This window comes from Mangrovibacter phragmitis (assembly GCF_040429585.1).
In the GTDB taxonomy this organism is placed as follows: Bacteria; Pseudomonadota; Gammaproteobacteria; order Enterobacterales; family Enterobacteriaceae; genus Mangrovibacter; species Mangrovibacter phragmitis.
Genome location: NZ_CP134782.1, coordinates 4,659,955 through 4,890,640 on the forward strand (window position 1 = coordinate 4,659,955; position 230,686 = coordinate 4,890,640).

Annotated in this window: 193 protein-coding genes, 8 pseudogenes, 1 riboswitch and 1 other annotated feature (1 of these 203 cut by a window edge); of the genes and pseudogenes, 71 read left to right on the plus strand and 130 right to left on the minus strand. The window is 48.6% G+C overall.

Annotated elements, in window-relative coordinates; genetic code table 11:
- Positions 1-71: 71 nt before the first annotated feature.
- The 5 genes from acnB to pdhR all read right to left on the minus strand — a co-directional run bounded on the left by acnB (position 72) and on the right by pdhR (position 10,048).
- Positions 72-2,669, minus strand: a complete 2,598-nt coding sequence (acnB, locus tag MPHASIOC01_RS22530) for a bifunctional aconitate hydratase 2/2-methylisocitrate dehydratase (RefSeq protein ID WP_353613324.1) — start codon at positions 2,667-2,669, stop codon at positions 72-74.
- Between the two features lie 268 nt (positions 2,670-2,937).
- Positions 2,938-4,365 (minus strand): dihydrolipoyl dehydrogenase, encoded by a 1,428-nt coding sequence (gene lpdA / locus MPHASIOC01_RS22535; protein ID WP_353613325.1) that lies wholly within the window; start codon positions 4,363-4,365, stop codon positions 2,938-2,940.
- A gap of 199 nt (positions 4,366-4,564) precedes the next feature.
- Positions 4,565-6,445: a pyruvate dehydrogenase complex dihydrolipoyllysine-residue acetyltransferase gene (gene aceF, locus MPHASIOC01_RS22540; protein ID WP_064598854.1), complete on the minus strand. Its 1,881-nt coding sequence runs from the start codon at positions 6,443-6,445 to the stop codon at positions 4,565-4,567.
- Between the two features lie 14 nt (positions 6,446-6,459).
- Positions 6,460-9,123 carry a pyruvate dehydrogenase (acetyl-transferring), homodimeric type gene (gene aceE, locus MPHASIOC01_RS22545; protein ID WP_353613326.1) on the minus strand — a complete coding sequence of 888 codons (2,664 nt, stop codon included), beginning with the start codon at positions 9,121-9,123 and terminating at the stop codon, positions 6,460-6,462.
- A 160-nt stretch (positions 9,124-9,283) separates the two neighbouring features.
- Positions 9,284-10,048 carry a pyruvate dehydrogenase complex transcriptional repressor PdhR gene (gene pdhR, locus MPHASIOC01_RS22550; RefSeq protein WP_064598850.1) on the minus strand — a complete coding sequence of 255 codons (765 nt, stop codon included), beginning with the start codon at positions 10,046-10,048 and terminating at the stop codon, positions 9,284-9,286.
- A gap of 542 nt (positions 10,049-10,590) precedes the next feature.
- On the opposite strand from pdhR, the gene aroP reads away from it, so the two are divergent.
- The 3 genes from aroP to MPHASIOC01_RS22565 all read left to right on the plus strand — a co-directional run bounded on the left by aroP (position 10,591) and on the right by MPHASIOC01_RS22565 (position 14,556).
- Complete coding sequence (aroP, locus tag MPHASIOC01_RS22555) at positions 10,591-11,961, plus strand: aromatic amino acid transporter AroP (protein WP_064598848.1); 1,371 nt, start codon at positions 10,591-10,593, stop codon at positions 11,959-11,961.
- Between the two features lie 168 nt (positions 11,962-12,129).
- The gene (locus tag MPHASIOC01_RS22560) at positions 12,130-13,578 is read left to right on the plus strand and encodes an MFS transporter (RefSeq protein WP_353613327.1); all 1,449 of its coding nucleotides are present in this window, start codon (positions 12,130-12,132) and stop codon (positions 13,576-13,578) included.
- Between the two features lie 30 nt (positions 13,579-13,608).
- Positions 13,609-14,556 carry a family 43 glycosylhydrolase gene (locus MPHASIOC01_RS22565; protein ID WP_064598844.1) on the plus strand — a complete coding sequence of 316 codons (948 nt, stop codon included), beginning with the start codon at positions 13,609-13,611 and terminating at the stop codon, positions 14,554-14,556.
- Positions 14,557-14,574: 18 nt separating this feature from the next.
- On the opposite strand, the gene ampE is transcribed toward MPHASIOC01_RS22565, so the two are convergent.
- Both ampE and ampD read right to left on the minus strand, forming a co-directional pair.
- Positions 14,575-15,429, minus strand: a complete 855-nt coding sequence (ampE, locus tag MPHASIOC01_RS22570; protein ID WP_064598842.1) for a beta-lactamase regulator AmpE — start codon at positions 15,427-15,429, stop codon at positions 14,575-14,577.
- Positions 15,426-15,986, minus strand: coding sequence for a 1,6-anhydro-N-acetylmuramyl-L-alanine amidase AmpD (gene ampD, locus MPHASIOC01_RS22575; RefSeq protein ID WP_064598840.1), 561 nt, complete (start codon positions 15,984-15,986; stop codon positions 15,426-15,428). Before ampD ends, ampE begins: the two co-directional genes overlap by 4 nt.
- A gap of 81 nt (positions 15,987-16,067) precedes the next feature.
- Here ampD and nadC point away from each other — a divergent pair, with 81 nt between their 5' ends.
- The 4 genes from nadC to hofC all read left to right on the plus strand — a co-directional run bounded on the left by nadC (position 16,068) and on the right by hofC (position 20,193).
- Positions 16,068-16,958 (plus strand): carboxylating nicotinate-nucleotide diphosphorylase, encoded by an 891-nt coding sequence (nadC, locus tag MPHASIOC01_RS22580; protein WP_064598838.1) that lies wholly within the window; start codon positions 16,068-16,070, stop codon positions 16,956-16,958.
- 200 nt (positions 16,959-17,158) lie between these two features.
- On the plus strand, positions 17,159-17,596 hold the full coding sequence (gene ppdD / locus MPHASIOC01_RS22585; RefSeq protein WP_064598836.1) for a prepilin peptidase-dependent pilin: 438 nt from the start codon (positions 17,159-17,161) through the stop codon (positions 17,594-17,596).
- Positions 17,597-17,612: 16 nt separating this feature from the next.
- Positions 17,613-18,998: a type II secretion system protein GspE gene (gspE, locus tag MPHASIOC01_RS22590; RefSeq protein ID WP_353613328.1), complete on the plus strand. Its 1,386-nt coding sequence runs from the start codon at positions 17,613-17,615 to the stop codon at positions 18,996-18,998.
- The gene (gene hofC, locus MPHASIOC01_RS22595) at positions 18,988-20,193 is read left to right on the plus strand and encodes a protein transport protein HofC (RefSeq protein WP_353613329.1); all 1,206 of its coding nucleotides are present in this window, start codon (positions 18,988-18,990) and stop codon (positions 20,191-20,193) included. Before gspE ends, hofC begins: the two co-directional genes overlap by 11 nt.
- 71 nt (positions 20,194-20,264) lie before the next feature.
- Here the strand turns inward: hofC and MPHASIOC01_RS22600 are convergent, their stop codons facing one another.
- A complete protein-coding gene (locus MPHASIOC01_RS22600) occupies positions 20,265-21,308 on the minus strand; it encodes a GMP reductase (protein WP_064598829.1) in 1,044 nt (347 codons plus the stop codon).
- A 388-nt stretch (positions 21,309-21,696) separates the two neighbouring features.
- Here MPHASIOC01_RS22600 and coaE point away from each other — a divergent pair, with 388 nt between their 5' ends.
- Genes coaE through yacG form a run of 3 tightly spaced genes read left to right on the plus strand, consistent with a single transcriptional unit; the run spans position 21,697 to position 23,265 of the window.
- A complete protein-coding gene (coaE, locus tag MPHASIOC01_RS22605; RefSeq protein WP_064598827.1) occupies positions 21,697-22,311 on the plus strand; it encodes a dephospho-CoA kinase in 615 nt (204 codons plus the stop codon).
- A 6-nt stretch (positions 22,312-22,317) separates the two neighbouring features.
- Entirely contained in the window at positions 22,318-23,061 is a 744-nt protein-coding gene (gene zapD / locus MPHASIOC01_RS22610) for a cell division protein ZapD (RefSeq protein WP_064598825.1), read from the plus strand.
- A gap of 9 nt (positions 23,062-23,070) precedes the next feature.
- Complete coding sequence (gene yacG, locus MPHASIOC01_RS22615) at positions 23,071-23,265, plus strand: DNA gyrase inhibitor YacG (protein ID WP_064598823.1); 195 nt, start codon at positions 23,071-23,073, stop codon at positions 23,263-23,265.
- On the opposite strand, the gene mutT is transcribed toward yacG, so the two are convergent.
- The 24 genes and pseudogenes from mutT to MPHASIOC01_RS22735 all read right to left on the minus strand — a co-directional run bounded on the left by mutT (position 23,262) and on the right by MPHASIOC01_RS22735 (position 50,767).
- Positions 23,262-23,654 carry an 8-oxo-dGTP diphosphatase MutT gene (mutT, locus tag MPHASIOC01_RS22620; protein WP_064598822.1) on the minus strand — a complete coding sequence of 131 codons (393 nt, stop codon included), beginning with the start codon at positions 23,652-23,654 and terminating at the stop codon, positions 23,262-23,264. The genes yacG and mutT overlap by 4 nt on opposite strands.
- A 116-nt stretch (positions 23,655-23,770) precedes the next feature.
- Positions 23,771-26,476 carry a preprotein translocase subunit SecA gene (secA, locus tag MPHASIOC01_RS22625; protein WP_353613330.1) on the minus strand — a complete coding sequence of 902 codons (2,706 nt, stop codon included), beginning with the start codon at positions 26,474-26,476 and terminating at the stop codon, positions 23,771-23,773.
- Positions 26,477-26,536: 60 nt separating this feature from the next.
- Entirely contained in the window at positions 26,537-27,046 is a 510-nt protein-coding gene (gene secM / locus MPHASIOC01_RS22630) for a secA translation cis-regulator SecM (protein ID WP_064598818.1), read from the minus strand.
- A 275-nt stretch (positions 27,047-27,321) separates the two neighbouring features.
- Entirely contained in the window at positions 27,322-28,239 is a 918-nt protein-coding gene (gene lpxC, locus MPHASIOC01_RS22635; RefSeq protein WP_036106166.1) for a UDP-3-O-acyl-N-acetylglucosamine deacetylase, read from the minus strand.
- A gap of 100 nt (positions 28,240-28,339) precedes the next feature.
- Positions 28,340-29,485, minus strand: coding sequence for a cell division protein FtsZ (ftsZ, locus tag MPHASIOC01_RS22640; protein ID WP_036106169.1), 1,146 nt, complete (start codon positions 29,483-29,485; stop codon positions 28,340-28,342).
- Between the two features lie 62 nt (positions 29,486-29,547).
- Positions 29,548-30,804: a cell division protein FtsA gene (ftsA, locus tag MPHASIOC01_RS22645; protein ID WP_064598816.1), complete on the minus strand. Its 1,257-nt coding sequence runs from the start codon at positions 30,802-30,804 to the stop codon at positions 29,548-29,550.
- Positions 30,801-31,637, minus strand: a complete 837-nt coding sequence (gene ftsQ, locus MPHASIOC01_RS22650; protein ID WP_353613331.1) for a cell division protein FtsQ — start codon at positions 31,635-31,637, stop codon at positions 30,801-30,803. Before ftsQ ends, ftsA begins: the two co-directional genes overlap by 4 nt.
- Positions 31,638-31,750: 113 nt before the next feature.
- Complete coding sequence (murC, locus tag MPHASIOC01_RS22655; protein ID WP_064598814.1) at positions 31,751-33,226, minus strand: UDP-N-acetylmuramate--L-alanine ligase; 1,476 nt, start codon at positions 33,224-33,226, stop codon at positions 31,751-31,753.
- 66 nt (positions 33,227-33,292) lie between these two features.
- On the minus strand, positions 33,293-34,360 hold the full coding sequence (gene murG / locus MPHASIOC01_RS22660) for an undecaprenyldiphospho-muramoylpentapeptide beta-N-acetylglucosaminyltransferase (RefSeq protein ID WP_064598812.1): 1,068 nt from the start codon (positions 34,358-34,360) through the stop codon (positions 33,293-33,295).
- The gene (gene ftsW, locus MPHASIOC01_RS22665; RefSeq protein ID WP_064598810.1) at positions 34,357-35,601 is read right to left on the minus strand and encodes a cell division protein FtsW; all 1,245 of its coding nucleotides are present in this window, start codon (positions 35,599-35,601) and stop codon (positions 34,357-34,359) included. The genes murG and ftsW overlap by 4 nt, the downstream gene beginning before the upstream one ends.
- 4 nt (positions 35,602-35,605) lie before the next feature.
- Complete coding sequence (locus MPHASIOC01_RS22670; protein WP_353614972.1) at positions 35,606-35,677, minus strand: hypothetical protein; 72 nt, start codon at positions 35,675-35,677, stop codon at positions 35,606-35,608.
- Positions 35,673-36,917: pseudogene (murD, locus tag MPHASIOC01_RS22675) on the minus strand (UDP-N-acetylmuramoyl-L-alanine--D-glutamate ligase); the annotation flags it as partial. The pseudogene murD and the gene MPHASIOC01_RS22670, both read right to left, overlap by 5 nt.
- A gap of 2 nt (positions 36,918-36,919) precedes the next feature.
- Positions 36,920-38,002 carry a phospho-N-acetylmuramoyl-pentapeptide-transferase gene (gene mraY / locus MPHASIOC01_RS22680; protein ID WP_353613332.1) on the minus strand — a complete coding sequence of 361 codons (1,083 nt, stop codon included), beginning with the start codon at positions 38,000-38,002 and terminating at the stop codon, positions 36,920-36,922.
- Entirely contained in the window at positions 37,996-39,354 is a 1,359-nt protein-coding gene (gene murF, locus MPHASIOC01_RS22685; RefSeq protein ID WP_064598804.1) for a UDP-N-acetylmuramoyl-tripeptide--D-alanyl-D-alanine ligase, read from the minus strand. The genes mraY and murF overlap by 7 nt, the downstream gene beginning before the upstream one ends.
- Positions 39,351-40,838: a UDP-N-acetylmuramoyl-L-alanyl-D-glutamate--2,6-diaminopimelate ligase gene (murE, locus tag MPHASIOC01_RS22690; RefSeq protein WP_064598802.1), complete on the minus strand. Its 1,488-nt coding sequence runs from the start codon at positions 40,836-40,838 to the stop codon at positions 39,351-39,353. Before murE ends, murF begins: the two co-directional genes overlap by 4 nt.
- Positions 40,825-42,591, minus strand: a complete 1,767-nt coding sequence (locus MPHASIOC01_RS22695; protein WP_064598801.1) for a peptidoglycan glycosyltransferase FtsI — start codon at positions 42,589-42,591, stop codon at positions 40,825-40,827. Before MPHASIOC01_RS22695 ends, murE begins: the two co-directional genes overlap by 14 nt.
- Positions 42,592-42,604: 13 nt before the next feature.
- Positions 42,605-42,967: a cell division protein FtsL gene (gene ftsL / locus MPHASIOC01_RS22700; RefSeq protein WP_353613333.1), complete on the minus strand. Its 363-nt coding sequence runs from the start codon at positions 42,965-42,967 to the stop codon at positions 42,605-42,607.
- Positions 42,960-43,904: a 16S rRNA (cytosine(1402)-N(4))-methyltransferase RsmH gene (gene rsmH, locus MPHASIOC01_RS22705; protein WP_064598796.1), complete on the minus strand. Its 945-nt coding sequence runs from the start codon at positions 43,902-43,904 to the stop codon at positions 42,960-42,962. Before rsmH ends, ftsL begins: the two co-directional genes overlap by 8 nt.
- On the minus strand, positions 43,905-44,363 hold the full coding sequence (gene mraZ / locus MPHASIOC01_RS22710) for a division/cell wall cluster transcriptional repressor MraZ (protein ID WP_064598794.1): 459 nt from the start codon (positions 44,361-44,363) through the stop codon (positions 43,905-43,907).
- A 541-nt stretch (positions 44,364-44,904) separates the two neighbouring features.
- On the minus strand, positions 44,905-45,909 hold the full coding sequence (cra, locus tag MPHASIOC01_RS22715) for a catabolite repressor/activator (RefSeq protein ID WP_064598792.1): 1,005 nt from the start codon (positions 45,907-45,909) through the stop codon (positions 44,905-44,907).
- A gap of 287 nt (positions 45,910-46,196) precedes the next feature.
- Positions 46,197-46,688 carry an acetolactate synthase small subunit gene (gene ilvN / locus MPHASIOC01_RS22720; RefSeq protein WP_064598790.1) on the minus strand — a complete coding sequence of 164 codons (492 nt, stop codon included), beginning with the start codon at positions 46,686-46,688 and terminating at the stop codon, positions 46,197-46,199.
- A 2-nt stretch (positions 46,689-46,690) separates the two neighbouring features.
- Positions 46,691-48,415 (minus strand): acetolactate synthase 3 large subunit, encoded by a 1,725-nt coding sequence (gene ilvI, locus MPHASIOC01_RS22725; RefSeq protein WP_064598788.1) that lies wholly within the window; start codon positions 48,413-48,415, stop codon positions 46,691-46,693.
- Positions 48,416-48,742: 327 nt separating this feature from the next.
- On the minus strand, positions 48,743-49,582 hold the full coding sequence (gene leuO, locus MPHASIOC01_RS22730) for a transcriptional regulator LeuO (protein ID WP_353613334.1): 840 nt from the start codon (positions 49,580-49,582) through the stop codon (positions 48,743-48,745).
- Positions 49,583-49,786: 204 nt separating this feature from the next.
- Positions 49,787-50,767, minus strand: a complete 981-nt coding sequence (locus MPHASIOC01_RS22735) for an IS5-like element IS5 family transposase (protein WP_026141915.1) — start codon at positions 50,765-50,767, stop codon at positions 49,787-49,789.
- Between the two features lie 670 nt (positions 50,768-51,437).
- On the opposite strand from MPHASIOC01_RS22735, the gene leuA reads away from it, so the two are divergent.
- The 4 genes from leuA to leuD are packed head-to-tail and all read left to right on the plus strand — an operon-like array spanning position 51,438 to position 56,121.
- Complete coding sequence (leuA, locus tag MPHASIOC01_RS22740; RefSeq protein ID WP_353613335.1) at positions 51,438-53,009, plus strand: 2-isopropylmalate synthase; 1,572 nt, start codon at positions 51,438-51,440, stop codon at positions 53,007-53,009.
- A gap of 1 nt (position 53,010) precedes the next feature.
- Entirely contained in the window at positions 53,011-54,102 is a 1,092-nt protein-coding gene (gene leuB, locus MPHASIOC01_RS22745; protein ID WP_064598785.1) for a 3-isopropylmalate dehydrogenase, read from the plus strand.
- A gap of 2 nt (positions 54,103-54,104) precedes the next feature.
- Entirely contained in the window at positions 54,105-55,505 is a 1,401-nt protein-coding gene (leuC, locus tag MPHASIOC01_RS22750) for a 3-isopropylmalate dehydratase large subunit (RefSeq protein WP_353613336.1), read from the plus strand.
- A 10-nt stretch (positions 55,506-55,515) separates the two neighbouring features.
- Positions 55,516-56,121 carry a 3-isopropylmalate dehydratase small subunit gene (gene leuD / locus MPHASIOC01_RS22755; protein WP_064598781.1) on the plus strand — a complete coding sequence of 202 codons (606 nt, stop codon included), beginning with the start codon at positions 55,516-55,518 and terminating at the stop codon, positions 56,119-56,121.
- A gap of 85 nt (positions 56,122-56,206) precedes the next feature.
- Here leuD and MPHASIOC01_RS22760 read toward each other — a convergent pair whose 3' ends face one another.
- Both MPHASIOC01_RS22760 and sgrT read right to left on the minus strand, forming a co-directional pair.
- Entirely contained in the window at positions 56,207-57,385 is a 1,179-nt protein-coding gene (locus MPHASIOC01_RS22760) for an MFS transporter (RefSeq protein ID WP_353613337.1), read from the minus strand.
- Between the two features lie 115 nt (positions 57,386-57,500).
- Entirely contained in the window at positions 57,501-57,683 is a 183-nt protein-coding gene (sgrT, locus tag MPHASIOC01_RS22765; protein WP_064598777.1) for a glucose uptake inhibitor SgrT, read from the minus strand.
- A gap of 86 nt (positions 57,684-57,769) precedes the next feature.
- Here sgrT and sgrR point away from each other — a divergent pair, with 86 nt between their 5' ends.
- The 4 genes from sgrR to thiQ all read left to right on the plus strand — a co-directional run bounded on the left by sgrR (position 57,770) and on the right by thiQ (position 62,857).
- The gene (gene sgrR / locus MPHASIOC01_RS22770; protein ID WP_353613338.1) at positions 57,770-59,428 is read left to right on the plus strand and encodes an HTH-type transcriptional regulator SgrR; all 1,659 of its coding nucleotides are present in this window, start codon (positions 57,770-57,772) and stop codon (positions 59,426-59,428) included.
- Between the two features lie 44 nt (positions 59,429-59,472).
- Positions 59,473-59,571: riboswitch (TPP riboswitch) on the plus strand.
- 31 nt (positions 59,572-59,602) lie between these two features.
- On the plus strand, positions 59,603-60,586 hold the full coding sequence (thiB, locus tag MPHASIOC01_RS22775; RefSeq protein ID WP_353613339.1) for a thiamine ABC transporter substrate binding subunit: 984 nt from the start codon (positions 59,603-59,605) through the stop codon (positions 60,584-60,586).
- On the plus strand, positions 60,562-62,172 hold the full coding sequence (thiP, locus tag MPHASIOC01_RS22780; protein ID WP_353613340.1) for a thiamine/thiamine pyrophosphate ABC transporter permease ThiP: 1,611 nt from the start codon (positions 60,562-60,564) through the stop codon (positions 62,170-62,172). The genes thiB and thiP overlap by 25 nt, the downstream gene beginning before the upstream one ends.
- On the plus strand, positions 62,156-62,857 hold the full coding sequence (gene thiQ, locus MPHASIOC01_RS22785; RefSeq protein WP_064598769.1) for a thiamine ABC transporter ATP-binding protein ThiQ: 702 nt from the start codon (positions 62,156-62,158) through the stop codon (positions 62,855-62,857). Before thiP ends, thiQ begins: the two co-directional genes overlap by 17 nt.
- On the opposite strand, the gene MPHASIOC01_RS22790 is transcribed toward thiQ, so the two are convergent.
- Both MPHASIOC01_RS22790 and araC read right to left on the minus strand, forming a co-directional pair.
- Complete coding sequence (locus MPHASIOC01_RS22790; RefSeq protein WP_064598767.1) at positions 62,854-63,624, minus strand: DedA family protein; 771 nt, start codon at positions 63,622-63,624, stop codon at positions 62,854-62,856. The two genes, thiQ and MPHASIOC01_RS22790, sit on opposite strands and share 4 nt — an antisense overlap.
- Positions 63,625-63,737: 113 nt before the next feature.
- The gene (gene araC, locus MPHASIOC01_RS22795; RefSeq protein WP_036106883.1) at positions 63,738-64,586 is read right to left on the minus strand and encodes an arabinose operon transcriptional regulator AraC; all 849 of its coding nucleotides are present in this window, start codon (positions 64,584-64,586) and stop codon (positions 63,738-63,740) included.
- 343 nt (positions 64,587-64,929) lie between these two features.
- On the opposite strand from araC, the gene araB reads away from it, so the two are divergent.
- The 6 genes from araB to rluA all read left to right on the plus strand — a co-directional run bounded on the left by araB (position 64,930) and on the right by rluA (position 75,094).
- Positions 64,930-66,642 carry a ribulokinase gene (gene araB, locus MPHASIOC01_RS22800; protein ID WP_353613341.1) on the plus strand — a complete coding sequence of 571 codons (1,713 nt, stop codon included), beginning with the start codon at positions 64,930-64,932 and terminating at the stop codon, positions 66,640-66,642.
- 10 nt (positions 66,643-66,652) lie between these two features.
- Entirely contained in the window at positions 66,653-68,155 is a 1,503-nt protein-coding gene (gene araA, locus MPHASIOC01_RS22805) for an L-arabinose isomerase (protein WP_064598763.1), read from the plus strand.
- 58 nt (positions 68,156-68,213) lie between these two features.
- A complete protein-coding gene (gene araD, locus MPHASIOC01_RS22810) occupies positions 68,214-68,909 on the plus strand; it encodes an L-ribulose-5-phosphate 4-epimerase (protein ID WP_353613342.1) in 696 nt (231 codons plus the stop codon).
- A gap of 92 nt (positions 68,910-69,001) precedes the next feature.
- Complete coding sequence (gene polB, locus MPHASIOC01_RS22815; protein WP_353613343.1) at positions 69,002-71,362, plus strand: DNA polymerase II; 2,361 nt, start codon at positions 69,002-69,004, stop codon at positions 71,360-71,362.
- Between the two features lie 155 nt (positions 71,363-71,517).
- Positions 71,518-74,424: an RNA polymerase-associated protein RapA gene (rapA, locus tag MPHASIOC01_RS22820; RefSeq protein WP_353613344.1), complete on the plus strand. Its 2,907-nt coding sequence runs from the start codon at positions 71,518-71,520 to the stop codon at positions 74,422-74,424.
- Between the two features lie 13 nt (positions 74,425-74,437).
- Positions 74,438-75,094: a bifunctional tRNA pseudouridine(32) synthase/23S rRNA pseudouridine(746) synthase RluA gene (rluA, locus tag MPHASIOC01_RS22825; RefSeq protein ID WP_064598754.1), complete on the plus strand. Its 657-nt coding sequence runs from the start codon at positions 74,438-74,440 to the stop codon at positions 75,092-75,094.
- A gap of 222 nt (positions 75,095-75,316) precedes the next feature.
- On the opposite strand, the gene djlA is transcribed toward rluA, so the two are convergent.
- Entirely contained in the window at positions 75,317-76,135 is an 819-nt protein-coding gene (gene djlA, locus MPHASIOC01_RS22830) for a co-chaperone DjlA (protein ID WP_064598752.1), read from the minus strand.
- 183 nt (positions 76,136-76,318) lie between these two features.
- On the opposite strand from djlA, the gene lptD reads away from it, so the two are divergent.
- Genes lptD through apaH form a run of 6 tightly spaced genes read left to right on the plus strand, consistent with a single transcriptional unit; the run spans position 76,319 to position 83,066 of the window.
- Positions 76,319-78,679, plus strand: coding sequence for an LPS assembly protein LptD (gene lptD, locus MPHASIOC01_RS22835; RefSeq protein ID WP_353613345.1), 2,361 nt, complete (start codon positions 76,319-76,321; stop codon positions 78,677-78,679).
- Positions 78,680-78,734: 55 nt separating this feature from the next.
- A complete protein-coding gene (gene surA / locus MPHASIOC01_RS22840; protein WP_353613346.1) occupies positions 78,735-80,027 on the plus strand; it encodes a peptidylprolyl isomerase SurA in 1,293 nt (430 codons plus the stop codon).
- Positions 80,028-80,040: 13 nt separating this feature from the next.
- Entirely contained in the window at positions 80,041-81,027 is a 987-nt protein-coding gene (gene pdxA, locus MPHASIOC01_RS22845; protein ID WP_064598746.1) for a 4-hydroxythreonine-4-phosphate dehydrogenase PdxA, read from the plus strand.
- Complete coding sequence (gene rsmA / locus MPHASIOC01_RS22850) at positions 81,024-81,845, plus strand: 16S rRNA (adenine(1518)-N(6)/adenine(1519)-N(6))-dimethyltransferase RsmA (RefSeq protein WP_064598744.1); 822 nt, start codon at positions 81,024-81,026, stop codon at positions 81,843-81,845. Before pdxA ends, rsmA begins: the two co-directional genes overlap by 4 nt.
- A gap of 3 nt (positions 81,846-81,848) precedes the next feature.
- Positions 81,849-82,226: a Co2+/Mg2+ efflux protein ApaG gene (apaG, locus tag MPHASIOC01_RS22855; RefSeq protein ID WP_036106296.1), complete on the plus strand. Its 378-nt coding sequence runs from the start codon at positions 81,849-81,851 to the stop codon at positions 82,224-82,226.
- A gap of 6 nt (positions 82,227-82,232) precedes the next feature.
- The gene (gene apaH / locus MPHASIOC01_RS22860; RefSeq protein ID WP_064598742.1) at positions 82,233-83,066 is read left to right on the plus strand and encodes a bis(5'-nucleosyl)-tetraphosphatase (symmetrical) ApaH; all 834 of its coding nucleotides are present in this window, start codon (positions 82,233-82,235) and stop codon (positions 83,064-83,066) included.
- A gap of 81 nt (positions 83,067-83,147) precedes the next feature.
- On the opposite strand, the gene folA is transcribed toward apaH, so the two are convergent.
- Positions 83,148-83,627 (minus strand): type 3 dihydrofolate reductase, encoded by a 480-nt coding sequence (gene folA, locus MPHASIOC01_RS22865; protein ID WP_064598740.1) that lies wholly within the window; start codon positions 83,625-83,627, stop codon positions 83,148-83,150.
- Positions 83,628-83,858: 231 nt separating this feature from the next.
- Here folA and MPHASIOC01_RS22870 point away from each other — a divergent pair, with 231 nt between their 5' ends.
- Positions 83,859-84,473: a LysE family transporter gene (locus MPHASIOC01_RS22870; RefSeq protein WP_064598738.1), complete on the plus strand. Its 615-nt coding sequence runs from the start codon at positions 83,859-83,861 to the stop codon at positions 84,471-84,473.
- 44 nt (positions 84,474-84,517) lie between these two features.
- Here the strand turns inward: MPHASIOC01_RS22870 and kefC are convergent, their stop codons facing one another.
- The 11 genes from kefC to ribF all read right to left on the minus strand — a co-directional run bounded on the left by kefC (position 84,518) and on the right by ribF (position 99,713).
- Complete coding sequence (gene kefC, locus MPHASIOC01_RS22875; protein WP_064598736.1) at positions 84,518-86,377, minus strand: glutathione-regulated potassium-efflux system protein KefC; 1,860 nt, start codon at positions 86,375-86,377, stop codon at positions 84,518-84,520.
- A complete protein-coding gene (gene kefF / locus MPHASIOC01_RS22880) occupies positions 86,370-86,900 on the minus strand; it encodes a glutathione-regulated potassium-efflux system oxidoreductase KefF (RefSeq protein ID WP_064598735.1) in 531 nt (176 codons plus the stop codon). The genes kefC and kefF overlap by 8 nt, the downstream gene beginning before the upstream one ends.
- Positions 86,901-87,059: 159 nt before the next feature.
- Positions 87,060-90,284 (minus strand): carbamoyl-phosphate synthase large subunit, encoded by a 3,225-nt coding sequence (gene carB, locus MPHASIOC01_RS22885; RefSeq protein WP_353613347.1) that lies wholly within the window; start codon positions 90,282-90,284, stop codon positions 87,060-87,062.
- Between the two features lie 16 nt (positions 90,285-90,300).
- Positions 90,301-91,449: a glutamine-hydrolyzing carbamoyl-phosphate synthase small subunit gene (gene carA / locus MPHASIOC01_RS22890; RefSeq protein WP_064598733.1), complete on the minus strand. Its 1,149-nt coding sequence runs from the start codon at positions 91,447-91,449 to the stop codon at positions 90,301-90,303.
- A gap of 464 nt (positions 91,450-91,913) precedes the next feature.
- Positions 91,914-92,735 (minus strand): 4-hydroxy-tetrahydrodipicolinate reductase, encoded by an 822-nt coding sequence (dapB, locus tag MPHASIOC01_RS22895; RefSeq protein WP_064599010.1) that lies wholly within the window; start codon positions 92,733-92,735, stop codon positions 91,914-91,916.
- 178 nt (positions 92,736-92,913) lie between these two features.
- Positions 92,914-93,831, minus strand: a complete 918-nt coding sequence (gene rihC / locus MPHASIOC01_RS22900) for a ribonucleoside hydrolase RihC (protein WP_353613348.1) — start codon at positions 93,829-93,831, stop codon at positions 92,914-92,916.
- 81 nt (positions 93,832-93,912) lie between these two features.
- A complete protein-coding gene (gene ispH / locus MPHASIOC01_RS22905) occupies positions 93,913-94,863 on the minus strand; it encodes a 4-hydroxy-3-methylbut-2-enyl diphosphate reductase (protein WP_353613349.1) in 951 nt (316 codons plus the stop codon).
- Positions 94,844-95,314, minus strand: a complete 471-nt coding sequence (gene fkpB, locus MPHASIOC01_RS22910; RefSeq protein ID WP_353613350.1) for an FKBP-type peptidyl-prolyl cis-trans isomerase — start codon at positions 95,312-95,314, stop codon at positions 94,844-94,846. The genes ispH and fkpB overlap by 20 nt, the downstream gene beginning before the upstream one ends.
- Entirely contained in the window at positions 95,311-95,820 is a 510-nt protein-coding gene (gene lspA, locus MPHASIOC01_RS22915) for a signal peptidase II (protein WP_353613351.1), read from the minus strand. Before lspA ends, fkpB begins: the two co-directional genes overlap by 4 nt.
- Positions 95,820-98,669, minus strand: a complete 2,850-nt coding sequence (gene ileS, locus MPHASIOC01_RS22920) for an isoleucine--tRNA ligase (protein WP_064598721.1) — start codon at positions 98,667-98,669, stop codon at positions 95,820-95,822. The genes lspA and ileS overlap by 1 nt, the downstream gene beginning before the upstream one ends.
- Before the next feature lie 108 nt (positions 98,670-98,777).
- On the minus strand, positions 98,778-99,713 hold the full coding sequence (ribF, locus tag MPHASIOC01_RS22925) for a bifunctional riboflavin kinase/FAD synthetase (RefSeq protein WP_353613352.1): 936 nt from the start codon (positions 99,711-99,713) through the stop codon (positions 98,778-98,780).
- A 329-nt stretch (positions 99,714-100,042) separates the two neighbouring features.
- Between ribF and rpsT the strand changes: the two genes are divergently transcribed.
- Positions 100,043-100,306, plus strand: a complete 264-nt coding sequence (gene rpsT, locus MPHASIOC01_RS22930; protein WP_058912180.1) for a 30S ribosomal protein S20 — start codon at positions 100,043-100,045, stop codon at positions 100,304-100,306.
- Positions 100,307-100,374: 68 nt separating this feature from the next.
- On the opposite strand, the gene nhaR is transcribed toward rpsT, so the two are convergent.
- From nhaR to dnaK, 4 genes are all read right to left on the minus strand, one after another.
- Positions 100,375-101,280: a transcriptional activator NhaR gene (gene nhaR, locus MPHASIOC01_RS22935; RefSeq protein WP_064598718.1), complete on the minus strand. Its 906-nt coding sequence runs from the start codon at positions 101,278-101,280 to the stop codon at positions 100,375-100,377.
- A 79-nt stretch (positions 101,281-101,359) separates the two neighbouring features.
- Entirely contained in the window at positions 101,360-102,529 is a 1,170-nt protein-coding gene (nhaA, locus tag MPHASIOC01_RS22940; protein WP_064598716.1) for a Na+/H+ antiporter NhaA, read from the minus strand.
- A gap of 268 nt (positions 102,530-102,797) precedes the next feature.
- Positions 102,798-103,943, minus strand: coding sequence for a molecular chaperone DnaJ (gene dnaJ / locus MPHASIOC01_RS22945; protein WP_064598712.1), 1,146 nt, complete (start codon positions 103,941-103,943; stop codon positions 102,798-102,800).
- Positions 103,944-104,190: 247 nt separating this feature from the next.
- A complete protein-coding gene (dnaK, locus tag MPHASIOC01_RS22950) occupies positions 104,191-106,107 on the minus strand; it encodes a molecular chaperone DnaK (RefSeq protein ID WP_353613353.1) in 1,917 nt (638 codons plus the stop codon).
- A gap of 290 nt (positions 106,108-106,397) precedes the next feature.
- Between dnaK and satP the strand changes: the two genes are divergently transcribed.
- Positions 106,398-106,970 (plus strand): acetate uptake transporter, encoded by a 573-nt coding sequence (gene satP, locus MPHASIOC01_RS22955; RefSeq protein WP_064598708.1) that lies wholly within the window; start codon positions 106,398-106,400, stop codon positions 106,968-106,970.
- Between the two features lie 50 nt (positions 106,971-107,020).
- Here satP and MPHASIOC01_RS22960 read toward each other — a convergent pair whose 3' ends face one another.
- The 3 genes from MPHASIOC01_RS22960 to tal all read right to left on the minus strand — a co-directional run bounded on the left by MPHASIOC01_RS22960 (position 107,021) and on the right by tal (position 110,129).
- Positions 107,021-108,331, minus strand: a complete 1,311-nt coding sequence (locus MPHASIOC01_RS22960) for an MFS transporter (RefSeq protein WP_064598706.1) — start codon at positions 108,329-108,331, stop codon at positions 107,021-107,023.
- Positions 108,332-108,459: 128 nt separating this feature from the next.
- On the minus strand, positions 108,460-109,047 hold the full coding sequence (mog, locus tag MPHASIOC01_RS22965; RefSeq protein WP_064598704.1) for a molybdopterin adenylyltransferase: 588 nt from the start codon (positions 109,045-109,047) through the stop codon (positions 108,460-108,462).
- 128 nt (positions 109,048-109,175) lie between these two features.
- Positions 109,176-110,129, minus strand: a complete 954-nt coding sequence (gene tal / locus MPHASIOC01_RS22970; RefSeq protein WP_064598702.1) for a transaldolase — start codon at positions 110,127-110,129, stop codon at positions 109,176-109,178.
- Positions 110,130-110,330: 201 nt separating this feature from the next.
- Between tal and MPHASIOC01_RS22975 the strand changes: the two genes are divergently transcribed.
- The 3 genes from MPHASIOC01_RS22975 (at position 110,331) to MPHASIOC01_RS22985 (ending at position 114,483) form a co-directional block, all read left to right on the plus strand.
- Positions 110,331-111,758, plus strand: a complete 1,428-nt coding sequence (locus MPHASIOC01_RS22975; RefSeq protein ID WP_064598700.1) for a sodium:alanine symporter family protein — start codon at positions 110,331-110,333, stop codon at positions 111,756-111,758.
- Positions 111,759-111,849: 91 nt separating this feature from the next.
- Complete coding sequence (yaaA, locus tag MPHASIOC01_RS22980; protein ID WP_064599008.1) at positions 111,850-112,623, plus strand: peroxide stress protein YaaA; 774 nt, start codon at positions 111,850-111,852, stop codon at positions 112,621-112,623.
- Positions 112,624-112,932: 309 nt separating this feature from the next.
- On the plus strand, positions 112,933-114,483 hold the full coding sequence (locus MPHASIOC01_RS22985) for an AbgT family transporter (RefSeq protein ID WP_064598698.1): 1,551 nt from the start codon (positions 112,933-112,935) through the stop codon (positions 114,481-114,483).
- Positions 114,484-114,578: 95 nt separating this feature from the next.
- On the opposite strand, the gene thrC is transcribed toward MPHASIOC01_RS22985, so the two are convergent.
- The 6 genes and pseudogenes from thrC to yjjY form a co-directional block, all read right to left on the minus strand.
- Positions 114,579-115,865 (minus strand): threonine synthase, encoded by a 1,287-nt coding sequence (gene thrC / locus MPHASIOC01_RS22990; protein WP_064598696.1) that lies wholly within the window; start codon positions 115,863-115,865, stop codon positions 114,579-114,581.
- Between the two features lie 3 nt (positions 115,866-115,868).
- Positions 115,869-116,798: a homoserine kinase gene (thrB, locus tag MPHASIOC01_RS22995; RefSeq protein WP_064598695.1), complete on the minus strand. Its 930-nt coding sequence runs from the start codon at positions 116,796-116,798 to the stop codon at positions 115,869-115,871.
- Between the two features lie 2 nt (positions 116,799-116,800).
- Entirely contained in the window at positions 116,801-119,263 is a 2,463-nt protein-coding gene (gene thrA / locus MPHASIOC01_RS23000; protein ID WP_353613354.1) for a bifunctional aspartate kinase/homoserine dehydrogenase I, read from the minus strand.
- 25 nt (positions 119,264-119,288) lie between these two features.
- Positions 119,289-119,405: a sequence feature (Thr leader region), on the minus strand.
- Positions 119,344-119,412 (minus strand): thr operon leader peptide, encoded by a 69-nt coding sequence (locus MPHASIOC01_RS23005; protein WP_072006919.1) that lies wholly within the window; start codon positions 119,410-119,412, stop codon positions 119,344-119,346. It overlaps the preceding feature by 62 nt.
- 202 nt (positions 119,413-119,614) lie before the next feature.
- Positions 119,615-120,301 carry a tRNA/rRNA methyltransferase gene (locus MPHASIOC01_RS23010; protein ID WP_353613355.1) on the minus strand — a complete coding sequence of 229 codons (687 nt, stop codon included), beginning with the start codon at positions 120,299-120,301 and terminating at the stop codon, positions 119,615-119,617.
- 396 nt (positions 120,302-120,697) lie between these two features.
- Positions 120,698-120,839, minus strand: a pseudogene (yjjY, locus tag MPHASIOC01_RS23015) (protein YjjY).
- Positions 120,840-120,936: 97 nt separating this feature from the next.
- Here yjjY and arcA point away from each other — a divergent pair.
- Complete coding sequence (gene arcA, locus MPHASIOC01_RS23020) at positions 120,937-121,653, plus strand: two-component system response regulator ArcA (RefSeq protein ID WP_064598689.1); 717 nt, start codon at positions 120,937-120,939, stop codon at positions 121,651-121,653.
- A gap of 64 nt (positions 121,654-121,717) precedes the next feature.
- On the opposite strand, the gene creA is transcribed toward arcA, so the two are convergent.
- A complete protein-coding gene (creA, locus tag MPHASIOC01_RS23025) occupies positions 121,718-122,185 on the minus strand; it encodes a protein CreA (protein WP_064598687.1) in 468 nt (155 codons plus the stop codon).
- Between the two features lie 205 nt (positions 122,186-122,390).
- On the opposite strand from creA, the gene robA reads away from it, so the two are divergent.
- The gene (gene robA / locus MPHASIOC01_RS23030; protein ID WP_064598686.1) at positions 122,391-123,260 is read left to right on the plus strand and encodes an MDR efflux pump AcrAB transcriptional activator RobA; all 870 of its coding nucleotides are present in this window, start codon (positions 122,391-122,393) and stop codon (positions 123,258-123,260) included.
- Between the two features lie 7 nt (positions 123,261-123,267).
- Here robA and gpmB read toward each other — a convergent pair whose 3' ends face one another.
- Positions 123,268-123,915, minus strand: a complete 648-nt coding sequence (gpmB, locus tag MPHASIOC01_RS23035) for a 2,3-diphosphoglycerate-dependent phosphoglycerate mutase GpmB (protein WP_353613356.1) — start codon at positions 123,913-123,915, stop codon at positions 123,268-123,270.
- A 52-nt stretch (positions 123,916-123,967) separates the two neighbouring features.
- On the opposite strand from gpmB, the gene yjjX reads away from it, so the two are divergent.
- Positions 123,968-124,480, plus strand: a complete 513-nt coding sequence (gene yjjX / locus MPHASIOC01_RS23040) for an inosine/xanthosine triphosphatase (protein WP_064598682.1) — start codon at positions 123,968-123,970, stop codon at positions 124,478-124,480.
- Positions 124,481-124,485: 5 nt separating this feature from the next.
- Here yjjX and trpR read toward each other — a convergent pair whose 3' ends face one another.
- Both trpR and sltY read right to left on the minus strand, forming a co-directional pair.
- Positions 124,486-124,812 (minus strand): trp operon repressor, encoded by a 327-nt coding sequence (gene trpR, locus MPHASIOC01_RS23045; RefSeq protein WP_064598680.1) that lies wholly within the window; start codon positions 124,810-124,812, stop codon positions 124,486-124,488.
- A 55-nt stretch (positions 124,813-124,867) separates the two neighbouring features.
- The gene (gene sltY / locus MPHASIOC01_RS23050; RefSeq protein ID WP_064598678.1) at positions 124,868-126,802 is read right to left on the minus strand and encodes a murein transglycosylase; all 1,935 of its coding nucleotides are present in this window, start codon (positions 126,800-126,802) and stop codon (positions 124,868-124,870) included.
- Between the two features lie 234 nt (positions 126,803-127,036).
- On the opposite strand from sltY, the gene ettA reads away from it, so the two are divergent.
- Positions 127,037-128,704 carry an energy-dependent translational throttle protein EttA gene (ettA, locus tag MPHASIOC01_RS23055; RefSeq protein WP_353613357.1) on the plus strand — a complete coding sequence of 556 codons (1,668 nt, stop codon included), beginning with the start codon at positions 127,037-127,039 and terminating at the stop codon, positions 128,702-128,704.
- 131 nt (positions 128,705-128,835) lie between these two features.
- Here ettA and nadR read toward each other — a convergent pair whose 3' ends face one another.
- From nadR to serB, 3 genes are all read right to left on the minus strand, one after another.
- Positions 128,836-130,083, minus strand: a complete 1,248-nt coding sequence (gene nadR, locus MPHASIOC01_RS23060; protein ID WP_064598674.1) for a multifunctional transcriptional regulator/nicotinamide-nucleotide adenylyltransferase/ribosylnicotinamide kinase NadR — start codon at positions 130,081-130,083, stop codon at positions 128,836-128,838.
- A gap of 151 nt (positions 130,084-130,234) precedes the next feature.
- A complete protein-coding gene (gene radA, locus MPHASIOC01_RS23065; RefSeq protein ID WP_353613358.1) occupies positions 130,235-131,626 on the minus strand; it encodes a DNA repair protein RadA in 1,392 nt (463 codons plus the stop codon).
- 29 nt (positions 131,627-131,655) lie between these two features.
- A complete protein-coding gene (gene serB, locus MPHASIOC01_RS23070; RefSeq protein ID WP_353613359.1) occupies positions 131,656-132,627 on the minus strand; it encodes a phosphoserine phosphatase in 972 nt (323 codons plus the stop codon).
- 110 nt (positions 132,628-132,737) lie between these two features.
- Between serB and MPHASIOC01_RS23075 the strand changes: the two genes are divergently transcribed.
- Positions 132,738-133,394 carry a YtjB family periplasmic protein gene (locus tag MPHASIOC01_RS23075; protein WP_064598669.1) on the plus strand — a complete coding sequence of 219 codons (657 nt, stop codon included), beginning with the start codon at positions 132,738-132,740 and terminating at the stop codon, positions 133,392-133,394.
- Between the two features lie 109 nt (positions 133,395-133,503).
- Here the strand turns inward: MPHASIOC01_RS23075 and deoD are convergent, their stop codons facing one another.
- The 11 genes from deoD to MPHASIOC01_RS23130 form a co-directional block, all read right to left on the minus strand.
- Positions 133,504-134,223 (minus strand): purine-nucleoside phosphorylase, encoded by a 720-nt coding sequence (deoD, locus tag MPHASIOC01_RS23080; protein ID WP_036106415.1) that lies wholly within the window; start codon positions 134,221-134,223, stop codon positions 133,504-133,506.
- Positions 134,224-134,354: 131 nt separating this feature from the next.
- Positions 134,355-135,578 (minus strand): phosphopentomutase, encoded by a 1,224-nt coding sequence (gene deoB / locus MPHASIOC01_RS23085; protein ID WP_064598668.1) that lies wholly within the window; start codon positions 135,576-135,578, stop codon positions 134,355-134,357.
- A gap of 73 nt (positions 135,579-135,651) precedes the next feature.
- Positions 135,652-136,974 (minus strand): thymidine phosphorylase, encoded by a 1,323-nt coding sequence (gene deoA / locus MPHASIOC01_RS23090; RefSeq protein WP_064598666.1) that lies wholly within the window; start codon positions 136,972-136,974, stop codon positions 135,652-135,654.
- A gap of 53 nt (positions 136,975-137,027) precedes the next feature.
- Positions 137,028-137,807, minus strand: coding sequence for a deoxyribose-phosphate aldolase (gene deoC, locus MPHASIOC01_RS23095; RefSeq protein WP_353614973.1), 780 nt, complete (start codon positions 137,805-137,807; stop codon positions 137,028-137,030).
- Between the two features lie 274 nt (positions 137,808-138,081).
- Positions 138,082-139,359 carry a NupC/NupG family nucleoside CNT transporter gene (locus MPHASIOC01_RS23100; RefSeq protein ID WP_064598662.1) on the minus strand — a complete coding sequence of 426 codons (1,278 nt, stop codon included), beginning with the start codon at positions 139,357-139,359 and terminating at the stop codon, positions 138,082-138,084.
- Between the two features lie 159 nt (positions 139,360-139,518).
- A complete protein-coding gene (locus tag MPHASIOC01_RS23105) occupies positions 139,519-140,310 on the minus strand; it encodes a TatD family hydrolase (RefSeq protein ID WP_064598660.1) in 792 nt (263 codons plus the stop codon).
- Positions 140,307-141,371: a patatin family protein gene (locus MPHASIOC01_RS23110; protein WP_064598658.1), complete on the minus strand. Its 1,065-nt coding sequence runs from the start codon at positions 141,369-141,371 to the stop codon at positions 140,307-140,309. The genes MPHASIOC01_RS23105 and MPHASIOC01_RS23110 overlap by 4 nt, the downstream gene beginning before the upstream one ends.
- Positions 141,372-141,475: 104 nt before the next feature.
- Positions 141,476-141,637, minus strand: coding sequence for a DUF1328 family protein (locus tag MPHASIOC01_RS23115; protein ID WP_064598656.1), 162 nt, complete (start codon positions 141,635-141,637; stop codon positions 141,476-141,478).
- 112 nt (positions 141,638-141,749) lie between these two features.
- Positions 141,750-142,367, minus strand: coding sequence for a molecular chaperone OsmY (gene osmY, locus MPHASIOC01_RS23120; RefSeq protein ID WP_353613360.1), 618 nt, complete (start codon positions 142,365-142,367; stop codon positions 141,750-141,752).
- 377 nt (positions 142,368-142,744) lie between these two features.
- On the minus strand, positions 142,745-144,334 hold the full coding sequence (prfC, locus tag MPHASIOC01_RS23125) for a peptide chain release factor 3 (RefSeq protein ID WP_353613361.1): 1,590 nt from the start codon (positions 144,332-144,334) through the stop codon (positions 142,745-142,747).
- 256 nt (positions 144,335-144,590) lie between these two features.
- A complete protein-coding gene (locus MPHASIOC01_RS23130) occupies positions 144,591-145,238 on the minus strand; it encodes a LexA family transcriptional regulator (protein WP_353613362.1) in 648 nt (215 codons plus the stop codon).
- Between the two features lie 117 nt (positions 145,239-145,355).
- Between MPHASIOC01_RS23130 and MPHASIOC01_RS23135 the strand changes: the two genes are divergently transcribed.
- The 7 genes from MPHASIOC01_RS23135 to eexR are packed head-to-tail and all read left to right on the plus strand — an operon-like array spanning position 145,356 to position 149,028.
- The gene (locus tag MPHASIOC01_RS23135) at positions 145,356-145,607 is read left to right on the plus strand and encodes a helix-turn-helix domain-containing protein (protein WP_000451746.1); all 252 of its coding nucleotides are present in this window, start codon (positions 145,356-145,358) and stop codon (positions 145,605-145,607) included.
- A gap of 55 nt (positions 145,608-145,662) precedes the next feature.
- A complete protein-coding gene (locus MPHASIOC01_RS23140; RefSeq protein ID WP_353613363.1) occupies positions 145,663-146,532 on the plus strand; it encodes a hypothetical protein in 870 nt (289 codons plus the stop codon).
- Complete coding sequence (locus MPHASIOC01_RS23145) at positions 146,519-147,181, plus strand: DUF6475 domain-containing protein (RefSeq protein WP_032081042.1); 663 nt, start codon at positions 146,519-146,521, stop codon at positions 147,179-147,181. The genes MPHASIOC01_RS23140 and MPHASIOC01_RS23145 overlap by 14 nt, the downstream gene beginning before the upstream one ends.
- The gene (locus MPHASIOC01_RS23150; RefSeq protein WP_353613364.1) at positions 147,168-147,716 is read left to right on the plus strand and encodes a lytic transglycosylase domain-containing protein; all 549 of its coding nucleotides are present in this window, start codon (positions 147,168-147,170) and stop codon (positions 147,714-147,716) included. Before MPHASIOC01_RS23145 ends, MPHASIOC01_RS23150 begins: the two co-directional genes overlap by 14 nt.
- The gene (locus MPHASIOC01_RS23155; RefSeq protein ID WP_353613365.1) at positions 147,713-148,012 is read left to right on the plus strand and encodes a flagellar transcriptional regulator FlhD; all 300 of its coding nucleotides are present in this window, start codon (positions 147,713-147,715) and stop codon (positions 148,010-148,012) included. Before MPHASIOC01_RS23150 ends, MPHASIOC01_RS23155 begins: the two co-directional genes overlap by 4 nt.
- Positions 148,009-148,542 (plus strand): FlhC family transcriptional regulator, encoded by a 534-nt coding sequence (locus MPHASIOC01_RS23160; RefSeq protein ID WP_000566752.1) that lies wholly within the window; start codon positions 148,009-148,011, stop codon positions 148,540-148,542. The genes MPHASIOC01_RS23155 and MPHASIOC01_RS23160 overlap by 4 nt, the downstream gene beginning before the upstream one ends.
- A 54-nt stretch (positions 148,543-148,596) precedes the next feature.
- A complete protein-coding gene (eexR, locus tag MPHASIOC01_RS23165) occupies positions 148,597-149,028 on the plus strand; it encodes an entry exclusion protein EexR (RefSeq protein ID WP_040132805.1) in 432 nt (143 codons plus the stop codon).
- Between the two features lie 105 nt (positions 149,029-149,133).
- Here eexR and merA read toward each other — a convergent pair whose 3' ends face one another.
- The 10 genes and pseudogenes from merA to MPHASIOC01_RS23215 all read right to left on the minus strand — a co-directional run bounded on the left by merA (position 149,134) and on the right by MPHASIOC01_RS23215 (position 156,854).
- Positions 149,134-150,807, minus strand: a complete 1,674-nt coding sequence (merA, locus tag MPHASIOC01_RS23170; RefSeq protein ID WP_028867977.1) for a mercury(II) reductase — start codon at positions 150,805-150,807, stop codon at positions 149,134-149,136.
- 37 nt (positions 150,808-150,844) lie between these two features.
- The gene (gene merC / locus MPHASIOC01_RS23175) at positions 150,845-151,252 is read right to left on the minus strand and encodes an organomercurial transporter MerC (RefSeq protein ID WP_196575170.1); all 408 of its coding nucleotides are present in this window, start codon (positions 151,250-151,252) and stop codon (positions 150,845-150,847) included.
- A 15-nt stretch (positions 151,253-151,267) separates the two neighbouring features.
- On the minus strand, positions 151,268-151,543 hold the full coding sequence (gene merP, locus MPHASIOC01_RS23180) for a mercury resistance system periplasmic binding protein MerP (protein WP_028867975.1): 276 nt from the start codon (positions 151,541-151,543) through the stop codon (positions 151,268-151,270).
- A gap of 59 nt (positions 151,544-151,602) precedes the next feature.
- A complete protein-coding gene (locus MPHASIOC01_RS23185; RefSeq protein ID WP_028867974.1) occupies positions 151,603-151,950 on the minus strand; it encodes a mercuric transporter MerT family protein in 348 nt (115 codons plus the stop codon).
- A gap of 84 nt (positions 151,951-152,034) precedes the next feature.
- Positions 152,035-152,424 (minus strand): Hg(II)-responsive transcriptional regulator, encoded by a 390-nt coding sequence (gene merR, locus MPHASIOC01_RS23190; protein WP_028867973.1) that lies wholly within the window; start codon positions 152,422-152,424, stop codon positions 152,035-152,037.
- Between the two features lie 97 nt (positions 152,425-152,521).
- Positions 152,522-152,980 (minus strand): annotated as a pseudogene (locus tag MPHASIOC01_RS23195) (conjugal transfer protein TraG); the annotation flags it as partial.
- Between the two features lie 48 nt (positions 152,981-153,028).
- Positions 153,029-153,952 carry an IS5-like element ISSpu11 family transposase gene (locus MPHASIOC01_RS23200; RefSeq protein WP_353613135.1) on the minus strand — a complete coding sequence of 308 codons (924 nt, stop codon included), beginning with the start codon at positions 153,950-153,952 and terminating at the stop codon, positions 153,029-153,031.
- Positions 153,953-154,359: 407 nt separating this feature from the next.
- Complete coding sequence (locus MPHASIOC01_RS23205) at positions 154,360-155,322, minus strand: 2-keto-3-deoxygluconate permease (protein WP_353613366.1); 963 nt, start codon at positions 155,320-155,322, stop codon at positions 154,360-154,362.
- Between the two features lie 58 nt (positions 155,323-155,380).
- Entirely contained in the window at positions 155,381-156,538 is a 1,158-nt protein-coding gene (locus MPHASIOC01_RS23210) for a UxaA family hydrolase (RefSeq protein WP_353613367.1), read from the minus strand.
- Positions 156,539-156,560: 22 nt separating this feature from the next.
- The gene (locus MPHASIOC01_RS23215) at positions 156,561-156,854 is read right to left on the minus strand and encodes a UxaA family hydrolase (protein ID WP_353613368.1); all 294 of its coding nucleotides are present in this window, start codon (positions 156,852-156,854) and stop codon (positions 156,561-156,563) included.
- A gap of 179 nt (positions 156,855-157,033) precedes the next feature.
- On the opposite strand from MPHASIOC01_RS23215, the gene MPHASIOC01_RS23220 reads away from it, so the two are divergent.
- Entirely contained in the window at positions 157,034-158,968 is a 1,935-nt protein-coding gene (locus MPHASIOC01_RS23220; RefSeq protein WP_353613369.1) for a sigma 54-interacting transcriptional regulator, read from the plus strand.
- Between the two features lie 97 nt (positions 158,969-159,065).
- On the opposite strand, the gene MPHASIOC01_RS23225 is transcribed toward MPHASIOC01_RS23220, so the two are convergent.
- From MPHASIOC01_RS23225 to MPHASIOC01_RS23245, 6 genes and pseudogenes are all read right to left on the minus strand, one after another.
- Positions 159,066-160,067, minus strand: coding sequence for a Fic family protein (locus MPHASIOC01_RS23225; RefSeq protein WP_353613370.1), 1,002 nt, complete (start codon positions 160,065-160,067; stop codon positions 159,066-159,068).
- Between the two features lie 235 nt (positions 160,068-160,302).
- Positions 160,303-161,571 (minus strand): ISL3-like element ISKpn25 family transposase, encoded by a 1,269-nt coding sequence (locus MPHASIOC01_RS23230; RefSeq protein WP_353613371.1) that lies wholly within the window; start codon positions 161,569-161,571, stop codon positions 160,303-160,305.
- Positions 161,572-161,575: 4 nt separating this feature from the next.
- Positions 161,576-164,833 (minus strand): UvrB domain 3-containing protein, encoded by a 3,258-nt coding sequence (locus MPHASIOC01_RS23235; protein ID WP_353613372.1) that lies wholly within the window; start codon positions 164,831-164,833, stop codon positions 161,576-161,578.
- Positions 164,834-165,460, minus strand: coding sequence for a restriction endonuclease subunit S (locus MPHASIOC01_RS27705; RefSeq protein WP_405027782.1), 627 nt, complete (start codon positions 165,458-165,460; stop codon positions 164,834-164,836).
- Positions 165,443-166,159, minus strand: a pseudogene (locus MPHASIOC01_RS27710) (restriction endonuclease subunit S); the annotation flags it as partial. The pseudogene MPHASIOC01_RS27710 and the gene MPHASIOC01_RS27705, both read right to left, overlap by 18 nt.
- The gene (locus tag MPHASIOC01_RS23245) at positions 166,156-168,183 is read right to left on the minus strand and encodes a class I SAM-dependent DNA methyltransferase (RefSeq protein ID WP_353613374.1); all 2,028 of its coding nucleotides are present in this window, start codon (positions 168,181-168,183) and stop codon (positions 166,156-166,158) included. The gene MPHASIOC01_RS23245 and the pseudogene MPHASIOC01_RS27710, both read right to left, overlap by 4 nt.
- 137 nt (positions 168,184-168,320) lie before the next feature.
- On the opposite strand from MPHASIOC01_RS23245, the pseudogene MPHASIOC01_RS23250 reads away from it, so the two are divergent.
- A pseudogene (locus MPHASIOC01_RS23250) lies at positions 168,321-168,761 on the plus strand (RNA-guided endonuclease TnpB family protein); the annotation flags it as partial.
- Positions 168,762-168,823: 62 nt separating this feature from the next.
- Here the strand turns inward: MPHASIOC01_RS23250 and traC are convergent.
- The gene (gene traC, locus MPHASIOC01_RS23255; RefSeq protein WP_353613375.1) at positions 168,824-171,235 is read right to left on the minus strand and encodes a type IV secretion system protein TraC; all 2,412 of its coding nucleotides are present in this window, start codon (positions 171,233-171,235) and stop codon (positions 168,824-168,826) included.
- A complete protein-coding gene (locus tag MPHASIOC01_RS23260; RefSeq protein WP_001228926.1) occupies positions 171,235-171,927 on the minus strand; it encodes a DsbC family protein in 693 nt (230 codons plus the stop codon). The genes traC and MPHASIOC01_RS23260 overlap by 1 nt, the downstream gene beginning before the upstream one ends.
- 341 nt (positions 171,928-172,268) lie before the next feature.
- Between MPHASIOC01_RS23260 and MPHASIOC01_RS23265 the strand changes: the two genes are divergently transcribed.
- The 4 genes from MPHASIOC01_RS23265 to MPHASIOC01_RS23280 all read left to right on the plus strand — a co-directional run bounded on the left by MPHASIOC01_RS23265 (position 172,269) and on the right by MPHASIOC01_RS23280 (position 175,079).
- The gene (locus MPHASIOC01_RS23265; protein ID WP_353613376.1) at positions 172,269-173,207 is read left to right on the plus strand and encodes an Abi family protein; all 939 of its coding nucleotides are present in this window, start codon (positions 172,269-172,271) and stop codon (positions 173,205-173,207) included.
- Positions 173,208-173,623: 416 nt separating this feature from the next.
- Entirely contained in the window at positions 173,624-174,160 is a 537-nt protein-coding gene (gene abiEi, locus MPHASIOC01_RS23270; RefSeq protein ID WP_353613377.1) for a type IV toxin-antitoxin system AbiEi family antitoxin, read from the plus strand.
- Between the two features lie 155 nt (positions 174,161-174,315).
- Positions 174,316-174,582 (plus strand): DUF1778 domain-containing protein, encoded by a 267-nt coding sequence (locus MPHASIOC01_RS23275; RefSeq protein WP_353613378.1) that lies wholly within the window; start codon positions 174,316-174,318, stop codon positions 174,580-174,582.
- Complete coding sequence (locus tag MPHASIOC01_RS23280) at positions 174,573-175,079, plus strand: GNAT family N-acetyltransferase (RefSeq protein ID WP_353613379.1); 507 nt, start codon at positions 174,573-174,575, stop codon at positions 175,077-175,079. Before MPHASIOC01_RS23275 ends, MPHASIOC01_RS23280 begins: the two co-directional genes overlap by 10 nt.
- Before the next feature lie 40 nt (positions 175,080-175,119).
- Here MPHASIOC01_RS23280 and traA read toward each other — a convergent pair whose 3' ends face one another.
- The 11 genes from traA to mobH form a co-directional block, all read right to left on the minus strand.
- Positions 175,120-175,506: a TraA family conjugative transfer protein gene (traA, locus tag MPHASIOC01_RS23285; protein ID WP_353613380.1), complete on the minus strand. Its 387-nt coding sequence runs from the start codon at positions 175,504-175,506 to the stop codon at positions 175,120-175,122.
- Entirely contained in the window at positions 175,503-176,075 is a 573-nt protein-coding gene (gene traV, locus MPHASIOC01_RS23290; RefSeq protein ID WP_275482484.1) for a type IV conjugative transfer system lipoprotein TraV, read from the minus strand. The genes traA and traV overlap by 4 nt, the downstream gene beginning before the upstream one ends.
- Positions 176,076-176,149: 74 nt before the next feature.
- A complete protein-coding gene (locus MPHASIOC01_RS23295) occupies positions 176,150-177,439 on the minus strand; it encodes a TraB/VirB10 family protein (RefSeq protein WP_353613381.1) in 1,290 nt (429 codons plus the stop codon).
- Positions 177,439-178,341 (minus strand): type-F conjugative transfer system secretin TraK, encoded by a 903-nt coding sequence (locus MPHASIOC01_RS23300; protein ID WP_353613382.1) that lies wholly within the window; start codon positions 178,339-178,341, stop codon positions 177,439-177,441. The genes MPHASIOC01_RS23295 and MPHASIOC01_RS23300 overlap by 1 nt, the downstream gene beginning before the upstream one ends.
- Positions 178,322-178,948 (minus strand): TraE/TraK family type IV conjugative transfer system protein, encoded by a 627-nt coding sequence (locus MPHASIOC01_RS23305; RefSeq protein ID WP_000667170.1) that lies wholly within the window; start codon positions 178,946-178,948, stop codon positions 178,322-178,324. The genes MPHASIOC01_RS23300 and MPHASIOC01_RS23305 overlap by 20 nt, the downstream gene beginning before the upstream one ends.
- Positions 178,945-179,226: a type IV conjugative transfer system protein TraL gene (traL, locus tag MPHASIOC01_RS23310; protein ID WP_000433891.1), complete on the minus strand. Its 282-nt coding sequence runs from the start codon at positions 179,224-179,226 to the stop codon at positions 178,945-178,947. Before traL ends, MPHASIOC01_RS23305 begins: the two co-directional genes overlap by 4 nt.
- A gap of 189 nt (positions 179,227-179,415) precedes the next feature.
- A complete protein-coding gene (locus MPHASIOC01_RS23315; RefSeq protein WP_029627968.1) occupies positions 179,416-180,522 on the minus strand; it encodes a Fic family protein in 1,107 nt (368 codons plus the stop codon).
- 137 nt (positions 180,523-180,659) lie between these two features.
- Positions 180,660-181,295: a DUF4400 domain-containing protein gene (locus tag MPHASIOC01_RS23320; RefSeq protein ID WP_029627967.1), complete on the minus strand. Its 636-nt coding sequence runs from the start codon at positions 181,293-181,295 to the stop codon at positions 180,660-180,662.
- Positions 181,282-181,842 (minus strand): hypothetical protein, encoded by a 561-nt coding sequence (locus MPHASIOC01_RS23325; protein ID WP_029627966.1) that lies wholly within the window; start codon positions 181,840-181,842, stop codon positions 181,282-181,284. Before MPHASIOC01_RS23325 ends, MPHASIOC01_RS23320 begins: the two co-directional genes overlap by 14 nt.
- A 9-nt stretch (positions 181,843-181,851) precedes the next feature.
- The gene (gene traD, locus MPHASIOC01_RS23330) at positions 181,852-183,687 is read right to left on the minus strand and encodes a conjugative transfer system coupling protein TraD (RefSeq protein WP_084998262.1); all 1,836 of its coding nucleotides are present in this window, start codon (positions 183,685-183,687) and stop codon (positions 181,852-181,854) included.
- A 48-nt stretch (positions 183,688-183,735) separates the two neighbouring features.
- Positions 183,736-185,874: a MobH family relaxase gene (gene mobH, locus MPHASIOC01_RS23335; protein WP_353613383.1), complete on the minus strand. Its 2,139-nt coding sequence runs from the start codon at positions 185,872-185,874 to the stop codon at positions 183,736-183,738.
- A 95-nt stretch (positions 185,875-185,969) separates the two neighbouring features.
- Here mobH and MPHASIOC01_RS23340 point away from each other — a divergent pair, with 95 nt between their 5' ends.
- Positions 185,970-186,272, plus strand: coding sequence for a hypothetical protein (locus MPHASIOC01_RS23340; RefSeq protein WP_096070669.1), 303 nt, complete (start codon positions 185,970-185,972; stop codon positions 186,270-186,272).
- Here the strand turns inward: MPHASIOC01_RS23340 and MPHASIOC01_RS23345 are convergent.
- The 9 genes from MPHASIOC01_RS23345 to MPHASIOC01_RS23385 all read right to left on the minus strand — a co-directional run bounded on the left by MPHASIOC01_RS23345 (position 186,260) and on the right by MPHASIOC01_RS23385 (position 200,892).
- Complete coding sequence (locus MPHASIOC01_RS23345; protein ID WP_353613384.1) at positions 186,260-187,171, minus strand: S-4TM family putative pore-forming effector; 912 nt, start codon at positions 187,169-187,171, stop codon at positions 186,260-186,262. The genes MPHASIOC01_RS23340 and MPHASIOC01_RS23345 overlap by 13 nt on opposite strands.
- A 6-nt stretch (positions 187,172-187,177) precedes the next feature.
- On the minus strand, positions 187,178-188,182 hold the full coding sequence (locus MPHASIOC01_RS23350) for a nucleotidyltransferase (protein ID WP_353613385.1): 1,005 nt from the start codon (positions 188,180-188,182) through the stop codon (positions 187,178-187,180).
- Between the two features lie 62 nt (positions 188,183-188,244).
- Complete coding sequence (locus MPHASIOC01_RS23355) at positions 188,245-191,088, minus strand: DUF499 domain-containing protein (protein WP_353613386.1); 2,844 nt, start codon at positions 191,086-191,088, stop codon at positions 188,245-188,247.
- Positions 191,089-191,103: 15 nt separating this feature from the next.
- A complete protein-coding gene (locus MPHASIOC01_RS23360) occupies positions 191,104-194,010 on the minus strand; it encodes a DUF1156 domain-containing protein (RefSeq protein WP_353613387.1) in 2,907 nt (968 codons plus the stop codon).
- Positions 194,011-194,019: 9 nt separating this feature from the next.
- Complete coding sequence (locus tag MPHASIOC01_RS23365; protein ID WP_353613388.1) at positions 194,020-197,574, minus strand: helicase-related protein; 3,555 nt, start codon at positions 197,572-197,574, stop codon at positions 194,020-194,022.
- Entirely contained in the window at positions 197,574-198,524 is a 951-nt protein-coding gene (locus tag MPHASIOC01_RS23370) for a WYL domain-containing protein (protein ID WP_353613389.1), read from the minus strand. The genes MPHASIOC01_RS23365 and MPHASIOC01_RS23370 overlap by 1 nt, the downstream gene beginning before the upstream one ends.
- A gap of 317 nt (positions 198,525-198,841) precedes the next feature.
- On the minus strand, positions 198,842-199,141 hold the full coding sequence (locus MPHASIOC01_RS23375; protein ID WP_109248245.1) for a hypothetical protein: 300 nt from the start codon (positions 199,139-199,141) through the stop codon (positions 198,842-198,844).
- 213 nt (positions 199,142-199,354) lie between these two features.
- Positions 199,355-200,260, minus strand: coding sequence for a 3'-5' exonuclease (locus tag MPHASIOC01_RS23380; RefSeq protein ID WP_109248246.1), 906 nt, complete (start codon positions 200,258-200,260; stop codon positions 199,355-199,357).
- Positions 200,261-200,655: 395 nt separating this feature from the next.
- The gene (locus tag MPHASIOC01_RS23385; RefSeq protein ID WP_353613390.1) at positions 200,656-200,892 is read right to left on the minus strand and encodes a hypothetical protein; all 237 of its coding nucleotides are present in this window, start codon (positions 200,890-200,892) and stop codon (positions 200,656-200,658) included.
- On the opposite strand from MPHASIOC01_RS23385, the gene umuD reads away from it, so the two are divergent.
- The 10 genes and pseudogenes from umuD (at position 200,891) to MPHASIOC01_RS23435 (ending at position 211,115) form a co-directional block, all read left to right on the plus strand.
- Complete coding sequence (gene umuD, locus MPHASIOC01_RS23390; protein WP_353613391.1) at positions 200,891-201,340, plus strand: translesion error-prone DNA polymerase V autoproteolytic subunit; 450 nt, start codon at positions 200,891-200,893, stop codon at positions 201,338-201,340. The genes MPHASIOC01_RS23385 and umuD overlap by 2 nt on opposite strands.
- A 7-nt stretch (positions 201,341-201,347) precedes the next feature.
- Positions 201,348-201,452, plus strand: a pseudogene (locus MPHASIOC01_RS23395) (hypothetical protein); the annotation flags it as partial.
- A 100-nt stretch (positions 201,453-201,552) separates the two neighbouring features.
- Positions 201,553-203,082, plus strand: a complete 1,530-nt coding sequence (locus MPHASIOC01_RS23400; protein WP_099458586.1) for a tyrosine-type recombinase/integrase — start codon at positions 201,553-201,555, stop codon at positions 203,080-203,082.
- Entirely contained in the window at positions 203,082-204,932 is a 1,851-nt protein-coding gene (locus tag MPHASIOC01_RS23405) for a hypothetical protein (RefSeq protein ID WP_099458585.1), read from the plus strand. Before MPHASIOC01_RS23400 ends, MPHASIOC01_RS23405 begins: the two co-directional genes overlap by 1 nt.
- Positions 204,929-205,612 carry a hypothetical protein gene (locus tag MPHASIOC01_RS23410; protein ID WP_353613392.1) on the plus strand — a complete coding sequence of 228 codons (684 nt, stop codon included), beginning with the start codon at positions 204,929-204,931 and terminating at the stop codon, positions 205,610-205,612. The genes MPHASIOC01_RS23405 and MPHASIOC01_RS23410 overlap by 4 nt, the downstream gene beginning before the upstream one ends.
- A gap of 55 nt (positions 205,613-205,667) precedes the next feature.
- Positions 205,668-206,687, plus strand: a complete 1,020-nt coding sequence (istA, locus tag MPHASIOC01_RS23415) for an IS21 family transposase (protein WP_103201373.1) — start codon at positions 205,668-205,670, stop codon at positions 206,685-206,687.
- On the plus strand, positions 206,684-207,478 hold the full coding sequence (gene istB, locus MPHASIOC01_RS23420; protein ID WP_103201374.1) for an IS21-like element helper ATPase IstB: 795 nt from the start codon (positions 206,684-206,686) through the stop codon (positions 207,476-207,478). Before istA ends, istB begins: the two co-directional genes overlap by 4 nt.
- A 339-nt stretch (positions 207,479-207,817) precedes the next feature.
- Positions 207,818-208,903 carry a hypothetical protein gene (locus tag MPHASIOC01_RS23425; RefSeq protein WP_353613393.1) on the plus strand — a complete coding sequence of 362 codons (1,086 nt, stop codon included), beginning with the start codon at positions 207,818-207,820 and terminating at the stop codon, positions 208,901-208,903.
- 1 nt (position 208,904) lies between these two features.
- A complete protein-coding gene (locus tag MPHASIOC01_RS23430) occupies positions 208,905-209,345 on the plus strand; it encodes a hypothetical protein (RefSeq protein WP_011264070.1) in 441 nt (146 codons plus the stop codon).
- Positions 209,346-209,906: 561 nt separating this feature from the next.
- Positions 209,907-211,115, plus strand: coding sequence for an IS256 family transposase (locus MPHASIOC01_RS23435; protein WP_017045459.1), 1,209 nt, complete (start codon positions 209,907-209,909; stop codon positions 211,113-211,115).
- A gap of 181 nt (positions 211,116-211,296) precedes the next feature.
- Here MPHASIOC01_RS23435 and MPHASIOC01_RS23440 read toward each other — a convergent pair whose 3' ends face one another.
- The 4 genes and pseudogenes from MPHASIOC01_RS23440 to MPHASIOC01_RS23455 all read right to left on the minus strand — a co-directional run bounded on the left by MPHASIOC01_RS23440 (position 211,297) and on the right by MPHASIOC01_RS23455 (position 215,564).
- A complete protein-coding gene (locus MPHASIOC01_RS23440) occupies positions 211,297-212,919 on the minus strand; it encodes a glycosyltransferase family 39 protein (protein WP_353613394.1) in 1,623 nt (540 codons plus the stop codon).
- A gap of 174 nt (positions 212,920-213,093) precedes the next feature.
- Positions 213,094-213,762, minus strand: a complete 669-nt coding sequence (locus MPHASIOC01_RS23445; protein ID WP_188740965.1) for a TVP38/TMEM64 family protein — start codon at positions 213,760-213,762, stop codon at positions 213,094-213,096.
- Positions 213,762-214,502, minus strand: coding sequence for a glycosyltransferase family 2 protein (locus MPHASIOC01_RS23450; RefSeq protein ID WP_188740966.1), 741 nt, complete (start codon positions 214,500-214,502; stop codon positions 213,762-213,764). Before MPHASIOC01_RS23450 ends, MPHASIOC01_RS23445 begins: the two co-directional genes overlap by 1 nt.
- Positions 214,503-214,559: 57 nt before the next feature.
- Positions 214,560-215,564, minus strand: a pseudogene (locus tag MPHASIOC01_RS23455) (NAD-dependent epimerase).
- A gap of 286 nt (positions 215,565-215,850) precedes the next feature.
- On the opposite strand from MPHASIOC01_RS23455, the gene tnpA reads away from it, so the two are divergent.
- From tnpA to MPHASIOC01_RS23475, 4 genes are all read left to right on the plus strand, one after another.
- Positions 215,851-216,135 carry an IS66 family insertion sequence element accessory protein TnpA gene (gene tnpA, locus MPHASIOC01_RS23460; RefSeq protein ID WP_088585668.1) on the plus strand — a complete coding sequence of 95 codons (285 nt, stop codon included), beginning with the start codon at positions 215,851-215,853 and terminating at the stop codon, positions 216,133-216,135.
- Between the two features lie 2 nt (positions 216,136-216,137).
- Positions 216,138-216,494, plus strand: a complete 357-nt coding sequence (gene tnpB / locus MPHASIOC01_RS23465; protein ID WP_353613225.1) for an IS66 family insertion sequence element accessory protein TnpB — start codon at positions 216,138-216,140, stop codon at positions 216,492-216,494.
- Positions 216,495-216,586: 92 nt separating this feature from the next.
- Positions 216,587-218,146 (plus strand): IS66 family transposase, encoded by a 1,560-nt coding sequence (gene tnpC, locus MPHASIOC01_RS23470; protein ID WP_165564680.1) that lies wholly within the window; start codon positions 216,587-216,589, stop codon positions 218,144-218,146.
- A 306-nt stretch (positions 218,147-218,452) separates the two neighbouring features.
- Positions 218,453-218,977 (plus strand): cytochrome b/b6 domain-containing protein, encoded by a 525-nt coding sequence (locus MPHASIOC01_RS23475; protein WP_353613395.1) that lies wholly within the window; start codon positions 218,453-218,455, stop codon positions 218,975-218,977.
- 8 nt (positions 218,978-218,985) lie between these two features.
- Here MPHASIOC01_RS23475 and MPHASIOC01_RS23480 read toward each other — a convergent pair whose 3' ends face one another.
- The 5 genes from MPHASIOC01_RS23480 to MPHASIOC01_RS23500 form a co-directional block, all read right to left on the minus strand.
- On the minus strand, positions 218,986-220,245 hold the full coding sequence (locus tag MPHASIOC01_RS23480; RefSeq protein ID WP_353613396.1) for a HAMP domain-containing sensor histidine kinase: 1,260 nt from the start codon (positions 220,243-220,245) through the stop codon (positions 218,986-218,988).
- Positions 220,232-220,918, minus strand: coding sequence for a response regulator transcription factor (locus MPHASIOC01_RS23485; protein WP_353613397.1), 687 nt, complete (start codon positions 220,916-220,918; stop codon positions 220,232-220,234). Before MPHASIOC01_RS23485 ends, MPHASIOC01_RS23480 begins: the two co-directional genes overlap by 14 nt.
- A gap of 268 nt (positions 220,919-221,186) precedes the next feature.
- The gene (locus MPHASIOC01_RS23490; protein WP_353613398.1) at positions 221,187-223,103 is read right to left on the minus strand and encodes an LTA synthase family protein; all 1,917 of its coding nucleotides are present in this window, start codon (positions 223,101-223,103) and stop codon (positions 221,187-221,189) included.
- Positions 223,104-223,138: 35 nt separating this feature from the next.
- Complete coding sequence (locus MPHASIOC01_RS23495) at positions 223,139-223,513, minus strand: diacylglycerol kinase (RefSeq protein WP_353613399.1); 375 nt, start codon at positions 223,511-223,513, stop codon at positions 223,139-223,141.
- Positions 223,514-223,536: 23 nt separating this feature from the next.
- Complete coding sequence (locus MPHASIOC01_RS23500; protein WP_353613400.1) at positions 223,537-225,174, minus strand: phosphoethanolamine--lipid A transferase; 1,638 nt, start codon at positions 225,172-225,174, stop codon at positions 223,537-223,539.
- 791 nt (positions 225,175-225,965) lie between these two features.
- Between MPHASIOC01_RS23500 and umuC the strand changes: the two are divergent.
- Positions 225,966-227,144, plus strand: a pseudogene (gene umuC, locus MPHASIOC01_RS23505) (translesion error-prone DNA polymerase V subunit UmuC); the annotation flags it as partial.
- 8 nt (positions 227,145-227,152) lie between these two features.
- Here umuC and MPHASIOC01_RS23510 read toward each other — a convergent pair.
- The 3 genes from MPHASIOC01_RS23510 to mobI all read right to left on the minus strand — a co-directional run bounded on the left by MPHASIOC01_RS23510 (position 227,153) and on the right by mobI (position 229,836).
- A complete protein-coding gene (locus tag MPHASIOC01_RS23510; protein ID WP_109248248.1) occupies positions 227,153-227,986 on the minus strand; it encodes a mechanosensitive ion channel family protein in 834 nt (277 codons plus the stop codon).
- Between the two features lie 70 nt (positions 227,987-228,056).
- Positions 228,057-229,025: a calcium/sodium antiporter gene (locus MPHASIOC01_RS23515; RefSeq protein WP_109248249.1), complete on the minus strand. Its 969-nt coding sequence runs from the start codon at positions 229,023-229,025 to the stop codon at positions 228,057-228,059.
- Positions 229,026-229,389: 364 nt separating this feature from the next.
- Entirely contained in the window at positions 229,390-229,836 is a 447-nt protein-coding gene (gene mobI / locus MPHASIOC01_RS23520; RefSeq protein ID WP_109248250.1) for a conjugative transfer protein MobI(A/C), read from the minus strand.
- A gap of 464 nt (positions 229,837-230,300) precedes the next feature.
- Between mobI and MPHASIOC01_RS23525 the strand changes: the two genes are divergently transcribed.
- On the plus strand, positions 230,301-230,686 hold the start of the coding sequence (locus tag MPHASIOC01_RS23525) for a ParM/StbA family protein (protein WP_008305551.1). It continues 589 nt past the right edge of the window; the window shows 386 of its 975 coding nt (coding positions 1-386); its start codon is at positions 230,301-230,303; its stop codon lies off the right edge, out of view.

Here is a 230,686-nt window from a genome sequence, read left to right on the forward strand (position 1 = left end):
GGTGACAACTTAAAAAAAAGAATCCCTCCCCCCGAAGGGAAAGGGATTCTACAGTATGGCAGAGCTGAAAGTCAGACTGCAGTCTGGAAAATCACGCCACCTGCTTTTTCCGTATACTGACTGAGACGGTCAAAGTTCAGGTAACGGTAGGTATCTGTCGCGGTCTTATCGACTTGCTCCATAAAGGCCTGGTATTCCTGAGGTGTCGGCAATTTGCCAAGCAGCGATGCAACCGCAGCCAGCTCTGCAGATGCCAGGTACACATTCGCCCCAGTACCTAAACGGTTCGGGAAGTTACGAGTAGAAGTCGATACAACCGTCGCCCCGTCCGCAACTCGCGCCTGGTTACCCATGCACAGTGAACAGCCTGGAATTTCAATACGGGCGCCACTCTTACCGAATACGCTGTAGTACCCTTCTTCTGTCAGCTGTGCGGCATCCATTCGTGTTGGCGGAGCAACCCACAAACGCGTTGGCAACTGGCCTTTATGGCTGTCGAGCAACTTACCGGCTGCACGGAAGTGGCCGATATTGGTCATGCAGGAACCAATAAAGACTTCATCAATTTTGCTGCCAGCCACATCGGACAACAGGCGCGCATCATCCGGGTCATTCGGTGCGCACAGAATCGGCTCTTTGATCTCATCCAGATTAATGTCGATCACAGCGGCATATTCCGCATCGGCATCACCTTCCAGCAACTGCGGGTCGGCCAGCCATTTTTCCATACCCTGAATACGGCGTTCCAGAGTACGGCGGTCACCATAACCTTCCGCGATCATCCATTTCAGCAGAACAATGTTGGAATTGAGGTATTCAGTGATCGGGTCTTTATCCAGCTTGATAGTACAGCCCGCAGCAGAACGTTCTGCAGAGGCATCCGCCAGTTCAAATGCCTGTTCAACTTTGAGTGTGGGCAGACCTTCGATTTCCAGAATACGACCAGAGAAGATGTTTTTCTTACCTTTCTTCTCAACCGTCAACAGCCCCTGACGAATAGCGTACAGCGGAATGGCATGCACCAGATCACGCAAAGTGATACCCGGTTGCATTTTCCCGGAGAAACGCACCAGCACAGATTCCGGCATATCCAGCGGCATAACGCCAGTTGCAGCAGCGAAAGCCACCAACCCAGAGCCAGCCGGGAACGAGATCCCAATCGGGAAACGCGTATGGGAATCTCCGCCGGTACCAACGGTATCCGGCAGCAGCATTCGGTTCAGCCAGGAGTGAATAATACCGTCGCCTGGACGCAGGGACACACCGCCACGGTTCATAATAAAATCTGGCAAGGTATGATGAGTTTGTACGTCAACCGGTTTTGGATAGGCGGCAGTGTGGCAGAATGACTGCATAACCAGGTCAGCGGAGAAACCCAGGCATGCCAGGTCTTTCAGCTCATCACGGGTCATCGGCCCGGTGGTATCTTGTGAACCAACAGATGTCATTTTTGGTTCGCAATACTGGCCTGGACGGATACCGGCAACACCACAAGCACGGCCAACCATTTTTTGCGCCAGGGAGAAACCACGGTTACTGTCAGCGACATCTTTCGCTTTACGGAACACATCGCTGTGTTCAAGGCCCAGGGACTCACGCGCTTTGCTGGTCAGCCCGCGGCCAATAATCAGCGGGATACGCCCACCGGCACGCACTTCATCCAGCAGAACATCCGTCTTAAGTTCAAAGGTGGCCAGTACTTCGTCGGAGTCATGGCGGCAAACCTCACCTTTATACGGGTAGATATCAATGACATCGCCCATATTCAGGTTTGATACATCCACCTCAACAGGCAGCGCACCGGCATCTTCCATGGTGTTGAAGAAGATTGGGGCAATTTTGCCACCCAGGACAACCCCACCACTGCGTTTGTTAGGCACACCCGGGATGTCATCCCCCATGAACCACAAAACGGAGTTGGTTGCAGATTTACGCGATGAACCTGTACCTACAACATCCCCGACGTACGCCAGCGGGAAGCCTTTTTGTTGCAGCGCTTCAATCTGTTTAATCGGGCCGACGCTACCAGGCTGGTCAGGCTCAATACCATCGCGGGCGTTTTTAAGCATAGCCAGAGCATGCAATGGGATATCCGGGCGGGACCAGGCATCAGGTGCCGGCGACAGGTCATCGGTGTTGGTTTCACCCGTCACTTTAAATACAGTAACGGTGATTTTATCAGCCAGTTTCGGGCGGGACAGGAACCATTCGGCATCAGCCCAGGACTGAACAACCTGTTTAGCGAAGACGTTGCCATTTTTCGCTTTTTCTTCAACGTCGTAAAAATTGTCAAACATCAGCAGGGTGTGAGACAGCGCTTTAGCAGCAACCGGGGCCAGCTTCTCATTGTCCAGCGCTTCCACCAACGGATGGATGTTATACCCCCCTTGCATTGTGCCAAGGAGCTCGACAGCTTTTTCAGGAGTAATCAGTGGAGAGGTCGTTTCGCCTTTAGTAATAGCAGCAAGGAAACCTGCTTTGACGTAGGCGGCTTCATCAACACCCGGAGGGACTCGGTTGGTCAGTAAATCTAACAAAAATTCTTCTTCACCCGCAGGCGGGGTCTTCAGCAGCTCTACCAGTGCGGCCATCTGGATTGCATCCAGCGGTTTCGGTACAACACCTTCTGCAGCACGCTCAGCTACGTGCTTACGGTATTCTTCTAGCACGACGGTTCTCCTCGCTCTCATTGTCATATCGGCACCGGACGCTCCTCTTCACTTTCCGATGAGACCTCAGAATGTAGGGTAAAGAGCCCAGTCCCGCACTGGGAGCATATCAGGATTTCAGTAGGCTGTTAATCTGTTTACAAAAAAGCAACATTAAATATTTGCTGAATCGTTAAGCACGGTATATTGCTGTCTTGTTTACGATTTTTGGCGCAAAAAAAACGGCCCATGAGGGCCGCTTTATCTTTACTTCAGGTCTTCACTCGACTTATTTACTTTTCTTCGCTTTTGGGTTCGGCAAGTCGGTGATGCTGCCTTCGAATACTTCAGCCGCAAGGCCAACAGATTCGTGCAGTGTTGGGTGAGCATGAATGGTCAGTGCGATATCTTCAGCATCACAACCCATTTCGATAGCCAGGCCAATTTCACCCAGCAACTCACCGCCGTTAGTACCTACAATGGCACCACCGATAACACGATGTGTTTCTTTATCGAAAATCAGTTTGGTCATACCGTCAGCACAATCAGAAGCGATTGCACGACCAGATGCGGCCCATGGGAAGGTCGCAGTTTCATAGCTGACACCCTTCTCTTTCGCTTCTTTTTCTGTCATCCCGACCCATGCCACTTCAGGTTCAGTGTAAGCAATAGATGGAATCACTTTCGGGTCAAAGTAGTGTTTCATACCGGCGATAACTTCAGCCGCCACATGGCCTTCATGCACGCCTTTGTGAGCCAGCATTGGTTGGCCAACGATGTCACCGATAGCGTAGATGTGCGGCACATTGGTGCGCATTTGTTTATCAACATGGATGAAGCCACGTTCATCAACTTCAACACCCGCCATACCGGCATCAATCAGCTTACCATTTGGTACACGGCCAATTGCGACCAGAACTGCGTCATAACGCTGTGCTTCAGCAGGCGCTTTTTTACCTTCCATAGAAACGTAGATGCCGTCTTCTTTGGCTTCAACTGCAGTCACTTTTGTTTCCAGCATCAGGTTGAATTTCTTGCTGATACGTTTGGTGAAGACTTTAACCACGTCTTTGTCTGCGGCAGGAATAACCTGATCGAACATTTCGACCACGTCAATCTGTGAACCCAGCGCATGGTAAACCGTACCCATTTCCAGACCGATGATACCACCGCCCATCAACAGCATACGTTTCGGTACAGATTTCAGTTCCAGCGCATCAGTGGAATCCCAAATACGCGGGTCTTCATGAGGAATGAACGGCAACTGAACCGGACGAGAACCAGCAGCGATAATCGCGTTATCGAAATTGATAACGGTTTTGCCATTCTCACCGTCAACTTCCAGCGTGTTTGCGCCAGCAAATTTACCCAGGCCAGTCACCACTTTTACTTTACGGCCTTTTGCCATACCCGCCAGGCCACCCGTTAACTGGGTGATCACTTTTTCTTTCCAGGTACGGATTTTATCGATATCAGTCTGCGGCTCGCCGAAAACAATACCGTGTTCAGCCAGTGCTTTTGCTTCTTCGATAACTTTAGCAACGTGCAGAAGAGCTTTTGAAGGGATACAACCGACGTTAAGGCAAACACCACCCAGGGTGCTGTAGCGCTCAACCAGAACGGTTTCCAGACCTAAATCAGCGCAACGAAAGGCCGCAGAGTAACCTGCCGGGCCCGCCCCAAGTACCACGACCTGAGTTTTAATTTCAGTACTCATCATGACCTCTTAATTTATTTCCGGCGGTCCCTGGTCTTTACGCCCATCATCCACCGGGACGTTCTATCCGTCCGCATTCTACAAAATTGTTAACAATTTTGAAACAACAAACGGGTAACGAATCAATTTGGCTCGCACAGCCCCACAACAGGTATGAGGTTACCAGAAAAAAGCCGACCGTCAGGCCGGCTTTCTCTAATTACATCACCAGGCGGCGAATATCGCTCAGCATGTTGTTGATGATGGTGATGAAACGCGCACCATCAGCCCCGTCAATCACACGGTGGTCGAAGGACAGAGAGATTGGCATCATCAGACGCGGCACGAACTCTTTACCATTCCACACCGGCTCCATCGCGGACTTGGACACACCAAGGATAGCCACTTCCGGCGCATTAACGATAGGCGCGAAGTGGGTGGTACCCAGGCCACCGATACTGGAGATAGTGAAGCAGCCACCCTGCATTTCGCCGGCAGTCAGTTTACCATCACGCGCTTTCTTAGAGATGGTAGTCAGTTCACGGGACAACTCAGTAATGCTCTTCTTGTTCACATCTTTGAAGACCGGAACAACCAGACCATTTGGCGTATCAACAGCTACACCAATATTGATGTATTTTTTCAGAGTCAGGCGCTGTGCATCTTCAGACAGAGAACTGTTGAAACGCGGCATTTGCTCAAGCGCTGCAGCAACGGCTTTCATGATGAAGACCACTGGAGTGAATTTCACGTCCAGTTTACGCTTCTCTGCTTCGGCATTCTGCTGTTTACGGAATGCTTCCAGATCGGTGATATCTGTTTTGTCGAAGTGCGTAACATGCGGGATCATTACCCAGTTACGGCTCAGGTTAGCACCAGAAATTTTCTGGATACGGCCCAGTTCCACTTCTTCAACTTCACCAAACTTGCTGAAGTCCACTTTCGGCCATGGCAGCATGCCTGGCAGACCACCACCCGTGGCAGCAGCCGGCGCAGCTTCTGCACGTTTTACGGCATCTTTCACGTAAGCCTGAACGTCTTCGCGCAGGATACGGCCTTTGCGACCAGACCCTTTCACTTTCGCCAGATTCACGCCGAATTCGCGCGCCAGGCGGCGAATCAGCGGAGTCGCGTGGACGTAAGCGTCGTTTTCAGCAAACTCAGATTTGCCTTCCGCTTTTGCAGCAGGTGCTGCAGGTTTAGCCGCCTGAGCCGGTGCAGTTGCCGGTGCCGGAGTGGCTGCGGCAGCTGGAGCGGCGGCAGGTGCAGCGCCTTCCACTTCGAAGACCATGATCAGTGAACCGGTAGACACTTTGTCGCCAGTGCTGATTTTGATCTCTTTAACAGTACCGGCAAACGGCGCAGGTACTTCCATAGAAGCCTTGTCGCCTTCCACGGTGATCAGCGACTGCTCAGCGGCAACTTTATCGCCCACTTTCACCATCACTTCGGTTACTTCAACTTCGTCACCGCCGATGTCCGGTACGTTAACGTCTTTCGCGCCGCCAGCAGCAGCCGGAGCCGGAGCAGCAGCCTGAGCAGGCGCGGAAGCAGGTGCAGCACCCGCCACTTCGAAGACCATGATCAGGGAGCCAGTAGACACTTTGTCACCGGTGTTAACTTTGATCTCTTTAACGGTACCGGCAAAGGGTGCAGGCACTTCCATTGAAGCTTTGTCACCTTCAACAGTAATCAGAGATTGCTCAGCTTCAACGGTATCACCCACTTTAACCAGCAGTTCAGTGACTTCTACTTCGTCACTGCCGATATCAGGTACGTGTACTTCTTTAGCGGCAGCGGCAGCAGGCGCGGCGGCCGGAGCGGCAGCTTTCTTCTCTTCCTGCACAGGTGCAGCAGCAGCTGCACCGTCGGCGGAATCGAAAATCATGATCAGTTTGCCAGTCTCGGTTTTGTCGCCAACAGAGACTTTGATCTCTTTAACGATGCCAGCCTGAGGAGACGGAACTTCCATAGAGGCTTTGTCGCCTTCCACGGTGATCAGCGACTGTTCAGCTTCAACTTTGTCGCCCACTTTGACCAGAATCTCGGTGATTTCAACTTCATCAGCCCCGATGTCCGGTACATTAATTTCGATAGCCATTATTCTTTTACCTCTTACGCCAGACGTGGGTTAACTTTTTCTGCGTCGATGTTGAATTTAGTAATTGCATCAGCAACCACTTTCTTATCGATTTCGCCACGTTTAGCCAGTTCGCCAAGTGCCGCTACAACCACATAGGAAGCATCAACTTCAAAGTGGTGGCGCAGGTTTTCACGGCTGTCAGAGCGACCAAAGCCGTCAGTACCCAGTACACGGTAGTCATCTGCCGGTACATAAGTACGAACCTGTTCAGCAAACAGTTTCATATAGTCAGTAGATGCAACTGCTGGTGCATCGTTCATTACCTGAGCAATGTACGGTACGCGCGGGGTTTCCATCGGGTGCAGCATGTTCCAGCGTTCACAATCCTGGCCATCACGAGCCAGTTCAGTGAAGGAGGTTACGCTGTACACATCAGAGCCCACACCGTAGTCGTTAGCCAGAATTTGAGCAGCTTCACGAACATGACGCAGGATAGAACCAGAGCCCAGCAACTGAACTTTGCCTTTGCTACCCGCTACGGTTTCGAGTTTATAGATACCCTTACGGATACCTTCCTCGGCACCTGCCGGCATAGCTGGCATGTGGTAGTTTTCGTTCAGCGTAGTGATGTAGTAGTAAACGTTCTCTTGTTTCTCACCGTACATGCGTTCCAGGCCATCATGCATGATAACCGCAACTTCATATGCGTAAGACGGGTCGTAAGAGATACAGTTAGGGATAGTCAGAGACTGAATATGGCTGTGGCCATCTTCGTGCTGCAAACCTTCACCGTTAAGGGTGGTACGGCCTGAAGTCCCGCCAATCAGGAAGCCACGAGCCTGCTGATCGCCTGCTGCCCAGCACAGGTCGCCAATACGCTGGAACCCGAACATGGAATAGTAGATGTAGAACGGAATCATCGGCAGATTGTTGGTGCTGTAAGAAGTTGCAGCAGCCAGCCAGGATGCGCCGGCACCCAGTTCGTTGATCCCTTCCTGCAGAATCTGGCCTTTTTCGTCTTCTTTGTAGTATGCAACCTGCTCACGGTCCTGCGGGGTGTACTGCTGGCCGTTCGGGCTGTAAATACCAATCTGACGGAACAAACCTTCCATACCAAAGGTACGCGCTTCATCGGCGATAATCGGCACCAGGCGATCTTTGATAGATTTGTTTTTCAGCATCACGTTCAGTGCACGCACAAACGCGATAGTGGTGGAGATTTCTTTGTTCTGCTCTTCCAGCAGCGGGCCAAAATCTTCCAGCGTCGGCAGTTCCAGTTTTTCAGTGAACTTAGGCTGGCGAGTCGGCAGGTAGCCGTTCAGTTTTTCACGCTGCGCATGCAAGTATTTCGCTTCTTCGGAATCCGGAGCGAAAGTCACATACGGCAGTTTTTCGATGTCTTCATCAGCAACAGGCACATTGAAACGGTCACGCACATAGCGGACGCCGTCCATGTTCATTTTCTTAACCTGATGCGCGATGTTTTTACCTTCAGCAGCGTCACCCATACCATAACCTTTAATGGTGTGAGCAAGGATAACGGTCGGCTGGCCTTTGGTTTCCTGCGCTTTTTTCAGTGCAGCATAGACTTTCTTCGGATCGTGACCACCACGGTTCAGCGCCCAAATCTGCTCATCAGTCCAGTCAGCAACCAGAGCTGCCGTTTCCGGATATTTACCGAAGAAGTGTTCGCGAACGTAAGCACCATCTTTAGATTTAAAGGTCTGGTAGTCACCATCAACGGTTTCATTCATCAGTTGGATCAGCTTACCGCTGGTGTCTTTACGCAGCAGTTCATCCCAACGACCACCCCAAATCACTTTAATTACATTCCAGCCAGCACCACCGAAGATGCCTTCCAGTTCGTTAATGATTTTACCGTTACCGGTTACCGGGCCGTCCAAACGCTGCAGGTTACAGTTGATGACGAAAACCAGGTTATCCAGTTTTTCACGGGTCGCGATAGTGATGGCACCTTTAGATTCCGGTTCATCCATCTCACCGTCACCCAGGAACGCATACACAGTTTGTGCGGAGGTATCTTTCAGACCACGGTGTTCCAGATATTTCAGGAACTTAGCCTGATAAATCGCACCGATTGGGCCCAGCCCCATGGAAACAGTCGGGAACTGCCAGAATTCTGGCATCAGTTTCGGGTGTGGGTAAGAAGACAGACCATTACCATGAACTTCCTGACGGAAATTGTTCATCTGGTCTTCAGTCAGTCGACCTTCAAGGAAAGCACGGGCGTAAACGCCTGGGGAAATGTGGCCCTGGAAGTACACCAGATCACCGCCATCTTTTTCATTGCGCGCACGGAAGAAGTGGTTAAAGCACACTTCATAAAACGTGGCAGAAGACTGGTAAGATGCCATGTGACCGCCCAGCTCCAGGTCTTTTTTAGACGCATGCAGCACAGTCATGATGGCGTTCCAGCGAATAGCAGAACGAATACGACGTTCCAGGTCCAGATTACCCGGGTATTCAGGTTCATCTTCAACGGCAATGGTATTGACGTAACTACCAGCACCAGCGCCAGCGGCAACTTTAACACCACCTTTACGGGCTTCGCTCAGTAACTGATCAACCAGGAACTGCGCGCGTTCAACACCTTCTTCACGGATGACCGATTCGATCGCCTGTAGCCAGTCGCGAGTTTCGATCGGATCCACGTCATTTTGCAAACGTTCTGACATGGGGTATTCCTTATCTTTTAATCGTTGATTGTCTGGAACCTGTCCCATTGCATTCTCAGCCTGAGGTAAAAACACAATAAGACAGGTTCTGCGTTTAGTTGCCGCGCTCTATAATTGGGCGCTTTTGCGTTTTATTCCGGCAAAAAAACCTGAAAAAACGCTAGTCCTTTCGTTGCTGTAAGCGGCGCAATGAACGTTCTCTTCGACTTTGCTCACGGCTGCGATCCAGCAATATTTCCTCAATAAACGCCAGATGCCGGTGCGATGCTTCACGGGCCTGTTCCGGCTTACGTGCCATGATCGCTTCGAAAATACTGGCGCGATGACTACTTACGAGGGGATGCATATCTCTTCGTGAGTAGAGCAATTCAAAATTTTGTCGAACATTCTGGGCAAGCATAGGCTCCATACAGCGAAGCAAGTGGAGCAGCACCACATTATGTGCCGCTTCTGTGACCGCTATCTGATACTGAAGCACGGCTTCCGATTCAGCATCCAGATCACCTGCCTGCCTGGCACTTTCAATACTTTCGTGGCATTCGCGAATACGCGCGAGGTCTTCGTCTGTACCTCGCAGCGCAGCATAATAGGCTGCAATACCTTCCAGTGCATGGCGTGTTTCGAGAAGATCAAACTGAGATTCGGGATGGTCTGACAGCAAAGCAGCAAGAGGGTCACTGAAGCTTTTCCAGAGATTATTCTGGATAAAAGTGCCACCACCCTGACGACGTAATAACAGCCCTTTTGCTTCAAGACGCTGGATAGCTTCGCGTAATGAAGGGCGTGAAACATCAAATTGACGCGCCAGTTCACGCTCCGGCGGCAATTTTTCCCCCGGGCGCAATGTCCCTTCAAGGATGAGGTACTCCAGTTGCTGCTCGATTACATCAGATAGCTTGGGTTGGCGGATTTTGCTGTAGGCCATTCGTTATTTTCTCTGCCTTTCGCCCGGAGTCAATTGGTAAGACCAATTTCATATTCGTGACGCTAAAGTAACAAAGTATTCACCTTATGTCCATATTGGTTTTGACTGAAATCATTAAACACCACACATTTTAACAACATTACAGAAATAGCGTTTCATAAATGTAACTTTGCACAAATCATAACGTTACCTGCCTCGATGCACATTTAACCAATTTGAAACTAATTATTTTTCAAATTGAACCGATTCAACATAGGATTTAATGAATAAAAATACATATTATTTGAATAATAAATCATATTAAAAAATTGAAGTGGAAAAATAGAATCCGCGAGGATGGTGAGATTTTGCTCAATCCGGGAAGAGGAATGCAGAAACCAGGTGCAACTCGCAGCTCTTAACACTATTCTTTTCGCTTCGGTAGTAGACGAATAAAAAAACGCGCTTTGTTACCGTAAAAAAAACACTACAGCATATGGAATGTATCAATTACATACGGTGCTATTTACACCAACAATATCACCACACACGAGGTTTGTAAGATGGAAGGTCAACAACAAGGTGACTCGCTAAAGCGCGGCCTTAAAAACCGCCATATACAGCTAATCGCGCTGGGCGGCGCTATCGGCACCGGTCTGTTTCTGGGTAGTGCATCGGTTATACAGTCTGCCGGCCCGGGGATAATTTTGGGCTATGCTATTGCTGGCTTCATCGCTTTTCTGATCATGCGTCAGTTAGGTGAAATGGTCGTTGAAGAGCCCGTTGCAGGCTCATTCAGCCACTTTGCCTACAAATACTGGGGCAGCTTCGCAGGCTTTGCTTCTGGCTGGAACTACTGGGTGCTGTACGTACTGGTTGCCATGGCTGAACTGACAGCTGTCGGTAAGTATATTCAGTTCTGGTATCCGGAGATCCCCACATGGGTTTCTGCCGCAGCCTTCTTTGTCATTATCAATGCCATTAACCTGACCAACGTAAAAGTGTTCGGCGAAATGGAGTTCTGGTTTGCCATCATCAAAGTATTCGCTGTTGTGGCAATGATAGTTTTTGGCGGCTGGTTGTTGTTCAGTGGTAAAGGTGGGCCTCAGGCCACAATACATAACCTGTGGGATCAAGGTGGTTTCCTGCCCCATGGCATGACCGGTCTGGTCATGATGATGGCTATTATTATGTTCTCCTTTGGTGGGCTGGAATTAGTCGGTATTACCGCAGCAGAAGCGGATAACCCGGAACAGAGCATCCCGAAAGCAACCAACCAGGTTATCTGGCGTATCCTGATTTTCTATATTGGCTCACTGGCAGTTCTGCTCTCTCTGTTGCCGTGGACGCGCGTTACAGCGAATACCAGCCCGTTTGTACTCATCTTCCATGAGCTGGGTGATACTTTCGTAGCCAATGCCTTGAATGTCGTGGTGCTGACCGCTGCTCTGTCTGTATATAACAGCTGTGTATACTGTAACAGCCGCATGTTGTTCGGGCTGGCCCAGCAAGGTAACGCGCCGAAAGCACTCCTTACTGTGGATAAACGTGGTGTACCAGTAAACACCATCATCGTTTCGGCAGTGGTAACGGCACTCTGTGTACTGATTAACTACCTGGCGCCGGAATCGGCTTTCGGTATGCTGATGGCTCTGGTGGTTTCTGCTCTGGTTATCAACTGGGCAATGATTAGCCTGGCGCACATGAAATTCCGCCGGACCAAGCAACAGCAAGGCGTGACTACGCGCTTTCCAGCGCTGCTCTACCCATTGGGCAACTGGGTTTGCCTGCTGTTCATGGCTGCAGTGCTGGTTATCATGTTAATCACTCCTGGTATGGCAATTTCTGTTTACCTGATTCCTGTCTGGATTGCGGTCCTCGGTGTGGGTTATATGTGTAAGCAGAAAAGCCGCGACGCTGTGAAAACCCACTGATTTGTCCTTCCCTCTGCGCCCGTATTTTGCGGGTGCAGAATATTGTTACCCCCTTCACACTTACTACCCGATGACATGATTGTCCATTTCTGCGGTTGATTCTTGCTGCGAAAAATTTCACTTTAGCACCAATAATTCTGTCCATATCTTCTGAATGGAGTGAGGCAGATGCAAAGTAATAAATTAACAGTAAAGGAAAAGATAGGCTACGGGATGGGAGATGCCGGTTGTAATATCATCGGCGGTGCCATCATGCTGTTTTTAAACTTTTTTTACACCGATATATTCGGTCTTGCTCCCGCACTGGTGGGGACTCTACTTCTCTCTGTGCGTGTAGTTGACGCGGTAACCGACCCCATTATGGGAGCCATTGCTGACCGGACAAAAAGCCGTTGGGGTCGTTTTCGTCCATGGCTACTCTGGATTTCACTGCCTTACGTACTCTTCAGCGTACTGATGTTCACCACGCCGGAGTGGAGCTATAACAGCAAGGTTATCTATGCGTTTATCACCTATTTTCTGATGTCGCTGACTTATACTGCTATCAATATCCCCTATTGCTCACTGGGCGGTGTTATCACTAATGATCCTCATGAGCGGGTTTCCTGCCAGTCTTACCGCTTTGTTATGGTAGGAATAGCCACGTTAATTCTGTCCCTGTCACTGCTCCCTCTGGCTGAATGGTATGGTGGTGCAGATAAAGCGAAAGGCTACCAGATGGCGATGGGCACCCTGGCTATCATCGCGCTATTGATGTTCCTGTATTGCTTCTCAACCGTGCGCGAGCGTATTCGTCCTGCCGTCCCCACAAACGACGACCTGAAATCTGACTTGCGTGATGTGTGGAAGAACGACCAGTGGGTGCGTATTTTGCTGCTGACATTGTGCAATGTCTGCCCCGGTTTTATTCGCATGGCAGCCACCATGTATTACGTCACCTGGGTTATGCAACAAAGTACCGGTTTTGCCACGATGTTTATCAGCCTTGGTGTTATCGGCATGATGTTTGGCAGTACACTCGCCAAGGTATTGACTGATAAATGGTGTAAGTTGAAAGTCTTCTTCTGGACCAATATTGTGCTGGCGATCTTCTCCAGCGGGTTCTATTTCCTCGATCCCCATGCCACTGTGCTTATCATCGTCATGTACTTCCTGCTTAATATCCTGCACCAGATTCCATCTCCGCTTCACTGGTCACTGATGGCAGACGTCGACGATTACGGCGAATGGAAAACAGGTAAACGTATTACTGGAATTAGCTTCTCTGGCAATCTGTTTTTCCTGAAGTTAGGCCTGGCAATAGCCGGTTCTATGTGTGGTTTCTTGCTATCCTGGTATGGCTATGACGCATCCCTGAAGCAGCAGCCCGCCAGTGCCATAAATGGCATTATGTTACTGTTCACAGTCATTCCAGGTATGGGTTATTTAATCACAGCCGGAGTTGTCCGCCTGCTAAAAGTTGACCGTGAAACCATGAAGCAAATTCAGATTGACCTGGAAAAACGCCGTAAGAACTACCAGGAACTGGTTGACTACCAGGAAGGTACACAAGAAAACGAAACCGCTGTATCCCCCATTGGCAAAGCCGCCAGCAAGCACCTTGAAAAACCTGTTTGAGAGCCAAACGAAACGATAAGGAAAGACGTTATGTTGCAATGGCCTAATCCACTAATTGAACAACGTGCAGACCCTTTTATTTTGCATGAAGGTTCAGAGTACTATTTTATTGCCTCCGTTCCTGAGTATGACAGGCTGGAGATTCGCCGGGCTTCGTCAATTACAGAACTGGCCCAGGCTGAGAGCGTGGTTGTCTGGCGCAAACCCGATACTGGCCCGATGAGTGAGCTGATCTGGGCTCCGGAACTCCACCGTATAGCTGGCAAGTGGTATATCTATTATGCCGCCGCACATACCAAAGCATTGCGCGATAACATGTTCCAGCACCGTATGTATGTGCTCGAATGTGCTGATGACTGCCCACTAACCGGTACCTGGGTTGAAAAGGGGCAGTTAATCACACAGTTCGATACCTTCTGCCTTGACGCCACAACCTTTTCACATCAGGGTAAGCAGTGGTACCTGTGGGCACAAAAAGCCCCCGATATTCCAGGTAACTCCAATTTGTATTTAAGTGAAATGGCAAATCCGTGGACCCTTAAGGGGGAAGCAGTCATGCTGAGTAAGCCTGAATTTGACTGGGAGTGCCGGGGGTTTCTGGTGAATGAAGGGCCTGCGGTTATTTTTCACGGAGAGCGTATTTTCATTACTTACTCCGCCAGCGCCACTGATGAAAATTACTGTATGGGCTTATTATGGGCCAATAAAGACGCCAACCTTCTTGACCCGAAAAGCTGGCATAAATCCCCTCACCCGGTATTTACCACCTGTGAAACCAACCGCCAGTTTGGCCCCGGCCATAACAGCTTCACCACTACACCGGACGGCCAGGATGTGCTGGTTTACCACGCACGCAACTACACTGAAATAGAGGGCGACCCGCTTTATGACCCTGGCCGCCACACCCGGGTGAAATTGATTGAGTGGAGTCCCGATGGCATGCCAGACTTTGGCATCCCCCCCGCAGACCACCCGTAACGGCAAAAAACGGCGTACTTAAACCAGTGCGCCGTAAATTGTTAATAAAGCTACCACCACAACAACCACCAACGCGGTCTTCTTCGCCATGGATACGGCAGCTTTCGGAGTTCTGACTTTATCTGAATGTGGCTCACGCGCCAGAGAAAATTGAGCCAGTTGCGTCAGCACCTGGTACTGTGATGTACCACGGTCACCCAACGTTGCAAACCAGGCTGGCAGCGCTTTTTCACCATGCCCCAGTAATGCATAAGCCAGCCCAACCAACCTGACCGGCACCCAATCCAGAACGTGCAAAATGGCATCAATACCCGCATGTAACCGCTGATGAGGTGTATGGTGACGAGCAAGCCATGTTTGCCACGCCCTGAGGACTGCATACCCGACTAAAGTAACCGGCCCAAAGCTTCCCCCTACAACAAACCAGAATAGTGGTGCCAGGTAGTAGCGATAATTAATCCATAGCAGGGCATTTTGTAACTCACGTAAAAACTCACGGTCATCACAACCTGGCGGAACACCATGGATCATGGTTAACTCAGCCACCATCTCATCGCAGGCACGGGAATCTCCACGGCTGGCAGCTTTAAGATAGGAATGATAGTGCAGTCGTACCTTTCCGGCTCCAATGCACAAAACGCCAACCAGGATCCAAAACACCAATAGCGGGACATTGAACAAAATCCCTTTTAACAAATACAGACACGCTGCAATAAATACCATCGCGGCAACAGACAGCATCAGCGTGTAACCCATAGAAAAATAGCGCGTTCGGCGGAAGATAACTTCCAGGCGGCTTTCCAATTGCCAGTGTTCCCCAAACTTAAATAAACGTTCTGAAATTAACACTAACAATAAGGTAAATAGTGTCATACCCTCTCCTTACCAGAAACTGAAACCAGTGCACGAAAGCGCGGCCAGTCAAAAACGCCGCCGGGGTCAGTTTTTCTGGAAGGTGCTATATCACAATGCCCTGCCATATTTTTGGCAATAGCCGGCCAGACCACCATCAAAACGCGTGTTATCTCAGCCAGGCGCTGATATTGAGCATCGGTGTATGGCAGGACATCGGTGCCTTCCAGTTCAATCCCGATAGAAAAATCATTACATTTTTCCCGCCCCTGCCAGGAAGAAACACCAGCATGCCAGGCACGCTTATTAAAGGGGACATACTGAACCACTTCACCATCACGGCGAATCAGGCAATGCGCCGACACACGCAAGTGGGCAATCCCTTCAAAATAAGGGTGGGCCCTGGCATCCAGCGTACCGGCAAACAAAGCATCAATCCACGGGCCACCAAATTCACCGGGTGGTAAACTGATATTATGTACAACCAGCAATGAAGGCGATTCACCTTCCGGGCGCTCATCACAATGCGGTGAAGGTGCATGCCTTGCGTCGCTTAACCAGCCATCCTGAAGCTTCATTATGGTTCTCCTTGCTGTGGTACTAAAGGTCGCTTCAGAGTAGCATGTTTCCAATTTATATCAGCCATTTCGGAGTTAATAATGCCACCACGCCGTTATAACCCAGACCACCGACGTGAAGCACTGTTGGAGCGGATTAATACCGATATTCCCGGTACGGTTTCCGTTGCATTAAAAGAAGACCTTGGCGGTGACATTGATGCCAATAACGATATTACCGCGCAATTACTTCCACCGGAAAGTACATCCCATGCTGTTGTTATCACCCGAGAAGACGGTATTTTTTGTGGCAAACGTTGGGTTGAAGAAGTGTTCATCCAGCTTGGCGGCCGCGTACAGGTTAAATGGCATGTCAATGATGGCGATGAAATTACGGCAAACCAACCATTATTCGAGCTGACAGGCACTTCACGTATACTACTGACGGGTGAACGTACCGCACTGAATTTTGTACAGACGCTTTCAGGTGTCGCCAGTGAGGTACACCGTTATGTAACACAACTGGCCGGTACGCATACCCAGTTACTGGATACCCGCAAAACCGTCCCTGGACTGCGCACAGCACTGAAATATGCTGTACTGTGCGGTGGTGGTAGCAACCACAGGCTGGGGCTGTCCGATGCCTTCCTGATCAAGGAAAACCATATTATTGCCGCAGGCTCTGTTCGCCAGGCAATCGAAAAAGCCAGTTGGATCCACCCAGATGTTCCCATTGAAGTCGAAGTTGAAAACCTTGAAGAGTTGCAGGATGCCTTACGGGCAGGTGCAGATATAATCATGCTGGATAACTTTGATACCGATATGATGCGTAAAGCGGTGGGGATAACCCAGGGCAATGCCCAGTTGGAAGTGTCTGGCAACGTGACTCTGGAGACACTGAGAGCCTGTGCTGAAACCGGTGTGGATTTTATTTCAGTAGGAGCCCTGACTAAACACATTCGCGCACTGGATCTGTCTATGCGCTTTCGCTAAACGCTTAGATAACGCTTTCTCCGTTATTCCGTTACGGGCAGCTACTCTGCCCGTATTCTCGGGCATCCTCGCATTTATTTCGCACTCGTTTCAGTATACATATTCACTACGGAACAGAAATTCCAGAATCAAAAACAGCCTGTCGAAGCATATTTCGTAACCTGCCATAGTCGTGCTCCGTTATACCAAAGGAGACAACCATGCACAGGCAACGTGGCTTCACCCTGATTGAATTAATGGTAGTAGTTGGCATCATCGCCATTCTGAGTGCCACCGCTATTCCCGCATATCAAAACTACTTACGTAAAGCGGCATTAACCGACGTCTTACAAAATGTATTACCTTACCGCAGCGCAGTCGAACTTTGTGCTATTGAGCGCGGTGGCATTACATCCTGCCATGCCGATAGCCACGGAATTCCAGCTTCACGGACCTCAAGGTATATCTCCAGCCTTTCCGTTACTGCAGGGAGTATTCAGCTTAGCGGGCAGGACAGCCTCAACGGGCTCTCATTAACACTGCTACCTCAATGGGATGACAACCAGGGTATCACCGGCTGGCGCAAAACCTGTTCAGCGTCTGGTAATACAAGCCTTGAGCAGGCATGTAATGACATTTTCCGCTTTGCTGACGAGTAAGCAGGAGGAAGAAAACATGAGCAATGAAAAACTTTTTGCCTTGTGTGCCCGCCATCACGCCCTGCTTCTGCGGCATGACCCGGAGATTGTCATTGCAGTTGCAAACAACGCCCCTGATGAATTGCTTAGCTCACTGCGCTTTCTTTCCCACAAAAAGGTCGTTGTTGAGCACTGGTCACCCGCACAAATAGAACGGCACCGGGCACAACTCCAGGCAACACAGCCTAACGTACCCACACCAGGATCAGCAAGTAACACCGTTGTCCATCTCGAACAGATATTGCAACAGGCGTTAAACCAGCGGGCCTCAGATATCCATTTTGAGCCAGATACGCCACTGTTCCGTGTGCGTTTTCGCATTGATGGCGTATTACACATTCAGCACCAGGGGAATGCTGATGCTTACCCGGCTCTTGTGGCCCGGTTGAAAGTACTCGGCGATATGGATATTGCAGAAAAACGGCTTCCCCAGGACGGGCAATTTACACTTCCGGATCTTCCCGGGAATATTTCATTTCGCCTGGCGACTCTGCCATGCCGGGCTGGAGAAAAAATCGTCTTACGGGTTTTACATAAGCAGGATGAGCAACTCTCACTTGATGCACTTGGCCTTGCTCCACGGCAACTGGATGAATTTAAAAATGCACTCAATGCGCCACAAGGGTTGATTCTGGTAACAGGCCCTACCGGAAGCGGGAAAACAGTATCCCTGTATAGCGCTCTGAATGCCCTTAATCAGCCGGATATTAATATCAGCAGCGTTGAAGACCCAATAGAAATTCCGCTTAGTGGGTTGAACCAGGCACAGGTGAACCCGAAAGCGGGTTTAACATTCCAGCGAGTATTACGGGCGCTATTACGCCAGGATCCGGACGTCATTATGGTAGGAGAGATCCGTGACAATGAAACAGCCGAAATTGCCATTAAGGCCGCGCAAACAGGGCATTTGGTGTTATCCACACTACATACCAATTCCACAACCGATACACTCATTCGTCTTGAACAAATGGACATTGCCCGCTGGATGATTGCCTCAGCACTCAAACTGGTTATTGCCCAACGTCTGGTCAGAAAGTTGTGTCCACATTGCCGGAAACAACAGCCGAAACCACTGGTTCTGCCACGAACTGTGAGCCGGTTACCTTTACCTGACTGGGAACCTGTTGGTTGCGAGCGGTGCTACAGCGGGTTCTATGGGCGGGTAGCGCTGTTTGAAGTGCTGGCTATCACACCGGAAATTCATGATGCTTTGTTACGTGGAGATACAGCCACACAAATTGCTGAACTCGCCAGGCAACAAGGTTGCATAGCACTTTTCGAACATGGCTGCCAGGCTGTCAGCCGCGGGGAAACCACAGTGAATGAACTGTACCGGGTGTTGGGATTACCTCATGACAACTAAATTATCGCTTTGGCGCTGGTCCGCACTTGATATAAAAGGTAACCCGCAATCCGGCATCAGTTTTGCTGTGGGAAAAATTGATATCATGACCTGGCTTTGTAGCCGGGCGTTATTCCCGGTGCGTATTCAACGGGAACGGGCATATGAAAGTCAGCACCGCCATATGGACCACCGAATCCACTTTTTGCAACAGTTATCGGCATTGCTCAAAGCGGGTGTCAGCCTGCCTGATGCACTGGTGTTACTCGGTCAGCAACATGCTTCTCCGCTTTGGCAGGCTGTCTTGCAACAAATCACACTGCGGCTCAACGAAGGAGAAACTTTTTCGTCCATTGTACAAAGCTGGCCAGCGCTTTTTCCTCCTCTGTTTGTTGCCCTGAGCCGCACAGGTGAGATGACCGGGAAACTTGATTTATGCTTTGCACATCTGTCGGAGCAACAAGAACAACAGCGCGCCCTGCAACGCACTGTATCGAAAGCACTACGCTACCCGCTACTGACACTGAGTATGGCATTGGCCGTTACACTGGGCATGTTACTGTTTGTCCTGCCAACTTTCGCGGATATCTACCAGACATTTAATACCCCCCTACCAGCGGTGACACGTATTTTGATGTCTGTTTCCGCATGGCTTACCCGGCATATATACATACTGGCTTTTACCGTGACCACTGTGATCATTCTGGTGGTTGGACCTGGCCGGAATTTAAGGCGCAAATTTACCCAATATCTGTTACAACGTGCCCCTGTAATGAATCGCCTGTATGGAGCACTGATGCGTAGCCAAATTTTTATGATACTCGCCCTGACGCAACAATCAGGTGTAAATATTCTACAAGGGTTACAGCTTGTTAAAGAAACACTCCCTGCTGCCAGCCACTGGCAACAGGTTATGGCGCAGCTCTCGACGGATGTCACTCAGGGTATAACTCTGGGTGAAGCCATGCGCCAGCATGATTGTTTTACACCTCTCTGCTACCAGCTGGTTACAACCGGGGAACAATCCGGTGCACTGGATACCATGCTGGAGAAGCTTGCTGACTGGCACAGGGAAAATACGCAACTACAGGCCAGCCAGTTAACTCAACTAATGGAGCCTTTGTTAATGGTAATTACCGGGCTGATAACCGGTTTGCTTGTGCTGGCGATGTATTTGCCTATTTTTGGGCTGGGGGAAGCTATGGGAGCGGGTTGATTATCGTTGTTTAATAGAGGGAAGAGAAACAGGGTAAGTCCAACTTACCCTGTAAATAGGATGGGAAACTATTACAGGCTGTTGAACACCCGGTTTTCCTGCTCCTGCACACGAATGAATGTTGTGCGTTTAGTCAATTCTTTCAGGCGGGAAGCCCCGACATAGGTACAGGCTGAACGTAACCCCCCCAGAATATCCCGCGCGGTGTTTTCAACCGGCCCACGCAAAGGAAGCTTCACGGTTTTGCCTTCTGCAGCACGGTATTCTGCCACACCACCGACATGGCGGTTCATAGCAGAAGCAGAACTCATGCCATAGAACAGCATAAATTTCTCACCATTTTCTTCAACTACAGTGCCACCACTCTCTTCATGGCCTGCCAGCATACCGCCAAGCATGACAAAATCAGCGCCGCCGCCAAAAGCTTTGGCCACGTCACCAGGTACTGTACAACCACCATCGCTCACGATTTGCCCACCAAGGCCATGAGCGGCATCAGCACACTCAATGACTGCGGACAACTGTGGGTAACCGACCCCGGTTTTTACACGAGTGGTACAGACAGAACCAGGTCCAATGCCGACTTTCACAATATCCGCACCTGACAGGATCAGCTCTTCACACATTTCACCCGTTACCACATTCCCGGCACAAATAACTTTATCAGGCCATGCTTCACGCGCTTTTGCCACAAACTGAACGAAGTGTTCTGAGTAGCCATTGGCGACATCGATACAGACAAAAACCAGAGACGGGCTCAGTGCCAGAATCTGTTTAGTCTTTTCAAAATCAGCGGCCGATGTCCCTGTAGACACCATAACATGGCGCAGCACAGTAACCGGAGCTTGCTCAACAAACTGGCGCCAGTCTTCAACAGAATAATGTTTATGGACTGCTGTCAAAATATCAAACGCAGCCAGAGCACCCGCCATACTGAAGGTACCCACGGTATCCATATTTGCAGCAATAACAGGAACGCCAGCCCAGTTCACACCAGAATGTTTAAAAGTATACTGGCGTTCAAGTTCTACATCAGAGCGGCTTTTCAGTGTGGAACGTTTTGGGCGGATAAGTACGTCTTTAAAACCTAACTTGATATCTTCTTCAATACGCATTTGCGGTTTTCCTGGTCGTGGCGATGTAATAAAGGGTAAGAGGCGATACAACTGCCAGCTCCAGTGACGTTATCTTACGCACTAATAAAGGCAGCGCAAGACTGCGAAAAGCGACTTTTTTACGCTACAATCCTATAAATTTAGCGTCAGAATGGCGTTAAAGATAACCTATATAAAAAACTTATTTTCGGCTATGTATTGCTCACTTTTTTCGAAAGTATGATTAAATCAGCCACTGGGGACGGTGTGCTGTTGGCGGATATTTTCAGGTACCGTTACCATGTTGTGCAAAAATGGCGGTAATTTTGAGCTCTGACATGGTTTCGCAAGGGAAAAGGCATTTTTCTTTTGTTATAAGCACACTCATTACATCGGGGTTTCGTTGGTTATGGTCTTCACTGTTGCGCTTACCGGAGGGATTGGCAGTGGCAAAAGTACTGTTGCTGCGCTGTTTGCCAACCATGGTGTATCGCTTGTTGATGCAGACATTATCGCCAGAGAAGTTGTGGCGCCGGACCAACCGGCCCTGCAAAAAATTGCTGAGCATTTTGGCGAACAGATAATCAGCCCCGAAGGCTCACTCAACCGCACAGCACTGCGTGAACGTATTTTTACTGATACCAAAGAAAAGCAGTGGCTTAATGCCTTATTACATCCATTAATTCACCAACGGACACAGCAAGCTATTGCTCAGGCATCATCGCCTTATGTCTTGTGGGTCGTACCTTTGCTGGTTGAAAACCAACTTCAGCGACAAGCTGACCGCGTATTGGTTGTTGATGTCAGTACTGAAACACAGATTAAGAGAACCATGGTGCGAGATAATGTCAGCCGAGAACTTGCGCAACACATTATCTCAGCACAGGTAAGCCGGGAGGCGCGTCTTGCTGTCGCGGATGACATTATTAATAATGATGGTTTACCACAAACATTAACTCGCGATGTGGCCCGCCTGCACCAACTATACATGGCGCTGGCTATGCAGTCCGTCAGACAGGAATGAGGAAGAATGAGCTCGCAAATACTTTTTGAACATCCCCTGAGCGAGAAAATGCGCACATGGCTGCGTATAGAGTTTTTGCTACAACAACTTTCTTCTCAGCTCCCTTTAAATGATTACCCTTCCGCACTCTATTTTTTAAGAAATATTAGTGACCTGCTGGATATTTTTGAACGCGGTGATATTCGAACAGAGTTACTTAAAGAACTGGAACGCCAGCAGCGTAAACTTCAGGCATGGGTGGAAGTACCTGGGGTTGACATGCAACGCATCACATCACTAAAAGAACAGCTAAGGAATACAGGTTCCAGCCTGATGGCAGGCTCACGCCTGGGGCAAGTATTGCGCGAAGATAAGCTGATAAGTCTGGTCCGCCAGCGTTTAAGTATTCCCGGTGGCTGCTGTAGTTTTGACCTGCCAACGTTGCATGTCTGGCTAAATGCCAGCGAAAGCGCACGCAACAATCTGGTAAATCACTGGTTAGCCAGCCTTGAATCGCTGCGCGAAACGCTTGCCTTGATCCTTGATCTGATTCGCCACTCCTCACCTTTTCGTAAACAAACCAGCCTCAATGGGTTTTATCAGGACAATGGCGATGATGCCGATTTGTTACGTCTCGAGATGAATCTTGAGGATGCTATCTATCCGCAAGTGTCCGGTCATAAAAGCCGTTTTGCCATTCGTTTCCTGCCTCTGGATAGTGAACATGGGGTAATACCGGAGCGGATTGATTTCAATTTGGCTTGTTGCTAAGGAAGTATGATGTCTGAAACAACAGAAGTGAACTGCCCAACTTGTGGCAAAACCGTTATCTGGAATGAGCAAAGCCCATGGCGGCCATTTTGTTCAAAACGCTGCCAGTTGATTGATTTAGGTGAGTGGGCCGCAGAAGAGAAACGCATCCCCAGCCAAAACACCTTATCTGACAGCGATGAGTGGAGTGAAAAGCAGGACTAAGCAGTTTGCTGCAGTTTTGCGATAACAGGCGCATTAGCTGGCGGAAATTGTTCCGGCTCCAGCGCCTGTTGAGCCACCCAACGAGAAGGTTGGCCTTCTTTTCCCCAGGGTTCACCATCCCACTGCTCGACAAGGAAAAACCAAAGGCTGACATGCCGGTCAGGGAACTGGTGTTCCTGTTTTTCAAATAATGAGAAGCCTGTGGGTGTAATTCCAACTTCCTCCATTAACTCCCGTTCCAGTGCCTGTTCCGGGGTTTCTCCTTGTTCAATTTTCCCACCGGGAAACTCCCACATATTCGCCATATGCGAGCCAGCACTTCGTTGCGCCAGAAAAATCTCTGCATTCTGATTACGAATGATCCCAACCGCTATCTCAAATCGTTTCATGGGGAAGCTCCTGAAAAAGAGGCGCAGTCTTCTGTGCCCCGGATATGACCAGGCCAGAGGTTTCCCCCTGGCCCGATTAATTACCGTTAAAATTTAACCAACAGCATGTACCTGTCTTAGCTCAGGCGACCATGGCATTGCTTATATTTTTTGCCTGAACCACAAGGACAAGGATCATTACGCCCTACTTTACGATCACCTGTTTGTTCAGCCAGAGACTGCGCGGCCTGGAGATCGTCACTTTGATGGCTCAGTTGCTGCATTTGCGCCAAACGTTCAGCTTCTTCACGGCGTTGCTGTTCCATGGCTTCAACTTCCTCAGGTAAACGCACCTGAACTTTGCTCAGCGTACTGATTACTTCGTACTTCAGTGACTCCAGCATAGCCGCGAACATAGAGAAAGATTCACGTTTATACTCTTGTTTAGGATCTTTTTGCGCATAGCCCCGCAAGTGAATCCCCTGACGCAGGTAATCCATGGCAGCAAGGTGCTCTTTCCACAGGCTGTCCAGCGTCTGCAGCATCACACCTTTTTCGAAATTGCGCATCATCTCGGTGCCAACAATTTCTTCTTTACGTTGATAGACTTCAACAGACTTCTGCAGGATACGTTCGCGCAACGTTTCTTCATGCAGTTCAGGTTCTTTATCCAGCCACTCAGAAATTGGCATTTCGAGATCGAAATCATTTTTCAGGCGCTCTTCCAAACCTGGAATATCCCACATCTCTTCCAGAGACTGAGGCGGAATATGAGCATCAATCGTAGTCTTAAACACATCTTCACGAATGCTGTTGATTGTTTCGCTGACATCACTGGCATCCAGCAATTCATTACGCTGAGTATAAATTGCACGGCGCTGATCGTTCGCTACATCATCATATTCCAGCAATTGCTTACGAATATCAAAGTTGCGGCTTTCCACTTTACGCTGCGCATTGGCGATGGCTTTAGTTACCCAGGGGTGCTCAATGGCTTCGCCCGGTTTCATCCCCAGCTTACGCATCATGTTAGAGACACGGTCTGATGCGAAAATACGCATCAGGGCATCTTCCATTGACAAATAGAAACGCGATGAACCAGGATCACCCTGACGGCCTGAACGGCCACGCAACTGGTTATCAATACGTCGCGATTCATGGCGTTCAGTACCAATAATATGCAGACCACCGGATGCCAATACGGCATCGTGGCGTTGCTGCCAGTTGCTTTTGATTTCAGCTATTTGCTCATCAGTTGGTGCTTCAAGCTCCGCCAATTCAGCCTGCCAGCTACCACCCAACATAATATCGGTACCACGCCCAGCCATGTTGGTGGCGATGGTAACAGACCCCGGATAACCGGCCTGAGCAACAATATCTGCTTCGCGTGCATGGAACTTCGCATTCAGTACATTGTGTTTTATGCCTGCTTTCGTCAGTTCTTGCGCAACCAGCTCAGATTTTTCAATGGAGATAGTACCAACCAGAACTGGCTGACCTTTCGCAGTACGTTCACGAATATCTTCGATGATCGCGGCAATTTTCTCTGCTTCGGTCATGTAGACCAGGTCAGCCATGTCTTTACGAACCATTGGCCGGTTGGTTGGCACGACGACAGTATCCAGTTTATAGATTGAGCTGAACTCGAAGGCTTCGGTATCTGCCGTGCCCGTCATACCCGCAAGTTTTTCGTACAAGCGGAAGTAGTTCTGGAAGGTAATGGAAGCCAGAGTCTGGTTTTCATTTTGAATATCAACACCTTCTTTTGCTTCCACAGCCTGGTGAAGACCATCAGACCAGCGGCGGCCCTGCATAGTACGGCCTGTATGTTCATCAACAATGATGACTTCACCGTCTTTCACAATGTAATCAACATCGCGGGTAAACAAAGCATGTGCACGTAGTGCCGCTGTTACGTGGTGCATCAGCATAATATTGCCCGGTGAATACAGCGATTCACCTTCTTCCATAATGCCTTCCTGGACCAGTAACTCTTCTATCAGTACCAGGCCACGTTCAGTCAGGTTAACCTGACGTGCTTTTTCATCTACAGAGAAGTGACCTTCCCCCTGGAACGTATCGGAATCTTCTTTTTCCTGGCGAACCAGATGAGGAATGATAGTGTTCACCCGGCGGTACATTTCCGAGCTGTCTTCTGCCGGACCAGAAATGATTAATGGCGTACGAGCTTCGTCGATAAGAATGGAGTCAACTTCATCCACCAGTGCATAATGCAGTTTACGTTGTACGCGCTCTTCCGGGCTGAATGCCATGTTGTCACGCAGGTAATCGAACCCGTACTCATTGTTGGTGCCGTAAGTAATATCCGCCGCATAAGCTTCACGCTTCGCCGGCGCGGGCATACCTGGCAGGTTAATACCCACACTCAGGCCCAGGAATTCAAACAATGGGCGGTTATTTTCAGCATCACGCTGGGCGAGATAATCGTTCACCGTTACCACATGAACACCTTTACCGCTCAGTGCATTCAGATAGGCCGGTAATGTCGCAGTCAGTGTTTTACCTTCACCAGTACGCATTTCCGCAATGCAGCGCTCATTGAGCACCATACCGCCAAGCAACTGAACATCGAAATGGCGCATACCAAACACGCGTTTACTGGCTTCACGAACTACAGCGAACGCTTCAGGCAGGATACTTTCCAGTGAGTCGCCTTTCTCGAGACGCGCACGGAACTCGCCTGTTTTGCCTTTGAGTTCATCATCTGACAATTTTTCAATTGCCGGCTCCATGGCATTAATTTGCGTAACAAGTTTACGCATACGACGCAACGTACGGTCGTTACGGCTTCCGAATACTTTAGTTAATAGTTTGACTAACATAATAAATTCCCAAACGCTTCGCTGAGCGATAAAACAAAATGATAAGAGTAGTGGTGTTTATCAGCAGCGAGCTTGCGGGCCTGCACGAATCCCCTGAGCAGTGCCCAGCCAGTTCGTAAAGGTAAAGGAGAGTGAGGGTGCCATTGCAGGCCAGGGCTCCTGGCGTACAACCGACGGTGGTTTACTTTCCTGAGTAAGCAGCGCACTAAGCGTATCAAGCAATGCAATGTGCTGTTTTTCCAGTGGCGATTCATTGGGCACCGAAGCGCCTGCCATCACCTGAGGTGCCATAACAAAAGTCAGATGACGGATAACAGTACGAATAGCATGCTGGTGCCAGTAATCGACACTAAATGTTGACTGGCGGCGGTTGCTCTCCTGCAATTGCGCTAACGAGAGTGCGGGATTAAAACGATTATAGTTCGCTGCGGTTTCTGCTGGAGTAGTGGCTCCGGCGTTACTGCTCGCTAAAACAGGTAGCCCAAAACTGGCCGCAACCATCCCTAACAGCAGATGGGGCCAGAAATATCGTCTACCTAATTGTCGCCAACGCGCAAATATACCGGACACTCTATTTCACCAAAGGAATTGAATCATTTTGGCTATACAAACTGACAAGCCACATTTTAGCGACCAAATAGTATCACCAAACGCGCCATTCATCAGCTTAATCCCTGCGATGAACCCCGAAAAAACGCGTAACAAATGAGCGAACAAACCAATTAAATGAAAAAACAGAAGCAGAAAAGAGGAAATAACTGTCGTGTTACAAAAATAAAAAACGACTGGGTCACCAGGCCGGAGAGAGTGCCTGATTAACCAGTCGTTTTAAATGTATCTTGCCCTTATGCCAGGACTGTCGACGGTGCCTTGAAAGCCAGTGGCAGTTCAGCTTCGTCTTCGAAGGTCACGTATTCCCACGCTTCTTGTTTAGCAAGCACAGCCTGCAACAGTTTGTTATTCAGCGCATGGCCAGATTTATACGCGGTAAACGCACCGATAATATTGTGACCACACATAAACAGGTCACCAATGGCATCCAGCATTTTGTGACGCACAAACTCGTCTTCAAAACGCAGACCATCTTCATTCAGCACACGGTAGTCATCCACGACGATAGCACAATCAAAACTACCACCAAGACACAAACCACGCGACTGAAGATATTCGATGTCACGCATAAAACCGAAAGTACGTGCCCGGCTGATTTGGCGCATAAACGCATCTGCCGAGAAGTTCATGCTGTAACGCTGAGTGCTGGCATCAATCGCCGGGTGATTAAAATCAATGGTGAAATCCAGAGTAAAACCATTATGCGGTCTGAACTCTGCCCATTTATCACCATCCTCAACCCGGACGACATCTTTAATGCGCACGAATTTCTTCGCGACATTCAGCTCGTCAACACCTGCGTCCATCAACAGATAAACGAAGGGAGCAGCACTGCCATCCATAATTGGAATTTCTGGCGCATCCACTTCAACAATAATGTTGTCGATGCCTAAACCAGCCAGAGCTGCGTTCAGGTGCTCCACGGTTGATATCCGCACGTCATGCTCATTCACCAGGCACGTACAGAGCATAGTATCACGCACAGATTTGGCATCAGCCGGGAAATCTACCGGTGGATTCAAGTCGGTACGACGATAGATGACCCCGGTGTTAGCCGGCGCAGGGCGTAACGTCAGCGTGACTTTTTTGCCGGTATGCAAACCGACACCCGTCGCCTGAACAATACGTTTTAATGTCCTTTGTTTGATCATCGCATTATCTCGCCTGTTACTGATCCGACCGAAAGTGTACATCACTATCGGCGAGTCATAGTAGCATAAAGAGCTGAGATACCCAAATTCCGGCTAATTCTTAGTCTGCCTGCTTACGCAGGAAGGCTGGAATATCCAGATAATCGGGCTCTTTATTGCTCTGGGAAGCCGTATCGTTCACGACCTTCGCCACATTTTTCTGCTCTGGCTGCAGTTGGGTCATACCACTCTGGTAACCCATAACCGGCTGCTGCTGTTGCTTGTTGGTTACCAGCGTGATTTCTGGACGCTTGTCCATACCAATCCCGGTGGCAACAACCGTTACACGCAGTTCATCGTTCATTTCTGGATCCAGAGAGGTACCGATAACCACTGTAGCATTGTCAGACGCGAAAGCACGGATAGTATTACCCACGGTTTCGAACTCATCCAGACGCAGGTCAAAGCCAGCAGTGATGTTAACCAGTACGCCACGCGCACCAGACAGGTCGATATCTTCCAGCAGCGGGCTGGAAATAGCCATTTCAGCGGCTTCTTCAGCACGGTCTTCACCTGTCGCGACACCCGAGCCCATCATGGCATAACCCATTTCTGACATTACAGTACGCACGTCAGCAAAGTCGACGTTCATCAGACCTGGGCGGGTGATCAGTTCAGCTATCCCCTGTACTGCACCTTTAAGGACATCGTTCGCTGCACCAAAGGCATCCAGCAAAGAGATACCGCGGCCAAGCACTTTCAGCAGTTTGTCGTTCGGAATTGTAATCAATGAATCGACATGCTTGGACAGTTCAGTGATACCCTGCTCCGCAAATGCCATGCGCTTTTTGCCTTCAAAATTAAAAGGCTTGGTCACCACAGCAACAGTCAGAATACCTAAATCTTTTGCAACTTCAGCCACAACGGGTGCTGCACCAGTCCCCGTACCGCCGCCCATACCGGCTGCGATAAAGACCATGTCAGCACCTTCCAGTGCGGAACGTAATGCTTCACGGTCTTCTTCCGCAGCATTACGGCCTACTTCCGGATTTGCGCCAGCCCCCAGACCTTTAGTGATACCACTACCGATCTGAATCGTCTGGCCAACAGCTGTTTTACGCAATGCCTGCGCATCAGTATTGACGGCAAAAAATTCAACGCCTTCAATGCGTTCGCGCACCATGTGTTCTACGGCATTACCGCCGCCGCCACCGACGCCGATGACTTTAATCACCGCGTCATTGGTCAGTTCCATAGGTTCAAACATAGTTTCTCTCCGTTTTGTGCCTGTCGCCTGAGACTACTTATTGTCATAGTCTCTTAATAAAATTAAAACTCTTTTCTCAGCCAGCTATTAATTCGTTTAAACCACGAAGTGACTGATGTGTGCTTTTCCACTTCAGTCTCACCGGTTAAATGCGATTCCTTGCCGTAATGTAATAACCCAACTGCGGTTGAATAATACGGCTCCTGAGCATAATCGGTAAGGCCAGTGATATTTAAAGGCTGACCAATGCGCACCTGAGTATGGAATACTCGTTGGGCACACGCGGCCAAACCTTCCATTTGGGCTGCGCCACCTGTCAGCACAATCCCTGCAGCCAGGTGGTGTTTGACACCTTGCTGACGTAACTGTTCCTGCAACTGCAGGATCTCTTCATTCACCAAATTCAACAATTCGGTGTAGCGAGGTTCGATAACCTCGGCCAAAGTCTGGCGCTGAAGGCTGCGCGGCGGCCTGCCACCCACGCTGGGTACCTCAACACTTTCATCTTTGCCGACCAGTGACCCCAATGCACAACCATGACGCACTTTAATCGCCTCTGCATCGCTGGGTGGTGTACCAAAAGCGTAAGCAATATCACTGGTAACCACATTCCCTGCGTAGGGAATGACTCTGGTATGTCGCAATGCACCACCAGTGTAAACCGCCATGTCCATTGTACCACCGCCGATATCGACGACACAGACGCCCAACTCTCGCTCATCTTCTGTCAGCACCGCGTAGCTGGAAGCAAGCCCGGCGAAAATCAGTTGGTCAACCTTCAGGCCACAGCGCTCTACAGCTTTCACAATATTTTTCGCCATATCGTTGTGGCAGGTAATCAAGTGCACTTTGGCCTGCATACGCACACCGGATAAACCAACCGGGTTTTTAATCCCTTCCTGGTAGTCGATGGCGTACTCTTGTGGAATGACATGCAGCACCCGATGCTCATCTCTTACACGAACAGATTTCGCCGTATGCACTACATTTTCCACATCTTCCTGGGTCACTTCTTCCTCTGAAATTGGCACCATGCCGATTTCGTTCTGGCAGCTAATATGTTTACCTGACAGCGCCAGGTAAACAGAAGATATTTGGCAGTCTGCCATTAACTCAGCCTGATCAATGGCACGCTGTACGCACTTAACCACAGATTCAAGATCGTTAACGCCGCCTTTATCCATACCCCGGGACGGACAACTTCCCACACCGATAATGTTAATCACTCCGTCGGGCAGAACTTCCCCTACTAAAGCGGCAACTTTTGCAGTGCCAATCTCCAGTCCAACCACCAGTTTTCTGTCCGTCGACTTAATCATTGTTGTTTTGCCTGTGCCTGATTCTGTTGTTGATTAGTTCCTTCAGCGGGAGCCGGGGCCGGAGCCCAACCCACCGCAGCACCTGAGTCATAGCGCAGGTCAACATAACTGATAAGCTTGTTGTCCGTCTGCGCCTGCTTTAAAAGAACTGGGTAAAGTTCGATAAAGCGGTTCAGGCGTTTCATCGTATCGCCGCGGCCAAGGTTGAGTTTAATCCCGTTATTCAGGGTTAAAACCCAGGAGCGTCTGGCCGTCATGGCTGCATCCTTCAACGTAAACCTGGATTTCGCCAGCACATCACTCATTGCCCGGTATCCTTCAAGAACTTCAACCTCACTTCCTTCCGGACCAGACAGCCCCGGCAAGACTTGTTTTGCCATTCTGTCCGCAGGTACACTGAATGAATTACCTTGTGCATCAATCATGTGCTGGTCATTCCAGCGTGCAATCGGCACATATTCAACCAGATGAATCTTCAATTCATCCGGCCACTGTTTTCTGACACTGGCCTGTTTTATCCAGGGAAGCCGTTCAATTTGCTGCTGGATAATGTCTACATCCTGCGTCATAAAAGTTCCTGGAGCGCCCAGGGCCAGTATTGCCTGGCGAATATCGTCATTACGTGTGTAATGGCGCTCACCCGTCACAACAAGACGTGACAGAGGCAAGCGCTGAGCATCTTCCATCCAGCGTACAACCATCCAGCCGCCGATAAAGATTGTCAGTAGTACCGCTATCAGGAAGATAATGCCCGCAAGCCGCGTGCCATTACTGCGCCCGGAAAAGGCTTTTTCTTCCTGCTGAGTACGTGTATTCAACGCCGCCTGGGACATATCACTCCGCCAGTTCCAGTATATTTACAACAAACTTACCCAAAATCCGGGTACCAGGCTGGCACTCAACAGGTAACTTATCTGCCTTGCTACCCTGCATGGGTGCCAATTTCTCAGCCATGAGTGTCTTCTTCCTGTAACTGAGGAACCAGACGTGTTTCTGCCAGCGTACGCGCTATCTTGCCAATATTACCCGCCCCCTGGACCAACACTAAATCATTCCCGGACAGAATAGGTGCCAACATTTGGGCAACCTGCGCATGATCGGAAACCAGAATCGGGTCAACCTTGCCACGCCCCCGAATTGTGCGGCACAGAGAACGGCTGTCCGCACCTGGAATCGGCGTTTCTCCCGCCGGGTAGACATCCAGCATAATTAGCGCATCAACCTGCGATAACACATTGGCAAAGTCGTCATACAAATCACGGGTACGCGTATAACGGTGGGGCTGGAACACCATCACCAGATGTTTATCCGGCCACCCTGCACGCGCTGCCTTGATAGTTGCGTCAACTTCAGTCGGGTGGTGACCATAGTCATCAACCAATAACGCCGTGCCTTGCTTGCCATTAATGGCATCAAGAGGAAACTCGCCAAGGAAATCGAAACGACGCCCTGTACCAGCAAAACTTTCAAGTGCGCGTAAAATAGCGCTGTCATCAATGCCTTCTTCAGTTGCTACTGCCACCGCAGCTGCCGCATTCAGGGCGTTATGCCGGCCAGGTGCATTTAACATGACATGCAGTACGGGCTTATCCTGGCGCAGGATGTCAAAGTGCCCTTGTGCGCCCGACTGCAGGTAGTTTTCAATGCGAACATCCGCGTCTTCACTAAAGCCATAAGTGGTCAGTTGACGTCCAACCCGCGGCAATAACTCTTTGATAACCGGGTCATCCACGCACATAACCGCTCTACCATAAAACGGCAGGTTGTGAAGGAAATTAATAAATGTCTGCTTCAGGTTCTCAAAGTCGCCATGGTAAGTATCCATATGGTCGGCTTCTATATTGGTCACCACAGCGACCATTGGCTGCAAATGCAGGAAAGAGGCATCGCTTTCATCTGCTTCTGCAATCAGGTAACGGCTGTGTCCTAAACGGGCATGAGTACCTGCCGCTTTGACCAGGCCACCATTCACGAACGTCGGGTCAAGACCTGCTTCTGCATAAATACTCGCCACCATCGCCGTGGTAGTAGTCTTTCCATGCGTACCGGCAATAGCAATGCCATGACGAAAACGCATCAATTCCGCCAACATTTCAGCACGGCGAATCACCGGAATACGTGCTTCATGCGCTGCAATTATTTCCGGGTTATCCGCCCGAATGGCAGTGGATACCACAACCACACTGGCATCACGGACGTTTTCAGGGCGATGATTAAAATAAATCGTCGCGCCCAGCGCTGACAGTTGCTGCGTAACCGGGTTTGGCGCTAAATCAGAACCACTGATTTGGTAACCTTCATTCGCCAGCACTTCGGCAATCCCTCCCATGCCGGCACCACCAATGCCAACAAAGTGAATGTGCCGCACGCGGCGCATTTCAGGAACGATTGAACGCAGTTTTGCCAGTTCTTGTGTATTCATTCTTTAAACCTGAGGCTCTTTGCCTTCACATCAAAAACATGCGGTTGCCTGTCGCAACCCGACACATCAGGCTCTGGCCTGATGCACAATCTCATTTGCTACACGCTGTGTTGCATCAGGAATCGCTGCTTCCCGGGCTAATTTCGCCATAGAGAGCAGAACCTGACGATCCCAACCACTCAGAATATCGGCCACGGCCTGAGCCGTGAATTGCGGTTGCTCCAAAATGCGTGCAGCCCCGACTTTCTCCAGTGGCGCAGCGTTCCAGTATTGCTGGCGGTCTTTATGCTGAAAAGGCACAAAAATAGCGGGTAACCCCGCAGCAGCGATTTCACTTACCGTCAGCGCCCCGGAGCGGCAGACCACAACATCTGCCCAGGCATACGCCTGAGCCATATCGTCAATAAACTCAGTAACTTTATGCCTGACAGGGGTTGCAGTTGCATAAGCCTGCATCACCTCTTCTCCAGCACCTTTCCCGCACTGGTGCCAAATGGTGATACTTTCCCCTAATTGAGCGGCAACACCGGGCATTGTTTGATTGAGAACCCGGGCTCCCTGAGAACCGCCCACCACTAATACCCGAACTGGCCCAGTACGCCCGGATAGCCTGTCTTGCGGTAATGGCAGTGCCAGCACATCCTCACGGACAGGGTTACCCACGACATCTGCCTTAGGGAAAGCCCCCGGGAATGCCTGCATGACTTTGCTGGCAATGCGCGACAGCCATTTATTGGTTAACCCGGCTATACCGTTTTGCTCATGCAAAACCACCGGAATACCCAGCGACCATGCAGCCAGACCACCGGGGCCGGAAACATAACCGCCCATGCCTAATACCACATCCGGGCGATAATTTTTCATAATGGCCCGGGCCTGACGCCAGGCGTTAAATATCCGCCATGGTGCCAGTAACATGGCTTTAAGCCCTTTACCGCGAATCCCTGAAATACGAATAAAATCAATTTCGATACCACGCGCCGGAACCAAATCTGCTTCCATGCGGTCTGCAGTACCCAGCCAGCGAACCTGCCAGCCCTGAGCCATCAAATAGTGAGCAACAGCAAGCCCGGGGAAAACATGCCCGCCAGTCCCGCCAGCCATCACCATTAATCGCTTAGGTCCACTACTCATCGTGCACCTCGTGTAAACGCCTGCGCTTTTGCCAGACGTGTTTCATAATCAATTCGCAGCAATAATATGATTGCTGTAGACATAATCAGCAGGCTGGAACCACCGTAGCTGATAAGCGGCAGTGTCAGCCCTTTCGTTGGCAGCATACCAGCAGCAGCCCCAACGTTTACCAGCGCCTGGAAGCTAAACCAGATACCAATAGAACAGGCCAGAAACCCCGAGAAACGCTGGTCAATTTCCAGTGCGCGTTTGCCAATCGACATGGCGCGAAAAGCGACGAAGAATACCATCAAAAGTGCCAGTACCACACCGATATATCCCAGCTCTTCACCAATAATTGAGAAGATGAAATCGGTATGTGCTTCGGGCAAATATTCGAGTTTTTGTACTGAATTGCCGAGTCCTTGCCCCCAAAGCTCACCACGCCCGAAAGCCATCAGTGATTGTGTTAACTGGTAGCCGCTGCCAAAGGGATCTTGCCAGGGGTTCCAGAATGAAGTCACACGCCGGATACGATAAGGCTCTGCCAAAATCAGTAACACCACTGCGGAAATGCCCATACCGATGATGGCAATAAATTGCCAAAGCTTGGCACCAGCCAGGAACAGCATCGCAAGCGTCGTAACAAACAGTACCACCACTGTCCCCAGGTCAGGCTGAGCCAGTAATAACACTGCCATCACCAGGATAACGCCCATGGGTTTCAGAAAGCCGCGCAAATTATTACGGACTTCATCCACCTTACGTACCAGGTAGTTGGAGAGGTAACAAAACAGCGATAGCTTCGAAAATTCCGCAGGCTGAATACGTAATGGCCCCAGCGCAATCCAGCGCGATGCCCCGTTTACTGAGCTACCTACCACCAGCACAATCAGCAGCATCACAATTGATGCCAACAGCATAGGCGCGCTGTATTTTTGCCAGAACGTCATAGGCAAACGCAGGGTAACCAGAGCAAGGACAAAAGCCAGTACCAGATACAACCCATCACGTTTAGAGAACAAAAAGGGATCACCGGCCAAACGTTGCCCGACAGGCATTGATGCTGAAGTCACCATGACAAAACCAATTGCCGCCAGCCCCAGAGTCAGCCAGAACAACGTACGGTCATACAACACCATACTGTTGGCGTCTTTCTCCCGGGAACCCATCACCCAGCCTTTCAGCGCGGTAAATAACCACCCCAGGATAAAAAACCCGGGTATCCGCGGCATACGAAGACGAGGGAGAGATAAACGCATCAGCCTAACTCCTTCGCCAGTTGCGCGAAGATCTCGCCACGCTGTTCAAAGTTTTTAAACTGATCCAGGCTGGCACAAGCAGGAGATAACAACACCATATCTCCCGGCTTAACTTGCCCGGCTATCAGCCGCATAGCCTCTTCCATCGTTTCGGTTTGTTCAGCCACATCCGGGCGGAGTTCCGCCAGTTGCGCACCATCCCGGCCAAAACAATAGAGGCGAATACTGTCTCCCTGAAGGAAAGGCCGCAAAGGTGAGAAGTCTGCCGATTTACCATCCCCGCCCAGCAACAGATGCAACGTCCCCTCGCAATGCAAACCATTGAGCGCCGCTTCGGTGCTGCCAACATTGGTAGCCTTGGAGTCATTAATCCAGCGCACACCTTTGCTTTCCAGCACCAACTCAAAACGATGAGCCAGGCCGGTAAACGTGGTTAACGCTTTCAGGCTACTGGCACGCGGTAAGCCCACTGCATCGGCCAGAGCGAGTGCTGCCAGCGCGTTGGTGTAGTTATGCCGCCCAACCAGTTTCATCTCTTTCACGTTGAGCACTTTCTCACCTTTCACACGCAACCAGGTTTCACCCTGCTGGCGGTTAAGGTGGTAATCGCCGACATCCACACCAAAACTGACACACCGTGCATCAGCGCCACGCACAGGCATTGTTAATGCGTCATCGGCATTCACAACACAGACACGGGCATTTTCATAAATACGTAACTTTGCAGCCCGGTATTGCTGAAGACCAAAAGGATACCTGTCCATATGATCTTCAGTAACATTGAGAATAGTGGCCGCGGCAGCATTGAGGCTGTAGGTGGTTTCCAACTGGAAACTGGAAAGCTCAAGCACATACAACTCATGAGGTAAATCCAGCAGCATCAGCGCCGGCAGGCCGATATTACCGCCCACACCAACTGAGACGCCTGCTGCTTTCGCCATTTCGCCAACCAGCGTGGTCACCGTGCTTTTGCCATTAGACCCAGTAACAGCAACAACAGGAGCCTGTACTTCACGGCAGAAGAGCTCTATATCGCCGATGATTTCGACACCAGCGTCCGCAGCTGCGCTCAGGGCAGGTGTAGCCAGGGCGATACCAGGGCTGGCGATTATCAAATCTGCTGCAAGTAGCCAGTCTTCATTCAGGCTCCCCACATAGCGTTCAACATGTTCCGGGAGCTTATCTATCCCCGGAGGTGTTACCCGCGTGTCCATTACACGCGGAGTTACCCCCCGCGCAAGGAAGAAATTAACGCAGGAAAGTCCGGTTAAACCCAGGCCGATAATAACAACGTTTTTGCCCTGGTAATCTGCCATGATTAACGCACCTTAAGCGTAGCCAGCCCAATCAGGACCAGCATCAGCGAGATAATCCAGAAACGCACAATTACGCGCGGTTCTGGCCAGCCTTTTAATTCATAGTGATGGTGGATAGGCGCCATACGAAAAATGCGCTGACCACGCAGTTTAAACGACCCAACCTGTAAGATGACCGACAGGGTCTCCACTACAAACACCCCACCCATGATTACCAGCAAGAACTCCTGGCGCAGCAATACTGCAATCACACCGAGTGATCCACCCAGTGCCAGAGACCCCACGTCTCCCATGAAAACCTGAGCCGGATAGGTGTTAAACCACAAAAAACCCAAACCAGCTCCAACGATTGCAGTACACACAATAACCAGCTCACCAGCATGGCGCAGATAAGGAATATGCAGGTAGTTAGCAAAATTCATGTTACCCGTAGCCCAGGCTACTAACGCAAAACCTGCTGCGACAAACACGGTAGGCATGATTGCCAGACCATCCAGACCATCTGTCAGGTTCACGGCGTTACCCGTACCAACAATCACAAAATACGCCAGTACAACGTAGAACAGGCCAAGCTGTGGCATGATATCTTTAAAGAAAGGCACCACCAGCTGAGTGGCCGGTGTACCATGCCCGGCAGCATATAAACCAAAAGCGACGCCCAAAGAAATCACGGACATCCAAAAATACTTCCAGCGAGCAACCAGCCCTTTGGTATCTTTACGCACCACTTTGCGGTAATCATCGACAAAGCCGACAATGCCAAAACCTACCAGCACGGTTAATACGCACCAGACATACGGGTTTGACGGGTATGCCCACAATAAGACTGAAACCACAATGGACGTCAGAATCATGATTCCGCCCATTGTGGGGGTACCACGTTTGCTGAAATGGCTTTCCGGGCCATCATTACGCACCACTTGCCCAAACGACAGTTGTTGCAGACGGGCAATCATGCGGGGCCCCATCCATAAGGAGATAAACAACGCGGTCAACAGGCTCACGATGGCGCGAAACGTCAAATATGAGAAGACGTTAAAACCGGAATAATATTTGACCAAATGCTCGGCCAGCCAGACTAGCATGTCCTGTTCTCCTGTAATGCATGTACCACCTCTTCCATGGCAGAACTCCGTGACCCTTTCACCAGCATTGTTATTGTTGAATTTTCCGCGACTAATTCACGTAACCGCTCAATTAATAATGTTTTATTACTGAAATGTTCACCCACTCCACTGGCTGAACTGATGGAATAACTCAGGCTTCCCACACTCAGAACTTTATCCAGACCAGCCGCTTTCGCAGCCTCACCGATTTGGTGATGGCACGCTTGTGCTTCATCGCCCAGTTCAGCCATATCCCCCACAACCAGCACACGATAACCCGGCATTTCAGACAATACACTCACCGCAGCAGTCATCGACCCCACATTGGCGTTATAGCTATCGTCCAGTAATAACTGGGTTGCGGATAAAAGAATGGGGAATAAGCGCCCCGGAACAGCCTGTAACTGCGCCAGACCCGCTTTCACCGCGCTCAAGGGTGCACCAACTGCCATAGATAACGCCGTTGCAGCCAGAGCATTAGCAATGTTATGCCGCCCGGGTAAGGGCAGTACTACTTCACATTCGCCCTCGGGCGTACACAATGTAAAAACAGTACCTTGCGAGGTTATCCGCACATCACGCGCGTGAAAATCACTGCCGGGTTGTTCCGGTGAAAAACGCCAAATTTTGCGATCACCAATCACCGCCTTCCAGCCAGGTAAGTCATTGTTATCGGCATTCACAATGGCGACACCAGTGGGTGGTAGCCCACCAAAAATCTCGCCTTTGGCTTTGGCCACTCCCGCCAGAGACCCAAAACCTTCGAGGTGTGCCGCTGCCAGGTTATTAACCAGTGCCGCTTCAGGTTGAGTCAGGCTAACGGTCCAGGCAATTTCGCCCTGGTGATTGGCGCCCAGTTCAATCACAGCATACTGATACTCTGGCGTCAGACGCAGCAGCGTCATAGGGACACCAATATCATTATTAAGATTACCCAGCGTATAGAGGGTGTTTCCACAACGGCCAAGAATGGCCGCCGTCATCTCTTTAACCGAGGTTTTTCCCGAGGAACCAGTCAGCGCAACAACTCTCGCTGGCACCTGCTGGCGTACCCATGCACCCAGTCTCCCAAACGCAATGCGCGTGTCTTCCACTACCAGTTGAGGGATATCCAGAGGTAGCTGGCGACTGACCAGTAACGCACCTGCGCCACCTTCAATGGCTTTTTGCGCAAAATCATGGGCGTCAAAACGTTCACCTTTCAGGGCGACAAACAGACAGCCAGCAGTTAATTTACGTGTGTCCGTGGTGACATCTTTAATTTGGCAGTCGGCACCAATATGTTGCCCGTTAAGGACCGTAGCCAGTTGCTCAAGTGTTACCGGGATCATGCGACCACCCCCAATAAACGAGCTGCCGTTACACGGTCTGAGTAGTCCAGACGACGCGTACCCACGATTTGATAATCCTCATGGCCTTTGCCCGCCAATAACACCACATCACCGGGTTTAGCCTGCATAATGACACTGGTCACAGCCTCAGCACGCCCCGGCATAACACGGGCACGCCCGGCATCCAGCATTCCCGCAAGAATATCGTCAATAATGGCGCCTGGCTCTTCGGTGCGGGGATTGTCGTCAGTCACTACAGCGACATCCGCAAACTCTTCAGCAATAGCGCCCATTAATGGACGCTTGCCTTTATCACGGTCGCCACCACATCCAAACACGCACCACAGCTTGCCCGGGCAGTGCAAACGCGCCGCCATGAGCGCTTTTTCCAGAGCATCAGGTGTATGTGCGTAATCAACCACAACGGTCGGTTTACCCGGCGCGCTGAAAACCTCCATACGGCCACAGACTGGTTGCAACTGAGAGGCCGTCGCCAGAAGTGATTCGAAGGCATAGCCTTGTGACAGCAACGTAGCCAAAGCAAGTAATAAATTACTCACGTTGAAGGCGCCCATCAGCCCGCTTTCTATCTCGCCATCTCCCCAGGAGGAAGCGAACTGAATCGTCGCGCCACGGTCGTGATAAGACACATGTGTCGCTTTCAGCCAGCGGTTATGTTGGTCCGGGTTGAGTGGGGTATCAACAGCCACAGCCACAGCATCGGGGAGTTTCTCCAGCCAGCGCCGACCAACTTCATCGTCCGCATTAACGATGGCAACACCACACTGGTGTTCAGAAAATAGCAGCCATTTAGCCGCTTCGTAATGCGCCATATCGCCATGATAATCAAGGTGATCACGACTAAGATTGGTGAAAACCGAGGCCGCAAATTTAACCGCAGCAACCCGGTGCTGAACCAGACCATGGGAAGAGACTTCCATGGCAGCAAAATTTGCCCCCTGGTCAACAAAGCCGGATAACATATGCTGAACATCAACTGCGGAACCCGTGGTATTTGCCGTTGGAGCCACACTCCCCAGCAAACCGTTACCGACGGTGCCCATCACAGCGCTGACGTTACCCAAAATTTGTGCCCACTGAGCAAGTAACTGTGTGGTGGTGGTTTTACCGTTCGTGCCGGTGACACCTACCAGACATAATGAATGAGAGGGTTCATGGTAAAAACGCCCCGCTAATGCGGATAAACGCTGGTCCAGTTGGCTGAGATAAACCACCGGAACACCATGCATTTCACGGATTTCGCCGTCAGCAGCTTCCCCTTCTGCTTCCGCTATTACAGCAGCAACACCTTGCGCTATCGCCTGCGGGATATACCGACGCCCGTCCGCCTGATGACCGACCACCGCCACAAAAAGATCCCCCGCGGCAGCCCCACGGCTGTCGAGTGTCATCTCTCGCAGTGCTCGCGCCGGTGCCTCTGGCACCCACGGCACGAGAAGGTCGCGCAAATTACGATCTGCCACCTGTACCCTCTTTCTGATTAATTACAAAATCGTTTTTATCTCCCGTAGGGAGCGCATCCGGTTCAACATTCATGGTGCGCAGAACGCCCCCCATGATTGCCCCGAAGACTGGCGCTGACACGGCACCACCATAATACTTACCCGCCTGCGGATCGTTTATCACCACTACCAGCGCAAAACGCGGGTTACTGGCGGGAGCGACACCGGCGGTATAAGCAATGTATTTGTTGATATAACGGCCATCGGGGCCGACTTTTTTTGCCGTTCCCGTTTTAATGGCAATACGATAGCCTTTGATTGCAGCCTTCACACCGCCCCCACCCGGCAGGGCGACACTTTCCATCATGTGTACCACTGTACGCACGGTTGCCTCAGAGAACACGCGTTCCCCTGGTACCGGAGGGTCAACTTTCGTAATGGAAAGCGGCCGATAAATACCGAAACTGCCAATGGTTGCGTAGACTCGCGCTAACTGTAACGGTGTTACCATTAGCCCGTAGCCGAAAGAAAAGGTGGCCCTCTCTATGTCAGACCACCGTTGTTTTGTTGGAAATAAGCCACTGCGTTCTCCGACCAACCCCAAATTGGTCGATTTCCCCAGCCCAAAACGTGAGTAAGTATCTACTAACGCTGAGGACGGCATCGCTAACGCCAGCCGGGATACACCAACGTTACTCGACTTCTGCAGAATCCCCGTTACGGTCAGTTCGCTGTAACGACCAACATCTTTAATTTCATGACCATTGATGTAGTAAGGAACCGTGTTAAGCACACTGTTTTCCTGTACTACGCCTCGTTGTAAGGCTGTCATCACCACCATGGGTTTTACCGTTGACCCAGGCTCAAAAACGTCAGTAATCGTGCGGTTACGCATGACATCTTTGGGTGTACCAGTCAGGTTGTTCGGGTTATAGGATGGACTGTTTGCCATTGCCAAAACTTCACCTGTGTTGACATCCACCAGTACCGCGCTACCTGATTCAGCTTTATTGAACGCGACAGCATTATTCAGTTCACGATAAACCAGTGCCTGCAGGCGCTCATCAATGCTTAAAGCCAGGTTATGAGCGGCCTGGCTGTCAGTAGATGAAATGTCTTCAATCACGCGACCATAGCGGTCTTTGCGCACCACGCGCTCGCCTGGCTGCCCGGTAAGCCATTTATCGAAGCTTTTTTCAATCCCTTCAATACCCTGGCTGTCAATGTTCGTGAAACCTATTAAGTGAGCAGTCACTTCGCCCGAGGGATAATAACGGCGGGATTCTTCCCGCAGATGAATGCCTGGAAGTTTCAACTTTTTGATGTAGTCGGCAATATCGGGGTTGACCTGACGGGCCAGATAAATAAAACGGCCTCGGGGGTTTGCGTTAACCCGCGAAGCCATTTGGTCGAGCGGCATTTTTAATGCATCAGCAAGCGCTTTCCAGCGTGAATCCAGAGTAACACCACCCGCGTCATGTAACTCTTTCGGATCTGCCCAAATCGCTTTTACTGGCACACTGACTGCCAGCGGGCGGCCTTCGCGGTCTGTGATCATGCCACGAGACGTGGAGACTTCCTGTACACGCAGGGAACGCATGTCCCCCTGGCGCACCAACATATCGGGATTGACCACCTGTAACCACGCTACACGACCTAACAGAAAAGCGAGAGCCAGCAGAATGCAGCCACAAAGCAACGCAAAACGCCAACTTACAAAGTTGGCTTGTTCTTCCTGACGTTTCGATTTAAGCGATTTATTCGCTGCCTTCATCGTTGCTGGTCCTTTATTGCTGCACTACGATATTTTCTTGTGAAGGATCAACATGCTGCATTTTAAGCTTATCAGTTGCGATACGCTCAACACGGCTGTGATCAGCGAGTGCGTTCTCTTCCAGGATGAGATTTCGCCATTCTATATCCAGCGCATCACGTTCAACCACCAGTTGCTCGCGTTGCGCAGTCAGTAAACGGGTATAGTGCACAGTAGTAACGACCATCACCGCCGACATCACAATCGCGACAAACAAAATCAGCGGCAGTTTCCCAAAGCGCAGAATATCTCCGCCGATGATTCCCGGCAGAGAGTGACGCTCATTACCGCCAAGCGTCGTCATTTTGCTTAAGGTCTCTGTCACGCGATTAATCATTCGCGCTCCTTTGAGCAATACGCAGTACAGAGCTGCGAGCCCGCGGGTTGTCAGCCACTTCATTCTCTCCTGGCATTAGTTTTCCTAAAGCTTTAAGTTGCCTGCCGCCCAAAGCACGCAGTTGCGCTTCAGTCATTGGCAACCCTGCTGGTACTTGCGGCCCACGGCTTTGCTCACGCATAAACCGTTTAACCAGCCTGTCTTCAAGTGAATGGAAACTAATCACAGATAAGCGCCCAGCTGGCGCTAAAACCGTTACGGCACCTTTCAATGCTTGTTCTATTTCTTCGAGTTCACTATTTACCCAAATGCGCACGGCCTGAAACGTCCGGGTAGCTGGATGTTTAAATTTGTCTTTCACCGGTGTCGCCGCAGCAACGACTTCAGCCAACTCTTTAGTACGTGTCATCGGCGCTTCTTTATTGCGCTCAACAATTGCTCTGGCAATACGCTTTGCAAAGCGCTCTTCGCCATAGGTTTTCAGTACCCAGGCAATATCCTGTTCTTCTGCGCCCAGCAGCCATTCAGCCGCCGACTGGCCTCGCGTTGGATCCATACGCATATCCAGTGGCCCGTCGCGCATAAACGAAAACCCCCTTTCAGGGTCATCAAGTTGTGGAGAAGATACGCCAAGATCAAGCAGGATCCCGTCTATTTTACCGGTAAGCCCCAGTTCTTCGACATAATCAGCAAGGTGAGAAAACGGGCCATGAACAATGGAAAAGCGTTCGTCATTGATCTGGCTGGCGGCTGCGATCGCCTGAGGATCACGGTCGATAGCCAGCAACCGTCCTTCTGCCCCTAACTTAGACAGAATAAGACGAGAGTGCCCTCCGCGGCCGAAGGTACCATCAATGTAGATGCCATCCTGACGAATGTTTAACCCGTTTACCGCTTCGTCAAGCAGCACTGTTGTGTGTTTATAACTTTCCATCATTTAGAGAGACAAATCCTGCAGTCTTTCGGACAATGTGCCTGACGAAGACCGCTCAGCGTCAATGTCCTCCTTAACTTGTTGATACCAGGTTGCTTCATCCCACAGTTCAAACTTATTGAACTGCCCAACCAGCATCACTTCTTTTGTGAGCCCGGCATGCTGGCGCAGTACCGGCGCTAACAGTAATCTTCCTGCACTATCCATCTGGCATTCACTGGCGTGCCCCAACAGTAAGCGTTGCACCCGCCTTTCGTCAGGATTCATACCGGACAAACGCGCCAGTTTCTGCTCAATAACTTCCCATTCAGGCAGGGTATAGAGCAGCAGACATGGGTTATGGATATCAATGGTGCAAACCATCTGCCCTGTAGCCAGTTCGAGCAGTTTTTCGCGATAGCGGGTCGGGACGGATAATCGCCCTTTGCTATCGAGATTAACTACCGTCGCACCACGGAACATATCGAGTTGCCCCTTAAATTACCTTTTTCACCACTTTGTTCCACAAATTCCCACCACAAGGAGTTTACGGAGCAGAGGAAAAGCTTGTCAAGCCAGCACCAGTGCCGACCAGACGAAACATTTCGCCAAAAACAGTGAATAAAGAGGATATGGAGTAAAAGGCTGTAACGGTGACACGAAATAACGTTATGAATATTTGTAAAAAAAGTGATGAATATACATGCAGAACGTTAACACCAAAAAATACAACCAAATTGCAAATAAACTATTCAGTTTGCGACCTGGGCGGCATTTTACGGCAAACAGAGGGAGGTTAACAGCAGGAGTTAAGTGGTACAGGATAAAAAAACACCCACCTGAAACAGCATAAAAATGCTGATGGAATAATCCTATACATTCAGCGAGCAAAACAGCTGTAACAAATTAATACAATATCAATATTCGGATTGTTCCAAATCGGGCTGGAAAAATGAATAACAAAAAGCAGAACTAAGAGTTTTCTTATAATAACAGCAGCCAGGTATGGCTGCTGTTATTTTGATTAGTAGCGGCTAAGGCTGCCGCGGCGATAGAGATTACGGCGAATACGCGTTAAACCCGGCTTCGGCTTACGTGGTTCATCCAGACTCGCCAGCACCAACTCCAACACACGCTCAGCCACATCACGATGGCGCTGTGCAACAGCCAGTACCGGGCATTGCAGAAAATCCAGTAGTTCGTTATCGCCAAATGTGGCAATTGCGAGATCTGAAGGGAGCTTTCCTTCACGGCGCAACGTCACATCCATCACGCCCTGCAGGAGCGCAAATGAAGTCGTGAACAACGCTTCCGGCATGTCATGGGTTTCCAGCCATTTTTCAAATAGTTGTGCGGCATTATCGCGCTCATAGCTATCAGCATACAGGAAATCGACCTGGCGAGAGTCATCCGCCCATGCAATACGAAACCCTTGTTCGCGCAAGAAGCTGACAGAGAGTTCCGGTAGAGCGCCCAGATAAAGCACTTTATTGGCCGGAAACTTACGTAATTCACGCGCCAGCATTTCGGCATCATCCTGATCGGCACCGACAACGCTGGTGAAGTGTTCTCTATCCAGAGCTCTGTCCAGGGCCACAATAGGGAAATCGCTGTTTACCCAACGCTGGTAAAAAGGGTGTTCTGGCGGTAAAGAGGTTGAAACGATAATGGCATCAACTTGCCGTTGCAGTAAGTGCTCAATACAACGCATTTCGTTATCAGGTTGATCTTCTGAGCAAGCGATAAGTAATTGATAACCACGCTGACGCGCCTGGCGTTCAAGATAATTGGCAATGCGCGTATAACTGGTATTTTCCAGGTCAGGAATCACCAGGCCAATAGAACGAGTTCGCCCCGCCCGCAAACCTGCCGCAACCGCATTAGGGTGGTAATTATATTCCCTGACCACTGCCATCACTTTCTCAACGGTTTTTTCGCTCACCCGATACTGACGAGCCTTACCATTGATGACATAGCTTGCAGTGGTACGCGACACACCCGCAAGGCGTGCAATTTCGTCCAGTTTCACTCTTGCCCCTTAACGATTTAGATACTTCAACACCCTGAAACCTGAATAACATGGGTGATACCTCACCACCAGCAATCCGCACAGAACAACCGAACCGGCATCAGTGAGTGTACTTGCCAGACAGCCTGATACGGCAATATCACACCGAATTCAGGGTTATAGATTAATCCTGTTAAGGTTGCGCGCACAATAATAACACCTTTAATTGTTTTTCTGGCTCACATTACTGTGTTAAAAAAAAGAAAAACCCGGCACTTGCGCCGGGTTACAGTGACAATACCAGCCACTTAGCGCATGATTTTATCACCGCGCGATAAGCCCACTACACCGGAGCGCACAACCTCAACGATTTTTGCCACATCACGAATAGTGGCAAGGAATGCGTCCAGCTTATCACTGGTACCGGCAAGCTGGACGGTGTACAACGACGGCGTGACATCAATAATTTGCCCACGAAAGATTTCTGTACTGCGCTTCACCTCTTCGCGCCCGTAGCCTGTCGCCTGCACTTTCACCAGCATAATTTCTCGTTCAACGCATGGCCCCTGGCTCAATTCGTTGACCCGCAAAACATCGATAAGTTTGTGCAATTGCTTTTCAATTTGCTCAAGAACTTTTTCATCACCAACCGTTTGAATGGTCATGCGTGACAATGTCGGGTCTTCTGTTGGCGCGACCGTCAGGCTTTCGATGTTATAGCCACGTTGGGAAAATAACCCAATAACGCGCGACAGTGCGCCGGATTCATTTTCAAGTAATACCGATATGATGCGGCGCATAATCAGGTTCTCTCCGTTTTGCTCAACCACATTTCATCCATGCCACCACCGCGGATCTGCATTGGGTAAACGTGTTCTGTTCCATCGACGGAAACATCGACAAAGACTAACCGGCCTTGTTGTACATGCTCCAGAGCCACCTGAAGTTGACTGGTCAGTTCTTCGGGTTTGGTTATCTGAATACCAATATGTCCATAAGCTTCTGCCAGACGAACAAAGTCAGGCAAAGATGCCATATAAGACTGGGAATGGCGGCCCGAATAAATCATATCCTGCCACTGTTTAACCATACCCAGAAAGCGGTTGTTCAGGTTGACTACCAATACCGGCAAATTGTATTGCAGCGCAGTAGACAGCTCCTGAATATTCATCTGGATGCTGCCATCCCCCGTAATACACACTACGGTTTCATCAGGCAAAGCCATCTTCACCCCCAGGGCAGCGGGTAAACCAAACCCCATAGTTCCCAGCCCACCGGAGTTAATCCAGCGACGTGGTTTATCGAAGGTGTAATACAACGCGGCAAACATCTGGTGCTGACCAACGTCAGAGGTGACATACGCCTCTCCCCGGGTCAGTTGGTAAACAGCTTCAATCACCGCCTGTGGTTTGATGGCATCGCTGGCTTTGTCATATTCCAGGCAGTGTCTCGCCCGCCAGAGTTCAATCTGCTGCCACCAGTCACGGATATCGTCCAGTGGCTGACTTTGCTTTTCCGCCCCGCTCAGTTCAATCATTTGTTGCAGAACAACTTTCGCATCACCAACAATAGGGATATCTGCTGGTACTGTTTTTGAAATAGAGGCCGGGTCAATATCAATATGCAACACGGTGGCATTAGGGCAATACTTTTCCAGGTTGTTGGTGGTTCGGTCATCAAAACGCACCCCAACCGCGAAAATCACATCAGCATTATGCATGGTCATATTAGCTTCATAGGTACCATGCATACCCAACATACCCAACGCCTGGCGATGCGTGCCCGGAAATGCCCCCAGCCCCATCAAAGATGAAACAACCGGCACATTTAAGTTTTCAGCCAGGGTTTTAATTTCGTCAGAGCAACCCGCGGTGATCGCGCCACCGCCGATATAAAAGACCGGTTTTTTCGCCGCTAACAGCGTATGCAGAGCACGCTTGATCTGCCCTTTGTGCCCCTGGGTTGTTGGGTTATAGGAACGCATACTGACGCTGTCCGGCCACACATAAGGCAACTTTTTAGCCGGATTAAGAATATCTTTCGGTAAATCCACTACCACTGGACCGGGGCGACCAGAGGCGGCCAGCCAGAATGCTTTTTTCAGAATCCCAGGAATATCTTCTGTTTGTTTAACCAGGAAGCTGTGTTTAACTACAGGGCGAGAGATCCCCACCATATCGCATTCCTGAAAGGCATCGTAACCTATTAGTGAGCTCGCTACCTGACCAGAAAGCACCACTAAAGGGATAGAATCCATGTATGCGGTGGCAATACCCGTAATTGCATTTGTCGCACCAGGTCCGGAAGTGACCAGAACCACCCCCACCTCGCCTGTCGCTCTCGCCAGACCATCAGCCATGTGTACCGCAGCCTGCTCATGGCGAACCAGTACATGCTCAATTCCACCAACGGTATGCAGTGCATCATAGATATCCAACACTGCTCCACCAGGGTAGCCAAATACTTGCTTCACGCCCTGATCGATAAGCGATCGGACAAGCATCTCGGCTCCAGACAACATCTCCATGGTTTGCCTCCAGGCTGTGGTTAACGCCACGACGCCAGAATTCATTTCTGTTCGTCATTGGGTGCAGCACACTGCACCTATAAAAATTATTATCAGACTTTCTAAAATAACTGGAGAAAATTGAGCAGGCAAATACCCATTCATCATCGAACCCGCAACCCAACATTGATAATTCACCATAAAGTAACGCACCAATGGTTTATTACTCTATCCATAAGCTGGCGTTATGAGTAATTATGTTAACAATAGAATGATAAAAAAAATGTTAACGCAGCGGGTGATTTAGCACGATAAAAGCAAAGCACAGTAATACTCTTCTTTCTTATTTCAGGGTTTTTGGCAAATTCTGGTTAATGTATCCAGCATCCAGCGGAACCCTGGATCATCCAGATTAGTTGTGTAACCTGTTAAATAACAAGCGCGTTTTTTTACCGGTAAAGGAAGTGTTAAGTGAATTACCTCTGGACCGTTATGCCAGCGCCGGGTAATCCAGGTTGGCATAATAGCAACCAGATTCGTTCGGGACACCACCTCAAGCAGGCTAAACAAGCACTGACCCTGGTGGACAATTGCACTGCGTTTGAGCGGCGTGTCATACCAAATAGCACTGAAGGAACCGCTATTTTTTAAAGAGACCACAGCGTGCCTTGCGCGATAAAAAGCGGATTCCGTCATTAACGATAAATTCTGGCCCCATGTCTTCTTTGCCACACAAACCATTTCATCCTCAAATAACAACTGGTTAAAAATGTTTTCCCCTGTGACGGGTTCGTAACTAATCGTGAAATCAACATGGTTGCCGTCCTGGGTATAGCTGCTTTCGCTGGAGCGAACATTCAACCGAATACCGGGAGCATGATGACAAATGTACTGATAAATCTTTGTGAAAAACAAAGTGTCGAGTGGGCTTTGCAGCACCAAAGTAAATGTCCGTGAACTTTTAAAAGGCTCGAAATGCGCTGGGGGAAATACGTTATGAATCAAAAAGAGTGCCTGGCGAAACTCAGCCTCCAGTTGGAAAGCCCTGAGGGTGGGCTCAATCCCCCGCCCCTGGCGCACAAACAATGGGTCACCAAAGGTCTTCTTCAGCTTTGAGATTGCATTACTCACCGCAGGTTGCGACATTCCTAAAACCTGCGCTGCTTTGGTAATATTGCGGCGTTGCATAACAGCCGAAAAAATGGGAATTAAATTCAGATCAAGCTTATCTTTTAACCGAATATTAAGGAAGGTGCGAATAAGCGGGGAAATTCTTCTCGGCTGACTCAGTCATTTCATTTCTTCATGTTTGAGCCGTTTTTTCTCCCGTAAATGCCTTGAATCAGCCTATTTAGACCGTTTCTTCGCCATTTAAGGCGTTATTCCCAGTTTTTAGTGAGATCTCTCCCACTGACGTATCATTTGGTCCGCCCGAAACAGGTTGGCCAGCGTGAATAACATCGCCAGTTGGTTATCGTTTTTCAGCAACCCCTTGTATCTGGCTTTCACGAAGCCGAACTGTCGCTTGATGATGCGAAATGGGTGCTCCACCTTGGCCCGGATGCTGGCTTTCATGTATTCGATGTTGATGGCCGTTTTGTTCTTGCGTGGATGCTGTTTCAAGGTTCTTACCTTGCCGGGGCGCTCGGCGATCAGCCAGTCCACATCCACCTCGGCCAGCTCCTCGCGCTGTGGCGCCCCTTGGTAGCCGGCATCGGCTGAGACAAATTGCTCCTCTCCATGCAGCAGATTACCCAGCTGATTGAGGTCATGCTCGTTGGCCGCGGTGGTGACTAGGCTGTGGGTCAGGCCACTCTTGGCATCGACACCAATGTGGGCCTTCATGCCAAAGTGCCACTGATTGCCTTTCTTGGTCTGATGCATCTGCGGATCGCGTTGCTGCTCTTTGTTCTTGGTCGAGCTGGGTGCCTCAATGATGGTAGCATCGACCAAGGTGCCTTGAGTCATCATGACGCCTGCTTCGGCCAGCCAGCGATTGATGGTCTTGAACAATTGGCGGGCCAGTTGATGCTGCTCCAGCAGGTGGCGGAAATTCATGATGGTGGTGCGGTCCGGCAAGGCGCTATCCAGGGATAACCGGGCAAACAGACGCATGGAGGCGATTTCGTACAGAGCATCTTCCATCGCGCCATCGCTCAGGTTGTACCAATGCTGCATGCAGTGAATGCGTAGCATGGTTTCCAGCGGATAAGGTCGCCGGCCATTACCAGCCTTGGGATAAAACGGCTCGATGACTTCCACCATGTTTTGCCATGGCAGAATCTGCTCCATGCGGGACAAGAAAATCTCTTTTCTGGTCTGACGGCGCTTACTGCTGAATTCACTGTCGGCGAAGGTGAGCTGATGACTCATGATGAACCCTTTTTCATGGCTCCAGATGACAAACATGATCTCATATCAGGGACTTGTTCGCACCTTCCTTAATATCTTCCTCGGACCGTCGCTTAATGATAATTTTTTCTGGCATTGTTCACTCCATGAATTAATGTTTACGCTTTATGACAAAAGCCGGACCATCATCTGTCTCCCTCTGACTGTGCCCCGTTTCCTTCATTCATTAACATTACTCAACAGCACAGGCATGTTGTTCGCCGGGTGACTAATCATTTATCACCGAACAAATTGCACGAAATTCCCGTGCATTAAACCACCAGGGAAAAAATATAAACTATCATGAGAAACGTGACTTTTAGCACAACCATATACAACATCAGGTAAAAAGCAGAATTATCACCCAGGAAATTCCTTAATACCTTTCATCAATCAAGCGTTCTTCTGAGACAAAAAGTTGACATGGCGTTTTATATCGGTTACCACTTAATGCATTCGATTACGGAGGTTTGATCACATGACACGTTTCGCTCGTCTACTAGTTCTACTACTTCTCGCAGATACTGTGCGCGGTAGACTGGTGGGCGCTGCTTAAGGTTAATCAAGCCCCATAAGAAACTAAACCCGCGCCAATGCGCGGGTTTTTTTATATCCGGCGTAATGGCGAAATAAATCAGACAGGATGGAATCAATGAACCAGCAAGTCGTTATTTTCGATACAACTTTACGTGACGGTGAACAGGCGTTACAGGCCAGTCTGAGTGTAAAAGAAAAGCTGCAAATCGCCTTCGCTCTGGAGCGTATGGGCATCGATGTAATGGAAGTTGGTTTTCCCGTTTCTTCACCGGGTGATTTTGAGTCAGTTCAGACCATTGCCCGTAGCATCAAAAACAGCAGAGTATGTGGTTTGGCTCGCTGTGTTGAAAAAGATATTGATGTTGCGGCAGAAGCGCTGAAAGTGGCAGAGGCCTTCCGTATTCACACGTTCATTGCCACTTCGCCAATGCATATCGCTACCAAGCTGCGCAGCACTCTGGATGAAGTGATTGAACGCGCGGTATATATGGTCAAACGGGCGCGTAATTATACCGATGACGTGGAATTTTCTTGTGAAGATGCCGGACGCACCCCAATTGACGACCTGGCGCGCGTTGTAGAAGCGGCTATCAACGCCGGAGCCCGCACGATTAATATTCCTGATACCGTTGGCTACACGCTGCCCCATGAATTCGGCAATATCATCAGTTCACTGTACGAGCGCGTACCAAATATTGATAAAGCGATTATTTCCGTACATACCCATGACGACCTGGGCCTGGCCGTAGGTAATGCAATGGCCGCTGTCCATGCGGGAGCCCGTCAGGTTGAAGGCACCATTAATGGTATTGGTGAACGTGCCGGTAACTGTGCGCTGGAAGAAGTCATTATGGCTATCAAAGTACGCCAAAAAATGCTCGACCTGCACACCAACATTAACCATCAGGAAATCTGGCGTACCAGCCAGACCGTCAGCCAGCTGTGTAACATGCCAGTTCCAGCGAATAAAGCAGTGGTTGGCGCAAATGCTTTCGCGCACTCTTCCGGCATCCACCAGGATGGTGTATTGAAGAACCGCGAAAACTACGAAATCATGACGCCAGAATCCATTGGCCTGAACCAAATCCAGTTAAACCTGACTTCACGCTCAGGGCGTGCGGCAGTAAAACACCGCATGGAAGAAATGGGTTACAAGGAAACAGATTACAACCTGGATAACCTGTACTCCGCCTTCCTGAAACTGGCAGATAAAAAAGGCCAGGTATTTGATTACGACCTGGAGGCGCTGGCATTTATCAATAAACAACAAGAAGAGCCCGAACACTTCCGTCTGGATTACTTTAGTGTCCAGTCTGGCTCCAGTGTGATGGCTACCGCTTCGGTCAAATTATTTTGTGGTGAAGAAGAAAAAGCAGAAGCCGCGACAGGTAACGGTCCGGTCGATGCCGTCTACCAGGCAATCAACCGCATTTCTGAATACGACATTGAACTGGTGAAATATCAGTTAAGTGCCAAAGGTCAGGGTAAAGACGCGCTGGGCCAGGTAGATATTGTCGTTAACCATAATGGCCGTCGTTTCCACGGTGTGGGCCTCGCGACAGATATTGTCGAATCTTCTGCCAAAGCGATGGTTCATGTGCTGAACAGCATCTGGCGCGCCGGTGAAGTCGAAAAAGAATTGCAACGCAAAGCACAAAATAAAGAACACAACCAGGAAACCATGTGACATGTCAAAGAATCATCATATTGCAGTTTTACCCGGAGATGGTATTGGCCCTGAGGTCATGGCTCAGGCAATGAAGGTACTGGAAGCTGTCCGCCATCGTTTTGATTTACAGATTACCACCAGTGAATATGATGTCGGCGGCGCGGCGATTGACCGCCACGGCACCCCGCTCCCTACAGCAACAATTGAAGGTTGCGAACAGGCTGATGCTGTTTTATTTGGTTCAGTTGGTGGGCCGAAATGGGAACATCTGCCCCCTGCGGAACAACCTGAACGTGGCGCATTATTGCCCTTACGTAAACACTTCAAATTATTCAGCAACCTGCGTCCGGCTAAATTATACGCCGGGCTGGAAAGTTTTTGTCCGCTGCGTGAAGACATTGCGCAAAAAGGCTTTGATATCCTGTGTGTGCGTGAACTAACTGGCGGCATCTACTTTGGTCAGCCAAAAGGCCGTGAAGGTAGCGGTGTTCATGAAAAAGCATTTGATACCGAAGTGTATTATCGCTTTGAAATTGAGCGCATTGCCCGTATTGCTTTTGAATCTGCACGCAAACGCCGCGGTATTGTCACCTCTATTGATAAGGCTAACGTGCTGCAAACCTCAGTTATGTGGCGTGAAATCGTGACTGAAATTGCACAGTCTTACCCGGATGTGAAGCTGTCGCATATGTATATCGATAACGCCACCATGCAGTTAATCAAAGACCCGGCACAATTCGATGTATTGCTGTGCTCAAACCTGTTTGGCGACATTCTGTCTGACGAGTGTGCCATGATAACCGGGTCTATGGGTATGCTGCCTTCCGCCAGTCTGAATGAAGAAGGATTTGGTTTATACGAACCCGCAGGGGGTTCTGCGCCTGACATCGCTGGCAAAAATATCGCCAACCCAATTGCTCAGATCCTCTCGTTGTCATTACTGCTCCGCTACAGCCTGGATGCAAATGATGCAGCAACAGCAATTGAAAATGCGGTCAATCGTGTTCTGGAAGAAGGTTTCCGCACAGCAGACCTGGCACGGGATACTATTGCGCTGGGTACCGATGAAATGGGCGATAAAATTGCCCACTATGTAGCCCAGGGGGTGTAATCATGGCAAAAACGTTATATCAAAAGTTATTCGATGCACACATCGTTTACGAAGCCCAGGGTGAAACCCCATTACTGTATATTGACCGTCACCTGGTGCATGAAGTCACGTCACCACAAGCTTTTGATGGTCTGCGCGCCCATGGGCGCCAGGTGCGCCAGCCGGGTAAGACATTTGCCACGATGGATCACAACGTCTCCACTCAAACTAAAGACATCAACGCCAGTGGCGAAATGGCCCGCATTCAGATGCAGGAGTTGATGAAAAACTGTAAAGAGTTTGGCGTGGAACTGTACGACCTGAATCATGCATTCCAGGGGATTGTCCATGTTATGGGCCCAGAGCAAGGGATTACACTGCCCGGGATGACGATTGTTTGCGGCGATTCCCACACAGCTACCCACGGCGCATTTGGTGCACTGGCGTTTGGTATTGGTACCTCAGAAGTTGAGCATGTTCTGGCGACACAAACGCTGAAACAAGGCCGCGCCAAAACCATGAAAATTGAAGTAACCGGCCAGGCGGCTCCAGGTATTACCGCGAAAGATATTGTTCTGGCGATTATTGGCAAAACTGGCAGTGCTGGTGGCACCGGTCACGTTGTTGAATTTTGCGGCGCAGCCATCGAAGCCTTAAGCATGGAAGGCCGTATGACACTGTGTAACATGGCGATTGAAATGGGTGCCAAAGCCGGGCTGGTTGCGCCGGATGACACCACCTTCAATTATGTTAAAGGCCGCCAGTTTGCTCCCACAGAAAAAGACTGGGATGCCGCAGTAGCCTGGTGGCGCACCCTGAAAACCGACGACGGTGCGCAATTTGACACCATAGTGACCCTGGATGCAGCGGAAATCGCACCTCAGGTTACCTGGGGTACCAACCCAGGTCAGGTCATTTCTATTACCGATAACATCCCGGCGCCAGAAAGCTTTTCTGACCCGGTCGAGCGAGCGTCTGCCGAAAAAGCGCTGGCTTATATGGGGCTGAAGTCTGGCATACCTCTGACTGAAGTCGCTATTGATAAAGTCTTTATCGGCTCATGCACTAATTCACGTATCGAAGACCTGCGCGCTGCCGCAGCAGTTGCACAAGGCCATAAAGTGGCTCCGGGTGTGGTTGCCATGGTTGTGCCAGGCTCTGGCCCGGTTAAAGCGCAGGCTGAAGCCGAAGGTCTGGACAAAATCTTCCTTGAAGCCGGTTTTGAATGGCGCTTACCTGGCTGCTCAATGTGCCTGGCAATGAACAATGACCGCCTGAATCCCGGCGAACGTTGTGCATCCACCAGTAACCGTAACTTTGAAGGTCGCCAGGGACGCGGTGGGCGTACTCACCTGGTTAGCCCGGCAATGGCTGCAGCGGCAGCCATTACCGGTCACTTTGCTGATATCCGCACACTGAAATAAGGGGAAAACCATGGCTGAGAAATTTGTTTGTCACACAGGCATTGTGGTCCCGTTAGACGCGGCAAATGTCGATACCGACGCAATTATTCCCAAACAATTTTTGCAGAAGGTAACCCGCACCGGCTTTGGTGCACACCTGTTTAATGACTGGCGTTTTCTGGATGATAAAGGTCAGGAGCCCAACCCGGACTTTGTGCTGAACAAACCGGTTTATAAGGGCGCGTCTATTCTGCTGGCTCGTGAGAACTTTGGTTGCGGTTCGTCCCGTGAACATGCGCCCTGGGCACTGACCGATTACGGCTTCAAAGTTGTTATTGCCCCGAGCTTCGCCGATATCTTTTATGGCAACTCATTCAACAACCAACTGTTGCCCGTTGCCCTGAGTGAGCAGGATGTCGATACCCTGTTCACCATGGTGCAGGAAAACCCGGGCATGACATTCACAGTGGATTTGGAAGCGCAAACTGTTCAGGCGGGTGATAAAACCTGGTCATTCAGCATTGATGGTTTCCGCCGTCATTGCATGCTGAACGGGCTGGACAGCATTGGCCTGACGTTACAGCATGAAGATGCTATCGCGGCTTACGAAACTAACCAGCCTGCGTTTATGCGTTAAGCCTTACAGGTTATAAACAGTAATACAGGCAATGGCTCCTGATGGTTGATGGTGCCATTGCCTGCCTGTAACCCGGCACAACCGCTCACACATCTTTTACCCGGCAGGTCAGTCCCAGGGCCAGAATACTCAACACCAGAATACCCCAGTAGACACTCCCGTGGCCAAACTGCTGCGCCAGTGAACCCTGTAATACCCCTGCGAGGATCACACCGGTAGAAATACTGTTAGTGAACAGGGTAGTGGCGGACCCCGCTTTCCCGGGCATCAGATCCTGAAACCAGAGCATACCGATACCTGCCACAATCCCGATAAAAATCGCGTTAAACAGTTGCAATACAATCAAAGCATTACGTGTAGGGAACAGCAATAACCCGCCATAGAATACCACCCCGGCAGCAACAGCGAGCACCATCATCCGGCGTTTACCAATACGCTTTACAACCATGCCAGCAAGGATCATTGCCGGTATTTCAAGACCCGCCGCCGTCCCCATTAATGCACCAGCCAGTGCTTCGGGCAACCCAAGAACACTGGTTATCCATAACGGCATGTCAATGATATACATCGTGTTGCAGGTCCACATCAGCATAGAAGCTATAAATAACCGCCGCACATTGGGGTTTTTCCAGCCACTGACGGCCGCAACGGCCTGGTTCTCCGGGCCAAATACCCGGGGGACAGAAGGCAGGCAAAATGTCACCAGTAATGCTCCAACAACAAAAATACCCGCGGCAGATAAAAACATGGTGGTAAAACCAAATTTCAACGCCAGCATAAATGACAACGGCGGTCCTATCACCCAGGCCAGTGAAAGCTGGGCACGCATAATAGAACTAAACATCACCACTTCTCTGGCTGAGTTATCCGCGTATTCGCGCGCCAGAGCAAAAATTTGTGGCATGGTGGTATTGGCCAGCGCGGCAAGAAAGACACCAAGGGTTATCAGCGTGAGGTAATGGCGATTGAAGGCGAAAACCAGACTGTTGGCGACGGCCATCAGACAACAGAAAATAATGAGTTTACGGCGATCGCCCGTCCGGTCTGAACGTTTTGCCAGAATCATGCTGACCGCAATACCTGCCACAGCATTGACTGTGTAAAACAGGCCGACCCAGAATGAGGTCACCCCTACTTCTTTGCTCAGAAACAAGCTCAGTGTGGGTGCCTGCAGCGCGCCTGCCACCCCCAGCATGAACGCGACAGCCATAAACGCCAGTAATACCGAGTTTAAATGCCTTCCCTGCGTAATCAGCCAATGCATCTCATAGGTCCTTTTATTATTTCCTGTGAACAAAACGCCCATAGCCGGGTAGATTTTAAACGAAAAAAACCAGCAGCACGATTGCCGCTGGTTGGTTAAAAGCACCAATACTCAGTCACACTTGATGAGAACGATGATGTCTGTGCCAAACACAAGGATACGAACACTGCCACTGCATGAGTTCATCAAGCATCTGCACACGCTGTTGAGGGTCAAGGCAGGCCAGCCATGAACCAGAAACACGCCGTGTTGCAGTAAAAAAAGCCAAATAAAACTGCTCTGCAAAGGAACGCTTCATAAGTCACCTCGCTTTCATCACGAAACAGTATTGGCGTAATATAGGGAAAGATAAATTGATGAGTTTTCGTCCGGAGTTCCTCTTTTATGGCATCAACACGCTTGCAGCAGCAGTTCATCCGGTTATGGCAATGTTGTGACGGCCAGCCTCAGTCCACAACGCTGCATGATCTTTCCACCCTGCTCAATTGCTCGCGGCGCCATATGCGTACTCTGCTCAATGCCATGCAGGCAAAAGGCTGGCTGACATGGGAAGCAGAGGCCGGGCGCGGCAAACGTTCACAGCTGGCATTTATCTATACGGGTTTATCTCTTCAGCAACAGCGGGCGGAAGACTTACTGGAGCAGGACAGGGTTGACCAACTGGTACAAATCGTTGGCGATAAAGATGAAGTCAAAAAGATGTTGCTCTCACACCTGGGGCGCAGCTTCCGCCAGGGGCGCCATATTCTGCGGGTTCTTTATTATCGCCCACTGCTGAATTTATTACCCGGCACACCACTGCGCCGTTCCGAAACTCATATTGTGCGGCAAATATTCAATGGGCTGACGCGAATAAATGAGGAAAATGGGGAACTGGAAGCAGACATTGCTCACCACTGGCAGCAATTATCACCTTGCCACTGGCGCTTTTTTTTACGTCCCGGAGTACATTTTCACCACGGGCGTGAACTCGAAATGGCCGATGTACTGTATTCACTGAACCGGGTTAACCAGCAACCTTTGTATGAGCATATTGCCCGTATATCCTCGCCGACCAACTGGACGCTGGATATCATACTTCACGAGCCTGATAACTGGCTGCCCTGGTTGATGGCGGGGGTTTCCGCGATGATTTTGCCCCGGGAATGGGAGTCATTGCCGCATTTCGCCACCCATCCAACCGGAACAGGGCCTTATTCTGTTACACGCAATAATACCAGCCAGCTCAGTATTCAGGCATTTGATGACTACTTTGGCTTCCGCGCGCTGATTGATGAAGTCAATATTTGGGTGTTGCCCGAAATCGGTGAAGACATGAGCTGTGGTGTATTTCTCGAAGATGGCAGCCAGAGTGAAAAAGCCGAAGAAAGCCGCCTGGAAGAAGGCTGCTATTACCTGTTGTTTGACCAGCGCTCAAAACATGGCGCAAACCCGCATGTAAGAGCATGGCTGAGCCAGGTACTTTCACCCGTAAATATTCTGGCTGACAGCGGCCCTCAATATCATCGCCTGTGGTTTCCAGCCTGGGGTTTACTGCCCCGCTGGCACCACACTCCAGCCAGCACGGAGTGTGGCAAACCAGAAGGCCTGACCAGCCTTACGCTCACATTTTATGCCGACCACATAGAACACCGCACACTGAGCGACATTATCAGTAAACGCCTGGCACAACACGGCATCCACCTGGTGATACAGGAAATCAGCTATAACGACTGGTTTAATGGCGATGTGCACAGCGATATTTGGCTTAACAGCGCCAATTTCACACTGCCGCTGGATTACTCGGTCTTTGCTCATCTGTACGAAATTCCCCTGCTGAGCAAAGGGTTGGGTATCGCCATGAAAGAAGCCCACCAGCAATGGCGCACAGGCGAGCTGAATGCGGCCCGGTGGGCACGCCAGTGTGTCGAACAACAACATATACTGCCACTGATTCACCACTGGCTCACTATTCAGGGGCAGCGCAGCATGCGGGGGTTGCGGATGAATACGCTGGGGTGGTTCGACTTCAAATCCGCCTGGTTTGCGCCACCAGAAAACTAACCCAACATGTTCTTTAATAATGCCAGGCAAATCATTACAATGAGCCGTTCTCAACGGGGTGCCCTGGATACCAGGCGCTGAGATAATACCCGTCGAACCTGATCCGGATAACGCCGGCGAAGGGATTTGAGGCCGTTCTCAAAATCCTTTGCCACCCTTTTTCAGGAGTGCAAAGTGTTAAAAAAATTACTGGCTCTACTGGTACTGGCCGCTGCGCCTGTCCTCGCTAAACCTACTCTCACCGTTTATACCTACGACTCATTTTCTGCTGACTGGGGCCCTGGCCCGGCAATCAAGAAAGCCTTTGAAGCACAATGTGGTTGCGATTTGAAATATGTTGCGCTGGAAGACGGCGTATCACTGCTCAACCGCGTGCGTATGGAAGGGAAAAAAAGCAAAGCAGACATTGTCCTGGGTCTTGATAATAACCTGATAACTGCCGCCCGTCGCACCGGGCTGTTTGCCAAAGCAGATATCACCCTGCCACCGTTGGCCTTACCTGGCGGCTGGTCAGACGATACATTTATCCCTTTTGATTATGGTTATTTTGCATTTGTCTACGACAAGAACAAACTGCACAACCCACCACACAGCCTGAAAGAACTGGTTGAAAGCCCACAGCAGTGGAAAGTGATTTATGAAGACCCACGAACCAGTACACCTGGCCTGGGGCTGTTGCTGTGGATGCAAAAGGTCTACGGCGACAAGGCACCGGAAGCCTGGCAAAAACTGGCTAAAAAGACAGTGACAGTAACCAAAGGCTGGAGTGAAGCTTATGGGCTATTCCTCAAGGGTGAGAGCGACCTGGTTCTGAGTTACACCACATCACCTGCGTATCACATTATTGAAGAGAAAAAAGATAATTATGCGGCCGCAGGTTTCAGCGAAGGGCAGTATATGCAGGTGGAAGTCGCTGCCCGCCTTGCCAACAGTCCGCACCCGGAACTGGCGAAGCAGTTTATGCAGTTTATGGTTTCTGATGCGTTCCAAAAAACAATCCCCACTGGCAACTGGATGTATCCGGTAAGCCATGTAGCGGTTCCGGAAGCCTTTAATCAACTGGTTAAACCCACCACCAGCCTGGTGTTTACGCCTGAACAGGTAGAACAAAACCGGGCAGCATGGATTAGCCAATGGCAGCAAGCCGTCAGCCATTAATTCCGGGCTGGTTATGGCCCGGCCTGATAGCCGCCGGAGCGATTTGCATTGTCGCTCTGGCGGCTTTTGGCGCTTTATGGCTACATGCGCCACAGACAGACTACAGCGCACTGCTACACGACCCATGGTTGTGGCATGTGGTGAGGTTTTCGTTCTTCCAGGCTTCTTTGTCTGCCTTGCTGTCTGTTCTCCCTGCAATATTACTGGCGCGAGCACTCTACCGTCGTCGTTTCCCAGGCCGGCAACTCTTACTGCGTTTATGTGCCATGACACTGGTTTTGCCCGTCCTGGTAGCCGTCTTTGGGATTCTGAGTGTGTATGGCCGCGAAGGCTGGTTAAGCACTGTTTTTGAATTGTCAGGTCTGAAGTGGTCATTCACGCCTTATGGGCTGCAGGGTATTTTGCTGGCCCATGTCTTTTTTAATCTGCCTTTAGCCACGCGTTTGCTGCTCCAGTCTTTGGAAAATATCCCTGTTGAACAGCGACTACTTGCCGCACAACTGAATATGCGCGGCTGGTACTTTTTCCGCCTGGTAGAGTGGCCCTGGATGCAACGCCAGATATTTCCAGCAGGCGCACTCATCTTTATGCTGTGTTTCGCCAGTTTTGCCACGGTACTGGCATTGGGTGGCGGCCCACAAGCTACAACCATTGAGCTGGCTATTTACCAGGCACTGAGTTTTGATTTTGATCCCGCCAAAGCCGCCTGCCTGGCACTGATCCAGATGTTGTGCTGTTTTGGCCTTGTCTTATTGAGCCAAAAAATGACTCAGGCTTTTTCTCCCGGAGAGAGCCAGAATGCAACCTGGCGGGATCCACAGGACAACCTGGCAGCCCGGGTACTGGATAGCGCGGTGATCATTCTGGCATTACTGCTACTGTTGCCACCACTTATGGCCGTTATTGCAGACGGGCTGGTCAACAACCCGATGGTTATTTTTCACCAGCCAGCGTTGTGGTCTGCGCTACTCACCTCGGTTCGCATTGCCTGTGCGGCAGGCATTGTGTGCTTATGCCTGACCACAATGCTGCTGTGGAGCAGCCGGGAGCTCCGTTTGCGTCAGCATCAACGCCCGGCACAAGCCATGGAGCTGAGTGGCTTACTGATTCTCGCCATGCCCGGAATCGTGCTGGCTACAGGTTTTTTCTTACTATTAAACAGCACAACCGGGTTACCTGAACGGGCTGATGGTATTGTGATTTTTACTAATGCATTGATGGCAATCCCCTATGCCATGAAAGTGCTGGAAAGCCCATTTTATGATATTGCCAGCCGATATAACCGGCTCTGCCAGCACCTGGATATCAGGGGTATTAACCGCCTTCGTTGGGTGGAATTACGGGCACTGAAACGCCCCTGTGCTCAGGCCCTGGCTTTTGCCTGCGTATTATCACTGGGGGATTTTGGTGTTGTCGCTTTGTTTGGCAGTGACGATTTTCGCACCCTGCCTTTTTACCTCTACCAACAAATAGGGGCCTACCGGAGTAATGATGGTGCGGTTACCGCTATGCTGATGCTGTTACTCTGCTTCTTGCTGTTCACTTTGATAGAGAATACCGCTAAACACCATGCTAACCCTCACTGACGTCACCTGGATTTACCAGCACCTGCCTATGCGTTTTAACGTAACACTGGCTGCGGGCGAACGCGTTGCCGTGCTGGGCCCCAGCGGGGCCGGGAAAAGTACGTTATTGAGTCTGATTGCTGGTTTTCTCAGACCAGACAGTGGCACTATCACCCTTAACCAGCAAAACCATACCCGGACGCCGCCAGCGCACCGCCCGGTCTCTATGCTGTTTCAGGACAACAACTTATTCAGCCACCTCACCATCCGGCAAAATATTGGCCTGGGGCTGCACCCGGGAATGAAACTCACAACAGCACAAAAAACAGCACTGGAAGAGATTGCCCACAAAATGGCAATTAGTGATCTACTGGACCGACTGCCAGCGCAATTATCTGGCGGGCAACGCCAGCGCGCTGCTCTGGCCCGTTGTTTGTTGCGTGCTCAGCCAGTTCTGCTGCTGGATGAACCTTTCTCTGCTCTGGATCCGGCATTGCGCCAGGAAATGCTGGCGCTGGTGGAATCAGTTTGTGAGAGCCAGAAAATCACGCTGATGATGGTTTCACATAACCTGGATGATGCTGCACGCATTACACCACGCAGCCTGGTAGTGGCTGATGGCCGAATTGTCTGGGATGGGCCAACTCAGTCGCTGAGCGACGGTTCGTCTCCTGCCGCCGGGTTACTGGGGATTTCCCAAAACTAGCCGAAAATAACCTGGTGCAAGATGCGGGCATAAACCGGCATCAGGGGGTGGCGAACCAACAGAAACACCAGCGCCAGGCAGCAAACCGATGCCAGGGGCGCAAGCCACATTAACCGCTCCCGCGGTAACCGGCCTTCAGGGATCTCGCCAGATGGTTTACGCTCACTGCGCCATAAACGCCAGTTCAGCCATAATGCAAGCCAGGTTACAACCGCTGCAACCAGCAATAACCACTGAAAATGCCCAGTATTCTCACCTGTGGGAATATCAATTGCCGCTCCTGCCAGGATACCCGGCAGAAAATAAACTGGCGGCCAGAACAGGCACCCGGGAATATTGGCTCTGGCAAAACGGGAAACAGGCAACCCCAGCATACCAGCAAGCATCGGCACCAGAGGGCGTGTTGGCCCCACAAAACGGCCAATTAAGATAGTTACAGTACTATGCCGGTGTAATGCCATCTCTGTTTTATCCACCAGCGTTTTATATTTTTTCAGAAATGACCAGTTACGCAGGGGCCGTTTAAAGCGCCAGCCAATCCAGAATGAGACCCAGTCCCCGGCCAGGCAACCAATAATCCCCACACCCCACGCCCACCAGAACGGCAAGTTACCACTGCCGATTAGCGCGCCAAGTGCCGCCATAAAGACCGTACCAGGCAGCAACAATCCAACCAGAGCAAGAGATTCAAAAAAAGCGACCATCAGCACAATGACCAGTGCGAAGGTAAGTGAATGGGCTATCAGCTGTTCAACAAAGGCGTACATAAAATGTCCGTCAGACTTACGAACAGCGATTTTGCGGGGCAGGCAGCATTAGGTCAAGATTCCTGCCCCGAGAAACATTAAGAGGTTGTAACAAAGACGGCTTACCCACTCACTTATTGCTCGTAACCGGCACGAAACTCACTGGGGCTGGCGCCTGTGCATTTTTTAAATACACGCGAAAAATAGAGCTGGTCCTCAAACCCGACATTACGCCCGACACTGGCGATAGGCATACGCGTGGTACTGAGCAACAATTTCGCCTGGCTGATACGCTGATCCTCCCGCCAGCTCAGCACACTCACCCCCAATTGCTGGCGGAACAAATGTGACAGCCGGGAGGGAGAAAGGCACACATGCTGCGCCACACCGGCAATATCAAACTGGCTGTCGGACAAGTGGTCGCTGATATACTGACAGGCTTCACGCACCCGGTTATCCAGAGGTGGATTCATTGATTCACTGATAGCCGCCATGCGCTTCAACAATAATTGTTCCAGCAAATTTATCGCCAGTAGTTCGGCATAACGCCCCTGAGACTGACCCGCATCAATCACCTGCTGAATCAGAGAAGAGAACGCTTCAATATGTTGTTCATCTGGCCGGTAAAAACCGGTATGCGCAAAAATTGTCGGCCAGTTCAGCCACTCAAGCCAGTATGCCCGGGGACGGAAGTAGACCCATTGATGGTACCAGGCACTGCAATCAGGGTGGCGACCATAGTGGTGAATTTCTCCCGGCGGAAACAACAACATATCCCCCGGTTTGCAAATAAACTGCTGATGGTTGTTATTGATAACGCCTTCACCTTTGACTGTCAGGTTCAGGATAAACCCCTTCATACCTAATGGACGGTCAATAAAGAAATCCAGCGGCCCCCCAGACTCTATAGGGGTTAACCCGGCAACCAGATGCGCGTTAAATGAATACCCTGGCAGCAGGGGATCATTTTGTGTTTCAGCCATACCGAATTTGACTCCTGCGTAAGAGTTGAGAAACCATTTGTCCATATTCACTGTTCTACTACAGAACAGTAAACCTATGAAACCATAAAGAAAGCACTGAACAGCCAAAAACCGCTTCGGATCAACTATTACCCGAATAAACCTTAATTAACAACTCATTTAGCAGATAACCAAAGTGTCTATAAGCATGGCAGAAATATCCACATCAAATTTTTGCGTGCGGTCACAATTTGAAGACTAATAGCATTTTTATCCATAAGATCAGCGAATACACCCTGACTGTTTTTAGCTACGAAAACTAATGTTCTGGATATGTTTTTTACAGATCCACGGAGTATTAAAAATGGCTATAGCGCTGGGACTCGATTTTGGTAGCGATTCAGTTCGTGCACTGGCAGTCGATACCGTCACAGGCAGCGAGCTGGCAACCAGTGTGGAGTGGTATCCACGTTGGCAGGAAGGGCGCTATTGCAATGCCCCGGAAAACCAGTTCCGCCATCACCCTCTTGATTACATTGAATCAATGGAGAAAGCGTTAAAAACCGTGCTGGCCAATTTATCTTCTGAACAGCGGGACTCCGTTGTCGGAATTGGCGTTGACAGCACGGGCTCAACACCCGCGCCGATTGATAAAGACGGTAACGTTCTGGCGTTGAACCCTGAATTTGCTGAAAACCCCAACGCCATGTTCGTGCTCTGGAAAGACCACACGGCTGTTGAAGAGGCTGAAGCTATCACACGGCTTTGCCATGCACCGGGCCATAAGGATTACTCACGCTACATTGGTGGGATTTATTCCAGTGAATGGTTCTGGGCCAAAATACTGCATGTAACTCGTGCGGATCAGAGCGTCGCCAAAGCAGCCGCCTCATGGATTGAGTTATGCGACTGGATCCCTGCTTTACTTTCCGATACCACCAGGCCTGAGGCTATTCGTCGTGGCCGCTGCAGCGCCGGGCACAAATCCTTGTGGCATGAAAGCTGGGGCGGGTTGCCTCCTGCCAGTTTCTTCGATGAGCTGGATCCCATCATCAATAAACACCTGCCTCACCCACTATTTACTGATACCTGGACTGCCGATATTCCTGTTGGCACGTTATCTGCCCAATGGGCTGAACGCCTGGGGTTACCACAAACCGTAGTGGTTTCCGGTGGCGCGTTTGACTGCCATATGGGGGCGGTAGGAGCAGGGGCACAGGCCAATACACTGGTGAAAGTTATCGGGACCTCTACCTGCGACATTCTGATTGCTGACAAACACACGGTAGGTGACCGGGCAGTCAAAGGCATTTGTGGTCAGGTAGATGGCAGCGTGGTGCCGCACTTTATTGGCCTGGAAGCCGGGCAGTCTGCATTTGGCGATATTTATGCCTGGTTTGGCCGGGTGCTGGGCTGGCCACTGGATCAATTAGCTGCGCAACATCCTGAATTAAAAGACACCTTACAGGCCAGTAAAAAACAATTACTCCCTGCACTGACTGAAGCCTGGGCGAAAGAGCCGGCACTTGATCACCTCCCGGTAGTGCTCGACTGGTTTAATGGCCGCCGAACCCCCAATGCCAACCAGCGACTGAAAGGTGTCATTACTGACCTGAACCTGGGTACTGATGCTCCGGCGCTGTTTGGAGGCCTTATTGCAGCCACGGCATTTGGTGCCCGCGCAATTATGGAGTGCTTTACAGAACAAGGTATTCCGGTTAATGGCGTAATGGCGCTGGGCGGTATTGCCCGTAAAAACCCTGTCATTATGCAAGTTTGCTGCGATGTGCTTAACCGCCCACTGCAAATCGTTGCTTCAGACCAGTGTTGCGCTCTGGGTGCAGCTATCTTCGCGGCCGTTGCCGCAGGCGCACACAGCGATATTCCAGCCGCGCAACAAGCCATGGCCAGCAATGTTGAAAAAACCCTGCAGCCAAAACCAGTCAGCGCAGAGCGCTTTGAACAGTTATATCAACGCTACCTGGCCTGGGCCTCCAGCGCAGAACAGCACTATCTCCCCTCTGTAACGGCGTCATCGTCTGCCAAGAAGACAGATGAAACCGCCCTGACACATTAAGGACAGAATAATGAATATCTTTGAACAATATGAAGTGTGGTTTGTGATTGGTAGCCAGCATTTATATGGCCCGGAAACCTTACGTCAGGTTACCCAGCATGCAGAACATGTTGTCAACTCGCTGAACGCAGAGGCAAAGCTCCCTTGCAAACTGGTACTGAAACCGCTTGGCACCACACCAGATGAAATCACCTCAATTTGCCGTGAAGCAAATCACGACGAAAAATGCGCCGGGATGATGGTTTGGCTGCATACCTTCTCTCCAGCCAAAATGTGGATCAACGGACTGGCAATTCTGACCAAGCCATTACTGCAATTCCACACCCAGTTTAATGCGCAAATTCCGTGGGACACCATGGATATGGACTTCATGAACCTGAACCAGACCGCGCACGGCGGCCGTGAGTTTGGGTTCATCGGCGCGAGAATGCGCCAGCAACACAGTGTGGTAACGGGCCACTGGCAGGATGGTGAAGCCCATAAACGCATTGGCTCCTGGATGCGTCAGGCGGTATCCAAACAGAATACCCGTCATATCAAAGTGGCTCGTTTCGGTGACAACATGCGTGAAGTTGCGGTGACCGACGGCGACAAAGTTGCTGCACAAATCAAATTCGGCTTTTCCGTGAACTACTACGCGGTTGGCGATCTGGTGAGTGTGGTTAATGCAGTCAGCCAGGGAGATATCAATGCACTGGTTGATGAATATGAAAGCAGTTACCGCCTGAGTGCTGCGGCGCAAGTCAATGGCGATAAACGCCAAAACGTTATTGATGCTGCACGTATTGAACTGGGTTTGAAGCGCTTCCTGGAACAAGGTGGATTCCACGCGTTTACCACAACATTTGAAGATCTCTACGGCCTGAAACAACTGCCCGGTCTGGCAGTTCAACGTCTGATGCAGCAAGGCTACGGCTTTGCTGGTGAAGGCGACTGGAAAACCGCCGCCCTGCTTCGCATTATGAAAGTGATGTCAACCGGTCTGCAGGGCGGCACCTCATTTATGGAAGATTACACTTACAACTTTGAGCCCGGTAACGATATGGTGCTTGGCTCACACATGTTGGAAGTCTGCCCTTCCATTGCCACCGAAGAAAAACCACTTCTGGATGTACAGCACCTGGGGATTGGCGGTAAAGAAGATCCGGCCCGCCTGATTTTCTCAACCAAAACAGGCCCGGCCATCAACGCCAGTCTGATAGACATGGGCGACCGTTTCCGCCTGCTGGTTAACTGTGTTGATGCGGTTGAAGCACCTCACGCGCTGCCAAAACTGCCGGTTGCCAATGCACTCTGGAAAGCACAGCCAGACCTGAACACAGCCTCTGAAGCCTGGATTCTGGCTGGCGGCGCTCACCACACCGTTTTCAGTCAGGCACTTAACCTGGACGATATGCGCCAGTTTGCAGAAATGCACGATATTGAACTGGCTGTAATTGATAACGATACACGTCTTCCTGCCTTTAAAGATGCGCTGCGCTGGAACGAAATGTATTACAGCTTTAAACGGTAGTAACAGGGGAACTTTGGCCAGCCTTAGGGTTGGCCCTTCTTTTCTCTGGAGGATAACAATGCTTGAAGAATTAAAACGTCAGGTACTTGAAGCCAACCTGGCTTTGCCTGAACACAATCTGGTTACCCTGACATGGGGTAATGTCAGTGCGGTTGACCGCGAAGCCGGTGTTTTTATTATTAAGCCCTCAGGGGTGGATTACACCGTGATGAAAGCTGAAGATATGGTGGTCGTGAGTCTGGAAACTGGCGAAGTAGTTGAAGGAAATAAGAAACCTTCCTCAGATACCCCAACTCACCGCATCCTGTATCAGCAATTCCCTGATATTGGCGGTATCGTTCATACCCACTCACGCCATGCCACTATTTGGTCACAAGCTGGCCAAAGCATTCCGGCGACAGGCACCACTCATGCGGACTATTTTTACGGTTCAATCCCCTGCACCCGTAAAATGACCGACGACGAAATCAATAGTGACTATGAGTGGCAAACTGGCGAGGTTATTGTGGAAACCTTCCGTCAACACGGTACCGACCCAAACCAGATGCCAGGTGTACTGGTGCACTCCCATGGGCCTTTCGCCTGGGGTAAAAATGCGCTGGATGCCGTACACAACGCCATTGTGATGGAAGAGGTTGCGTATATGGGCATTTTTTGCCGCCAGTTGGCCCCACAATTACCCGATATGCAGCAAACTCTGCTCGATAAACATTACCTGCGCAAGCATGGGGCCAGGGCGTATTACGGCCAGTAATCACGCTGCCTGCCAGAAATACTGTACATAAATGCAGTGACACTACGGTTTTCAGGGTATACTGAAAACCGTTTATTACGAGGGAAACCTGAGTGTCACAGGCAAGAGCCGGTTTTGTTCTGACCCGGCACTGGCGGGATACCCCGCAAGGTACAGAGATTGAATTTTGGCTGGCAACTGATGCCGGGCCGGTCTGTGCCCGGCTCCCCCACCAGCAATCAACTGCCTTCATTCCAGAATCACAGAGGGCGCGCGCTCAGGCACTGCTGGGCAATGAATCACATCTGCGCTGGGCATCACTGCCGTTAAAGGATTTCCACCACCAGCCCGTGTGTGCGCTCTATTGCCAACAATACCGGCAGTTATTACGCATTGAAAAAGTGCTGCGCGAAGCCGGTATTACAGTCTATGAAGCGGATATTCGCCCCCCCGAACGTTACCTGATGGAACGTTTCATTACCGCGCCAGTCTGGGTTGATGGTGAACACCAGCCACAGCGAATTCACCAGGCAAAAATGAAGCCACACCCCGATTACCGCCCAAATTTACGCTGGGTTTCTCTGGATATCGAAACTAACCGGCATGGCGAGCTTTACTGCATTGGTCTTGAAGGCTGTGGGCTACGCCAGGTATTTATGCTGGGCAACCCACCAGAGCCCCTTGCCCCAACTGATTTTCAACTGACCTTTATTCCTGACAGAGCCGGCCTTATTCACAGCCTGAATCAGTGGATTGCTGAGCATGATCCGGATGTCATTATCGGCTGGAATGTGATTCAGTTCGATTTACGTATCTTGCAAAAACAGGCGGATAAATACGGCGTTCGTCTGCTACCAGGCAGGGAACAGCGTGAAATTGAGTGGCGTGAACATGGCTATAACCAGGGGTATTTTTTCGCACAAATTCCCGGCCGCCTGGTGGTTGACGGTATTGAAGCGCTGAAATCCGCTTTCTGGAGTTTTCCCTCTTTTTCACTGGAATCAGTTGCCCAGGAGTTACTGGGTGAAGGTAAAGACATTGACGATCCCTGGGATCGCATGGCAGAAATAGACCGGCGGTTCCAGCAGGATAAAGTGGCGCTGGCACAATACAATTTAAAAGATTGCGAGCTGGTCACCCGTATTTTCAGGCACACCGACATCATGCCGTTTTTACTGGAACGCGCTGCGGTTAATGGTCTGCAGGCAGACAGGCATGGCGCATCTGTTGCTGCGTTTTGCCATCTCTACTTTCCACGTATGCACCGGGCCGGTTATGTTGCGCCTAACCTGGGGGAAATTCCGCCTCAGGCGAGCCCCGGCGGGTATGTTATGGACTCCAGGCCTGGCCTGTATGACTCGGTGCTGGTTCTGGATTTTAAAAGCCTGTACCCGTCAATTATTCGCACATTTCTTATCGACCCGGTTGGGCTGGTGGAAGGCCAGTTGCATTCTGATGAACAGCATGCGATTGAAGGGTTTCTTGGTGCCTGGTTTTCCCGTGAAAAACATTGCCTGCCTGAAATCGTCAGCCAAATATGGCAAGGCAGGGAGCGAGCCAAACAGCAAAAAAATGCCCCATTGTCGCAGGCGTTGAAAATCCTGATGAATGCATTTTATGGTGTACTGGGTACTTCCGCCTGCCGATTTTTTAACCCCCAACTGGCTTCATCGATTACGATGCGTGGCCATGCCATTATGCGTCAGACCAGAGAACTTATTGAATCACAAGGTTTTGATGTGATTTATGGCGATACAGATTCTACCTTCGTCTGGCTGAAACAAGCGCACAGCGAAGAGGCAGCTGATGCTGCTGGCAGGCGCCTGGTCAGTCTGGTCAATCAGTGGTGGCGTGATCACCTGCGTGAAACGCAACAATTGGAGAGTGTGCTGGAACTGGAATACGAAACCCATTACAGCCGTTTTCTGATGCCCACAATTCGCGGTGCCGAGACGGGGAGTAAAAAACGTTATGCAGGCCTGGTTATACGCGAAGGTAAACAGCAACTGGTGTTTAAAGGGCTGGAAACCGTACGCACAGACTGGACTCCCCTTGCACAAACCTTCCAGAAAAATCTCTATCAACGTGTTTTTCTGCACGAGCCTTATGAAGATTATATTCGCGAGACTATTGCCCGCCTGATGGCTGGCGAACTGGATGACCAACTGGTATACCGTAAGCGGCTGCGTCGGCCACTGGATGATTACCAGAGGAATATTCCTCCTCATGCCAGAGCCGCACGGCTTGCTAACGAATTTGACCGCCGCGCCGGGCGGCCTCCGCGCTATAATGGGCGAGGCACAGTGAAATATGTCTGGACATTACAAGGACCAGAGCCCGCCGGGCTTGCGCAATCGCCACTGGACTATGAACACTACCTTACCCGGCAGCTACAACCTATTGCCGAAGGAATTTTACCTTTCCTTGGTAAGGAGTTTGCTACACTGTTAACGGGGCAACTTGGGTTATTTTGACAGGTGACGAATGCGTTGCCATCCATTACCATAGCGCCCTTTCCGGGTCATATCCCACAACTCATAACCGAATTCTTCAACGTGCCGCCGCCCTGTGCCGACGGCTGTAATGCTATTGCCTGCAACTTTTAGATATACAACAGAGCCGAATATTTATGCCTTTTACACTTGGTCAGCGCTGGATCAGCGATACGGAAAGCGAACTGGGACTGGGAACAGTAGTAGCAATTGATGCCCGCATGGTGACATTATTGTTCCCAGCAACCGGAGAAAATCGTCTGTATGCCAGGAATGACTCCCCCATCACCCGCGTGATGTTTAACCCTGGGGATACCATTACCAGCCATGAGGGCTGGCAGTTAAAAGTGGATGAAGTCAAGGAAGAGAATGGATTACTCGCCTACCTGGGTACCCGTGAAGACACTCAGGAAAGTGGCGTCATACTGCGTGAAGTACTGCTGGACAGTAAACTGGTGTTCAGTAAACCACAGGATCGCCTGTTTGCCGGCCAAATTGACCGCATGGACCGTTTTGCACTGCGCTTTCGTGCCAGGAAATACCAGAGCGAGCAATACCGCATGCCCTGGAGTGGCCTGCGTGGTATGCGCACCAGCCTGATACCACATCAGTTACATATTGCCAACGACGTAGGTCGTCGCCATGCCCCCCGCGTGTTACTTGCCGATGAAGTCGGTCTGGGGAAAACCATTGAAGCCGGTATGATAATTCACCAGCAATTGCTGAGTGGCGCTGCTGAACGTGTGTTGATCATTGTCCCGGAAACCCTGCAACATCAGTGGCTGGTGGAAATGCTGCGCCGCTTTAACCTGCGGTTTGCGTTGTTTGACGATGAGCGATACGCAGAAGCGCAACACGACAGCGAGAACCCGTTTTATACCGAACAACTGATTATTTGCTCACTGGACTTTGTGCGCCGCAACAAGCAGCGTCTGGAAAACCTGTGCGAAGCCGAGTGGGATTTAATGGTGGTGGATGAAGCTCACCATTTGGTATGGAGCGAAGAAGCCCCAAGCCGCGAATACCAGGTAATTGAGCAGCTGGCTGAACGCGTACCAGGCGTGCTGTTATTAACTGCAACCCCAGAGCAGCTTGGCATGCAAAGCCATTTTGCCCGCCTGCGCCTGTTAGACCCAAGCCGTTTTCATGATTACGAAGCATTTGTTGCCGAGCAAAATAACTTCCGCCCGGTTGCCGATGCCGTTTCTCTGTTACTTGAAGGTAACCATCTGAGTGATGAAAGCCTCAATACACTGAGCGAACTGATTGGCGAACAGGATATCGAACCGTTACTGAAAGCGGCTAATAGTGGTGGCGAAAGCAGTGAAGCAGCCCGCCAGGAACTGGTTTCCATGCTGACAGACCGCCACGGCACCAGCCGGGTGCTGTTCCGTAACACCCGCAGCAGTGTGAAAGGCTTTCCACAGCGTGAACTCCATACTATTCGTCTGCCATTACCCACTCAGTATCAAACGGCTATAAAAGTCTCTGGCATTATGAGTGCGCGTAAAACGGCGGAAGAACGTGCGCGCGACATGCTCTACCCGGAACAGATTTACCAGGAATTTGAAGGCGACAGCGGCACCTGGTGGAACTTTGACCCGCGGGTTGACTGGCTGATGGGATACCTCACCAGCCATCGCTCACAAAAAGTTCTGGTTATTTGCGCCAAAGCAGCGACAGCACTGCAACTGGAGCAGGTGTTACGTGAACGTGAAGGGATCCGCGCAGCCGTCTTCCATGAAGGTATGTCAATTATTGAACGTGACCGTGCAGCCGCCTGGTTTGCTGAGGAAGATACCGGCGCACAGGTGCTGTTATGCTCGGAAATTGGTTCTGAAGGGCGTAACTTCCAGTTTGCCAGCAACATGGTGATGTTTGACCTGCCATTTAACCCTGATTTACTTGAACAGCGCATCGGGCGTCTGGATCGTATTGGCCAGGCACACGACATCCAGATTCACGTCCCATATCTGGAAAATACCGCGCAATCCATTCTGGTCCGCTGGTATCACGAAGGGCTGGATGCTTTTGAACATACCTGCCCAACTGGCCGCGCCATTTACGATGACGTCTGTGAATCACTGATTGGCTACCTGGCAGCACCCGAAAACGAAGAAGGCTTTGCTGAGCTGATTCACCGCTGCCGCACCCAGCATGACGCACTGAAAACCCAGTTAGAACAGGGCCGTGACCGCCTGCTGGAGATTCACTCCAACGGTGGCGAAAAAGCCCAGGCGCTGGCCAATGAAATCGCCGAACAGGATGATGATACTGCGCTGGTGAATTTTGCCATGAACCTGTTCGACATTATTGGCATCAACCAGGATGACAAAGGCGATAACATGATTATCCTGACGCCATCTGACCATATGCTGGTACCAGATTTCCCGGGCTTGCCTGAAGATGGCTGCACGATTACCTTCAGCCGCGATGTCGCGCTTTCCCGTGAAGATGCGCAATTCATCACCTGGGAGCATCCTTTAATTCGTAATGGACTCGATCTGATTCTGTCTGGCGATACCGGCAGTTGCGCGCTTTCCTTACTGAAAAACAAAGCACTGCCCGTTGGCACCCTGCTGGTCGAAATGGTGTATGTCGTTGAAGCCAAAGCACCCAGACAACTTCAGTTGCAGCGTTTCCTGCCACCGACCCCAGTACGTATGCTGTTGGACAAAAATGGCACCAACCTGGCAGCGCAGGTGGAATTCGAAAGCTTTAACCGCCAGTTAAGCGCAGTGAACCGCCACACCAGCAGCAAGCTTATCAATGCCGTCCAGCAGGATGTACACGGGATTTTGCAGCATGGCGAAGAGCAAGTAGGGAAAGCGGCACAGGCGTTAATCGATGCGGCGAGAAAAGAGGCTGACGATAAACTGTCTGCCGAGTTATCACGCCTTGAGGCGTTGAAAGCCATTAACCCCAATATTCGCGACGACGAACTGAGTGCCATTGAAGATAACCGCCAGCAAGTACTGGAGAGTTTGTCCGAAGCCTCATGGCGGCTCGACGCGCTGCGCCTGATTGTGGTCACACACCAGTAAGGAAATGACAACGATGCTGGAGTTTTACTCTCCGCCGCAAGACCCGTGGCTGGTCATTCTGTATCAGGATGAGCATATTATGGTGGTGAACAAGCCATCCGGGCTGCTTTCCGTACCCGGACGGCTGGAAGAACACAAAGACAGCGTAATGACACGGATTCAGCGCGATTATCCCACTGCCGAATCTGTTCACCGGCTCGATATGGCCACCAGCGGTGTTATCGCTGTGGCGTTAACCAAATCGGCGGAGCGTGAACTCAAGCGTCAGTTTCGGGAACGTGAGCCAAAGAAACAGTATGTGGCCCGAATTTGGGGGCATCCGGAGAAAGCGGAAGGCATCGTTGATTTACCACTGATTTGTGACTGGCCTAACCGCCCCAAACAAAAAGTCTGCTTTGAAACGGGTAAACCCGCACAAACTGAATATGAAGTAGTGGAGTATGCGCCAGATATGACGGCCAGAGTGATTCTGCGCCCCATTACCGGGCGCTCGCACCAGTTGCGTGTTCATATGCAGGCGCTGGGGCACCCGATTCTGGGTGATAAGTTTTATGCCACGCCCGAAGCCCGGGCAATGGCGACGCGCTTATTGTTACACGCAGAATCGCTGACCATTACACACCCGGCTTTTGGCAACAGCATGACATTCCGGGCGCTTGCAGACTTCTGACCCACAGCCCGGTTAACCACCGGGCTGAGTCTGATGACAAACCTCATGTCCGCACAGAACCAGAGGGTGTCACCCGATAAAAAACCAGGAAAATCAATTCATTGATTTTCGCCCGCTAACTAAAAAGAAGGAAAAACCACGCTTTTTCCTTCTTTTTCATCAATCTGAGCCCGGCTGACTACCGGGCTATTTTACTTCTGCCAGGGTTGAAAAACCGCCAGGCTAGCGAAACCCTTTTTCTTTTTTGATCAAATCATAAGCCTGCTGAATTTCCTGGGCTTTCTGTTTAGCCATTTGCATCATCTGCTTCGGCAGCCCTTTCGCCACCAGCTTGTCCGGATGGTGTTCACTCATCAATTTACGGTACGCCCGCTTGATTGTTGTCGCATCATCAGATGATTTCACCCCGAGGACATTGCATGCATCCTGCAAAGTCGGCCCACGTTGCGTTTGCTGGTAGCCGCCCTGCTGCCCGGAAGAAGAGTGCTGATACCCGCCACCAAATTGTGCCCCGCCCTGCATCATGCGCAAAAACTGGTCAAACTGTAGCCGGGAGATCCCCAGTTCTTCAGCAATTACATACAGAACATCGCGCTCTTTCGGGTGCAACGAGCCATCGGCAAAAGCAGCCTGAATCTGAATTTCCAGAAACATCCGAATCAGGTCAAAACGACCAAAACATACGCTGCGCAGTTGTGTCATTTTATCACGCAGCGGGTAAGAGGCACCTTTACCGACGCGAAATGCATGCTGAGCAGCCACCCGCGAGTCACCATGCAATTGCATCCGCTCCATTAATTGTGACGCAACATGGATATCTGCTTCCGTTACACGTCCTTTGGCCTTGGTCAAATGCCCCATCACCTCAAACGTGGTGTTGAAGAACATCGACTGCCGCTGTTGCTGACTGGTAAACCAGGCAGAGCGCATGCGCATGCGGTCAAATAAGTGACCAATCAGCAAACCGCCAATTGCGCCCCAAAACCCGCCGCCGAAGATGATTCCCAGCGCAATGCCAATCACTTTTCCCCAATACTGCATATACTCCCCAAATGGTCATGCTGTCAGACCGAAATTCATTTATCATACCTGTCATTCATAACTGAGCCTAATAACAGGCGTGTAAACAGGCTGGATTAACACTGGCACTATGATAACGACTACGTTAGTCTCTCTCCGTTTGCCTACGCTTAGTCCCTGATGACAGAACAACGAAAAACACGTATGAAAAAACGTATTCCCACCTTGCTGGCAACCCTTATCGGTTCGGCTTTGTACAGCCAACAAGGATTTACCGCCGATCTCGCATCACAGTGCATGCTGGGTGTGCCCAGTTATAATCGCCCGTTGGTTCAGGGCGATACTAATGATCTGCCCGTAACAATCAATGCCGATCATGCAAAAGGTAATTATCCTGACAACGCGACTTTCACCGGAAATGTTGACATTGCACAGGGTAACAGCCGCCTGCAATCTGACGAAGTACAACTTCATCAAAAACAGGTGGAAGGTCAAACTACACCGGTCAGGACTGTCGATGCACTGGGTAATGTGCACTATGATGACAATCAGATCATCCTGAAAGGTCCGAAAGCGTGGTCTAACCTCAACACTAAAGACACAAATGTCTGGGATGGCGATTATCAAATGGTCGGGCGGCAGGGCCGTGGTACAGCCGACCTGATGAAACAGCGTGACAATAATCGCTATACCATTCTGGAAAATGGCACCTTCACCTCTTGTCTGCCAGGCTCCAATACCTGGAGCATTCAAGGCAGTGAAGTCATCCAGGACCGCCAGGAACAGGTTGCTGAAATTTGGAACGCCCGCTTTAAACTGGGCCCGGTGCCGGTATTTTACAGCCCGTATCTGCAACTGCCTATTGGCGATAAACGCCGTTCGGGTTTCCTTATCCCAAATGCGAAATATAGCTCTACCAACGGGTTTGAGTTTTCACTCCCTTATTACTGGAATATCGCGCCTAACTTTGATGCCACCATCACGCCGCATTACATGGAAAAGCGCGGTAATATCCAGTGGCAGAACGAATTTCGTTATTTAACACAAGCCGGGGCTGGTCTGGTCGAATTTGACTACCTGCCATCCGATAGTGTTTACCAGAATGATTACCCCAGTGAAAATAACAAGCACCGCTGGTTATTCTACTGGAACCACTCCGGTGTACTGGACCAGGTGTGGCGCTTTAACGTCGATTACACCAAAGTGAGCGACCCTCATTACTTTAACAATTTCGACTCCCAATACGGTTCCAGTACGGATGGTTACGCCACCCAGATTTTCAGCGTGGGTTACGCAGTACAAAACTTTGATGCCACATTATCAACAAAACAGTTCCAGGTCTTCGACACAGCCAGTAGTAACTCTTACCGTGCGGAGCCGCAGTTGGACCTTAACTTCTACCAAAATGATGTTGGGCCGTTCGATACCCATCTGTATGCCCAGGCGGTGAAGTTCACCAACGTGAACAGCAACTACCCGGAAGCAACTCGCCTGCATATTGAACCGACTATCGACCTGCCGTTGTCCAATGATTGGGGTAGCCTGGATACCGAAGCGAAACTACTGGCGACTCACTACCAGCAGACCAATCTTGATGTATACCGCACTTATGCTGGTAACAGTGCGACATCTCTGGCACTCAAAGACAATGTTAACCGGGTAATGCCGCAGTTTAAGGTTGACGGGAAAATGGTTTTCGAGCGGAATATGGACTGGAGCCAGGGGTATACCCAAACACTGGAACCACGCGCACAGTATCTGTACGTTCCTTATCGCGATCAAAGCCATATCTACAACTACGATTCCGCTTTCCTGCAATCTGACTATACGGGTCTGTTCCGCGACCGGACTTATGGTGGTCTGGACCGCATCGCGTCAGCAAACCAGGTGTCGACTGGTGTCACAACCCGTATTTATGATGAAAATTCAGTGGAACGTTTTAACGCTTCTGTTGGTCAAATCTACTATTTCACCCGTTCCCGTACTGGCGATGACAACATCAACTGGGAAAATAATGACCACCAGACTGGGGCGGTTGTCTGGGCCGGTGACTCCTACTGGCGTATTTCAAACCGTTGGGGATTACGGGGGGGCGTAGAGTATGATACCCGTATGGAAAACGTAGCGACCGGGAGCAGTTCACTGGAATACCGCCAGGATGCTGACCGGATGGTACAGTTTACTTACCGTTATGCCAGCCCGGAATATATTCAGGCAACACTGCCAGCTTACTCAACCAGCGAGCAGTATGAAAACGGGATTTCTCAGGTGGGAATGGCTGCAAGTTGGCCAATCGTTGATCGCTGGTCTGTTGTCGGTGCGTACTACTACGATACCAAAGCAAGCCAACCAGCTGACCAAATGCTGGCTTTGCAATATAACTCCTGCTGCTACGCAATTCGCGTTGGCTATGAAAGGAAAATTAATGGTTGGCAGAACAACCAAAGTAAGTATGACAACGTGATTGGTTTCAACATTGAATTGCGTGGGCTGAGTTCTAACTATGGCCTTGGCACGCATCAAATGTTGCGCTCCAACATTCTGCCGTATCAAAGCTCACTGTAGTCTTGATTGATTTGAAACATAATCCGCATTGCGGTTAATCAGAAATGGAAAACCTATGATGAACTGGAGAACGCTGCTTCCTGGTATCGCGCTGGCCCTGTTGGTGAATACCGGTTTTGCAGCTCCACAAGTTGTTGATAAAGTGGTGGCTGTTGTCAATAACGGCGTAGTACTGGAAAGTGATGTTGACGGACTGATGAAGTCCGTAAAAATGAACGCAGGTGAAGCCGGGCAACAACTTCCTGACGACAACACCCTTCGCCACCAGATCCTCGAAAGACTCATCATGGATCAGATAGTGCTGCAGATGGGCCAGAAAATGGGCATTAAAATCAGCGATGAGCAACTGGATCAGGCCATTGCTAATATTGCCCAGCAAAACCATATGACGATGGACCAACTGCGTAGCCGTCTGGCCTATGACGGCATGAACTACAACACATACCGTGCGCAGATCCGTAAAGAAATGCTTATTTCTGAAGTGCGTAATAACGAAGTACGCCGTCGTATCACTATCCTGCCTCAGGAAGTGGATGCACTGGCAAAACAAATAGGCAACCAGAATGATGCCAGCACTGAACTTAATCTGAGCCAGATCCTGATCCCATTACCTGAAAACCCAACCGCCGAGCAAGTCAGCCAGGCACAAAGCCAGGCTGAAGATATTATCAGTCAGGCGCGTAACGGTGCCGACTTTGCCAAACTGGCAATTACCTATTCCGCCGATCAGCAGGCACTGAAAGGTGGGCAAATGGGCTGGGGGCGTATTCAGGAACTCCCCTCGATTTTTGCTCAGGCACTCAGCACAGCGAAGAAAGGCGATATTATTGGCCCGATTCGTTCCGGTGTGGGTTTCCACATCCTGAAAGTGAACGATATCCGTGGGCAGTCCCAGAATATTTCTGTCACGGAAGTCCATGCGCGCCATATTTTGATTAAAACTTCTCCTATCATGAGCGATGCGCAGGCGCGTGCAAAACTGGAACAAATTGCTGCAGATATCCGTAGCGGGAAAACAACCTTTGCCGCGGCTGCACGGGCGAACTCTGATGATCCTGGTTCAGCAAACCAGGGTGGCGACCTGGGCTGGTCCTCTCCTGACGCTTACGACCCGGCTTTCCGCGATGCTTTGATGCACCTGCAAAAAGGGCAAATTAGCCAGCCAGTCCACTCTTCTTTTGGCTGGCACCTGATTGAACTTCTGGATACCCGTCGTGTGGATAAAACTGATGAAGCACAAAAAGACAGGGCCTATCGTATGCTGTTCAACCGTAAGTTCTCAGAAGAAGCGGCAACCTGGATGCAGGAACAACGCGCCAGCGCGTATGTGAAAATCCTGGATAATTAATCTGGATATTTAAGTGAAAATAGCACGAGTAGTGATCACTCCCGGCGAGCCTGCCGGGATTGGCCCTGATTTAGTTGCCGAACTGGCGCAACGGGCCTGGCCAGTTGAACTGGTTGTTTGCGCAGACCCTGAACTGTTATTGTCCCGGGCTCGGGCACTGAACCTGCCGCTGGTACTACGCAATTATCAGGCTAATGAAGCACCACTGCCCCAACAAGCTGGTTCACTGACTTGTTTGCCTGTTTCCTTGCATACACCGTCTCTTCCCGGACACCTTGCTAAAGACAATGGCCCTTATGTCACTGAAACACTCGCCCGGGCGGCGCAAGGGTGCATTGAGGGTGAGTTTTCAGCACTGGTAACCGGCCCGGTGCATAAAGGCGTTATCAATGACGCGGGCATTCCTTTCACTGGTCATACAGAATTCTTCCAGATGCAGGCAGGCTGTGAAAAAGTGGTCATGATGCTGGCGACAGAATCATTACGTGTCGCACTGGCGACCACCCACTTGCCGCTCAAAGCCGTCAGCGATGCCATTACGGCTGACTCACTCCACCAGGTTATTGCTATTTTGCACCATGACCTGCGTACTAAATTCGGTATCGCTCAGCCACGTATTCTGGTGTGTGGGCTCAATCCTCACGCGGGTGAAGGTGGGCATATGGGCACTGAAGAAATAGAAACCATTGCACCTGTGCTTGATGGCCTGCGTGCACAAGGCATGAAACTGGAAGGCCCACTCCCCGCAGACACACTTTTTCAGCCTAAGTACCTCGATAATGCAGATGCTGTCCTGGCTATGTATCACGATCAGGGTCTGCCCGTGCTAAAATATCAGGGATTTGGCCGTGCGGTGAATATCACCCTGGGCTTACCTTTTATTCGCACATCTGTTGATCACGGCACCGCGCTGGACCTGGCCGGTACCGGGAAAGCAGATGTCGGTAGTTTTATCACGGCGCTTAATCTCGCCATTACCATGATTACAAAGAGTCAATGAATAATCGCGTCCATCAGGGGCATTTAGCCCGTAAACGTTTTGGGCAAAACTTCCTCAATGATCAATTTATTATTGAAAGTATTGTTTCTGCCATCAATCCACAAAAAGGCCAGGCACTGGTCGAAATCGGCCCTGGTTTGGGCGCTCTGACAGAGCCCGTTGGTGAACGGCTGGATGCACTGACTGTTGTTGAGCTGGACAGGGATCTTGCTGCCCGTCTGCAAACACACCCTTTCCTTGCGCCAAAACTAACCATTTACCAGCAAGACGCCATGACGATGGACTTTGCTGAACTGGCTAAAAAACAAGGACAGGCGTTACGTGTATTCGGCAACCTGCCATATAACATTTCTACGCCGCTTATGTTCCACCTGTTTAGCTATACTGATGCCATTGCTGACATGCACTTTATGCTGCAAAAAGAAGTAGTCAACCGCCTGGTTGCAGGCCCTGGCACGAAAGCGTATGGTCGGTTAAGTGTAATGGCGCAATATTACTGCAAGGTTATTCCGGTGCTCGAAGTACCACCAGGCGCATTCACACCACCACCTAAGGTGGATTCCGCCGTGGTCAGGCTGGTTCCGCATGCAACATTGCCCCATCCAGTCAAGGCACTGAATATCCTGAACCGGATTACTACCGCAGCCTTCAACCAAAGAAGGAAAACATTGCGCAACAGCTTAGGCAATTTGTTCTCGCCAGAGACATTGGCTGAACTGGGTGTGGATTCCGCGCTGCGGGCTGAAAATGTCTCCGTTGCCCAATATTGCCAGATGGCTAATTTTTTAGCTGAAAATCCCCCATCGCAGGAGAGTTAAGCTATGACAGCATCGCCCCGTGTTTGTGTGCAGGTACAGAGTGTTTATGTCGAATCGCAATCATCCCCGGAAGATGAGCGCTTTGTTTTTGCATATACCGTTACCATCCGCAATTTGGGGCGAGAGCCTGTGCAATTGCTTGGCCGTTATTGGTTAATCACTAACGGTCATGGGCGCGAAACCGAAGTGCAGGGCGAAGGTGTTGTTGGTGAACAACCGCATATTGACCCAGGCAGTGAATACCAGTACACCAGCGGTGCTGTTATCGAAACCCCTTTAGGCACGATGGAAGGACATTATGAAATGATTGATGCCAATGGTAATGCTTTCCGCCTTGCTATTCCTGTTTTCCGCCTGGCCGTTCCAACTCTGATACATTAAGCGCCTATGTCCACATACATAATTGGTGATGTTCACGGCTGTTATGATGAGCTGATAGCCTTACTCAACCAGGTGAACTTCAGGCCAGAAGCCGATACGTTGTGGTTAACGGGGGATCTGGTTGCCCGTGGTCCGAAGTCTTTAGAGGTTTTGCGCTACGTCCGTAATCTGGGCGACAGTGTGCGCATTGTGCTCGGTAATCACGACTTGCATTTATTGGCAGTCTACGCCGGTATCAGCCGCAATAAGCCCAAAGACCTGGTCACTCCGCTACTGGAAGCGCCTGATGCAGATGCCCTGATTAACTGGCTTCGCCGCCAGCCATTGCTTCAGGTGGATGAAACCAAACAACTGGTTATGGCACATGCAGGCATTACTCCTCAATGGGATTTAGCTACCGCAATCGCCTGTGCCGGCGAGGTATCTGCAGTGCTGTCCAGTGACAGCTACCCTTTGTTCCTTGATGCCATGTATGGCGATATGCCTAATAACTGGTCGCCGCAGCTTACTGGGTTGGCGCGACTGCGCTTTTCAACCAATGCACTGACCAGAATGCGTTATTGTTTTGCCAATGGGCAACTGGATATGTACTGCAAAGATGCGCCAGGCAATGCGCCTTCCCTGCTAAAGCCCTGGTTTTTATTACCCGGGCCGGTACGGGAAGAATACAGTATCGCTTTCGGCCACTGGGCATCACTGGAAGGGCAAGGAACACCAGAAGGCGTGTATGCGCTGGATACTGGCTGTTGCTGGGGTGGGGCATTAACCTGCCTGCGCTGGGAAGATAAAACCTGGTTCCATCAGGCCTCACTACGCCCGGAAATTTCCGACGAGAAATAGACGAGAAATAATAGCAACGCCTGTTTGAGCAAAACGACAGGCGTTGGTTAATTTGCCATAACAACCACTCGGTGAATGGTGTTAATTCCGCTCCAGGATCTCAAAACAGTAACTGTGGCTGTTCTTGTCGTCAGCATCGTGAAACTCACTGAATACCGACTGCCATTCATCCGTTTCATATTCAGGGAAGTGCGTATCGCCCTCCACTTCAGCATCAATATGAGTCAGATACAGGCGATGAGCCATTGGCAGAAACTGCTGGTAAACATGCCCGCCGCCAATCACCATCACTTCAGGATCTTCAGCACACAGCGCAAGCGCTTCTTCTACTGAACTTACCCACAGTACACGGTCATCATTACCCGGAGTACGGCTGAGAACAATGTTCTTGCGCCCGGGCAATGGTCTGCCAATAGACTCCCAGGTTAACCGCCCCATAATAACTGGTTTATTCAATGTATTGCGTTTAAACCACGCCAGATCAGCGGGCAAGTTCCACGGCATGGCATTTTCCATCCCAATAACGCGGTCCACAGCCAGCGCAGCAATCAAACTAATCATGCAGTGCATCCTGAATATTCAAAATTGTCGCCACTATACGGAAAGCCGGGTATTTCGTCACCAGGAGACCCGTGCAAAAAAGCAGAAATATTTTACCCCTGAGCGGTATCCCACAATCCGCTCTGAAGTGTTGCCGGGACTGCATACTGGTGGCAGAAAACCACAAGAGGGCTACCCTTTTTGTTCAGAGGAAGATATAGTGCAGCCGCTATTTTTTACCAGGATACTTCCATGCTTGAAACCACACTGTTTGTGATAACCATTGCCGCTCTTGGTATGCTTTCTCCTGGCCCCGACTTTTTCCTGGTTATCAAAAATGCCGCCCGCTACCCACGTAAAGCAGCACTAATGACCGCACTCGGCGTGATTTGTGGTGTGGTTACACATATGACTTATTGTGTCGCCGGTCTGGCCGTAGTCATCACGACAACACCCTGGCTGTTTGGCTTACTGAAATACGCAGGTGCTGCATACCTTATCTGGGTTGGCCTTCAGGCACTGTTTTCTCGTGGCGGCAGCAAAATGGATTTGAACCAGTTAACACCGCAAAGTACCACACTGCGTAAGGCATTTATTCAGGGGTATCTGTGTAACCTGCTCAACCCCAAAGCGACGTTATTCTTTCTCGCCATGTTTACCCAGGTATTAAATGTACACTCAGGGTTGGGTGAGAAACTGTGGTATGCCGGTATCATTGTGGGATTGACGGTTATCTGGTGGCCACTACTGGTGCTACTAATCCAAAGCGCCCCAGTGCGCAGTGGGCTGGCGAAGGCTCAGAAAGTGGTTGATAAACTGCTCGGCGGCATGCTGCTGGTTCTGGGTATAAAAGTTGCGCTAAGCTGACATCATTCCCCTCTGTGCCACTAAGGGGAATGCCTGTTACCCTGTTATTTCTCGCTGAGCTTATCCGGGGTGCCCTGCAAGTTGCTGCCATGCTTACCCTGATCTGTTCCCTGCCAGCCGTGCCGCTGCATCAAATCCAGTTGATTGCGATCTTGCTCAATACTGTCACTCAACATAGCACTGGCTCGCCGCTGTGCCGCGACCCTTGCCTGCATGTCATCACTCGCTGATACCATTTCTTCCACCATTCGGTTATTAAAACGCCGGAAATGATCTGCTCGTTCCCGGGCTTCATAACGGCCGACTCCCAGCGCTTCAAGCGCATGGCGGCCAACCAGAATGGCACTTTCAAATGTTTCACGTTCGGCCTGTACACCATTCTGACGCAAGTGAATGTAATGCTCCAGGTCACGCGCTCTGGCAATAATATGCAAATCAGGAAAGTGTTCATGGACCATTCCTGTCAATTGCAGGCTGACATCCGGGTCATCAATAGCATTAATCAGTACCGATGCTTTTTCAGCACCCGCAGAGCGTAATAAATCTTCCCGCGTGGCATCACCATAAAATACCTGTGTGCCAAACTTACGCAAAATCTCAATATGGTCGGGGTCATGGTCGAGAACCACTACCGGCACACCACTTGCCAGCAATAAACGTCCGGCGATTTGCCCAAAACGCCCAAACCCGGCAATAATGACACTGGGATGCTGATCATCAATTACATCAGCTTCCTGCTCACTACCGGTTTCAGCACATTCCAGCCGGTTCAGCAAGACCAGCAACAAAGGTGTTGCAGCCATAGATAACGCGACAGCGAGTGTTAATGAACGCGCCCAACTTTCATCAAGCACCCGGGCACTTTGTGCGGCAGAAAATACCACAAATGCAAACTCACTCCCCTGCCCCAGCAACACCGCGAACCAGCGCCATTGCCGACGAGGAACCTGCAGTGGACGGGCAACCAGCCACAATACCAGCGCCTTTATCAGTAAAAAGCCCACCAGCAAAAGTAAGATGCGCAGGGGATAATGTGCCAGAGTACCGAAATCTACCGACATCCCAACGCCAATAAAAAATAGCCCCAGCAATAACCCCTTAAAAGGCTCGATATCACTTTCCAGCGCATGGCGGTATTCCGAACTGGCAAGTAAAACCCCGGCAAGAAATGCGCCCATTGCCATCGAAAGACCGGCTTCTTCAAGTAACACACCAAACCCAAAGACCAGAAATAATGCCATGGCACTGAAGACTTCCCGCAAGCCTGATCGGGCTACAAAACGTAGTAATGGCCGTGTAACGTAACGCCCTAACACAACAACCAGTGCAAGAGCGGCAACCACCTTAGCCGCTGAAATCAAAAATGCGCCCAGTGTGGTGGATGCGCCACTGTTCGCCAGCAATGGAATCATGGCAACCAGTGGGATAGCGGCAATATCCTGAAAAAGCAGCACAGCAAATGCACTCCGCCCCATAGGGGAAAGCGCCAGATTACGTTCATTCATTGCCTGCATGGCAATTGCCGTGGAGGACAATGCCAGTGTCAGACCAGTCAGTACCGCCACCTGCCAGCTTAATCCAAGTACGAAACAAAACGCCGCAAGGCACAACCCACAAGCCAGCATTTGCAATGCCCCGCCACCAAACACCGGGGTTCGTAAGGTCCACAGCCGGCGGGGATCCAACTCCAGACCAATCACAAACAGCATCAGCACCACCCCTATTTCTGCAAAAGCAATAATGGTGTGTGCATCAGTGACCAGGCGTAATCCCCAGGGGCCGATAAGGCAACCGGCAATCAGATAACCCAGCACAGAGCCAAGCCCCAGGCGCACAGCCAGAGGCACGATAAACGCCGCCGCCCCAAGAAAAATCAGGACTTGTATCAGGTTATGACTATCCATTGAATGACTCCTGCCAGGCCAGCAAACGCTGCCGGTATAACTCCGCATGCTGAGACAGCGTTTCATCATCGCAAATAAACGTGCTGTGCATGACATAAGGTTCCAGCCACGACAAACCACAATAGAGTGCAGTTGCCTGAACGGGTTGCGCCAGAACCTCAAACCCCGGATGGTCTCCCAGGCTAAAGTGGTGCTCTCCACCTCCGGTCGTCACCGCCCAGAGCATAGATTTACCATGCAGAGCAGACCCATTCCGCCCATAAGCCCAGCCATGAGACAGTACTTTATCTATCCATAGTTTCATCAGAGGAGGCATGCTGTACCACTGCATAGGGTGCTGCCAGATGATAAGGTCAGCCCTGCTTAATGCCTGTTGCTCCGCTACGACATCAATATTGAAATCCGGGTACAGCTCATAGAGTGAACGCACTTCAACCCCTTTTAAATCAGCTACATGTGCCAGCATTGCTTTATTCGCATGGGAAATATGGGGATAAGGATGTGCATAAATAATCAAAATCATAGGCTTCAGCTTGTGTATTCCTTAACGGCACCAGTAAGCATTGTAGCCTGAATACAGCTGTATAAAGACAGAGAGAGCTTGATGATAAGGTACAAATAAATTGATGGGACAAAAAAGCCCGCAGAAGCGGGCTTTCAGGATTACGCTGGCAAACCAGGGTTATTTATTAATTTGCGCGTGCATTTCCTGCACAGAAATTACTTTCTCTTTAGCATCAGCGTTGAGGGCCATTGCTGTCGCAAAACCGCCATTCAGTGTGGTGTCGTAGTGCACTTTATATTGCAGTGCGCTGCGACGAATGAGTTTGGAGTCTTCAATAGCCTGACGCCCCGCAGTGGTGTTAATGATGTAGGTATATTCGCCATTCTTGATGCGGTCCTGAATATGCGGACGACCTTCATGCACCTTATTCACCAGACGCGGGTTTATTCCCGCCTCACCCAACACAATGGCAGTACCGTGTGTTGCATCCAGTTCAAAGCCCTGTTTCTGCAATTTGGCCGCCAGGTCAACCACACGTTCTTTATCGCCTTCGCGCACAGAAAGCAGTGCCCGCCCAGACTTCTGCATATTGGAGTTACTGCCCAGTTGTGCTTTAGCAAAGGCTTCAGCAAACGTGCGCCCAACCCCCATAACTTCACCGGTAGAACGCATTTCTGGCCCCAACAGCGGGTCAACACCCGGGAATTTGTTGAACGGCAGAACCACTTCTTTAACGGAGTAGTAAGGTGGAATCACTTCTTTGGTATAACCCTGCTCAACCAGTGATTTACCGGTCATCACGCGCGCGGCGACTTTCGCCAGTGAAACACCCGTCGCTTTCGAGACAAACGGTACTGTTCGCGCTGCCCGAGGGTTCACTTCAATCAGGTAAACTTCGTTATCTTTGACTGCGAACTGGACGTTCATCAGGCCGCGAACCTGCAATTCGAAAGCCAGTTTTTGGACCTGCTGGCGCATTACATCCTGAATTTCTTTACTCAGAGTGTAAGCAGGCAGCGAGCAGGCAGAGTCACCAGAATGAACCCCGGCCTGTTCGATATGTTCCATGATACCGCCGATTAATACCGTTTCACCGTCACAGATAGCGTCAACATCCACCTCGACAGCGTCATCCAGGAAGTGGTCAAGCAACACTGGTGCATCATTAGAGACACTCACTGCTGTAGCAAAGTAACGGCGCAAGTCTGTCTCGTCGTAGACGATTTCCATTGCACGGCCACCGAGTACATAAGACGGACGTACAACCAACGGGTAGCCAATCTGTACGGCTTTTTCCACAGCCTGCTCAATGGCGGTTACTGTCGCATTTGCTGGCTGTTTCAGTTTCAGGCGCTCAACGGCATGCTGGAAACGCTCACGGTCTTCTGCACGGTCAATCGCATCCGGGCTGGTACCAATCACAGGTACACCCGCAGCCTCAAGGTCACGAGCCAGTTTCAACGGAGTCTGGCCGCCATACTGAACAATGACACCTTTCGGTTTTTCGATACGCACGATTTCCAGAACATCTTCCAAAGTAACTGGTTCAAAGTAGAGACGGTCTGAGGTGTCATAATCGGTTGATACTGTTTCCGGGTTACAGTTCACCATAATGGTTTCATAACCATCTTCGCGCAGCGCAAGTGATGCATGCACACAGCAGTAGTCGAACTCAATCCCCTGGCCGATACGGTTTGGCCCACCGCCCAGTACCATGATTTTATCGCGATCCTGATGCGGGTTAGACTCACACTCTTCATCGTAGGTTGAGTACATATACGCCGTATCGGTGGCAAACTCTGCCGCACAGGTATCAACACGTTTGTACACCGGATGTAAGCCGTATTGCTCACGCAGCTTACGAATTTCGCCTTCGCGCACACCAGCCAGTTTCGCCAGGCGTGCATCAGCAAAGCCGTTACGTTTTAACTGGTGCAGGAAATCTGCATCCAGGCCATTGATGCCCACATCCGCAACCTGTTCTTCCAGTCGCACCAGCTCTTCAATTTGCACCAGGAACCAGCGGTCAATGTTAGTCAGGTTGAAGACACCATCAACAGACAAACCCGCACGGAAAGCATCCGCGATATACCAAATACGATCTGCCCCGGCATCTTTCAGTTCACGGCGAATTTTAGTCAGTGCTTCGGGGTCGTCGAGGCTAACTTTGGGATCAAAGCCTGTCGCGCCCACTTCCAGTCCACGCAGTGCTTTTTGCAGTGATTCCTGTTGTGTGCGGCCAATTGCCATCACTTCACCCACGGACTTCATTTGTGTGGTCAGGCGGTCATTCGCGCCTGCGAATTTTTCGAAGTTAAAGCGAGGAATTTTAGTGACGACATAGTCGATGGATGGCTCAAAGGAAGCTGGCGTGCGACCTCCAGTGATATCATTCATCAACTCATCCAGGGTGTAACCCACAGCCAGTTTGGCAGCCACTTTGGCAATCGGGAAACCGGTCGCTTTAGAAGCCAGCGCTGAAGAGCGGGAAACACGCGGGTTCATTTCAATAACAATCAGACGCCCGTTTTTTGGGTTTACGGAAAACTGCACGTTGGAACCGCCAGTTTCAACACCAATCTCACGCAGCACCGCCATCGAAGCGTTACGCATGATTTGGTATTCTTTATCCGTCAGCGTTTGAGCCGGAGCAACGGTAATGGAATCCCCGGTATGAATCCCCATGGCATCGAAGTTTTCGATTGAGCAGACAATAATGCAGTTATCATTTTTGTCTCGCACCACTTCCATTTCATACTCTTTCCAGCCAATCAGTGATTCATCAATCAGCAGTTCACGGGTTGGGGAAAGGTCCAGACCACGCTGGCAAATCTCTTCAAACTCTTCGCGGTTATAAGCGATACCGCCACCAGTGCCACCCATGGTAAAAGAAGGTCGAATAATGCAGGGGTAACCCACATCCGCAGCGACAGCCAGTGCTTCTTCCATGGTATGAGCAATACCAGAACGCGCAGTTTCCAGGCCAATTTTCTTCATCGCTTTATCAAAGCGCTGGCGGTCTTCCGCTTTATCAATGGCATCGGCGGTTGCACCAATCATGGTGACACCAAACTCTTCCAGCACGCCCTGGCGTTCCAGTTCCAGAGCACAGTTCAGTGCAGTCTGCCCGCCCATGGTCGGCAATACGGCATCCGGACGCTCTTTTTCAATAATTTTGCGAACCACTTCCCAGTGAATAGGCTCAATGTATGTTGCATCGGCCATATCCGGGTCGGTCATGATAGTCGCCGGGTTTGAGTTAACCAGAACCACCCGGTAGCCTTCTTCGCGCAGCGCTTTACACGCCTGCGCGCCGGAATAATCGAATTCGCAAGCCTGGCCAATCACAATCGGACCAGCGCCAAGAATCAGGATGCTTTTAATATCTGTACGTTTTGGCATGGTTTCAGGCTCCTGATTATTTCGCTTCTGAACGGTATTGCTTAATCAAATCGATAAAGTGGTCAAACAGCGGTGCCGCATCGTGAGGCCCCGGGCTGGCTTCAGGGTGCCCCTGGAAGCTGAAAGCCGGTTTATCTGTGCGGTGAATCCCCTGAAGCGTGCCATCGAATAAAGATTTGTGAGTGACACGTAAATGACCTGGCAGGCTCGCCTCGTCAACAGCGAAGCCATGGTTCTGAGCGGTAATCATCACTCTGTCATGTTCGATATCTTTTACCGGGTGGTTACCGCCATGGTGCCCGAATTTCATTTTTACGGTTTTAGCGCCGCTTGCCAGAGCCAGTAACTGGTGCCCCAGGCAGATACCAAAGACCGGAATATCGGTAGTCAGGAATTGCTCAATGGCGCGAATAGCGTAATCACAAGGTGCCGGGTCACCCGGGCCATTGGACAGGAAAATACCATCCGGATTCAGTTTCAGTACGTCATCTGCCGAAGTTTGAGCCGGTACAACTGTAATGCGGCAACCACGGTCAACTAACATGCGCAGAATATTGCGTTTTACACCGAAATCGTATGCAACAACATGGAAGGGCAATTCACTGTCTTGTGCCGCTTCAGGCAGGCCATTAGCCAAAGACCAGGAGCCTTGCGTCCAGTTCCAGGCTTCTTTAGCTGTGACTTCTTTTGCCAGATCCATACCACTCAGGCCCGGGAACGCTTTCGCTTTCTCGAGCGCCAGTGCCGCATCAGGGTTGTCACCCGTAATGATGCAGCCGTTCTGCGCGCCTTTCTCACGTAACAAACGCGTCAGTTTACGCGTGTCGATATCAGCAATCGCGACAATGTTGTGACGCTTCAGATAAGACGACAGGTCTTCTGTATCCCGGAAGTTGCTGGCAATTAATGGCAGGTCGCGAATCACTAACCCTTGCGCGTGTACTTGTGATGACTCTTCGTCGGCTTCGTTAGTACCAACGTTACCAATATGAGGATAAGTAAGAGTGACAATTTGGCGAGAGTAGGAAGGATCAGTGAGGATTTCTTGATAACCGGTCATTGAAGTATTGAAAACGACTTCCCCAACGGCCTGTCCTGTAGCCCCAATGGCCCGACCGTGGAATTGGGTTCCGTCTTCCAGAACCAACAGCGCTGACTTAATCAAAACGTCCTCCAGGGAATAAAAAATCAGTATATTTGCATATTAATTCATAAATAGCGTATGAATCAACGCAAAAACGCCTGTCTGGCGAATTTTTGGCAAACGGCGGCATTCTAAAGACAACATTGTCAAAAGTCCAGCGAGAGGGGTGTTTTTCTTTTCATTTTAGCCAATCTGAACAATAAGACCCACATTCAGCTCAAAACAAGTAATAAAGCTGACGTAAAAAACCAAAATTTTCAGATTTAACTGTAAAAAATGAAAGCGCACCATGAAAAAGTGGACCACATGGTCAAAATTATCAGCAGGAAGAGAAAAAAGGGATGAAAAGTTAAAGTTTAATCCACTACATCAATAAAAATAAATAAACAACCAAAAAAAACAAAAATAAAAAGGGCAACAAAAATATTGCCCTGCCAATCAAAAAGTTAAGATTGCAATAACCACATCACGATTGGGTAATAAAACTATAAATCATTTAAATTAAGCACATCCCGCATATCATAAAGGCCATTTTTCTTGCCTTTTAGCCATAATGAAGCACGAACAGCGCCATTAGCAAATGTCATGCGGCTGGACGCTTTATGGGTAACTTCAAGGCGTTCACCGATATCAGCAAACATCGCAGTATGTTCCCCAACGATATCCCCTGCCCGCACTGTGGCAAAACCAATAGTTCCTGCAACACGTTCACCGGTATAGCCTTCCCGGCTGTACACTGCACAATCTTTCAGGTCTTTACCCAAAGCACTGGCAATTGACTCACCCATTGCCAGTGCGGTACCGGAAGGGGCATCAACTTTATGACGGTGGTGGGCTTCAACAATCTCAATGTCGGTGTAATCCCCCATTACTGTTGCGGCCTTTTCCAGCAATTTCAGCATCACATTCACACCAATACTGAAATTGGCTGCAAAAACAACAGGAACAGACGCACTGGCGTCTTTAATGGCCTGTTTCCCTGCATCATCAAAGCCTGTGGTGCCTATCACCATGCCTTTGCCGTGATCACGGCAAAATGCCAAATGTGCCAGCGTGCCTTCCGGACGGGTAAAATCGATCAGCACGTCAAAGTCATTTGCAATACTGTCCAGCGAGTCCTGAACAGTGATACCGGAATGCCCGACACCCGCAACTTCCCCCGCATCACTACCCACAAGGGAAGACCCACTGCGCTCCAGAGCCGCGCCCAGCACCACACCGCTTATTTGCTGAACCGCCTGGATTAACTGGCGGCCCATACGGCCACCGGCGCCTACGATTGCGACGCGAATTTGTACTTCTTCCATATTGAGGCTCTTGTTGAAATGCATAAAAACGTTCTCAGGTTAACCAGACTGCCTGCAGGCTGCCAGCCGAAAACACCTATAATTAGAAATTTATGACAAACGCGCCGGAATATCAGTAAAAGCCATTATGTCCACACAGAATAAGTGGCTAAGGATTATCTGTATTCAGGCCTGTTCATTAAGGTGCCAGAGCCAGTGTTTCTTCAACCCAGTGCCGGAACCCATCCACATCAATGTCCATTGCAACCCGTACATTGGCTGGCCGGTTAAAGCGGTTTTCCAAATCAACCACTGTTGCCCCGGCAGTGAGCGTCCCCTGTGTTTCCACACCGACATAACAATCGACCAGTTGAAAAAGCTCAGGATGAACAAGCCAGGCAATAGCACACAAATCATGCATCCTTAACCCGGTAGCAAGGCTGCCGCTGCGGTAATGGCTGAACAGTGAGTGCAGCATTTTCCCAGTCTTACTTTGTGTTTTAAGCCGTGCCATATAGTCCGGCGTGAGCACCGCACGATTAGTGACATCCAGACCACACATCACAATTTCAATACCGCTTTCCATCACCTGAGCAGCAGCTTCCGGGTCGATAGCAATATTGAACTCAGCATTAGGAGTAAAGTTGCCGCGCCCTGCTGAGCCACCCATCATGACAATACGTGAAATATTGGTTTTACAGTCGGGATAATGCGCCAGCAGTAGCGCAACATTGGTCAGTGGCCCAATGGTCACCAGAGTGACTGGCCGCGAGCTTTCCTGAAGGCATTCAGCCATCGCCATAAAAGCCGGACGAATTAAAGGGGACTGTCGGGGAGGCGCAAAGGCATAACCATCCATGCCGCTTTCCCCATGAATATGGGCAGCATCAGCCTGTGGACGGCATAATGGGCGACGGGCTCCCTGGGCAACGGGAATGTCTTCACTCCAGAACTCCAGGAGTTGCAGGGCATTACGAGTGGTTTGCGTCACACCAACATTGCCTGCCACCGTTGTAATAAGTTTGAGGTCAATATGCGGGCTAAAGATAGCAGCAGCCAGTGCGACCGCGTCGTCAATTCCCGGGTCTGTATCCAGAATAACCGGAATAGTTTGCATACCAGCTCCTTTGCAGGGTGTATAAAAAATGCCAGATGGTTAACATCATCTGGCATTCTGCAAATCCTGGCAACCGCAGCGTTATTTCACTTCACGCACATCCAGCCGCAATTCTTTGGGGACTTCAAAAACAATATTTTCTTCGCGGCCTGTTAGTTCAACAGCCGCTTCCCCACCCAACGCTTTCAGACGTTGAAGAACATTTTGTACCAGAATATCTGGCGCTGAAGCACCGGCAGTCACCCCAACACAGGACATCCCTTTCACCCAGGCTTCCTGGATATCTCCGGCGTCATCAATCAGGTAGGCCTGCTTGCCCATACGCCGCGCCAGCTCAGCAAGGCGGTTAGAGTTTGACGAGTTTTTTGACCCGACAACCAGAACGACATCAGCTTCCAGTGCGAGTGAGCGAACAGCCTCCTGCCGGTTGGTCGTGGCGTAACAAATATCGTCTTTGCGCGGACCAACAATTTCCGGGAACCGGATACGCAGTGCGTCAATCACATCCGACGTATCATCGACAGATAACGTCGTTTGCGTCATAAAGGAGAGCCGGCCCGGAGCTTTTACTTCCAGCGCCATAACGTCTTCAGGAGACTCAACCAAATACATACCACCTTGCGGATTACTGTACTGGCCCATTGTCCCTTCAACTTCCGGATGCCCGGCATGGCCGATTAGAATCGCTTCTTCCCCACGACGGCTTGCCCGTGCTACTTCCATATGCACTTTAGTGACTAACGGGCAGGTTGCATCAAATACTGTCAGCTCGCGGTTTTTAGCTTCATTTCTGACCGCCTGAGAAACACCATGAGCGGAAAATATCAAAATTGAACCATCGGGCACTTCACTGATTTGCTCGATAAACACAGCACCGCGCTCACGCAGGCTGTCAACCACATAGCGGTTGTGCACCACTTCGTGGCGCACGTAGATTGGCGCGCCATAGATTTCCAGCGCGTTTTCAACAATGCTGATCGCACGGTCAACCCCGGCACAAAAACCACGAGGATTAGCCAACAGAATCCGCATTCATAGCCTCCTGTTGAGGATTAATCGCTAATACATCAATCGTAAAATTAACGGTTTGACCAGCCAGAGGATGATTGAAATCCACCGTCACGGAGTCTCCATTCACTTCACGAATGATGCCCGGCATTTCATTTCCGTCCATACCAGTAAAGGCGATAATCATCCCAACCTCCGGCTCTCCAGCATCAACAAATTCCCGACGGGAAAAATATTGGATCAAGTCAGGATTAGCCGGGCCAAACCCGGCTTCTGGTGCCAGAGAAAAGGCTTTGTTATCCCCAACAGACAGCCCGAGAAGTTGTTCTTCCAGTGCAGCAGATAAGGATCCGTCACCCAAACGGAATAACGCAGGTTTACCGCCGTCTTTGGTTGACTCAGCCAGGGAGCCATCTTCCAGTGTCAGTGTAAAATGCACCAGAACAGCACTGTCATGTTGAACAACATCAGTCATGAGCTCTCCTTCTGATTCGCGTTTTTCCCTTGTACGAAGAAACCTTCCAGTACTATGAGCGCGGCACCAATGCAAATACCGGCATCCGCAATGTTGAAGGTGGCAAAATGCCAGTCGCCAACATAGAAGTCGATCATGTCCACCACAAACCCGTGCCAGACACGATCGAACAAATTACCCAGCGCCCCGCCAATAATTAATGCATAGGCAATGTTAGTCAGTTTCTGTGAGGCTTTAGCACGATACATAAGTACCGCCAGAACCACACAAATGCCAATAGCAATACCGGCAAAAAACCAACGTTGCCAACCGCCTTTATCCGCCAGGAAGCTGAATGCCGCTCCAGGATTATGTGCATAATGCAGGTTTAAGAAAGGGATCAACGGGCGCGTTTCAAACAACTGGAAGTTATCCATGATCCACTGTTTAAACCCCAGATCCACAACTAAAAGCAGGAACGCCAGCCAAAGCCAGCGCAGACCTGTTGAACATACTGGTTTACTCATCAGGCAAACTTACGTTGCTCGCCGTCGCCGGCGACGTTGCTGACACAGCGGCCGCAGAGTTCTGCGTGTTCCGCCACCTTGCCCACATCCGACGTGTAATGCCAGCAACGCGGGCACTTATCACCATCAGCTTTGTGGAGCGCAACTTTCAGCCCTTTAAGCAGTTCACTCTGCTGAGCATCTTCTGTTGCTGCTGCATAATCGGCAACCTGGGCACCTGAGGTCAACAGGACGAATCGTAATTCATCGCCCAGACTTGTCAGTTTGCCTGCCAGTTCGCTGTCAGAGTACAGCGTGACAGCGGCTTCCAGAGAACCACCAACACGTTTTTCCGCACGCGCCTGCTCAATCACCTTGTTCACTTCACCACGAACTTTCAGCAATGTATCCCAGAAGGCATCATTCATCGGCTCATTTTCAGCAAGCCCAAACAGCCCCTGATACCACTCACCAGTAAACACATATTTCTCGTGTTCACCTGGCAAATAGCCCCAGACCTCATCTGCGGTGAAAGAGAGGATTGGTGCCATCCAGCGCACCAGAGCCTGAGCAATATGGTAAAGCGCAGTCTGGCAGCTACGACGCGCCACGCTGTCGGGCTTAGCCGTGTACTGACGGTCCTTAATAATATCCAGGTAGAAAGACCCCATCTCAATGGAGCAGAAACGCATCAGGCGTTGTACCACTTCATGGAAGTCATAGGATTCATATGCTGCGATGATGTCAGCCTGTGCCGCCTGGGCACAACCTACCGCCCAACGATCCAGCACCACCATATCTTCAGGCTGAACCATATCTTTAGCCGGATCAAACCCGTTCAGGTTTGCCAACAAAAAGCGAGCAGTGTTACGAATACGGCGATATGCGTCCGCGGCACGTTTGAGGATCTCATCAGAAACCGCCATCTCGCCGGTGTAATCTGTAGAAGCCACCCAGAGACGCAGAATGTCTGCACCCAGTTTATTCATGACGTCCTGCGGGCTGACGGTGTTACCGATAGATTTGGACATTTTGCGCCCTTGCCCATCAACGGTGAACCCGTGGGTTAACACCTGGCGATAGGGTGCTTTGCCCTTCATTGCCACACCAATCATCATGGAAGACATAAACCAGCCACGATGCTGGTCAGAGCCTTCCAGGTACATATCAGCACTGTGCCCCCCAAACTCAGGACGGGCATCAACCACGGAATAACTGGTTGATCCAGAATCGAACCACACATCCAGGGTATCCGGCACTTTGACATAGTCATCGGCTTCATCACCCATGATGTCGCGCGGGTCTAAATCCCACCAGGCCTGAATACCACCTTTTTCAACACGCTGCGCAACTGCTTCAATCAGCTCTTCAGTGCGTGGGTGCAGCTCTTCTGTGTGTTTATGTACGAATAAAGCCATCGGTACGCCCCAGGTACGCTGGCGGGAAATACACCAGTCCGGGCGGTTCGCAACCATTGATTCAATACGTGCTTTACCCCATGCCGGAACCCAACCGCTCAGGTGCTCTTTTTCCAGCCCTTCCTGCTCAATACGGTCGATTTCTTTCAGGGATTTAATACGCAGCCCTTGTTTATCCATGCTGATAAACCACTGCGGTGTTGCACGGAAAATAATGGGTGTCTTATGGCGCCAGCAATGCGGGTAACTATGCAGCATCTTCTCAACATGCAGCAATGCGCCTTTATCACGCAGCAGATTAACCACCAGGTCATTGGCCTTGAATACCTGCACGCCATCCAGACCAGGGTAAGTACCCGGCAGATAGCAGCCATCCGGCCCAACCGGGTTGGCGATTTCCAGACCATATTTCTGGCTGATGACATAGTCATCAGGGCCATGCCCGCCCGCGGTGTGAACGGCACCGGTACCCGCATCCAGAGTGACGTGTTCACCCATGATGGCGGGAACATCAAAGCCCATGAAAGGATGCGTAAAACGCAACAGTTCCAGTGCTGCGCCTTTTGCGGTGCCCAACACGCGCCATTCAGTAATGCCAGCACGTTTCATGACACTTTCAACCAGCTCGGTTGCCAGAATCATAGCCCGGTCTTCAGTTTGCACCAGTGCATACTCAAATTCAGGGTGCAGGGAAATTGCCCGGTTAGCAGGTAAAGTCCACGGGGTGGTGGTCCAGATAACCAGAGCGGCAGGGCCTGTCACTTGCGCGACAGAGAAAGCCGCTTTAACGGCATCGGTATCGACGGCGTTAAACGCAACATCAATGGATGGCGAAGTTTTGTCGTAATACTCGACTTCGGCTTCAGCCAGGGCTGAGCGGCAATCCACACACCAGTGAACCGGCTTGGCCCCTTTAAGCAAATGACCGTTGCCAATGATTTTACCCAGGGCCCGAATAATATTGGCTTCAGTGTCATAATTCATCGTCAGGTACGGGTGTTGCCAGTCACCCAGCACCCCCAGACGAATAAAGTCTTCACGCTGGCCGTTAACCTGCTCAGTGGCATACTTGCGGCACTCAGCACGAAACTCGCCAGCAGACACTTTTTCGCCCGGTTTGCCAACCAGTTGTTCAACTTTCAGTTCGATAGGCAAACCGTGGCAGTCCCAGCCCGGTACATAAGGGGAATCATAACCAGATAACCCTTTGGATTTAACAATAATATCTTTGAGAATCTTGTTTACAGCGTGACCAATATGAATGCTACCGTTCGCATATGGAGGGCCATCATGCAAAATGAACGTTTTTTTGCCTTTTTTCGCATTACGGATGAGACCATACAGACCGTCATCAGTCCAACGCGCCAGCATGCCCGGTTCGCGTTTTGCAAGATCACCGCGCATCGGGAACCCTGTTTCCGGCAAATTCAGGGTAGATTTATAGTCACTCATTAGATTTTCTATTCCGTCTTCGGTTTGATTAATAACCCGCTCTGGGATTACGCCGGTGCTCAGAAACTCACCGCCACCGGGGCCTCGCGTCTGTCATACGCGCCCCTGTTATTCAACATTCAGCCCTAACAATACCCGGGCCGTACTTTCATCTTTTGCGATTTGCGTTTTCAGTGCGTCAAGTGATGCAAATCGCTGTTCATTGCGAATTTTATGACGTAACACAACATCAATATGGCGCCCGTACAAATTCATATTGGTATCCAGCAGGTGCACTTCCAACTGCTGGCGCACCCCTGAAACCGTGGGGCGTGTGCCAATGTTCGCCACACCAGGGACAGGAGAGTTTCCTAACCCGTTAACTTCTACAGCAAACACACCTTTAACCGGTGAGACCTGGCGGCGCAATGGTAAATTAGCCGTGGGAAAACCAATCGTTCTGCCCAATTCATCACCATGCACAACACGGCCGGAAATAACAAAGGGATGTCCCAGCAGTTTTTCTGCCTGGGCAAGGTCATCTTCTTTTAAGGCCTGGCGCACAGAAGTGCTGCTGATGCGTAACCCGTCATGGCAATAGGTTTGTGCACTGGTGACATCGAACCCATACTCTTTACCTGCCTGCTGTAATAACAGGAAATCACCCTGGCGACCAGCACCAAAGCGGAAATCATCCCCTACCGCCAGTAATTTGACACCGAGCCGGTCAACCAGCAAATCAGCAATAAATTGCTGCGCTGTCAGTGCGGCAAAACGCCTGTCAAAGCGGACACACAGGACATAATCCACTGCACTGTCAGCCAGATAGCGTAACTTTTCACGCAAACGCGTTAACCGCGCAGGCGCACTTTCACCGGCAAATAACTCAAGCGGCTGCGGTTCAAAGATCATCACGACAACCGGTAGTTGACGTTTTGCCCCTTCCGCACACAACCCTTGCAGTAAAGCCTGGTGACCACGATGAACACCATCGAAATTTCCGATGGTTAACACACATCCGCGAGGTATCTGACTGAGATTATGTATGCCGCGTATCAGCTTCATGACTGGCTCAAAACTGTGGAAATTGGCGGATTATACCTTGTACAGCGGTTAAGGTTAACCCGCGATTGATGCTGGTAAGCGATAAACTGCCCGCCTTCAGGCTAAAGCCCGTTCTTTTTGTGTAAAAAGCACCTTACTGGGTACAATTTTCTCACTGCAGGACTATATTCGCAGCACGCAAACTGATAGAATCTTGCGCCACAATCAGGTAACAGGTGCCGCTTCATTAACGGCGCTTATTTGCACAAATCCATTGACAAAAGAAGGCTAAGAGGGCATATTCCTCGGCCTTTGAATCGTCCACATAGATTATATTTGGGAGTTGGACCTTGGCTAATATCAAATCAGCTAAGAAACGCGCCGTACAATCTGAGAAGCGCCGCAAGCACAATGCAAGCCGTCGCTCTATGATGCGCACCTTTATTAAAAAGGTATACGCGGCGATTGCAGCTGGCGACAAAGAAGCTGCACAGAAAGCATTTAACGAAATGCAACCGATCGTGGATCGTCAGGCCAGCAAAGGTCTGATCCACAAAAACAAAGCAGCGCGTCATAAAGCTAACCTGACTGCGCAGATCAACAAACTGGCTTAATATTGTTTGTTGTTGCTTTATAAAAAAACCGGCGCAAGCCGGTTTTTTTATTGCTCTGACATAAAGTCTCAGGTCACTTTTTCGGGCAGGCGAAACAAGGCGCTGTAATCACGATTGCAGATACGCTGTACTGCCGGATGCTGAATCATACGTTCAGCAAAAATGGCATGATACTCTTCCATTACGTTGTCGATACGCCCTATCTCGGTAATATTTTCGTCCTGATAAAAATCCTGCCCATACAGTGTAGGAGCCACAAAGATCGCGTTGTGCGCCGCACCAAAAGCTTTCATTAGCGCCGCATCGTCGAACTCACCCAGAATTTCCACCTTCAGCCCCTGCGAATTAATCCAGTTAAGGATTTGCCGTCCCAGCATAGAGCGTCGCCCGGGTATTAACAGCTTACGCTCCTCCAGGCAGGCAGGAAAAGCCTGGTGTGGCAACGGATGTTGCCCCCAAAAGCTAACACTGCACTCGCCAATTTTGACTGAGAACAACCCCTCTTGCTGGGTCGAATCTATAGGACAATCAGAAATAATCATATCCAGCTTATGCTGACCAAGTTGTTCCAGCAGCATTTCATGGGTGGACTCAAAGCAACGTAAATGAATTTGCTCATCCTCGACCACAACAGCATCCAGTACTCCACTGACCAGGCGCTTGGACAAGGCATCGGCCACCCCGACATCAAACAATAGATGTGACTCTTTGCGATAATTGATGATATCCAGCATCTCCTGGCTTAACGTGAACATACGGTCCGCATAGCGGAACACCAGTTCACCCAGTTCACTGGGTTCCAGGCCACGCCCCTTTCGTTTGAATAACTTTCCTTGTAAACGTTCCTCCAGCGCTTTGATTTGCCCGGTAATGGTTTGAGGCGTCAAATACAGCGCCTCTGCAGCACCTACAACAGATCCTTCCTTGTAGACATGCCAGAAATAATACAAGTGGTTAAAGTTTACATGAGACATTTTGTCACTCCCTGATAATGATTACACCACTGCCACCTCCTGGTGGCAGTGGGCATTGCTCACTTAAAAAAATGATACATCAGGTACGTGCGGCACTCCTTGCACGTAACAAGGCATATCCGGTGATTGCGGCAATAACAGAGCCAACCAGAATCCCCAACTTAGCAAGATTGATAAGCATCGGATCCAGGTCGCCAAACGCCAGTGACGCGATAAAAATTGACATGGTGAAACCAATACCGCACAGCACACCAATGGCCAAAATATCCTTGCCCGTAGTGCCTTCCGGCAAGGCGGCAAGCTTCAGTTTAATTGCCAGCCAACTAAACAGTGCAATACCTACGGGTTTACCAATAAACAAGCCAGCAATAATGCCCAGAGGCAGAACAGAGAACATACCGTTCACATCGACGCCCGCTAACGACACACCTGCGTTGGCGAAGGCGAACAAGGGCAAAATCAAATAGGCCACCCACGGGTGCAACACATGCTCAAGTTCACGAGCTGGCGAGTGCCCATCTTTTTCTTTCAATGGGATAAGGAAGCCAACAATCACCCCGGCAAGGGTAGCATGAACGCCTGACTTCAGCACTGCTCCCCACAACACAGCCCCTACCAGAATATAAACCCCGGTACGCCGTACATTGAGCAGGTTCAGTACAACTAACACCGCAACTGCGGCTGCGGCCACCAGTAACGACATCACTGAAAGGTCACTGGTATAAAATAGCGCGATAATAATGATGGCACCCAGATCATCAATGATAGCTAACGCCATCAAAAATATTTTTAATGATGCCGGTACACGGTTACCCAGTAACGCCAAAATTCCCAGTGCGAAGGCAATATCTGTCGCGGCAGGAATCGCCCAGCCTTCACGGGTCACCGGGTCTGCACCGTTAAATAACAAATAAACCAGTGCAGGCACTACCATACCTCCCACAGCCGCGATAGCCGGGAAAGAGGACTGGCGCAGGCTTGCCAACGACCCCACCATCATTTCGCGTTTCACTTCCAGCCCTATGACCAGGAAGAAGATAGCCATCAGGAAATCATTCACCCACAACAGCAGGTTCTTATTGATCTCCAGTAAGCCAAACCGGAACTCCACAGGCAGAGACAGGAAGGACTGATAAGCCTGGCTGGTTGCGCCCAAATTAGCCATTAACATAGCCAGAGCCGCCGCAATGATGAGAATCACGCCACCAGACGCATCACTACTAAAAAAACGTTTTATGAATTTCGTCATGAATTACAACCTAACATTCACTGTTATACATTTCGGTTTAATAGAACTGTTAATAAGCATAGCGGGAGAAACTCATCGTAAAAAGCAGGTTATATAAGGTAGTAACTTCGGTTTTTACGATCATTAAGCGGGAGTAAGGTTGTATTTTTCGTATTGTTTACTTCTGTGTCATATTCAGCGTGGTACGAAATACAAAAAAGAAAAACCCGAATCAGTGTAAGCCGACCCGGGTTTTATCAGATGACCTGCATTACATTTATTATGGCAATTAGCGGGTTAAGTCATCGAAGAATTTTTTGACACCATCGAAAAAGCTCTTGGAACGGGGGCTATTTTTTTCGCCAGTCGGTCCACCAAAGCTTTCCTGTAATTCTTGCAGTAGCTGTTTTTGGCGATCATTGAGACCAACCGGAGTTTCCACTACAACCCGGCACAGCAAATCCCCCTGGGCGCCACCACGCACAGATTTCACACCCTTACCACGCATCCGGAACAGCTTACCCGTCTGTGTTTCTCCCGGTACTTTTAGTTTCACCCGTCCATCCAGGGTTGGTACTTCAATTTCGCCCCCCAGTGCTGCCATGGCAAAATTAATTGGGACTTCACAGTACAGGTTGTTGCCTTCACGTTCAAAGATTGGGTGCTGTTTAACCTGAACCTGAACATACAGGTCCCCGGCTGGTGCGCCATGCTCCCCTGCTTCACCTTCACCTGACAGACGGATTCTGTCGCCGGTGTCCACCCCTGCCGGAATTTTAACAGACAAGGTTTTGCTCTTTTCGACACGACCGTGGCCATGGCAACTGTTGCAGGGATCTTTGATAATCGACCCACGCCCCTGGCAATGCGGACAGGTTTGCTGCACAGTGAAAAAGCCCTGGCGCATTTGAACCTGGCCTGAACCATGACAGGTTGGGCAGGTTTGCGGATTCGACCCGGGTTTCGCACCACTACCATGGCAGACATCACACTCTTCCAGCGTTGGAATACGGATTTCTTTTGTCACGCCACGGACAGCTTCTTCCAGCGTTAATTCCATGTTGTAACGCAAATCAGCGCCACGCGCGGCCCGCGTTCTGCGGCCACCGCCAAAGATATCGCCGAATACATCACCAAAGATGTCGCTGAAATCAGCACCGCCACCGCCGAAGCCACCACCCCCATAACCACCACCACCCATACCGCCTTGCTCAAAAGCAGCATGACCATACTGGTCATATGCGGCACGTTTCTGTGCATCAGTGAGAATTTCGTAAGCTTCTTTTATTTCTTTAAATTTTGCTTCGGCGTCTTTATCGCCCTGATTACGGTCAGGGTGATATTTCATTGCCAGGCGCTTGTAAGCCTTTTTGATTTCACGCTCTTCCGCTGTTTTCGGAACGCCCAAAACCTCGTAATAGTCTTTCTTCGCCATTGTGTGTCTGCCCTTAGAGCCTGTTCCACAGGCACTACAGTTATCGCTACATCAGGCAAATGCCTCACTACCCAGTGAGCAGGCAGCCAGAAAACATTGCCGGGAACGGCTCATACCTAATCTGAAGATAAAACCAAACTGCAGAATTAAGTCGCCTGACATACGTACACGGGCGTGGAGTTGCCTCTACGCCCGTGCTGGTTACCGATCATAAACGCTTGTATGACCGCGCCCGCAAGTTGGGCGATTATTTTTTATCTTTAACTTCTTCAAATTCTGCATCGACAACATCGTCGTCTTGTGCAGCATTGCTATCCGCTGAACCCGTATCAGCCTGCTGCTGAGCATGCTGCTGCTGAGCGATTTCCATCAGTTTTGCAGAAACCTGAGCCAGCGCCTGCATTTTTGCTTCGATCTCTGCTTTATCTTCACCTTTCAGTGCTTTATCCAGGTCACTCAAAGCAGCTTCGATTGCAGCTTTGTCATCTGCCGGCAGTTTGTCGCCAGCTTCTTCCACCTGCTTACGGGTGCTGTGCAACAAATGGTCGGCCTGGTTACGGGTCTGAACCAGTTCTTCAAACTTACGGTCAGATTCAGCGTTAGCTTCTGCTTCACGTACCATTTTCTGGATTTCATCTTCATTCAAACCAGAAGAGGCTTTGATAGTAATCTGCTGCTCACGACCAGTGTTTTTGTCTTTTGCAGAAACGTGCAGAATACCGTCAGCATCGATATCGAAGGTAACTTCGATTTGCGGCATACCACGCGGTGCCGGGTTGATACCATCCAGGTTAAACTGCCCCAAAGATTTGTTATCAGCCGCACGTTTACGCTCACCCTGCAGAACATGGATGGTCACTGCTGACTGGTTATCTTCCGCTGTAGAGAACACCTGGCTGTGTTTAGTCGGGATAGTGGTGTTTTTAGTGATAAGCGCAGTCATCACACCACCCATGGTTTCGATACCCAACGACAACGGCGTAACATCCAGCAGCAGAACGTCTTTAACATCACCAGTCAGAACACCACCCTGAACCGCAGCACCAATTGCAACGGCTTCATCCGGGTTAACGTCTTTACGTGGTTCTTTACCAAAGAATTCAGCAACTTTCTTCTGAACCATTGGCATACGAGTCTGACCACCAACCAGGATAACGTCGTTGATATCGGATACAGACAAACCAGCATCCTGCAGTGCAACTTTCAACGGTTCAATTGAGCGTGAAACCAGGTCTTCAACCAAAGATTCCAGTTTGGCACGAGTCACTTTGATGTTCATGTGTTTCGGGCCAGTGGCATCTGCAGTGATATACGGCAGGTTCACATCAGTTTGCTGTGCAGAAGACAGCTCAATTTTTGCTTTTTCTGCCGCTTCTTTCAGACGCTGCATCGCAAGCGGGTCGTTACGCAGATCGATACCCTGATCTTTCTTAAATTCGTCAACCAGATAGTTGATAAGACGGCTGTCGAAGTCTTCACCACCCAGGTGAGTATCACCGTTGGTTGCCAGAACTTCGAAGGTTTTTTCGCCATCAACTTCATCAATTTCAATGATAGAGATGTCGAAAGTACCGCCACCCAGGTCGTACACAGCGATAGTACGGTTACCGGTTTCTTTATCCAGGCCGTAAGCCAGTGCAGCGGCAGTAGGTTCGTTGATAATACGTTTTACTTCCAGCCCTGCGATACGGCCAGCATCTTTAGTTGCCTGACGCTGAGCATCGTTGAAGTAAGCAGGGACAGTGATAACAGCTTCAGTTACGGGTTCACCCAGGTAGTCTTCTGCTGTCTTTTTCATTTTTTTCAAAACTTCAGCAGAAATCTGCGGCGGAGCCATTTTTTGGCCTTTCACGTCCAGCCATGCATCGCCATTATCAGCAGCCAGGATTTTGTACGGCATAATAGTTACATCGCGCTGAACTTCTTCATCCTGGAAGCGGCGACCAATCAGGCGTTTAATCGCAAACAAGGTGTTTTGCGGGTTAGTCACTGCCTGACGTTTAGCCGGCTGACCAACCAGGGTTTCACCATCCTGAGTATAAGCAATGATTGAAGGCGTAGTACGATCACCTTCAGCGTTTTCCAGAACTCGTGCCTGGGTGCCGTCCATAATCGCTACACAAGAGTTGGTTGTACCCAGGTCGATACCAATAATTTTACCCATCTAAACGTCTCCACTAAAAAATCGCTTCATGTGGTTGTGAACCTGTTATGCGGCCAAAAAACAGTGTTTCAACTGCCTTTACCATCTTTTTTTCAGATTCAACAACTTTCGATAACCAGAAGATGGGGGCATACAACTCACCATCAAGGGGGGAGTGAAAAAAATTTTTTAATTCATAGCCGATAGGATCATAGACGTGACGTATAACACTAATTACGATACTGCGCCCTGACAGACCTATAAGGGCAATCTACAGTTTTATTGGTTTTACTCACTTTATTAGAGGCATTATGGGCAACACTACGCTGGCTAACCCCGCTCCACTGGGTTTAATGGGCTTCGGTATGACTACCGTTCTGCTTAATCTACACAATATTGGGTTTTATCCCCTGGATAGTATTATTCTTGCCATGGGCATTTTTTACGGCGGTATTGCACAAATCTTCGCAGGGCTGCTGGAATTTAAGAAAGGCAATACATTTGGGCTAACTGCTTTCACCTCTTACGGCAGTTTCTGGTTGACCCTTGTAGCAATTATTGTATTACCTCACTTCGGCGTTGCTGACGCAGCAAACCCACATTTTCTCGGCCTCTATTTGGGTTTGTGGGGTGTATTCACACTATTTATGTTCTTCGGCACACTGAAAGGCGCACGCGCATTACAATTTGTCTTCCTGAGCCTGACAGTGCTGTTTATGCTGTTATGTCTGGGGCATATGACTGATAACGAAAGCATTGTTCATGTTGCAGGCTGGATTGGGCTGGTATGTGGCGCAAGCGCGATTTACCTGGCTATGGGCGAAGTATTGAACGAGCAATTTGGTCGCACCATTCTGCCAATCGGCGCCGCTTCAAATCACTGAGTCACAGGGTAAAAATGGTTAAAGTGGCACATCACAGTGCCACTTTTTTATCATGCGGTTGTCCCCGCTTTTTCCGTCGCCTGCATGCTTGCTTTATCCAGCATATTAGGTAACACCAGCCCAATACCAATTCCAAGTAATGATAGCGCCACTACATACCATGACGGTGCCATAGGCGATATGCTCATCAGGACAGTGACCAGTACTGGTGTCAGGCCACCGAAAATGGCGTATGCAAAGTTGTAGGAAAAAGAAATACCGGTAAACCGAACTTCTGCCGGAAATGACCGCACCATCACAAAAGGAACCGCGCCTACAACACCAACGCTGAAACCCGCCAGCCCATATAATTCAAACAGGTACTCAGGCATAACAGTGGCAAGGTGGTAGAAGCACCATGACGATACTGCCAGCAGGATCCCCCCCACAGTAAAAGTGCGGCTGGCGCCGAAGCGGTCTGCCGCCAGCCCGGCTACCAGGCACCCCATGCACAACATCACAGTAGCCACACTATTTGCCTGTAGTGTTAATGCGGGAGCCAGACCCGTCTGTTTTTGCAACCACACGGGTGACATCAAGATAACCACGACAATACCGGCAGACAACAACCAGGTGAGCAGCATAGAAACAGCCACTGCTTTCTTGTGATGTATCACAACCGATTTCAGGGGCAATTCTTCAGCCAGCGCTTTTTGGCGCTGCATTTCAATAAATACGGGAGTTTCCTGCAACCAGCGGCGCAAATACATAGCGACCAGACCGAATCCCCCACCAATAAAGAAAGGAATACGCCAGGCCCAGTCATGAATGGCACTTTTGGTAAATGCAGTATTAATGATAGTCGCGACAACCGAGCCCAACAGAATCCCCACTGTCAACCCGGCGGTCAATGTTCCGCAGGCAATACCAATGCGTTTGGAAGGAACATGTTCTGCCACAAAAACCCAGGCACCTGGAACCTCACCACCAATCGCCGCCCCTTGCAATACGCGCATTAGCAACAAAAGCAATGGTGCTGCCACCCCCAACGAGTTGTATGTGGGTAATAAACCAATAGCGAGCGTGGGGAGGGCCATGAGTAAAATACTCAGGGTAAACATCTGCTTACGGCCAGCTTTATCACCAAAGTGCGCCATCACAATACCGCCTAATGGGCGCGCCAGATAACCGGCAGCAAAAATACCGAATGTTTGCACTTGCCGCAGCCAGTCTGGCATATCTGCCGGAAAAAACAGCGCCCCTACCACCGCCGCAAAAAAGACAAAGATGATGAAATCATAAAACTCCAGCGCACCCCCCAGGGCAGCCAGAGTCAACGTTTTATAATCCTGCCGGTTCAGAGCTCTGTTCGTATCAGACATAAAAAACCATTTGTAAATAGATGGAAGAAAGATTTATTTACAAAAAAACTGTAAAGTAAAACTTACTATATCGTCAAAAATACATAACGCCCACTACAAATCGCTTTTATACCAGACAGTCTCTAAAATCAGGATTCACTACTGCGAATAGCACTCTTCGGACGAAAAGCTGCTACAACTGCGGGGTTAGTTTCCACATAAGGCCCCTCCATCAACTGTATACAATAGGGTACACTCGCGAAGATACCTGGTATCAAAACCGTTCCATCCGCTGATTTCACCCCTTCCAGTGTTTCCTGAATGGATTTAGGCTGCCCGGGCAGGTTAAGAATAAGCGCCTGTTTACGGATAACACCGACCTGTCGGGATAAAATCGCCGTAGGTACAAAATGCAGGCTAATCTGGCGCATTTGTTCCCCAAACCCCGGCATTTGGCGATCAGCAACAGCGAGGGTGGCATCTGGTGTAACATCCCTGCGCGCCGGGCCGGTTCCCCCAGTGGTAAAGACCAGGTGGCACCCCATTTCATCAACCAGCTCACACAATGTTTGCTCAATGACCAGCTGTTCATCAGGAATCAGACGGGTTTCGAACATAAATGGTGTAGTCAGTGCGCTGGCAAGCCAGCTTTCCAGTGCCGGGATACCTTTATCCTGGTAAACACCACTGGAAGCGCGGTCAGAAACAGAAACAAGGCCAATACGGAGTGTGCTCATAATCAATTCCGGTCAGTAAACATAATGTTCTGATGATACACCGTGATACAGAGCGCAGACAAAAATGCAGGCAAGAAAGACGAGAAGAGATAATCATACGGCCGGGGCACCGGCCGTATTCAGGGCAATTACAGTAAATCGCCCACCATTTTTTCCAGTTTCCCCTGGTCAACAGCAAACTTACGGATGCCTTCGGCCAGTTTATCAACTGCCATAGGATCCTGGTTGTGCTGCCACAGGAACTGAGATTCCGTCATACGTTCCGGACGCGCTTTCACTTCACCAGAGTAAGACAGCTTACGCTCAACAGCGCCCTGTGCTTCAGAGAGCTCTTTCAACAATGCAGGAGCAATGGTCAGGCGATCACAACCAGCCAGTTCCAATATTTCGCCTACATTACGGAAGCTTGCCCCCATGACAACAGTTTCATAGCCATGTTGTTTGTAATATTCGTAAATTTCAGAAACAGAAACCACACCCGGGTCTTCGCTTGCGGCGTACTCTTTTTTATCGGTATTCGCTTTATACCAGTCAAGAATACGGCCAACAAAAGGAGAAATCAGATACACACCAGCTTCAGCACAAGCGCGAGCCTGAGCAAAAGAAAACAGCAATGTCAGGTTGCAGTTGATGCCTTCTTTTTCCAGTTGTTCTGCTGCACGAATTCCCTGCCAGGTTGATGCCAGTTTGATCAGAATACGATCATTACTAATACCGGCATCGTTATACAGCTTGATCAGGCGTTTCGCCTTAGCAATGCTGGCTTCAGTATCGTAAGACAGACGTGCATCCACTTCGGTGGAAATACGGCCAGGGATTAATTTAAGAATTTCGAGACCAATGTTTACAGCCAGTTTGTCTGTTGCATCAACCAGTTGCTGTTCACGGTCACTGCTTTGATCGCGAGCCCAGGTTACGGCTTCATCGATTAACTTGCGGTATTCCGGGATCTGCGCAGCATTAAGAATCAGAGATGGGTTAGTGGTGGCATCCTGCGGCTGGTAAAGTTTCATTGCCGCGATGTCTCCGGTATCAGCAACAACCGTAGTCAGCTGACGCAAGGAGGTCAATTTATCCGTCATGATTATTCACTCATCAAAACTGCTTGTTAGGGAGATGTAACCGGTCTGACCCGATGATAACACGGTGTGTTTCAGGTGCAACCTGCAGCAAACGCCACGGGCTCATTATGGTAAACTCCACTCACAAACTGTACGCCCCCGGTTGGATTCAGCCGTCATGGCGTGAACTGTTCCAGAAAATTGATGTTTTAAAAGGAAAAAATGCAGGACTTTCTGGCATTTATCAACCAAGTGCTGTGGGGAGCAATTTTACTCTACCTGGTTCCGGCCACCGGAATCTGGTTTACGTTGCGCTGTAGCTTTATTCAGTTTCGTTACTTTTTACCGGCTGTCAAAAGTCTGAAAATCACCTTTCGCACCAAAAATAAAAATATCACGCCTTTTCAGTCAATTTGCACCAGTATGGCGGCGCGTGTTGGCAGCGGAAATTTGGCTGGTGTGGTTATTGCGCTGGCCGGAGGTGGCCCCGGCGCACTCTTCTGGATGTGGTTTGCAGCCCTCACAGGTATGGCGACAACATTTGCGGAATGTACCCTGGCACAATTGTACAAAACACCTAATAAAAACGGTGGATTCCGCGGAGGCCCGGCCTGGTATATGGCTCATGGCCTGGGTATGCGCTGGATGGGCATTGCATTTTCATTATTCTTACTGGTTGCTTTCGGGCTGGTATTTAATACTGTTCAGGCCAACGCCATTGCTGTGGTGATGTCAGGTTCATTCTCTGTTACTCCGATAATCAGCGGCAGTGTGCTGGCCATTATTGCCTGTCTGGTTTTCACCCGTGGGTTACCTGGAATTGCCAGGATCCTACAATGGTTGGTGCCACTCATGGCCATACTGTGGATTAGTGTCAGCCTGTGCGTTATGTTTACCCATATTGAACAAGTCCCTGGCGTGATGCGGCGGGTTATCGAATATGCCTTTGGCTGGCAGCAAGTCACATCGGGCGCTCTGGGTTATACCCTGAGCCAGGCAATTGCAAGCGGTCTGCAACGAGCCATGTTCTCCAATGAATCTGGCATGGGCTCAACCCCAAATGCAGCCGCTGCTGCAGAAGCCATCCCTGCTCACCCGGCTTCTCAGGGTATTGTTCAAATGGCGGGAGTAATGTTTGACACATTTGGTATCTGTACCGCAACTGCCGCTATTGTTCTGCTCTCGGACAGCAATACCGATGTGATTGACCGGGCAAACAGTATCAATATGCTACAAAATGCGCTCAGCACACTTTCCGGAGCATGGGGAGCAGACTTTGTTGCTTTTATTACCGTGTTATTCGCATTCACTTCTGTGCTGGCGAACTACAGCTATGCAGAGAACAACCTGTCATTTTTACACCTGGATTCTCCCCGTATCGTGACATTGCTTCGGGTGATAGTCAGCCTGACATTACTGGCCGGAGCCCTTTCCAGTATCGACCTGGTGTGGTCGCTGGCAGATATTATTATGGCGTTCATGGCAATCACCAACCTGACAGCGATTTTGCTGCTTTCGCCCGTCGTGCGCGACGTCACCCTGGATTACCATCGGCAACGAAAACTGGGCCAGACACCAACGTTTGATCCCGACAGGTTCCCTGATATTAGCGGGCAGTTATTCCCAGGCGTTTGGAAGGTGAAAAAATAAAAACATCTCAACCAATCATAACCATTGATAAGCCGCCACTGAAAATTTGCTACAGTGGGCACAAAGAAAAAGCAATATGGAGCACGCAGTTATGCTGATTTTAATTTCCCCTGCAAAGACACTGGATTACCAAAGCCCACTGGCAACCACTCGCTTCACCCACCCCGAACTGCTGGATTACAGCCAGCAATTAATCACTGAAGCCCGTAAATTAAGTGAGGCACAAATCGCGTCATTAATGGGAATCAGCGATAAACTGGCGTCATTAAACGCGACGCGTTTTCACGACTGGCAGGCCAGTTTCACGCCGGAAAATGCCCGCCAGGCAATCCTTGCCTTCAAGGGCGATGTGTACACAGGTTTACAGGCGGAATCCTTTTCTGAAGCCGATTTCGATTTTGCTCAGTCGCATTTAAGAATGCTGTCAGGATTATATGGCGTACTACGCCCACTGGATCTGATGCAGCCTTACCGGCTGGAAATGGGCATTCGCCTGGCGAACCCTAAAGGCAAAGATCTCTACCAGTTTTGGGGAGATACCATTACAGATAAACTGAACCAGCACATCACTGAACAACAAGAGCAGGCTGTGGTGAACCTTGCGTCAGATGAATACTTCAAATCGGTAAAAATCACAAAACTGAAGGCGCCCATCATCAAACCGGTGTTCCTTGATGAAAAAAATGGCAAATACAAAGTCATCAGCTTCTATGCCAAAAAAGCCCGTGGCTTGATGAGCCGGTTTATCATTCAGCACCGCCTGACCACCCCCGATCAGCTCGCAGGGTTTAACGAGGAAGGCTATACCTTCGACAGCGCAACCTCGACGGACCAGGAGCTGGTCTTCCGCCGCCCGGAACAATAAAGCATCAGGCTGGCCCTCCGCCAGCCACACTACCTTGCTCTCATTCTTGTCATTATATTCCCCTGCTATTTTGCTTAAGTTCAAGATTTATACTTTATAATTCGCTTTTAATCATATTATCCACTATAAAAGCCATGCATTTTAAATGGCTATGAAGACCAACAACGGACTATCCCCAACAGATGCTGGGTGTAATACATGCCAAGACTCTGGCCAAACTCACATCTGGTGCAGCCAATAGCTGAGCAATCTGTTCCCAAGAGCTATTGCCGCAAAATACGAGGGATCCATGCACAACAGAGGAATATCATGCAAAGCACAACAAGGAACAAGGAAGGGCGTTTTTTATCAGGTTTTCTTAATGCTGTAGAAAAAGCCGGGAATAAATTACCCGAACCGGCACTGATCTTTTTTTATATGTTGCTGGGAGTGATGGTGCTGTCTCTCGTTCTCTCCTGGGTTGATTTCGGCATTATTAATCCAGTAACCAGTGAAGCCGTTAAGGTCAACAACCTGCTGGCGCCAGCAGCGCTGGTTAGCTCACTCACCAATATGATAACCACCTTCACAACGTTTGCTCCTCTGGGGATTGTGTTAGTTGCCATGCTGGGTGTGGGGGTTGCTGAACGCTCCGGTTTTATCAACACCGCGCTGAAAAAGATGCTGAATGTCACCCCGCGCCGGTTATTAACCCCCATGCTTATCTTTGTTGCCATGTTCAGCCATGTAGCTGCAGATGCCGGTTACGTATTGGTGATTCCACTGGGCGCGATTATTTTTATGTCTGCCGGGCGACATCCCCTGGTCGGTATTGCCGCAGCGTTTTCCGGTGTCTCGGGTGGTTTCGCCGCGAATATGGTACCAACCGGTAACGATGCATTGTTGCAGGGCTTCACTCAGGCAGCAGCACAACTACTGGACAACACTTACACCGTTAACACGCTGTGTAACCTGTTTTTCGGGATTGCATCATCAATTGTGATTACCCTTGCGGGGTGGTGGGTAACAGAACGTATCGTTGAACCTCGCGTATCCAAAATGCCAATAGATGGCGATTATGTTCATGATGAAGATATGTCGAGCTATTCTGCAAAAGAGAGCAAAGCATTTATTTTGGCAACGCTTGTCATGCTCCTTGGGTTGGGTTTGCTCGCCGCTGTCTCCTGGCCGGCTGACTCCATTATGCGTGGGGAAGATGGTTCACTGACGGGCTACAGCGCGCCAATCATGAAAGCGATTGTGCCGCTTATTTTCCTGGTATTTATCATCCCCGGCACTGTCTACGGCTATGCATCAGGCACATTCAGCAAAGGCAAAGATGTTATTGATGCCATGAATGACACCATGAGCAAAATGGGGTCTTACATGGTAATGGCTTTCTTTTGTGCCATGTTTATCAAAGCGTTTGGCGATTCCAATATTGGTACGCTGTTAGCGCTGGCAGGTGCCGATGCCCTGAAAGCGATGTCGCTACCCGGGGGCGTAACTATTATTGGCATGATTGTGCTGACTGCAGTTGTAAATATTCTGATTGGTTCGGCTTCAGCTAAGTGGGCACTGCTTTCGCCTATCATGGTACCAATGCTGATGGCTGTCGGAATCTCACCGGAATTAACTCAGGCTGCTTTCCGCATTGGGGATTCGACGACCAACATCATTACGCCGTTAATGGTCTTTTTTCCGTTAGTGGTAGTTTACTGCCAGCGCTATGTCAAAAGTGCTGGTGTCGGCACTCTGGTTTCCATGATGTTGCCTTATTCCATGGTTCTGTTCGTTGTCTGGAGCTTGTTCCTGCTCCTGTGGTGGGGACTGGGTATGCCACTGGGCCTGGCCGCACCTTATACGTATCCGGCTCCCTGATCAGGCAATCCTGTCCTGGCTAAAGTTATAAAGTAAAAAAAAAGGCCACTTCACTGAAGTTGGCCTTTCATATATTTCAATGTGCTCAGGCGTGATTATTTGCCGCGCAGCATAAATGTGCGCAACTGTGCATAATCGGCTGGTAAGAAGTGAGACAGCAGTTCAAGATCAGCCCTTGCAGCCAGCTCTTCAGGCAATGGCAGCGTTTTATCCAGGATAACCTCAACACTTTCTTTAAATTTAGCCGGATGCGCTGTACCAAGGAACAGCCCGTATTCTCCGTTATGTAACTGGTCACGTAATGCCCGGTAGGCAATTGCCGCATGAGGTTCTGAAACATAACCGAGTTCGTCCAGAGTACGCATAGTGGCTTTCGTTGTGTCGTCATCAACAGTGGCATAACCCAACTCATTCAGGCGCCAAATCTTACGACGGAATAACTCTTCCACGCGCGGCCAGTTATTGGGCTGGCTGACATCCATGGCATTAGAGAGCGTAGCAACTGTCGCGTTAGGCGCCCATTCACCACCAGCCAAATAGCGCGGAACGGTATCATTCGCGTTCGTTGCTGCAATAAAACGTTTAATCGGTAAACCCAGTGATTTAGCCAGCAGGCCGGCAGTCAAATCGCCAAAATTACCGCTGGGCACAGACACTACCAGTTGGTTCCGGGCTTCTTGTGGCAGTTGCGCTACCGCTTCAAAATAGTAACAAATTTGCGCCAGTAACCGACTGATGTTAATCGAGTTAGCAGAATTCAACCCAAGCGCTACTTTCAGCTCTTCATCATCAAAAGCCTGTTTAACCAAAGCCTGGCACGCATCGAAATCGCCTTTAACAGCAACCGTTTCGATATTACCCCCGAGAGTGCAGAACAATTTTTCCTGCAACGGGCTGATTTTCCCTTCCGGGTAAAGAATCACCACGCGCACATTCGGCAGGCCGAAGAAAGCATGGGCAACAGCGGCACCGGTGTCACCGGAAGTTGCGGTCAGAATAGTGACCGGCTTGTCTCCACTAATATGTGCGAGGACCTGAGCCATAAAGCGGCCGCCAAAGTCTTTGAACGCCAGTGTGGGCCCATGGAACAACTCCAGGCAACCCACATCACTTTCTACTGGCTTGACTGGCGCCGGGAAAGTAAATGCAGCCTTAACCAGAGCCGCCAGTTGTGCCTCAGAAATTTCATCACCAATAAATGCTGACAGAATCTTGCTACTACGCGTGACGAAATCCATCTCCAGCATTTCATCAATGTCGGTGAGGCTGAATTCAGGAAGCTCATGAGGGAAAAACAGGCCCTGATTACGGCCAAGCCCCTGAGTTACGGCCTGTGAAAAGCTGACCTGCTCATTGTGATCTTTCAGATTATAGAGTTTCATTACTTATCCCATTACTCGTGCACCTGCCGTATCGAGACGGCAGATATGTACAAAGCCTTCCTGATTCTGGACGTAATTCTGGCTTAACCAGTCTGCGACCCGTTGGGCGGCACCAGTCTGGTTGCAGACGGCAAACATCGTCGGCCCAGAGCCAGAAATGCCACATGCCAGTGCTCCCAGTTCCGTCGCTGCCTGGCGCGCGGCTTCAAAGCCAGGCAATAACTGAGTTCGATAAGGTTCAGCAATTACATCCTTCATTAACGCTGCAGCAAGATCCGGCTGACCAGTATGACAGGCATGAATAAACCCCCCCAAATAGCGACCATGACGGATACAATCCTGGCGGCGATATTCAGCAGGAAGAATCGCCCGGGCCTGTGCTGTAGACACTTTAATTCCCGGGTAAGCCATCACCCATTGCCAGTCATCAAAACCTGGCACCGACTGGCTGATTATCCCTTGTTCTTCCAGCATAAGTTGCATTCCCCCCAGAAAACAGGGAGCAACGTTGTCGTAATGCACACTGCCGGAAATGCGCCCTTCCATTTCCCCCATCAGGCCAAGCAGTGCCGTGTCATCCAAAGGATTGCCACAAAACTCATTCATTGCCATCAACGCAGCAACCACCGAGCAGGCACTGGACCCAAGCCCGGACCCGATAGGCATATTTTTTTCCAGCGTCATCGCTACCGGAACCTGTTTGCCGATGGCCTGACAAAAACGTTCCCAGCACTGCCAGACAATATTATCCTCAGCCCGGGGTGGCAATTTGCTGACAAAACGCCCAACATTTTTCAGTGAAAAAGTGTTAGCAGGTTCCACTGAAACACAATCACCCAGCAATGCGCCATCCAGAGGAGACACTGCCGCGCCTAATACATCAAACCCTACACTCACATTGCCAATGGAGGCAGGTGCGTACACAGTAACCATTCTTAAACTCCCAACTTCCATGACAAAGTGCGCAGCAGGTCGGCAAATACCCCGGCAGCCGTCACATCATTTCCTGCACCATACCCACGTAACACCAACGGTAACGGGTGGTAGTAATGGCTGTAAAATGCAAGCGCGTTTTCGCCATTTTTTACTTTGAACAAAGGATCGTTGCCATCAACAGCGTCGATTTTCACCACACAACGCCCGTCTTCCTGAATCTGACCGACATAACGCAGAACCTTGCCTTCATCGCGCGCCTTAGCAATGCGGGCAGAAAAGAGATCATCCAGTTCAGGTAAACGTGCCATAAATTGAGTAACATCACCCGAAGAATCGAAGTCAGGCGGCAGCACCGGCTCAACAATAATGTCGTCAAGCTCAAGTTCGTGGCCATTTTCCCTTGCAAGGATCAATAACTTGCGCGCTACATCCATACCCGACAAGTCATCACGCGGGTCCGGCTCGGTATACCCCAGCTCCCGTGCAACGCGAGTTGCCTCTGACAGTGACACACCTTCATCCAGTTTGCCAAAGATAAAAGAAAGCGAACCAGACAAAATACCCGAGAAATGCTGTAATTCATCACCGGCGTCCAGTAAGTTCTGCAAGTTTTCAATAACCGGCAACCCTGCGCCTACGTTGGTATCATAAAGGAACTTACGGCGTGATTTTTCTGCGGCCTGTCGCAACTCATGGTAATAAGCCATGGATGAGGTATTCGCCTTTTTATTCGGCGTAACCACATGAAAACCTTCTCGCAGAAAATCAACATATTGGTCAGCGACTGACTGGTTTGATGTGCAGTCAACTATCACCGGATTCAGCAGGTGATATTCTTTTACCAGGCGAATAAGACGGCCCAGATTAAAGGGTTCTTTGGCCTCAGCCAACATAGACTGCCAGTTTTCCAAATCCAGGCCATGCACGTTAGTCAGAAGCGCCCGGGAGTTCGCCACACCACAAACACGCAAATCAATGTGCTTGCGCTTGAGCCAGGGTTGCTGACGTTTAATCTGCTCGATCAACGCACTACCAACACCACCCACGCCAATCACAAAAACTTCAACAACCTGGTCCGTATTGAATAACATCTGATGGGTAACCCGAACCCCGGTCGTTGCATCATCATTATTGACCACAACCGAGATTGAGCGCTCCGAAGACCCCTGGGCAATGGCAACAATGTTGATATTCGCACGAGCCAGTGCAGCGAAGAATTTAGCAGAGATACCACGCAGGGTGCGCATACCGTCACCGACGACCGAGATAATGGCCAGCCGCTCAGTTATCATAAACGGTTCCAGCAGCCCTTCTTTCAGTTCAAGGTAAAACTCATCTTCAAGCGCTTTGCTCGCCCGCGAACATTCAGACTGCGGTACACAAAAGCTGATGCTGTACTCAGAAGATGACTGGGTTATCAATACCACAGAAATACCATTACGCGACATGGCAGCAAACACTCGGGCGGCCATTCCCACCATGCCTTTCATGCCCGGCCCCGACACACTGAACATCGCCATATTATTCAGATTACTGATACCTTTTACCGGCAGGTTATCATCATCTTTATTGGCTCCAATTAAGGTTCCTGGTGCATCAGGGTTTCCGGTGTTTTTAATCAGGCAGGGAATTTGAAACTGGGCGATGGGGGTGATGGTGCGGGGATGAAGGACTTTAGCGCCGAAGTAAGAAAGCTCCATGGCCTCCTGATACGACATCGATTTCAATAACCTCGCATCGGGTACCTGCCGCGGGTCACAAGTGTAGACGCCGTCGACATCGGTCCAGATTTCGCAACAATCCGCCCTCAGGCAGGCTGCCAGTACAGCGGCAGAATAGTCAGAGCCATTGCGGCCCAACACCACCAGTTCATTTTTTTCATTACCGGCAGTAAAACCGGCCATCAGGATCATATTGCCTGCAGGAATCCGACTGGCTGCGATACGGCGAGTCGATTCAGGGATATCTACGGTAGATTCCAGGTAGTGACCATTGGCAAGCAGTTTTTCGACGGGATCAATTACCGATACTTGATGACCGCGAGCAGTAAGTAGTGCCGCCATAATCGCAATGGATAATTTTTCCCCACGCGAGATAAACGCAGCGTTAATGCTGTCAGGGCATTGCCCCAGCAAGCTGATACCATGCAGAACATGCTTAATCTGGGCAAATTCATGCTCAACAACATTTTTCATTTCAACCAGAGGGAAACCGGGCTGAAGCTGAGCCAGTCCGTTAAGCAAATCCGCAAAGATTTGCCCGGCGTCGCTGATATTCGGCATGGCGTCCTGGCCGCTAATGGTTTTTTCTATCATCGCGACCAAATGGTTTGTAATTTTCGCCGGCGCAGAAAGCACGGTGGCGACCTGTTCCTGTTGCGCCTTGCTTTCCAGAATCTCAGCTACGCACAGAAAACGTTGTGCGTTTGCTACTGAAGTACCGCCGAATTTCAACACTCGCATGGTTGTTACCCCTTGAACATAAGCCGAAAAAAAAGCCCGCACTGTTCAGGTGCGGGCTTTTTCTGTATTTCCTGTATGCGTCAGCCCGCACCGTTACCTGTTGTAATGGTGGTAATAATAATGGTTGTCACCAGGCTGAAATGCATCATAGATGTCGTGTGCTCGAATTCTTAATATGAATTGCCTATATTGGTTAAAGTATTATGCGGGTTAAGTCAATATTTTTTTATTTTTACCACTTTCTGTGACATTACCGACAGATCCCGCTTTTTATCTTTTCACCTTGATAAAACACTGTTAACTACCCGATTACCCATTCATTCATTGGGTATTCATGAATTCACCAACAGGTTACTCTGGTAGTTTTTTTTCAATATCATGAGCCAGTTGGTGCAACATTGCGATATCCCGTTGCGCTAATCCGCCAAGCCGTTGTTGCAGCCAGTCGCTGAGCTTATGGTCATCGGCTACATCCAGTTTATCTAACAAACCAGCCAGGCGGTGACGCAATGCGGTTAACTGTCCTGGATCGGTTTTAGGGCAAGTTTCCGGGGCCGTATTAATTAGAGATGCTAATTGGTAGCAATACACCATCACTGCCTGTCCCAGGTTCAGCGACGGGTAATCAGCAACCATAGGCACACCAGAAAGAATATCTGCCAGGGCCAGTTCTTCATTTGTCAGCCCGCTGTCTTCCCGGCCAAATACCACTGCGGCAGAACGCAGCCACTGCTGTTTTTCTTCCAGCACCGGCACCAGTTGCTGGGGAGTGGCATAGTAGTGGTAGCGTGCCCGGTTCCGGGCTGTTGTCGCAATAGTCAAATCAATATCAGCAACAGCCGTAGCAAGATCAGGGAAAACCTCAATATTATCAATAATATCACCCGAACCATGCGCTACCCATCTTGTTGCAGGTTCAAGGTGAGCCTTGCTATCAACGATACGCAGTGTAGTAAACCCCATGGTTTTCATCGCCCGGGCAGCTGCACCAATATTCTCGGGACGGGCGGGGGATACCAGAATAATAACGAATTGCATACGCTTCTCTTTTCGTGTTTTTCGAATGATTTAACATTGCCAGCCAAACATATTACGCAGAAAAAATTTACTTTATTGCAACATTTTTCAGAGTATTAGTGAGATAATCAGATTAAAAATTCTAACCAGAAAAGCTATGACAGGGCTCCCTTACCAATAAGAAAAATCTGCATATCCTTATGTTTAATATAAAAAAATTACATAAAAATAAGACTTGTCAATTTCATTTCTATTGTTTATTAATTATAATGCCTGATTATACCGGTGTTTACGTAAATGTTGCTCAGTTTAGTCACACTGTCTGGTGATATCATCAGAGTGTTAACGTGCTACAATTGAACTTGATATATGTCAACGAAGCGTAGTTTTATTGGGTGTTGCTGTCGTATGACTCTGTTATGTCGCTGTTAAAATAGCTACCATAGTGGCCGTTTTCGACACAGCAGGGTCGCAAGGGAAAAGTACCCATGACCAGGCTAATGATGTTGTTGACGTTGATGGATTATGCATCAAGAACACAATTATGTACTTTAGTCATGTTACGCCGGCATGTTAATTTTTCACATGCACTTTCAGGCAGGCCCGGGACTTTTGTACTCCTGTTTCGATTTAGTTGGCAATTTTAGGTAGCAAACATGCAGACCCCGCACATTCTTATCGTCGAAGACGAATTGGTTACACGTAACACATTAAAAAGTATTTTCGAAGCAGAAGGTTACGATGTTTTCGAAGCGACAGATGGCGCTGAAATGCATCAGATTCTGTCCGAGAATGACGTCAACCTGGTTATCATGGACATCAACCTGCCTGGCAAGAATGGCCTGCTGCTCGCCCGTGAATTGCGTGAACAGGCAAATGTCGCACTGATGTTCCTGACAGGGCGTGACAACGAAGTCGATAAAATCCTCGGGTTGGAAATTGGCGCGGATGATTACATCACCAAACCTTTTAACCCTCGTGAACTGACTATTCGTGCACGTAACCTGCTGTCCCGCACCATGAATCTGGGAACCACAACGGAAGAACGCCGTGCAGTGGAAACCTACAAGTTTAATGGCTGGGAGTTGGATATCAACAGCCGTTCTTTGATTAGCCCCAACGGTGAGCAGTATAAACTGCCGCGCAGTGAATTCCGTGCCATGCTGCATTTTTGTGAGAATCCGGGAAAAATCCAGACTCGCGCAGAGCTGCTGAAGAAAATGACTGGCCGAGAACTGAAACCGCATGACCGTACAGTTGACGTGACGATTCGCCGGATTCGCAAGCATTTCGAATCCACGCCAGATACTCCAGAAATTATTGCGACCATTCATGGTGAAGGTTACCGCTTCTGTGGCGATCTTCAGGAGTAATTTCCCCTACACCTGGTGAAATTAAAAAAGGGCTTAATGCCCTTTTTTGTTGCCTGCTTATTGCTTATTTCCACGGCATAATGGGTACCGCACTTATCGCGTTTTTTGGCGAGCCATCCACTAACTTATCCGAATATGCCAGGTAAGCCAGCGTGTTGCGCTTTTTATCGTAAAACCGAACTACCTGTAACTTCTTGAACACCAGCGATGTCCGTTTTTTAAAGACAATCTCACCTTCCTTTTTGCCTTTACTGATTGCATCACTCAGCTCAATGGGCCCGGTTTGCTGGCAGGAAATTGCCGCATCCGAGGTATCTTCAGCCAGCCCCAACCCGCCTTTTATCCCTCCGGTTTTCGCCCGACTAAGGTAGCAAGTCACATTTTTTACATCCGGGTCATCAAATGCTTCCACAACGATTTTGTGATCCGGGCCGATCAGTTTGAATACTGTATCAACAGAGCCTATTTCTTCCGCATGAGCAACACTCAGGGCGCTCAGGACGGTGGTGAAAAAAAGAATAGAATATTTCATATTGTTACCAATTCCGAAATTACCGATATGTGATTATTTAATATTCGAGAATTTCTTCTTGAAGATCATGATTTTGTAAGGAAAACCCTAAGTTTCTCCAAAGGTAAAGCCATTGTGCACAAAGAAAACTGCACGCCAGAAGAAAATAAAAAGTGCTATTATTCCGCGTCGTTATACCCCGAGCTTATCAGGATGAGGATAATATATGGATCAGGTTGGGATCATTAGTGATTTGCTTAACTGGCTTGAAAGCCATCTGGACCAACCTTTGTCGCTCGACAATGTGGCGGCTAAAGCAGGGTACTCCAAGTGGCATTTGCAACGAATGTTCAAAGATGTGACCGGCCAGGCAATTGGTGCCTATATCCGTGCCCGTCGCCTATCCAAATCAGCGGTAGCACTCAAACTGACTGCCAGGCCAATACTGGATATTGCCTTACAATACCGGTTTGATTCCCAGCAAACTTTTACCCGGGCATTTAAAAAACAATTCGCACTGACACCAGCACTCTATCGCCGCTCACCTGAATGGAACGCCTCGGGCATACGCCCGCCAATCCGCCTGGATAATACCCCACTTCCAGAAGCCACCTTTATTACCCTGCCAGATACTGAACTGGTTGGGGTGACACAGAGCTATAGTTGTACTCTTGAACAAATCACCCAGTATCGCCACGAAATGCGTATTCAGTTCTGGCGGGCATTTCTTGCCAATACAACCAATATTCCACCTGTGCTTTATGGCCTTGCAGAACCACGCCCCAGTACAGAGAAAGACGATGAGCAGGAAGTCTTTTACACCACGGCATTACCGCCTGAAATCGCCAAAAGTTATGTGCAGAATGCCCATCCGGTAGTACTGGCTGGCGGCGATTACGTAAAATTTGTTTATGAAGGTGAGCCCGACGAACTGCAATCATTTATCCTGACTGTGTATGGCACCTGTATGCCAACACTGGGCCTGATTCGCCGTGAAGGGCAGGATATTGAGCGGCTGCAACCAGAGTTCGACAATGGTTCTGACCAGCCGCCTTCACGCATCCGTTGTGACTACCTGATTCCGGTACGCCGCTAACAGACACTCAGCGCTGCAATTCATCCATTGCCGGGGCATCAAGGTGCGAAACATCCCCGGCGGTTTCAACCACCCATCCGGGAGCCAGCCATGCGCTCTGCTGGTAATCCACCCGGGAGAGAGAGCAGTTACGCAACCTCAGACGCCGTTCTGCATAAGGCGGTAGCCCGAGGATAGTGCTCACCAGACACCCCAGCGCCATGCCATGGCTTACCAGCAGCGGGCGGCTTTGTGGCGGTAACTCAAGGCAGGCACTCAAAGCAGCATGCATACGCTGGCTCAGTTCCGTCATTGATTCACCCTGAGGGATTCGCCCGTCTGGGGTACCATCAACTAAACGCCGCCGCCAGGACTCCTCTTCTTCAGTGAGGCTGTCGATATCGCGTTTTTCCAGCACCCCCATATCCAGCTCGCGCAAGCGGTCATCCACAACATAATCACACCCGATGGCTTGCGCAATAATGCGTGCCGTTTGCTGCGTTCTCCCCAAATCACTGGAGATAATATGCGTAATACCCAGATTCATGACACGTTGAGCAACCTGCTGTGCCTGCTGGATACCTTTCCCGGTCAGCCCACTGTCAGACTGACCCTGAATGCGTCGTTCCACATTCCACTGCGTTTCGCCATGGCGAACAAGATAGACCTGTAACATGTACTTTATCCGTTATACTACTCTGATGTTTTCATTAGGCGTTTACTAAATTATGTACCAGGTTGTCACAGCCACCAAAAATCCAGCCAAAATTAACGCAATTTTACAAGCATTTGAAATTATCTATGGCGAAGGATCTTGCCACATTATTGCCGCAGACGTCGAGAGCGGCGTCCCGGAACAACCCATGGGTAGTGCCGAAACGCTGACTGGCGCACGCCAGCGTGTTATTAATGCCCGCAGGGTTTATCCTCAGGCAGACTTCTGGGTCGCTATCGAAGCAGGCATAGATGAGGGTAGCACGTTCAGCTGGGTGGTCATTGAAAATTCAGATAAGCGCGGAGAAGCTCGCTCTGCATCGCTGCCTTTGCCGGAGCCAGTTCTGGCAGCCGTTGCCCAGGGCGAAACGCTGGGTGATGTTATTAGTGCGACCACGGGTATTGAGCAACTCGGGCGGAAAGAAGGCGCTATCGGGATTTTTACGAAAGGAGCACTGACCAGAAGTAGTGTATACAGCCAGGCCGTTGTGCTGGCACTCAGCCCTTTCCACCACACGGCCTATTAAGAGGATTAATCTCCGTCGAGCAATTTCTCTTCAAGCCACTGGCGCAATGCGAGAGGGGCGGTTTTCAGGCTATTCGAACCTCTTGTGATTGTGGCAATACCTGCGCCCAGCTCACTTTTCAATTCACGCTGGCTCATTTTTCCGCGAAGCAGCTCTTCAATAATACGCACACGGGTACCTAACGCCGTGCGCTCATCAGGTGTGAGGAGCAAAGTCAGAAGTGGAAGGTGAAGTTCTTCACCAAAAGAAGCCTGCAATAACTCCACAAAACGGAGCCATTCCTGATTGGCGTGTTCTTCCTGCGGAGAAGAGAACGACGTCTGCTGAGTCATGTTATGCCACCATACTATTTAACTAGTACAGCAGCATAACACACTCCTGAAAAAATCAGTAATGCTGCTGCCACTCCTGTTGCGTCAGTAACGGCGAGTTATCACCATCGAAATAGCGGTAATAAGCATCATAAGCGAGTACATTCTTCACATAACGTCGGGTTTCTGAGAAAGGGATACTCTCAATAAACGCAACGGCGTCAATTCGACCGGAACTGTTACCCTGCCAACTTCGCACCCGGCCAGGACCGGCATTATATGCCGCGGAGGCAAATATCCGGTTATCACCAAACTGCTGATACACATACTGCAGATATTGCGTACCAATTTTAATGTTGGTGTCCGGGTCGAGTAACTGGCTACTGCTGCTGTACCCCGGAATATTGAACATTTTCACAGTATGTGTTGCCGTTGCTGGCATTAACTGCATCAAACCAGTGGCACCAACAGGCGAGCGCACTTTTGGGTTCCAGGCGCTTTCCTGGCGGGCAATAGCCATGGCATAAGTGCTGGAGATATCTTTACCGCTGACATAATGGTCAAACGTTGCCTTCCATGCAGGAGGGAAACGCTCCGTCAGGTTATCCCATAATTTACCAGCAATCGTCGCCTGCACACTTAAATCCCACCAACCTTGCTTCAGGGCATAATGCGCTAAAGCGGCCTGTTCTTCGGGCGGACGGCTGGCAATATAGCCAGCCCATTCACTACGCGCCGTATTATCAAGGTTCCAGTACATCAGTTCACGAATCCGTGCCAGCACTGGCCCGTTAACCAATGTGCCACTGGCTTCGGGAGCATCATTAACCGTTAACTGGTAAGGCACCCCCAGGCGCTGTGCCGCAACCATTGGGTAAAACCCCCGGGATTTCATCAAATCCTGCAAAATAGCCCGGCCTTCCGTTTCACGGCCACGTTCAAGCAAGAGTACGGCCTGCCAGTAACGCCACTCATCTTCCTGTTTAGCATCCATCGAGAGGCGTGATAACCAGGTATTCAACCCGGCTCTGTCACCCTCACCTAACGCCATACGAATACGCCGCTCAATTAATGAATCTGAGCCTGAACGCATAATGACGTCATCTCGCCAGCGCGCCTGTTCATCGGTAATGTCATTGCCAAACAAGCGCCAGGCCACGATATCTTTCAGACTTTGCGCCTGATTATCGTCCAGCCCGGCAGCCTGAACTAATGCCGGGATCATGGCCCGGGCATTTTCCACATCCTGGCGAGCCACGCTGGCAAATGCCAGCTCAACCATGTGGCGGGTAAAGTCAGAAGGTTTGACTGTGCGTGCGAATGAGAGGACCGTTTGCGGATCATCCGCAAGGCTAATTACCGAAGAAGACAACGTCAGGTCATTATCCGGTAGCTGTCCTGCCAGCGCATTTACCAGCGCGGTATTACCTGCTTTCATCGCCAGCACAATACGAGATAAATAATCATCGACAGTCTGTTGACCGGAAGCACGCCAGGCAGTGAACAAATTCTCACAGGTTAATGGCAGAGTACGGCCTGTTTGCCACAATTTATGCGCCCCCACCCATGCTGCACTGGTCTGCCCGGTCTGCCATTTGGCATTGTAATAATTACACTTTGCTTCAGTTGTTGAGGGTTCTGTTGGGCTGAACGCCAGCAAACCTTTCCAGTCACTTCGACGTGCCAGTTCATTAATAAAGCGCGTGGTCAGTGCCCTGCTGATGGGCATTGTGGGGTACTGTTGGATGAACTGTGTAACAGCGACTGCAGTTTCATTCTGTAAGTCTGATGTCAATGCCCGATATTCAAGATAAGGATACAGGGGATAATCCTTCAGGCCCGGCATCATTTGCTGAACAACATCCATCTGCCGTTGATCCCAGGCCTGTTTTATTGCGCTGTAACGCTGACGCTGTGCATCCAGTGAATCTGCCCAAACCACATGGCTGACAGTAAGCAGGCAGAGGCTTGCAGCCGCGAAGCGCCAGATACCCTGTTTTGCTTTCCCCACAACAACTCCTTAATCTTCTTGTACGTCAGGATGCCCGAAACACCCTTCAGGAAATATCATGCTAACCAGGCAAAAAGTAATCTGCCATGCCACAAACACTTTTTTACGTAATTCTTTTTCTCAAGCGGATATCCTCCTTCCGTGCTGATGGCTGGGATTAAGGCAAGAAAAAGGCTAAACTTCGCCAGTGTTACTCAATACCCTAAATCACGATTAAAGAGGCGAAGTCGCAACGTGGCTCAATTCGTATATACCATGCATCGTGTCGGCAAAGTGGTTCCGCCGAAACGGCACATTCTTAAGAATATTTCTCTGAGCTTCTTCCCCGGCGCCAAAATCGGTGTGCTGGGTCTTAATGGTGCCGGTAAATCAACACTGCTGCGCATCATGGCTGGCATTGATACCGACATTGAAGGTGAAGCCCGCCCTCAGCCTGGCATCAAAATCGGTTACCTGCCGCAAGAACCTCAGCTCAACCATGAACACACTGTTCGCGAATCTATTGAAGAAGCCGTCGCGGATGTCGTCGGTGCGCTTAAGCGCCTTGATGAAGTCTATGCTTTGTATGCAGACCCGGATGCAGACTTCGACAAACTGGCTGCCGAGCAAGGTAAGTTAGAAGAGATAATCCAGGCGCATGATGGCCACAACCTGAATAACCAGTTGGAACGGGCAGCAGATGCGCTCCGGTTACCAGACTGGGACGCGAAAATCGCGAATTTATCCGGGGGTGAACGCCGTCGTGTGGCCCTGTGCCGCCTGCTGCTGGAAAAACCTGACATGTTGTTGCTGGACGAACCAACCAACCACCTGGATGCTGAATCAGTGGCCTGGCTGGAACGTTTCCTGCACGACTTCGAAGGCACCGTGGTGGCGATTACCCATGACCGTTACTTCCTGGATAATGTTGCAGGCTGGATCCTTGAACTTGACCGTGGTGAAGGTATTCCCTGGGAAGGGAACTACTCTTCCTGGCTGGAGCAGAAAGATCAACGTCTGGCACAAGAAGCCTCTGCTGAAGCCGCACGTCGTAAATCCATCGAGAAAGAACTGGAATGGGTTCGCCAGGGCGCCCGTGGCCGTCAGTCTAAAGGTAAAGCTCGTCTGGCCCGTTTTGAAGAACTCAACAACGTGGAATACCAGAAACGTAATGAAACCAGCGAACTGTTTATTCCACCAGGCCCTCGTCTGGGCGACAAAGTGCTGGAAGTGGAAAACCTCACCAAGTCTTACGGTGATCGTGTCCTGATTGACAATCTCTCTTTCTCTATTCCGAAAGGCGCTATTGTTGGGATTATCGGCCCTAACGGCGCGGGTAAATCTACCCTGTTCCGTATGATAACCGGCCAGGAACAACCCAACAGCGGGAATATCACACTGGGTGATACCGTAAAAATTGCAGCAGTAGAGCAGTTCCGTGATGCCATGGACAACAAGAAGACTGTCTGGGAAGAAGTCTCCGGTGGCCTGGATATTATGAAGATTGGTAACTTTGAAATCCCCAGCCGTGCTTATGTGGGGCGCTTTAACTTCAAAGGCACTGATCAGGGTAAACGAGTGGGTGAACTGTCTGGTGGTGAACGTGGGCGCCTGCACCTGGCAAAACTGTTACAGGTCGGCGGCAACATGTTGCTGCTCGACGAACCGACCAACGACCTGGATGTAGAAACCCTGCGGGCACTGGAAAACGCCCTGCTGGAGTTACCGGGTTGTGCCATGGTTATTTCCCATGACCGTTGGTTCCTGGACCGTATTGCGACGCATATTCTGGACTACCAGGATGAAGGCAAAGTTGAATTCTTCGAAGGTAACTTTACCGAGTACGAAGAATACAAAAAACGCACGCTGGGTGCTGAAGCTCTCGAGCCAAAACGCATCAAATATAAGCGTATTACTAAATAGTTTACTGCTTATTACTTCTCAGCCACCTTATACAGGTGGCTGTTTTCTTTATTCTTCCGTTTTATTTTCGTTGCGAGCAAGTTCAGAGTATGCTTGCCATCAAGCCACAGACTCAGAAACAACGGTGTATTTTATTGCCCGGAACTCTCTTCACCCATCAACTGACGCACCAGGCTGACACATCGCAAAAAGCGTGTATCGTAATCCGTATCATCAACGTGGGCATAAACAATGCCATTGTCCTGCAGCATAGAAACTAACTGTGCCTGAAAAGCCTTACGTTCACGTTCACTACCATTCCCGGAACGGCGAAAATCCCCGGCCACCCATGGCATGTTGTTTTCCAGCAAAATCACCAGGTCAAACCGATATTCATCAATCATCGCCTGCACAAAAGGATGTTCCCGCCCTTCATTCGCCTTGCAGAAGGCCTGAATAGTGACGAAGTCAGTATCAATGAACACCACCTTATTGGCATATTTAACTGCGAAATCAATATATTGAGAATGACCAATGGCAATCTTATCATAGTCAGTATATTGCAATGCCCTGCCGTCTCCCCCCAAATGAGAAAAGACATACTCGCGGCCAAATTCCCAGGCGCTGGTGGTATTGAAGATATTTGCCAGTTTGTTCACCATGGTGGATTTCCCGCTGGACTCGCCGCCCAAAATAGCCACAGTGCGTACAAAAAAGGGTTTTACTTCAGTAGGAATGTAATCCCATAAACGGAAAGGGTTTTCACGAATTTGCCCGCCACTGATGTTCATAAACGTGCGATCCGGATCGACCAGCACCGTGTTGATCCCTAAGTGTTCCAGGTACTGCGGTGCGTCTGAGGCTTCTGAAGTATAAATCTGGTCCGGGAAAATACCTTCACTGTCCATAAATGCTTTAATGCCCGCACTCCAGACATCCCAGCCCCAGGGATAAGGCTCCATGCCCTCTTCATTAAATGCATGAATATGGATATTTTTCTGGTACTTGAAAGTTTGCAGCAACCAGCGCAAACGGTCACTGATAGTGGGCTGTTGTGACATCGCACTGGCTTCAAACAACTCGCGATCCCGCGTCTCGTCATAACCCATAATGATGTGCAGCTCATCAACCTGGCTGCAGGCGCGCTGAATTAAATAGATATGGCCAGTGTGCAAAGGGTAAAACTTGCCAAATACCACCCCAACGCGCTTCTCTACCCGGGGGAATTCCAGGCTAAGGAACCGGTGCAAAGCCTCCAGTTTTTGGGCGCTGGGGCTTTTAATTTTGGCGTTTAATAATTGGCTCAAATAGCCCTTCGTCATGCCACTGGCATCAGCGACTTGCTGGAGTGTGCAGCCCTTCTGGCGAATAGCGTGTTTTAAATATTCAAACGATGACAAGCGTTGCCTCCTGCAATCTCCGGGGAATACCTGCCTTTGTGCAATATACGCAGGAACAAGTAAGAATAACCAGGTTCGGTTTCAGCCCACCACCTGTTGAATCGCGGGGCTAAAACCTGGTGGCTACCAAAAGAAGCAACCACCCATGTTGTTATGTGACAAACAAATCATCAAATACAGCCAGCGCATCCGCCAGTTTTTTTACACCAAAGATTTCCATTCCCGCAGGTGGGCGTTTTGGCACATTGGCGTGGGGAACAATCGCCCGGCGAAAACCATGTTTAGACGCTTCAGTGATACGCTCCTGTCCACTTGGCACTGGGCGAATCTCCCCGGAAAGGCCAACCTCGCCAAACACCACCAAGTCTTGCGGCAACGGGCGATCTCTCAGGCTGGAAACAATCGCCAGCAAGAGTGCCAAATCAACACTGGTTTCTGCAACTTTTACGCCGCCAACCACATTAACAAATACATCCTGGTCTGCCATTTGTAACCCACCGTGGCGGTGCAGCACAGCCAGCAAAATCGCCAGGCGGTTTTGTTCAAGCCCGACAGCAACCCGCCGCGGGTTTGACATCATAGACTGATCCACCAGCGCCTGGATTTCTACCAGTAGTGGACGGGTACCTTCCCAAACCACCATCACAGAACTGCCTGACGTCAGCTCATCACCCCGGCTGAGGAAAATTGCTGACGGGTTGCTCACTTCGCGCATCCCCTGCTCAGTCATGGCAAAAACACCCAGCTCATTTACAGCACCAAAGCGATTTTTATGGCTGCGCAATGTACGAAAACGCGAGTCTGCATCGCCATCCAGCAACACAGAACAGTCAATACAGTGCTCCAGCACTTTTGGACCGGCCAGCGAGCCATCTTTCGTTACATGCCCCACCATAATCACTGCCACCCCACGCATCTTCGCATAGCGCGTCAAATACGCGGCTGTTTCCCGCACCTGAGCCACACTGCCTGGTGATGACTGAATATCCGCCATATGCATCACCTGAATGGAGTCAATAACCATCAGTTTTGGCTGCTCCTGGTCAGCCACCAGGCAAATCTGTTCAATGCTGGTTTCTGACAGCATATTCAGATTGCTGCCAGGCAACCCCAGGCGATGGGCACGCATGGCCACCTGCTGGAGCGACTCTTCCCCGGTGACATACAGCGTTTTCATTTGTTCAGCGAGTTTGCACAGGGTTTGCAGTAACAGGGTGGATTTCCCCGCACCAGGATTACCACCAATTAAAATGGCGCTTCCCGGCACCACACCGCCACCCAAAACCCGGTCGAACTCTTTAAAGCCCGTAGAAAAACGGGGTAGCTCCTCCAGGCTGATTTCCGACAGCTTTTGCACTTTACTGACACCAGCATTGCCCGCATAGCCTGAAAGTTTTTCATTGCGGGCAACCTGAGGCGATGCCGCTATTCGCACCTCGGTAATGGTATTCCAGGCATGGCATGCACTGCACTGCCCCTGCCAGCGCGGGTAATCCGCACCACACTCATTACAGACAAACGCTCTTTTCGGTGCTTTTGCCACCAGATTACCTCACTCTTGTTACTGCCAGGTTATTCCTGTTTAAGGCTGCCAGAAAGAATACAGAATACCCCGAGAAGATCCGCGTGGCGGATAGTGACTTCCGTTTTTTCATTCACTTTTGGCTTCGCATGGTAGGCAATTCCCAGCCCGGCCGCTTTAATCATTAATAAATCATTGGCGCCATCGCCAATTGCCACCGTTTGTGAAGGGTCGATTTTCCAGGTATCAGCAAGTTGCTTCAGGGTATCGGCTTTATAACGCGCATCTACAATCGGACCAACCACTTCTCCGGTGAGTTTACCCTGAGCAATCCCCATTTGGTTTGCCACCGCAGCACATAAATTCAGTTGCTTTTTCAGGTGATCAGCAAAAAAGGTAAAGCCACCAGAAGCAATGGCCACCTGCCAGCCAAAGGCGTGCAGTTTCGCCACCATAGCGGTCAGCCCGGGCATCAGTGGCAGGGTATCCAGCACTTGCTGAAGGATACCGGCATCAGCACCTTTCAGGGTGCCTACACGCTCGCGCAAGCTGGCGGCAAAATCCAGCTCGCCACGCATAGCACGCTCTGTCACTGCTGCGACTTGTTCGCCAGTACCAGCCAGTTTGGCAATTTCATCAATACACTCAATCTGGATGGCTGTTGAGTCCATATCCATAACCAGCAACCCGGGCACACGCAGGTTAGGCAATTTCCCCAGGGGCGCAACATCCAGACCTGCATCATGTGCCAGTTTGGTCGCTCTGGGAGTCAGCGAACCCGCCAGGCGAACAACCTGGTACTCTTCAACATCCCAGGCGGAGACAATCACCATAGCGGCGCCCAGCTTACGCTGATATTTGGTCAGGCTATTTTTATCCAGACCGCGCCCGTACAGGAGCCAGCCAGTCCGGCCAGCGCGGTAATCCAGCGGCATCACTTCATCGCCACTGAGCGAAAGCGGCAGTCCGGGCCACAAGGAAACATCGTTGGGCAAATCGCACCATGTCAGGCTATTTGACATTACAGCTCCTGTAAAAATCGAATTCATGCCGGAATAAAACAACGCATGAGGCTACCCTGTGATGCCTGCTTCTGGCAACATGCAGACAGCAATTTTTCAATAGGTGAGCTATGGCACTGGCTAAACTGAAATTCCGTGTGCATCGTACATTAATTATCTTAATTTGCCTGGCTTTGCTGGTTGCATTAATGCAAGGCGCGTCGTGGTTCAGTCAGAGCCACCAAAAAACCCGTAATTTGCAGTTTGAAGAGCTGGCTAACACCCTGGCGATACAGGTCAGTTACCGCCTGGTTCCCCTGCTCAAAGGGGATACCCCGGATGAAAAGCATATTGCAGTCATTCTGCGCAATTTAACTCAGCAAGGGCGTATTCTCGATGCGGGTGTCTACGATTCGCAAGGAAATTTAATCGTTAAGGCTGGCGAAAATGTCAATGTGCGAGACAGGCTGGCTTTAGATGGAAAAAAGGCAGGTAGCTATTTCAACCAACAAATCGTCCAGCCCGTTGAAGACAAAAACACGCTACTGGGTTATTTGCGTTTAACGCTCGACACCCATTCCCTGCCAACCGACGCACGCCAGGTGGATAACACGACCAATATTTTGCGCCTGATGATGCTGTTATGTGTCGCCATTGGCATTATTCTCGCCCGTGTCTTATTGCAGGGTAAACGTACACGCTGGCAGCAGTCGCCGTTCCTGCTTACTGCCAGTAAGTCGGTCAAAGAAGAAGATAACGCTCCCCCCGAAAGTCAAGACAAGCCCTGATCCGTTGCCACGATGCAACTAGCCGTTATTTATCAGGAAAAGGAGCGTAAAAAACGGAGGGGAATGTGTTGTGCCAGGCTCGCTGGCACAACAAAAAAACAGCGCGTTATCAGGCTTTATCACCCAACAATACCGATTCCAGGGCAATCTTTATCATGTCATTAAAGGTAGTTTGGCGTTCTTCTGCGGTAGTTTGCTCGTGAGTACGGATATGGTCCGACACCGTGCAAATCGCCAGCGCTTTCGCGCCAAACTCAGCCGCCACACCATAAATACCCGCCGCCTCCATTTCCACGCCCAGGATGCCATATTGCTCCATCACATCAAACATGGAAGGGTCCGGAGAGTAGAACAGGTCGGCGGAAAACAAATTACCAACACGGGCATCCACACCCAATGCTTTTGCGGCATCAACCGCATTACGCACCATGTCAAAATCTGCCAGCGCGGCAAAATCATGGTCTTTAAAACGAATGCGGTTTACTTTGGAATCCGTACTGGCCCCCATACCAATGACAACATCTCGCAAATGGACGTCCTGGCGTACAGCACCACATGAGCCGACACGGATAATTTTCTTCACACCAAACTCAGTTATCAGCTCTTTGGTGTAAATAGAGCAGGATGGGATCCCCATACCGTGGCCCATTACGGAGATTTTGCGGCCTTTATAAGTGCCAGTAAAACCTAACATACCACGAACATTATTGACTTCCCGAACATCTTCCAGGAAGGTTTCAGCAATGTGTTTGGCACGCAGCGGGTCCCCCGGCATCAAAACGACGTCAGCGAAATCACCCATTTCTGCATTAATATGTGGCGTTGCCATTGTTATATTCCTTAATCAGTAATCAGCGTCAAGACGGTCACTTGTCAAAACCAGGCACAGAGCGCAGCAGGCTGCTGCTGGCACAGCATTCTGACATGGGCGGTTCATTCCCCGCCCACAGCTACCGTCACTCACAACATATTTTTGCCATAGTCCATGGCAGAGGTACCAAAATAGTGGGCCAGTGTCTGCCCGATATCGGCAAAGGTATCGCGATGCCCCAAAGACCCGGGCTGCACATGTGGGCCGGCAATTAATACCGGAATGTGCTCGCGAGTATGATCAGTGCCAGCCCAGGTTGGATCGCAACCATGGTCGGCTGTCAGGATCAGCAGATCATCCCCTTCAAGCAAAGCCAGTAACTCAGGCAGGCGGCGGTCGAACAGTTCCAGACCGGCAGCATACCCGGCCACATCACGGCGGTGCCCCCAGGAAGAGTCAAAATCGACAAAGTTGGTAAACACAATCGTGTTATCCCCTGCCGCTTTCATTTCTGCCAGCGTCGCGTCAAATAACGCATCCAGCCCGGTTGCTTTCACCTTTTTAGTGATACCCACATTGGCATAGATATCCGCAATTTTACCCACAGACACCACCTGGCCTTGCTTTTCGTCCACCAACTTTTTCAGCACGGTTGGTGACGGTGGCTCAACAGCCAGGTCATGGCGGTTTCCGGTACGTTCAAAGGCTCCGGCTTTTTCACCCACAAAAGGACGCGCAATAACACGGCCAATGTTATAGCCCCCGTTGGTCAGCACCTCACGCGCGATTTCGCACAAGTCGTACAGGCGTTGCAGACCGAAGGTTTCTTCATGGCAGGCAATCTGGAAAACGGAGTCAGCGGAGGTATAGAAAATCGGTTTCCCGGTTTTCATATGCTCTTCCCCCAGTTTGTCGAGAATGACGGTACCCGAAGAGTGGCAGTTACCCAGGTAACCAGGCAGGTCAGCACGTTGTACCAGCTCATCCAGCAACTCCTGGGGGAAGCTGTTTTCTACGTCGCTGAAATACCCCCAGTCAAACAACACAGGCACACCGGCTATTTCCCAGTGCCCGGAAGGCGTGTCTTTGCCAGAAGAGAGTTCGTGTGCCCAGCCATATGCACCAGTAATTACTGCATTACCGTCCATACCAGCCGGGAGGCTCCCGGTGGAACCTTCGTGGGCTTTTGCAAGGCCCAGTTGAGTCAGATTAGGTAAATGAAGCGGGCCATGACGGCCTTTGTCTGCCTCGCCGTTAGCACAGGCCTGAGCAATATGGCCCAGTGTATCTGAGCCTGCATCACCGAATTTATCGGCATCTTCAGTTGCGCCAATGCCGAACGAGTCCAGCACCATAATGAATGCACGTTTCATAATTTCTCCTGCATCGTTGCCAGCAAGTGGCAACCGATGGCGCTAAAAGAAAGTGATCAGATCAGTATGCCAGTTATTGGGTGATAGTGCTATATACCACCGGAGTGTCAGCCACAGGGGTGCTACCGATGGTGATGGCAGTTTTCACCATTTGTGCCGCAGCCAGCCATTGTTCTTCACCGCGTGCATGGACAATTGCCAGAGGGCGCTGCTCATCAATTTTCTCGCCCAGACGCACAACATCAGACAACCCGACGCTGTAATCAATCTCATCGCTGGCCTGATGGCGCCCTCCCCCCAAAGTCACCACAGCCATGCCGAGCATACGGGTATCCATCGCACTCACATAGCCACTGGTGTCGGCAAACACGGCTTTACTGAGCATGGCTTCAGGCAGGTAACGGTCATAATGCTCAACGAAATCGGCAGGCCCGCGCTGTGCGGCAACCATGCGGCCAAAACACTCTGCGGCTTTACCGTTATCCAGCACGTCATTCAGCATCTTCCGGGCGGCTGTTTCATTGGGAGCCAGTTTGCCAGACAACAGCATTTCAACGCATAACGCCATAGTGACAGCCTCCAGGCGCGGATTACGCTGCTCTCCCGTGAGGAAGCGCACGGCTTCCCGCACTTCCAGCGCATTCCCCGCCGATGAAGCCAGCACCTGGTTCATGTCTGTGAGCAAAGCGGTGGTGCGCACACCTGCGCCATTCGCAACAGAGACAATTGCCCGGGCCAGTGCTTCAGACTGTTCATAAGTTGGCATAAATGCGCCGCTACCTACTTTGATATCCATCACCAGCGCATCCAGCCCTTCAGCCAGCTTTTTCGCCAGAATAGAGGCAGTTATCAACGGGATAGAATCTACCGTTGCGGTGATATCCCGGGTGGCATAAAAGCGGCGGTCAGCCGGAGCCAGGGAATTGGTTTGCCCAATAATGGCCACGCCAACAGAAGAAATGATGTTGCGAAAATGCGTATCGTCCGGGTAAATATCAAAGCCGGGAATGGATTCCAGTTTATCCAGAGTGCCGCCAGTGTGGCCCAGCCCTCGCCCGGAAATCATCGGCACATACCCACCACAGGCTGCTACCATGGGGCCTAACATCAGAGAAGTCACATCGCCCACACCACCCGTGGAGTGCTTATCCACAACCGGACCATGCAAATTGAGCGCTGACCAGTCCAACACTGTGCCTGAATCCCGCATTGCCATTGTCAGCGAGACACGTTCAGACATCGTCATATCATGGAAAAAAATTGTCATCGCCAGGGCTGCGATTTGCCCTTCTGAAACGGTGTTATCGCGGATCCCGTTGACAAAAAAACGGATCTCTTCGTCACTGAGCGGGTGTCCATCACGTTTTTTACGGATAATTTCCTGGGCAAGAAACACTGTCGCCTCCTGAAGGTGTCAGGGAGCCAGGGCGGGCCTGCTCCCTGGAAGAATCAATATTGACTGTTGCTCTGGCCGTCACCGTGACCAAGAGCTTTCAATAAACTGGCAAGCAGGCTGGAAGCACCGAAGCGGAAATGGCGGGCATCTGCCCACTTTTCGCCAAGAATGTCGTCAGCCATTTGCAAATACAGTTGTGCATCTTCGGCGGTACGCACGCCGCCAGCAGGTTTAAAGCCCACGGTTTCCTGAACGCCCATATCCCGAATGACTTCCATCATCAGGCGCGCACTTTCCGGTGTCGCGTTAACCGGCACTTTCCCGGTAGATGTCTTAATAAAGTCGGCTCCAGCATTAATGGCAATGGCAGAAGCCTTGCGAATCAGTGCTTCCGTTTTTAACTCACCGGTTTCAATAATGACTTTCAGCAGCACATTCGCAGCCTGGCAGGCAGCTTTACAGGCACTGACCAGCGCAAACCCGGTATCTTCATCACCAGCCATTAATGTGCGGAAAGGAAACACAACATCCACTTCATCCGCGCCATACGCAATGGCTGCACGGGTTTCTGCCAGCGCAATCTCGATGTCATCGTTGCCATGGGGAAAATTGGTCACTGTTGCAATCCGCACATCCGGCGTTCCCTGGGCCTTCAGCGCTTTACGGGCTACGGGAATAAAGCGCGGATAAATACAAATGGCCGCAGGTGTTCCCACGGGTGTTTTGGCCTGGCGGCACAACGCGATAACTTTTTCATCCGTGTCATCGTCATTCAGGGTGGTTAAATCCATTAAGTGCAGTGCCCGCAGGCTGCTGCTGGTTAAATCATTCATCATCGTCTCCAACGAAAAGCATGGCACAGGCGCCCGGAATCAGAGCTTAAGCTCACCACACTCTTTCAGTTTCGCAATATACAATGTTAAAATTCTAACATTCATCACCAGCCATGTTTTGTGGAGGGTTTCGCAAAACAGCGAACTCTGGCGATGTTCCTGCAACAATTATATGCGACAGACAAGATAAAATCACGTTTGCAAAAAATGAGAAAGGCCGGTTATCCCCCGGCCTTTTTGGCATCGCCAAATGTTATAAAAATAACAAAATGTTCTACATTGACAGGAATACCCCGGCAATGGTTGCACTCATCAGGTTAGATAGTGTCCCGGCGGCAACCGCCTTTAAGCCCATGCGCGCGACATCATGGCGACGGCCCGGCGCCATACTGCCTAACCCACCAATCAGGATGGCAATGGAAGACAGATTGGCAAAACCACACAATGCAAAGGAGATAATCGCTTTGGTGTGAGCAGACAATACTTGCAGGCCAGCAGCTGCCACGGTTGCGTCATCGTGGAGGTAAGCGCCAAAATTCAGGTAGGCTACAAACTCGTTAATGATCAGTTTCTGCCCAATAAAGGAACCAGCGACCGTCGCTTCATTCCACGGCACACCAATAATCCAGGCCAGAGGAGAAAATACCCAGCCCAGAATCAGCTGCATGGAGAGTTCCGGGTGATTAAACCAGCCACCTACGCCCGACAAAATACCGTTGAGCAAAGCAATCAACGCAACAAACGCTAACAGCATTGCCCCGACATTCAGCGCCAGTTGCATACCAGAAGAGGCACCAGAGGCCGCAGCATCAAGCACATTGCTTGGGCGGTCAGGATCGTTTTCACCAATTTTCAGATCCGGCGCATCATGAGGCGTTTCAGTTTCCGGCACAATCAGTTTGGCAAACAGCAGGCCACCAGGAGCCGCCATGAACGAAGCCGCAATCAAATACTCCAGAGGAACACCCATCTGTGCATAACCAGCCAGCACAGAACCGGCAACCGAGGCCAGGCCACCACACATGACGGCAAACAATTCTGAACGTGTCATTGTGGCTATATAAGGCCGTACAACCAGCGGCGCTTCAGTCTGACCAACAAAGATATTCGCTGTGGCAGAGAGTGACTCAGTGCGCGAGGTTTTCAACACATAACGCAAACCACCGCCAAGAATACGGATGACCAGTTGCATGATCCCCAGGTAATACAGCACAGCAATCAGTGATGAGAAGAAGACAATAATGGGCAGAACGCGCAACGCAAAGACAAAGCCCTGGTTACCAAACACCTCGAACATTTTGTCGGAAGCCAGGCCACCGAACAGGAATGAAATCCCGTCATTGCCGTAGGCAATCACTTTCGCAACGCCTTCCGACATTGCCAACAGAACCTTACGCCCAACAGGCACATAAAGAACCAGTGCACCAATTAATACCTGAATAACCCAGGCACCAATTACAGTGCGAAAATTAATAGCTTTACGGTTACTTGAAAGGAGCACGCCTATCAGTAACAACACGATCATGCCCACTAACCCCATGAGGATTTGCATAGATAGATTCCTGCGCCTGAGAGAAATATTCGTTAACAGAATTATTGGTTGAAAACGCAGGCATTATAACGGCAGGCAATCACTAAATTGATATATGAATCACGTTATCTACGCAACAAATACAAACGTTAATCTTATACAGTGACATAGATCACACTTTTAAGTGGTTTGCGCAACCAATGGGAAAAGTGCGCAAGTATTTTTCCACACAGCTTCAGCTATTTCCTCCGGATATTCACTACGCAACTGACAAAGTATGTCAAAAATCATCGCAACCCTCTCCGGGCGGTTAGGCTGCCCCTGCCAGCCATTGAGAGGCATATCCGGCGCATCCGTTTCGAGCACCAGCGCGTCAAGCGGCAATCTGGCAATGGCTTTACGTGTTTTCGCTGCCCGGGGGTAGGTAATTGTCCCCCCCACACCAATGTAATAACCAAGCTCCACAAAACGTATTGCCTGTTCAAAACTACCGGAAAAACCATGTACCACACCGGTTTTAGGTAAGGAGGCCCGGCGTAATAACATTGCCAGTTTGTCATGAGTGCGCCGTGAATGAAGAATAACCGGCAACTGCCAGCGTTTTGCCAGCGCAAACTGTGCTTCCAGCATAGCTATCTGCTTCGGCAGGTCAGGCGTTTCACGGTATGCATCCAGCCCGGTTTCCCCCACGGCCACTACTTTTTCAGGCTGCTGCGCTAACAGGCGTTCCAGTGCCGGCAATGCGTCATCGTGATGCTGTTCGATATACATAGGATGCAGGCCCAGCGCGGCATAGACCGTCGGGTGTCGGCTTGCCAGCGACAACACCGTGCTAAACCGCCCGGCACTGATTGCCGGAACAATAATTTTCTCCACACCTGCGCTTGCGGCACGCGCCAGGCTTGCCGTTTCATTGCCAGTAAACGGAGGAAAATCAAAATGGCAGTGGGTATCGATAAACCGGTATGTCACGCACTGTCTCCCTGTTCCAGGCAGTCATCGCGGCCAAAAGTGTCATCATTTGCCTGGCCTGCTGGCACAACATCATTGGCGGCCTCACCCGGAATAATCAATTTACTGGCGGCAGGTAACTGCGTTGCCGCCGGGTGCTCTGTAGTTAACCATTTTGCGATAGTCGCCAGAAAATAGCGCCCACACAACCGCCCGGTTTTATAGTCGGCGCGTAACGCAGGCAGGCGGCTTCCCAGCGCCATACTTTTCAGCGCCACCGGTGGGTATATTTCAATCACATTCACCCCATCGGGGGGTGACTCAATAAACTGCTGCGTTGCGCTGTAACAGGCTTCATGGTGCTGAACCAGGTTAACCAGAGGTTGCAGACTACTTTCACCTAACCAGCGTTGCATACGTTGAAACCACTGCGGTGTGTAATACATTTGCGAAGGCACCGTGCGAATAACCACCACGGTTTTTGCTCCACGACGCACAGCCTCCCTCACCGGGATAGCATCACTAATTCCCCCATCCTGATAACTGATACCATTCAGCGTCACGCCATGACGGTAAAAACCCGGTATCGCGCTGGAAGCACGGATAAGGTCCATCCAGGTATCTGCATCAGGAGTAAAATATTCTGGCGTGTAATCATCACTACGGCAGGCACACAGATAGAAACGTTTACCCTCGTCAAACAGCCTGGCCGCCTTGTCCATTGCCAGCGGCATGGCTTTCGCAGTGGAGTCCACCAGCCAGTCGAGGTCAATAAGGTGCCCACCGCGCATAAAGCGCACCGGGTCAAAAAACGCTCTTTGGGTGGTATAACGGGTGATAACACGCCAGGCATAGCCCCGCTGCCCGCACAGCCAGGAAGACAAGTTCTGCGCACCAGCAGATGTTCCATAGAAATCATCAAACGGATTGAAGCCGGCACGCAGAAACTCATCAAGCACACCAGCAGTAAAAATGCCTCGCTGCCCACCACCTTCACATACCAGCGCCATTTTACCTGGTTCAAAGGGCCTTAACGAGAGTGGGGAGAGTTCCCCGAGTGTCACCGGTATATATTGTCCCATGGGCGTTCTGCCTGGTTAGTGATACAAAAGGAATGATTCAGACATTAAAAAGCCAGTCGCCCGGACTGGCTCTTACTCAACCATGTTGTACCACACTTTCCTGTCTATGGACGCCGACGACCAGTAAAAAGGCTGACCAAAAAGAGTACAATGCCGACAACAAAGACTATCTTCGCAGCCCATGCGGCGGTACCTGCCAGAGCACCAAAGCCTAAAGCCGCCGCAATCACAGCCACAATTAAGAAAATAATTCCCCAACGAAACATAAACGCTCCTTACCCAAAGTGAATAATGATTGCCACCGGTCAGTGCACCAGTAACACCTGGTTGGTTCGCGTCGGGCCTGCCTTTAGCAAGCCCGGGTCCGTCTGACTACTCTTACGATTTAACTTTTAGTTCATTTTTGACGCTTTTCACGCCATCAATGGCCTTGGCAATGGTTTCTGCACGCTGCGCCTGCGCATTGTTATCCACCGTACCAGTAAGCAGCACCACACCCTGGGTGGTTTCCACTTTTATTTTGCGCGACGGCACAATGTCATCGGCAAGGAATTTCGCCTTAATTTCACTGGTTGTTGCGGTATCACCGGCATAACCTTTCAGGCTTTGTGAATCGCTGTCTTTAACCTGCAACTTGTCACTGACTGATTTCACGCCATCCACACCTCTGGCAACATTCACTGCCGTTTCAGCCAGTTTCTGGCTGGTGACAAACCCGCTTAAGGTCACGATACCTTTGTTTGTATCGACGGAAATATCGGTACTTTTAACCGAATCATTATTCATTAAAGCCGTTTTCACTTTTGCCGTTATGGCACTGTCATCCATGAAATTACCGACTTTAGTGACAGAATTATCGATTTTTTGTCCCGCTGAATCCGCCATGGTCTGAGCATCTGAAGTGATGGTACTTTCAGCAAATGCTGTACCACTCGCCAGAACAGAACCCAACGCAATTGCCAGCAGAGAGTGAGAAACCTTGTTTGTCATTTTCATCGATTCTTTCCTTATGTTTGCTCAGTATTTGAGCCAGTGCTGGTGGTAACCAGCCGCTATTCACCACACCTGAAAAACGCAATGATGGTGAATAAATTCAACAAAAGAACAATTAACCAAGATTTAAAACCGTAATAAATATATTTATTAGCGTTTTAAACCAGAACTTACTGTCAGGAGTAACTATAGTTCACTGACAGTAAAAAACGATCGGATAAACAGAAAAAACTGCTGAACAGGGCTAATTTCGAGGGTTTTTAAGAACATTCTGCGCAAAAAACACAATGACAGAAAGGATATAAAAAAGCCTGACCAGCATTAATGTCGCGGGCCAGGCTCTGGCAAAACCGGTACTCACCGGTTAGCAAAATACCCTGTTAGTGTTCGCGCGTTTTGCGGAATGTCACGTCAGGGTAACGTTCCTGGGTCAGGTTGAGGTTAACCATGGTTGGTGCGATATATGCCAGGTTATCTCCCCCATCCAGCGCCAGTTGTGCTTCATTTTTGCGTTTAAATTCTTCGAATTTTTTCACGTCTGAGCATTCAACCCAACGGGCAGTGGCAACGTTGACAGATTCATAAATAGCTTCAACGTTGTATTCACTTTTCAGACGCGCCACAACGACATCAAACTGCAGCACACCAACCGCACCAACTATCAAATCGTTATTGATAAGCGGACGGAACACCTGCACCGCACCTTCTTCCGACAGTTGTACCAACCCCTTGAGCAACTGTTTTTGTTTCAGCGGGTCGCGCAGGCGAATGCGGCGGAACAACTCAGGGGCGAAGTTCGGGATCCCGGTAAACTTCATGTTTTCACCCTGCGTGAAGGTGTCACCAATCTGGATAGTGCCATGGTTATGCAAACCAAGGATATCGCCAGGATAGGCTTCTTCAACATGAGCGCGGTCACCAGCCATAAAGGTCAGGGCATCAGAAATCACCACATCTTTGCCAGTGCGCACCTGGCGCAGTTTCATGCCTTTTTCATACTTACCAGACACCACGCGCATAAATGCCACACGGTCGCGGTGTTTCGGATCCATATTGGCCTGAATTTTGAAAACAAAGCCGGTGAATTTCTCTTCCCGGGCTTCAACTGTACGCGCATCAGTCTGGCGTGGCATAGGCGTTGGAGCCCAGGAAACCAGGCCATCAAGCATATGATCAACGCCAAAGTTACCCAGCGCGGTACCGAAGAATACTGGCGTAATATCACCGCTCAGGAACAGGTCTTCATCAAACTCATTGGAAGCCCCTTTCACCAGCTCCAGTTCATCACGTAATTGCCCGGCCAAATCATCACCCACAGCTTTATCCAACTCAGGATTATCCAGGCCTTTAACAATGCGAACTTCCTGAATAGTGTGGCCCTGGCCGCTCTGGTACAGGTAGGTTTCGTCTTTATACAGGTGATACACGCCTTTAAACAATTTTCCACAACCAATCGGCCAGGTGATGGGCGCGCAGGAGATCTTCAGTTCGTTTTCGACTTCATCCAGCAACTCCATTGGGTCGCGGATATCACGGTCGAGTTTGTTCATAAACGTCAGGATAGGCGTATCACGCAAGCGTGTGACCTCCATCAGTTTACGGGTACGGTCTTCAACACCTTTGGCCGCATCAATCACCATCAGGCAGCAGTCTACCGCGGTCAGAGTACGGTAAGTATCTTCAGAGAAGTCTTCGTGCCCTGGGGTATCGAGCAGGTTAACCAGACAGTCGTGATACGGGAACTGCATGACCGATGTGGTGATAGAAATCCCACGCTGCTTTTCCATTTCCATCCAGTCAGATTTTGCATGATGGCTGGAGCCACGGCCTTTCACGGTCCCTGCGGTCTGAATAGCCTGTCCGAACAACAATACTTTCTCAGTAATGGTTGTTTTACCCGCATCCGGGTGAGAGATGATAGCAAAGGTCCTTCGCTTATTGATTTCATTAAGAAAATCTTGGTTTGCCATGTATAAATTCTTTTAGTTTGTACACGGATTTGTACACACTTTTGGAAGTACTCTCTTTTCAGTTCTTCGCTTGTCAAATCCGTCGTGTTAATCGTAATTGGCCGCTATTTTCGCTGATCTTGACTTTATAAACAATCAATGGTCATCTAAACGGTTACCATTTACTCTCAGCGTGCGCCAATGCTCAGTTGTAGCTGTTTGCAATCGTTGCTTCTTCAGCTCATGAACAACTGTGGCTAAACCACAAATTCCTTCGCTACCAGAAATCGATGATAGCTTGTTGTACTACACCAATGATGGTGCAGTTGCCGTTGATCGGTATTGCCGGGTATTGGGGGTTCAAAGGTTTTAGGTACTTCTGTTCACCATCAATAACCAACTGCTTAAAGGTTGCTTCTTTCGAATCATCCAAACGCGCAACAACCAATGAACCTGAAGAGTAAGGTAACTCAGGATCAACAACGATCACTGCTCCCTCAGGTATGGATTTTTTTCCGCTTGGATTTTCCATACTGTCGCCTTTTACGCGAAGTGCGAAACAACCCTCATGTGCTTTCCCTGTGACTTCACGCCACTCTTCAGCATCTTCATGGGCAAATCCCTCCGCTATTTCAGTCCAATCACCAGCCTGAACCCAGTTAATGAGAGGAATTCTTCCCTTAATGTCAGGCCCAACTTCTACATTACCGACCCCCAAGCCAATCTCGCCATCACCTGTGGCGAGCCAATGAGCATTCACGCGAAGCGCTTCCGCGATCTGCATGGTGTAACGAGACCTAGCCGATTTACCAGAGCAAATCTGGCTGATCGACTGCTGTTTGATACCAATGCGGCGAGCCAACTCAGACTGAGTCACCCCAGTAAGCTGCAAGGCATGGTTTAGTCGTTCGGATAAAGTTTTCATAAGCCCGTATTCTACAAATAAAACTGTAGCCTTTCAACAATTTTAACTGTTGACTAATCTACAGTTTAAACTGTAACATTCAATCTTGTAACAGTTATTATTGTAACAGGAGACGGTATGGAAGTGTTCAACACAACACAAAAACATCTCCGCCGTGCCATTGACTTGGTCGGCGGGCAATCAGCATTAGCACGAGCCATCAACTCAAAACAGCAAAACGTCTGGTTTTGGTTGAATAAATCAGGGCGTGTTCCCGCTGAATTCGTTTTACCCATCGAACAAGCTACGCAAGGACAGGTAACCCGATCTCAGTTAAGACCGGACATCTATCCGGAATGCCCAAGCGAGCTGAAAGCCAGTAACCAGTAGGATTAAGGGCAAATAATGGTCAGCATTTTACGTAAACACAAAAGCGAGTTCCTCCATGCGTGATTATGGCAAGGTCTATACCCGCTTTTGGCTAAAGCAAAACGTTTTGTCCTGGAGTGACTCAGCGAAGTTGCTAGGACTGTATTTGCTTACATGCCCGCATTGTAATTTGCTTGGCTGCTTTCGACTGCCGATTGGTTACGTTGCTTCTGACTTGAACTGGGATGAGCAACAGGTTGCCAAGGCGTTAAGTGAGTTAGAACAAGATCAGTTCCTCATTCGTTGCGAGGAATCCGGTTGGACTTTGATTCGGAGCTTTCTGAAGCACAACCCAATCGAAAACCCAAACCAAGGTAAGGCAGCCTTTCGGTTGTTTAAAGATGTACCTGCCGACTTCGTTGGTATGGCATCGCTTTTGAAATCTCTTGCCGCTTTTCAAGCTCGGCTACCAGAAGAATTTTCATCATTGTTTATGCCTGATGGCAACCCGGTAAGGGACTCTCAACGGTCGGATGACTCTGAGAGAAGCAATAAACCAACAGTTAAAACTGTTGACCACATACAGTTTGAAGACTTCTGGGATGTACAAATACGCAAAGAAAAAAAAGCGAAAGCCAAAGAAGAATGGCTACGCATGGGCCTCAACGAAGACCATGAACTCGCCTTGGAAGTGCTAACACGCTGGAAAGAGCAACGAGACAACCGATTACAGTATCAAGATCGGACTAAGACCCCTATGCCACATAACTGGCTTTCAAACCGGCAATGGGAAGACGAGTACGTTCGCATTGATGAAGTACAGCAATCATCGACGAGCCTAAAGGGCAGCAATCACCAATTGAACATTGAAGAAAGCAATCGCCGCATTGCTGAAAGCTGGGCCGGACTAGGTATTCGGGAGGTTCGTTCAAGTGCAGGAGGTTGATAAACGCGAGTTTGCTGAAGTTTGGGGAGCTGCTTGGGCCATGTATGGCAAAAGCGTATCACCACAATTGCTATCCATCGCATTTGAAGCCCTTCGTGCTTATAGCATTGAAGAAGTGCGAATCGGTCTGACTCGGCATATTCAATCACCGGATACTGGGCAATTTTTTCCAAAGCCCGCTGACGTCATCAAGCATATCGATGGCAACTCGGGTTCTAGAGCCATGGTTGCTTGGAACAAAGTTGACAAGGCTGTTCGTCAGGTTGGCGCTTGGACATCCGTGATGTTTGACGATGCGCTTATTCACCGCGTTATTTCAGACATGGGGGGATGGGTTGAACTCTGCAAGGTAGATGACAGGGAATACCCCTTTAAACAAAAAGAGTTTTTAACACGCTACCAGGCTTACTTGTTGCGGGACGAAGTGGGTGAATACCCAAGGCTATTACAAGGTATTGCAGACCATCAGAACCAGCAAAAAGGATTTGATATGCAAGCGCCGGTTGCCGTGGGCGACTGGTCAAAAGCAGCACAAGTTTATACAAGAGGCATCACCGACTTTAGCGCAGTGCCTTTGAAAAGAATAAGCCCGAAAGCCATTCAGGCGCTTCTCGGAAATCAATTAGAGGACAAAAATGAAAACGATTAAAGCAAAAACCATTGCCCTAGTGATAGCCATGTCCGCAAGCACTTCAGTCTATGCGTTTCCGGGCTATCAGTGGGAAAAAGCAGCACAAAGCGTTGGTATTGATCCTGTCATACTCTACGCCGTTGCCTTGGCTGAGTCCGCCTCACATCGTGGTCTCAACATGACCAGCCCATGGCCATACGCAATTCGCAATGGTTCAAATGCAACCTACGCCAAATCTAAGACAGAAGCAGAGCAACTGTTAAATCAAGCACTGCAAGAGACTGAAAAATATCAGCTCGATATTGGCCTAATGCAAATCAATTTGCATTGGCACGGACATCGGGTGAGCTCAGCAACAGAACTGCTAGACCCCATCACCAACCTAACTGTCGGCTCCAGTATTTTGGCCGAAGCAATCAAATCTTCACCAAACGATTTAGTGCTTGGCATAGGCCGCTATCACAGCTGGAACGAAGAGCGTGCACGCTGGTATGGGCAAAGAGTGCTTTCTATTTATCGCAATATTTTACATGAACTGGAGGTCCGTCAATGACAACCAATCAACAAGACTTCTATCAATTAAATTTGGCGTACCTACACGCAGCACGGGCATTGGCGCGCATTGATCCGCAAGAGGCGGTCTTGCGCTTTGGACTTACACGCGATGTGGTTGATGCGCTGATTAATGCTGGAGTTGACGACCTTCAACGAGTGGCGACCTCATCATTCATGCTGTTTCAACCAAGGGGTAACCAAACCCAACTGATTGAGATGGTGAAGAGCAAAGGCACAGGTATCCCAAGAATCGCTTATTTATTATCAACCCTAAACAACAAGGGGGATGCATGATTGATAACCTGTCCAAAAGTGAGCTGTTTACCCGAGCCTCGCTGCTTATTAAATACGGATTTCGAACAACCATTATCGCGCTCGATACAGGTTTGCCAATCCACATTATCAGAAGGCTGCACAAAGAAGTGACTGGCAAGTCACCTTGTCCTGGTCAATTGCCAGAATCTGATGCCATCGTTAAAAGCAGAAGAGCCCTAGTTGAAGGCTCCCTGCTGATGGCGCTTTATGTCAATATTGGTGGTGATAATGTCTACAAGAAATTAAATATCGATGCTTTGATGAAGGCTTACGATGCGTACTTGGTTGCAAGAGAAGAGGCAGATCTTCCAGCTGAGATCCCCTGGAAAAAACTGACCATCAATGAAGGTTGGGTTCTAGCTCGTGATTTAAGATCACAGCTTGCATCCTTACACCGGTGTCGATGCGGCAGTCTGTATTTGACGGTATCTCAACAGCGCATTCAGCTTAAATGTCCTGTGTGTGAGATTATGGCCGAGCAAACCACTAGAGCACTTTTTGAGAACTAACATGCTGATGCATGATTTGATTGTGCACCGCCCGTGCACTTTGAGAGTACTAAGATGATAAAATTACTTAAATCTTTACCAGCACGCTGCTGGTTTATATCACTGGGGCTTTTTCTGGCGACTTTGGCTGCGGCTCATTTTTTTCCCTCAGAAATATTAACGGCATCTGCCAAGTTAGCGGCTTTGCCATTTCTGATTTGCACCGTCGTTTTTTTCAGCTACTTGGGATTCAAAGCGACCTGTAATCCCATCGGACTTATAGCCATCATCACTATGCTTGTAGCAATCGCATATTGGCAAGCGAGTTGGACAATTTTATGTGTCGGTTTAGCCTTCTTAGGCTTAAGCGGACTAATCCATTTATTTCAAAGACAACTGAAAGATACCGGTCGAGAACTAAGCCTGAGCGAAAAAAAATATTGGTACTGGGTAAACGAATTTGCAGATGGTCGCTCATCTATCCTCCCTAAAAAAACAAGGTCATAGTAAATTGACTGCTTTTTTACTTATACTCAAAAAATTGATTGGCACTTTCGTACTACGAATGAAAAATGCCATTTCCATCAATGAATACGGATCAACTCAAGTTCGTTACCCAGCACAACAGGACAGTTCTTTGACATCCTTGTTAAAGGTTTGGGCGCAGAGCTTCAAACCCTCCACCATAGTCAGGTAAGGGAAAAGCTGGTCGGCTAATTCCGTCACCGTCATACGGTTGCGGATCGCCAGCGCCGCACTCTGGATCAGTTCTCCACCTTCATGCGCCAGAATCTGCGCCCCGATCAGGCGGCCAGTGGCTTTTTCCGTCACCAATTTGATAAAACCATCGGTCTCGAAATTCGCCAGTGCGCGCGGCACGTTCTCCATCTCCAATACACGACTGTCGGTTTCAATGTCTTGTGCGTTGGCTTGCTCTTCCGTGAGCCCAACAGTTGCCACCTGGGGATCGGTAAAAATCACTGCTGGCATGGTGGATAGATCCAGTTTGGCGTATCCGCCCGTCATGTTGATGCCGGAACGGCTACCGGCGGCCGCGGCGACATAGACGAATTGCGGCATGTTGCAGCAGTCTCCGGCGGCGTAAATACCGGGAACATTCGTTTCCATGCGTTCGTTAACAACGATTTCGCCCTTTTTGTTGGTCGTAACACCCACCGCGCCCAGATTGAGTTGGCAAGTATTGGCGTGTCGCCCGGTGCTTACCAGCAAACGATCGCAGCGTAGATCGCCCGCGTTAGTTTCCAATGTAAATTGGCTTCCATCGTGGGTCACCTTGGTAGCTTGCGTACTGTTTAATACTCGAATGCCTTCTTTTTCAAAACATCCGGTGAGTTTTTCACCGAGCAAGGGATCTTCCCGATAAAGCAATGTATGTCTTGCTAATATGGTGACTTCACTGCCTAAACGGCGATAAGCCTGGGCAATTTCCAGCGCTACAACCGACGAACCAATCACGACTAGGTGCTGCGGCAATTCCTGAGCAAACAGCGCTTCGGTAGAGGTCCAATAAGGTGTTTCAGTTAAACCATCAATAGGAGGAATGGTTGGCGTGGAGCCGGTAGCGATCAGGATTTTATCGGCGTGAACTGCCTGCTCGGTTCCATCATTTTTTCTGACTATCAGGGTGTTGGCATTTTTAAATTGCGCCCAACCTTTAAGTAAACTAAGCGCAGGATTTGTCTCCAGAATATTCTGGTACTTTGCCGCGCGCAGCTCTTCGACCCGAGCGGTCTGCTGCTGAGTCAACAAGGCTCGACTCAATTGGGGCGCATGATTTTCCAGTCCGGTAAAGGGATTATTGCGTTGCTGCTGAGCCAATTGAGCGGCGCGGATTAGAATTTTTGAGGGTACGCAGCCGACATTCACGCAACAGCCGCCAATCACATCGGCTCCCTCAATAAGAGTGACCTTGGCACCACCTTCAGCGGCTTTAATAGCGCAGGCAAAAGCGCCGGAACCCGTACCGATAATCGCCACATGTTGAGTTTGGTTGCTTTCAGTGTTGCTTGCATTTTCGTTGTCACAGCAGTCGTTCGGTGAAGTAATTTCTTTTGCAGTGCCAGTGGATTCTTTTGCGATATAACCGAGAGCTTCTATTGCTCCAATGAGAACGGTTACGCTGACCCCACCGTTCGTGGTGATCGTTGCTCTGGCGTTTTCATAAGATATTTCAACCTTATTAACGCCTTCGATCGCATCGAGTGCTTCTTTAACGTGGGCGACGCAACTTGGACAGGTCATCCCTTCTATCGATAGTAAGATCATTCGTTTTCCTCAAATAGTAGTCAGGCATTGCGTCGTGTTAAACAGCACAGCTGTCATCATCACAGCGTTTATTCGCCGGTGAAAAAATATCCCAAAGCGATACGGCAACCATCAGGCCTAATGCTGAATAGGTGACATAGCTGCTCCAGCCGTACTGGAAAAACGGATAGAGCGATAACAGCAATAAAATGGGGCCGGCCACACCCAGCGCACTACGGTGCCATTGCCGGTGGCTGAACCAGCCAAGTCCGTTGAGTACCAAGGCAATCCAGGCAAACAGGGGTAATAGCGTGCTAACAAACAGACCTTCCCATTGGCTGAGAAAACCCAGTCCTACCGCAGCGCCCAGACTGGCAATGGCCGGGAAACACATGGCGCATCCCATAGCAGAAACCAGCGCGCCCAATGAGCTAATCTTATCGCCGAACCGGGTCAGTAACCGTATTAGCATTTCTATGCTTTACTCCTTGAGCGTTGACGGATAACCCGCGTTAGTGGTGGCTTCGGTCAGTGCTTTTACCGTGGTTTTTTCGTCGTCGAAGGTGACCACCGCCAGTTTGGTCTTAAAGGTCACTTCGGCTTTACTGACGCCATCGACTTTTTGTAAGGCTTTTTCCACGGTAAAGGGACAGGTCACACAGTTCATGGTTGGGACTTCCAAAGTAACTGTTTTCGGGGCAGCTAAAGCGTTCAGGCTGGTCAGTACGAACAGGGACATTAGGGCGAGTGTTTTCATAATTTTCTCCAAGAGCAAGCCATAAAGATTTAATCAAAATAAAAGGTTAGAAATCGTCATCAGGCGAACCAGACAATCCAATAATTACTGGTGACTAAAACCAACGCAGTCAGTGCCGTTAACCAAAAGATCACCTGCCGACGTTTTCGCACTTGAGGAACTGCACAGGCGGTGCCTGGCTCACAGTCCTCGACGGGGCGATAGACCTTCCAGCCTGCGAAGCCAAATAAGGCTAAAACCAGCAGGATAAAAATGGGACGATAAGGTTCTAACAAGGTTAAATTACCAATCCAGGAGCCACTCACGCCTAGCAGCAACAAGACGAAAGGACCAGCGCAGCAAAGACCAGCGCCAATAGCGGCAATAACACCGCCGATGATTGGAAAGTTGGGATTACTTTTTGACATAACTCACTCTACTTATCGTACTTTAGTAAAACAAGCTTAAACCCCGTACCCAACTACGGAGTCAAGATAAAATTTGACTCATTATTAATCTTCAGGAAGTAGGGAATCAATAATGGGACAGTGGGATTGGTTAGTATTAGAATTACACTCATTCAATAATTCTGTGAGAACGGTTTCTAAGCGGCGAAGACCTGCTATTTTGGCTTTCACACTTGCAAGCTTGTGTAAAGTCATTTCTTGCACTTCTATACAGGGAGTGTCATTAAGGCTGAGTAAATTGGAGATTTCTTCCAAAGTGAACCCAAGATCTTGGGAACGTTTAATGAATTTTATTCGGTTTAATGTTGCCAAAGGATAAAGTCGGTAGCCTAGATGCGGTTTTTCAGGTTTTTCTATAAGACCACGTCGTTCGTAATAACGAACAGTCTCAACATTGATACTAGCTTGTTCGGCTAATTTTCCAATTGTGTACATGTGTTATATTTCTCCGTATCTAAGTACGGAGAAATATATCCCTATCTACGTAATTAAGCCATAAAACTTCGTTAGCCTTGAGCTTCTACTCCTTGTTTTATTTATTTCCTGATGCCTGGTTATATGCCCTAATATCGATCAAGTTGTTCTGAGCATAATCTCCCGCAAGGGATGCATTTGAGATCACTGCAATCTGCTTATCCACAAATGCTTTATCTTCATCAGACACACTGTCAGAGATGTAAGCGCCACTCTCATCCTTTTGACGATACTCATTTAGCATTTGCTCCCTTAGACCAAGCATTTCAGGCGACCAACTCGATGAGTCTTCAGAGTTGAAAACGCGCCCCGCCAAACCTTCATTGAAAGCTTGAGCGAAAACTTGACTTTGAATCGGGGTCAATCCCATTCTCTGCCCTTCGCTGTATGCTTCCTGTTTAAAATCATCAGCATACTGCTCTAGAAACTCACCATATCGATTATTAACTGCCGCACCGAATGCCCCCGCCAACATGGCTTCAGACTTAGTGCCCCAGTTTACTTCGGAGGGGCTTTGTTTCCTAAATCGATTCAGCGAACAAAACCCTTCATGATTGTTTAAAAATCAAACTACACGGTAAGTTTCAGGCATGCCTAGCCCTGTGAGCTTGTTCAACGCCTTTATCATCGCGTAAGTTTCTCCTACCTGACCGTTATAATTTCGCAGGCTCAATCTGCCACCTAGTAATTGCTTTACCCTGTACATGGCAGTTTCTGAGATTGACCGCCGATGATAACCATACCGTTTTTTCCACTGTTTATTTGAACCATAAAGCTTTTGCCAACTAACCGCTAAGTTACGCGGATGACCTTGTTCCCAGAGAGCGGCACCTTCCCTCGGTGGAAAGAGTACCAAAGCCCGTTTTCTACGAACGGCATCGTGACAGGCTCTTGTGTCGTAAGCACCATCACCTGAGATATTGCGGATTTTGCGATGGGTTTGCTTGAGCAAATTCGGCATAACTTCAGCGTCAGTGACGCCGGATAAACTCAGTTCCGCAGCAATAATTTCATGGCTATGGGTATCGACAGCGATATGCAGCTTACGCCACACGCGGCGCTTGCCATCTGTGCCATGTTTCTTCACTTTCCACTCACCTTCGCCATAAACCTTCAAGCCTGTCGAGTCGATAGCCAAGTGCTCAATGGTGCCACGCGTCTTGGTTTTAAAAGCAATCTTGACGGTTTTCGCTCGTTTACTGATGCAAGTGTAATGTGGGCACGAAAGCGGAATATCAGCCAGTTTAAACACAGAGTTGATAAAGCCTTGCAACGCTCGTAGTGGCATAGAGAAAACACGTTTAACCATCAGCGCGGTGGTAATGGCTAAGTCGCTAAATACGCGTGGGCGACCTTTCCTTGGTTGCTCGGCCTTGGCTTTCCACTGGGCAATAGCGTCCTCATCGATCCAGAAAGTGAGTGAGCCACGATTGATTAGAGCTTGATTGTATTGCTTCCAGTTGGTGGTTTTATAGCGGGGTTTTGGCATGTTTGATATGTAAGTTGATAGGCTATGCCGATCAGATCAGCGTCTACCGTTTTAGTTCAAACTATTTAGGAAACAAAGCCCCGGTACGGTCACAACGCCATGAGTAGCACAGCCAGACAACGTAAGAAATCCTAACAACAACATCTTTTTAAGCATGGTTCTCTCCTTTGAAATATGCGCTGTAATGTAACTGCGAGAGAGAATATGATATTGATTTGAATCAATTTAAATTGTAAATGTCATAACATTGAACATCATCGGATAATTCGATAACTAGGAGTATTGTTATTGACTGAACTGTGGGATGTTGGCGGATATTTGAGGTGACGGCTATTAAAAAGGCGGAAAAATATCCGCCTTTTTCGGTCAATAACACAAATAATAAGAACTCGGTAGTTTGATGTTACTTAGTCTACTTCTTCTGCAAGTTGATTGGTTGCTCTCTTCGCTGCGTTACGTTTTGCCACCCATGTCGTCAGTAGTGGAACGGTCAGCGCTGTTAAAATAGTTGATGCTGCAACTTGAGTTGTAGCGATCGCAGCAGCTTGATGCAAGCTAGGGTCAATAAGTGCAATTGCAGCAGGTGTTGCTACCGCATTCCCGGATGTTGATGAGACCGCGGCGCCCGCAACCCCTGAGCCGCCCGACGCTTTATCCGCCATGATGTTAAAGAAACCACCGATTAACAGTGTCATTAACCCCAGCAAGATGCCTGATGCGCCTGACGATAACAGCATTTCAAAGTTGATCCCTACGCCCAATCCAAAGGCAAAAAATGGAATGAGCATATTGGCACCAGCCCTTAGAAATGTGCGCATTTCTTCATCTAAATTCCCTAATAACATCCCGATTAGAATTGGAATAATAACGCCTACCAAGTTCATAAATGGGATCGAGACTAAGCCCGCTGTGCCTAGAGCCACCATGGTGAGGAATGGACCATCGTTCAACGATACAATGGCAATTGCCCCCACATCAGTTTCTGAACCATATTCGCCAGTTAATGCTGCGTATAACCCACCATTACTGTTAGTCATTGCTGCAATAATCGCGAGTGCTGATAACCCAAATATACCATCTGGGCCAAACATCTTAGCGACGGCCAACCCCAGAGCGGTGCCCACTAAGAATTTAACTAAGGTAATCGATACGCCAGTTTTGACGGCTTTTGGCGCAGCTTTTAGTTTGATATCTGCGCCCATGCACACCAAAAATACGCCAAGGATAGCCATGGCGCCGTGAGAGATTGAGGTGACGAATCCACCAATCTCAAGCGCATCTGGTGCGAAGGTTTTAAAGAGTGCGCCAAGCAGTAGTGGGATAACCATCATACCGCCGGGGAACTTCTCAATAGCTTGTTTGATTTTCATTTTGTTGCTCTCTAAATAAAGGCTAAGCAGGCGCCTTTGTGCACCTGCTTAGGCAAAATCAAAATGTAGGCGCGGTCTTGTAGATGCAGAACTCTTTATGGCCTAAAGTTTCTGCTTTGGTTTGTTTGCCGCTCGCGACGAGTAATATTTCGTCTAGAAGTACTTGGCCCATGTCAGGGATCGATTTGTCGCCATCAATAATTGCGGATACATCAAGATCGATGTTGCCCGGCATTTTGTTGTAGGTTTGCTTATTGCCCGTGATTTTAATAACAGGGGCAATCGCATTGCCGGTAGGTGAGCCACGACCGGTGGTAAACACCATGATATGAGCACCACCTGCCGCCATACCGGTCATTGACTCAACGTCTTGTCCAGGGCTGTCCATGATGTATAACCCTTTATTTACCGGAATATCGGCATAGTTGAGCACGCCGGTAATTGGTGCATGACCTGATTTATGAATGCAGCCTAAAGATTTTTCTTCGATTGTGGTGAGACCACCTTCGATGTTCCCTGGAGTAGGTTGCCCACCTCGAATGTCTTCGCCTAGGGCCATCGCTCTTGCTTCGCAGTCGCGCACGAGTTTCAAGATGGCATCTGATGCTTCTGGCGTGATAGCGCGTCTTGCAACAACATGCTCTGCGCCGATGAATTCAGTGGTTTCTGACAGCATAGAGGTACCGCCATTATTCACGATGGCATCTGATGCCTCGCCGACGGTAGGGTTGGATGCCAAGCCAGAAGTTGTGTCTGAGCCTCCACATTCCATGCCAAGGATCAGCTCGCTGATATCACACTCTTCACGGACCTGAAGTGACAGCTGTTGAGCAAATTCACGAGCAAATTCAGCCCCTTTAGCTAATGCACCTAAAGTACCGCCATCACCTTGGATGGTAACCATTTTGACGGGTTTACCAGTTTTCAAAATTTCGTCGTAAACATAAGTGGGCTCGGTGCCTTCGCAGCCCAATCCAACCACCACGACAGCGCCGATGTTTCCGTTTAAGGCGGTATTGATGACGGTTTTAGTGGTTAGGCGAGCATCTGAGCCGATTTGGCAGCAGCCAAAGGTGTTATTGATGTAAGTACAGCCTTGTACCTTCTCAGCAATCTCACGAGCCACTTGGTTAGAGCAAACGCTTGTCGCCAACACCAACACATAGTTACGAATACCGATTTGACCATTTGCGCGTCTGTATCCCATGAATTTCATTGTTTTCTCCCCAAAGTAGTTATTAAGCGTGTTGATCGCCGCGACCACGTTCACTCTCTACGTTATGAACGTGTACCCATTCACCGGCTTGGATCGCTTGCGTCGCTAACCCGATGGATTCGCCGTACTTGATGACATGCTCACCTGCTGAGATGCTGCGAATAGCCAATTTGTGACCAAAGGCCACATCGTTTTTAAGTCGCACTTCGTGGGATTCGTTATTAATAAACATCAGGGCGAGATCGCCTTCTTTCAGATCCATCGTCGCTACTGCGATGGAGTCTTTATCAGTGATAACAACAGCGTTCTTTTTCATATCATTTCCTTGTTGTGGAATAGCAACTAGGAATAGCAAGGAGGGTGCCAGTTTTTTACTTTATGATTTTCTTGGTTTTTTGTGATTTATTGCCAAAACGTAAACTAAAAAGTGAGGTAAAGTCCCTCTGTTGCTGTAGCAAATTGCATCACCTTGTTGAGGGTGAGGGAGCTAACTCCATGAGTTTTAGAAATAGAGTGTGTTTGGTCAGCCCGTATGAACAACTGGCCGAAGACGCAAAGCGATTACTCGATTCCCATCCGTTGGACATGGACATATTTCAGACCGATCTGACGCATGTGGTGCAAGCGATCCCTCAGTTAGAAAGTAAGGGCTATCAGGTACTGATCAGCCGCGGTGGTTGTGCGGAACTGCTAAGACGTAATTCCTCCTTGCCGGTAGTCGAAATAAAAGTGTCGCTGTTCGATCTGTTCGAAGTGATTTCGCCCTTTATTGGCACGACATCAAAGATCGGTATTGTTGGGTTTAGAAGTGTGGTATCTAGCTGCAATAAGCTGACAGATAAGCTGGGCATTAAAAGTGAATCTCTTATTGTTGAAGATGCCCATGCAAACAACATGGAAAAACAGATTGATCATCTAAAGCGCCTAATGGCGAGTAACCATTTTGATTGGATTGTTGGGGACGCCGTATATCAAGATTTTTTCAGTCGTAACAAAGAGGGGTATTCCATCATTCAGTCGAGTGATGAGTCGATTATTAATGCCTTTGAAGATGCTGAGGCATTAACGAAAGCGTTTGCGGCAAAACATAAAGAGAGCCTCTATTTTCAAACAATTTTTGACCATTACGAAAACGGCTTAATAAGCCTCACCCCACAAGGGGAATTAGTACACGCCAATGCCAGTTCGTTAGATCTGTTGAGCTTCGAGCAACAACGTGTCCGCAAGTTAGTTGACATTGACGCTGCGCTGCATGAAGCCATCGATTGGGAGTCGTTGATGGCTGGAAAGCGAATTATCGGCATGATTGTCAAAGCAGCGTCTGGCACTTTCGTTATTAATCAAATCCCGATGCTAGTAGAAGGGGCGTTATTCCGCATCCTGCTTACAATCCAATCAGCGAAAAATCTGCGAGGAATGGAATATAACGTTCGGCGCCATGAGTTAGCACAACGAGGGTTGTCTACGCGTTATCGCTTTGAAGATATCATTTCCACCAATAAAGATATGTTGAGGCGCATGCGCCTAGTGGAAAGTTACGCTAAAACTGATGCCACCATTTTGATTTATGGGGAAAGTGGGACAGGTAAGGAGATGATTGCTCAGAGCATCCACAACGCGAGTAATCGAAGTAATGGACCATTCGTTGCCGTCAACTGTGGCGCTTTGGCGCCGCAATTATTGGAAAGTGAATTGTTTGGTTATGTTGCTGGTGCTTTTACTGGCGCATCAGTCAAAGGCAAAATGGGGCTGTTTGAACTGGCGCATGGCGGCACCATCTTTCTCGATGAAATCAGCGAGCTTGATAAGAACCTCCAATCAAGATTGCTTCGGGTACTCCAAGAGCGGCAGATCATGCGACTGGGCTCTGACCAAGTGATCCCAATTGATATTCGTATTATTTCAGCGAGTAATCATCAGTTGTTAGAGCTTGTGAAAGAGAACAAATTTCGAGAAGACTTGTTCTATCGGCTAAATATCTTGAAGGCGACACCACTTCCTCTCAGAGAAAGACGAGAAGATATTATTCCTATCGGAAAGCATTTTATCCGTGAATTTTCGCGAAAGTATAGTAAGCCCCCCATCGAGCTCTCAGCAGAATTGTGGAAGCTATTAGTCCAATATGAGTGGCCAGGTAACGTGCGCCAATTGGGCAACATTATTGAGCGCTTAGTTCTGTCTATCAGCATCAGCCCGGCATCAGTCGAAGAAGCGCTGTTGTTACTGGATGATATGGAAATTGTGGGTGAACATCGGCTCAAGGACAGTTGCAGCAAATGTCGTTTTGTCAGCGGTACCTACAGTGATATCCGAGCTCAACTGTTGAACTATCTCTTGCAGCAAGAAGGGTTTAATAAATCTAAGGTTGCCAAACGATTGGACGTCGATCGTACGTCAATCAACCGATGGTTAAAAGAAGCTGAGCACTAGCTCCTTCGATGCTCTTATAAATACGGGGAAAACCTGCCACTGTCGTGGCATCAGACAATGAACTTGGCAGAAAACGCCAAGGTTCCAAGATATTGAGTTATTCAATCAGCGATGCTAAGAGCTGAGTAAAAGGCACAATATCTTGTTTAACGCTGGCAGCTTCTAAAGCCTGCATATATTCATTTCTCCGTTCGACAGGTACGACAGTCCAAGGATAACCACCCGAGGCCATCATCAAATTCATAATGAACCTTCCCATTCTGCCGTTACCATCAAAATATGGATGAATATATACGAAAATAAAATGTCCCAGTACGGCTCTAACAGCTGCATTTTCCTCTTCAGCAAGTAAATCGAACAAAGTTGGCATCATATCTCTAATGGCGTCTCTATTGGGGGGCGTATGCATAGATTGACGAATATAAACTGGTCCCGTTCTATAACCGGCTAATTCCGATTGCTTAATAATACCGGCCGCAACACTGGGGCTAAATAGAGCTAGATACCAGTCACTGTGCGTTTGTTCTAAAACATCTGCAGGGTTCTTACCTTCTAGCACCGCCCTAACAGATTTTTTTACTTCTTGAAACGCATCCCTGTAGCCTTTGGCTGCCATAGCATCTAAATGCTTTCTGCTTTCATCTGAGCTCTCAGCTTGCCAGTTGCCAGATTTAACAAGTTGAATCAGTTCGGGAGTAACTCGATAGCCTTCAATGGATAATGAGTGATAGGCATCTGTAATGTATTTATCTTCCACTTCAGCCATGTAAATTTCGATATTGATAGCTTGGCTTGAGACCGGGGGAAAATGCGCGATAACACCTTCACGCATTTGCGCCCACATCAACCGTATACGATTAACATAGGGGGAAACATCTCGGCGGCCAAAGCTTATCTGCACCTTCTCTGCGAAAGGGTCTTCTTCTTGCACTTTAAAATCGGCTGCCTGCATGCCTTTTAAGATATTGTTTGCGATCAGATCTCGGCCAATATTCCTAAAAGCTCCAGCTAAGCGGCCGGCAATTACGCTATGATTTCCTTCGAGTAAAATGGACAACACATCAGATGCATCTGTTACCATAGATAAAGCGGTACGCATTTGAATTGGTGCATTTTGAAACTGATGAGCTGAACAATAGACTAGAGCTGAGGCCAGATTGTAAACGTTAAGTCCTTCTAAATTTTGGCTATTTGCATTCTAGGGTTGGAATTCATCTATTCTAACCCTAGATTCTTAGTCGGACAAAAAGCAGCTTCTGGTTGGATTTTTCTGTTTTTCACCACTCTGAGAAAATCTAACATTGGTTGGATTCTCAGTCGCGCCCTATCTCGCGTTAATCCAACTCTCCACCTTCTGCCTGCTTCAACAATGTCGGAATGTGCGGTCCATACTCGACCTTGCCTCGTCCTGCTCGAATACCACTGCCGACCTTGCGGGCTTCTTTGGAGTACAGCGTTTTTGCCCGAATGATGGGGTAGCTATAACCCCGACCTAACCGGTTGGACATCTTGATCAAGCCGTTGAGCCCTTCGGTATAGCCATTGGTGATTGAGAACGGCGCATCCCAGTAGGCAAAGATGTCGTCGTAATGGTTGTGTACCGTTTTCACCAGTTTTTTGAAAGGCTCCATGCCATAAGGCGGCAGGCTGTTCTCCCAAGCCTCAAAGGCGTTCTGAGCGCTCTGCTTGTCGGGTTCGTCGTAGATGCAGAAGAAGGCTTCCTTGAAATCATAGGCTACGGCAAGCTCAGGGATCGCCTGCTTCACGACTTCCAGCGCCTTTTGCTCCGCGGGCGTCAGGTTGCCGGGCCGCTTCAGGGTTAGCCAGCGAATGGACTTTTTGACATAAATCCGATCTTCTTTGCTTAACTGTGCCTGATAGTTCTTGCGCTCCGCTTCCAGGGCTTCAGAGGCCATCTTGACGACATGGAACTTGTCGATCACCAGTTTGGCGTTGGGCAGATGCTGAGCAAAGGAACGTTTGAAGGGTCGCCACATATCCGTACAGACCCATTCAACCTTGTCAGCATCCGGCAAATCCTTGAAGAAGGGCTTCAGGTGCTCTTGAGTACGATGCTCCAACATATCAAAGACGTTGTTGGTTGCCAGATTGGTGATTACACAGCGATACCCGCCGGCAAGGTTCACTTCGTCGATACCCATGATGACCGGGGTTTCATAACGAACGGTTTGGGAGAGTTCCTCAATGAGATCGTGAGCGATGTTCTTGACGGTGTTCACCGCCACACCGGTTTGCTCGGCTAAAGCATGGAAGGTGGTTCCCAAGCACTGTTGCCGAATAACATCGACCAGCCGTTTGGTAGCTCGGCGTTTGTCATCCAGAAAACTCAACTCCGGCATGGACATTTTTCCGCACGACTCACAGCGAAAGCGCGGGCGCTGAACTTCAAGGCGGACGGGCTCCATGTACAACGGCGTGTCCATGAACTTGTTTTTGCGCGTACCGTGTCTGTGCATAGGGGTGTTGCAGTCCCCACATAATGGCACATCGACCGTTACCGGCTCAGCAACTATCACAAGGCACTTGCCTTCGTGGCGCATATCGACAGGCTTGATGCCTGGCAGATTCAGCAGGTCAAGCATCGGCTTAATCCATATCCAGGTCGATGTCTTTGCCTTCGCGCAGCAGGTCATACACCATATCAACCAATGCGGTCATGCCCTGACGGTCAGACTTGAGCACCTGGGTTGCCAGCTTCTGATGACTGGACAAAGCACGAACCACCGCTTGCTGAACCGCACCGGGGAGGTTGCCTTTCATAGCCTGCTCACGGGTGTTGCTTTCCACCTGAGCCATGACGACATCGCTTTCACCGGTAATCGCTGAAATCTGATTAACGAAAGCCACCTGATCCTGGATCGGCGTCGCCTCACCAAACAGACTGTTGAGCCTCTCGATAATCTCTTTGACGAATTTCGGCTTGTCGCCAGCCACGCCACCACCGCCTGCACCTATCGGTTGAAGTACCGGGGTTTCGCCTTCGTCTTCCGCGTTATCTGAACGAGCATTGATGTCAAAGCCGGTGAGCACCAGGCCGGTCAAGTCCACCGTTTCCGGAGCTTCGTGCAATAGACGCTTTTGCAGCAGCTTGGCGAACGCGGCGAAGTTCTCCAGCTCCGGGTCGCCAAAATCAATCAGTTGGGCGATATAAGAGTAGGTACGACAAAAACGCCCCAAATCCGACTTGAAGCCAATCAGCGCCTTGATTTGCTCGGCGTACTCATCCTGATGGTGATCGGCAGACTTCATACCTGCCTCATCACCCTTGGCACGGGCCTTCTCAAAAGCCGCTTCCCAGGTCGCCATGCCATCACGCAGCATTTTCATCTTGTCGTTATACAAGGCCGTCGCTCCAGCAGTGGCGGCATACAGCGCCTTGTGCTGCGGCGATTTGGTATGGGTGATGTCCCGAATGGTCTTGAAGCGAGCTTCCTTGAACGCGGCCAAGTCCTTATCGTCGTACAGGCCGTGCTCGTCCAAGCGCTCCTTGATCTCGTAGACCACATTAAGGTCTTGCACTTCGTCGATGTGAGCACCCTTGTCATAGGTGGTAAAGGCCTGACGCACGTTCTCTGGGTCGTTCACAAAGTCGATGATAAAGACCTCATCCTTACCGGGGGCCGTCCGGTTGAGGCGGGCGAAGGTCTGCACAATCTCCACATGGTTGGCGATTTTCTTGTCTACATACATGGCTACCAGTTTGGGCTGGTCAAAGCCGGTCTGGAACTTGTCGGCCACCAACATCACCCGGTATTCAGGTCGGTCAAAGGCAAAGCGCAAATCCTGCCCTTGGACATCCGGGTTCATGCTCTGCTCGGTGAACTCTTCGTTCTCATCGACGATAAACACATCATCCTTGAACTCGCTGTCATCCTGGTGCATCACCTGCTTACCGGTCATCTTGCCGGAGAAGGCCACCAGTGAATGAATAAAGCCGTACTCGCTGTGCTGCTCGATATAGCGGTCAAACGCCTTCTTGTAGCGAATGGCAGCGGCGCGGGAGCTGGTCACGACCATCGCCTTGGCCTTGCCATCCAGCCGGTGGGCGACGTTTTTGGTGAAGTGCTCAACGATAAACTGTACCTTCTGGGTCACATTGGTGGGATGCAATGACATCCACTGTGCCAGGGCGCGTTTGGCGGCCTTGCCGCTTACCCGCTTGCTGTCTTCAAGCTGCTTGGAAAGGTTGAAGGCCGTTTTGTAGGGCACATAGCCTTTCAGCACATCGAGAATGAATTTCTCCTCAATGGCCTGGCGCATGGTGTACAGGTGGAAGGCTTGTGGAGGGTTATCGTTAGAGGCTGGCTGGCTCGGGTCTGTTGGGCGACCGAACAGCATCAAAGTGGAGTGCTTCGGCGTACCGGTAAAGGCGAAATAGCTGATATTGTCCGGGCGAGCCCGAGATTTTTGCAGTTGTTCCAGCAATTCATCCACCGTCATGGTGGACATCTTGCCTTGCCCACTCATCCCCAGCGCGGCTTGCAGCTTAGCGGCGGTAGAGCCTGTCTGCGAGTTATGCGCCTCATCAATGATCACAGCAAAGTTTTTCCCTTTCAGGGCCTTGTCAGTGATGATGGCTTCCATCGCGTAGGGGAAGGTCTGGATCGTGACCACCACAATCGGCGTGCCAGACAACAAGGCCTCCGAGAGTTGCTTGCTCTTGGACTTGGATGACTTCTGCCGGTCAATGGCGGCGATCACCCCAAACTGATGGTCAATCTGCTTCACCGCGTCCTGAAGCTGGCCGTCCAGCACATTGCGGTCGGTGACAATGATCACGCTGTTAAATACCGAATCGCCGTTATCTTCGCGCAGTTTCACCAAGTCATGGGCCGTCCAGGAAATGGTGCTGGTCTTGCCGGAACCGGCGCTGTGGTCACACAGGTAGGTCATGCCTGCGCCGTTTTCGCGGGCATCGGTCAGCATCTGGTTCACTGCCGTCCATTGGTGGAAGCGCGGGAAAATCAGGGTTTCTTTCTTCGACCAGTTGCCCTGAATATCTACAACGTCCTTTTTCTCGACGTAGACAAAGCTATGGAAAATCCGCAGCCAGGCATCCGGCTGGCAGACCGCCTCCCAGAAGTAGGCTACCGGGTATTCCTGAGTACCATCGGCCTTAATCTCACCTGGCGGGTTACCCGCATGTACCGTGCCGTTTTCGTCCTTGCGCCCCTTATTGAACGGCAGGAAAAAGGTGTTTTCTCCATCCAGCTTGGTCGCCATCATGATTTCAGAGTCGGACATGGCGAAATGCACCACCGCCCCGCGCTTGAAGGTCAGCAATGGCTCCCGGCGTTTGGTCTTGGCGTCATACGGCAGACGATCATTGCGGTACTGATCCATTGCCGCTTCGCAGGACTGGGTGAAGTCGGTCTTCAGTTCGACGGTTGCCACCGGCAGACCGTTGATAAACAGCACCAGATCAATGGCAAATTCACGGGCCGGGTGATACTTCAGTTCCGGCACCACGCGCAGGATATTGGCCTGGTAACGCTCAATGACTGCTGCATTGCGCTTGTCTTCCGGTGCAGCCTCGGTCATCTCGATCAGGCCGCAACCGGCAATGGAAAAACCCTGGCGCAACACCTGCATGGTGCCTTGTTTCTCCAGTGCTTTATCCAAGCGATCCATCAGCACTTCAAGGGTTTTGGCCCCGTTGAGCCGTTCCAGCTTGTCCCATTTTTCCTGCTGGCCGCTGGTTTTAATCCAGCTTTCCAGGTCTTCGGGGTACACCGCCCGCTCGGTGTCGTAGAACTTGGAATCACCCAGCTTCCAGCCCTGCCCTACCAACCGGTCGATGATGTATTGCTGGAAGTGTTTTTCCTGATGTGCTGCTGATTGCATTTATTGTTTTCCTCGCAAATCAATCTGGCCTGTGACAGCGGCGGTGATAAAGGCGGCGCGGCGTTCTTTGAGCAGGGTGATACTTTGTTCAGCCTTGCTAATCAGAGCATTAATGCGGGCGGTTTCGCGGTCGAGGGTGGCTAGAATGGCATCTTGCTCCTTCAGGTCTGGAAGAGGTAGACGAGTGTTCGCTACATATTCATGCTCTAAGCTTTCAACAGTAGCTCCTTCTTTTGCCCATATCCCAAGCAACGAGCGGTTAAGACCCTGTACCCACCGAAGTATAAACCGGGGTCTAACCCTAGTTTCATCAAGGCTCAATGCTTTCATGTCCTGATTTAAGCTAACAGGAACATTATTGATCCCAACCGGTATCGTGTGGCGAAGAATACCTGATCGAGCAACCAGCAACACCGCTCCCGAGTCAATCAGTTTCGTGGCACTATTTTCCAGTCCTTTGGTAGTTATATGATCTATAGAATCGGTAATCACCTCATGTTTCATATCCTTTGGAGAGACCCAAGGGATGCAACCGTTCCAATAGTCTGGATTTTCTTTTGATGGCGTACCACCACCAGAGAATGCAGCAACATGCTTTAGTTTTGTCGCCTCCCAGTGCTCCGGCACCTGCCCAATCCACTCAATGCCGGAATCCTTCATATTCACGTTGGGGTCTAGGCCCTTGGTGACCGCATGGGTAATCAGCGCCTGACGCTTTTCCTTCAGCAGCTCGATAAAGCGGGTTTTCTTCTGGATCAGCGCATCAATACGGGCGGTTTCGCAGTCGAGGGCGGCGGCGATGGTGGCTTGTTCTTCTGGGGGAGGAATGACACTTTTAAGCTTAACCAAGGCAGAAGCATTTATTGCCGGATAGCTCAGCCCCTCAGAATGAGCCTCAATAGCCTGGACAAGAAGTTCATTAAGAATCATCCATTTAAGGAAGGATTGTTCCAACTGACGGGCACGAAGAACGGCAAACCCTGTTGAGAATATACAATCAGCATACTCATCAGTAACTGCGGCAACTGCCTTCAAGTATGTCCTAACCGTGGAAACGACTACATCCCCAGTAGATGCCTTGCGTCTGGCTCTGGACGGAGCATCCTCAAAAGCCATTTCCGTAGCTTGCTTGATGCCCTCCGTATATCCTACGGACGATATATCGACGTAACTAATGCGCGTTGATCCAGTGGTTGAATCTGACAAGGCATCATCATTGACTGAGGTTACTCGGCAAATGGGCTTCACCTCCCAGTGCTCCGGCACCTGCCCAATCCATTCAACGCCGGAATCCTTATACGCGGGATACGCTTTGTACTGGCTCATTCGCTGGCCACCTCTGCCAGTAGTGCGGCAATCTCGGCTTCTACCTGCTTCAGGTCTTCATCAATATCGTGCAGCTTGCGCGGCGGCTGATACTGATAGAAGAAGCGGTTGAAGTTGATCTCATAGCCGACGCGGCCCAGCTTGCCATCCTTCGCATCGGTAAAGCTCTCGTCCAGATAGGCATCCGGGACATGGGGCAGCACTTCGCGGGCGAAGTAGTCGTCAATGTCTTCCAGGTAGGGGACATTTTCGTAATCGGTCAGGTCAGTATCCGGCACCAGGTTGCCGTTGGCATCCGTGACCGGCTCGGCTTCCGGGTCTTTGTGACCAAAGGCGTTGATCAGCGCGGCGATAAAGGTCTTGTTGGCCTTGACCTTGAGCTGCTTGGCTTCGTCGGACTTGATCGCGTCCTTGGCAAAGGTTTCTGCCCAGCCATAGGTCTGCGTTTGCCCGATCAGCGGCTTGAGGGTGTCGCGCCAGAATGCCTGATGCGCGTCAGGGAGCTTTTCCCAAGCGGGGTCGGCTTCCAGGCGCTCCATGCCCGCCTTATCCAGTTCCAGGGTCATGCGCAGCGGGCGCAGTACCTTGATACGGCGGTAGCCAAAGGTGCGGTAGTCGAGCATCCGGGAAAGCGCATCGGTTTCCCCAGCGGCGTAGATGTCCAAAATCTGACGGCGTTGCTCATCGCTGACAATACGGCGCTTGTTGCCCTCGTTGCGGATCGAAGTCCAAAGGTCGGTGGCGTTGATCAACTGCACCTTGCCTTTGCGCTCCTGCGGCTTCTTGTTGGACAGAATCCACAGGTAGGTGGCGATATTCGTGCGGAAGAACAGGTCCGTAGGCAGGGCCACAATCGCTTCAATCAGGTCGTTTTCCAGCAACCAGCGGCGGATTTCCGATTCGCCAGACGCGGCACCACCGTTGAATAGTGGCGAGCCGGACAGCACGATAGCGGCGCGGCCACCGCCATTGCTCGGCAGCTCCAGCTTGCTGGCCAGGTGCATCAAAAACAGCATAGAGCCATCGCTGATTTTCGGAAGGCCCGGCCCAAATCGGCCCAGCTCGCCTTTTTTGTGTTCCGCTTCGACGGCGGTTTTGTCCTTCTCCCATTTCTTGCCGAAAGGCGGATTGGACAGGCAGTAGTGGAAACGCTCACCGGCAAACTGGTCGTTGGACAGCGTGCTGCCCTGACGAATGTTCTTCGACAGATCTCGGCCAGGGTCGGACTCCAAACGGCGGATCAGCATACCGGCCACACAAACCGCATGGGTTTCCGGCTCCAACTCCTGCCCGTGCGGCACCAGCACTGGCGGGATCTTGTCGCGGTTACCGTAGTCCCCCACATGGTTCATAGCATCGGTGAGGAAGCCACCCGTGCCACAGGTCGGGTCATACAGGGTACGAATCAAACCTGGGCTGGCCTCAAACAGGGCATCATCCGGGTCAAGCAGCAATGCGGTCGCCAGGTGAACGATGTCACGCGGCGTCATGAAGTCCTCGGCTCCTTCATTGACCTCAGCACCAAAGCGGCGGATCAGGTGTTCGTAGATGTTACTCATCACCCGATCCGGCACCACGTCCGGGTGCAGGTCGATCTTGGCGAAGTTCTGGCAAATCTTATACAGCAAGCCCGCTTTCTCCAGTCGGATCACCGTATTGCCAAACTCAAACTCCTCGAAGATAGCGCGGGCGTTATCCGAAAACAGGGCGATGTAGTCTTCCAGATTGCGGCGCGTCTTGGTGCTACCAAGCGTAGCCAGCGAGTATTCAGAGATGTTGTAGAAAGGGTAGTTAGCAGTAGAACGCAGAATGGTATCCAGCTCAATATCGGCATCCTTGAAGGCGGTATGCGCTTCTCTCACCGCCTCGCGGGTCGGCTCCAGCGCACACTCCAGACGGCGTAGCAGGGTAAACGGCAAGATGATCTTGCCAAAGTCCGTATGCTTGAAGTCCCCCCACAGATCTTCCGCGTTCTTCCAAATAAAATCAGCCTGTGAAGCTGCCGATCCCGTAAAGTCGTTCATTCTGGTCTCCAACCACTTTTTGCACGAAACGGTACTATAACCTAAACATGATCGTCAACCATGTTTTGCACAAAAGAGGCTGAATTCCATTTTCAGGTTAAATCTGCGATCTTACCTCAGAATGCAAATAGCCGAAGAAAGGAACTGCCAACTTCCACAAAGCCAGAATCAAAGTTGCTCGCATTCAGGCGAAGATTGCCGACTGCCGCCGCGACTTTACCCACAAACTCACCACTACGTTGATAAACGAAAACCAAGTGATTAGCTGTGAGAGTTTGAGCGTTAAAAACATGGTCAAGAATCCGCGACTTGCTAAGGCCATTGGTGACGCCAATTGGGGCGAAATGGTTAGGCAGCTTGAGTACAAAGCAGAATGGCGCGGCAGAACACTTGTCCAGATTGACAAGTGGTATCCGTCTAGTAAGCGTTGTAATTGCTGTGGTCACGTAGTTGATTCTCTACCGTTACATATAAGGCATTGGACTTGTCCAGCGTGTGAAGCGCGCTTAGACCGTGATACCAATGCCGCTATTAATATCAAAGCCGCTGGGCAAGCGGTGTTAGCTTGTGGAGCGTAAGTAAGTCCCGATTGTTCTAATGAACTTCGGGCATAACGCCTTGAAACAAGAATCCCCTTCCTTTAGGGAGGGGAGCAGTCAAAGCCTCGCTCCTTCAACAACTGAGAGATGGCATCAGCAACAGAAAGGCCTTTGCGCGTTAACTGTTTAATCGCGTTTACATCTTCTGCACGGGACGAGTACAACAGCTTGTGAAACGGATCGACAATGAGGCGGCCAATCCCGGTGCCCATTTCGGTAATAAAGAAAATTTCGGAATAGACACCAGTGACGGTATGAACCGTTTTCAGGTATTCATAGCCGCCTTCACCTAGTGGCAAGCGGCCTTCTTTTTTGAGCGCGTTGATGGTTTCAGCTTTTTGGCCAAGCAGGTACATATTGGCCGAGTTTTCAGCGATGGCTTTACCTGTTGGGCTGTCATACAAATCGTTGACCGACTGCGTTACCGTTACAGCACTGCCGCCATATTTTCGAAATCGACGGTAACCGGTTTCGATGAACTTACCGACATCACCTTGAGTCAGCAGATCCCAAGCTTCGTCAATGAACACAATCTTGCGACGATCCCGCTCACCTAAGTACATCTCTTGTTGGATTTGGTAGATAAGCTGAAGCAACACTACTTGTTGTAGGTGCTTGCGTCCCTTGAGCTCTTCTAACTCCAAAACGGTGAAACGGTTTTTGAAGCGAATATTGTTGTGGCCATTAAAGAAGCGGCCATATTCGCCTTGTGTCGTAAACGGATAGAGCTGCTCACCCACGTCTTGCACACGACGGTCATCGTGATTTTTTAAAGCCTCTGCCACATCATCAACCAACATAGCACGACCTTTTTTCTCCCACAGTTCACGAGTCTGACGTTTTAGGTTGGCCATCTGAAAATCGGTTAATGACTGCGTAGGTGCGGCCATTGCGGCCAATAACCCAACCAGTACATCCGCTTCTTCGTCATAGTCCTCAACGATTTCAAACGGATTTAAGCAAATGCCACTGTCCCGCCCGAACTGTAAGAACTCACCGTCATAGACTTCACACAGCTTTTCATAAGAGCGGCCAACATCAATCACCCAGCATTGCCCGCCTTCTGATAAGTAGGAGGAGATGATTTCGTTCACCAGGAAAGACTTGCCCGACCCAGATTGCGCAGCTATGCAACAGTTGTAATTACTGCCCGAGTCATAAAGGGATACACTCATGATCTGGCCATTACGGGAAACAAAGTTAATCACTGGCGTGCCCGTGCCTTTCCAATCCGCAAACAAAGGCAACAGAGGGATGACATGCCGTGTCGCCATGGTCTTGAATCGAAACAAGTCGTTCATCGCCTGGCGATCAGCACCAAATGGCAAGGCATTCAGGAAAATGGGCAAACAGAAGTACTTGTCTTCCATCAGCTCAAATCCGAGTTCTTTGAAATAAGTTCGAGCATTTGAAACAGAGCTGATGGACGCCTCTTCCGTTGGTGAAAACAGCGTTAAGGTCATATTTGCCCGAATAGGACGATCACCTTCTTGCAAGGCTTCAAAAAGAACATCAAATCCCTTTTTCTTGGCTGCAAGCACCGGCACAAACTTCAGCATCGGACCATAGGCCTGATTGACTGCCCATTGTCGTTTGGTCTCTAAGCGAGAGCGAATGCTCTCAGCTGAAGGAAAGTGAATAGTGACATTCAACAAGAAGCTGCCACGTAAACCGCGGCTTCCAGTCATCATGTCGCCCGCAAAACTTGCAGCATGGCCAAACCAGACCCGCTCAGGTAGGCGCTTAAACGATAAGGTTTTAACTCGGTAATCGCCCAGCATCAGACCTTGGCTATCCACCTTGATAGCCCGGTCATAATCCAACACTTGCTCTCTAAGTGGTTTATCTGCCTCACTTCGAATCGGTGATGGATTGCGCCAAGAAGCATCTTTTCCCCAGTTAAGCTGAGCACTTAATGCCGCGAGCCAATTTCGGTCAGTCATTTCAGTGACGCGAAAACCAACCGTTGCCAGCGCCTGCGAGAAAGAAGCCCGAAGCGCAGATGCTCGACTTAATTCACGCTCCGTCGGTATAGGACTTTCCAAAGGCAATTTGCAGGTGACGATCAGTTGAAAGTTGCGCACCTGAGTCTGGGTCGATTCTTCTATCGGTTGAACCGTGCCCCCATCGAGGAAATCCGCACGTTTGCGTATCGACGCCCTAAGCAATGGATCGGATTGACGATGCCGTAAGCCCATCATGCGCTGAAGGTCGGTTTGAATATCAGGGGATGCGTACAGGCCAAATTGCAGCAAAGTGTCTTTTGGCCAGTCGTTGTTAAGTAGAACATTAACCCTGTCTGCAACAGACTCATCACCACCAGGCAATGGGTCACATAGAAAACCAAAGCCAACACTCTGGTCTTCCATGAAAAACAGTTGCTCATCGTCTGAATAGGCCAATACTGGCAACAGCTCTGAAGCGCGTTGCCCTGAATACAGAGAGGCTTTCATTAACGCCCCTCCAACCAAGCAGAAAGATCATAAGGACGGCCTCGGCTGATGCGACCATCATTGGCGACGATGAAAGGCACACCTTGAATTCCCAGAATTTGAGCGGTCACCAAGGTACGCTGCATTGGCTCTAAGTTGCAGGCATCATCCTGTTCTAGGTTACCAATCCGGCCATTGAGCAATGCATCGGTGGCCGCTTTCTTGTCACGCGCACAGCCAAGCTGGCGAACCTGACGCTCTGAATCAGGACCAAGCACTGGTACAGGGAGTATTTGGAAGGTGTATTCTTTGGTTAACGGTAAGGCTTGTTTCAAAAGCTCATGGCAATGCGGGCACCGGGGGTCAACAAAGACCACCACTTTCTTTTTGCCTTCGCCCAGCGTCAGTGGGTTCAAATCATCCATTTTTAAGCCAAGACGACTTAAGTCCAGCGTGTTCCCCGCTTCACGAATTTCTTCAAGGCTGGTAAGCGGCTTTTTCGACCAGGCATCATAGAGCGTGCCATCAATGACGAACCGGCCACTGTCTGACATGAAAACAATACGGCCATTGCTTTCGACCGCTTTCATACCCGTGACAGGTAAAGAAACCATGCCGTCAATTTTGCCAACGGGCGACACTTCAGACACAGATTCAGCTTGAACCAAAGGAGACAGCGCAAGCGCCAGAATAATTGGAGATAGTTTTCGCATGAGGAGTCCTCGTTAATGTAAATCGAGGCTCCAGTCTATGCAGTTGTCCTATGTGGACTCGGTTAGATAGATTGAAGAATTGGATGCCTTGCTAGGGTGCTTAACTATTTGGAAATAACTGTTAGAATTAGGAGGAATAAACAGTGTACAGCTTATAACGAGCAGAAATGAAAAAGGCCTCCTTTCAGCAGCCTCTTCAAATTCTTCTAGATTTCGCCAAAAAACCTATGATTTAAAAGCAATTTCTAGTCAGATTCTGCCCTAGAGCCATATCACGAGCCGATGCTCGGAGGGGGTGTATCTAGGACTTACGGACACAGTATAGGATTGGAGATAAAGATTTGCAAGTAGATCAAGCGTTCATCAACGCACTAGAGGTAACGCTTTCGAAGTCCCGATTGGACACCTACCGCACATACTTCAGCTGTCAAAATGATGCTGAAGCTCTTGGAACGTATCTTTGGAATAAGTCCTTATCAACAGCATTTTACCCCCTGCTTCAGGCGACTGAAATTACTTTACGAAATTCAATTCATTCAGCTGCATCCGGCCATTTCAGTGATAACAAAGAATGGTTTTTAATGAAGAAATTTCCCTCTGCGAAAAAAGAGGCTGATAAGCAATACCTGAAAAAAGATCGTAAAACACCAATTACTCCCAGACCATCTTCAGATACCGTTGTAGCATCCTTGAGCTTTGGCTTTTGGGTTAATTTACTTACGCAGAACTACGATGACCCAGTGAAAAATACCAAACTTTGGCCAACGTTGATTCCAAAAGTGTTCCCAAATGCAAAAAGCACGAACGCAACAAGGACCGCATTACATCATCGATTTAAATTTATAAAGGACTTTAGAAACAGGGTTGGCCACTATGAACCCATCTGGAAAATACGTGATACTGTTGACGGTGGTGGAAATATTATTCGCTTAGGTCCTACGACCCCGGAAGAAAGCATCATCCGCTTAAACGAATACGTTGATCTGATTGCAGAGAGTTTAATGTGGATGAGCTTTGAACGGTATGATTTTATTGTTGGTATGGGCATCATAGATCACATAAGACAACTATGTTCTCTTGAGGCATTGAGCCATTTTCAGGGAACAAATCCAACCAAACTAAAAGTCAACAAGTTGAAACATGAACTTTCAAAACGTCATAAAGAAAATGGTTCCGTCTCTGGGCTTTATGAACTAACAACATCACCTAAAGGCGTACATAAAGGGAGGAGCATTGTGCTTGAAGTTAAACAGATTTACCCACCAAGACTGATCAAATAAGCCAATCCTGATAAAAAATAAGGTCCACAAAGCAGTGACTTTGTAGACCCAAACCTTTTAAAGGCCTCTTTTGAGTTTATCAGGTCCCCAGTAAAACGGCGCTGATTGCTGGAACGGTTGTGCCAATGACTTCTTGAGAGCTGGCAACAACAGGTAAGGTTGCAGACATAACACTTTTATCGCCTACAAGCGATGGCAGAAGCGCCGTTGCTAGCCAACCGGTTTAGCTGAGCCCGTTTTTTCACACCCTGGGTATTAAAATTTAAAACAAACCAAGTCCTTTTAATCCCCCCCTAGAAACCAAGTCAACATATTTAACACTTTTTGATGTCATTTTTGTAAACTTGTATCCTTCTAAAGCTAAGTCTACACTCATGACATGTTTAAGTGTCATCCTTGACAACTAGAGGCGTATTGTGAGAAAGGCTGAGGCAATTAAAAAGCTCTTAGAATATGACAAGCGTGGTCGCTGTGTTTTTACTAATTCAGATCTGGCCAAAATCTTTCATCAAGATAACGAACGAGCATTGCGTGCAGGAATTAAACGTTTGCAAGACGATGGCTTGCTAACTCGAATGATTAATGGTGTGTACTTATTCAATTTAGCGCAGTCGAAAGGCAGCGATACGTTGGAGCAAATTGCTAAAACTATTCGACGTGGGGAATATAACTACCTTAGCTTGGAGTCTGCTCTTTCTGATTATGGTGTTATTTCGCAAATTCCAGTAGATAGGTTAACTGTTATGACAACGGGACGTTCCGGTGAATTCAAAACACCTTTGGGTACAATTGAATTTACGCATACAAAGCGAAATCCGATAAACATTTTAGAAAATACCAGTTTAGTTGGCAGACCACTTAGGTTAGCAACGAAACAAACTGCATACAGAGACCTAAAACGAGTTGGCAGAAATACCCATCCAGTTAACGACGATGCTTTGCATAGTAGTTGAACAACTGCTCTTGGGGCGCTCTGCCAAGCAAATTTCATCCAGCCAACTACAAACGCTTTTCCCTATCACAGACCCCAAAAGATAACGTATATCTGTTGACTACACGCTAAAACCGTTTAAACTGTGTATTAAGTAGATATACAGAGGATGGTGTCATGGCTACAAAAACAGCGCCAATCAACATGCGAGTATTGCCATCGGTAAGAGACATTATCGATGCCGCAGCAAGTTTAAAAAAAGTTGATAGAACCGTATTCATTCAGCAAGCAGCGCTCAATGAAGCGCATAGCATACTGGCCGAACAGCGGGATTTTGCTCTTGAAGCAAAGGCTTTTGAAGCCTTTGATAACGAACTTCGTGCAGAGCCACAGACTCTTGAGGGCATGAAAGATCTGTTTAAAAGGAAAGCGCCTTGGGAATAAGTGCACCAACCCTACTCGCTGATGAGCACCAGGTTAGCGCCTTTCAATGTGGCATCGAAGAACTCGATATTTGGTTAAGAAAACAGGCGTTAAAGAGTCAAAAGCGGGGAACCGCGAGAGTGTATGTGGTCAATGACACTGACGCCCATCAAGTGGCTGGGTACTATGCCATTGCCATGGGATCAGTTTCCAGAGAGCAAGCTTTCAGCTCATTAAGAAGAAATAGCCCAGATCCCATTCCCATGGTGATTCTAGCAAGGCTTGGGGTGGATAATGCCTATCAAGGTCAAGGCATTGCAGCCGGTCTTTTAAAAGATTGCATCATTCGCTCAGTACAAGCAATGAACGCTGTCGGTGGAGCAGGAATCTTAGTCCATGCTATTGATGACACTGCACAAACGTTCTACAAAAAATTTGGCTTCAAAGAATCGACGTTTGACCCTTTAGTACTTATGGCACGGATCTGCGATATCGAAAAATCATTGTCCACAGAGTGAGATGACGGCTCCCCTATCACACGAGAAGCCGTCAATTTTATCATGTGCCCAGTAAAACGGCGCTGATTGCTGAAACAGTTGTGCCAATAACTTCTTGAGTGCTGGCAACAACAGGTAAGGTTGCAGACATAACACTTTCAACGACTGTTGGTGTGTTGTAGAGACCCATACCGCCACCAATGCCCAAGGCAAAAGCCATCAAGCTTTGGCGAGCGATACCGCCCACAATACCCACCAGTACCATGGCTCCCGCTACGATCCGTCCCAAAGTACCTTGGGTCCAGTCTTTTAGGGTATCCCACACATCGGTGAAAGCATCACCACCGGTGCCCGCAAATGAGGGCTCCGAAATCATTAACGCCATTAAACCAAGCGCACCAATGGTCATTAAGCGCTGAGTTTGAATGGTGCGAACTGCATTTGTCATTCGTTAGTTTCTCCGTAGATACTCAAGTTATCGCGCTTACCATCAGCTCCCGCTGAGGCTGAATCACTTTGAGTCTGAAGTGGACGTAGCACTGGCGAAACCGTTCGAGGTGCTGACACCCCAATATCCCACCGGCGCGGTTCAATTTCGGTAAACACGTAGCTGGATAAATTCAGATCTCCACGGTCATCCTCCCAAGGCGCAATCCAAATCCGCATCACCCTTGAAGGAATGCGAAGAGGTGCAGATTGCTGCGTCTCAGGTAATGATGGATGACTCAGCAGTCCTGTCTCTAAATCAGATTGTGAATACCCAGAGGGAGAACCAATTCGAGTCGCCACAGCATCAATCGTCTTGGGTGCAGCGCCATTACTGGTCAGCTCATAGACTTCACGAGCGGATAAACAGCGCACACCGTCAGGCATACCTGGGCATCCATATTCACTACTCCCAAGACCCAATGAACTACAGCCAGACAATAAGGTTGAGCCGACTGCCAATAAAAGTAATCCAGCTTTAGACCACTGTTTTGACTGGTGCTTTGGGTTGTTCTGCATTGATGTCGTCATGGTTAACTCTCCTCTGGATACACATCTTATTGTCTGAAACGGACTTCGATCGGTTAGCAACATGCAGGATTTTTTCATCTTCTTGCACCTACCCCTTGTGAAGTGGCCAATGACAACGAGGCCCCACGAGTGACTATGACTTCAATTTTCCTTGCAGCGTCTACCTCAATGACTGGGAACATATTTTCAGCCATGTCCAAATAGAACTTGGCCACTCGATCCAATGCTTTTCCGGTGCCTTTAATCGCAGCACCTTGTAATGCTTCTTGGCTCATGACTTGCTGGTACAGCTGAGTATCACCGGCATTACCCGTCTGAATCGTTGGTACAGGATTCACATCAAATGCGCCAGCCAAGCCCTGAAGGAATCCGGCCATCATCGATTTGGCCACCAGCTGGCCTTGTTTCGACACTAATCGGCCACGAATACCGGCTTTGCCGTCTTCACCCACGGCATAAGAATCCAGTCGTGTTTCAATGACGCCACCATCTTCTCTCACACATGAAATGGTCTCGCCTCGCAAATAAGCACGCTCAGAGCTCAAATCACCGTAACCTGCGGCGATCAAGAAACACTCTTTGATATCCGCTCTAAATCGGTTGGGTAAAATGGCTTCCTTTTGAATCCTCAGCAATGCAGGAAAAGGTTCGCGTCTTGCGGACTCGTGAGTAGGTGCATCCAAACCCGTGATCAAAGTACCTGAGATGATGCTGCCCGCCGGTAAATACAAAGGCGGCGCTTCTTGCACAACAACGTCTGGTTCAGCAACCACTTCAGGCTCAATCATACGAATCGTGATTGGCGGCAATGGAACATCCCGAGCTCGTGTACCTTGGCCATTGGCTGGCTGCTGATAGAGCGGATCAGGCAGCGGCGCATTGGCAAAATAGTCGTCTGGGTTAGACGGCAGTGGCTTTTCTTCTTTAGGCAATTCCATGGCAGATAAAGGCACTTCAAAACGGCTATTTGTGCCTTCAACTGCTGCATCACCTCCAGCGCGAACATCATCAAGTTCCGCTCGAAGACGAGCCAACTCCGCATTGACCTCACTTGGTATAGAAGGCGAACCAGGGCTTAACCGTCCTGAATCGACGTCACGACGCAAGCGCTCAACTTCACGACGTAACTGCTCGTTGCGCTCACTGAGTAGTTTTAAATTTGCAGCCAAACTATCGACCCCAACATCACGAGTATTGATATCCGTAAGAATGTGCCGGATCGTTTCCTGTCGGTTCCGACTGCTTGAGCCATCGTCAGGATTAGGTGAAAACACCATCACCATAAGGATGAGACCACCAGCAATACCAGCAACCGATAGGCCCCGCTTCATGTTCGGGCTCATTTGTTCCCATTGTGCTTTCATCAAAGCTCACCTCCTACAAGAAGCGAAGGTCGCTGACTTTCCACCGCTTCTTCACGATGATTGCGAACAACCACATACAACTCAGTCTTTTCACCCGGCAACAAGATATTGCGAGGCCAGTAGGCGCTTGCCGCTATATCCGGTGCATGACAGGCTATTTCACTGGCTTCTATCGGCTCATCGGCAAAGCTTTCAACCAGTCCTACATAGACGGTGAAGTAATGTCCCGTCACAATTTGCCCCTGCTTAAAACCAAACTTTAAGCCAGGCTGAAAACATTTAGGGCTCCTGTCAGTTTGGCCTGCTAAACGGATGTCATAGCCTTGTGGCAACTCATTTAATGCAAGGCGTCTGAGTAAGTCTCGTAGGTTATCGACGTATGGCTGAGCTGTTTCCCAAGTGGCGGCTTTTCGGTTCACGACGCCCTTAATAGGCCACTGCTGACCATCAATAGCTAAGGTGATTTCACGCGGTGGAATACGACGAGGTACTAAGGTGACAGATAATGCGGGCGCTTCCTGACCAGGCGGAGTGATGTAAAGTGAAACCGGTGATTCTTTGTCCGTGGCCACATATACAACATTCCCCTTGATTTGCGTCTGTGCATCACTGGTTGTTCTCACCTGAGGCGATTCAAACGGCGTCACAATCCGGTTCAGATGGCCAAGTGCTACAGGGATCAGTTCATTGACTCCCGGTGTCATCAGCAGCGTTGTTGGCGCATCCGTTGAAGCCGTATTGGTTTGAACCGGTGGATTTGCAGTAGCAGACTGCTTCATCACACTGGCTGGCACAATTGGCAATTCCACGTCTGCATACGACGCTTGTGATAACAGAACGCCACTCAAGCTCATTGCGATTAAGCCTGGTGTCATCCATCGACTAATTTTGGTTCGCATCATTCACCCTCCGGTTTTGCTCTTGGGTCAACTTTTCACGAACGCGCTTCGTTCTAGCTTGCCCCTCATACGTATCCATCCAACTGAGCTTTGGACGGTATTGCTCAATATCGATGTCAAACTCATAGGTGCGAGTTTGGCGCTGTTCATCTCCTGATGGCCCAGAAACCAAGGAATAACCGGTCACAAAGACATGCCCGGTTTCATACTCATACTCCACTTGTCTGGGTTGGAATTTGAGCGTGACTCGGTCTTCACGGATCTGTCTTGCCTGAATCTCCAGTGCATCGACCACTTGCTGGTACACCGCTGGAGAAAGTAGCGGCTCAATGGCAACCCGGATGAAAGACACATTACCCGGCGTCACGTTGCCCATAAGCTCAGCCAGGTAGAGTCCCCAGGATTCAAGGTAAGGTTGAGTGGCTTGGTTTCGTGACACTTCAGCCGTTTCAGACAAGGTTGGTGGTTGAATAGCTACCACGGTATTGCGAGAAAATGCCGCTACCGCAAGCAGCAAATTAGATAGCACCAGCACTGCAATCAGGAACCGCTGCCATCGGTTCTCTAATTGCGTGCCTTGCCATGATTTTAAAAACACGTCGAACTTCACGGCAGATAGCTCCTGATAAATGGGTTAGGGATCGTCTTGGCCTTGGTGGGCAACAGTCCAGCCCAGTAGATGGCGTGAAGAATAAAACCATCTGGGCGACCATCACGAAAACGCCGATAGAGCTTGGTTGTTACCAACCCCAACAGGCATAAAACCAAGGCATTACCGGTAAAAATGCCGATCACTAGCCCCAACAGAATGGGAGCCATCTCATCGGCACTCCAAAGCAGGAAGTGCGGCGGGTCATCGATATAGGACGGAATACTCACAGGTTCCATAGTCACTCCTCGTTGTTTGAATTGAGAAGTGAAGAATGCCTTGAGATTGACAGGTTCAGTGGTCAGCTAGATGCCGAATTCTTGAAGGTTTTGAGGTGGCTTGGTGATTCTGCTCTTACAATCAGATTGATATCGCAACCTTAATGGTTACAATTAGTGCACGATAATTGGCTCTCAATGTTCGTGTTTTTAACACAAGTGCGCGAGCTTATAACGAGTACTCCTCCCCCCGGCTTCACTTTTTACCAAGCAACCAAGCTCGACCAAAGCCGCTAAATGACGAGAAGCGGTTGGCTTACTCACTTTCGCCACTTTATGATATTGCGACGTATTAATGCCTTGGTCAAAATCTCCATCAAGCATTCGATTGAGCACTTTTACTTGTTCCGAGGACAGTCGCGTTTGATCGACATTTCGCCAGAAGTTTGTTTTAAAAACCGTTTGGTCGATTTCTTCAAGCACATTGGTGAATGTTTCACCTAAGGTGTTTAAAAACCACATAAGCCAAGCGGTAATATCAAGTTCACCTTTCTGGGATTGCTCTAATATTTCGTAGTAGCTTTTACGGTTGGCTAAAATCGCCACTGACATTGCATAGAAACGGACAGATTGACGCTCAGCCTGGGCCAGCGCCAAATCAGTGAGTAAGCGGGTGATCCTGCCATTGCCGTCATCCAAAGGGTGGAGCGTCACGAACCAAAAGTGCGTTATCGCAGCCCTAAGCAAAGGGTCTAAAGCGGGGTCCTCACGAGAGTCATTAAACCAGCGGATAAACACGTCTAGTTCTGACTCAAGCACATCTCGGCTCGGTGCTTCAAAATGCACCGTGGGTTTATCTATTCTTCCCGACACAACCTGCATTGGCTCGTCCCCGCGCAACTGCCCTCCTATAACAGGATTGAACAAGGTGTAACCCTCAGGAAACAGTCGTTTATGCCACTGCAATATTCTTTCAAGTGAGAGCAGCGAGTCTAAATTCTCCACCGCATCTAACATTATTTCTGCTAAGCCATCAGTGCGTTCAGTAGTTGGAAATGGTTTTTCTTCAGAAAGACCAAGCTTATTGGCCAAGGACGAGCGAACAGAAAAAGCATTGAGCTTCTCACCTTCAATGGCACTCGAATGAATAATGTTCGCCAATAGCGTGTCTAACATACTTTGCCTTTGGTCTTTAGGTTGGCTCGACATCTTGCCCAACAACATTCCTTGGTGAAAGCGAATGTCGCGTAACTTGGGTTCAATGACTTTTTCATCCCAGATAAAGTTTGGCCAATCAGCTTGTTGCCAGATCCACATCTTGTCGCCTTTTGATTTAAATAACAGTATATTCAAATCATAGCATGATTCGAATCAAACCCACAATCGAATCAAATAATGACAGGAATAAGCCAGATATTCATATCATCCTGTCTTGGTGGCCATTAACCGAGGCCTCAAATCTTCTTCTGCAAGTGGCTTAACGCCAACCCTGCCATCAATGCCAAGCCGATGATCAGCGACGGTAACACCACCGGTGGAATGGCCAGCGGGGCGAACAATCCCATAAACAGCAAAATGACACCTGAGCCCAGGATAATCATGCTGTAGCGGTGAATGATAGGGCTCGAAAAATCAAAGGTTGTCTTCTTAATCTTCCAGGTCATTAAGCCATCCCACAGCGCCGGTAACATGAGAATAAGCGCAAAAGGCAACCAGACCATCAGCAGAGCAAATCGAGTGAACACTTGGTACAGCACATCAAAAAATGCCTGAATGCGGTCTTCTACCCAGACAAACCAAAAGCCTCCCATGTTCTCCATCCCTTTAGAGCGCAGTCGTTGTTCTTCAGTGGGGATTAGAAAATCACGCACAGATTGCTCCATCTGTGTATCCACAATCCATGACTGATACCAGCCATGGCTAGTTTGACCTATCCAATAGCTTGTTTGAGCGCCCAATTGATTTTGGATCATCTGCTTTTCTTTACTAATGACCCGGCCAGTCCAATCACCGGGCACTAACACGCCAATGGCAATAATCTCCAGCATCAGTGCCAGACACAGCAGCCAAACCGACTTATGCTTGCTCATGCCAAACATCCTCTTCTACTCGCGCCAGCATGGCTGCAACGGTTGGCGTCATAATCCGGGCTTTAATCACTTGTTGAAGCCGCTTTGTCGATGTATGGCCACTGACATAACGCACATCGATGTGTCCTTCAGCCAGATACGCCATTCGATTTGGACGATTACGAATCCAGGAGTAGAAATACACACCATCCACGGCGGCCCACTCGAAATGGTCAGGATCACGCAGGCGAATCCCCGTTAAAGCACTGGCGGCAGTCCAGGTCAGTGCCTCAATGAAATGCCACAGGCGTACACTGTCATCATCACAACTGACTTCTTCATAACTGCCCAAGCCATTACACAGACACAAATCAAAGATGGAATGGCCATCTAACGTGAGCGCATCTGTTAAATAGTCCGCCAAACAGTGCACTGAAGCCAACGCATGAGGCCAGTCGGTTTCAAGCAGTCTTAAAGCTTCCTTGAACTGAGGGTTATGTTGCTGCCACTGAGCGAGCATTTCTTTACTGGTAAGTGTTGTCATTTTCAGACAGACAGAATGATGCATACAGACTCCTTATGCTGCCTGTGTAGAGCTGGTTAAAATAGGAATGCGACCTTTGATCACGCGGCCACCTGAAAGCTTGGCGATGTACTCTAGGTTTGGGAGCTGGCCTAATAACTGCGGTGGAAACATATCGCCTTCTTCCTCCATCAAGCGTTCGCCATGATTGCCGGTAAATAACGCGGGGCTGTCCGAGTTGGACGACATACCTTGAGTTTGCATGATGTACTGCAACCGAGTCTTAGGCAGATTGTCAGTAATGTACTGCTGCGTTTCGGCGTCCATCACCCGAAGGGCTATCAAGTTGTTGATGTTACCTAACACCTGGCGAGCCTTAGCTTCACTGCCTGTACGAGCGGCAAAGTCAGCAAAGGTCTGAGTAGCAATCACACAACGCATTTTTGCGCCACGGCCTTTGTTGAGCAGTTGAATGAAGGGATCGTTTACGACTTCAGCAGCCTCATCGATGAAGATATTTACGGGGCGATTTTCAACACCATAGTTATAGCGGTCACCGGCCACGGCGGTGAGATCAGATAAAAGCAACGAACCAATGGCGCTGCCAACCATGGCGTCGGTCAATGAATCCAAGCCGATATACGCCACTTGGGCATTGTTGATAATTCGGCCAGAATCCGTAATTAACCGGCTGTCATCCACATCGTTTGCAATCGGTGATAGCAGTGGGCCAAGTTCACTTGATGTGAGCATATTGAGCACCGGCATCAATGAGGCCACCATCTTGGAATAGTGAGTTCTGTCATGCTCAAACATGCTCAATAGCCCCTCTAAATCGGTATTGGCGGCAACGGGCTGAATGCGTTCGTAGTAGAAAAGCAGCATCGCCATGGCTTGTTTAGCCAAGGTATTGGCCTTTTCGGTAAAGCGCTTGATCTCCACACTAAAGTTCGGATACACCTGCTCCCCCCAAGCCGTGACGGCTTTTACTACCAAGCCTTCTGGGCCACCTTCCAAGAATCGTCTCAGTGTTTTCAGATCAGGACGTTGTGACGTAAGCAACAGACCTTGCACTATGTTATTCAGTGCCATTTGACCAAAGGCTTTAAATGGATCAGCACCGGTTTCGGATGGAATTAAGGCCGCAATTCGGCTAGCAATTTCAGTACCCCGGTTAAAGTTCCTCAGGGGATTAAGTCGTACTGAATGCTCTGGAAAACCCGGATGAAAATACACAAAGCGCTCAGGACTACCGGCGGCAATACAGGCTCGCTGTGCATTATCCTTAAGTTCTTTGTCTCCCTTGGGGTCAATAATAATCACGGCTTCATTGCGCAAAATGGCCTGGGTGATCATCGCATCAAAGCATCGGGTTTTTCCGGCACCGGTCGTGCCGACAATTAAGGTGTGCCCCTCAGTGTGACCAACTGGCTGGTACACATCTTCTTCTTTGGGCTCGACACCATGAATCCAGGTCGAACCCATTTGGCTATTCTTTCGATAAGAGGCGTGACCTTGGTTAAGCAAGGTTTGCTTATCCCGCTTTAGGATTTCATAAGCGCGTTGAGCATGACGTTGGTCCCACTCAAAGCCATACCCTAACCACAATTCATCAGGATGTTTTGCCATTACCTTTTGCAAATGCGCCAGCGCCATAAATGCCAATGGTTTGCCTTTTAGCCCCATCTGTAACTTATAAAGGCGGTAAGCCTCAGGCAGGCGGTACAACGCCATGCCCGAGGAAATCCCTGTCATCCACCAAAATGGCTCAGGTGGTAGCTCAGTCAGCATTTCTGCGGCAATTGCCCCAGTTGCACCAACCAGCCAACCTGCTGCGGCCATGGCTTCATAGTTCGTGCGCCAGGGCATCTCATATGCGTTTTCTTTCATTCATGCTCCGCAACATAACCGTTTGCAATCCGATTAATTTCAAATGGATTAACGTTCAGCGTGAGCGGTAAACAGAACCGTTTCCCCCTCATCAAACTGGCATTGGTCACTGGCCGAGATCCCCCGAAGCAGCTGTCCGGCTGGAATGCCATGCTCATTGGCGACTTGGCGTAAGGTTTGAATCGTGACGCGAATACCATCGGCACTATGATCCACGTCTGGGTAATCGCCATCGGTCAGTAAGATGGGCAAATCTTTCACAAAATTAACCATCTGTTGCCGCTGCACGTGTTTGGGGTCGGTACTTGAGTTCGCATTGGCCGCAATCGGCTTTTGCTTTCGCTCCGCTCTTGTGGCGGGTTCTTTTGCTTGGGCAGTGGTTGTCTCAGTTCGACTCGGACGCTGTGAAGCCTCTTTGTTCTGAATTGCTGCCGCCGGTTCTGCGTCTTGTTTGGAAAGGTCTAATATTGCAGTTAACCCTTTAGAAACTGGCACTTTCAGCAGTAACCCTTGCTCCTGAACGCCATCATTCGTAGTCACAGTTCTGGCCTTACGAGTCGGGTTTGCGGGATCTAATTCAAGCCAATCTAATCGACTGAGTTCAGCAAGCAGTTTTCGGGGGGCACACCAAGGTCTTACGGCATCGGGATAGCGGATCAGTATCTGTTCATCAACCATAACCAACGCACTGCTGGCCTCTGGGAGCCACGCCAAAGATTCAGGGAGATTCAATGCCTCTGCATCGTGCTGGTTTACGTTATTTGAGATAGCGCCATCATATGAATTGTTAGGCTTTTCACATCCATCACCTGGAGCATTTTCAGTTGCCTGGGGGTTATTAACATCACTGGCAAGACGAAGTTCATCATCTTGTTCGAACGAGTTTGTCGATGGTGACTCAGTCGATTTTCTATGTTCGATTGATGATGACGCTTCAGGCAAGTCTGAATGCTCACTGGAGCGACTCTGTGGCTCTGCTTGTGTTTGCTGTGTTGCTTCCCACTCAGATTTGCTAAACAGTCTCACACTACTTGGTACATTCGAGCTGAACAATAAATCGGCCTCAGATATATGCAGCATGGCCAACCAGATTGGCTTGTCGTCTTTGATCAGCACTTCAGGGGCAAGGCTTTCGTATCGCTCATTTGACGCGGATTTAATGGCCAATCCTCGCTCAATGAGGATGTCCGCAAGGGTATCGGGATCTCTTGGAATGCCAGGTATCTTGTCTTTGGCCAACAGCTCAATGATGTCCTTAGCCGCGCTTTTCCAGACCAGGTAAAGATTGGTTGATTGATTCGATTTTCGTAACCAGACTCTGGCGTCTCGCTGATTGACCAGCCATTGTGAACTGGCAAGTAATCGCCTCATGGCATCAAGTAGATAGCGTTCGACTGGGACACCAAGGGCATTGTCGTCAACGGAAATTCGTTGAGCCTTCAGGTCTCGCTGTACACTGGTTTGGTCAGCTTCAATGACCAATTTAGATAGGACATGCTCGGGATCGGTATTGCCAATTGCTTCCAGCATGGCTTGCAAAATCTCTGGGCCCGGCTGGGTTAACCAGGCGAGCAACTCAGGTGTCATCACCCGGTTTAACACCAGAATTGAAAATTGCTCGTGCCGCTTGCACCGTCCGTCGCGCCAGCGAATGAAATAGCGTTCAATGCTGTTATTAGTGGTCCACTGAGATAAGGTTTCTAAAAAAGGGTTCCACTGATAGCGTCCATCTTCGTCTGTAATGGACAAGTCTGAAACAGGCTTACCAATATCATGGAACAAACCGCCAAGAGCCGCCGCAACACGCCACCTTGGTTCTAGCTCTTTTTTCTCAACTGGTGTGCCACTGGCAACAAAGATGATCCCTTCAGCTGCTTGTGCCGCCCAGAAAGCAACTTCCAACGAATGACGTAATAATCCACCAGCGCCACTGTGATGATGATGCTCAGAAGCTGGCAGCAAGTGAACATAGGCCGCCAGATGATCAATGCAGGGCTGAATCAGCCTTTGAAAATCACGCTGATTAAAGCCAAGTACTTGGCGCAGTTTGGCTATTAGCTCGTCTTGTGTGGACTGCAAATCTTCAGGTGACGCAGCTGGCAACCCCTTCAGGAATGGCGGGTAGCGTGGGATTTCTGATTCAGTTGACTCAGGTTGGTGTTGCGACTTTAAAAATCTACTAAGCATAAATACCCCTGCAAAAGTGGTATTGTCCTTAGTAAGTGGCAATATCTGTCATCAGATAAATAATCGAACCTTTAAGCTATTTAAGTGGCAAAACTATGAAACAACTAAATACATACGATACAAAAGAAGAAGGTGAAGCGGCTCTTGCTAAAATCGATGAACCCAAGCGTCTTGCTAGCGAGCGCGATGCCACTGAAACAATTTATAACTTGTTTGGAATTCCTAGCTGGGGAAATTTTTATAAGCTTGGAATGTTCAACCTGAACGAGCTAAAAGACATCATCCAGAAAAAGCAAGATGGGTTACCCTATGATGAAAAAAAGCATCGTGAGATCATCATGATGCTTCAGTATGTTGCTAATAACTTTGAGTTAAAGATACCGAGTCATTGGCTCTGAGCTAAAACCTCATCTACAAGAGCATTGGCATCGATTATCATATCTTCGTTCATAACTTTTTGTGTCGCCCAGTATAGCCAGTCGAATATAGGGATTGAGTTAGCCCTGTAGCCGTTCCATATGTAGCTAAGCTGGTTTAATTCACTACTAATATCAACGCCATTACTCTGCCATAGCTGAAAGCACTGGTCAGAACACTTTGAAGCAGTATCTATGCTGATTCGACTGCATAACCATTCATCGATCAATAAACCTAGGAAAGGTGAAATCGGTACGAGTATTCGAACAATGTAATCTTCAATTCTGTAATTTAATGAGTACATCAGAAATAAACTCAGAGCTGTAGTAACAATAAAAATCATTGCTAAAACAACGCCATATTTCTTCCTAAGCTCTGTTTCCCAGCGAAATGTCGAAAGTAGGCAGAGTGCTATGCCTTTTTCCTTACCTAACTCTGAAACTCTAGCTGGCCACCATTCTGATAGGTTAGGTTTGTCCTGACTATTTTTGTCGAGCCACTTTTTGGACAGTCTATTTATTTGAGATTGCGGCGTTTCAATGGGGCTTGGTTTTATTCCTAACCCTAAAACATTGAAATCATGGAGGCGCTGTAGACTGCTACCTAAGCCGACGTATTTATTGATTTTTGTGTGTTTTCCAATCGTGCTAGCCATTAGCATCAAAAGAGTGGCGGCGGTAACGTAAGCTGCAAGATTTACAGTTGGAAAAGAAATGATTTTTTGAATATTGATAGCGACGATTAGCTGGAGTAAAGAGAGTAGTATGGTTGGCAGCCATATCCATGTCTTCCAATTCTTAGCCATTTTGTAGGCTCGTCTGAACGCTGCTGCTATCTTGACATTCGAGTCTTGTGACTGAAGTTCATTAATCCTGTTCATCTTTGGTTATCCATAATCCGGGAAATTGTTGCCAAAGATTTCACCCCATTTTTTAATAGAGCTGCGGTGATCCTTGTCGGACTCAAATTGTCGTGCTTCAATAGATTTATTTTTATCAACCCATGCTCTTGTTGATATTTTGCTTCGTTCGTCTTGCGTTAGGGAATTGATATTGCCTTGAATACCTTTCGGGTCTGACACATCGTTAGTCACGTTTAGCCAGATATATTCGAATATCTTAGGAAGTTCCAAGTCTACAAATTCACTTGCAGCATCAGATCGCGTCGAATAAGAATTTAAGATCATCACCTCAAGAAGATAGGAGCTCATTGATGGCATCGTTGGCCGTTTGTTCCAGTATTTCATTATCCGGATCACGGTAAGCACGTTGCCATTATGATTTGCATTTATTGCTTGCGTTCGATTTTGATCGAGTATCGGGTTGGTCTTTTTCCAGGACCCGCTTCCGTCAGGAATTAAATAGAATGAATTTCCATATGTGTCTGGCGAAGTAAAAAAACAGGGAACAATGTCATAGCTCCAGTCATAACTTGTCAGAGACAATACAGCGGCCTCTTGATTTCGTTTAGTGTCTGAACTTGCATATTGAGTAACATCACTTAGGGCAGAGACGATTTTATTGACAACCTTGATTGAGTTGAGAGTATCTGTTCCATCGTTACATAGACGCCTGAGTTGTATTGCTTGCTCAGGAACAGATATTGATATGCCACCTAATAGTCCCTCGAAATAAGTTGAGCCTTGAGCGTTTAGACAAATCATAATGTCAATGTCATCAAGGGGTCTCTTTTTAGTATTTCGAGCAAATGAACCAAAGAAAATATTTTTCTCCGTATACACTTGAGGGAAGTGATCGACCTTTGATGGAAAATTACAGATTTGCCCAACCAGCCAATCACGGCTAGCTCTGGCTATCTTGGTTTCGTCATCACGCAAATTCACATGATCGGCCAGAAATTTGTTAAAAGCTTCTATTACCGTTGTAGCCACGTTTGCATCCTTGCGCAGTTTATTTTAATCAGCCAATTTGCGTGATGACAAAGGATCAATTCCTATTCCGCCTCAAACTCCGAACTGCTGAATCGCAGTACATTACAGTTCTCTTTAATGGTTCGTTGAAGCGCTTCATCAAAGCCATCCTTGGAGCGAGCCTGAATCTCGATAGATATTGACACTTCCACACCTAACTTCGAGGTGAACTGCTGCACAACCTCATCAACAATGGTGGCGAAGTCCATTTTTGCTTTCACAGGGTCGAGTTCAATATTGCCGTAAAACTGCCTCTTAGCTACCGTTTGAACCGGTGTCGGTGCAGGCGTTGTGCCGTCATGTGTTGGTTGAGGCTGTGCACCACCAGTCAGGCCTGTTCCACCAGTTTGAGTAGGTGTTGATTGCACCTCAGTTGTTGGTGTGGGCTGAGGTTGTGGCGCTGGTTTTGTTCGCTCACGATAATCAGCCGCTGCTTCACGCTCGATTAACAATGAAGAGTCATCCAATATGGACATTGAGCCACGGCCAAATACGAAACCTAAATAGCGGTCACCATCTTTACCCGAAGCAAAGCCGAAATAATCTTCGCTTTCTAAGCCCGAATTAATCGCATTTTTGAAAACGTGGTCATTCACAAGGCGTGGCAGGTATAGGTAATGGCAGCTGTCTTGCCAAACTTTCAACGCACCTACTTCGGTTACACCATCTTTTAAGTACCACTGTTGAAGTGTGTTGCGAAGATGGATAGGGCTCCATTCAGAAATCAGCCACTCTTCTTCCCTTAGCTTATTTTCTATTTCAGAAATTAAGTTTTGTGAAGCCGGAGATACTGATACAGCCTCCCATACAAGCTGAGGCTTACCTTTTGAAAATTCTTCAACTGGGCAAATTATCCACTTATAAGTTTCACGCACAATTTGATGCAAGCTCTGCTCGGCAGTGTCTGCGTTGCGCTTTGCCTGTTTAGACAGTGAGACCGTTAAATCCAATTTCCCATCAGCCACATCAGACACTATGCTCTTCCATGCAAGGTAAGTTCTACCCGCATCTTTTAAACGGCTAACCACATCATAATCAGCAGCAAAGAAAATCAATCGGTTTTGCTTTTGTCGAGGTTGCTCACCCCGGTTGCGTAGTATCTCTTCAGCTATTTCATAAGTTTGTCTAGAATCACCACGGCTGTATGCAGCATTTGGTGGCAGTACCACTAAACGTGGACCTGAGGCATAGTCATCAGGTACGTCTACCGAAGGAGTAAAAATATGAATCCCGCCAAAGCAATGATTGCGCCCAAATACCCTTCCTACGCGATCTTTTAATAATGGCTGAAGCTCTTGAAGATCACTAATATTTTGCTTTCGGCTTTCCATTTCTCGACGCAAGTTTGGCCGCGTGTCGAGGTAGTAGCGATCTTGCTCTGAATACAAATAATGCAAGCGATCTCGTAAGCGCTTAAGCACGTCTTCAAACACACCGATGGTCTGCCCAGGCTGGGCACAGCCTAATAAGATATGCTCCTGGTTTAAGCCTTTAACACCTTGATCAGCATTCGAGGGTGCACTGCCTAAAAAAATAGTACGCATTGCACGGCGGGCAGCCTGTACACTGCCGAATCGAGTGTCAAATGCATCGATATCATGTGGTGTTGAACGTGGACCATCCACTTCTTTTTCCAACACAGGCTCCCAGCCTTGTGGTAAGTAGTGAATACTCTTGTTACGCACATTGCTATCATCCAAGGCAATAGAACCCGGCATGATCAACGCATCTTTGTTGTCTGAATTCCAAAGCCGATGGATCACAATTGCCATGTATTGCAACACGCCACGTGTGCGCTGGAATTTATCTAGAGTCGACCAGTCTTCATATAAGCGGTCGAATACCTCTGGGTGAATAGGGTAAGACTGGCAAAGTCTTTCAAAATACACGTTCGACTGAGTTTCCAACGGAAACTTATCACTATTAGTGCGATAGAAATCAGAGAACTGCCGACTAATGCCTTCCACTTCGGCACGTTCACCTGCCGATTCAAACAAACGGCGGCGTACAATTTCAAAGGCTTCGGTACTGGCAACAGGCTTCCAAACTGATTCAACACGCGCAAAGTATTTTTCCAGCGATTCCAGAGCACGTTGGCCCATGGTGCCGCCTACTTCTAATTCAGACTCTGGTAACGAAGCCAATAGAATCGCGTTGGGGACCGCTTTCATAGCTTCGGTGAGTGCCTGAATAAATGAAATGTTGCTATCGAAAGTACCGGCTTTAAATTGCTTGCCCACTTCTAATTGGCGAATAAAGGCCACGAGCTCGTCAATGAGAATGACACAAGGCGCTGCTTTCTCAACCAGCTGCCGCACCACTTCTTTACCCGGCGATGTACCATCGGCATCGCTCTGGGCAACCATGGCATAACCTTCGTCACCGAGAAGTTGCCAAGCTAACTCCCCCCACAAAGTATTGGCAGCAACATTGCCATGTTGTTGTGGTTGGCTAGGAGAAAGCTTAATGCCATCGATGACCGCTACTTTTGCACTGGGCAAGTCATGTATGCCTGCTTCATCCAATAAGGGGGGAATGCCTTCAAGCTTATCGGTACTGACTTGGCGAGAAGCCAAATGTAATACAGCCAACATGGTATGGGTTTTACCACCACCAAATGCGGTTTGCAGCTGGATGACCGGGTCACCACCTTGGCCTGCCAAGCGCTGTGCAACCGACATTAGCAATAAGCGCATGCCTTCAGTAATAAAGGTACGGGAGAAGAACTTTTCCGCATCTTGATACTCGACCGTCGCAGTCCCAGAAGCGACTTGCGAAATATCAGCCGCAAATTCAGATTGCTTAAAAGTGCCTTCTAAAACATCTTTGTGAGGGCGGGCAATTTCACGCCATGGTTTTAAACTCATTCTTTTTTCTCCCTCTTAAAAATCTAAGCCAAGTTCAGACTGGGTGCCGCGATGACCTACTTCATGTGAAGCAGCGACAATGGCATGCCAGGAACCAATCAATTCGTTATAGGCGCGGGCTTCTTCTGCCCATTTTTTGCGTTCGCACAATGTGTATAGGTGGTACGCCAACTGACGAATGTGCTCCCCGAGCTCTGGCATACGAGCCAATAAGCTACCTGCTTCGGCTTCGCCCAGTTGATTCAGCACACGAATCATCTGGTGGCAGGCTTCCCACACCGGGGTGCGAGTGTCGGCTTTCGGGTCCCAATCGGTTGGGTACTCGCTCCACTTCAACAGGCGAACTTTACCGCCGCCCGACTCAATAACACCGGCATCTCGTACACCGTCTACCGATGTGCCTTTGGCGCGAGCGAGAGTATCGGCCTCACCAAACTGGCCTTGGCCCCAACCGTACTGGCTAAACCAGTCGTCACAGAATAACGTGTCGTTATCGAAGTTACCGCTGTCTGGGTTAAGGTATTCAGTAATTGCTTTGTTAACCATAACGAGTGCGTCGTGAACACTCATTTCTGATCCATCTTGATTTATCACGGACTTGTATTTTGAGTAGATGGCCATGCCTGGCCCAATAGCAGCCTGTGCCAAATCGACGGGTGCTATTGGAGATGTTCCGCCTGTGCCTCCTACCATTGCATCCAGAGATTCGGGCATTTCTGCTCGGAGTTCTCTTTGAAATTCCCGTCTGGTAATAGTCTGTGCGTTCACATCGCGTTTTTTGCAAACGAGAACGATCGAAGAGGCTAGAGCATTTGAGCCTATACTTCTGTTTCTTGCCCCCCTTTCAGTTCGCATAGGCCATGTGCCGGTAATTAAAAAACCGGACTTTATGACAGCATGTAAAAAGGTTTCCCAACCCGTATTTCCAGTGCCTATTTCACTTGTTTCACCTTGTTTGAAGGCGTAATAGATCGTCACCGGATAAGAATCGTTTGCGAGTTCTACAAGCCTTCCCATTGCTTCAGTCATTCCTGAAAGGAAGAAAGTTTCAGCCGCATCTTTGTTTTTGTTATGCCTATGAGCAAAAGCCACCAATTCATCAACTTTTGGGGTTGTGAGTGTTGAAAATAGATTAGGGTATACAGAGCGCAAAGACCTGCGCATCCACACATAAAAGTAATCAGATAGATCAGCATATGGAACGTTGTCGTAGTATGGTGGATCTGTTGAAATGACTTTGTTTTCAGAAACTGACTGAGTAGCAGCATTTTGCTGTGTGACAAGCCCTTTAGTATTTGCTGGTAACAGTTGTAGTGATTTAACGATCCAATTAATTGCACTCAACCAGTTACCACTCGTTGAGCCAAATGGTGGGGCTTCAGCAAAATCCCAAGACATTGGAAGTGCCTGCATAGAATAAGTCCCTCTAATAAAACCATCCGCAGGAGTTGCCAATGTGGACCAATAGTTAGCTGCATAATCAACAGCGAATGTAAGATAAATAGATATGGCTTCAGAATAGGCTTTAGCCCCTTTTCCTAAGTCCTCTAAAGATGTGCTGTCGCTTTCAAAACCATTTGCAATAGCATCTGCATATACTTTTTCTTTAATTTCTGAAATTAAATCTGAAAATGTTGTAAGAGCTAAGAGTTGTCTTTCTGTGAACAGTTGATCAAATCTATCCATGCCGTATGGCTTGATACCGAGGTACTGGCTGCTCCCTGAGATCTCTACCTCTGGTCTCCAAGTAGGTTTTGCACTCTTGGCTAACATTTCCATTTCTGCAGTCGGAGAAATATACATACGGCCTTTTGGGCCGTTTACCCCAACGGCCATTAACTTATATCCCATTCGCCCTGCGGATGCTTCGCTCTTTATATATTTAGGGTCGATAGGAGAGCCTGAAAGTAGACATTTAAAGTTAGCGCCACGCCCAAGTTTTGTTCCGTTTTTTGATTCGGGGGTGGGTTTGGAATTATGAACATAAAATTCATAACTGTTCTCGTTTAATACCGGCTCAATGTAAGCTTCTTTCCCGGCTTTTTTAGACAGGACAAAAGTAGTAGTCAAAGGAACTTCCTGACCACTGTATGCAGGGTTTGGACTCTTAACCGTTCTTGCCCAAACCCATAAAATCACCTCTAGGTTACTGCCAATAGAGTCTCTCAAGGTCGGGTAATTCTTTGCCAGTTCTTCGGTTACGTTAATGTCAGGGTATAAATTACCGATTCGTTTTTTTGCCTCAACCTGCAAGTAGATACCATAACGCCGAACATCTTCTGCCAAGCCAGTTGCACCCTTCCAGGACTCAACTAAATTCCCTTGTTTTTCAGAGTCAGGAATCGGGCCAATTGGCTCTTTTGACTCAAATAGTGGAGGCACTTCAATCATCGCTTTATTAATCATGATTGGAATTGGGTTAAGGTCAGTTGCGTTACTATTTAGTCCTAATCTTTGTGCTTCGAGAGGGAGCGCACCTCCTCCAGCAAATGGGTCATGAAAATCGGGAACATTTTCTGGATCAAAAAGTTCTTTTGCTTTAGGGTGATTTTTATTTAGCCTGCAAATATCTTCCCAGCTTTCTTTGATTGCATGTTTTGCTCGATTGAGGACTTCGATATTGGTGGTATTTTCCCACTTTACGAGGTCTCTGATTATATTGAAGAGTTCCTCTCTCTTTTTCTCAGCTTCTTGTTTGTTTACACCATATTTGAAACCATCTCGATCTTGATAGCCTGGGTCATTCACCATCTGAGCGAAAATTACCGCTCGTGCAGCAGCCAGTGGTCGTCTTGCCCACCACAGATGCATAGTACTTGGGTGTCCATGTCTTATAGATTTCTCTCGACCGGAAGCTAGATTTATATCATCTAGCGGTAACGCCACTTCAATCAATTTCTTTGGGGATTTAATCTTACTCATTTACTTGCCTTAAACGGTTTGCTCAGGCGCAACTGCTTTTGAGAGCAGGTCACTGAGATCATAATTAATACTGGCTACTCCAAAGTCTGGCTCGACGGTGAACGGCGTTTTAACGTAGTACGGCCCCTCAAACTCATCACCGTCGACAATGACTATGGCGAGCATAAATTTGTCTGCTTGGTTTAAGCCGTAGATGATTTCATTACGGCTAACAGTAATGGTGCTTTGACCTTTGGCGCGGCCTTTGACTTCGATGTGGCGATCTGGCCGAATTGATCCGTCGACATTGACCGGAGGGCGTGAGGTAACATCCCAGCCACATTTCTCTTCGCCTACATCTCTTACTTCAAAGCCAAAGCTTCGCTCGGCATCCATTACGGCATTTATGGCGATGCGCTCCACACGTGAGCGAGCTTCGGCATCAACACTAAATTGGGTTTCGCCTTTACGATGGGCCAGCAAGCCTTGCGGAATCACTAAAGCGCCACCCATTACCACCGGGGTGCTAGAAACGACGTTTTTCAGAGCTTCAAGTTCGGTTTTACGCTGCTCTAATCGAGCGGTGAGTTCATCTACGCGGCGACGTGCCATTTCAGGCTGCATGCGGGGCTGCTTGCCTGCGTTCACATCGTCTTGTAGTTTGATATAGCGATCCGACCAGTAGTTAATTTCTTTCACTAGGCGTTCATTGACTGCCGCAAGGGTTTTATCTGCCTGCCGTTCGCGGCGGCCTTTCACTTCGCCATAGTGTTCCGGCACCAGTTGCTGTGACGCGTGGTTTAAGGCCAATGCTTCAAGGTTTTTGTTTAGCCAGGGTGCATTTAAAACGTCGCTGACTAACTTATGGTCGTAGTCATCAATAGGTTGTAAATCGAGGTGAGGTGCCCACCCTGCATTGACGGCATTACCTTTTTCGTCGATCTCTACAAACTGTAATCGACGTGATGCGATATCTGTGGAATTACCGCCTTCCCTCACCGTATGGTCCACCATAAAGAGTACTTTAGGTTCTAAGCCATCATCATTTGGGTCTACCAACACGGTGCCTTGCTTAAGCTTGGGGCGATGGGCTTCTAACACTAAGTCGGTTGAGGCATGCATTAACGGGTGCGATGGGTGAATCAGATCGGCCATCGGCTTGCCTTGCTGTCGAACATGCTGCTTTTCGAAGCAAATCCGTTCATATTTTCGCAATACGGGGGTTCGCGTTTCACCGATGATGCGATCACGCTCACGAATAGCAGCGGGCACATGACGCACTTCGAACCGGCCCGATTCACGGTTACGCATTTCGCCACCCAAGGTTTGGAAAGCTTCGGTAAAAAAAGCGCGAATGAAGTAAGGTTGCAGTTTACGGGCTTCTGCCTTTTCCATTTCTTCTTTGACAGCATAGAGCTCTTCAAGCCCCATGTGCTGTTCAACCAATGCATTTCGGCGTAGGATTTCTTTTAAGTGGTCAGCATCAAGCGCACCATCGATCACTTCGTTCATTTTCGCTTTGGTTTCTGGAGACTCGCCGTAGCGGATAGCATCAACCAGCAGATCTTTTAATGAGACGTTATCGAAGGCTTCACCGAGCACATCGAATACTTTGCCGCCTAACGCTTCTTTTTCAATTTCGATCTTGTCGAAGAGTTTTTTGAACACTTCGCCTTCGCGGGTTTCGGCGGCAACGATATTCCAGAGGTGACAAACCTCTGTTTGACCAATACGGTGAATACGGCCAAAGCGTTGTTCCAGTCGGTTTGGATTCCAAGGTAGGTCGTAGTTCACCATGAGATTGGCGTTTTGCAGGTTAACACCTTCGCCGGCGGCATCGGTGGCAATCAGTACAATAACTTCAGGACCGTTTCGGAACTCTTCCTGTACTTTGCGGCGTTCATCCCGGTTTGTGCCGCCATAAATAGTACGCACAGCGTTGTCGTTGCCCAGCATGTCTCCGATGCGCTTCACCAGGTAATTCAGGGTGTCTTTATGCTCTGTAAAGATCAATAACTTGCGACGAGCGCCACTGGCAGTGAACATTTCGGGTTTGTCTTGCAACAGGTAAGAAAGCTCTTCCCACTTTTTGTCATTTCCGGATTGCACAACGGTAAGCGCCTGATGCTCGAGATCTTTCAGGCTAAGTATTTCGGCTTCAAGCTCCGGAATGGTTTCTGCGGCGGTGGCCTGATCGAGCACTTGCTCAGAGAGAATCTCGTATTCTTCTGCACTTAAGTCTTCATCGAGTTCGTCGAAGTTATCCGGAATATCGATTTTCTTTTTAACGCTGTATTCGCCCAATGTTTCAGCTACGCCAGCTCCAGCCGAGCCGCCTTTTTGAACGGCCTGACCACGCGCCATTAGTTTGGTCTCTTCTAGGCGATCTTCTAAGCGCTTGCGGCGACGTTTCAACGATTGGTAGATAGCTTCAGGGCTGGAAGCAAGCCTGCGTTGCAGCATGGTTAGTGCGAAGCCAACGTTGTTCTTCTTTTTGCTGTCGAGGTTATCGGCGCGGTTCATCTCTTCACGCACGTAGGTGGTGACCTGTTCGTATAGTGATGCCTCCATCGGCGAAAGCTCGTAATTGGCTGTATAAGCGCGGCGCTCTGGAAACAGTGGCGTACCATCAAACTTAAGTAGCTCTTCCTTCACCATACGACGCATCATGTCTGACACATCGACCTTATGGGCGCCTTCGCGGAACTTACCGTAAAAGCGGTCGCCATCTAGCAGGGACAGCCAAATCTGGAAATCTTCTTCTTTACCGTTGTGTGGTGTTGCAGTCATCAGCAAGAAATGACGCGTGATGGAGCCAAGGAGTTCGCCCAGTTGGAAGCGTTTGGTTTTATTGATTTTGGTACCGAAGTAACTGGCCGATAGCTTGTGGGCCTCATCCACGATGATGATGTCCCACTCGGTGTTTTTGAGTTTTTCTTGGAATTCTTCGTTACGAGATAGCTGGTCTAAACGGCAAATGAGTTGGTCGGACTCATCGAAGTAGTTGCCAGAAGCGCATTGCTCTTGCTTTTCTCGGCTGAAAATATCGAAGGTAACACCGAACTTTTCGAGTAACTCGTCTTGCCACTGCTCGGTGAGTGAGCCAGGAGAAACGATCAAAATACGCTTGGCATCACCGCGCATAATGAGCTCACGAATTAAAAGCCCTGCCATGATGGTTTTACCGGCACCGGGGTCATCGGCCAATACAAATCGAAGCGGCTGTTTGGGTAGCATGGCTTCGTATACCGCAGATATCTGGTGCGGCAGTGGCTCAACGTTTGAGGTGTGTACCGCCATCATTGGATCAAACAATGCTGCTTGGCTGATACGGTATGCTTCTAAGCCCAATTTGAATTCGGCACCCGGCGCATCAAATGCCCAAGGGCGACCAACAGTAGCCAATTCGAGCCGCGCCTCATCCGAACGAAAGAGCATTTGCTCGCCCAGTTTGCCTTGGCTGTCTTTGTAGTAAACCGTGATGGCAGCATCACCGACAGGTTCTACCTGTACGACGCGGACGATCTCTTCGGCTTGGATGCCACGAATCTGAGCATCTTTTTTAATTTCTTCGAGTTTTAGCATTAGCGCTCCATATCGTCCGTGATAGTTTCGTCTTGGTAGCCAGGGGCAATAACCAGATTTTCAACCCCATATAAAGCTGCTTTGTTTTTTAAGAACAAATGTTCTCCTGGGCCTTTCATTGCTGCATTCGAGGAGCAATCGACATTCCATAGTCTGAGCAAATAGCCTGCTGTTGCAGCTCTAATCTCAACCTTTAGAACGCCACCCGCCATGCCATAATCCAGTTCAATCGCTTCGCTGTGCTCTATGCGTGGATGCGGCACTAACTCAAGCTCTACAAAGCGATTCCATTGCCGGTCCTGGGTTTCTAGTTCAGCTTCAGATAACCTTGAATCTTCAAGCACAACAGCTGCTTTAATGCGGGTCAATACAAAGTCACGGAACTCACCGTGCTTGCGGTCAAAGCCACGAACGTGCCAACGCAGGCCATTGTCCACCAGCGTATGCGGCACAATTTCACGCGTGGTTTCACCGCTCGATAACGACACATAGGTGATACGCAAGGCTTTGCCTTTGTGTATGGCCTCGGTGACTTTCGCTACTATCGATAAACTCGGCTTGTTAAGGTGATAAGGCGCTTCACACGCAAGAGGTGGTTTTACCTTTCCAGTAAAGCCATCACCGTACCCTTGGCTAATGGTTGCCAGTGTTCTCACAACGTCATAGTCGAACAAGGGCTCAAAAGCTTCACCACGTTTATGCAACTTTAGCTTTTGGTCATACTCAATGTTGCCTGGTGCAAGCTCTCGGTACATTGTGAAGTCTTTCGTTGCTTGTGCGGCCGCTATGCTGAAGCGATCGACTAAATCCGCCCGCACCGCTTCGCCCTTAAACAATAAGGTGAAATCGATGTGGGCAATGCGATCCCTGGTTGCTTGTGGCAACTGCGCTAACTGCGAAAGCCTATCTGACTTCGCCACTACTGTTTGTTTCAGACCATCATTTGTCATGCGTCTTGTTTATCCAATTCAACCAGTTTCTTAAAACTCTGTTTATAAAGTAACGACCGACATCGCATAATCACATTGTAGAGCGACGCTCAACGCTGCTCTTTATCCGCAATGACTAATCAAACTCTACTGGTTGAAGCTGGACAGATGGCCATAAAACACTGAATAGGCTTCAACCTAATTAATTTTATTAGGTATCATCCTATCACAAATTATTTTGTAGGGAAGGCTAAGCGGCAACTTTTTGATCTGGATTGCAATTGCCGCTCAGGTATGGGCGTGAAGAAATTGTTTCATGCCATTGCTGATAGCCGCTATCAATGCGCTACCCGAACCAATGGCACCACGATGTTACCGCGATGAGATACCCCTTTGTCCGTCTCTGTAGACATCAGGACTCGTTGCTCACTCTCCCGAATGCGCCTGGCAACTTCTGCTTGGGCTGGAAGCAATGGCAGCATCCCTTCAGCAATCGCGTCTGGGGCAGACTCTTGGCCACAGGACATCAAATGCTTCCATGGATCTTTAAGAAAGCGCTCAAACGTGATGCCAAATTCAATGATGCGGGCAGAGACGAAGATGTCGCCCCAGTATTCAATGTAGGTGTCTTGGTACATGGAAAGATTCCTCTTATTGGTTATATACCCTTCCTACTTGCAGCCGCAGCGGTGTTACCTGCATTCGCTCCCCCCAATCACATAGAAGACCTATGCTCATGGGGATTCGCTCACTTGCCGCCTAGCTGCAACACCAAGTAGTTTGGGTATAACGTAAGTTCACTTTCCATTTTCCAGAGGTTTTCAAATATGCAAGGCTTACCTTGTAGAGAGCTACAAAGCTTTAAATCGATTGCGAGCATCTTTGTAGTCATAGTGGGCATGTTCTGAGCCACGATGATACAAATCATCCAGGTAAGTTTGTTCCTGCGGCAACTCGTCTTCGCTGATTTCGCGCCACCAATGTTTGTTGGCACCTTTAACACCGTCATGCCAGCGGTAACCGCGCTCTTTTAAATAGTCCTTTACGTCAAACGGCGCACCAAACGCACGAACTAACACAGTTCGCCTGTCTGCTTCAGACAACAAGTTTGCAACGGACTCGGGCAACAAATGGAACAACCAGGCCATCGCCAAACAATCGGTTGCAGCTCGGTGTCCTTCATAAAACCAACCTAAGCGAAGCAGCAGGTACTCAAGTTTCCGACTTTCAAAGCCCAGTGCTTTCCAATCTATGCCGCTAGCTGAACAGGCCCAAGATAGGTGTCCTAATGCGGCAAACCGCTTTTCAAAGAAAGGACGATCAAACTGTGCATTGTGTGCAACCACCAGCGGATCATCGGATAACCAACTCGCTACCAGTGAATCATCAATGTGCTGGCCTTGCACCATATCATCGGTGATACCGGTTAACTCGGTAATCAGTTCGGGGATTGGCTTGCCGGGATCTTCATACAGGCTGATCACATCAACAATCGACGCAATCCGCTTAGCTGAGGGGCTGTAAAGCACCTTAACCATACCAAGCTCAATAATGGACTCGTCATCGGCAGACAGTCCGGTTGTCTCTGTATCGAGCAGCACCATTGGCCGTTCATCACCGACCACAGGAGAAAGTTCAAGTGGCCAAGTCTGCGGCTCACGCGTTAATGGAATACGCTCCAGCAATCTAAAATCTTCTGGTCTTTCTGGGATATCCGCGAGGCGCTCTAGCGGAAATGGCGCAGGGGCTCTTGTCATTGATAGTTCCTCTTCAATTCTGTTGTTCGCTTTGGGTTATTTCACTGTGCCCTGTCCGTTTATAAACGCATTTGTACAAAATGCACCTTGGATACCTCAGCGTTTTTTTAATCTTTCTACTGGGTGAGCCTTTCAGAAAGCCTTAGCTAAACCGTTTAGGTAACCCTTACCGATACCCTTTACGTATGGCTTAGCCAATCCCTTTTCAAACGGTTGAAAAAGGCTTTAACTGAGTTCGACTGAGCATTTTAATGATGCTCCTGACTTCCCTTTAAGCCAGTAAATTCAATACGAAGCAGAATTTTACTAACTGTTTTTAAACCCTTTGCAAAGGGTTCAACAAGCCTTGTCTGACGGTTACCTAACCCATGCGTTAACCAGTAGCAGTAACAGGATCAGTAACAGAAACAAGAGCAGTAGGCAGAAGCAGTATTGTCCAAGCCTTGCAGGCTTTGACGAGGGCGAGCGATCCCCCACATCAAGCTTTTCACCACAAAAAAGAAATCACCCACGACACAACGTCTTACTCGAACAACTACAGTTTTACCTACAATTTTACTTGTAGAAATCAGCATAGCATCAGATACTGTATAAACAAACAGCATTAAGTATGATTTTTCGAGGTTCGTCATGAGTGTCTCGCTGATAGGCCTTAGCGGCGCACTTGCCTTCATCAAAGCAAAGCGCCTTCGTATTCCATTGTTCATGGAACGTGTTTCTGCTGGTTTTCCCTCACCAGCGCAGGATTATGTTGAGCAAACGCTCGACCTCAACGAGCTGTGCATCAAGCGACCGGCTGCAACGTTCTTTGTGCGTGTTGAAGGTGATTCAATGATTGATGCCGGGATTCACTCGGATGATATTTTGGTGGTTGATCGCTCTGTCCAAGCAGAACACGGTGACATTGTCATCGCTGGCATCCATGGTGAACTCACGGTAAAGGAGCTTCAACTAAGGCCGTGCGTCAAGCTGATCCCAAGAAACCAGGCGTATGAACCCATTCATATTCCTGAAGGGACAGAGTTAGAGATATTTGGTGTGGTCACCAATGTGGTGCGAAACATGCGCCGTAAGTCGTGACGCTCCCATGCCTGTATTTGCCTTGGTGGACTGCAACAACTTTTACGCCAGTTGTGAGAAGCTGTTTCGTCCTGATTTAAAGGATACGCCGGTTGTGGTGCTGTCCAACAATCACCCATACACTTTTACTTCCACTCTCTAACTATACACGTTTGACAATGTGAGAATGTCCACTATTGTGTTTACAGACTGAATGAATTGGATATCACCACATGGCAATCGTATACGAGATCAAAACAACAGAAATAAAACCATTCACGTATAGAACCCCTCTAATTACGCCTGATGAAAATGGTGAACTATCTATTAAATACTCTCGACAACAACCTAAGCATATTAAAAAGGTTGTTTTGTTGAATTTGGTTGGTAGAAACACTAATGGCGATATAGTCTCATACGAACCAATGGAACAAGTTAATCGCTTTTTACTAGCACACCACCTAAATGACAATAAGCAAGAGTCAGAACAATACAGTAAAGGCTTAGTTCACTACTTTTCATTCTTATTAGAATTACAGCGCTTGTGGGACTCTGAATACGACGAAGACCTTTACGAAGAATTTATTGATCTGCCTAGACCTAGCTGGGATAAATTCCCATTTAGAAAAAGTGATAAAGCTACGTACCAATACCGAGAGGCTCTAATAAAGGCTGTACTTGAGCCTGACACCCCAAACCATACGATAGCCAGAACTACAGCAATTGCATATATGGGTGCTGTAGTTAAGTTTTACTCTTTCCACATCAGAAATGGCTACAAGTTTAACAATCCTCCCTTTGAGCACGAGGTTGTTTCTATACAATATCAGGGAGGCAGTACAAGCATCGGTGCCTACTTGAGTAAAGATATACACACAACAGATCTGCGGTTGAATTTAGGAAAATCTAAACGTAATGACGGTGGCGCACTATCATCAGCTAGACGAGATTTAAAACCCCTAACAAATAAAGAATGGCTTGCCGTAGAGGATATTCTCACCAATACACGTCGAGTTATCAAAAAAGTTGCTGGTGAAACAACTACTTCCAACTTATCAATTGAATATTGCCTGTTCTTTCTTGTCGCACGATACACAGGGCTTAGAAAGGAAGAAGTGGCTAGCCTTCACAAAGGTCAAGTGGCAAAGCCTGGTGAAGATAAGAAAGCAATGAAGCTTGGTGTTGGCGGTCAATACGGCTCATTAACAAAAACCGCTGGATCAGGTAATAAATCTAGGCAAACAATCATCCCCACCCGAATTATGCACCTTTTGTACGAATACACTAGAAGTGATAGATATAAGAAGCGTATCTCGAAATTCAAAGAACATTGTGAACTTAAGCGTCAAAAAGGCGAACTAGGATACTTTGATGGGGAGGATGGAGTAGATGATACAAAAGAGTATTTATTCATTAGCCAAACTGGTGTCCCACTTTTCACTAAACTTCCCGAGGCCAACGCCAGATGGAATGAAATTAGAGCCACTGTAAATATATTGTCTGGGTTTAACCTAACAGCAACTATACACAATCTTAGAGCTACATTTGCGGTATCACTTTTTAGGCTCCTTTTGAGGCGTGTAACTCCTGACAAAGCACTTGCTTTAGTGAGTGAGTGCCTTGGGCACGGTGAAGAGTCCGTAACGTTAATATACCTTAAAATCGCTCAAGACGAACCTACAGGCGATGAAATTTATGAAGATATCCTTGAATTTATAGGTGCATTTGAAGATGCTGATATAAGTGGTATGGAGAGCCAATAATGCCAAAACATAATACCAGAAAGAGAAAATATCTACTTCCAGGTAAAAACTTAATAAAAGGCAAGGCCGAAGTTAAAACCTTACATTTAGCCGATATGGTTATATGTGTAAACGGCAGTATTCTTCGTTTTGAAAGGTTTGCTTTTAAATCCTGTCCAGTATTGTTTCGAGGTTTCAGAAAGGTTGAAACTAGTCAGTTCACTGACATGAAACGAAGCAGTTTTGTGCGTCAAATATACTCTTTGCTAAGTGAGAACGCCACCTCTACCACAGCCTCTAGATATGAAACGCTAATAAAATACGTTAGGTGGGTGGATGATAGTAACGACACTGAATTAATCGATAAAGACATGTTTCACTGGGAACTAATTGATGGATTCATGACATGGTGTGGGAGGCAAAACAGTAAGGGATTACTTTCTCGACCTGTCTGGGGGAGGCACAGAACAAATATTTCATGGCTTTTAAAGCAATTAAATAGGACGCAGGATACCAAAAGACTTCCTAAAATATCAAATGTTTCAGGACACACGACACCCCACAAAAGTCTTGATATTGAGAGAGAATTAAAACCGATCACAAAAAGGTTGTTTAACTCGTACTTTAAGCTTTTAGAACACTATAATGCTGGCACAATGCCTGAAAAACATCCGCTTTATGATAAAGAATTGCTAGAACTAATAGCCCAAAAAAAAGGGATAAAAGGCAGTGACAGAGTTGCCCATTTTGCTGCGTTTTCAAGAGCAGTACAACCCAGCTCAGGGCATAAAAACAACCCCATCACAAAAATAGCAATGATGCTGTGCTATTTGTTTACGGGAATGAATACAACGCCTTTAGCTAAGATGAAAATTTCAGACGTTAATTTCAAAGAGGTGCAGGGTGGAAAGTACATTCTGGATTCCGTGAAAGGTAGAGCTCAACACCAAGAGCAAGATAACGCACTTGGTTTCAGTAAACACGCAAAGGACTTCATTGAAAGCTGGTTAAATGTAGCTAAAAGCATGGCAAATGGTGATAGCAACAGCCCTCTCTTCCCCTACTATAGTAAAGATGGTCAGATAAAGCTTTACTCTGAAATAGGTAGTTCCCCCCATGCAAGCATCAACAAACTATTGACCAGACTGGACTTCCCTAAAATAACCCCTTCAATACTCAGAAAAACCAAAATGGACACTCTGTTTCAAGCAACAGAGTCTGTTTATCTTGTTGCAATGTCGGCAAACAACAGCATTAAAGTTGTTTCATCACAGTATTTACATGGGACATCTGGAGAGCACGAAAAAAAATTAAATGCGGCAATGGATGCTAAATTTTCCAACGCTAAAGGCGTTGATATCAACACCGCAGTTGAAGAGGCTAAATACAAACATTCAAACATTCTTGATCATTATGAGTATGAAGCACTGAGAGAGGGCTCTAACAGGTCTCATGAAGCAAGAACCCCTACAGGGATACGTTGTAATGATAATAAACAAGGTGCTGTAAAAACCATAAATAAAATGCTAGAGCGTATCGGAGTTGAAATGAACTCTGATGAAGAAGCTTGCACCAGCTTTCTTGATTGCTTTGAGTGTGAGCACCATTCATTGGTCTCTGATGTAACAGATATATGGCTAATGATGTCATTCAAGGAAACATTACAAGAGCTTGAAGTAACACCTGCAATTAACTCAATGCCACCTAAGAAAATGAATACACTATTAAACACCATTGAAACTATTCTAGGAGGATTTAGAGATAAATCTCCAGAAAATTATAAGCAAGCCTATGAGCTACAAAAACAAACATCACACCCCTTGTATTCGAATATCTACAGTCTAAATGATCTGCATGAGGTGTTTTCATGATCTCAGTATTAAAACATAATTTAGCTTCAGTACCAGATTATGACGAAAACATACCAGTAAGTAGTTACAGTGATGGCAGTGTTGAAAGCTACATTTTTGATAAAAAGTGGAAGTTTAGCGGCGCTATTCAAGTAGGCGTTGGTGGTCTAACAGGTATCTCTTTTTCACGGATTGACATGAAATACCGCAAGTACATTCAGTCCACACTCGCATACATCATGGATGAATATAAACAAAAGAACAAAACGCATCCAACTATCGGACAACTTCAACACTGGAAGAATGGGCTGAAATATATTGTTCAAAGCCTTGGCGAGTGTAACTGGAACCTTCTATCAGACGACAGAATATTCAAGCAATTCAAGAAATCTTTCAGTGAGCTAGCAATTAAAAGGAGCCTTTCTCAAACACTAATCAACAATGTAGTAACCACTTTTGGTCTGCTAAATAGCCTGAACCTGTGCCATAGGATTGTAACGATAAAAAGCTTAAACATACAAAGTATAAAGCCAACCAAGCAATACATTGCAATTCCAACGAATATCTACCAACAAATACTTAATGATGCTATCTCAACAGTAGAGTCACTGCACCCCCATCGCCATGAAATATCGGCTCTTATGAACCGAATTCAGACTTGTCAGCGCCGATGTAAAAATGACCCACTAACGCCGATTTAAAATTGACCCACCTGAGTCAAACTATCCGTTCGTAACATGGACAAAGCGGCGGATTATGATCAATCAGGAGCAACTAGTGGAAATACACGTTTTACATCAGCAAGGGCGAAGCATCCGCCGCATCGCAAAGGATATGGGTATATCAAGGAATACCGTTCGCACTTATCTTCGAAATAAAGACAAAGCGCCTGTGTATCCCGAGCGTATATCCCGACCAACCAAGCTACAGCCTTACCATGACTACTTGCGTACTCGGATTGAAGCCGCAAAGCCTTATTGGATACCCGCAACCGTCTTACTGCGTGAGTTGAAATCTCTCGGTTACGAGGGCGGTATAACGATGCTCAAAGAGCACATCAAACAGTACAAACCTAGTGCGCCAGTCGATCCTGTGGTTCGATTCGAGACATTGCCAGGTGAGCAGATGCAAGTCGACTTCACGACTATCACGCATTACGGTGTACGTGTTAAAGCCTTCGTGGCAACGCTGGGTTATAGCAGAGCGACGTTCGTTCGCTTTAGTGAACGAGAGCGCCAAGAAGACTGGATAGAAGGTCTTGAAGAAGCATTTGAATACTTCGGTGGCGTCCCCAAAGAAGTGTTGTTCGATAATGCGAAAGCCATCATGATAGAGCGTGATGCATACGGTGAAGGTAAGCACCGCTGGAATCCTGCACTGCTCTCCGCAGCCAAGAAATACAACTTTAAACCAAGAGCTTGTCGTCCATATCGCGCAAAGACCAAAGGAAAAGTGGAGCGATTCAACTCTTACTTGAAGAATAGCTTCGTCACTCCGCTTGCGGCGACACTCAAGCAGCATGGTCTTAAAATTACCATCGATGTTCTTAATGGACATATCGGCGCATGGCTAGAAACCGTCGCTCATCAACGAACTCATGGTACGACAGGTGCAAAGCCTCAGGTTCTCTTGGATGAAGAGCGCTTTGCACTTCAGTCGCTACCATCGCCGAGACGCCCAACCGCATCACCTACAATCAGCGATAGTGTGATACCACTCGAAAGCTTCCAGCACCCTCTCTCAACCTATGACGCGCTGTTGGAGGTGCGAGTATGAACCTTCAAATGAATCGCATTGAAGCTGCCTGTGCCGCGCTGAAGTTACAAGCTATCGGTCAGGAATGGCCGAGACTGGCAGAAATCGCCAATAGCCGTGAACTGAGCCTAGCCGATTACTTAGAGTCACTTCTGAGCGCAGAGCTGGAAGTGAGAGCAGAACGCACAAGAGCCACACTAACTAAGTTCGCCAGCTTCCCAATGGAAAAAACGTTCGATGATTATGACTTCAAGTTCGCAACGGGTGCGCCGAGAAAACAGCTCAAGGAACTAACAGGGCTAGCGTTCATAGAGCGAAAGGAAAACGTGGTATTACTTGGGCCAAGTGGCGTCGGCAAGAGCCACCTTGCAGTGAGTCTTGGTCAACTCGCTGTCCAAAAAGGTTTTAAAACGCGGTTCATCACGGCAGCAGACTTGATGCTTCAACTCTCTACTGCGAAAGCTCAAGGTAAACTAGACAGTTACTTGAGGCGCAGTGTACTTGCTCCCAGACTGCTTATCGTCGATGAAATCGGGTATCTACCGTTCGGCAGAGAAGAGGCCAACTTGTTCTTTAACGTCATCGCCAAACGTTATGAGCAAGGCAGTATTATCGTGACCAGTAACTTGCCGTTCTCTCAATGGTCAAATGCGTTCGCCGACGATACAACACTGACGGCAGCACTGCTCGATAGGCTTCTTCATCACTCACACATCGTACAAATCAGCGGTGAGAGCTATCGATTAAAAGGAAAAAAGGCGGCTGGAACCATACCAGCGGCTCTAGAAAGTCTATCTGAAGGTAAAGGTTAATTACGTGGGTGGGTCAATTTTACTTCGGCGATAACGCCGATAAGTGGGTCAATTTTAAACTGGCGTTGACAGACTATATACGACGAAGAAAAAAATCGAAAAGACAGATCGTCTTCTCTAGGCCAGATAAACGACAGGACTCGTAATAGAATTCGGAAGATAGGTCATAACATTCCTGATTTTAAGCTTACTCGTGACGGCACAAACATTTCTAATATTCTGACTCCCTGTGCGATAGTTTTACTGGCATTTAGCGGTGTAAGAGTTGGAGAGTTAAATAGCTTTACTAAAGATAGTTACGAAGAAAGGGAAGGAGAACACGGCGATAACATATGCTTTTTGAAAGGTGAAACTACTAAAACAGTCAATGGTATTCCTAAAAAAGAAGTATGGCAAACACACCGCATATCTAAAGATGCACTTGAGTTAGCCTATGACTGCACAGCATATCTTCGCACAACCTACATAGATGATGTGAACAAGCAATACACTGAACAAAAGATCAATTTAGATGAGTACAAAAAAACCTTACGGGTGCTAGAGTCTGTATTTCTGCCAGTAACACTAGGAGGCTCTAAAAAGACCAACTACAGCTCAACGGCTGCACGCTCAAAAAACCTCAAGTCTTATTTGGAACAACTAAATATTAAAGCAACAAAAGAAGATGTTGATTCATTCAATACCCTTAACCCTTCATGGCACGGAGAACTCAAAGAAGGTCAATTCTTACCTAAGATCAGTGCTCATGACTTTAGACGAACATTCGCAGTATTCTTTAAGCGTTATGGATTTGGAACAACGTCAACAATCAAGTTTCAATATAAACACAGAAATATAAACATGTCCGAATATTACGGCAAAAACGCCCAACTTCAGTACTTCGAAGATGTCTTGTTAGACTCTGACTTAATCCAACTATTGCATGAAGAAGGGGTTAACATTGCAGTCGATATGTTTGATGAAATATACAACGCTTCAGAAACGCTAAGTGGGCTAGGTGGAGAACGAATAGCCAAGGATAAGTTTGAAAAACTACGCTCTGGAGACAAGGTATATATGACGCGGACTGAAATTGAGTCCCTAGTTCGCAATGGCACGCTTTCTATTGTCAAGCTACCTACAGGCGGATACTGCACTAATTCGTCTTGCAGTAGAGTGTGTGGTATTGGCGAGTTCTCCGCTGAAATTAAACCATGCGAACATCAGATAATCACAGACAAGGAGGCCAAAAGAACTCAACGTCAAAATAAGCGGCTAATAAATACATTTCGAGATTTGAATAATGGCGACCCTATGATGAAAAGTATACTTATCGGAGTTAAGCAAAAGATAAAAATAAATGAGTCATTGATTATCAACCATGGAATTAAAGTCACAGCCTTTGAGGATAATATCAAAGGCATAATCGCAACCAGTAGAGGTTAATATGAGAAAATCAGGAAAAGCATTAGCGAGATTGCGAGCAGCTTTAGAACGCCTAATTTCGGGCAAGCCACAAAATGTTTCACCTTCAGGTAAATTAACCCTTAATAAAATAAATAACGAAGCTGGACTTGGTAACAGTTACATACACAAATTTAAAGATTTTATTGAAAATGAAGCAAACCCAGCCATTGAGTCGTTTAACGCTAATTACGATCCCGTCAAAGCGAAACTATTACAAAACAAGCAGAATCTAACTGAGAAAGAAAAGCATAAAGCCAGAATGAAGAAAGAAGTCAAACTTAAAGAGCAATACCGCCAAGAGCGAGATGATCTAAAAACTATAAACAAAGAATTAGAAACACAAATTAGTTCTTTGATGTTCAGGCTGTATGAATTACAAGAACAACTTAATGTACAAAATGTTGTGAAGATCTCTCAATAACTATTGCCTTAATGTCGGTGGACAATAAGATCGTGACTCTGACACCAATGTCTGAAACTTTTACATTAAAGATTAAAACTTTTCGGGGTTCATTTGGCTGGTTCTTTTGTGTTTGGACTGCCATTTTATAAAACACGTTTCTGGACAGAAGTTCGTTAGAGTTTCTACTTAATTTAGCAAAATACGGATTAAGTCAGGTATGGGAACCTGATGTTAGTTGTTAGTTATTGCAGAATGAACTCTGTTCGTCTTTTGATGTGCAGGATATCTTCTCACCTAAAAATTCTGATACTTCAGAAGTAATCGTTAGGTTTGTATACGTATAACCATACATTAAAAGTGACGTGGCAAAATGGTCAAGTTAACCAGCTAATTATCAATGTAGCATTTGATAATTAGCTGGTTAAACGCTTCATGCGAAAGCAATTTAGAGTTCAAAAACATTCCGTCATCGTCATACATAACAAGAGAAAAACGGCTAAACTATTTTGTGTACCCGAGAGTGTCCTGAATTCTGTGTAACTGTCTAAACTTAAGCCTTAAAGGCTAAGGATGGACAATATGGATAAGAAAGCACTCGAAGCTTTTGCTCGTGAAGCAGCAAAGTCAATTAAGACAGAATCTGATCTTGATGACTTCCGCAAAATGTTAACCAAGGTGACCGTTGAAACGGCGTTAAACGCTGAACTCGATGAGCACCTTGGATATCAAAAACACCAATCTAGAACCAGCTCCAACTCCCGCAATGGCTACTCGGGCAAGTCAATCATCACCGATGATGGAGAAATCGATATCGACGTTCCCCGCGACCGTGAAGCCAGCTTTGAACCTCAACTCGTCCGCAAGCACCAAACTCGATTCCAATCCATGGACGACAAGATATTGAGCTTGTACGCGAAAGGCATGACCACACGTGAAATCGTCGCAACGTTCAAGGAAATGTATGATGCCGATGTCTCGCCAACGCTGATATCAAAAGTAACGGACTCGGTGCTTGAGCAAGTGATTGAATGGCAGTCGCGACCTCTCGACGAAATTTACCCTATCGTCTATCTCGATTGCATCGTGGTTAAGGTGCGTCAAGACAAGCAAGTCATCAACAAAGCGGTCTATCTTGCGTTAGGCGTCAACATGGAAGGCCAAAAAGAGCTGCTCGGCATGTGGCTCTCTGAAACGGAAGGTGCCAAATTCTGGCTTAACGTGCTGACTGAGCTTCAAAACCGTGGGGTAAAAGACATCCTTATCGCTTGCGTTGACGGGCTAAAAGGCTTTCCTGACGCCATCAACACTGCGTTCCCAGAGACGCAAATACAGCTCTGTATCGTCCACATGGTGCGAAACTCGGTCAAGTACGTCCCTTGGAAAGACTATAAAGCGGTGGCGACTGACCTGAAGAAAATCTACCAATCAGCCACAGAAGATGAGGCTCTGCTGGCTCTAGCACAGTTCTCTGACCGATGGGATAGTAAGTATCCTCAAATCAGTCGCTCTTGGACGGCGCATTGGGACAACCTCAACACCCTGTTTAACTACCCAGAGGATATTCGCCGAGCCATTTACACGACTAACGCCATTGAATCCCTCAACAGCGTTATTAGAAAAGCGATTAAGAAGCGCAAGCTCTTCCCAACGGATGAATCAGCTAGAAAGGTGATCTACCTGGCTATCCGAGATGCTTCCAAGAAATGGACGATGCCGATCAGAAACTGGCGACAAGCTCTAAACCGCTTTATGATTATGTTCGAAGACCGACTCACTCAATACATGTAACCCCGACAGTTACACAGAATTATTTACAGGGTCGTGTACCCTGCAAGCAGCCACTCAGCCAGTATGTTTGATTGCAGATCTTTGTACGAACCCAACTCTATTTTATAGTTATCCATCGTGTTAAAGATTACCTTTAACTCCCAATCATCCATCACTAACTTGCCTTACTGAGTTACACTGCTTACTTAGATGCTTGTAATACTTTTTCGAGCTCTTTATTTTCGATAACGTACAGCCTCTGTCCACGGAAAGGGGTCGTGTATATCGCGTTTTCTTCTAGCGCTTTCGATTCATGACGTTGAATCCAGACAGTATAACCAGGCTCTGTTCTCAAAAATGCATCACGCTCTGCTTGGTTGGATGGTACTAGATGTAGCGGTATCTCCAATTTTCCCGCGTATCCAAAAGTATTGTGGTATTTCCCTATAAATGAGACTTGATTCCCTTCAGATTGCAGTTGATGGATACGTTGACCTGGCTCAGTTACGTCGTAAACATTCTTGAGTACAGGAGACAAACTGGCTAATAGCGCAGATAAACTTAATAGTAGAGCTCCAATGTTCAATGCCAAACGATCGATAGGAAGTGTTTTTTTCCACAAAAGTAAACCGATAAGTAGTAGAGGAAGAATTCCCCAACTTTGATACAAATCAGTAATCTCTGCGCTTCGAAACGCTTTTGAAACCCAAAATTGTGAACCAAAAATTAAAACAACAATCAGGATGAGAATACCGACTACAGCGAACTCTGTTTTGAATTTTCTTAAATCAACTTGCTTAGCAATCCAAACAGCGACAAAAGGAAAAGTGGGGAATAAGTAATGGATCTGTTTACCGCTAAAACAGCTAAAAATTACAAGTATAATCGCGAATAAGGCAAGACATAAGGTATCACCGCGTTCAGTGACCACCCATGGTCGGCTACGCCAGAAACCACTTAAGAACAACCATGGAAATAAAAGAGCAGGAAGTAGAAGCACGTACCAATAGAATGGTCTTGCATGAGCAAAAGAATTTTGCATTCGATCAACAGATTGCCCCCAAAATATTGCTCTAGCGTATTCTTCACCTCCGGATATGGCGGCAGGGATTGCCCACATTAAGATAATAGCGACAGAGATAAGAACAGCCCAAAGTACTGCTTTGAAAAAGGCTTTATTAATATTGGACGGCGAAGGGTGCCAAATACGAACTAACATTACAAATGGCAAAAAATGCACAAAAATAACAGGACCTTTAGTAAGCAGCGCAAACCCGATTGCAGTTCCGGTGAACCAAATCCATACTGGTCGGTTCGACTCCGAGTATTTCCACAGACTCAATATTGCCAGCAAATAGAATACCGTGAGTATTAAATCAAACATTATCATGCCCGAATACAAAAACCACCCTAAGAAGCTAAACAATATGAGTGGGGACAAGACTTGTGCCTGTTTTGAATCGGGGTAAACTTTCCGAGCCAGTAGATTAACGAGAAAAAGATTTAACAAAGAAAAAACTGGCACCACCAAACGCGACACTGTTTCTGAAGTTCCGAATACAGACCAAACGATGTTAAACAACCAGAACATAAATGGCGGTTTATGGTCATAGGGACTTCCGTTTATGTGTGGTACTAACCAGTTTTTATCTAGCCACATTTCCCACGCGACAGATATATAACGGGTTTCATCTATAGGTAAGATAGGCCTAAAACTAACATTTACCGCTATAAAGACCAGCGCAGTGATAAATGTTAGCAGCCAATATTGCTTACTAGAGACACTAATAGGGTTAGGGTTAGGGTTAGGGTTATTTGTTAACATAGAATTGTTACTCACATCATAATAAAGATAATAAATCCATTTAATTTCTTATTTGATAGTCTTACTGGGATTAAAGAATTAGCCCATCGTCCCGTGTCTTCGCAGATCCACGCTTTCTAGTTCTGACCTAGCAAGTATCTGAACAAGCTAACCTAGACTTTGTGAAAACGGGTATCATAATTCCTCTTCCATTTTTAATAGTTCAACACGGCTCTTAATATGATCTCTGTAAAGAAACCCTGTGAGGATAGCGCTCATGACACCAAAGAAAATGCTAAGGTATATCATTGTGTTACTTGAAGACTGAATTCCTGCCCCCACAAGTGCAAAGATAATAATTTGCGGGAGATAACCGAGTATACTTGCAGTAAGAAATGCGAAAAAAGGTACTCGGACACTACCTGATAAGACGTTAGTCACAACGTTGTTCCCAATAGGAAATAGCCGTAACAGCAATATTTTGTAAAACGGCTTACGACTGGCAAAGGAATTGAACTTAATCATTTTGTTCGGGAAGCGTCGATATAACCAGTTTGCGAATATAAACCGAGCGCAGTAATAATTTAGTGCCGCTGCAAAAATACAAGCGAACAATGTTAATGTAACGCCTAAGTTGATACTGAATAAATACCCAAACACCAATGCAATTGCTTGCTTTGGCCCGCTAAAAGATAAAAAGATGACACTGAAAAGGAATACCACCATTTTCCCTGTCGTACCATTTTGTTGGATGTAACCGACAAGCCAGTTCTTATCTGTCAAATGAACCATAACAGGATTATCAAGCTGATTGGCAATCAGTACCCCAACAACAATGAGAAATAAAAGCTTAATCCACTTCATTATTTGCTATTCACACTACTTACAGCTTTGACCATTGGATTTTTAGTACGTCGTTGTAACCAAATGACACCAAGTAAATCTACGATGCCGACCCAAGCCCTGTTCCAAGCGTTGTAATTTGAAGTGCCGGCTTCTCTGTCTCTATGTGCCACTTGATGAACCACAATTTCACCATCTAAGGATTTGATCAACGCGGGTAAAAAACGGTGCATATGGTCAAAGAATGGCAATCGAAGATAGGTAGCTTTAGGAATGACTTTTAAGCCACAACCGGAGTCTGGTACGCCATCACCTAACAGAGCATGTCGTATTGTATTGGCGACTTTAGATTGGAAACGAACCCAAGCAGTATCTAAGCGTTTAGCCCTGTAGCCTGCAATACAGAAATGTGGTTTTTTCACTTGAGCGGCGAGCTCTAACATACTTGGCATGTCTGACGGATCATTCTGACCATCGGCATCTGATGTAATGATCCACTCACCTTTCGCATGTTTAACTGCGGTTAAAACAGCGGTACTTTGTCCGCAACTTTTCTCATGACTCACAATCTGCAAGTCGCAACCACACTCTTGTGCAGCATCAAGCGCTTCCTGCACGGTATTATCGGTACTGCCATCATCAGTGATGACAATTTCAAATTGAGGATAAACCTTCAAGCTGTCATGAATTTCTTTAACTAACTTCCCTATATTCCCTTGTTCATTTTTAGCTGGAATAACGACTGATATACTCGGCAACATGAGCTCTAACCTTGTTTAAGCTATCTGTAAATAAAAACCTACAGAAAATCATTTTTCTTATTTGTTATAAAATTCTCGGTACCATGACACAAACTCAGCGATACCTTCTTGTATAGATACCTTTGGCTTGTACCCGGTTACCTGTAAAAGATCTTCAGTATCGGCGTATGTACGGTAGACATCGCCCGGTTGCATCTCTCTGAAGTTCTTTTTCGCCTCAATACCTAGTTGGTTTTCTATCCCCTTTATAAAATCCATAAGATTTATAGGAGAACCATGTCCGATATTGTAAACCGCAAAAGGAGCAGAGCTACTCGCGGGTGAGCCGTCCTCAACCTTCCAATGCTTATTTGGGCTAGGAATGACATCTGCAATCCGTACGATACCCTCAACAATGTCGTTAATATGTGTAAAGTCCCTCCACATATCCCCATTGTTGTTAATATCGATGGTATCTCCTTCTAGTATCTTCTTAGTAAAGAGAAAAGGCGCCATATCGGGACGTCCCCATGAGCCATAAACGGTAAAGAAGCGTAGTCCAGTGGTAGGAATTTGATAGAGATGCGAATAGCAATGCGCCATTAACTCATTAGATTTTTTTGTCGCTGCATAAAGGGAAACAGGATGATCAACGCGATCTGACGTAGAGAACGGGACTTTACTATTTAGCCCATAAACGGAACTGGAAGAAGCATAAACTAAGTGTTGAATTCTATTCTGGCGGCAAGCTTCTAATATATTTAAATAACCGGTCAAATTAGATTCAACGTAACAATGGGGGTTATCTATTGAGTATCGTACACCTGCTTGCGCAGCAAGATGAATAACCCGCTAAAACTTCTCTTTCTTAAACAACGTATCAATTGCTTCTTTACTCGAAATATCAAAAGGATAAAATCGAAATAATGGGTGTGCGGAGAAATGCAATCTTGCATGTTTGAGCGCTACATCGTAGTAATCGTTAAGATTATCCACACCAACCACTTCATGTCCCTGAGCATTGAGCTTTCTAACCGTTGCACTTCCTATAAAACCAGCAGCTCCAGTCACTAAGTACTTCATAATTAATCACTAAAATTTTTCTCATATAATGTGTATTTTTGTTAAAAATGTCAACCTCATTAACATGATTTCATGAAGTTGACAGCGATTAAAAAAGGTTGATTTTTTACCAAAAAATGGGCTTACCACCCAGTTAGATACAAATTTTCATTACAGCTTTTGATAGACTCATTAAGGAGAGTCCGGAAAACCGCTTTTGAAGGTAAGCGTAACGCCAACCACACATTCCAATCCTAACTGATCAACTTTACCCTGTCTGCCATTATCAACTGCCAGGGTAATCATCATGCACCGTACCAAAGAACAATGGCTGGCCTTGTTTGCCGAGCAAGCCCAAAGTGGTCTCACCCAAACTGAATTTGCAAAACGTCAGGGCATCATTCCTACATATTTTAGTTATCGCAAGCGTCAGTTGTTGGCGTTTCAGGATGATGACGGTGGCTTTGTTGAGCTGACGCCACAGGGTTTGCAGCTGAATCAATCCATTTTGCTACGCAAGCGCGATATCGAATTGCAGTTTCCAGCCGGCACCGATGCACAGTGGTTAGCAGCCTTGCTAAGAGCGCTCTGACCATGAAAATGTTCTTCGATGTGCCTAAGGTCTATTTGCATAAACAGCCGGTCGACTTTCGTAAATCCATTAATGGCTTATCGTTGCTGGTCGAGCAAGAGATGCAGCTCTCGCCATTTAGCGGCGCACTGTTTGTGTTTTGTAATCAGCAGCGTACCCGGTTAAAAGTACTGTACTGGGATAGCACCGGGTTTTGCCTGTGGTACAAACGGCTTGAAAAAGACAAGTTCCGCTGGCCACGGCAGATGCCTGGCAAAATACTGTCTATTAGCGAGCAGCAATGGCATTGGCTGTTGCAAGGTGTCGATATCCAAAAAATCACCGCCCATCAGCCACTGCATTACCAGAGTGTGGGCTGATATGACGATCGGCTATAAATCCTTATGATCGCATCCAAAACAATCTAAATCTTACCAAGCACTTAGCTAAATTGGCCGTTACAATAGCGGCCATGAAAAAGACACCTCAATCCTTACCTGATGACGTTGCACTGCTCAAGAAAATGCTGCTTGAGCAGACGCAAAAGCTTGAGCGCAAACTGGCGCAAAAAGATAAACGCATCGCCAAATTAGAGCGGGTTAACCAGCAACTGTCGGACAAGTTGCAGCAGTTGCTGGAGCGTTACAACCTGAAGAAGTACCAGAAATTTAGCCCCAGCAGTGAAACCTATGAAGGTGAAGGCGAGGTGTTAAATGAGGCCGAACAGCTTATTGAAGACGAGTCAGTAGCGACAGAGCCAGATACTCAGACGACCGAGAGCGCTAAGAAAGCTGCTAAGCCACGCCGCCCACGGATTGCCCCTGAGCTGCCGCGCGTTGATGTTATCCATGACATTGACGATAAAACCTGTGCTTGCTGTGGCCATGCGCTACATCAAATGGGTGAAGAAGTTAGTGAGCAAATCGAGTTCGTACCGGCACAAATCCGGGTGCTCAGAAACGTGCGGCTGAAATACAGCTGCCGGCAGTGTGAAACCACGGACACCAAGGTCGACATTAAAATTGCCGATGTGCCACCGGCGGTTATCCCTAAGAGCATGACCACACCGAGTCTGCTTGCCCAAATCATCAGCAGCAAAATGCACTATGGCTTACCGTTGTACCGACAAGAGCAGTTGTTTAATCAGGCCGGTATTGAGCTTAGCCGTCAAACGATGAGCCGCTGGCTGATAAGCTGTGCAGAGAAACTGAAACCGTTACTGGCGTTAATGAAAGCTGAGCTTCTGAAACAGCCCGTGCTGTGGGCAGATGAAACCACGGTTAATGTGCTGGATGTTGAGAAAAGCACCTGTTATATGTGGGTATATGGCTGTGGCTTAGAAAAAAGTACCGGCCCCAAGCTCGTGCTGTTTGATTATCAGGATAGTCGCAGCAGTAAACATCCCACCGACTTCCTGGCGGGGTTTAACGGTTATCTGCAGGTCGACGGTTATGCCGGATATGAGAAAACCCACGCAACCTTAGTCGGCTGCTGGGCACATGCCAGACGTAAGTTCGTCGAAGCCCAAAAAGCGCAGGGTAAAGGCAAAACCGGTAAGGCCGATGTGGCTCTTAACCATATCCAGAAACTCTATGCGCTGGAGAGTAAATTAAAAACTGCGCCGCCTGATAAGAAATATGAAGCCAGGCAAACGCTAGCCAGGCCGTTGCTCGCGCAATTCAAAAGCTGGTTGGATAAATCAAGCGAGAGTGTCACGAAAGAAAGTTTACTGGGAGCGGCTATTACTTATAGCCTGAATCAGTGGCCCAAGCTTGTCCGCTATCTGGATGATGGCTGTCTGAATATCGACAACAATCGTGCGGAGCGTGCCATCAAACCGTTCGTGATTGGTCGCAAGGCGTGGTTGTTCGCCAATACCAAGACGGGAGCACAAGCCAGTGCGGCACTGTACAGCCTGGTCGAGACCTCAAAAATCAACGGACTGGAGCCGTATGATTACCTATGCCGCTTATTAACCGAGCTACCCAAAGCCAACACCCAAGAGAAACTACAGCAACTCCTGCCTTACTGATCACCAGCCACACCGCAAGGTGTGGTTGGCGTTACGCTTACTTTTGAAGCACTCCTACTTTAAGCTGACACTTGCTGAGTTTTAATCTGACCACTTTTCTTAAGCGTGTCTTAAGTAATCAGCACTAACATCGGATTGCATATATCTGATTTAATAGGGGATGTCGAAAAGCTAGGGAATAAATAGAGAAGCTACAGAGATAAAATTAAAAAATGGCGCGGAACATTAAAAACTTCAGCGGCTTCGATGGTACGCCAACACAAACCTATGACTGCTCAGCAGTCATATCAATAGTTTATGAGAATAATGAAGACTAAATCAACGCATTGGGATCCCGTAGTAAAAGTGACTCACTGGGCAGTAGCAAGTCTATTTCCGTTGAACTTTTTCTTAACTAAGGCAGGTAGTGACGTCCATCAGTACATTGGTTATAGCTTAGTCGGCATCATTGTTATCCGACTGGCTTGGGGTTGTATAGCACCACCTCCTGCAAGACTTACATCATTTTTGCCTTCTATACCTAATGCAGTTAGCCACCTTAAAGAGGTAATAGAGACAAGCACCGATGATTATCAAGGCCATAACCCGGCAGGAGCTGTTATGATTTGGAGTATGTGGGGAAGTGTTCTTGTCGCCGGTACATCAGGCTTCATGATGGAAACTGATCAATATTGGGGAGAAGATTGGATAAAACTGGTTCATCATGGGGCGGTGAATGTATCCTTTCTTTGTGTCTGCCTCCATATATGCGCCGTTATTATCATGAGCCGCATAACAGGACGGTCATACTTACGGAATATGCTTCCTAAACGCAAAAATACTAAGACTTAAACTCTCGCTCACTGAAACGTTATTAATGCTTCACATCCAATAGTAGGTCGGTTCTTAATAGAAAAACTCCAATGATATCTGCGACATAAATCATCAACGATTAGCAAGCCCAAACCATGTCCATCCTGATTAGGAGACTGACTTAAGCCCGGCCCATTATCCCTAATAGCTAATGAGTCTGTGGATACTTCTAAAGTTACGACGCCTTGAGAAGTCGCTGCAATCGCGTTTCTCAATAAGTTTCCTATCACCATATTCAGCACTGCTGGCGCGGCTTTAACCGATGGTCTCTGATGAAAAATTAGTTCAACGTCGATATTTTTGTCTTTTGCCTGAGCACTATTGAGTTCAATGATGTTCTCAAATTCGTCTTTGCTTACCATTCTTTCAACAGTGTCATCTTCACTGCGTTCATAACGCACAAGCCCTAGTAATGCATCAACCATCGTGGTCATCTGTAATGTAGCTTCATTTATACGGACGACCTGTCTTTTTTGAAAATCGTCAGATACCTTTCGTTCTAAAAGTTTACTTGCGCCTTTCACAATGGTTAACGGTGTTCTTAGTTCATGGCTAGCATAACGGGCGAATGCCTGTTCACGCTTTAACAAATTGTGAATATCATGACGGTATTGATTGAGCTGATCCGCTAAAATCTGAAATTCACTGGCACCACCTGGTGGAATATCAAACACATGGGTGCTATTACCGCTTTGTTCGGTTAATTGCTCTATCAAATGATTAATGGGAGTTATCAGGCGTTGTGTTAAACGATTCAACAGTAGTCCAAAGACAAGCAATAGCCCCGCAATACTAGTGATCACTATTAGACTGGCATACACTATTTCATATTCACCAAATTCAATTTGATTGATATCAGATAGCAATATGACGGGGTTCCTTTCTCCATTGTTTGTGTAGTAACCAAAGTAGAGCATCAATGATTCATTCCCGTAGCCAACTTCACCGACATAAGAGTCTCTGCCTTTGAAGTACTTATGATACTTTAATGGGACCAAGCTGATATCGTTATATGCATGAGTGAGAACATCTATGGATATTTCACCATTTTCTCCATCAATAAACCTCTGTATTGCTTCATTTTTATCTATTTCTATACGGCGTTCCCCGACTTTATCTTCAGACCAGTGTAAGGCTGCAAAAAAAATCATATAGCTGACTAAACCCATCACGAGGGCGACTATCGTAAAAAATATCGCTAGTTGGCTTGTTAAGGTACGAGTGCTGGCAAAGTTAGTTTTTTTCATTCACGTTCTCCAATCGAAAACCAACCTTAGGAACCGTAATCAACATAGATGAAGCGAACGGTTTATCTAACTGGGTTCGCAGTTGATAGATATGACTGCGCAATACGTCATTACTAGGTTCATTGTCTTGCCAAAGCATATTGATGATATCAGTGCGCGTTACAATTTCAGGTGCGCGTTGGCAGAGTAACTCTAGAATTGAATAAGTTGTGGGGTTCAGAAGGAGCCGAACTCCATTACGATAAGCCTGATGTGTTTTTTGATCGATGAGTAAGCTACCAAACTCCAGGGACGAATCTGTAACCGCTCGTCGATAACGTTTTATCAGTGCGCGTAAACGTGCATCTAAAATTTCAAGGTCTACTGGCTTAGTTAAATAATCGTCAGCCCCATAGTTGAAACCATTTAACATATCATTTCGGCTGTCCAATGCGGTTAACATCAGCACGGGAGTTCCGTTCCCTGCCTCTCTAAGCTTCTCACAAACCGTCAAGCCATCCATACGTGGTAGCATAAGATCAAGAATGATGGCGTCAAAACCTGATTCTAACGCAAGTTTTAGAGCTAATTCTCCATTGTCGGCATAATCAAGCTCAACCTCTTCACTCGCAAAGTAGTCAAACAAAATCCCGGCAATTTCCTTGTTATCCTCAACTATTAATATTCTTTTCATATAAAATCTTTCTTTTTCTTATACTTACAATGGTGGGCACATTCATTGGCTTTAGCCGCTTGTTTACTCCAGCTAACATATTGTATTAAATAACCAAACCACTCTTGAACAGGGTAGCCATACAAGAACGAACATCGGGAAGAACGTCTTATTGCTCCTCCCGAAACTATTCTCATAAAATGGTCTGGTCAAAAGATTGAGTTTGTCAGGTTGTACAAGTTACAACCTTGTAGAGCCCCTCCCTTTTCAAATAAACAAACAATCACGTTTATTTATCGACATGGGAATACCATCCTTTTTGATAAGCCATACTGCCAAAATTAGCATAGGCATGCGCTTCCTTAGTCAGGGCTTGATCAAGCTGAGTCTCGATAAGTTGTTTACCATCTACCAAGAAAGTTCTTGGTGTTTTATCAGGTTGAAAAATTACCGCTTTGCCATTTTTAATATACGCAAAGTTCTTATCATATTGCAGCATTGCTCTCAATTGAGCATCATCTAATGGTTTGGTGAAGTCGTTACCAAGCATTGGGTGCTCACCGGAAGCGCCTATTAGTGACAGAAGTGTTGGGGCAAGATCAATCTGGCTTGCTAGCCGAGCATCCTCTTTATGCTCCACATCGTTGCCAAAAATAACCGCAGGGATATGGAAGTGATCAACTGGGACTAAACTCGCACCAGATACTCGGGAATCATGATCAGCAACGACCACGAATATCGTATCTTTCCAGTATTCCGATTGTTTTGCTTTCTTAACAAATTGTCCCAAAGCATAATCAGAATATTTAGCGGCATTATTACGAGTTTGTTTTTGACTGTCGTACGGTGAAATTTTGCCATCTGGATAATCGTACGGAGAGTGATTCGACGAAGTAAATACAAGGCTAAAGAATGGCTTACCTTGTTTATGCAGCTCGGCGAACTCTTTATCCGCTTGATCATACAAATCTTCGTCAGATGCGCCCCAAGAACCATTAAAGTCGATTTTCTCGAAATCACTGCCTTGAACAATATCTTGAAAACCATTACCTAAAAAGAATGTCTTCATATTATCGAAATGCGCTTCACCACCGTAAATGAACTGTGTGTGATATCCCTGCTCACCAAGAAAACTCGCTAAAGTAAAAAAGTTTTGCTGAGATTTACCCAACTTAACGACAGAACGTGCTGGGGTTGGGGTGAAACCAGTCACAACAGCTTCAATCCCTCTGACAGAACGCGTACCGGTCGCGTATAAGCGGGTAAAGTTCCATCCCTCATCCATGATTTTGTCGAGATTAGGAGTCAGTGGCAATCCTCCTAATTTTCCTACGTATCTCGCCCCCAAGCTCTCTTGCAGCAAAATAACTAAATTCTTCTTACGACTAGGAAAACTAGAGGTATGCATCGTTTTTGTTGGAATAAGCGGATCAGAGAATTCAGCATGTGGATTTTGTAAAGTGAGGCGAACTTGCTCAAGCAGATCATCTTGCTCCAGAGCGCCATAAAATTCAGCACTCGACATTTCATTCTTTGCTTGTTTCCACGCAAATGCGACTGAATAAGCAGAATTTAAGCTGAGATCATTTAACAAGTGATCCGTTGAAAATGCCACTAATGCCGGGTTTATCGGGCGATGCTCTAACGTACCACGAGCACCTAGAATAAGAAGGCAAGCAACAGCAAGTTGCATCGCTACTTGCTGTAAGAGCGCCCCTTTGGTTTCTGTAGGCCAAACGATATCGAACACTTTACTCAACAATCTGGCTGCGATGAATAGCCCTGCTACGGTGACTAGAATTTCGATTTTGTAACCCGAAACTAGCATCGAAAAGACTTCTTTTGGGTAGACCAGATAATCGATAAACAATCGGTTTGGACGCAAGTCATATTCAAGAATGAACGTGGGAGTAATCAGTTCAAAGAACAAAAACAACATGCTGCCACCCACTAAGTAAATTTTTAGAGGTAGGCGAAGGTAGTGAGTCGCTTTTAGCAATGTTGCCAGCATTATCAGCAACAATGCTGGTACTAGCAAATAACACACTGCCGAAATATCAATGCGAAAACCACCGAGAAAAATTTGGCCATAGTCAACAGAGGCAAACGCACGCTCACTCTGCCATAACGAAAGCATCAATCGCGAAGCACTCAATAATATTAAATCAATCAAAGCAAAGCACAGCACTGGCAGTAAAGTGCTCATTTTTACTCTTGAATCGTCATTGCTCTGCGTTGAAATTAGCGCAACCATAGAACCGTTCCCCAAATAGCCAGAGAACAAATCATGCTCAATAGTACTAGAGCGGAGCCGATATTCTTAGCTACGCCAGATAACGTGTGATACTCCAATCCTACTCGGTCAACCACAGCCTCAATTGCGGTATTCACCATTTCGGCAAACAGCACTGACACCATGCCCAACATAACTAATAAGGTATGCATAGCCGGTAAATCCAGCCAAAATGCAAAAGCGGATAGCGGTACAAAAAGCATTAGTTCTTGTTGGAAGGCAGCTTCGTTTTTACAAAGCCATTTGAAGCCGTTATAGCTATGGACAAAGGTATACATAATACGATGAATACCTTCACGTTTAATGATGATTTCTTGTTGCATGTTTACGGTACGCTATAAAATGGTTATGAATCTAAGCGGCAGCTGTATGTGATGTCCAGTTCTGAATCTTGAACTTCTGTGTGAACACCATACACCCCAAGCAAGCTATGAAATAAGTTATCGTGTGATAATGTGTGTTTCTGTGCTTTTTCTTTAAGACATTGAGTACTTAGCCCTTTTTGCTGAGCATACTCTTCTGGCATCCACATTAACCAAGGCACTTGTGTTTGCTCCTTCGGTGCTATCGCATAAGGAGTACCGTGCAAATACAGCCCACCTTCACCCAGTGATTCACCATGATCAGAGATATAGGTCATCATGACGTTATAGTCGTTCGACACGCTTTTCAGTTCATCAATCACTTGGGATAATACATAGTCGGTATACACCAGTGTATTGTCGTAAACATTAACGATTTGTTTGTCGTTACAGTTTTCAATATCACTACGATTACATGCAGGTTGGAACGGTGCTTGAGCATCAGGGTAACGCTGCCAGTAAGTCGGGCCATGGCTACCTATCGTATGCAAAACCAACAACTTGTTACGAGAGCCATCATCGATAAACTGTTTGGCATCTTTAAGCATCGCAACATCAAAACAAGTTGAACCGTTGCAATCGTCATTTTTAAGCGATGCATCGATGGAAATGTAAGTTAGATTTTGAGCGACACCTTTATCGCCTCCGTCATTATCAATCCACATGACATCAACGCCTGCGTGTTGAAGTACATTGAGTACATTGTCCTGAGCAGCTGCGCGGGGTTTACTGTAAGAATTGCGAGTCATATTGGAGAACATACACGGAACGGATAACGCTGTGTAAGTGCCACACGAAGACACATCCTGAAAGGCAATTAAGTCCATATCTCTCGTGTACGGATTGGTATTTCGCTCATATCCGTTATAAGCAAAGTTCATTGCTCGTGCAGTCTCACCTAAGACGACGACCATCAACGTTGGTTTTCCGTTAGGAACTTCAACCACCTTCGCATCTGTACCTAATGTTTGGTAAGCCAGTTTAGTTTCGAAATAGGTTTTCTTAAGGTATTTTGCGCCATTGTAGATGTGCGCAGGATTAATCATTTTGTTTAAGTAACTATTATTTCGGCCTACTGAGGCGTAATCTTTGTAACAAGTCTCCGCAATAAGACCAATACCAACAACAGCGACAAGAACAAGACCAACTCTGGAGAGAAGAGCATATTTCCAATTTTGAAACGGTGTTATACGAACGGCGGCTATGAAGCCACAAGGTACGACACCAAAAGCGAATAAATAAAAGACTGTCGTATAATTGAGGTAGAAAAAGGCTTCAGATGAGTTAGTTTCAAACACACTTTCCATCATAGTGGAATCAAACATGGTCTGAAAATTTACCGCCGCGTACAATGTCCCAGCAGAGGTCAGTACCACAAAAAACATAAACGGCTTAAAAATATAAGACCAAGCAAATGCTGAGAAAATAATAATAAATGCACAGGTCAGTAACACCGGCGCGGTATAAGGGAAGACAGGATTGGAAACGTCTGAACTCAGATTAAAAATAGTTTTCAGTACGGGATAATTCATCACAGTACCAAAATATACAGCACACAATATAACGAGTGTTGTCATATGCATCGGTATACGATACGTAGGCAATTTTTTTATTAACATCATCAATGATAAACCTGGTGATATTTCTTATGGACATAGGAATTTAGTTATTTCAGAACTAGTGAATAAAATGGAATAGACTTTCACAATTCTGAGGTAGGGTTAGTATTGCAATTGATGTGTAAAAAAATTGTCGACAACGGTATTTCTGGTACACCAGCTTTCTTCTCACTGCCTGATTATATTGAAACTCAAGCCTGCATCGCATCACTGGTATTTTTTGCTATTAGCGACTTCGAATGTCTTGTCGAGATATTAAGTACCTGTGCATTCAGACAAGTTCTAGCCAACTCAATTAATGGGATATTGAAGTTAAAAAATCCCAAGAGTTATGGTTCAATTCAAGAGTCCTGACACTAATCAGTAAAACAAATCTAGTAAGAAGAACCCAACGGGTTTCACTTTCAAGAAGGCCCAAACTATCATCGCTTAGATTAGAAAAACTAGGTCTATACAACGCCAGAAAGAAGCGCCCTCATTCTTTGGCTGACAAACAATGGGGCAAAAGTGTGTTTCAAACTTTGTTGGCACACTTATCTAAGATAGCCATGTTGATAAAGCATAAGTTTCGATCTTTATTGTCACAATCACCACTCGACGACTACGAACCAATCTGGCATGCGAGACTGAGAAGTTTTAGACATTAATGTTATGCCACACTTAATTGTTGAGAATTAATGAGCCCCATATTAAAAAATTCTCAACTTATTGCTTCATATCGATGAGAATTACACAAATCAGGCTACAGGCTTTGTTCAGAAAGGTTTTTCATAACATTTTAGGGTGTAAAACGTGTAACGGTGAATAATGACGGCTGCGTGGTTGCACGGTCGCGTGAAGCTAAGTTACTCGGTATAAAAATGGGCGTACCCGTCTTTCAAATCAAAGCTGAAATGCAGCGTCATGGTATTTTGGCATTCTCGTCCAATTACGCGCTGTACGCAGATTTGAGCAGTCGAGTGATGCGCACTTTGGAGGAGATGGCACCACGAGTAGAGGTTTACTCCATTGACGAAGCGTTTTTGGACTTAACCGGTATTGAGTCTGCCCTATCCCTTGTCGAGTTCGGACAACAAGTGCGAGAGCGCATAGGCCACTGGATTGGGATCACCGTCTGTGTAGGGATTGCACCGACTAAAACACTCGCCAAACTGGCAAACCATGCCGCTAAAAAGTATCCAGCCACTCAGGGCGTTGTAGACCTGACCAATCCAGATCGGCAACGTCGATTGCTCGCATTAGTCCCGGTTGATGATGTTTGGGGCGTTGGTAGACGGCTTTCTAAGCGTTTAAATGCGTTGGGTATCACCACAGCCTTAGATCTCGCCAATGCCTCTCCTAGAGCCATCAGAGACCAGTTTTCAGTGGTTTTAGAGAGAACCGTCAGAGAGCTCAATGGTGAGTCGTGCATTGAACTTGAAGAGATCCCACCAACTAAGAAACAAATCGTCTGTAGCCGTTCATTTGGCGCAAAAGTAACGCAATTTGAATTGTTACGTGAGGCCGTATGCGAATACGCAACCCGTGCCACTGAGAAGCTACGCAAAGAACAGCAGCAAGCCAAAGTGCTGACCGTGTTTATACGAACCAGCCCCTTTAAGGACAACGAGCCGCAGTACAGCAACTCTGCATCGGGTGAGTTGCTGATCCCCAGTTGCGATACGCGGGATTTTATCGAGCTGACCAATCACTTACTCAAGCGGATTTGGAAGGATGGTTTTCGTTATGCCAAAGCGGGCGTCATGCTGTCTGACTTTTACGATCCAGGCATGTTTCAACCAGGACTATTCGATGACGTATCGACCCGCTCTAATAGCCAACAGTTAATGTCTGTATTGGACACCATTAACCAAAGTGGTGCCGGAAAGGTTTTCTTTGCTGGACAAGGACTCAAGAAAGATTGGTCGATGAAGCGAGAGCATTTGTCTCCCGCTTATACAACACGCTGGGACCAGTTACCGCGAGTACGGTAATGCTCTCTTTATTTGCTGCTTGAGTTTTCGATAATGTGGAGCGTACGCTGAGGGAACGGAATCGTCAGACCAGCCGCTTCAATGGCTTCTTTTACTTGTTTATTTAAATCCCAATAAGCTGACCAATAGTTTTCATTTGTTGCCCATGCTCTCAGCTGAATATTCACTGCACTGTCAGCCATGGACGCAACCATTACCTTAGGCGCTGGATCAGTCATCAATCTTGATTCATTTTCTGCAACACCTTGCAATATTTTCAACGCGTCATCTATGGAGTCTGAATAGGAAATACCAACAACAATATCCATCCGTCGTTTACCATTACGGGTGAAGTTTTTGATATTATTTCCCCATAAGACGCTATTCGGGGAAGCAATATACAATCCATCTATAGTTTCAAGCACGGTTGTAAAAAGATTTATCTCTTTAACTGTCCCTTGAGTTGAACCAAACTCAATAAAATCTCCAGATTTAAACGGTCGAAGGATCAGTAGCATGATTCCAGCTGCGATGTTACTGAGCGTATCTTTAAGCGCAAGACCAACTGCCAAACCTGCCGCACCAACCAGAGCGATAAGACTAGCAGTATTTACCCCAAAGATGTCTAAAATAAATACACCGCCGATGACATAAACCGCGTAACTGGCTACGGTTGAAAATATTGGTATCAGGGTCGCGTCAACTTTATTCAACTTAGAGTTAGTGTCTTGAATCGCTTTGCGCACTGCTTTTGCAATAAGTGAGCTTGCCACCCAAATAACAATAGCCAAGATTAAATTATAACCAAGCGCTACTATTGTCTCTGAATGATTTTGCCAAAATTGAATAAGTGAATCTTTCATATCTCTCTCTCTTTCATTGTGCGCATGTGAGTTGAATCCACATGCCCACTTATTATTTTTGATTTTGCTATTAAATCACAGACGAAACTAACCAAGTGTTGTAAGCACAAAATGCGATTAGCAGACCTGCGCCTTCCAATCTGTTAATCCGTCCAGCATCACGAAATCCATAGGCCATAAATAGCAAGGCGATTGTCAAACCCATCATAACTAACCAGTCGCGAGACATAACCTCGGAAGACATACCTGTAATCGGCGATATAACGCCCGCGATACCAACGACAGCGAGTAAGTTAAACATGTTAGAACCCACCACATTGCCAATAGCGATATCATGCTCACCTTTTCTAACTGCAATAATGGATGCTGCTAATTCAGGGAGTGACGTGCCCAAAGCAACAATCGTTAAGCCGATAATTAAATCACTAACACCCAGTGCCTCTGCGATACTCACTGCTCCCCAAACGAGTACTCGTGAACTCACTATCAGAAGAATCAAGCCAATCACCAGCCAAAAAATAGCTTTTTTGATAGGCATCTCGTGCTCAACCACTTCTTGATCCATTTCACTTTCTAATTTATCCCCTTTACCTCTCATAGCAGAGTAAATACTCCAGCCAATTAAGGTAAAGAACCCCACCAGAAGAAGAACAGACTCAAAACGTGTTAGCGAGCCATCCCAAAGGAAATAACCGAGCGCAGAACTAATAAGCAATAATAAAGGGATCTCCTTTCTGACTATTTTTGATTGCACCAATATTGGGGTAATAATGGCTGTTAACCCTAGAATTAAACCTGTATTGACGATATTCGAGCCGAGCGCATTACCGAGGGCTAAATCTGGATTGCCATCAATGGCCGCCATTGCAGAAACAACCATTTCAGGTGCAGACGTACCGAAACCAACAATGACCATTCCAATTAGCAATGACGGCATGCCAGCATGTTTAGCAGTAGCAGCAGCACCTTCAACGAAACGGTCAGCACTCCAAACCAATAGAATGAAACCACCTAAAATGGCTAAAGAAGCAACTAACATTAGACGACACTCCCATTTGTAAAATGGTTTTTGTTATCAAAGGAGATGCAGTTTGGAAGTTGTTTAATGGCTTTACTGAATGAAAATTTACGAGTATTTCCACTGGCATAAGACGCCAATCGGTTGATCGTAATAACGATGGTTAGCTGTGACATGAGTATTTCCTTGGGGTGGTTTAGACAAAGGCAAACGAGACTCTCCACCCCGAGAGCGCCATTTGCCTTAAGTCTTGTCAATCCAAGTATGGACATAACCGCCACGAACTGCTGTTCGGAGACTGTTGACGGTTATCGCAGTAAAAACTGAGAGACTACTCCCCTAAGGTTAGAACTGAATGATATAACCATTTATAGCCATTTACAACTTAGCAATAAGCGTTCACTCTGCGACGCAGCATGTTGAGCTTATCAACCTGGCGTCGAACATCACTGAAGAATTCTTCTTTCTCCATGGCCAGCGCTAGCTCCCATTCTTTGGCTAGACCTTGGCAGTCCAAAAATGAGTATCTCAGCTTCGTCTTTGAAATACGCAGTCCCTTGCTAAAGACCACGCGCTTGCCTCGTTGACCGTGAAAGCTGTTGATGTACCACTCTATGCCAAAGCCATACTTAAAGTCTCTGATACGGACACCAAGCAGCCCCCAGTCTTTAAAGGGCGCATTCCCTCGAACCTTGTAATGGGTAACCCAAAAGTCATCAACTTCAGCTCGTGCCAGCGCTTTTAGCCTGTCTGTTTCTTGCTGAAGTAAATCTGATACCTCTGCTTTCCATTGTTTATTGACGATTTCTACCAAACCAATTTCCCCATCCAATTAACCCCAAAAGCCAAAACCACTATCCGTTTGGCTTTTGGATCGAAACGCCAAACGTAAAACTGCCGTAACAATCACTGTTTGGCGTCTCGATATAAATCAACTCGCGCAATCCCATACCTGACAAGGGATACAGCCCGATTTCACTTAAAAACACCTAAAAAGACGTATCGTCATGAAGATACAAACCGTTTGGCTAGTTCAGGCCAGAATGCAAACGACGTTTGGCGTCTCGATTTTTTTGACTAGGTCATCCGCCGCCAAACAGCGCCTATTCTCATACTTTTGCGAAAATGCAATAGGCAGATAGATGAAAGGATTTGTCACCTTTCTGCCCACCGCCAGTACACCGAATCCTGATAATGACATTTGAGTGAACCGCCAGAGCACTTGGAAATGCCCAAGCGTGACCTGAGCGGTTAGTTGAAAACCGTTAGAGCACTTTGAGTGCACAGGAGATAAGTATGTTTGTACTAGGCGTAGATATCGGTTACTCGAACCTGAAGCTGGCTATTGGCCAATCAGGCAGTGAACCGAAAACCATTATTCTGCCTGCGGGGGCCGGTCCTGCGGATCGTATGCCTGAGCGTATCGGTGGAGGCGATGATGAAACTTGTTTGTATGTGTCAGTCGATAATGAGCGTTGGGCCGCTGGTGTGCCTGCTGGACGCCTTCAAGGCTGGGAACGAGAGCTCCACCCGGAATATCCGACCACAAAAACCTATAAGGCGCTTTTTCATGCTGCCTTGTTGATGGCTGAAACTGAGTCCATCGATTTGGTTGTCACTGGATTACCGGTTTCCCAGTTTCATGAACCACAACGTAAATCTGACCTTGTGAAGCGTTTAAA

Bases quoted from the DNA above. Each gene is read 5' to 3' on its own strand.
- lpdA (WP_353613325.1), bottom strand. From the start codon at position 4,365: ATGAGTACTGAAATTAAAACTCAGGTCGTGGTACTTGGGGCGGGCCCG.
- aceF (WP_064598854.1), bottom strand. From the start codon at position 6,445: ATGGCTATCGAAATTAATGTACCGGACATCGGGGCTGATGAAGTTGAA.
- aceE (WP_353613326.1), bottom strand. From the start codon at position 9,123: ATGTCAGAACGTTTGCAAAATGACGTGGATCCGATCGAAACTCGCGAC.
- pdhR (WP_064598850.1), bottom strand. From the start codon at position 10,048: ATGGCCTACAGCAAAATCCGCCAACCCAAGCTATCTGATGTAATCGAG.
- aroP (WP_064598848.1), top strand. From the start codon at position 10,591: ATGGAAGGTCAACAACAAGGTGACTCGCTAAAGCGCGGCCTTAAAAAC.
- MPHASIOC01_RS22560 (WP_353613327.1), top strand. From the start codon at position 12,130: ATGCAAAGTAATAAATTAACAGTAAAGGAAAAGATAGGCTACGGGATG.
- MPHASIOC01_RS22565 (WP_064598844.1), top strand. From the start codon at position 13,609: ATGTTGCAATGGCCTAATCCACTAATTGAACAACGTGCAGACCCTTTT.
- ampE (WP_064598842.1), bottom strand. From the start codon at position 15,429: ATGACACTATTTACCTTATTGTTAGTGTTAATTTCAGAACGTTTATTT.
- ampD (WP_064598840.1), bottom strand. From the start codon at position 15,986: ATGAAGCTTCAGGATGGCTGGTTAAGCGACGCAAGGCATGCACCTTCA.
- nadC (WP_064598838.1), top strand. From the start codon at position 16,068: ATGCCACCACGCCGTTATAACCCAGACCACCGACGTGAAGCACTGTTG.
- ppdD (WP_064598836.1), top strand. From the start codon at position 17,159: ATGCACAGGCAACGTGGCTTCACCCTGATTGAATTAATGGTAGTAGTT.
- gspE (WP_353613328.1), top strand. From the start codon at position 17,613: ATGAGCAATGAAAAACTTTTTGCCTTGTGTGCCCGCCATCACGCCCTG.
- hofC (WP_353613329.1), top strand. From the start codon at position 18,988: ATGACAACTAAATTATCGCTTTGGCGCTGGTCCGCACTTGATATAAAA.
- MPHASIOC01_RS22600 (WP_064598829.1), bottom strand. From the start codon at position 21,308: ATGCGTATTGAAGAAGATATCAAGTTAGGTTTTAAAGACGTACTTATC.
- coaE (WP_064598827.1), top strand. From the start codon at position 21,697: ATGGTCTTCACTGTTGCGCTTACCGGAGGGATTGGCAGTGGCAAAAGT.
- zapD (WP_064598825.1), top strand. From the start codon at position 22,318: ATGAGCTCGCAAATACTTTTTGAACATCCCCTGAGCGAGAAAATGCGC.
- yacG (WP_064598823.1), top strand. From the start codon at position 23,071: ATGTCTGAAACAACAGAAGTGAACTGCCCAACTTGTGGCAAAACCGTT.
- mutT (WP_064598822.1), bottom strand. From the start codon at position 23,654: ATGAAACGATTTGAGATAGCGGTTGGGATCATTCGTAATCAGAATGCA.
- secA (WP_353613330.1), bottom strand. From the start codon at position 26,476: ATGTTAGTCAAACTATTAACTAAAGTATTCGGAAGCCGTAACGACCGT.
- lpxC (WP_036106166.1), bottom strand. From the start codon at position 28,239: ATGATCAAACAAAGGACATTAAAACGTATTGTTCAGGCGACGGGTGTC.
- ftsZ (WP_036106169.1), bottom strand. From the start codon at position 29,485: ATGTTTGAACCTATGGAACTGACCAATGACGCGGTGATTAAAGTCATC.
- ftsA (WP_064598816.1), bottom strand. From the start codon at position 30,804: ATGATTAAGTCGACGGACAGAAAACTGGTGGTTGGACTGGAGATTGGC.
- ftsQ (WP_353613331.1), bottom strand. From the start codon at position 31,637: ATGTCCCAGGCGGCGTTGAATACACGTACTCAGCAGGAAGAAAAAGCC.
- murC (WP_064598814.1), bottom strand. From the start codon at position 33,226: ATGAATACACAAGAACTGGCAAAACTGCGTTCAATCGTTCCTGAAATG.
- murG (WP_064598812.1), bottom strand. From the start codon at position 34,360: ATGAGTAGTGGACCTAAGCGATTAATGGTGATGGCTGGCGGGACTGGC.
- ftsW (WP_064598810.1), bottom strand. From the start codon at position 35,601: ATGCGTTTATCTCTCCCTCGTCTTCGTATGCCGCGGATACCCGGGTTT.
- mraY (WP_353613332.1), bottom strand. From the start codon at position 38,002: ATGCTAGTCTGGCTGGCCGAGCATTTGGTCAAATATTATTCCGGTTTT.
- murF (WP_064598804.1), bottom strand. From the start codon at position 39,354: ATGATCCCGGTAACACTTGAGCAACTGGCTACGGTCCTTAACGGGCAA.
- MPHASIOC01_RS22695 (WP_064598801.1), bottom strand. From the start codon at position 42,591: ATGAAGGCAGCGAATAAATCGCTTAAATCGAAACGTCAGGAAGAACAA.
- ftsL (WP_353613333.1), bottom strand. From the start codon at position 42,967: ATGATTAATCGCGTGACAGAGACCTTAAGCAAAATGACGACGCTTGGC.
- rsmH (WP_064598796.1), bottom strand. From the start codon at position 43,904: ATGATGGAAAGTTATAAACACACAACAGTGCTGCTTGACGAAGCGGTA.
- mraZ (WP_064598794.1), bottom strand. From the start codon at position 44,363: ATGTTCCGTGGTGCGACGGTAGTTAATCTCGATAGCAAAGGGCGATTA.
- ilvN (WP_064598790.1), bottom strand. From the start codon at position 46,688: ATGCGCCGCATCATATCGGTATTACTTGAAAATGAATCCGGCGCACTG.
- ilvI (WP_064598788.1), bottom strand. From the start codon at position 48,415: ATGGAGATGTTGTCTGGAGCCGAGATGCTTGTCCGATCGCTTATCGAT.
- leuO (WP_353613334.1), bottom strand. From the start codon at position 49,582: ATGCAACGCCGCAATATTACCAAAGCAGCGCAGGTTTTAGGAATGTCG.
- MPHASIOC01_RS22735 (WP_026141915.1), bottom strand. From the start codon at position 50,767: ATGAGTCATCAGCTCACCTTCGCCGACAGTGAATTCAGCAGTAAGCGC.
- leuA (WP_353613335.1), top strand. From the start codon at position 51,438: ATGAACCAGCAAGTCGTTATTTTCGATACAACTTTACGTGACGGTGAA.
- leuB (WP_064598785.1), top strand. From the start codon at position 53,011: ATGTCAAAGAATCATCATATTGCAGTTTTACCCGGAGATGGTATTGGC.
- leuC (WP_353613336.1), top strand. From the start codon at position 54,105: ATGGCAAAAACGTTATATCAAAAGTTATTCGATGCACACATCGTTTAC.
- leuD (WP_064598781.1), top strand. From the start codon at position 55,516: ATGGCTGAGAAATTTGTTTGTCACACAGGCATTGTGGTCCCGTTAGAC.
- MPHASIOC01_RS22760 (WP_353613337.1), bottom strand. From the start codon at position 57,385: ATGCATTGGCTGATTACGCAGGGAAGGCATTTAAACTCGGTATTACTG.
- sgrT (WP_064598777.1), bottom strand. From the start codon at position 57,683: ATGAAGCGTTCCTTTGCAGAGCAGTTTTATTTGGCTTTTTTTACTGCA.
- sgrR (WP_353613338.1), top strand. From the start codon at position 57,770: ATGGCATCAACACGCTTGCAGCAGCAGTTCATCCGGTTATGGCAATGT.
- thiP (WP_353613340.1), top strand. From the start codon at position 60,562: ATGGCAGCAAGCCGTCAGCCATTAATTCCGGGCTGGTTATGGCCCGGC.
- thiQ (WP_064598769.1), top strand. From the start codon at position 62,156: ATGCTAACCCTCACTGACGTCACCTGGATTTACCAGCACCTGCCTATG.
- MPHASIOC01_RS22790 (WP_064598767.1), bottom strand. From the start codon at position 63,624: ATGTACGCCTTTGTTGAACAGCTGATAGCCCATTCACTTACCTTCGCA.
- araC (WP_036106883.1), bottom strand. From the start codon at position 64,586: ATGGCTGAAACACAAAATGATCCCCTGCTGCCAGGGTATTCATTTAAC.
- araB (WP_353613341.1), top strand. From the start codon at position 64,930: ATGGCTATAGCGCTGGGACTCGATTTTGGTAGCGATTCAGTTCGTGCA.
- araA (WP_064598763.1), top strand. From the start codon at position 66,653: ATGAATATCTTTGAACAATATGAAGTGTGGTTTGTGATTGGTAGCCAG.
- araD (WP_353613342.1), top strand. From the start codon at position 68,214: ATGCTTGAAGAATTAAAACGTCAGGTACTTGAAGCCAACCTGGCTTTG.
- rapA (WP_353613344.1), top strand. From the start codon at position 71,518: ATGCCTTTTACACTTGGTCAGCGCTGGATCAGCGATACGGAAAGCGAA.
- rluA (WP_064598754.1), top strand. From the start codon at position 74,438: ATGCTGGAGTTTTACTCTCCGCCGCAAGACCCGTGGCTGGTCATTCTG.
- djlA (WP_064598752.1), bottom strand. From the start codon at position 76,135: ATGCAGTATTGGGGAAAAGTGATTGGCATTGCGCTGGGAATCATCTTC.
- lptD (WP_353613345.1), top strand. From the start codon at position 76,319: ATGAAAAAACGTATTCCCACCTTGCTGGCAACCCTTATCGGTTCGGCT.
- surA (WP_353613346.1), top strand. From the start codon at position 78,735: ATGATGAACTGGAGAACGCTGCTTCCTGGTATCGCGCTGGCCCTGTTG.
- rsmA (WP_064598744.1), top strand. From the start codon at position 81,024: ATGAATAATCGCGTCCATCAGGGGCATTTAGCCCGTAAACGTTTTGGG.
- apaG (WP_036106296.1), top strand. From the start codon at position 81,849: ATGACAGCATCGCCCCGTGTTTGTGTGCAGGTACAGAGTGTTTATGTC.
- apaH (WP_064598742.1), top strand. From the start codon at position 82,233: ATGTCCACATACATAATTGGTGATGTTCACGGCTGTTATGATGAGCTG.
- folA (WP_064598740.1), bottom strand. From the start codon at position 83,627: ATGATTAGTTTGATTGCTGCGCTGGCTGTGGACCGCGTTATTGGGATG.
- MPHASIOC01_RS22870 (WP_064598738.1), top strand. From the start codon at position 83,859: ATGCTTGAAACCACACTGTTTGTGATAACCATTGCCGCTCTTGGTATG.
- kefC (WP_064598736.1), bottom strand. From the start codon at position 86,377: ATGGATAGTCATAACCTGATACAAGTCCTGATTTTTCTTGGGGCGGCG.
- kefF (WP_064598735.1), bottom strand. From the start codon at position 86,900: ATGATTTTGATTATTTATGCACATCCTTATCCCCATATTTCCCATGCG.
- carB (WP_353613347.1), bottom strand. From the start codon at position 90,284: ATGCCAAAACGTACAGATATTAAAAGCATCCTGATTCTTGGCGCTGGT.
- dapB (WP_064599010.1), bottom strand. From the start codon at position 92,735: ATGGAAGAAGTACAAATTCGCGTCGCAATCGTAGGCGCCGGTGGCCGT.
- rihC (WP_353613348.1), bottom strand. From the start codon at position 93,831: ATGCAAACTATTCCGGTTATTCTGGATACAGACCCGGGAATTGACGAC.
- ispH (WP_353613349.1), bottom strand. From the start codon at position 94,863: ATGCGGATTCTGTTGGCTAATCCTCGTGGTTTTTGTGCCGGGGTTGAC.
- fkpB (WP_353613350.1), bottom strand. From the start codon at position 95,314: ATGACTGATGTTGTTCAACATGACAGTGCTGTTCTGGTGCATTTTACA.
- lspA (WP_353613351.1), bottom strand. From the start codon at position 95,820: ATGAGTAAACCAGTATGTTCAACAGGTCTGCGCTGGCTTTGGCTGGCG.
- ileS (WP_064598721.1), bottom strand. From the start codon at position 98,669: ATGAGTGACTATAAATCTACCCTGAATTTGCCGGAAACAGGGTTCCCG.
- ribF (WP_353613352.1), bottom strand. From the start codon at position 99,713: ATGAAGCTGATACGCGGCATACATAATCTCAGTCAGATACCTCGCGGA.
- nhaR (WP_064598718.1), bottom strand. From the start codon at position 101,280: ATGTCTCATGTAAACTTTAACCACTTGTATTATTTCTGGCATGTCTAC.
- nhaA (WP_064598716.1), bottom strand. From the start codon at position 102,529: ATGACGAAATTCATAAAACGTTTTTTTAGTAGTGATGCGTCTGGTGGC.
- dnaJ (WP_064598712.1), bottom strand. From the start codon at position 103,943: ATGGCGAAGAAAGACTATTACGAGGTTTTGGGCGTTCCGAAAACAGCG.
- dnaK (WP_353613353.1), bottom strand. From the start codon at position 106,107: ATGGGTAAAATTATTGGTATCGACCTGGGTACAACCAACTCTTGTGTA.
- satP (WP_064598708.1), top strand. From the start codon at position 106,398: ATGGGCAACACTACGCTGGCTAACCCCGCTCCACTGGGTTTAATGGGC.
- MPHASIOC01_RS22960 (WP_064598706.1), bottom strand. From the start codon at position 108,331: ATGTCTGATACGAACAGAGCTCTGAACCGGCAGGATTATAAAACGTTG.
- mog (WP_064598704.1), bottom strand. From the start codon at position 109,047: ATGAGCACACTCCGTATTGGCCTTGTTTCTGTTTCTGACCGCGCTTCC.
- tal (WP_064598702.1), bottom strand. From the start codon at position 110,129: ATGACGGATAAATTGACCTCCTTGCGTCAGCTGACTACGGTTGTTGCT.
- MPHASIOC01_RS22975 (WP_064598700.1), top strand. From the start codon at position 110,331: ATGCAGGACTTTCTGGCATTTATCAACCAAGTGCTGTGGGGAGCAATT.
- yaaA (WP_064599008.1), top strand. From the start codon at position 111,850: ATGCTGATTTTAATTTCCCCTGCAAAGACACTGGATTACCAAAGCCCA.
- MPHASIOC01_RS22985 (WP_064598698.1), top strand. From the start codon at position 112,933: ATGCAAAGCACAACAAGGAACAAGGAAGGGCGTTTTTTATCAGGTTTT.
- thrC (WP_064598696.1), bottom strand. From the start codon at position 115,865: ATGAAACTCTATAATCTGAAAGATCACAATGAGCAGGTCAGCTTTTCA.
- thrB (WP_064598695.1), bottom strand. From the start codon at position 116,798: ATGGTTACTGTGTACGCACCTGCCTCCATTGGCAATGTGAGTGTAGGG.
- thrA (WP_353613354.1), bottom strand. From the start codon at position 119,263: ATGCGAGTGTTGAAATTCGGCGGTACTTCAGTAGCAAACGCACAACGT.
- MPHASIOC01_RS23010 (WP_353613355.1), bottom strand. From the start codon at position 120,301: ATGCAATTCGTTATTATTCTGGTATCCCCCGCCCGTCCCGAGAATATT.
- arcA (WP_064598689.1), top strand. From the start codon at position 120,937: ATGCAGACCCCGCACATTCTTATCGTCGAAGACGAATTGGTTACACGT.
- creA (WP_064598687.1), bottom strand. From the start codon at position 122,185: ATGAAATATTCTATTCTTTTTTTCACCACCGTCCTGAGCGCCCTGAGT.
- robA (WP_064598686.1), top strand. From the start codon at position 122,391: ATGGATCAGGTTGGGATCATTAGTGATTTGCTTAACTGGCTTGAAAGC.
- gpmB (WP_353613356.1), bottom strand. From the start codon at position 123,915: ATGTTACAGGTCTATCTTGTTCGCCATGGCGAAACGCAGTGGAATGTG.
- yjjX (WP_064598682.1), top strand. From the start codon at position 123,968: ATGTACCAGGTTGTCACAGCCACCAAAAATCCAGCCAAAATTAACGCA.
- trpR (WP_064598680.1), bottom strand. From the start codon at position 124,812: ATGACTCAGCAGACGTCGTTCTCTTCTCCGCAGGAAGAACACGCCAAT.
- serB (WP_353613359.1), bottom strand. From the start codon at position 132,627: ATGTCAAATAGCCTGACATGGTGCGATTTGCCCAACGATGTTTCCTTG.
- MPHASIOC01_RS23075 (WP_064598669.1), top strand. From the start codon at position 132,738: ATGGCACTGGCTAAACTGAAATTCCGTGTGCATCGTACATTAATTATC.
- deoD (WP_036106415.1), bottom strand. From the start codon at position 134,223: ATGGCAACGCCACATATTAATGCAGAAATGGGTGATTTCGCTGACGTC.
- deoB (WP_064598668.1), bottom strand. From the start codon at position 135,578: ATGAAACGTGCATTCATTATGGTGCTGGACTCGTTCGGCATTGGCGCA.
- deoC (WP_353614973.1), bottom strand. From the start codon at position 137,807: ATGAATGATTTAACCAGCAGCAGCCTGCGGGCACTGCACTTAATGGAT.
- MPHASIOC01_RS23100 (WP_064598662.1), bottom strand. From the start codon at position 139,359: ATGCAAATCCTCATGGGGTTAGTGGGCATGATCGTGTTGTTACTGATA.
- MPHASIOC01_RS23110 (WP_064598658.1), bottom strand. From the start codon at position 141,371: ATGGGACAATATATACCGGTGACACTCGGGGAACTCTCCCCACTCTCG.
- MPHASIOC01_RS23115 (WP_064598656.1), bottom strand. From the start codon at position 141,637: ATGTTTCGTTGGGGAATTATTTTCTTAATTGTGGCTGTGATTGCGGCG.
- osmY (WP_353613360.1), bottom strand. From the start codon at position 142,367: ATGAAAATGACAAACAAGGTTTCTCACTCTCTGCTGGCAATTGCGTTG.
- prfC (WP_353613361.1), bottom strand. From the start codon at position 144,334: ATGGCAAACCAAGATTTTCTTAATGAAATCAATAAGCGAAGGACCTTT.
- MPHASIOC01_RS23130 (WP_353613362.1), bottom strand. From the start codon at position 145,238: ATGAAAACTTTATCCGAACGACTAAACCATGCCTTGCAGCTTACTGGG.
- MPHASIOC01_RS23135 (WP_000451746.1), top strand. From the start codon at position 145,356: ATGGAAGTGTTCAACACAACACAAAAACATCTCCGCCGTGCCATTGAC.
- MPHASIOC01_RS23140 (WP_353613363.1), top strand. From the start codon at position 145,663: ATGCGTGATTATGGCAAGGTCTATACCCGCTTTTGGCTAAAGCAAAAC.
- MPHASIOC01_RS23150 (WP_353613364.1), top strand. From the start codon at position 147,168: ATGAAAACGATTAAAGCAAAAACCATTGCCCTAGTGATAGCCATGTCC.
- MPHASIOC01_RS23155 (WP_353613365.1), top strand. From the start codon at position 147,713: ATGACAACCAATCAACAAGACTTCTATCAATTAAATTTGGCGTACCTA.
- MPHASIOC01_RS23160 (WP_000566752.1), top strand. From the start codon at position 148,009: ATGATTGATAACCTGTCCAAAAGTGAGCTGTTTACCCGAGCCTCGCTG.
- eexR (WP_040132805.1), top strand. From the start codon at position 148,597: ATGATAAAATTACTTAAATCTTTACCAGCACGCTGCTGGTTTATATCA.
- merA (WP_028867977.1), bottom strand. From the start codon at position 150,807: ATGATCTTACTATCGATAGAAGGGATGACCTGTCCAAGTTGCGTCGCC.
- merP (WP_028867975.1), bottom strand. From the start codon at position 151,543: ATGAAAACACTCGCCCTAATGTCCCTGTTCGTACTGACCAGCCTGAAC.
- MPHASIOC01_RS23185 (WP_028867974.1), bottom strand. From the start codon at position 151,950: ATGTCAAAAAGTAATCCCAACTTTCCAATCATCGGCGGTGTTATTGCC.
- merR (WP_028867973.1), bottom strand. From the start codon at position 152,424: ATGTACACAATTGGAAAATTAGCCGAACAAGCTAGTATCAATGTTGAG.
- MPHASIOC01_RS23200 (WP_353613135.1), bottom strand. From the start codon at position 153,952: ATGCCAAAACCCCGCTATAAAACCACCAACTGGAAGCAATACAATCAA.
- MPHASIOC01_RS23205 (WP_353613366.1), bottom strand. From the start codon at position 155,322: ATGAAAATCAAACAAGCTATTGAGAAGTTCCCCGGCGGTATGATGGTT.
- MPHASIOC01_RS23210 (WP_353613367.1), bottom strand. From the start codon at position 156,538: ATGAAATTCATGGGATACAGACGCGCAAATGGTCAAATCGGTATTCGT.
- MPHASIOC01_RS23215 (WP_353613368.1), bottom strand. From the start codon at position 156,854: ATGAAAAAGAACGCTGTTGTTATCACTGATAAAGACTCCATCGCAGTA.
- MPHASIOC01_RS23220 (WP_353613369.1), top strand. From the start codon at position 157,034: ATGAGTTTTAGAAATAGAGTGTGTTTGGTCAGCCCGTATGAACAACTG.
- MPHASIOC01_RS23225 (WP_353613370.1), bottom strand. From the start codon at position 160,067: ATGCGTACCGCTTTATCTATGGTAACAGATGCATCTGATGTGTTGTCC.
- MPHASIOC01_RS23230 (WP_353613371.1), bottom strand. From the start codon at position 161,571: ATGCTTGACCTGCTGAATCTGCCAGGCATCAAGCCTGTCGATATGCGC.
- MPHASIOC01_RS23235 (WP_353613372.1), bottom strand. From the start codon at position 164,833: ATGCAATCAGCAGCACATCAGGAAAAACACTTCCAGCAATACATCATC.
- MPHASIOC01_RS23245 (WP_353613374.1), bottom strand. From the start codon at position 168,183: ATGAACGACTTTACGGGATCGGCAGCTTCACAGGCTGATTTTATTTGG.
- traC (WP_353613375.1), bottom strand. From the start codon at position 171,235: ATGAAAGCCTCTCTGTATTCAGGGCAACGCGCTTCAGAGCTGTTGCCA.
- MPHASIOC01_RS23260 (WP_001228926.1), bottom strand. From the start codon at position 171,927: ATGCGAAAACTATCTCCAATTATTCTGGCGCTTGCGCTGTCTCCTTTG.
- MPHASIOC01_RS23275 (WP_353613378.1), top strand. From the start codon at position 174,316: ATGGCTACAAAAACAGCGCCAATCAACATGCGAGTATTGCCATCGGTA.
- traA (WP_353613380.1), bottom strand. From the start codon at position 175,506: ATGACAAATGCAGTTCGCACCATTCAAACTCAGCGCTTAATGACCATT.
- traV (WP_275482484.1), bottom strand. From the start codon at position 176,075: ATGACGACATCAATGCAGAACAACCCAAAGCACCAGTCAAAACAGTGG.
- MPHASIOC01_RS23295 (WP_353613381.1), bottom strand. From the start codon at position 177,439: ATGAAAGCACAATGGGAACAAATGAGCCCGAACATGAAGCGGGGCCTA.
- MPHASIOC01_RS23300 (WP_353613382.1), bottom strand. From the start codon at position 178,341: ATGATGCGAACCAAAATTAGTCGATGGATGACACCAGGCTTAATCGCA.
- traL (WP_000433891.1), bottom strand. From the start codon at position 179,226: ATGGAACCTGTGAGTATTCCGTCCTATATCGATGACCCGCCGCACTTC.
- MPHASIOC01_RS23315 (WP_029627968.1), bottom strand. From the start codon at position 180,522: ATGTGGATCTGGCAACAAGCTGATTGGCCAAACTTTATCTGGGATGAA.
- MPHASIOC01_RS23320 (WP_029627967.1), bottom strand. From the start codon at position 181,295: ATGAGCAAGCATAAGTCGGTTTGGCTGCTGTGTCTGGCACTGATGCTG.
- MPHASIOC01_RS23325 (WP_029627966.1), bottom strand. From the start codon at position 181,842: ATGCATCATTCTGTCTGTCTGAAAATGACAACACTTACCAGTAAAGAA.
- traD (WP_084998262.1), bottom strand. From the start codon at position 183,687: ATGAAAGAAAACGCATATGAGATGCCCTGGCGCACGAACTATGAAGCC.
- mobH (WP_353613383.1), bottom strand. From the start codon at position 185,874: ATGCTTAGTAGATTTTTAAAGTCGCAACACCAACCTGAGTCAACTGAA.
- MPHASIOC01_RS23340 (WP_096070669.1), top strand. From the start codon at position 185,970: ATGAAACAACTAAATACATACGATACAAAAGAAGAAGGTGAAGCGGCT.
- MPHASIOC01_RS23345 (WP_353613384.1), bottom strand. From the start codon at position 187,171: ATGAACAGGATTAATGAACTTCAGTCACAAGACTCGAATGTCAAGATA.
- MPHASIOC01_RS23355 (WP_353613386.1), bottom strand. From the start codon at position 191,088: ATGAGTTTAAAACCATGGCGTGAAATTGCCCGCCCTCACAAAGATGTT.
- MPHASIOC01_RS23360 (WP_353613387.1), bottom strand. From the start codon at position 194,010: ATGAGTAAGATTAAATCCCCAAAGAAATTGATTGAAGTGGCGTTACCG.
- MPHASIOC01_RS23365 (WP_353613388.1), bottom strand. From the start codon at position 197,574: ATGCTAAAACTCGAAGAAATTAAAAAAGATGCTCAGATTCGTGGCATC.
- MPHASIOC01_RS23370 (WP_353613389.1), bottom strand. From the start codon at position 198,524: ATGACAAATGATGGTCTGAAACAAACAGTAGTGGCGAAGTCAGATAGG.
- MPHASIOC01_RS23375 (WP_109248245.1), bottom strand. From the start codon at position 199,141: ATGTACCAAGACACCTACATTGAATACTGGGGCGACATCTTCGTCTCT.
- MPHASIOC01_RS23380 (WP_109248246.1), bottom strand. From the start codon at position 200,260: ATGACAAGAGCCCCTGCGCCATTTCCGCTAGAGCGCCTCGCGGATATC.
- umuD (WP_353613391.1), top strand. From the start codon at position 200,891: ATGAGTGTCTCGCTGATAGGCCTTAGCGGCGCACTTGCCTTCATCAAA.
- MPHASIOC01_RS23385 (WP_353613390.1), bottom strand. From the start codon at position 200,892: ATGACGAACCTCGAAAAATCATACTTAATGCTGTTTGTTTATACAGTA.
- MPHASIOC01_RS23400 (WP_099458586.1), top strand. From the start codon at position 201,553: ATGGCAATCGTATACGAGATCAAAACAACAGAAATAAAACCATTCACG.
- MPHASIOC01_RS23405 (WP_099458585.1), top strand. From the start codon at position 203,082: ATGCCAAAACATAATACCAGAAAGAGAAAATATCTACTTCCAGGTAAA.
- MPHASIOC01_RS23410 (WP_353613392.1), top strand. From the start codon at position 204,929: ATGATCTCAGTATTAAAACATAATTTAGCTTCAGTACCAGATTATGAC.
- istA (WP_103201373.1), top strand. From the start codon at position 205,668: ATGATCAATCAGGAGCAACTAGTGGAAATACACGTTTTACATCAGCAA.
- istB (WP_103201374.1), top strand. From the start codon at position 206,684: ATGAACCTTCAAATGAATCGCATTGAAGCTGCCTGTGCCGCGCTGAAG.
- MPHASIOC01_RS23430 (WP_011264070.1), top strand. From the start codon at position 208,905: ATGAGAAAATCAGGAAAAGCATTAGCGAGATTGCGAGCAGCTTTAGAA.
- MPHASIOC01_RS23435 (WP_017045459.1), top strand. From the start codon at position 209,907: ATGGATAAGAAAGCACTCGAAGCTTTTGCTCGTGAAGCAGCAAAGTCA.
- MPHASIOC01_RS23440 (WP_353613394.1), bottom strand. From the start codon at position 212,919: ATGTTAACAAATAACCCTAACCCTAACCCTAACCCTATTAGTGTCTCT.
- MPHASIOC01_RS23445 (WP_188740965.1), bottom strand. From the start codon at position 213,762: ATGAAGTGGATTAAGCTTTTATTTCTCATTGTTGTTGGGGTACTGATT.
- MPHASIOC01_RS23450 (WP_188740966.1), bottom strand. From the start codon at position 214,502: ATGTTGCCGAGTATATCAGTCGTTATTCCAGCTAAAAATGAACAAGGG.
- tnpA (WP_088585668.1), top strand. From the start codon at position 215,851: ATGCACCGTACCAAAGAACAATGGCTGGCCTTGTTTGCCGAGCAAGCC.
- tnpB (WP_353613225.1), top strand. From the start codon at position 216,138: ATGAAAATGTTCTTCGATGTGCCTAAGGTCTATTTGCATAAACAGCCG.
- tnpC (WP_165564680.1), top strand. From the start codon at position 216,587: ATGAAAAAGACACCTCAATCCTTACCTGATGACGTTGCACTGCTCAAG.
- MPHASIOC01_RS23475 (WP_353613395.1), top strand. From the start codon at position 218,453: ATGAAGACTAAATCAACGCATTGGGATCCCGTAGTAAAAGTGACTCAC.
- MPHASIOC01_RS23480 (WP_353613396.1), bottom strand. From the start codon at position 220,245: ATGAAAAAAACTAACTTTGCCAGCACTCGTACCTTAACAAGCCAACTA.
- MPHASIOC01_RS23485 (WP_353613397.1), bottom strand. From the start codon at position 220,918: ATGAAAAGAATATTAATAGTTGAGGATAACAAGGAAATTGCCGGGATT.
- MPHASIOC01_RS23490 (WP_353613398.1), bottom strand. From the start codon at position 223,103: ATGAGCACTTTACTGCCAGTGCTGTGCTTTGCTTTGATTGATTTAATA.
- MPHASIOC01_RS23495 (WP_353613399.1), bottom strand. From the start codon at position 223,513: ATGCAACAAGAAATCATCATTAAACGTGAAGGTATTCATCGTATTATG.
- MPHASIOC01_RS23500 (WP_353613400.1), bottom strand. From the start codon at position 225,174: ATGATGTTAATAAAAAAATTGCCTACGTATCGTATACCGATGCATATG.
- MPHASIOC01_RS23510 (WP_109248248.1), bottom strand. From the start codon at position 227,986: ATGAAAGATTCACTTATTCAATTTTGGCAAAATCATTCAGAGACAATA.
- MPHASIOC01_RS23515 (WP_109248249.1), bottom strand. From the start codon at position 229,025: ATGTTAGTTGCTTCTTTAGCCATTTTAGGTGGTTTCATTCTATTGGTT.